This is a genomic window from Lysobacter sp. F60174L2 (genome assembly GCF_052547135.1).
This window is the reverse complement of the sequence record NZ_JBQWRA010000002.1, coordinates 1-222203: the sequence shown is the minus strand read 5'-3', so window position 1 is coordinate 222203 and position 222203 is coordinate 1. Positions and strand designations below refer to the sequence as shown.

Genomic DNA, 222203 nt, shown 5'->3' with positions numbered 1-222203 from the left:
CCCGGAACACGACCAGGTGCAGGCGGGCGATGTCGGCGGCGTACCGGCCGATCGACTCGCCGACCACCGTCTGCACGGTCAGCTGCTGGTTCGCGGGGTGGGCGGCGTGCACCGGTTCGGACGCCGTCAGCGGAGTCATGGAGGTATGCAAGGTCAACGTCCCCTCGGGCATCGGAAGATGCGGGCGGTGCGCCGTGGCGCTCGGCCGCGGCCGCATGGTCCGTTAAACGACAACCCTCCGGACCAGCGGCCACGCCACCTGTTTCAGGACGCCGGCAGGCCGGGGTCGCGGCGGGCCGGCGACGGCGCGCGCCCGCCCAGCTGGTACCAGTCGACCTTGCGGGTCACCGTCATCAGCGTCGCAAGCACCACGAACAGCAGACCCGCGCCGAGCACCAGCGCGTTGTCCTCCGATACCAGCAGCCCGTACAGCGCGGCATACAGCGTCGACAGCATCGCCGCGAAGCCGAGCGCGCGCACGACACTGCGCAGCACCGCGCTGAGGTAGAAGGTGATCAGCCCGATGCACGCAATACCGGCGGCAAGGTACGCCCAGCCGAACTCGACGTGCTCGCTGAGGCTGAGCAGCAGCAGGAAGAACATCGCCAGCGCCAGCCCGACCAGGCCGTACTGGATCGGGTGGATCGGCAGCGCCTTGGTCAGCTCGAAGATGAAGAAACCGATGAAGGTCAGCAGCACGAACAGCAGGCCGTACTTGGTGGCGCGGTCGGTCTTGGAATACACGTCGACCGGATCGACCAGCGACACGCTGACGGTGTCGACGCCAGCCAGCGCGTTCGCCGCACGCGTGCCGTCATCGGACCGGGGCGCTGCGAGGTAACCCTGCTGCGCGTTGGTGGCGACGCCGGGGATGTCCCAGCCGGCGCGGAAGCCGTCGGCCTCGATGATCCGGGTCCGCGGCGAGCTGCCCTCGAAGCGCGGGTGGGGCCAGCTCGACGACAACGCGAAATTGTTCTGCTCACCCAGCGGGACCAGTGCGAGGCGCTCAGTGCCGGCCAGCACCAGCTGGAGCTCGGTCTGCACGCGACGCAGCTGTCCGGGGTGCAGCGGATCCAGTACCGCGTGCAGGCCTTCGCGCCCCCCGTGGCCGGGCGCACCGCCCTGCTGGAGCGCACGGCTCCGCCGGTCCACCTGCAACGCCGGCGCCACTGCCACGCCACGCACGTCGGAGATCGCGTAGCTCAGATACGGCTGGCCGATCCGGCGCTCCCTGCCGGCCCCGTGGTCAGCGGGAATGGTGACCTCGAACGCGGCCTTGACCGTGCCATGCCACTCGTACACCCGGACCTCGTGCAGTTCGATCCGGCGGATATCGGGCTTGAGCTCGCCCTCGACCGCCAGGGTCTTCGGAAAGAACGTCCAGCGTCGCTGCACCGTCTTGCTCACCGTGCGGACGATGCCCGACCGGTCGGGCTCCTCGACCTCGATCTCCTCCTGGTACGGCACCACCAGCACCGGCCCGGCGAACGTCTGCGCGCCCGCGTAGCTGCGGGCGATGTCGGCCACGGCCTGGCGCCGGTACTCCTGCCGCTCGTGCACCACCCCGCGGACCATCGTCAGCGGCACCAGAATCGCCAGGGTCAGCCCCAGCACCATCGCTATCCTCATCCAAAGTCGCATACCGTTCTCCTGTCATGGCATTGGCCGGCAGGATCGGCGGCGGCGGTGCGCGCACGATGGGGCGACGATGAAGCGTGGGTGAAGTGCGCGGCCCGGCAGGCCGGCTTCAGCGCAGTGGCACGACCAGCCGCGCGATCGCGCCGCCACCTTCGCGATTGGCGAGTTCGGCGCGACCGCCATGCAGGGCCGCCACCTCGGCGACGAAACACAGGCCCAGACCGCTGCTGCGGCTGCCGCCATCGGGGCGCGACAAGGAATAGAAACGTTCGAACACCCGTGGCAGGGCGTAGTCGGGAATGCCGGGGCCTTGGTCGGTGATTTCGAACACCGCCTCGCCCTCGTCGCGCCGCAGTCGCAGCCCGACCACGCTGCCGGCCGGTGCGAACTCGACCGCATTGCCGACCAGGTTCGCCAGCGCCTGCCGCAACAGGAAGGCATCGCCTTCGATCCGGCCGACCGCCCCGATCTGGAGTTCCAGCTCGACGCCCGCACCCGCGATGGCCGGCGCGCACAGTTCCGCCACCTCGGCCGCCAGTTCCGCCGCGTCGACCGGCACGGGCTGCTCGATCCGCTGCCGGTGCTCCACCGCGGCGAGCGCGAGCAGCTTGTCGATCATCTGCGCCAGCCGCTCGCTCTGGGCATGGATGCTGCCGGCGAAGCGCACGCGGTCGGCGTCCGGCAGCGGTGTTTCCAGCAGTTCCGCACTGCCGCGGATCGCCGCCAGTGGTCCCTTCATCTCATGGGTCAGGCTGTGCACGTACTGCTCGACATACTGCTTGCCTTCCAGCCGCACGCGCATGGTTTCCAGCGCCTGCCCGAGTTCACCGAACTCGCCGGCCGATGCCGGCGGGCTGGCGCGTTCGCCGGCGGTCACCGCGTGGGCGTAGCGACGCAATCCGCCGAGCTGTCGCGACAACCACCACGCCGCGACCAGCCCGACCAGCAACGCCACGCCCATCAACACCGCGCCCCAGCGCAGCACCACCGCCTGGCTGCGCGCGATGAACGGCTGCAGCGCGCGGTTCGGCTTGGCCACCGTCAGCACGCCGATGATCGCGCCGCGGGCATCGTGGATCGGGGCGGCGACGTGCATCACGGTGGAATCCGGATCGTCGGGGTCGGCCCGGGTGGAGCGCGCGCCGTATTCGCCACGCAGGGTCAGATACACGTCGTTCCAGCGCGAGTAGTCGGCGCCGGTCGCCTGCCCGCTGCTGTCGAACACCACGATGCCGCGCGCATCGGTCACGTACACCCGGTAGCTGGCCGCGCGCTTGTCGAACCCCCAGATCTCGGCGCCGAAGTCGCGAGCGGCCACCTCGCGCACGCGCCGCGCGAAGCGGCCGGTCGCGATCCGGCCGGCGACCAGGTCGTCGGTCGCGAGTTCGGCCAGCATGTTGGCGGTGTCGACCAGGGTGTCCTCCATCGCCTGGCGCACGCCGGGCTTGACCTGCTCGACGAACACCTGCGCCAGCAGCAACGCCGCCAGCGCGACGATCAGGAAGTAGCCGAGGAAGATCCGCAGGCCGATGTTCACCGCGTCGCCCCTATCCGGGTCATTCCGGCGCGGGCATCGTCACCGCGCATCGATGGAATACCCCAGTCCGCGATGCGTGCGAACCGGATCGGCGGTGGCGTCGACCTCGCGCAGCTTGGCGCGCAGGGTCTTGATATGGGTGTCGACCGTGCGGTCGCCGCTGTCGAGCGCGTCGCCCCAGACCCGGTCCATCAGTTGCGCCCGCGACAGCACTGCGCCAGGCCGCTGCAGCAGCGCGGCAAGCAATCCGTACTCGTAGCGGGTGAGGTCCAGTGGCTGGCCGCGGAAACGGATGCGCTTGCCGTCCGCGTCATGGTCGAATCCGGCGGCAGCGGCCGGTGGCTCGGTCGCGGCGCCGCCGGCCCGGCGCAGCACCACCCGCACCCGCGCGACCAGCTCGCGGGGCGAAAACGGCTTGGTCACGTAGTCGTCGGCGCCGATTTCCAGCCCGAGGATGCGGTCGGCCTCGGCGCCCTGCGCGGTCAGGAAGATAACCGGCAGCTCGCGCCCGCGGCGCAATTCCCGGCACAGGGCAAAGCCACCGATATCCGGCAAGCCAACGTCGAGTACCGCCAAGGCGAAGTCTTCCGTCGCCACCCGCCGCAGCGCCTCGCCGCCGGTCAGGCAATGCACCGGCTCGAAGCCATCGGCGCGCAAGGCGTACTGCACGGTGTCGGCGATCGCCGGTTCGTCTTCGACCAGGAGGATTCGGGGCATGGCAGGGACCGGATTCGGCCGCGATGGCGGGCGTCGACAGGATAAGCCAGCCGCCGGCGCCATCGGCGGGATACCCTGTCGCGATGAACTACCGCCATGCCTTCCACGCCGGCAACCACGCCGATGTCCTCAAGCACGTCGTGCTGCTGGCCGTCTGCGACGCCCTGCTGGCCAAGCCGACGCCCGTGTTCGCGCTCGACACCCACGCCGGGCGCGGGTTGTACGCGCTCGACAGCAACTCCGCGCAACGCACCGGCGAGGCGGAGGGCGGTATCGGCCGGCTGCTGGCGGAGGCGCCGAAACACTCGGCCATCAGCCGCTACCTCGCTGCCATCCGCGCCTGCCGTGCCGAACACGGCCACGCCAGCTACCCCGGCTCGCCGTGGCTGCTGGCGCACGCCCTGCGCGAGGACGACCGCATCGCCGCCTGCGAGTTGCTGCCCGAGGAGGCCGCGCAGCTCAAGAGCAATTTCGCCCGCGATCCGCGTGTCGCGGTGCACGCACGCGACGGCTACGCGGCGATGAAGGCGCTGCTGCCACCGAAGTTCGGCGTGACCCGCTTCAACCGCGGACTGGTGCTGATCGACCCGCCCTACGAGGCGCAACTGGAAGAGTTCGACCACATCATCGGTGCCGTGCGCGAGGCGCTGACGCGCTGGCCGCAGGCGACCTATGCGGTCTGGTATCCGATCAAGCGGCGTCGCTCGCTGCAACCGTTCCTGCGCCGCGCGGCCACGGTGCCGGCCAAGTCGTCGCTGCTGGCCGAGTTGATGATCCACCCCGACGATTCGCCGCTGCGCATGAACGGCAGCGGCATGTTGCTGTTCAACCCGCCGTGGCAACTCGACAGCACGCTGGCCTCGATGCTGCCGCTGCTGCAGGGCGCACTGGGCGAGGCCGGGGCTTCGTCGCGGGTGGAATGGCTCAAGCCCGCCGCGTAGACACCCGGTTGCCCGGCGCCATTCGCCTCAGCGCCGCGATTCCAGCCGCGCGGCAAACGCGCCGCCCTTCTGCCGCAGCCATTCCGACGATACCGTCGCAGCCGTGCGCGTCCATTGCGGCACCTCCGGCAGCGGCAACTGGCCGAACCGGCGCGGCCGTATCCACGGGTTGCCGCGCAACGCCTGGGCACGCGCAAGCACCGGCGGTGGCGCGGTTTCTTCCGGCGTACGGAACACGCCGATCTCGTGCAACCAGCGCCCCGGTTCCGGCGCCGAGGTCACCGCCACCAGCGGGATCGACAGGATCATGCCGACCAGCACCGGGCTCATCCACAGCATGAGCGGCGGCGACACCAGCCAGGCTGCCACCGCCAGCACCACGCCGCATGCGGTGACGCCGCCGTAGCGCTGGACCAGGCCGGACCACGGCAACGTGCCATCGTCGCGGCGCTGGCTTTCCCAGCCCGAATCGCGCCCGGCCAGCACCTCCAGCACGCCACGCGACTGCACGTACATCGTCACCGGCGCCATCAGCGTGGTCAGCAGCGTTTCCAGCAACAACCCCGCGAGCATGCGCCAGGCCCCACCGCAGCCGCGCCGGGCCCAGGGGTCGACGAAGTTCAGCACGAAGCCCAGCAGCTTCGGGCCGAGCAGCAGCGTCATGGTCAGGCCGAACACCCACAGGAACCGCCCCACCGCTTCGCGCGCCAGCCAGGCCTGGCCGCTGCCGGCGGCATCCATCGCCTCGACCGGGATCCCGCCGCTCGACATCGTCATCAGAACGCCGATCACGATCAGCATCGCCCAGATCGGCGCGGTGATGTAGTGGCCGATGCCGGTCATCAGGTGCCAGCGGCTGAGCCAGTGCAGGCCCTTGGCCGGCAGCACGCCAGCATGCTGCAGGTTGCCCTGGCACCAGCGGCGATCGCGCACCAGCATGTCGGTCAGCGACGGCGGACCTTCCTCGTAACTGCCACCAAGACCGGGCACCAGGTGCACGGCCCAGCCGCCGCGGCGCAGCAGCGCCGCCTCGACGAAGTCATGGCTGAGGATCGCGCCGCCGAACGGCTTGCGGCCCAGCAGCGGCGGCAGGCCGGCCTGCTCGGCGAACGCGCGCGTGCGGATGATGGCGTTGTGGCCCCAGTAATTGCCGTCGGTGCCATGCCACCACGCATTGCCCACCGCCAGCACCTGCCCGTACACGCGGCCGGCGAACTGCTGCATCCGCGCGAACGCGGTGCTGCCGTTGACCACCACCGGCAGGGTCTGGATCAACCCGACGCCGGGGTTGCGCTCCATCGCCATCGCGAGCCGCACGATCGACTTGCCCGTCATCAGGCTGTCCGCATCGAGGATCAGCATCTGCGGATAGGCCGCACCGAAGCGGCGCACCCACTCGGCGATGTTGCCGGCCTTGCGCTCCACGTTGTCGGGGCGCAGCCGGTAGAACAGCCGGGCATCCTCGCCGACCTCCCGGCGCAGCGCGTTGAACGCGACCAGTTCGCGCTCGCGGATCTCCGGTTTCGTGGTGTCGCTGAGGATGAAGAAGTCGAAGTCTGCAAGGCGGTGGGTACGCGCCAGCGACTCGTGGATCGCCTGCACGCCGGCCATCAGCCGCTCGGGGTCCTCGTTGTAGGTCGGCATCAGCAGCGCCGTGCGGGTCTGCAGCGGCGGCAACGGGCCGCCGTCCACCAGCCCGAGACGTTCGCGGCGGCGGTAGCCGTGCACGATCCGGCCGAACCCCGCCAGCGCGCTCATGAAGCTCTGCGCCACGAACACGAACAGCACCGCGAACAGCGCCAGGCCCAGGTACTCGAGCGGCGCAAGGCCGTTGCCGGCCAACGCCCAGCCCAACTGCCCGGTCGCGGTCGCGGTAAGCGCGGCGGTACCGCCGAATACCCAAAGGCGACGCCAGGCGATAGTGTCGGGCGTGCCCGGCAGCCGCTGTGGCGCCGGCGCGGCGTCCTGCAGCGACTGCACCGGCATCGCCAGCGGCGCCTCCGGCGGCAGCATGGGCGCATCCACGCGCGGGACGGGGGTCGTGTTCATCGGATCCATCGATACAACCAGGTTTCGGAAAGGGGGGTGCCATCGGCCTTGACGATGCGCAGGCGCAACTCGGCCAGCGCTGCGTCGGCCGGGTCGAGCAGGAATGCCGCACGCCAGCCGCCGCCGATGCGCGCGTCGACCACGGGATTTTCGACCTGGCCGGCATCGCTGGCCAGGTCGATCCGTGCGTCGATGGCGTCGGAGGGGCCGCCATCGAAATCGATGACGAAGTGACGACGGCCATCGGGGCCGGCGCCGGCCCGGGTCTGTGTGACGCGCGCAAGGCCGGGCTGCCACGGGTGGGACCGGCCCCAGTGCAGGCGGTAGGAGAAGTGGTGTTCTGCCCCGGCCTTCAACGGCTTGCGCGGGCGCCAGAACGCGACGATGTTGTCCTGGTACTCGTCGGCGGTCGGCAGCTCGAACAGGTGCACGCGGCCCTTCCCCCAGCCACGGCCCGGCTCGACCCACAGGCTCGGCCGGTCGTGGTAGCGCGCCTCGCTGTCGCCGAAATCCTCGAACCGGCGCTTGCGCTGCATCAGCCCGAACCCGCGGGCGCCGTCGAAGCTGCTCTCCTGCAGCGTCGGCGGATTCTGCAGCGGGCGCCAGGACAGCGAGCCGTCCTCGCCATGCAGGGCCAGCCCGTCGGAGTCGTGGACCGCGTCGCGGAAGTCGTCGATCCCGGCGCGATCGGCCGAGTCGAAGTAATACATGCTGGTCAAGGGCGCGATCCCGACCGCGTCCAGTTCGACCCGCGGATACAGGCGCATGTCGACGTCGAAGACGGTTTCCACGCCCGGGGTGACCACGAAACGGAATGCACCGCTGGCCGACGGCCCGTCGAGCAGCGCGTGGATCACCAGCTGACTGGCGTCGGATGCCGGGCGCTCGATCCAGAACCGGGTGAAGCGCGGGAACTCCTCGCCGCGCGGGTCGCCGGTGCCCAGCGCCAGGCCGCGTGCGGACAGTCCGTACACCTCGCCGCGCGCCACCGCGCGGAAGTAGCTGGCGCCGAGGAATGCGCAGACTTCGTCGAGGTAGTCCGGTGTGTTCAACGCGGCGTGCGCGCGGAACCCGGCGAAGCCCAGCGACGGGTCCGGGACCACGGCCGTTGCATCCTTGCCGAAGTCGAACTGGTCGGGCTGGTAGGGGATCTCGACCACCTTCCCGTCGATCACTTCATCGATGCGGACGCGCTCGCGGTGGAGGTAGCCGCGATGGAAGAACTGGAGCTCGAAGCCCCGGCCCTGCCCCCGCCACAACGCCTCGCCCGGCCGGAAGCGGATGTCGCGCCAGCGGTCGTAATCGGCGCCGGACAGCCAGGCGGGCAGGTCGTCGGGCGCCGCGGCGAACGGCCTGGACGCCAGGCCGCGCGCCAGTCGGCTCACCACCCCGGCGTCGAACGTCCCGGAATCGCCACCCGTCTGTGCGCCAGCCGCCCACGGCATGGCCGCCCCCGCCCAGACAACGGGGGAGCAGATGGCAGCCTTGAGGAGCTGGCGTCGGTGCACGGCGATCCTGTGGGGTCAAAACGGGAAAGCCGGCGATTCTGAACAGGCGACCGTTAACGTCGCGCGAACTGTCGGCTTGCCGACCAGCCCCGCGGAGCGCCGCCCGGGCCCTCGTCAGGGAGCGCCCGCGCCGGCTTCCGGCTCGAAGAAGCTCCAGCGCACTTCCGGGAACGCCTGCTTCATCGCGACTTCCACGGTGTTGATCTCGCCGATCATCACCCGCACGTTCTCGCGCTCGCGCATGCGTGCCTGCACCGAGACCATGACGTCGTTGCCGAGCTGCAGGGTCAGTACGCTGATGGTCTCGGCGACTTCCGGACGCCCGTCGAGGAACTGGTGGATCTGCTGCTGGCGCTCGGGATCGACGCTCTGGCCGATCAACAATGCCTTGACCTCGATCGCGACGAACACCGCGACGATGATCAGCAATGCGCCGATCGCGATCGTGCCCAGCGCATCCCACAGCGGGTTGCCGGTGACCATGGTCAACGCGACCGCGAACAGCGCGAACACCAGGCCGAGCAACGCCGCCAGGTCCTCGCCGAAGATCACCACCAGTTCGGCTTGGCGGCTCTCGCGGAACCAGCGCCACAGGCTGCGGTGACCGCGGGACTTGTTGACCTCCTGCAGGCAGGCACGCATCGAGATGCCCTCCACCACGATGCCGAACACCAGCACGCCGACCGCCCACCACAGCTTGCCGATGTCGACCGCCTCATGCACCTGCAGCTTGTGGATGCCCTCGTACAGCGAAAACATGCCGCCGACGGTGAACAGCATCAGCGCGACCAGGAACGACCAGAAGTAGATCGCCTTGCCGTAACCCAGCGGGTACTCCGGCGTGGCCGGGCGCTTGGACTGCTTCATGCCGAGCAGCAGCAAGCCCTGGTTGCCGCAGTCGGCGAACGAGTGGACGGTCTCGGCCATCATCGCGCTGGAACCGGTGAAGAACGCCGCCACGCCCTTGGCGACGGCGAGCGAGAAGTTGGCACCCAGTGCGAAGAAAATCGCGCGGGTCGAATCACCACCACCGGCCATGCTGGAATTCCCGAGTCTGTGAGCGGCGCGAGTCTAGCACCGGGCCGCGAACGCCCTGTCGTGGTGCCCCCGGACACCGGCGACCGCGTGACCACGGAATGAAGATGCTGTTTACATTTGGTATGCCACTATCCGGCCATGACCGCGCGCGAACGTCTCCCCCCCTGGCATGAGCGCCAGACGCTGCCCAACGGGCGCGAAGTATTGATCCGTCCCATCCGTCCCGAAGATGCCGAGCCATTGCGCGCCGGCTTCGGCCTGCTGCAGCCCGACGAGGTGCGGCAGCGCTTCCTGCATTCGTTGCAGGAGCTGAGCCCGGAGATGGCCGAGCGCTTCACCCGGATCAGCCCCAAGAGCGAATTCGCCTTGGTGGCGGCCGAGCCGCTGCCGCCCGGCGAGGCACTGGTGGGCGCCGTGGCGCGGATCGTGGTCGATCCGGACGGGCGCGCCGGCGAGTTCGCCATCCTGGTCAGCCGCTACATCAAGGGCATGGGGTTGGGCCGCTACCTGATGACCCGGCTGGTCAAGTGGGCGCGCAGCAAGAAGCTGGAGCGGATCTACGGCGACGTTTTCGAGCACAACCTGCCGATGCTGGCACTGGCCAAGTCGCTGGGCTTCGAACGCGAGTCGCAGAACGACAGCCTGATCCGGGTGGTCCTGCACCTCGACAGGCCGCTCTGACTCTCGGGAGCGTAGGAGCGGCTTCAGCCGCGATCGGGAGCCGGCACGGACGAACGGTTTCAGATCGCGGCTGAAGCCGCTCCGGCAGGTCCGCCGCCCACGGCAGGGCGCCGATGCATCGGCTAAAATTGCCGGCTGATGCCTTCCCCCACATTCCCCACTCCGCCGCTGCCGCAAGCGGGCCAGCAGCGCGCCTGGTGGCGTGCGCCGGCCTCGCCCTCGGCCCTCGCCTTCCACGTCGCCCGCGCGGCCGCCGCCCACGACGGCCCGCTGCTGCTGATCGCGCGCGACAACCACGCCGCGCATCAGCTCGAAGCGGATTTGCGCACCCTGCTCGGCGAGGCCGCCGCGGACACGGGCGGCACTCCGGTGCTGCCCTTCCCGGACTGGGAGACCCTGCCCTACGACCACTTCAGCCCGCACCCGGAAATCGTCAGTCAACGCCTGTCGACCCTGCACCGGCTGCCGTCGCTCAAGCGCGGCATCGTGGTGGTGCCGGTGCAGACGCTGCTGCAACGCCTGGCGCCACTACGCCACGTGGTCGGCGGCAGCTTCGACGTGCAGGTCGGCCAGCGGCTCGACCTCGATGCCGAGAAGCGCCGCCTGGAGTCGGCCGGCTACCGCCACGTGCCGCAGGTACTCGACCCCGGCGACTTCGCGGTGCGCGGCGGCCTGCTCGACGTCTACCCGATGGGCGCCGACCAGCCGTTCCGGGTCGAACTGCTCGACGACGAGATCGACACCATCCGCGGCTTCGATCCGGAGACCCAGCGCTCGTTCGACAAGATCGACGCGGTGCACCTGCTGCCGGGCCGCGAACTGCCGCTCGACGAGGCGTCGCTGAAGCGCGCGCTCGACGCGCTGCGCGAGCGCTTCGACCTCGACACCCGCCGCAGCGCGCTGTACCAGGACCTCAAGGCCGGCACCGCGCCATCGGGCATCGAGTACTACCTGCCGCTGTTCTTCGAGCAGACCGCGACCCTGTTCGACTACCTCGGCGACAACGCCCTGCCGCTGCTTGGCGAGGGTGCGCTGGAGGCGGCCGAGCAGTTCTGGACCCACACCGGCGACCGCTACGAGCAGCGCCGCCACGACCTCGAACGCCCGCTGCTGCCGCCCGATGCGCTGTACCTGTCGCCGGACGCGCTGCGCGAGCGGCTCAACCAGGGCGAACGGATCGAGGTTTGCGGCGAAGGCCATCCGCAGCGCGAGCGCGCCCACGTGCTGGCCAGCCAGCCGGCACCGGACCTGCCGATCACCGCGCGCGACCACGTCCCGGCCGAAGCGCTGAAATCCTTCCTCGACAGCTATCCGGGCCGCGTGCTGGTGGCGGCCGATTCGCCGGGGCGGCGCGAGGCGTTGCTGGAGATCCTGCAGGCCGCGGGACTGCAACCCGAGGTACTTTCAGACTGGCCGACTTTCGCGAATGTGCCCCCTCTCCCGCGTGCGGGAGAGGGTTGGGGTGAGGGCAAGCCCGGTCGCGAAGTCGCCGCCGCGGGCGAAGAGCGCCCTCATCCGCCCTCCGGGCACCTTCTCCCGCACGCGGGAGAAGGGAAGCTGGCGCGCTTCGCGATTGCGGTCGCGCCGCTCGACAACGGCTTCGTGCTCGACCAGCCGCAACTGACCACGCTGACCGAACGCCAACTGTTCCCCGAGCGCGCCAGCCAGCCGCGTCGGCGCAAGCGCGTCGGCCGCGAGCCCGAGGCGATCATCCGCGACCTCGGCGAGTTGTCCGAAGGCGCGCCGATCGTCCACGAGGACCACGGCGTCGGCCGCTACCGCGGTCTGATCACGCTGGAGGCCGGCGGCGAGAAGAACGAATACGTCGAGATCGAGTACGCCAAGGGCGACCGCCTGTACGTGCCGGTCGCGCAGTTGCACCTGATCAACCGCTACTCCGGCGCCTCGGTCGAGACCGCGCCGCTGCATTCGCTCGGCGGCGAGCAGTGGACCAAGGCCAAGCGCAAGGCGCAGGAAAAGGTCCGCGACGTCGCCGCCGAACTGCTGGAGATCCAGGCCAAGCGGCAGGCCCGCGCGGGTCTCGCGATCGAGCTGGACCGGGCGATGTACGAGCCGTTCGCGGCCGGCTTCCCGTTCGAGGAAACCCCCGACCAGCTCGCCGCGATCGAGGCGGTCGTCCGCGACCTGCAATCGAGCCAGCCGATGGACCGCGTGGTATGCGGCGACGTCGGCTTCGGCAAGACCGAGGTCGCGGTGCGCGCCGCGTTCGCCGCCGCCGCGGCCGGCAAGCAGGTCGCGGTGCTGGTGCCGACCACGCTGCTGGCCGAGCAGCACTACCGCAATTTCCGCGACCGCTTCGCCGACTGGCCACTGAAGGTCGAGGTGCTGTCGCGCTTCAAGACGACGAAGGAGATCAAGGCCGAGCTGGAGAAGGCCGCGCGTGGCGAGATCGACGTCATCGTCGGCACCCACCGGCTGCTGCAGAAGGACGTGAAGTTCAAGGACCTCGGGCTGGTCATCGTCGACGAGGAGCAGCGCTTCGGCGTGCGCCAGAAGGAAGCGCTCAAGGCCCTGCGCGCCAACGTCCATTTGCTGACCCTGACCGCGACTCCGATCCCGCGCACGCTCAACATGGCGATGGCGGGCCTGCGCGACCTGTCGATCATTGCCACTCCGCCGGCGCACCGGATGGCGGTGCAGACCTTCGTCGTGCCGTGGGACGACAGCCAGCTGCGCGAGGCGTTCCAGCGCGAAATCTCGCGCGGCGGCCAGGTCTACTTCCTGCACAACGACGTCGAGAGCATCGGCCGGATGCAGCGCGAGCTGCAGGAGCTGGTGCCGGAAGCGCGCATCGGCATCGCCCACGGCCAGATGCCCGAGCGCGAGCTGGAACGGGTGATGCTCGACTTCCACAAGCAGCGCTTCAACGTGCTGCTGTGCACGACGATCATCGAATCCGGGATCGACATCCCCAACGCCAACACGATCATCATGAACCGCGCCGACAAGTTCGGCCTCGCCCAGCTGCACCAGTTGCGCGGCCGCGTCGGGCGTTCGCACCACCGCGCGTATGCCTACCTGGTGGTGCCTGACCACCGCTCGATCACCACCGACGCGAAGAAGCGGCTGGACGCGATCGCCTCGATGGACGAACTCGGCGCCGGCTTCACCCTGGCCACCCACGACCTCGAGATCCGCGGCGCCGGCGAGCTGCTCGGCGAGGACCAGAGCGGGCAGATGGCCGAGGTCGGCTTCAGCCTCTACACCGAGCTGCTGGAACGCGCGGTGCGCTCGATCAAGCGCGGCGAGCTGCCCGATGTCGACGGCCAGAGCGTGCGCGGCGCCGAAGTCGAGCTGCACGTGCCGGCGTTGATCCCCGAGGACTACCTGCCCGACGTCCACACCCGCCTGACCCTGTACAAGCGCATCTCCGGCGCCCGCGACAGCGCCGACCTGCGCGAGCTGCAGGTCGAGATGATCGACCGCTTCGGCCTGCTGCCGGACCCGGCCAAGCACCTGTTCGCGGTCGCCGAACTGAAGCTGCAGGCCACCGCGCTGGGCATCAGCAAGCTCGACCTCGGCGAGAAGGGCGGCCGCGTGCAGTTCGTCGACAAGCCCAATGTCGACCCCATGGCGATCATCAAGCTGATCCAGGGCCAGCCCGCGCTTTACCGCATGGACGGGCCGGACAAGCTGCGGTTGACGCTGGACCTGCCCGATGCCACGGCGCGGCTGGCGGCGGCACGCGGCCTGGTGATCGCGCTGGCGCCCGGCTGACCCCGCATCGATTGTTGCGGCGCGTCTGGCGCACCACACGGTGCCCGGCGCACTATCGCGGGGTTGCCACCGGAGTCACCCGATGCCCCATGTCCGTTCCATGACGCGCGCCGCGATCGCATTGTCGCTGGCTTCGCTGGCCGGCTGCGCCAGCTGGCCCGGCGCCGACCATTCGCGCGACTTCGTGATCGTGCGCCACGCCGAAAAAGTGCCCGACGGCTCAGACGACCCGGAGCTCACCGCTGCCGGCCGCGCGCGGGCGCAGGCAATCGCCGACACCCTGGCGGACACCGACGTGGTTGCGGTGTATTCCACCGACACCCGCCGCACCCGCCAGACCGCCACGCCTACCGCACAGGCGCACGGCCTGCCGATCATCCCCTATGCCGGCGAGGAGCCCGCCCAGGCACTGGCCACGCGGCTGCTGGATGCCCATTCCTCCGGGACGGTGCTGGTGGTCGGCCACAGCAACACCGCCCCCGGCATCGCCGCCGCGCTGTGCGGCTGCGAAGTGGAGCCGATGGACGAGTCCGAGTACGACCGCCGGATGACCATCCATATCGATGGCGATGGCGATGTCACCCTGCTCACCGCACCGATCCCGATGCCCTGACCGGAGGCCCCAACGAAGCGCACCGGATGTTCACACCAGCCGCGCTACGTTCCGACCGCAACGCCCCCACACCTGATGGAGCCGTCATGACCCGTTCCCTGACCCTCGCCTGCCTGGTGTCCTGCGCCGCCGGCTCCCTGCCCGGTTGCGCCAGCGGCGATGTGCGCACCGCCGCCCTTGGACAGCCCGTCACCTTGCGGGTCAGCGAGCAGGTCGCCCTGCCCGGCGATGCCGCGCTGCGCTACGTCGGGGTCACCGCCGATTCGCGCTGTCCGCCGGGTGTGCAGTGCATCCGCGCCGGCGATGCCGATGTCGCGTTCGAATTCACCCCGCCCGGGGGCAGCGCGGTCCCGGTCACGGTCAACATCCCGGAGTCGCCGAGCGCGCCGGTCGGCGATTGGCAACTGACGTTGCTGTCGCTGGAGTTCGGCGATGCGCCGCAGGCTACGGTGCGGGTCGACCCCGCCGACTGACGGGTCCGGCCGGATCCGGCGCGCCCCCGTTCATGCGCACCTGAAATCCCCGCGTTTGTCAACGCCCTGATTCTCGATTATGGTCCATCCGTGGCCGCATGGGATCGGCCACGAACACGGGGGATCACATGAAGAAGACGGCTTTCTGCCTGCCCGTTCTGCTGCTGGCCGCGTTCGCGGCGCAGGCGCAGGACGTACCGGGCTGCCCGCAACTGCCCGCGGGCACCGACCTGATCTGGGAACATCGCAATACCGGGGGTTCCGATTTCTGCCGCGCACTGCGGCCCGACGGTACCGAGGCCTTCGGCGTCTACATCGCCAAGGACTCGCCGTTCGAACCCCAACGCAGCAACCGCGAGGAAGAAGGCCTGGTCGACGGCCGCGAGGTGCGGTGGTATCGCGCCGAACTGGTCACCAAGCCCGACATCGAGGCGCGCGAGACATTGCTGGAGCTCGACGACGGCCGGGTCGCCCACATCTGGCTGCAGGCCCGCTCCGGCGACCAGTTGCGCAGGGCACTCAACCTGACCGGGCAACTGCACTTCGGACGTGACCGGCAGGTCGCCGGCCAGTAAAAAACCCCGCCACACCACGGAGAGAAGCGATGGCGCGTCGACTTGCAGCCGAGTTGCTCGGCACGTTCTGGCTGGTCCTTGGTGGTTGTGGCAGCGCGGTGCTGGCGGCCCACGTGGTCGGCGCCGATGGCTACCAGTTCGGCATCGGATACCTCGGCGTCGCCCTGGCGTTCGGCCTCACGGTGCTCACCGGCATCTACGCACTCGGCCACGTATCGGGTGGCCATTTCAACCCCGCGGTGACGCTGGGGTTGTGGGCGGGCGACCGCTTCCCGGTCCGCGACGTGGTGCCCTACATCCTTGCGCAGGTGGTCGGCGCGATCGCGGCCGGCGGGATCCTGCTGCAGATCGCCAGCGGCGCCAGCGGGTTCGCGATCGATCCCGCATCGGCCGGGGCTTTCGCCAGCAACGGCTATGGCGCGCTGTCGCCCGGTGGATATTCCGTGGCGGCGGCATTCCTGTGCGAAGTGGTGCTGACCGCGTTCTTCCTGATCGTGATCATGGGCGCGACCCACGGCCGCGCGCCGGTCGGGTTTGCCGGCATCGCGATCGGCCTGGCGCTGGCCCTGGTCCACCTGATCAGCATCCCGGTCACCAACACTTCGGTGAACCCCGCCCGCTCGACCGGCGTGGCGCTGTTCGCAGGCTCCGGCGCGATCGGCCAGCTGTGGCTGTTCTGGCTGGCACCGCTGCTGGGCGGCCTGCTCGGCGGCATCGTCTACCGCTGGCTCGGCCACGACCGGCCGGATGTGGTCGGCGATCCGCGCGGCTAGAAGCGCCCTTCCTGGTAGTCGACGAACGCCTGCATCACCTCCTGCCGGGTGTTCATCACGAACGGGCCGTGGCGTACCACGGGCTCGCGCAGTGGCCGGCCGGCGACCAGCAACAGGCGCGCACCATCGCCACCGGCGCGCAGGTCTACCACTGCCCCGCCGCCAAGCATCGCCAGTTGCTGCGCCGCCAACGGGCGTGCGTCATCACCGGCGCCCAGCACGAGATCGCCCTCGAACACATAGGCGAATGCGTTGTGGCCATCCGGAAGGGCGTACTGCCAGCCGGCGTCCGGCGCGAGCGTGATATCGAGGTAGACCGGCTCGGTGGCCGGTTGCGCGATCGGCCCCTGCGCGCCATCGACCTGCCCCGCGACGACCTTGACCGACACACCATCGGCCGGCTCGACCTGCGGAATCCGGTCCGGCGCGAATTCCTGGTACTTCGGCGCCACCATCTTGTCGCTGGCCGGCAGGTTCACCCAAAGCTGGAAGCCGCGCATGCGGCCCGACTCCTGCTCCGGCATCTCCGAATGCACCAGTCCGCGGCCGGCCGTCATCCATTGCACGCTGCCGGGCACCAGCACGCCCTCGTTGCCGTGGTTGTCCTTGTGCCGCATGCGGCCGTCGAGCATGTAGGTCACCGTCTCGAAACCACGATGCGGGTGGTCGGGAAACCCCGCGAGGTAGTCCTCGGGCCGGTCGGTGCCGAACTCGTCGAGCAGCAGGAACGGATCGAGGTCCGGCAACTGCGCGCCGCCGATGACGCGGGTCAGGCGTACCCCGGCGCCGTCGGAGGCCGGCTGACCGTGGACGACACGATCGACGCGGGCGTATTGGGTGGAATCGGTGGACATGGGCCTCTCCGCGTTGCAATTGGCTATCAGGTCAACATGGTGCGGCTGTGACCAAACGCCAGCACGGTAAACGCAAACCTCTGTTCCATCGTCGGCGGCAATGCCGACGGCCAAGCACAGGGAAATTTTTTGAACAAACGCTCATTTGGGATACGTTAATACTCCACGCTGCCTGCAGCGTGATGCTGGTCACGGAAGCGTGCACGCCCACGCTTCCCGCAGTGCAAACCAGGGCGAGCCATCGCGGCGAGCCTCGCAATGGAGATGCCTCATGAAAATGATTCCGCTGTTTGCCGTGCTGTTGACGTCCAACCTCGCCGTTGCCGGCGAGCCGCCGACCCCGGCCTCCCCCGCGCTGCAGCCCACTTCGGCGTGCCTGGTGCCGGACGAAGTGAAGAACTGGGGCGTGATCGACCAGCGCCGCCTGGTGGTCGAAACCCTTGGACAGCGTTACTACGACATCAAGCTGACCTCCGACTGCGGCGACTTGCAGACGCGTCCGCAGATCTCGTTCCGCAACGGCTCTTCCCTCGGGTTCAGCGGTACCAGCCCGACATTGGCCGGCACGATGGGCGCCGACGATGGGCGCATCTGTGGAGACATCAACGACGCCGTGGTCCCGCATGGCAGCGAGCCTGCGACCGGCAAGGCCTGCGACATCGCCCGGATCCGTCGCATCGACGCGAAGACGTTCGAGGGCGTGTTTGGCAAGTCGGCGGAAGAAGGCAACGCCTTGCTCGACGCCGCGAACGTGCCGGTCCAACCCGCGATGGCCTCCGCGGACTAGCCGCGAACCTGCCGCTCAGCCACGCCGCAACCGCCAGCACCGGTGGATGCGCGCGTGGCGGGCGAAGTCCGGCGGGATCGTTTCGGCGCTGATTTCCTCGCAGTGCGCGAACTGCGCCACGGCGTCCTCGTCGAGACGGAAGCGACGGAAATTGTTGGAGAAGTACAGCACGCCGTCGGCCGACAGCCGCGCCACCGCGGCGCGCAACAGGGCGACGTGGCCGCCCTGCATGTCGAAATCGTCGGCGCACTTGGAGTTGGAGAACGTCGGCGGGTCGCAGAAGATCAGGTCGTACTCGCCGCGGTCGGCGGCCAGCCACGACACCGCATCGGCCTGCACGAGTTTGTGGCGGGCACCGCCGATGCCGTTTTCGGCGAGGTTGTCGGCGCACCACTGCAGGTAGGTCGCCGACAGGTCGACGGTGGTGGTCGCCCGCGCGCGGCCGACCGCGGCGTGCACGGTGGCGGCGCCGGTGTAGCCGAACAGGTTGAGGAAGCGGGTGTCTTCGGCCTCGGCGGCGATCCGCAGGCGCATCGGCCGGTGATCGAGGAACAGGCCGGTATCGAGGTAGTCGAACAGGTTGACCCGTAGCCGGGCGTCGCCCTCGCGCACGGTGAGGAACTCGCCGCGTTTGTCGAAGCGGCCGTACTTGGAGCCGCCCTTGCCGCGGGCGCGGGTCTTCAGCGCGACCTGTTCGTGGGTGACCTCGAACACTTCGCGCGCCGCCGCCAGCAACTCGTTGAGGCGGCGGCGCTGGGTCGGCTCCGGAATCTCGTCAGGCGCGGCGTATTCCTGCACGTGCAGGGACCGGCGCGGGGTCGCCTCGTCGGTTTCGTAGACGTCGATCGCCGCCGAGTACTCGGGCAGGTCGGCGTCGTACGCACGGAAGCAGGTGATGCCCTCCGCGCGCCGCCAGGCCTTGAGCCTGCGCAGGTTCTTGCGCAGCCGGTTGGCAACCATCTGCGCGCCCTCGCCCAGCGCCTGCGGCTGCTCGCTGCGCTCGCGCTGCGGCGGCGCGACCGGGTCGGCGACGATCAGGGTGCATTCGATCGCGCCGTTGAACAGCTGGTACTTCTTCTGCGCGCGCAGGCCGGTGGCGTGGGCCAGTTCGGCGTCGCCGCACAGCAGGCTGGCGCGCCAGTGCGGTACCGCGCGCCTGAGTGCGTCGCCGAGGCCGCGGTACAGCGCCGGGTCGGCGGCGAGGCGGATGTCGTAGGGCGGGTTGCTGGCGACCAGGCCGCGTTCGGGCAGGCCGTCTGGCTGCAACGCCTCGATGCCGGCCGCCTTGAGATCGATCACGCCGGCAAGACCGGCCATCACCTCGTTGTCGCGGGCCGATCCGATCGCATGCGGGTCGAGGTCGCGGCCGAAGAACACCGGTCGCAACGCGGCGCGGCCGGCGGTTTCGCGGGCACGGGCGTCGTCCAGCAACGATTGCCAGCCGGCCTCGTCGAAACCCTTCCAGCGCGTCGGCAGGAAGCCGCCGTGGCGCAGCAGGCCCGGCGCGACATCCGCCGCCATCAGCGCGCCCTCGATCAGCAGGGTGCCGCTGCCGCACATTGGATCGAGCAGGCCGCCGCCATCGGCGTAGACCTGCAGCCAGCGCCCGCGCAGCAGCACCGCGGCGGCGAGGTTCTCCTTCAATGGCGCCTCGCCCTGCTGCTGGCGCCAGCCGCGGCGGTGCATCGGGCCGCCGCCGAGGTCGATCGAGACGATCGCGCGGTCCTTGCGCACGACCAGGTTGATGCGCAGGTCCGGGGTGTCGACATCGACATCGGGTCGCGTGCCGGTGGCGTCGCGCATGACATCGACCACGGCGTCCTTGACCCGTTGCGCGGCGAAGCGCGCGTGGGTCAGCGTGGTGCCGGAGACGTGCGCGTCGACCGCAATGGTGTCGCCATCGGCGAGGTGATCCGGCCACGGCAGCGCGGCGACGCCGGCGTACAGCGCCTGCTCGTCGGCGCAGTCGAACTCGGCGATCGGCCACAGCACCCGGCTGGCCAGACGCGACCACAGCACTGCGCGCTGGGCGTCGAGCAGGCTGCCTTCGGCGTTGGCCCCGGCCATGGTCGCGGTCGCCTTGGTGCAGCCGAGGGCGAGCAGTTCGTCGGCCAGCAGGTATTCCAGGCCCTTGCCGCAGCTTGCGAAGAATTTCATCTCAGAGCTCCGCCAGCAGTTGTTCGAATGCGCCCGCGCTGGTCGCCACGTGGTCCGACAACCGGTGCCCGTCGCCCACCAGCAGCAGCCGGGCACGGCGGGCGCGCGCCCAGTCGATGACCTCGGCACTCGGGCACAGCTCGTCATCCCAGCCATGGACGATGCTGGTCGGCACCGCGGCGGCCTCGAACGGATGGGCCTCGCCCATGCGGATCGGCGGTGCCAACAGGAACAGGCCGGCCACCGGTACCCGCAACGACACCTGGCCGGAAACCCAGGCCCCCAGGCTCGATCCGGCCAGCACCAGCGGCCCGCGCCTGGCGGCGTCCGTGGCCAGCGCCGCCAGCCGGCGCAGGCGCGCCGGGACGTCGCCCAGCTCGCTGACCTCGCGCCTGCCGTCCAGGTCGGTGTAGTCGGGCCGCTCGCAGCTCCAGCCCAGGCGCCCGGCGACCTCGGCCAGGGCAGTGACCTTGGTTGCGTCGGGGCCGCTTTCGAAGCCGTGGGAGAGGATGCAGTGTCCGCGCATGCAAGGTGTCCGCTGGAAGATGCGCGCGGCGGCGGTGCGCCGCGGGGGCGCATCACGCGCGTCGCGCAGTGGGGATTGCGCGCGATGCTAGCATCCGCGCCATGCCGCCCGAGTCGCCGCCGTTGTCCTCTCTGCCCGACATCCGTGTCGAACCGCTGCCCTACGAGGCCCGGCTCGACGCCCGGCCGCTGGCACAGGTCGACCTGGTGGTGATCCATTGCACCGAGTTGCCCGACCTGGCCACCGCCCGCGAATACGGCGAGCGGGTGCTGTACGAGCCCCGCGCCGATGGCGGCGGCGGGACCGGAAACAGCGGCCACTTCTATGTCGACCGCGACGGCAGCGTGCACTGCTGGGTCGGGACAGACCGCGTCGCCCACCACGTCCGCGGCTGCAACGAGCGCTCGGTCGGGATCGAGCTGGTCAACACCGGCCGGTATCCGGACTGGCTGGACTCGCGGCGGCAGGCGATGGATGAGCCGTACACCGAGGCGCAGATCGCCGCGCTGGTCGCCCTGCTGCGACGGTTGGCGGAAGAATTGCCGTCGCTGCGGTTCATCGCCGGCCACGAGGACCTGGACACGGCGATGGTCGAAGCCAGTGACCATCCCGCGCGGCAGGTGCACCGCAAGCGCGACCCCGGCCCGCGGTTTCCGTGGTCGCGGGTGCTGGAGTCGACCACGCTGGAGCGCCTGCAGCCTGCATCGGACCCGGTGTAGGAGCGACGTAAGTCGCGAACGCCTCGCCATACCGCCTGTCGACATACGTGGGCTATCGGGAAACATCGATCGCGATCACGGGGTCCTGCGCGCAGAGCGGGTACCGCAAGCGCGAGGAAATCGCGACTTACGTCGCTCCTACATAAAAGCACGTGGCACGAAGCGCTCGATCCAGCCGCAGCCGCCCTGCAACAGCCCCCCGGCTATAATCGCCAACCTGTCCGAACCGGCTCCTCCCGCATGACCACCCCCGTCTCCGAGCTGATCGAACTGCTCTCGCTCGAACGCCTCGAGGACAACCTGTTCCGCGGCCAGAGCCGCGACATCGGCACCAAGTACGTGTTCGGCGGGCAGGTGGTCGGGCAGGCGCTGTCGGCGGCGCAGGCGACGCTGAAGGAGGCGCGCACGGCGCATTCGCTGCACGCCTATTTCCTCAAGGCCGGTGACATCGCCGCGCCGATCGTCTACCAGGTCGACCGCACCCGCGACGGCGGCAGCTTCTCGGTGCGGCGGGTGACCGCGATCCAGCACGGCCAGCCGATCTTCTTCCTCGCCGCCTCGTTCCAGCGCGACGAGGACGGCGCCGAACACCAGTTGTCGATGCCCGAGGTGCCGCAGCCGGAGGACATCGAGCCCGGCCACGCGGTGCCGGACAAGGTCATGGCGGAACTGCCGGAGAAGATCCAGCGCTGGCTGTCGAAGGAAGGCCCGTTCGAATTCCGCCACGTCTACCCGCGCGACGAGCTCAAGCCGCCCAAGCGGCCGCCGTTCCAGCAGGTCTGGTTCCGCCTGGCCGAGCGGGTCGGCGATGCGCCGGAGCTGCACCACGCCCTGCTCGCCTACGCGTCGGACTTCCACCTGCTCGGCACCGCGACCTTCCCGCACGGCATCAGCTACTACCAGCCGAACGTGCAGATGGCCTCGCTCGACCACGCGCTGTGGTTCCACCGCCCGTTCCGCGCCGATGACTGGCTGCTGTACTCGATCGACAGCCCCAGCGCGCAGGGCTCGCGTGGCCTGGCCCGCGGCATGGTCTACGACCGCCACGGCAAGCTGGTCGCCAGCACCGCGCAGGAAGGCCTGATTCGCGTGGTCGGCGACGCCCAGGCCGCGGCGCTCGTGCCGGCCCGGGGCTGACCGTGCGCAAGGTCTTCAGCAGCCAGCGACTGGAGAACGTCGAAGGCGTGGCGAAACTGCTGCGCGACGCCGGGATCGAGGTGCGGGTCAGCGATGGCCGTTCCTACAAAGGCAACCGCCGCGGCACCTTCAGCTACATCGACCGCGGCGATGCGCCGACGCCGGCCGTGTGGGTGGTGCAATCGGACCAGCAGGTGGCCGCGCGCGAGCTGCTGCGCGAGGCGGGACTGCTCGACTCGACGCGCACCGAGGAGGGCTACGTCAGCCCGAACTTCCGCTTCCGGGCCGAGCAGCACACCACCGCCATGTCGCCCACCCGCAAGCGCGCGATGAGGTTCAAGATCGGCCTGATCGTGCTGATCGTCGTGGTGGCCGGCATCGCCACCTGGCGTGGAATCAACCAGCCCGCACCGGTACCGCAACTCGCCGCGCCGCCGTTCGACGGCAGCACCGCGGCGACCCTGCCGCCCGTGGCGCAGGCGGTGTTCGCCAGCGAGCTGGGCGAGGTGGGCACGCCGCTCGCATGCGTCGGCGTGGACGGCAGGGATGCCCCGATCGAACTCATCCAGGCACTGCAGCCCACCACGCCCGACAGCAAACTGGTGCAGGCATCGGCCTGCGTCGAACAGGCCGACGAGGAGCACGGCAGCCACCACCGCGTTTCCGGACAGGCGGCCACGATCGTCGAAGTCCATGGCTTCAAGCCGTCCGCGCCGGACCGCGGGCTGATCGAATACAGTGCCTATCACCACCGCATGTGGGCCAGCTACAAGACCCTCGAAGTCGCGCGGGTGGATGGCCAGTGGCAGGTGGTGGACGTGGTCAAGCACGTACGCAACCGCGGGCTCATCGGTTTCTAGGCGCGTCGCCGGTCACATTCGCCCCGCAATCGCGTCTGGGTCCATGCATCCGCCATGGATCAGCGCAAGGGAGCCCGACCGTCATGAACACCGTCGCCCAATCCGTCCCGCTCGACCGGCCGCCGCTGGAGCGGTTGATCGACACCCAGTTGGCGGCCGCCGCCGATGGCGATCGCGCGGCCTATGGCCGGATCGTCGCCGCCTGCCAGAACTCGGTCACCGCGATCGCGCTGGCGATCGTGCGCGACGTGCCGGCCAGCGAGGACATCGCCCAGGAGGCGTTCCTCAGCGCGTGGCAGAACCTCAGGCGACTGCAGAACCCCGCCAGCTTCCTGCCGTGGCTGCGCCAGATCACCCGCAACCTCGCCCGCGACCACCTGCGCGAACGCCAGCGGTTGCCGCGCGAGGCGCGCGATGCCGATGCGCTGATCGAGGCCGCGGCCGATCCGCAGCCGCAGCCGTTCGAGCGGTTGATCGAGCAGGAACGCACCGAAGTCGCCGCCGAATTGATATCGGCGCTGCCATCCGACAGCCGCGAGGTGTTGCTGCTGTACTACCGCGAAGGCCAGCGTTCGCAGCAGGTCGCCGACCTGCTGGGCCTGTCCGACGCCGCCGTGCGCAAGCGCCTGTCCCGCGCGCGCGCTTCCGTTCGCGCCGAGTTGCTGGCGCGATTCGGCGAGTTCGCCCGCGCGTCGGCACCATCGGTGGGCTTCACCACGATGGTCGCCACCGCGCTCGCCGTCGCGAGCCCGCCCGCGGCCGCGGCTGGCATCTTCGGCAGCGCCCTGGCCGCGGGCGGTGGCGGAACCCTGGCCAAGGTCCTGCTTGGCGCGGCCGGCAGTATCGGACTGGCGCTGGTGGGAGGGTTTGCCGGCATCTGGCTGGGCCTTCGCCGCTATATCCGCAACGCGATCGATGATGCCGAACGACTGGCGCTCATTCGCAGCGGAGTGGTCTCTTCGCTGGCGACGATCTGCTTCCTCGTCGCATTCCTGTTGATGGCCCACTACGGGACCGGCTGGCAATTGCCAACGCTGGCGTTCCTGGCATTTTTCGCGGTCATCTACCATCAGGCGGGCGTCGTCCAGCCGCGAATCCTTGCGCGCCGCCATGCGCTTGAAGCGCAGCGCGACCCGGTCGCCGCGGCGGCCCGGCGCCAGCGCGAACGCTGGCTGTGTTGGCTCGGAGGAACCCTGGGGTTCGTCAGCGGCTTTGGTGGCCTGTTGTACGGCCTCGTCAGCAGCGGGAGGCTGTGAGATGACCCTGACCGCATTCTGGATCCGGCGCTTCGCGCTGGTGTTCACCGTGGCGATCGTGGTCCTGCTGGGCATCCAGGCATTGCGCGGCGAAATCGACCTCGCGGGCAGCGCGATGTGGAGCGCGATCACCGCGCTGCTGGTCGCCTCGCTCAACACCTGGTGGGCGTGGCGCCACGGCTGCCGGCTCAAGTAGCCGGCCGTAAGCCCGGGCAAAAAAGACCCGTGCCGCGGAGATCATCGGCACGGGTCAGGGATTCCACCTCCGCTGCGCGCGACAGGCGTCGTGGCAATCCTCCGGTTCAGCGCTGGCGGCGCGGCATCAGGTCGGCGCGGCTGAGCTGGCCATCGCGGTCCTCGTCGAGGAACGCGAACGCACGGGCGTGGCGCGGCCATCCGGCCTCGACCTCGGCGCGGCTCAGGCGGCCATCGCGATTGGCATCAGCCTCGGTGAATTTCGCCTCGAACCGCTGCATGCGCTTTGCCGCGAATTCACTACGGCGCTTTTCCGCGGCGGCATCCAGCTCACTGCGCACGAGATAGCCATCGCGATTGCGGTCGATCTCGCCGAACGTCGTCGCGAAGCGGGACGCAGCGGCCTCGATCGTGCTGATCCGGCCATCGCCATCGGTGTCGAGCCGGATCGCGGCCATGGCGCCGTGGTGCCCGCGATGCATGCGCTTGCCGCCGCGGTGCATGTGACGGCGCCGCTCGCCCCGTTCGATTTTTCCGTCGCCGTCCCGGTCCATGCGATCGAAATGCGCTGCCAGGCGCGGGTGGGCCGCGGCTTCCGAACGGTCGATCGCACCGTCGTGGTTGCGATCCAGCGTCGACCGGGCCTGCGGTCGGCTGTCGTGGTCCTGCGGGGTCGCCACTGCGGCGCCGGCAAGGGCGATACCGATGACGAGGGCCGATGCGCGGGTGATGCGAAGGTTCATGGGGGACTCCTGCACAGGCGCCGGCATGGCGCCATCGGCAATGACAACGCGCCGCCCTGCCACCGGTTGACAGCCGGCGCTATGCTGGCGCCATGGGCAACGACCCCGGCCAGGACCTCGACCAGCTGCGCCTGTTCCACACCGGCGAGCACCCCTGCGGCTACTGGCCGGAACGCAGCGCCCGCGACCTCGTGCTGGACCCGCGCGACCCGCGCCTGCCGCAGTGGTACCGGCTGGCGCTGGGCTGGGGCTTCCGCCGCTCCGGCGACATCGTCTACCGGCCGCACTGCCACGGCTGCCGCGCCTGCGTGGCGGTGCGCATCCCGGTCGAGCGCTTCGTCCCGGACCGCAGCCAGCGCCGCTGCCTCGCGCGCAATGCCGACATCGAAGTCCGCGTGCTGCCGGCGGAGCGCACCGACGAGCAACTGGCGCTCTACCAGCGCTACCTCACCGCGCGCCACCGCGGCGGCGGCATGGACGACCACGGCGCCAACGAGTTCGAACAGTTCCTGATCGGGCGCTGGAGCGAGGGCCGCTTCCTCGAGTTCCGCCACCGGACCGACACCGGGCGCGGCCCGCTGCTGGCGGTCGCGGTCACCGATGTCACCAGAACCGCGCTGTCGGCGGTCTATACCTTCTACGATCCCGACCACGCCGCCCGCGGGCTCGGCACCCTGGCCGTGCTCAGGCAACTGGAATGGGCGCGCCGCGAAGGCCGCCAGCACCTGTACCTGGGCTACTGGATCGACGGGCACGGCAAGATGGACTACAAACGCCGGTTCCGCCCGCTCGAGGCTTTCGACGGCCGCAACTGGCGCGACCTAGACCCTGGAGACCCTGCATGACCCGATCGCAACGCATCGCCACCCTCGCCGGACTGCTGGCGACCGTGGCGCTATCGGGCTGCCTGCGCGTCAACGTCCACGGCGACCCGGAGGCATGGGCCGAACGCATGGCTGACTCGACCAACCCGGCCCCGCTGCGGGTCGCGACCTACAACACCTCGCTCTACGACGACACCGAGGGCGGCCTGGTCCGCCAGCTGCAGGCGGGCGACGACGACGCCCGCCGGATCGCTGCGGTGCTGCAACGCGTGCGGCCCGACGTGGTGCTGCTCAACGAGTTCGACTACGACCCGGCGGAGCGCGCGGCCGGCCTGTTCCAGAGCGATTACCTCGAAGTCCCCCAGCCCGGCGGCGGCGACCCGCTGCATTACCCGTACCGCTACCTGGCGCCGGTCAACACCGGCGTACCGAGCGGTCTCGACCTCGACCGCAATGGGGAGGCAGGAGGCGACGGTCGCAACCGCGGCAACGACGCCTGGGGCTATGGCCTGCACCCGGGGCAATACGGGATGCTGGTGCTGTCGCGCTACCCGATCGAGCGTGCCGGCGTGCGGACCTTCCAGCACCTGAAATGGAGTGCCCTGCCCGGCGCCTGCCAGCCGCGCGACCCGGCAACCGGCGCCGCCTGGTATCCGCCTGCGATCTGGTCGCAGTTGCGACTGTCGTCCAAGTCGCACTGGGACGTGCCGATCGCGACCCCGCTCGGCACCGTCCACCTGCTTGCGGCGCACCCGACCCCGCCGGTGTTCGACGGCGCCGAGAACCGCAACGGCCTGCGCAACTTCGACGAGATCCGGTTGTGGGCGGAATATATCGGCCACGGCGCCAACGAATGGCTGTGCGACGACCGCGGCCGCTGCGGCGGTTTGCCGGCCGATGCGCGGTTCGTGCTGGTCGGCGACTACAACGCCGACCCCGTAGACGGCGATGGCGAGCCCGGCGCGATCGCCCAGTTGCTCGACCATCCGCGGGTCAACGCCGGCTTCGTCCCGCGCAGCGACGGCGCACCCGGGCGCGCGGCCCGGCGCGGCCTGCCGCGCGATGGCGACGTCGCCACCCACACCGGTGACTTCGGCCCGAAGGGCGGCACCCTGCGGCTCGATTACGTGCTGCCGTCCGACAACCTGCGGGTGCGCGACGGCGGCGTGTTCTGGCCGGCCGAAGGCGAGACCGACGCCGCCATCGCGGGCGCCAGCGACCACCACCTGGTCTGGCTCGACCTGGTGGCGCCGGCGCGCTGAGGCGCCCTACTTCTTCTTCGGGCGCTTGCGCGGCGCGGCGGCCGGTTTCGACGTCGCCGGCTTGGCTTTCTTCGCCACCTTCGCTGGCGCTTTCTTCGCCGGCTTCTTCGCCGCCGTGCGCGCCTTCGCCGCGGTCTTCACCTCGACCTGCGCGCCGGAGCCGTCGTCGGCCGGACGGGCGGCATCCACGGCGATCCGCGGGCCGAAACCGAACGCCTCGTCGGTCCTCGCCGACACGATCATCAGCACCATGCTGGTCGGCACCAGCAGCTCCAGTGCGATGGTCTCGCCGGCGGTGGTCCGCGCATCGATCGTCATCCGGATCAGCGCGCCGCCGGTATCGACCTCGCGGCAGACGATATGGGTGCCGGCCGCACCCTCCTGCAGGTAGGGCTGGATGCCCGCGCCCAGCGCCTCGAGCGCCTTGGGGTAGAAAAATACGGCGTAACCGTTGTTGTCGCCCATCGTGGTTCCTTCGGCTTGCAAAAAAACGGGGGATGCTTCTCAGCGCAGTTCGATCTTCAGTTCGGCGGCGGCGCGTCGGGCCTTGTCGCGCGCCTGTTCCACATCCTCGCCCAATGCCAGCGTCACCGCGACCCGGCGCTGGCCCTCGACGCGCGGCTTGCCGAACAGGCGCAACTGGGTGTCCGGCTGCGCCAGCGCGGCATCGACGCCGGAGAACACCGGCACGCCATGGCCTTCGGCCAGCACCGCGCAGGACGCCGAAGCGCCGCCATGGGTGCGGATGACGGGGATCGGCAACCCGAGGATCGCGCGCGCATGCAGGGCGAACTCGCTCAGGTCCTGGCCGATCAGCGTCACCAGCCCGGTGTCGTGCGGCCGCGGCGAAACCTCGCTGAACCAGACCTCGTCGCCCTTGATGAAGAACTCCATGCCGAACACGCCCCAGCCGCCGAGGTCGTCGCTGACCGCGCGCGCGACCTGCTGCGCGCGCTCCAGCGCGAGCGCCGACATCGGTTGCGGCTGCCAGCTCTCGCGGTAGTCGCCATGGGCCTGGGTGTGGCCGATCGGCGCGCAGAAGCTGGTGCCGCCGGCATGGCGCACGGTCAGCAGGGTGATCTCGTAGTCGAAGTCGACAAAGCCCTCGACGATCACCCGGCCGGCGCCGGCGCGGCCGCCGGTCTGGGCGTACTTCCAGGCCGTGTCGATGTCGGCCTCGCTGCGCACCAGCGACTGGCCCTTGCCCGACGACGACATCACCGGCTTGACCACGCACGGCACGCCGATTTCGGCGACCGCGGCGTGATAGTCGTCGAGGGTGTCGACGAAGCGGTAGGGCGAGGTTGGCAGGCCGAGCGTTTCGGCAGCGAGCCGGCGGATGCCCTCGCGGTCCATGGTCAGGCGCGCGGCGCGGGCAGTCGGGATCACCCGCGTGTCGCTGCCACGCTCGGCGAACTCGCGCTCCAGCTCGACTAGCGTCTCGGTATGGATCGCCTCGATCTCCGGCACGATCAGCTGCGGCCGCTCTTCGGCGATCAGCGCGCGGATCGCGGCGCCGTCGAGCATGTCGATGACATGGCTGCGATGGGCCACCTGCATCCCGGGCGCGTCGGCGTAGCGGTCGGCCGCGATGACCTCGGTGCCGAAACGCTGCAACTCGATCGCGACCTCCTTGCCCAACTCGCCGGAGCCGAGCAGCAGGACGCGGAATGCGTGCGGGGACAGCGGCGTGCCGAGGGTGACCATGCAGGTTCCAATCAATCGTCGAAGGCGCCGGCTAGTCTAACTTCCGCGCCAGCGCCGCCGGAATCGAGGTTTCGGGGGGCCGCACCGCATGCGATGCTTCGCCGATGCCACCGCGCCCGCCAGCGTCCCGATCCCGCCTCGCCACCGCCGCGCGCGCCGTTGCGCTGGCATCGCTGTTCGCGCTGGCCGGATGCGCACGGACGGACGACGATTCAACGGGCAGCAAGCCGGGCAGTGAGTTGTCCGGCGTACTGCTCGACCTGCAACTCAGCGAGGTCAGCGGCCTGGCCGCTTCGCACAGGCACGACGGGGTGCTGTGGCTGCACGACGACGGCGACAACCCGCCGCGGCTGTTCGCGGTCAACGAACGCGGCGGCCGGCTGGCGACGTTCCGCATCGAGGACATCACCAAGACCGACTGGGAAGACATCGCGACCTTCGAGCTCGAAGGAAAGCGCTACCTGCTGATCGCCGACACCGGCGACAACGGCGGCCTGCGCCGGACCCTGCAACTGCACGTGGTCGAGGAGCCCGCCACGCTGCGCAACGCCCGCCTGAAGCCGGCATGGTCGATCGCGTTTCGCTGGCCTGACGGTGCCCGAGACTGCGAGGCGGTGGCGGTCGACGCGCGGCGTGGCGAGATCCTGCTGGTGTCGAAGAAGCGGCAACCGCCGGAGCTGTTCTCGCTGCCACTGCGCCCTCCCGCCGGCGAACTGCTGACCGCCCAGCCACTGGCCACCCTCGACGGCATGCCCGAACCCGACCCGGCGCGACTGAAGCACGCGCCGGAGCGTGCCAAGCACGACGGCCAGGTCACCGCCGCATCGGTGTCGCCCGACGGCACCACCCTCGCGGTGATGACCTACCGCTACCTGCTGCTGTATCCGCGCGCCGAGGGCGACAACTGGGCCGACGCCGTGTCGGGCACTCCCCGGACCAGCGTGCTGCCGTGGTTGCCGCAGGCCGAGGCGCTGGGCTGGGACGCCGATGGCCGCAGCCTGTACGCCACCGGCGAGTTCATCCCGGCCCCGCTGTACAGGATCACTCCCTGAGTCGGCCGGCGCGGACTTGCATTGTGATATCAATTTGATATCAAATAGCCTCAACCACCCGCGAGGCTTCCGCCATGAAAGAGAACCCGATCCGTTCGCTGCCCGGCATCCCGACCCTGCTGGCGCTGATCGTCGCAATGCTGGTCGCCGCCTGGCTGTTCTTCAGCGGCATCAACGACCAGAGCCTCGGCACCATCGCCGGCGCGGTGCTGATCGCCGCCCTCGCCCTGTTCTGCCTGGTCGGCCTGTACATGGTTGAACCCAACCAGTCCGCGGTGCTGAGCCTGTTCGGCAAGTACGTCGGCACCGTCAGCGAAGCCGGGCTGCGCTGGAACAACCCCTTCTACGTCAAGCGCAAGGTCTCGCTGCGGGTGCGCAACTTCGAGAGCGGCAAGCTCAAGGTCAATGAGCTGGAAGGCAGCCCGATCGAGATCGCCGCGGTGATCGTGTGGAAGGTGGTTGATTCGGCCGAGGCGGTGTTCAACGTCGACGACTACGAGAGCTTCGTCACCATCCAGTCGGAGGCCGCGCTGCGGGCGATGGCGACCAGCTATCCGTACGACAGCCACGAGGACGAAGTCTCGCTGCGCAGCCACCCCGTCGAGATTTCCGAGCACCTCAAGGCCCAGCTCGACGAGCGCCTGACCACCGCCGGCGTCGACGTCATCGACGCGCGCATCAGCCACCTCGCCTACGCCCCGGAAATCGCCGGCGCGATGCTGCAACGTCAGCAGGCCAACGCGGTGATCGCCGCACGCACCCGGATCGTCGCCGGCGCGGTCGGCATGGTCGAGATGGCGCTGGCGGAACTGCAGAAAAACAACATCGTGCAGCTCGACGAGGAGCGCAAGGCGGCGATGGTCAGCAACCTGCTGGTGGTGCTGTGCAGCGACCGCGCGACCCAGCCGATCGTCAACACCGGCAGTCTTTATTAGTCGCGCATCCCTGCGCAAAAGCCCGCACATCCCTGCGCGGACTCTTCACAGGAAAGCAATCCTCCATGGCCGAAAAAAAAGCCTACCCGCTGCGTATCAACGCCGAGGTCCTCGCCGCGGCCCAGCGCTGGGCCGACGACGAGTTGCGCAGCCTCAACGCGCAGATCGAATATGTGCTGCGCGACGCCCTGCGCAAGGCCGGCCGGCTGTCCGACACCCCCCGAAAGCCTCCGATGAAGGACGAGACACCATGAGCACCGACACCCGTTGGACCTACGAAGTGGTGGAACTGAGCCCCAACATGCTGGGCCCGTCGATGACCGAACGCCTGCGCGAGGAACTCGACCGCCTCGGCCGGCAGGGCTGGGAGCTGGTATCGGCCAACCAGGTCAACCCGTTCGACCAGGTGCGGCTGATCCTCAAGAAGGCGGCGTGATGGCTGCGCCGCTGACAGCTGCCGGGAACGGGCGCTGATGCGCGGCCAGCCCGACATCCTGATCAATACGCCGGAGATCGAGCTCTGGCCGCACGGGCTGTTGCGGGCCCGCAGCAACCACGACGCGCGGGCGATGTCGCGGGCGCTGCATGTGCTGCGGCGCAAGCGCGATGGGCGCTACCTGGCTGTCGACCTGCCGGAGGGCATGCTGCCGCTGGTCTACCGGCTGATGCATGAGCCCGGCATCGATGCGGCCCTGGACGCACTGGATGTGCATCCCGCCCGGCGCCGTCCCGGCATCGAGCGGGTCGGCGAGTTGCCACTGGACCGGCTGCAGGAACGGCTCGATCTGCTCGGCATCGACGGCGACTACGCCGCGCGCACCGGCCTGCCGCTGGTCGCCGAGCCCGACTGGCTGGCGCTCGCCGGGTTCGACCGCTACCGCCGCCCGCTGTGGCTGCACGTCAACGCCGCACGCGCCTGGAACCACCTGCAGGCCGCCGCGCTGCGCGATGGCGTGGTGCTGGAGGCGATTTCCGGCTACCGCAGCCACGACTACCAGCTCGGCATCTTCGAGCGGAAGATCGCGCGTGGTCTCGGCATCGACGAAATCCTTGCGGTCAATGCCGCGCCCGGCTACAGCGAGCACCACTCCGGCCTTGCCCTCGACATCGGCACCCCCGGCGAACCGCCGGCCGAGGAGACCTTCGAGCGGACACCCGCTTTCGACTGGCTGACCGCCAACGCAGGCGGCCACGGATTCGCCATGAGCTATCCGCGCGACAACCCGCACGGCATCGTCTACGAGCCGTGGCACTGGCGCTGGAGCGCGGCCGACCCCGTGTCCTAGTCCTGCGAACGCCTGGTCGGCGTCTTCGCCTCCACCGCGAAGTCGGCGATCCGCCACAGGTAGAAGCTGGCATAGGTCCGGTACGGCCCCCAGCGCTCACCGAGTTGCGCAAGCGCCTTCGGGGTCGGCATCGCGTCGAGTCCGTCGACGATCTGCGCGCCCTTGCGGATGCCCAGGTCGTCGATCGGCAGCACATCCGGGCGGCCGAGCCGGAACATCAGCATCATCTCGACCGTCCAGCGGCCGATCCCGCGCACCGGCACCAGCGCGGCGACGATCGCGTCGTTGTCCATGCCCGCCATCCGCCGCAGCGTCGGGATCTCGCCGGCCGCTTCGCGCGTGGCCAGGTCGCGCAATGCCAGCAGCTTGTTGCCGGAGACGCCACAGCCCCGCAGCGTGGCGTCGTCGCAGCGGCCGAGGGTGTCGCAATGGAAGCGGTCGCTCCCGATCGCCGCCTCGACCCGGCCGACAATCGTCGCTGCCGCCTTGCCACTGAGCTGCTGGTAGAGGATGGCGCGTGCCAGCGCATCGACCGGGTCGAACGACTTGCGCCAGCGCGGGTCGGGGTCGATCACGCCGATCCGGCGCATCCACGCCCCCAGCTTGCGGTCGCGCCGGGCCAGGTGGGCGCGCGCCGCGCCGGTGTCGAATCCGCGCGAATGACGTGGCATCTCAGCGCCTCAGGGTATCGGCCGCCCACAGCAGCCAGGCGAGGATCATCAGGCTGCCGCCCAGCGGTGCCAGCGACGTCGGCGCACCGAAGGCATGCGCTCCGACCAGGCTGCCGGAGAACAGCAGCGTGCCCAGCGCCAGCAAACACAACGCGGCCGTGCCCAGCCGCCGCCGCACATGCGGTGCCAGTGCCGCCAGCGCGATGCCGTGTCCGAATGCGAACAGCGCCGCCGAGTGCAGGCTCGCCTGGACATGGGCCTCAGCGGCGTGCGCCGCGTAGGCGAACAGCGCGACCGCCGCCGCCGCGAATACCGCCCCCAGCACGGCAAGCGCACGGCCGCACCCATCCCACAAAAAAACGCGCCGCGAAATTCGCGGCGCGTTTCTGGAAACCGTGTTCACGTGTACGGGCGACTTACTTGATCGACCAGTAAACGACGAACTCGCCTTCCTCGGTGAAGCCCTGGTCGAGGCCGTTGTTCCACGACTCGTACGGACGGTCGACCGTCTGGTAGCCGCGGGTCAGCGCCCAGCCGCGCAGTGCGTCGCGGACCTTCGACAGGTTGGCCATGTGGCCCTTGAAGGGCACGGCGGCAACGGTGCCGGCTTCGACGTAAACCTGCTTCACCGGGCCCTGCAGCTCGATATCGAGCTGGCCGGCCGGCGCCGCGGCTTCTTCGCCGGCATCGGCGACTTCGGTGTCGGCCTCTTCATCCGCGGCCTCGTCCTCGCTGGCGGCCGCGTCGTCTTCGGACGCGCCATCGGCCTTGCGGACCGGCTGGGCAACCTCGAACGAGTAGCTGTCGCCACCAAGCTCGTTGGTGATGATGCGGACCGGACCATCGGCGACCAGGTCGTTGGCCTTCATCACCTTGTCGATCCACTGCATGTTGTTCTTCATCGTGCGCTGCACGACGTCGTTGTTGCGCTCGACCTGCGCACCGACCACCAGCAGGTTGCTGGCCTGGCGCTGCTCGACGCGCGGCGCCATCGACGGGTCGTCCTTGCTCAGCTCGTCGTAGTCGTAGTTGGGCACAGCGGCCAGCATGTTGCTCAGGCGCGCCAGGCTCATCTTCATTTCCTGGCCCATGTTGCTGCTGACGTACATGCCGGCGTAACGGCCAAGCAGGTTCATGCCGTAATCGACGTCGTAGGTCTGGGTGATCTTGACGTTGCGGTCGTTGCGACCGGTCGGCTCGAGCAGGAACGTGGTGCGCTTGTTCTTGCCGCGCTGGTTGTTGGTGATCGTGTAGGAGACGCTCTGGCCGTCCTTGCTGTCGACGATCTCCCAGCTGCCGTCACCCACGCCCTTCTGGTCGGAGCTGTACTCGAAACGGGCGCCTACGCCCTCTTCCGGGCCGGCGAGCTTCCGCTCCATGCCCGGGTCGTGCGCGACCAGCACGTTCCACTCGTCGAAACGGCGGAAGCTGTTCAGCGTGTCGTACACGATCGTCATCTTGCGGTTGGTCTCCACCGAGGTCTCGAAGTGGCGACTCGACGGCAGCAGGAAGCCGACGATCAGGAACAGCGCGAGGACGATCGCGAGTGAAATCAGGAGCTCGATCAGACGGGTCATTCAGGTTCTCCAGGGCCGGGCCCGGGGCGGGACTGGGCGCAGACCGGCAATCCTAGCAAGGAAGCCGGGGCCGGCGCAGCCTCTCCGGATCAAAATTCGTGACAGATGGCGGGACCGGGCAGGCCGACGCCCCCGGATCTGCAAACTCCCGGCGCATCGTCAGACCAGTTGCAGCTCGAACGCCTTGAGCACCGCCCGGGTGCGGTCGCGGACGCCCAGCTTGGACAGGATATTCGACACGTGGTTCTTGATCGTGCCCTCGGCCACCCCCAGCGAGTTGGCGATCTCCTTGTTGGAGAAGCCGCCGGCCATCAGCCGCAGGATCTCGGTTTCGCGCTCGGTCAGCGGATCGGGACGGTCGAGGCTGACGAAATCGTTGCGCATGTGCTCCAGCCCGGACAGCAGGCGCTGGGACATCGCCGGCTGCATCAGCGAACCGCCGGCGGCGACGGTCTGGATCGCATCGACCAGTTGCTCCAGCGACACGTCCTTGAGCAGGTAGCCCTTGGCGCCGGCCTTGATCCCGGCCAGCACCAGCTGGTCGTCATCGAAGGTGGTCAGGATGATCGTCGGCGGCAGGGTGCCGAGCCGGGCCAGCGCCTGCAGCGCCTCCAGGCCCGACATCACCGGCATCCGCATGTCCATCAGGACCACGTCCGGCTTGACCTGCGGGATGACCTCGATCGCCTGCCGGCCGTCGCTGGCCTCGGCCACGACCTCCACGCCGTCGGCCAGCGACAGCAGTGAACGCACGCCCTGGCGGACCAGCGTCTGGTCGTCGACAAGCATCACTCGGATCGGAACGGAACTCATGGTGTGACTCCCTCACTGGCGACGACCGCGGTCGCGGCCGCCGTGGCCGGCAGCGTCAACGACAGGCGGAAGCCTGCCTGCGGCCGGGTTTCGATGGTCAGGTCCCCGCCGTGCTGGACGAGTCGCTCGCGCATGCCGCGCAGGCCATTGCCGGAGACCAGCTGGGCGGCGCCGCGGCCGTCGTCGTGGGCCGTCATGACGATATGGCCGTGGTCGCGGCAGGCGTGGATCCAGAGATTGTCGGCGCCGGCGTGGCGAACGACGTTGGTGATGATTTCCTGGGCGCAGCGCAGCAGCACGTGGGCGCGCTCGGGGTCGTCGAGCGTCAACGGGCCGTCGATGTCCATGTGGATGTCGAGCGCCGGGACGTTCTCGGCCAGCGGCTGCAGGGCCGCGGCGAGGTCGATGGTGCCGTTGTCGCGCAGGTGGCTGACCGCCTCGCGGACATCCGTGAGCAACAGCCGGGCCAGGGTGTGGGCCTGGCTGACATGCTCCTTGGCGCGGCCCTCGACCAGATGGCCGGCCACCTCCAGGTTCAGGCTCAGCGCGGTCAGGTGATGGCCCAGAAGGTCATGAAGCTCGCGGGAGATCCGCGTGCGCTCGTTGATCCGCGCGCTCTCGGCCAGCAGCAGGCGGGTCGCGCGCAGCTCGGCGTTGAGGCGGCGCTGCTCCTCGCGTGCCTGGGCCTGTTGCATCGCCACCAGCGCGGTCACGAATACGAAGATCGAGAAACCCGCGTACAGCAGCGCCGTCACCACCGCGAGCACGATCGGGAACGCCAGCAGCGCCACAAATACCGGGATGATCGCCAGATTGCTGACCAGCAGCCAGATCACCCCCAGCCGCACCGACAACAGCCATGGCAACACCCCTGCCATGACCATCAACAGCACGCTGCCCAGACCGGTGCTGGAGAAGAAGCTCACGCCGATTGCGCAGAGCGTCAGCGCAAGCAGCAGGGCATGGTCGGAATAGTCGGGCCGACGCTGACCCAGCTCACGGGTGATCCACCAATAGATCCCGCCGAAGCTCAGGTACAGCGCCACCCAGCGCGCGACCAGCAGCTCCACCGGGTGTTCCGCCGCCCCTGGCAGCAATTCGACCCGGGCGGGCTCCTGCCAGACATTGATCAGCCAGCAGCCCACCATGGCCCAGGTGAAAAGACCGGCGTAGCGCAGCAGTCGGCTGTGGTTAAGGCGGGCTAGCATCCCCGCATGCTACTGGCATCCGCACCCCGCCGGTGCACCCGAAAGTCATGCCTGAATGCGGGACGTGGCGCCGCGCCGGGACGGCCGGCCGTCGCCCGCCGGTGGGCCACGTGCGATAATCGGCCCCGCTGCGCGACCACCGCGCACTGCATGAAAAATTTCCCTGGAGCCCGGAATGTCGATCGTTGTCCGCGACGTGCTTGAGCACGAGCTGGATTCCGTCCTTGCCCTCAACAACGCCGCCGGTCCCACCATCCTGCCGCTGGATGCGGCTCGATTGCGCCACTTCTTCGAAACCGCCGAATACTTCCGCATCGCCGAACGCGACGGCAACCTGGCCGGGTTCCTGATCGGCATCGGCAGCCACGCAGGCCACGACAGCAGCAACTTCGGCTGGTTCCGCGAGCGCTACCCGGAGTTCTTCTATATCGACCGGATCGTCGTCGCCAGCCGCCGCCGCGGCGGCGGTGTCGGGCGCGCGTTCTATGCCGACGCCCAGAGCTATGCGGAGCTGCGCTATCCGCAGATGGCCTGCGAGGTCTTCCTCGACGACAGCGACAACGACCCGGTGCTGCTGTTCCACGGCAGCTTCGGCTTCCGCGAGGTCGGCCAGCACGTCATGCCCGCCACCGGTATCCGCGCGGCGATGCTGATGAAGCCGCTGTGCAGCCACGCCTGGATCGACCAGACCTACGGCAAGTCGCTGCCCAACGTGCCGTGGATCGCGCCGGCCCGGGTTCCGCCGGACGGCTCGCTGGCATCGCGCTCGACCGGGACCGGCCGGTGAGCGCGGCGACGATGGATTACGAGCCCGCCGGCGAACTCAAGATCGGCCAGGTCGGTATCGCCAACCTGCGCATCCGTACCCTCGACGTGGCTGGACTGGTCGAGGAGATGCGCGGCCGGGTGCAGCGCGCGCCCAAGCTGTTCCTGCGCGCCGCGGTGGTGATCGATTTCGGCGGCCTGGCGCAGACGCCCGATGTCGCCACCGCACAGGCACTGCTGGACGGCTTGCGCGGCGCCGGCGTGCTGCCGGTCGCGCTGGCCTACGGGTCGAGCGACACCGAGCGGCTGTCGGAGGCGCTGGGCCTGCCGCTGCTGGCCAAGTTCCGCGCCCAGTACGAGCGTGCCGACGGTGCGCCCGAACCCGCCCCGGCCGCGCCGCCGCGCCGTGAGGCCCCCGCCGCGGAACCGGCCCCGGCCCGCACGGCGCCCGCCGCGGCACCCGGCGGCCAGCCGGGCATGATCCACGCCGCACTCGTGCGCTCGGGCCAGCAGGTGTATGCCGACAACCGCGACCTGACCGTGCTGACCGCGGTCGGCGCCGGTGCCGAGGTCATCGCCGACGGCTCCATCCACATCTACGGCCCGTTGCGTGGCCGTGCGCTGGCCGGCGCCCAGGGCAACGCGCAGGCCCGCATCTTCTGCCGCGAGTTCCATGCCGAGCTGGTCGCGATCGCCGGCCACTACAAGGTGCTCGAGGACATCCCCAGGGACCTGCGCGGCAAGGCGGTGCAGGTCTGGCTGCAGGACGAACAACTGCATATCGCCGCGCTGGACACACCGTGAGCGAGAAACCGGGCATGCTGTCACCTGCTCCGCCGCGACGCCCCCGCGTCCGCGGCTCCACCCAAAATTTCCGGAGGATCTGAACTTGGCCGAAATCATCGTAGTCACTTCGGGCAAGGGCGGCGTCGGCAAGACCACGACCAGCGCTTCCCTTGCCTGCGGCCTCGCCCGGCGCGGCCACAAGGTGGCCGTCATCGACTTCGACGTCGGCCTGCGCAACCTCGACCTGATCATGGGCTGCGAGCGCCGCGTGGTGTACGACTTCGTCAACGTGGTCAATGGCGAGGCCAACCTCAAGCAGTCGCTGATCAAGGACAAGCGCTTCGAGAACCTGTACGTGCTGGCCGCCTCGCAGACGCGCGACAAGGACGCGCTGACCCAGGAAGGCGTCGAGAAGGTGCTCAAGGACCTGGCTGACGACGGCTTCGACTACATCGTCTGCGACTCCCCGGCGGGCATCGAGAAGGGCGCGTTCCTGTCGATGTACTTCGCCGACCAGGCCGTGGTCGTGGTCAATCCCGAGGTCTCCTCGGTGCGCGATTCGGACCGCATCCTCGGCCTGCTGGCGTCCAAGACCCGCCGCGCCGAGAACGGCGAGCGGGTCAAGGAGCACCTGCTGCTGACCCGCTACAGCCCCAAGCGGGTGGAATCGGGCGAGATGCTCAGCGTCGGCGACGTCGAGGAGATCCTCGGGCTCAAGACCGTTGGCGTGATCCCCGAGTCGACCGACGTGCTGCACGCCTCCAACAAGGGCGAGCCTGTGATCCTCGACGCCGAGTCCGATGCCGCCCAGGCCTACGACGACGCGGTCGCCCGGCTGCTCGGCGATACCCGCCCGATGCGCTTCGTGACGCCTGACAAGAAAGGCTTCTTCAGCAAGATGTTCGGAGGTTAAGACATGGGTTTGTTCGACTTCCTGCTGGTCAAGAAGCAGACCGCCTCGGTCGCCAAGGACCGATTGCGGATCATCGTCGCCCACGAGCGCGCCACCCGCGGTGGCCCGGATTACCTGCCGATGCTGCAGCGCGAGTTGCTGGAGGTGATCCGCAAGTACGTCAACGTCGACGCCGAAGCGGTCAAGGTCGACCTGATGGGCGAAGGCGACAACAAGGTGCTCGACATCTCCGTCTCGCTGCCCGAAAAGGACGAGGCCCGCGCGGTCGCCAACGGCTGATCGCCCACGTGCGCAGGCGGGCCGCACCCGGCCCGCTTTCCTGTCCCATGCTCACCCTCGCCGACACCGGTTTCGACGCGCCCGCCGCCCTGCTCGCCCGCTACGGACTGCAGCTGCTGCGCGTCGCCGATGGCGAGGCCATTCCGGGCAGCTACTGGGGCGAGTGCGAGGCCGGCATCATCGGCACCGATGTGTATGCACGCGACGACACCCCGATCCACTCGCTGCTGCACGAAGCCGGGCACCTGATCGTCCTGCCGCCCGAACGCCGCGCCCAGGTCCACACCGACGCCACCGACTCGATCGAGGAAGAGGACGCGGTCTGCGTGCTGCAGGCCCTGCTCGGCGACGAGCTGCCAGGCGTCGGCCGCGAGCGCGTGCTTGCCGACATGGATGCCTGGGGCTACACCTTCCGCCTGGGCTCGGCCCGGGCCTATTTCGAGCGCGATTCCGACAGCGCCTGGCGCTGGCTCGCCGCCCGCGGGCTGGTCGACCTGCAGCACCGGTGCCTGGTGGAAATGCGGCCCCTCGCCCGCTCCGCCTGAACGCGCATCCGGCCGCGGGATTGCTTGCGCCCGGTCCCACCCGCCTCTAGCCTTCGGAATTCGGCGCGATACACGCGCTCCAGCAAAGGGAGTCTCTCCAGATGAAACTCGTACGCGCATTGCTTGCGCTCAGCATTTCCGCGGCCGTGGTCGGCCTGGCCGGCTGCGACCGCTCCCCGAGCCCGGACGCGCAGGCCCCGGCGGCCACCAGCACCGTGCCGGCCGACGAGACCGCCGACCAGTTCATCGCCCGGGTCAACAAGGAGCTCAGGGCGATGTACCCGCAGATGACCGCCGCGCAGTGGCTGTCGTCGACCTACATCAACGATGACAGCCAGTTGCTGGCAGCCAAGGCCAACGAGCGCTACCTCGCCCAGCTCAACGACTGGATCGCGCAGGCCAAGCGGTTCGAAGGCCAGGAGATGTCGGCCGATACCGCGCGCTCGATCCAGTTGCTCAAGCTCGGCACCTCGATGCCGGCCCCCAGCGACCCGGCCAAGCTCGCCGAACTGGCCAGGATCGCCGCCGACATGGAGGGCATGTACGGCGCCGGCACCTATTGCACCGACCCGGCCGACGAATCGACCTGCCGCCAGCTCGGCGCGCTCGAGGACGTGCTGCGCAACAGCCGCGACTACGACGCGCAACTGGAGGCATGGCGCGGCTGGCACACCATCTCCAAGCCGATGCGCGACGACTACACCCGCTTCGTCGAGCTGGTGAACCTCGGCGCCGACGAGATGGGCTTCGCCGACGCCGGCGAGATGTGGCGCTCGGGCTACGACATGAGCCCGGTCGAGATCGCCGCCGAAACCGACCGCCTGTGGAGCCAGGTCAAGCCACTGTACGAGCAACTGCACTGCTACACCCGCACCCGCCTGGGCGCCGAGTACGGCGAGGACCGGGCGCAGGTGGCCGGCGGCATGCTGCCCGCGCACCTGATGGGCAACATGTGGCAGCAGGACTGGAGCAACCTGTGGGACGTGGTGGTCCCGTACGAGAACGCCGGCAAGCTCGACATCACTTCCGCGCTGGAGTCGCGCTACCAGCAGATCCACGCGCAGAAGCTCGCCAACCACACCGGTGACCGCAGCCCGGCCAGCCTGGCCGACATCGAACACCAGGCGCAGGAAGCCTCGGCCCGCCAGATGACCAAGCGCGCCGAGGACTTCTACACTTCGCTCGGCCTGCAGAAGCTGCCCGACAGCTACTGGAAGAACACCCAGTTCATCAAGCCGCGCGACCGCGACGTGGTCTGCCACGCCAGCGCGTGGGACATGAACATGGAAGGCGACGTGCGCACCAAGATGTGCATCAAGCCGAACGAGGAAGACTTCACCACCATCTACCACGAGCTCGGCCACCTGTATTACGACCTGGCCTACAACAAGCAGCCGCCGCTGTTCCAGGCCGGCGCGCACGACGGCTTCCACGAGGCGATCGGCGACACCATCGTGCTGGCGATGACGCCGAAGTACCTGGAGTCGATCGGCCTGGTCGACGCGCAGCAGCAGTCCGACGAGGCGCTGATCAACGCGCAGATGCGCATGGCGCTGGCCAAGGTCGCGTTCCTGCCGTTCGGGCTGATGATCGACCGCTGGCGCTGGGGCGTGTTCGACGGATCGATCACCCCGGACCAGTACAACACCGCGTGGTGGGACCTGAAGGCCAAGTACCAGGGCGTCGCCCCGGTGCAGGCGCGCGGCGAGGAGTTCTTCGACCCGGGCGCGAAGTACCACGTGCCGGGCAACACGCCGTACACGCGTTACTTCCTCGCCCACGTGCTGCAGTTCCAGTTCTACAAGTCGCTGTGCGACGCGGCCGGGTACGAAGGCCCGCTGCACGAGTGCAGCTTCTACGGCAACAAGGCCGCCGGCGCGAAGCTGCAGGCGATGCTCGACAAGGGCGCCAGCCAGCCTTGGCAGTCCACGCTGAAGGAGCTGACCGGCGGCGGGAAGATGGACGCCGGCCCGGTGCTGGAGTACTTCGCCCCACTGCAGGATTGGCTGAAGGTGCAGAACGAAGGCCAGGCCTGCGGTTGGCAGCCGGGCGCGACCGCAGCCAGCAGCGCCGCTCCCACGCAACCGGCCGCCGACCAGACGGCCACCCCGGCGGAAACGCCCGCCGCGCAGAAACCGGCGGTCGAAAAGCCCGCCGACAAGCCGGCGGCGGACGCCAAACCGGACGATGCGAACCCGGAGCCCGAGCAAGGCTGATCCGCACTCGCAACACCACGAAGGCCGGCGCATGCCGGCCTTCTTTTTTAGCTCGTCGGCGCAAATGCCGGCCTTCGTTTTTCCGGCCAGGTCACCGGCGGCATACTGCGGCCATGGATACCGCCGCCGATCTCGCACCGCAGCCGCTCGACCACGCCACCGCCCTGCCCGCGCGGTTCTACACCGACCCGGCCATGGTCGCGCGCGATCGCGCCGCGATCTTCGACCGCAGCTGGCAACTGATCGCCCACGTCTGCCAGCTGCAGGACGCCGGCGACCACGTGATCGCCGACTTCGCCGGCCTCCCCGTCATCGCGGTACGCGGCGCCGCCGACGACGACGGACCCGGCACCATCCGCGTCTTCCACAACGTCTGCCGCCACCGCGCCGGACCGATCGCCAGTTGCGACGGCCTCGCCGCCAGGTCGCTGCGCTGCCGCTACCACGGCTGGACGTACGGCCTCGACGGTGTGCTGAAATCGGCGCCGGAGATGGGCATCGCGCCGGACTTCAACGTCGCCGACATCCACCTGCCGCAACTCGCCGTTCGGGTGTGGCAGGGACTGGTGTTCGCGTGCGTCGACGAGGCCAGTGCGCCCGACTTCGACGCCTTCGTCGAAGGTATCGACGCGCGCCTCGGCCCCGGCCGCAACCTGGCGAATTACGGCCACCACCATCGCATCGGCTACGACGTCGCCTGCAACTGGAAGGTCTACGTCGACAACTACCTGGAGGGCTACCACGTCCCCCACATCCACCCCGGCCTCAACAAGCTGCTCGACTACCGCAGCTACATCACCGAGACCGCGGCGTGGTACTCGTACCAGTTCAGCCCTCTGGTGAATGCCGATAGAAGCGGGGGCGACACCCTCTACGGCGACGGCGACGCGCTGTACTACTGGCTGTGGCCGAACACGATGCTCAACATCCTGCCCGGCCGCCTGCAGACCAACCGCGTGGTGCCGCTCGGCGTCGACCGCTGCCGGGTCGAGTTCGACTTCTACTACACGCGCGACGAAAGCGGCGAAGCCCGCGCCCGCCGCGAGGCCGACCTGCAGTTCAGCGACGAAGTGCAGCTCGAAGACCTGACCATCTGCGAAGACGTGCAGCGCGGCCTGGCGTCAGGCTCCTACCAGCCCGGCCGCCTCAACCCCCTGCGCGAGAACGCCGTCCACCACTTCCACGAACTCCTCCGCCACACCTACCGCCAAATCCCGCCTTTGCAGGAGCGACGTAAGTCGCGATAGAACAACCGTTCCCCAACTCACCCCACGATCGCCCCCCTACAACGCCTCCCCCGGCACCTTCGGCCCCGCACTCCCACCACGCCGCCCTCCAGCCGACGAGACCACCGACTCCCAGCGCCAGAACGCCCAGCCCGCGGCCGTGAACAGCCCCGCCGCGACGGCCAGCCACAATCCGTTGCCGCTCAGCCACGGCGAGACCACGCCCGCGATCAGCGCATTGCTCACCAGCGCCGTAAACGCCTGCAGCGACGACGCCGAGCCGCGCTGGCGCGGGTACATGTCGAGTACCGCCAGGGTCAGGATCGGGAACACCAGCGCGATGCCGAACGCATTGAGGGACATCGGCAGCACCGCCCACGGCAGCTGCAACGCGTCGGTCGACAGGTTGTAGGCGACGTTGAACAGCGCCGCCACCGCCGACACCGAAAAACCGATCGTCACCAGCCGCCCGCCACTGATCCGCCCGGCCGCACGGCCCGACAGCCACGCGCCGACGATCATGCCGCCGATGGTCGGCACGAAGAACCAGCCGAACTGGCGCTCGTCCAGCCGCAGCAGGTCCAGCACGTAGGCCGGCGCCGAAGCGATGTAGAGGAACAGCGCGCCGAAGTTGAACGCCGCCGCCGCGGCCAGCCGCTGGAACCGCGTGTTGAACAGGATGGCCAGGTAATCGCGGGCGAGCCGCCTGGGGCGCAGTTCCAGCCGCGCATCCTGCGGATGAGTCTCCGGCAGCCACCACCAGGTCGCCATCAGCAACACCAGCGAGAACAGCACCAGGAACCAGAAGATCATCGGCCAGCGGCTCCAGCCCAGGATCCAGCCACCGATCATCGGCGCGATCGCAGGCGCGATGCCGAAGATCATCGACACCTGGCTCATCAACCGCTGCGCATCGTCGCCGTGCAGCACGTCGCGGATCACCGCCCGGCCGACGATCAGCCCCACGCCCGCCGACAGGCCCTGCACCATGCGGAACACCAGCAGCGTCGTCAGGTCCGTCGCCAGCGCACAGCCCACCGACGCCAGCGTGAACACCGACAGCCCGCCGAGGATCACCCTGCGCCGCCCGACCGCATCCGACAGCGGCCCGTGCACCACGCTCATCAGCGCATAGCCGACCAGGTACATGCTGATCGTCTGCTGCATCGCCAGCTTGTCGGCGCCCAGCTGCGCGGCCATCGCCGGGAACGCCGGGAAGATCGTGTCGATCGAAAACGGCCCGAACATCGCCAGCCCGCCCAGCAACAGGGCCAGGCGGCGCAGCGATACCGAAGGCGCGACCGGCCGGGTAGACGTCATGAGGGGCACTCCGTGGGGACGCGCAGGATAGCAACCGGATTCACCGGGGCAGCGCCGACACGGCGGGACAAACCGTCCCGCACCGTCAACCGACAGCCACGGCACAGCGCCGAAACGTCAGGACGGACCGGTCAGATATTGCTCTCGTCCGCCGGCACGTCCTCCGACAACGGCGCGGAGCCGGCAAGGCTGTCGTCGGCGTCGGGGCAGGCGCAGTCGATGCCGTAACTGGTCATCGACAGCGAGCCGAAGGCGTAGCCGTCGACCAGTGCCCGGGCCGGGATGCCGAGGGCCGCGGCGGCACCGGCGATGTAGAGCAGCGGCAGGAAGTGTTCGGGCGTCGGGGCGGCCATCGCGAAGTCGCGGTGGGCGACGAGCGAGGCGGCGTCGCCGGGGCGTTCGGTCATCACTTCCCGGGCGTGTTCGTCGAACCGGCGGGCCCAGTCGAAGCCGGCGTCGGGTTGCTTCCAGTCGATCGCGCGCAGGTTGTGGACGACGTTGCCGCTGCCCATCAGCAGCACCCCGCTCTCGCGCAGACGCGCCAGCCGGGCGCCGAGTTCGACGTGCCACTGCGGCGGCTTCAGCGCATTGATCGACAGTTGCACCACCGGGATGTCGGCCTTGGGGAACGCGTGCACCAGCACCGACCAGGTGCCATGGTCCAGGCCCCAGCCATCATGGTCGGCACCGACATGATCGGGCTGGGCGAAGTCGGCGACCTCCTCCGCCAGTTCCGGCAGCCCTGGCGCCGGGTACTCCACGTCGAACAGCGCCTGCGGGAAGCCGAAGAAATCGTGGATGGTCCTGGGCCGGGCCATCGCGGTAACGGCAGTGGCGTTGACGTACCAGTGCGCCGACACCATCAGGATCGCCCGCGGCCGCGGCACCGAGGCGCCGAACGCGCGCCAGGCGTCGGTGAAGCGGTTGCGCTCCAGCGTGTTCATCGGGCTGCCATGGCCGATGAAGGCGGCGGGCATGTTCAGGGGTGCGTCCATGGAGCCTCCGTTGATGGGGCATCTCCGGCAGAGACTAGCGCGTGCGGAGCGGTAACGCTTCAGCCCTCTTCCGGCGGCGGCTTGAGTTCCTCGGCCAGCTCGTCGAGTTCGGCGATCGCCGCCTCCAGCGCGTCGTGGAACTCGCCCTGGCGCGTCATCAACTCCTCGATGGTCCTGGACTCGCCGAGTTTCTTCAGCTTGCCCTCGTCGAACTTGAGCCATTGCGCGGTGAGCAGCTCGACGTTGTTCTTCGAGTAGTGGCGCATTTCCTTCAGTTGCGTGGCCAGGTCGTTGACGTGGTCGAGCGGGGTCTTGGGGGTTTCGTCGGACATGGGGGCTTCCCGGGGCCAGTGATACTCCCGAAGGTACGGACGGCAGGGGGGAGCCAGTGTGAATCCCACACAGGGAATACCGGAACTCTCCACCTTGTTTTGATATCACCTGGTGATACTATGGAACCATGAGCGACAAGGATGTCGAAACGCTCCTGGATCTCGATGGAAGCGTCCTCGACCAGGGCAATGGCTACTGGATAAAGATCGAAGCCCGAAGGGTCCAGCCCACTGCAGGCGTCCCGCATGCATCGGTTACAGCTTGACCTTGCATGACCGCTACGGCACTCGCGTGCTGGGGTTCGATAATGCCCACGCAATCAAGCCGCCCAAAAAATTCAAGTACGCCGGACGCGTCCTGGCAAACGACCATCAACACCGCCAGGCCCACGACAAGGGCAGGCCTTACGAATACGTCAACGCGCATCAGTTGCTGCAGGATTTCTTCGCTGCCGTAGACCACGCACTGGGCAAGGAGCACGACCAATGACCGCCCCCCGAAAATCCACCGCCCGTCCCGTCACCATCGGCATCGCGCCGCAACAGCAGATCCGCGAGCGGGTGCTGGCCATCGCCAAGGGTACGCATAAGCCAAAGCCCGGCGAGCCCCGGATCTGGTTCACCTCGATGAAGTCACTGGCCGAGGTACTCAGTGACGACAACCGCGCCTTGCTGCGGGTCATTCGCGAGACCGCGCCGGAATCCATTGCCGAGCTTGCCCAGACCACCGGCCGCAAACCCGGCAACCTGTCGCGCACGCTGAAAACCATGTCCCGCTACGGCATCGTGGAGATGCAGCGCAACCACCGGAGGGTGCGCCCGGTCACCCGGGCCACGGAGTTCCGTATCGTCGCCACCTGAGCGGTCGGCGGCACATCAAATAAAGGCCGAACGATTCGGCCTCACGGACATTTCCATGGCCTCTACATTCGATCGGTTCCTCGAAGCGCGTCGTGGCGACCTGCAGCGGATATCGCGTCAGAGCCGGGGAGAGCACTCGTTTGATGACGTGACCTCCGAGGCTTGGCTCATGGCGTCTGAAATTGGCCAGAGGCGAGGCTGGGCTTTCAGCTTTGCTGACCAGGATGATCAGGACCAGCTATTCGCGCGCCTTTACCTGCGCCTGGTCAAGTACGCGGACAAGACAATTCGTTATGCGGTCAGGCTGGACTATGGAAGCAGCGACGATGACAGCGAGCACCTTGGTGCCACCCTCGCGCGCTTGCTGACCGCGCCAATTGATACAGATCCCCAGGTTCGCGAGCAAATGTCCGAGGAGCGCGACCAATTGATAGAACGGGTCCGACGCAGCTACTCCCAAGCGACGGCCTATGTGTTGCTGCTGATGCGCGTCGACGGGCACATGAGCGACCTTGCGGAGCTGCTGCGTATCAACGTCGACACGCTACGGATCCGCATGAAGCGGGTGGGACTGGTAGCACGCATACAGCCCACGCTGTTCGATGGCATCGAGCGCATTGCGCTTGATTTCAAACTCTGGCAAAGACGCAGACCCGTTCTGCCATCCCGTATTCAGATGGCAGAGAACCAGGCGGCATTCTGGTAGCTGAAAGCGAAGCAAACCCGGAACACCGGCGAGCCCCTGCCGGCTATGCGCGCGATACTGCCACCGGACAACCACGGGAGCACGACATGCTGGACATGGTGATCGAGCAACGCCGCCGCAGCCTGGGCGGATTCGAGGTCGGGCGGGTGTTGCCGTTCGCCAAGCGGCGGATGGTCGGGCCGTTCATCTTCTTCGACCACATCGGGCCGGTCGACTTCCCGCCGGGGATTCCCAACAACGTCGACGTGCGGCCGCATCCGCATATCGGATTGTCTACGATCACCTATCTGTTCGATGGCGAGATGATGCATCGCGACAGCGTGGGCTCGGAGCAGGCGATCCGGCCGGGCGAGGTCAACTGGATGACGGCCGGTCGCGGCATCACCCATTCGGAACGGTTCGAAGAGGCGCGCGCGCATGGTGGGCCGATGCACGGCATCCAGTCGTGGGTGGCGTTGCCGGAGGCCGACGAGGAGACCGATCCGGCGTTCGACCATTACGACGCGGGCGAGCTGCCGGAGTTCAACGAGGATGGGGTCCGCGGCCGACTGGTGGCGGGGCAGGCCCACGGGCTGGCGTCGCGGGTGAAGACGCATTCGCCGATGTTCTACCTGCACTGCGAGCTGGATACGGGCGGGCGCGCACAACTGCCCGACGGCTACGCCGAGCGCGCCGCCTACGTGGTGCGTGGCGCGGTCGAGGTCGCGGGCGAGCGCCACGGTCCGGGACAGATGCTGCTGTTCACCGCCGGCAAGCCGGCGCTGTTGACCGCGCTGGAACCGTCGCTGGTGATGCTGCTGGGCGGTGAGCCGCTGGGCGAGCGCTTCATCGAGTGGAACTTCGTGTCCAGTTCGAAGGAGCGCATCGAGCAGGCCAAGGCCGACTGGCGCGCCGGCCGGATGAAGCTGCCGGACCTGGACAACGGCGAATTCATCCCGCTGCCGGGCGATCCCGAGCACACGCCGGCCAACCCGATGTCCTGATGCGGGTGGCCGACGGGCTCCAGCCGGCGGCAGGCCTCAGCCGCCGTGGCGCTCCAGCCACTCGCTGATCGCCGGCAAACGCTGGTCGCGCACCTGGATGCGGTACCTGATGTTGGCGATCGCGGTCTCGGTGGCGCGGCGCGAGCTGTCGGCGATGTACTCGTCGGCATAGGCGCTGATCTTGTCGATCATCGCCGGGTCGCTCGAGGGGCTGCCCAGCCCCGGGTAGTAGCGGCTGCGCGAGGTGGTGTCGACCTTGGCATCCACCTGCCCGCGATGGGCCACGGCGAAATCGAAGGCCAGGTCGGGATGCTGGTAGGCCACGGTGCGGATCATGCCCGCGCTGTTGGTCTGCCCCGGCTCCCCGGTCAGCGCCAGGTCGAGCGCACGCCGGGCCAGCGCGGGATCCTCCGCGCTCGACAGCAGGCCATACAGCTGGTCGCGCACCAGCGGGGTCTTTTCGCTCTTTGCAGATGCATGCAACTGCTCCCAGGTCGCGGCATCGGCATGCGTGGCCACCACCGACAGGATGGTCTTGCGCAGTGCCGCCGGCATCGCCTGCGGATCGCGGTCGCGCGCGGCGTAGCGGCGGCGTGCCTCGGCGATCACCGAGGTGTCGCCCAGTTCGGCCAGGGTGCCGATCAGCTGCGTGCGCAGGATCGCCACCGGTGCGGCCTCGTCGGCCGGCGCCTCCCAGCCGACGCGCTCGAACACCGGTGCCAGCGTGGCGATGCCGAACGCATCCAGCCGCGCCTGCCCGGCGTCGTCGCCGCGGTAGTAGCGGTGCAGGCTCTCCAGGCTGCCGGCGATGTCGCCCCAGATCTGCGGGTCGGCATCGACCGGCGTCGCCGCGGCCAGCTCCAGGTAATCCGAGGCGGGCTGCAACCCGGCCATGCCGAGCGCCCAGGTGTCGCCCATCAGGCCCAACTGGTCGATCGGCGCGAGGTCGGCGAAGGCATCGCGGATGCCGGCGAACTGTTCGGGCGAATACAGCGTGCGGTAGTAGCCGCTCTGCCCCGCGTTGACCACCACCGTGCCGCAGCCGGGTACCTGCAGGCTGCCGGCGCCGCCATCCACCACCGTGCGCGCCGGCTCGCCACCGACCGTCTGCGCGATGACCGGCACCCGCCACGACAGCGGCTGCTTGTCGGGGCGGTCCTTGGTGAACTCGCCCTGGGTCAGCTGCAGCGTGGTCATGTCGTCCGCGCAGGTGGCCGAGGCGACCCGGATCAGCGGCACGCCCGGCTGCAGGGTGAAGTCATGCGCGATGTCGAGGATCGGCTTGCCCGCCGCGGCCTGCACCGCGCGCCAGAGGTCGTCCGACACCGTGTTGCCGTAGGCGTGGGTCTTCATGTAGCTGCGCACGCCATCGCGCCAGGCATCGGCGCCGACGTAGCCCTCGAGCATCCGGATCACCGCCCCGCCTTTCTGGTAGGTGATCGAGTCGAACGCCTGGCTGGCCTGCTCCACCGTCTCCACGTGCTGCACCACCGGGTGGGTGGTGACCGCGGCGTCCAGCGACATCGCCGACTCGCGCCCGCCGACCGAATACAGGTGGGTGTTCCATTCCGGGTGCAGCTTCCGGGTGGTGCGCGCCGCCATCCAGGTGGCGAAGCCCTCGTTGAGCCACAGGTCGTCCCACCAGCTCATCGTCACCAGGTCGCCGAACCACTGGTGCGCGATCTCGTGCGCGTCGGTCGAGAACACGCGCTGCCTGTCGCGCTGGGTGGAGATGGTCGGGTCGAGCAGCAGCGCGTACTCGAAGGTGTAGATCGCACCCCAGTTCTCCATCGCGCTGAAGAACTGGCTGCGGCCCGGCGAGGCGATGTTGTCGAGCTTGGGCAGCGGGTACGGCACGCCGAAGTAATCGTTGTATTCGCGCAGTACGTCGGCCGAGGACTGCAGCGCGAACCGCGCCTGGTCGACCTTGCCTGCCTGGGTGATCACGCCGATCTCGGTGCCGTCCATCTGCATCGTCGCGCGCTCGAAATCGCCGAGCCCGAAGAACAGCAGGTAGGTCGACATCTTCGGCGAGGTCTGGAAATGCACCTGCTTGGTGCCGTCGCCCAGGTCGGTCGACTCGGCGATCGGCATGTTGCTGACCGCCATCTGCTCCGCCGGGACGATGGCGGTCAGCTCGAAGGTGGCCTTGTGGTTGGGCTCGTCCCAAGACGGCAGGAACTTGCGCGCATCGGAGTTCTCGAACTGGGTGTACAGCGCGCGCTTCTCGCCGTCGTCGGTGACGTAGTCGATCGCGAACAGGCCATTGGCCTGGGTGCCGATCCTGCCGGTGTAGTCCATCGACAGCGTATAGCTGCCCACCGGCAGCGGCTTGTCGAAGCTGAAGGTCGCCGTCTGCGCCGCCGCATCGATCGCCACCTGCGGAGTCATGGCGGGCGCGTCGCTGGCGGTCGCGAGCTCCACGTTGGCGAAGGTCATGTCCACCGCGTTGAGCGTGATGCTGTCGGTCGGCGCCAGCACCTCCAGCGTGATCGCCACGGTGCCGTTGAACGTCAGCTTGTCGGCGTGCGGTATGACCGCGACCTGGTAATGGGTCGGCCGCACATCGCGCGGCAGCTGGGTGGTGGCATCGGTCACTGCCGGCGCCGGGGCGGCCTGCGCGGTGGTCTGTGCCAGGGAGGGAGCGTAAACGCTGGACAGGGCCAGTGCGGTGGCGATGGAAGTAACCAAGATGCGACGCATGGGAATCCTCGCGGAGGGGAACCTCCCGATGGTGATCCCGGATCGATCGCCGCCCCACCGCCGGAAGTCACGACTGGCCCCGCGCCGGCCGGACCGCCTGTCGGTCTGTAGGAGCGACGTAAGTCGCGATCTCCCCGCGTTCACCGGACGCCTCGACCTTGGACTTCGGACCAGCCTCCCGGAGCCCCGGGCGGAAGTACGGCAACTGTCCGGGTACTGCGTCGGCCAGGCCAGTGCGTTCGCGACTTACGTCGCTCCTACAGGGGGGCGGGATTCGTTGACGCCGGCGCGCCACAGCATGGCGGTGCCGATGACGGCGGCGAGGATGGAGGCGGCGAAGATCGCGATCTTGGCGGCGGCGAAGTCCGACGGCTCCGCAAACGCCTGCTGGGCGATCAGCAGCGACATGGTGAAGCCGATGCCGGCCAGCGCGCCAGCGCCCAGCACCTGCACCCACGAGTACGCCTCGGGCTTGCTGGCGATGCGCAGGCGCACGGCCAGCGCGCAGAACGCCAGCATCCCGGCCGGCTTGCCGAACGCGAGGCCGGCGATGATCGCCAGCATCAGCAATTCGTGGCCGCCGACCACGCCGGCGTCGATCACCACGCCGGCGTTGGCGAACGCGAACAGCGGCAGCACGATGTAGCTGGAGCGCGCGCCGGCGTAACGCAGCATGCGTTCGGTGGGCGACTCCAGGCGGTCGTGGATGTCGTCCATCGCGTGCATCGCCGGCTCGGACGGGCCGCCGCGCAGGGCCTCTTTTCCGCGCTTGGCCTCGGCCGCGAGGATCGCGTCGGCCTGCACCATCAGCGCCTTGTAGTTGGGCGGCGGCCGGCTGGGGATGAACATCGCCAGCAGCACGCCGGCCAGGGTCGCGTGCAGGCCACCCTGGTAGATGCAGACCCACAACGCCACGCCCAGCAACAGGTAAGGCGCGGCGCGGTACACGTGCATGCGGTTGAGCAATGCCAGCAGGCCGAGGATGACCAAGCCGGCGAACAGCCAATCCCAGTTCTGGCCGGCCGAATAGAACACCGCCACCAGCAGGATCGCGACGATGTCGTCGACGATCGCGGCGGCAGTCAGGAAGATCCGCAGCTCCACCGGCACGCGCCGGCCGAGCATGGCGATCAGCGCAATGGCGAACGCGGTGTCGGTCGCGATCGGGATGCCCCAGCCGTGCGCCCACGGACCGGACGGAATGACCAGGCTGTAGACCACCGCCGGCACGATCATCCCGCCGCACGCGGCGGCGATCGGGAACGCGGCCGAGCGCCGGTGGGTCAGGTGGCCGACGGTGAACTCGCGCTTGATCTCCAGCCCGACCACCAGGAAGAAGATCGTCAGCAGGCCGTCGTTGACCCAGTGCAGCAGCGACATCGAGAACCCGTCGGCGCCGAAGTTGAGCCCCACCGGGGTTTCCCACAGCGCCATGAAGGCCGGGCCCAGCGGCGAGTTGGTGATCGCCACCGCCAGCACCGAGGCCAGCACCAGCAGCAGGCCGGCCGACGGGCCCCAGCTGGCGAACTCCAGCGCCTTGGAGCGCATGCGATGGCCGAGCGAACCGACCAGCGCGTCGGCCAGCTCGGCCTCGTCCCAGGAGCCGAAATAGCGCCGGCCGTTGATGAAGAACGTCGGGGTGAAATGGACGCCGCTGGCGTGGGCGCTGCGCTCGTCGGAATCCACCCGCGCGCTGGCGTGGGCCTGCGCCTTTGCCGTGGCGTCGGCCTCGTTCCCCCACGGTTCGACCCCGAACTCGGCGGCCACCGCGGCCAGGTCGTCCTCGGTCAGCCGGTCCGAGCGCGACATCAGCTCGATGTGGGCGTCCCAGAACCGCTCCGGGTCGACCCGCTCCACCAGTTCGGCCGCGCGCCGCGCCAGGTCGCTGCCGGTCAGCGGACGGTGCCTGAATACGTAACGCAACTGGTCGCCGAAACGGTCGCGCAGGTCGGCGATGACGCGGTTGGCCGCGCGGCAGTGGGGGCAGTCGTAGCTGCCGTACTCGACCAGGGTCATCCCGGCCTGGTCCGTGCCGAGGATATGGTCGCGGGACGGGTCCACGCGGCGGTCGAGGCGGTGGGTGTCTGCCGGGGTCGTCACGGGAAATCGTCTCGCGCAGGGGGCCGGGGCACGGAGGCAGGGTAGCGCGTCGCCCGTTATAATCGCCGGGTGACTCCCAGCCGGTGGGAGAAGCGGTCCAGCCTCCGGGCATGGCCGCTGCCGAAGGCGCAACGCCCGTAATCGCTCAGGCCCCAGAACCACCGGCTGTAAACACTCTGGAGAGACCGGTTAGATCCGGCGCCGAAGGTGCGTGAAGCGACCCTCCCCCGCTGCCGACATGGAGCACGCTTCCGAAACTCTCAGGCAAAAGGACAGAGGGGCGAGCGGGGATTTCGAGTGGCGCAAGCCACGAGCCCGCGAGCGCACGTCGGCCGTGAGGCCGGCGGGCTGGAACGCCCTTCCCGCGGTCACGCACCGCACGCAGCCTTCGGACGCCTACCCGGACTCCTGTCATGACCCAAGACACCCGCGCCACCCTGCGCTCGCTCGAGCACCATTCCGCGTTCCTCGAGCGCCACATCGGCCCCAACGACACCGAGGTCGCGCAGATGCTGCGCACGGTCGGGCACGAGTCGCTGGAATCGTTCACCGACGCCATCGTGCCGGGCTCGATCCGCTCGCCCGAACAGTTGGCATTGCCGCGCGCGATCAGCGAGGTCGAGGCGATCGCCAAGATCCGCGCCATCGCCGACCGCAACGAGGTCTTCCGCAGCTTCATCGGCCAGGGTTATTCGGGCACCCACACGCCGAACGTCATCCTGCGCAACATCCTCGAGAACCCGGGCTGGTACACCGCCTACACCCCGTACCAGGCGGAGATCTCGCAAGGCCGGATGGAAGCGCTGATCAACTTCCAGACCATGTGCGCCGACCTGACCGGCATGGAGATCGCCAACTCGTCGTTGCTCGACGAGGCGACCGCCGCGGCCGAGGCGATGACGCTGGCCAAGCGCTCGGCCAAGTCGAAGTCGGACGTGTTCTTCGTCTCCAACGGCGTGCATCCGCAGACCATCGAAGTGGTGCGCACCCGCGCCGAGCCGATCGGCATCGAGATCGTGGTCGGTGACGAGGCCGACGCCGCCGGCGTCGAGTCGTTCGGCGTGCTGCTGCAGTACCCCGACACCCTCGGCCGCGCGGGCGCCGACTACCAGGCCATCAGCGACGCGGTGCACGCGCGCCAGGGCCTGGTCTGCGTCGCGGTCGACCTGCTGGCGCTGACCCTGCTCAAGGCGCCGGGCGAATGGGGCGCGGACATCGTGGTCGGCAACACCCAGCGCTTCGGCGTGCCGTTCGGTTTCGGCGGCCCGCACGCGGCCTTCATGGCCTGCCGCGACGCCTACAAGCGCTCGATGCCGGGCCGCCTGATCGGCGTCTCGCTCGACGTCGAAGGCAACAACGCCTACCGCCTGACCCTGCAGACCCGCGAGCAGCACATCCGCCGCGAGAAGGCGACCTCCAACATCTGCACCGCGCAGGTGCTGCTGGCAGTGATGGCATCGATGTACGCGGTCTACCACGGCCCCGAAGGCCTGGTCCGCATCGCCCGCCGCACCCACCGTTTTGCCGCGATCCTCGCCGGCGCATTGCGCGGGGCCGGCGCGCACGTTGGCGGCGACTTCTTCGACACCCTGCACGTCAGCAACGTTGACGCTGCCGCGGTGCACGCCAACGCGAAAGCCGCGCGGATCAACCTGCGCACGATCGACGACGCCAACCTCTGCATCAGCCTCGACGAGACCACCACCCGGGAGGACGTGGTGGCGATCGCCGGGTTGTTCGGCGCCAGCATCGACGACATCGACGCGCTCGACACCGAAACCGCCGACGCGCTGCCGGCCGCGCTGCTGCGCGAGTCGAAGTTCCTGACCCACCCGGTGTTCAACACCCACCACTCCGAGCACGAGTTGCTGCGCTACATGCGCGCCCTGTCCGACAAGGACCTGGCGATGGATCGCACGATGATCCCGCTCGGCAGCTGCACGATGAAGCTCAACGCCACCGCCGAGATGATCCCGATCACCTGGCCGGAGTTCGCCAACATCCACCCGCTGGCCCCGGCCGAGCAGGCGGAGGGTTACAGGGAACTGATCAGCGGGCTGGAGGCGATGCTGGTGGAGATCACCGGCTACGACAACGTCAGCCTGCAGCCCAACTCCGGCGCGCAGGGCGAGTACGCCGGCCTGCTCGCGATCCGCGCCTACCACCGCGCGCGCGGCGACGACCAGCGCGACATCTGCCTGATCCCGGAGTCCGCCCACGGCACCAACCCGGCGTCCTCGCAGCTGTGCGGGATGAAGGTGGTGGTGACCAAGTGCGACGCCAACGGCAACGTCGACGTCGAGGACATCCGCGCCAAGGCCGAGAAGTACAGCGACCGCCTCGCCGCGATCATGATGACCTACCCGTCGACCCACGGCGTGTTCGAGGAGGACGTGGTCGAGATCTGCGAGATCGTGCACCAGCACGGCGGCCAGGTGTACACCGACGGCGCCAACATGAACGCACTGGTGGGGCTGGCCAAGCCCGGCAAGTGGGGCTCGGACGTGAGCCACCTCAACCTGCACAAGACCTTCTGCATCCCGCACGGCGGCGGCGGCCCGGGCGTCGGCCCGTGCGCGGTCAAGTCGCACCTGGCGCCGTACCTGCCCAGGGCCTTCGGCGGCATGCGCACGGAAGGCGTGGGCGACGGCGCGATGGTGTCGGCCGCGACCTTCGGCAGCGCCTCGATCCTGCCGATCAGCTGGATGTACATCACGCTGATGGGCACCCAGGGCCTGCGCAAGGCGACCCAGGTGGCGATGCTCAACGCCAACTACATCGCCCGCCGCCTCGCCCCGCATTACCCGACCCTGTACACCGGCCGCAACGGCCTCGTCGCGCACGAGTGCATCCTCGACCTGCGGCCGCTGGAGAAGGCCACCGGCATCAGCGCCGAGGACGTCGCCAAGCGCCTGATCGACTTCGGTTTCCACGCCCCGACCCTGAGCTTCCCGGTCGCCGGCACGCTGATGGTGGAGCCGACCGAGAGCGAGTCGCTGCACGAGCTGGACCGCTTCATCAACGCGATGATCGAGATCCGCGAGGAGATCCGCGCGATCGAGGACGGCAAGCTCGACCGCGACGACAACCCGCTCAAGCACGCCCCGCACACCGCCGCGCAGGTGTCGGCGTCGGAGTGGACCCGCGCCTACCCGCGCGAGCTGGCGGCGTTCCCGCTGGCGGTGCTGCGCCAGCAGAAGTACTGGCCGCCGGTGGCGCGCGTCGACAACGTCTACGGCGACAAGAACGTGTTCTGCAGCTGCGTGCCGATCAACGAGTTCGAAGGCGAGATCGAGGCGTTCAGCGAGCCGAACGTGGCCTGACCCGACCTGTTGCGTGACGCCGTGTCGCCGGCCCCGCCACCCTCACCGGTCACCCGTGTCCTGCGAGGGCTGTTCGAGGTCCGCCCGGCGCCGCCGCAACGCTGGCGGTTCGCCCTGCGGGCATCGGTATGCATGGGCGTGCCGATCATCGCCGGCTGGCTGTGGGGTGACATCACCGCCGGGCTGATGGCCGGCATCGGCGGGTTCACCGGGCTGTACGGCAGCGGCCGTCCGTACTTCAACCGGGCGCGGCACCTGGCGATCATCGCCGCCGCCTTCGCGCTGGCGGTCGGCCTGGGCTTGTGGGTCGGCCCGGTGGCGTGGGCGGTCGTGCTGACCGTCGCCTCGATCGCCATGCTGGCGACCTGGCTCGGCAATGCGCTGCAGGTCGGGCCGCCGGGCGCCTACATGTTCGCGCTCGCGTGCGCGGCGGGTACGGCGATGCCGGCCGCGCACCTCACGCCGGTGCACGCGGCGACCCTGGTGTTCGCCGGCGGCGCCTTCGCATGGTTGTTGCACATGGCCGGTGCGCTGGTCGCGCCGCGTGGCCCGGAACGCACCGCGGTGACCGATGCCGGCCGGGATGTCATCCGCTACATCGAGGCGCGGGGCAGCCCGCGGGAAGATCGCGCACGCCACCAGGCGGCGGCGACCCTGCACCGTGCGTGGTCGGTGCTGGTCAGCCAGCAGCCTGCGCGCGTGGGCGCCGATGGCACGCTCGGCCGGCTGCGCGCGCTCAACCGCGAGCTGCACCTGCGTTTTGCCGGGGCGATGGGCGCGGCGGACCGCTCGCGACCGCCATCGGATGCTCCGGTCGAAGACGACATTGCCGGAATCCGCCAACTCGTGTCCCGGATCGACGATCCGCGCGGCCAGCCCGGCGCGGCCGCCGATGCGGTGCCGCTGGGCCATCCCGGCGTCTTCACCGCCCTCGCCGAAGCGTTGCGGCCGGGGTCCAACCCACGGCGGGTGATCCTGCGCGTGGGCATCGCCGCATTGCTGGCCGGCGCGCTTGGCGCGACCTTCCATCTCGAACGCGCGTACTGGGCGGTCGCCGCGGCGGTGCTGATGCTGCACCAGGGATTCGACTGGCAGCGGATGCTCCAGCGCAGCGTCGAGCGGCTGGTCGGCACCTGGGTCGGCCTGCTGCTGGCTGCCGCAATCATCGTCGTGCATCCGCAGGGCATCTGGCTGGCGCTGGTGGTGATGGCGCTGCAGTTCACGATCGAAATGCTGGTGATGCGCAACTACGCACTGGCGGTGGTGTTCATCACCGGCGCCGCGCTCACGCTCGCCAGCGGCGGCCATCCGGTGGAATCGCCGGCCGGCTATCTGCTGGCGCGCGGTGTCGATACCCTCGCCGGCTGCGTGGTCGCGCTGCTGGTGTTCCGGCTGCTCCCGCCCCGCCCATCGCCCGCGCGGATTCCGCTGCAGTTGCTGCACGCACTGGATGCGGTCGGCGCCGTGGTCGGGCACCTGGCCAGTGCCGCCGTCACCACCGCCGACGCCCGGCATGCGCGGCGCCACCTGCAACACGCCACCTTCGCGCTGGCCGAAGCGCACCAGGAAAGCCTCTCCGCCTCACCGCGCCAGCGCCGGGCCGCCGAAGCCACCTGGCCGGCGATCGCCGCGACCGAACGGCTCGCGTATCGCACCCTGTCCGCCTGCTGGGCGCTGGAACGCCGGGACGGTGACACCGCCCGCGAGTACGCCGCGACGATGTTCCACGACGACGGCGCCAGGCGCGTCCGCGAGGCGCTCGACATGCTCGCGGCGGCGATCCGCGACGCCCGCACGCCGCCGCCGCCGTTGCCTACGATTCCGCGGGTATTCGAAGCCGAACTGCACAACCTGCGCGAGTGCCTGGTGCGCGAACCGCGGTCAGAGATCAGGCAACCCGCTCCCCGGTAGGCTCGCCGAATGGCACCACCGTCCTTCAGGACTTCGACGGGCGCGGCGCCAACCTGTCCACCCGGTAGTCGATCGGCTTGTAGCGGAAGTTGTTGGACTGCCCCGCCGAGCAAGCGGTCATCGCCGCCACCAGCGGCATCTCCGCGCGCAGTCGCAGGTAGGCACCGGGCCGGCTCAGCGGCGGCAAGACGGCGATCTCGCCGGTGCTGCCATCCACCGCCACGTGCATGAAGACGTTGAACGCCACGGGCACCCGGTCGCGATCGATGCCCCACGGCGCCAGTGCCATCGCGAGGTTGCCCTCGCAGCCGGGACGGCCTTCGGTCTCGCCGTAGATCTTCTCGAACATCTCCTTGGAGCACGGCGTCAGGGTGAAATCGTGGCGCCCGCAGGTGTCCTCCAGCAGGGTGAACATCGGCCGGCTGCGGTTCGAATACAGCGTATCGCCGGTGGTCAGGAACATCCGCGAGGCGTAGTCGATCGAGCGCCCGGACGACAAGTACTCGGCGAGGTCGTCGGGATTGAACGCGACGAGGTCGCTGACCTGCTGGCCCTCCGGATCGATGATCACCAGCTCGTCGCCGGCCGCCAGCTCCACCGCCCGCGCCGAACACGGGGGAATGCGGGTCATCGCGCCGGTCAAGGCGTCGTCCCGACACGCAGCGGGCAACGCCACCGGGCTTCCACCGCGCGCCCGCTGTATTGCCGCGCTTCCGAGGCATCGCCGTAGTCGGCAAGGTTGGGATTGATCGATCCCTGCAACTGCTCGTCGCGCATGCGGGTGGCGTCCTGCATCTTGGCGAAGCGACCGTCGCTGCGCAGGCGGTCGAACTGGCGGTGGGAATTGAACACCAGCGCAGGGTAGCGGAACCGCCGTGCCAGCCGCGACGCGCCCGGATGCAGGCCGATCACGAAGAACGGATGGCCCGCGAGGCTCATGCTGAAACGGGGACTGGCGGTGTCGGATGCAACGTCCTCGGCCCAGGGCGTGCCATGCGCGACGTCCATATCGTGCAGCCGCTGCAACTGGTTCCAGAGCTGGCGCTCGAACGCCACCTCGTCCATCGTCCGTGGACCGCGGAACACCGCGACCAGCGAGTCCACGCGTGCCTCATCGGAGTTACCCGCGTCCACGCGTTGGCCGAAGCCCGCCAGCTCCGCAAGCAACCGCACATCGTTGGCAACATCACCCAGCGGTGCGAACTCGATCACCGTCAGCCCCTCGCAGGCCATGGCGAGCTTCGCGCCGACGCAGGGGAACGCGTCGGAAGCAATGAACTCCCGGAACTGCTGCTTCAGGTCGCCAGGCCGCGTACGGGGAGCAGGTCGGGAAACGGGGGTTGATTCGGACAGTGCGCGAACGGATTGCATCCGGACTCCTGCGGTCAGCCGCGTGTGGGATGCGAACCACGCTATGGATTGGCGCGTGGAGCCGCGGTGCACGTCGCACCGCCTGCGCTTGAATCGTTCAGGCTGGCGCTGCCTTGACAACTACTAATCTAGTAGTACTATCCGATTCGTACTCACGCCCGACAGGAGCCGGCATGCCCCAGCCACGACCCACCGAAGGCGAACTGGCCATCCTGCGCGTGCTGTGGGATCGCCCGGGCCCGTGCACGGTGCGCGAAGTCCACGACGCCCTGACGCGCACCCGCGACACCGCCTACACCACCGTGCTGAAGATGATGACGATCATGGCCGACAAGGGCCTGGTGGTCCGCGACGAGTCCGAGCGCAGCCATCGCTACGCGGCCGTGCATCCGGAACCGCAGGTGCAATCGGCGTTGCTGAGCGACCTGATGCATCGCGCGTTTTCCGGCTCGGCGCTGCAACTGGTGCAACGGGCACTTGATGTCGACAGGACCAGCGCCGAAGACCTCGATGAAATCGCCCGGATGATCGCGCAGGCCCGGAAGCAGCGCCGGGGCGGCCACGGGGACCAGCCATGAACATGCTCCACACCATCCAGTCCGCGCTCGCGACCAGCCTGCTGCACTCGCTGTGGCAGGTGGCCCTGCTTGCGCTGCTCGCGGCGTCGACACTGGCGCTGTTGGAACGGCACAGCGCCGCGATCCGGCACATGGTCGCCATGGGATTCATGCTGTCGATGGCGGCCGCGCCGGTGGCGACTTTCGCGTGGCTGGCCGGGCAACCCGCGGGGACCGAAGGCATCACTTCAGCCAACCCGGTCTGGTCGGCACTGGGGGCCACGCCTGCACTCGACATGGCCGCGGGCCACGCGATCATCGCGCCGGCCTGGCTGCCCTGGCTGTGGTGCGCCGGCGTACTGGCGATGGCCGCACGGTTGCTGGGCGGCTGGTGGGTCGTGCGTACACTCGACCGGCAGGAGTTCTCTTCACTGCCCGCGCACTGGCTGCAACGCACCGACCGGCTGCGGCGCAGGCTCGGCATCCGCCGCCCGGTCGTGGTCCGGTTGCTGCAACGGCTGGACCTGCCCTGCACCGCCCACGCATGGCGACCGGTGGTGTGGCTGCCATTGTCGATCCTGACCCGGCTCGACCCCGACCAGATCGAGGCGCTGCTCGCCCACGAGCTGGCCCACATCCGCCGTCTCGACTGGGTCTGGAACGGCCTGCAGTGCGCCGTCGAAGCGCTGCTGTTCTACCACCCCGGCATGTGGTGGCTCAGCCGCCGCATCCGCCAGGAACGCGAGAACGCCTGCGACGACCTGGCGGTGTCGGTGTGTGGCGACGCCATCGTGCTGGCCGAGGCGCTGGCGACGCTGGAACACCACCGCTTGCCTACCCCTGCGCTTGCCCTGTCCGCCACTGGAGGTCCGCTCATGAAACGCGTCACCCGCCTGTTGTCATCCGAGATCCTGTCAACCAATTCTGCCGCTTCCCGTTCACCGCGCCTGCGCTGGGCGATCCCGATGGGCGTCATTGCCGCGGTGTGCTCCGGCGCGCTGCTGGCTGCGCAGTTGCAGTCGCCGCAATCCACCTCCGCGTCCAAGCCACCCGCGGCCGTTACCTCGGTCGAGCACCACACGCCGGCCCCACCGCCACCGCCGCCGGCCCCACCCGCACCGCCTGCTCCGTGGTCGGGTGCGGTGCCACCAGTGCCATCCGCCCCGCCCGCGCCACCGGCCCCGCCGGCGCCACCCGCGCCGACCACCAGCGCCGCGTACCAGTCCGCACTGCGCAGCGTGCAAGCCGACGCTGGCGTAATCGGCGTGGTCGGCTCGCCGGTACGCGCCGTGGACAGCGGCCATGACATCTGGATAGGCGACGACCGCGCCGACCTCAGGTTCGCGGTTGCGGGCCCGAAAGACACCGCGTTGGTCCATGTCCAGAGCGAACTGCAAGGCGACACCTGGACAGTCGTGACGCTGGACATATCGGGTCACTGATCGATCTCCCGCATTGCCGGCGCCGCGCCGGCAATGCGGCTGGCCGGGTGCATGTCCGCGGTCGTCGCCATAGACTCGCCGGGACACCACTCGCCGGCCAGTCCAATGACCCACCGCCTGTTCCGCACCGCCGTTGGCTCACTCGTCCTGCTGCTCGCATCCATCGGCATGGCCGTCGCTTCGCCGGGCGCGACGCCGCAGACGATGCGGCTGGATTACCTGCACACCGGTGATGCCGACGCGCAGCACTACGCACTCGACCGCATCGTGATCGAACCGCTGCCGTGGGCCGGCAACCCGGCGCGGCCGATCGACGACAGCAACCGCGGCAACAACAAGTTCGAAGTACTCGATGCCGCGACCGGCGAGCTGCTGTACTCGCGCGGCTTCAGCACCGTGTTCGCCGAATGGCGCACCACCGAAGAGGCCGCCAGCGTGTCGCGCGGTTTCCAGGAGTCATTGCGCTTCCCGGCGCCGGCCAGCCCCGTCACCGTGCGCATCTACGAGCGCGACGCTGCCAACGCCTTCGTGCCGGTCTGGAGCGTCGACGTAGACCCCGACGCCCAGACCATCCAGCGCAACACCATGCCGTCGACCCTCAAGCCGGTCGCCATCCGCGACAACGGCCCCTCGGCGCAAAAGGTCGACCTGCTGATCCTCGGCGACGGCTACACCGAAGCCGAGCGCGACAAGTTCATCGCCGACGCCCGCCGCCTGAGCGACCACCTGTTCACCGTCTCGCCGTTCAAGGAGCGCGCCGCCGACTTCAACGTCTGGGCGCTGATGGCGCCGACGCCGGAGTCCGGCATCTCGCGCCCGTCGACCGGCGATTACCACCCGTCCACGCTCGGCGCGCGCTACGACATATTCGGCAGCGAGCGCTACGTGCTCGCGCTCGACAACCGCGCCCTGCGCGAGATCGCCCAGCACGCACCCAATGAGTTCATCGAGATCCTGGTCAACAACCAGACCTACGGCGGCGGCGGCATCTTCGGCCAGTTCAGCACCGCCGCGGCCGACAACGCCTTCGCCAACTACCTGTTCGTGCACGAGTTCAGCCATCACTTCGCCGGCCTCGCCGACGAGTACTACACCTCGCCGGTCGCCTACGCGCCCAGCGATGCCAAGGTCGAACCGTGGGAGCCCAACGTCACCGCCCTGCACGACCCCGCGCAACTGAAATGGCGCCACCACGTGCGCGCCGAAACGCCCGTGCCGACCCCGTGGCCGAAGACCGAGTACGAAGCGCGCCAGCGCGAGTTCCAGCAGACCCGCGCCCAACTGCGCGCCGACAAGCGGCCCGAAGCCGAGATGGAAGCCCTGTTCCGCGAAGAACTGGCCTACACCAACCAACTGTTCGCCGATGCCCCGTACAAGGATGCCGTCGGCGCCTTCGAGGGCGCCAACTACGCCGCGACCGGCTACTACCGCCCGCAGATGCAATGCCTGATGTTCGACCGCAGCGACGCCTACTGCCAGGTCTGCAGCGATGCGGTGGCGGAGATCATCGACCTGTATTCGCGGACTGACGACGAGTAACCACGTTACACGGACTACGGAGCGTCCGGATCCATCAGGTCTGTCGCCAGAAGCACCAGATCGGCGCATTGCTCGTCGCTGCAGCCCCAATAACGGGTTTCGCTGCCGCTGGTCCAGATCGCGGTGGCGCCACCATTGATCTGGAAATTCCAGGAGCGCCCCTCCGCTTCCAACTCGCCGGAAATGGAGCACGGCACCTGGTAGAACGCGCCGTACGGACTCTCCTCATAGCGCTCGCTGAGCCTGAAGAACTGTTCGACCTGGAGCGTGCCGAGATGCCATCCATCGCATGCAACCTTCTCGCTACCGCCGACCGTTCCTTCGTATTTCGCTGCGGCGACACGGATGACCCGAACTGCATCGTCAGAAGACGGGCGGGGGGAAGCGGGCTGGCACGCTGTCAGCGTCATCGCCGCCAGCATCGCGGTCGTAAAGACCGGCGCCCTCGCCCGGCTCCTTGTATGAAATCCTGTCGTGCTCATAGATGTCCGCGTCCGATAGTCCATATTCTTCCTTCAGGATGCCGATCAGCTTCGCAATCGATACCGACTGCTCAGCCGTTGGTGCTTCCCATTGCTTTGTGTTTCGGTCGAACTTCGCTACGGTTTCGATTCCGACGCTATCCTCGTTCATCGGATAACGCTGGGGGTAAGACTTCACCTTTTCGTGGTTGTGGATCCGTTGTGGTGCCCAACCCCATCCATCGATGAGCCGCCTCTCTTCGGCTGAACAACTGCCTTCGGAATGACAGCGCGACCTGATCTTTCCCACGTGTGCCGTCTTCTGGGCGAGGCTAGCCGCCTGAAACACAGTGCCATCCTTGCCAACCAGAAAGTGCGTGCCGATACCGCGCTCGAACCCCCTCATCGTCCCATCGGCTGTTGTCGAATCGGTGCGATGTAGAACGACAGCTTTTGGACCATTGATCGGGCCGTTTTCCAGCGCAGCCACGGGCTGGATCACGTACCCGGCGTTCTGGATGTATCCGTTCTCGCCGACATAAACATCGAGCACGACTTCCTTGCGCTGCGTGTTGGACTCGATGGACATCCTCGATTGCCCGGCCAGGACGAAGCGGCTCATGGCCCTTCCTCCGCAACTTCGATCGAGAGCACTTCACTTTGGGCGGACGTCAGCAAATGCGTCATGCCATCCGAATCGGTGGCTCCGTGTTCGACCGTACCGTCTTCACGATAGATGCGATAACGCCGATTGACCTGGGGCATGCCATCAGCGGTCCGAAGGATAAAAGCTTCGTCGTATCCGAACGCTCCAATCTCACCCGGCCCCAGGCCCGTCGTTTCGATTGGGGACACAGAAGCATCGCCCCCGGGAAAAGCCTGCCCACCATTGCCCAGAAACACACGTTGCTGCTGGACCGCAAGCACGCTGCAGCCGCAGGCCAACTTGCTGCCATGCAACGCCACGGGTTGCCCATCGATAATCGTTGTGGGATCGCCGTCGACGATCGGGAACGTGCCTTTGTGTTGCGGGCACGTTGCCTTGTCATTGACCCGAGCGACCGGCTTGCCGTCGATATCAGTGAACGGCGAGCCGGAAACTACGCTGCCACCGCTACTGGTGCTGTCTCCCAGCACTACCCACATCCTGCTCATGTTGGCCTCCTTGCCAAGTGATGCGGAACAGCTTGCCACAAATGATCGAACGTCGATCAACCGGCCGGCGGCCCCTTGAGCTCCACCACGTTGCCTTCCGGGTCGGACAGGTACTGCGACGGCCCCTCGCCCATCGCGCCGTAACGCGAACCAAATTCGCCAACCTGCACGCCATGCGCCTGCAGGTGGGCGACGATGGCCTCGCGGTCGAACGGAAGCACCTGCAGGCAGAAGTGGTCCATGTTGCGTCCCTCCGCCCCGGGCGCCTCGCCGCCCATGCGGCCGAGCTTGCCGTCTATATCGACCAGGTCGATCAGCGAATCCCCCGCGCGCAATTGCAGCAGGCCGATCGCCTCCTGCCGTTTCTCGACCGTGCAGCCGAGGACATCGCAATAGAACGCCTGCATCGCCGCCACGTCGCGGACGCGCAGGACCACGTGGTCGAGTCGCTGGAGGGAGAAGGGAATGGTCATGGAGTTAGGATAGCCCGGACGCCGCCCGGACACGCGCATGAGTCAGGACATCAAAGCGCTGCAAGCCGCCCTGCGCGAATTCGCCCGCGAGCGCGAATGGGAACAGTTCCACTCCCCGAAGAACCTGGCCGCCGCGCTGTCGGTGGAAGCCGCCGAGTTGCTGGAACACTTCCAGTGGCTGACCGAAGCACAGAGCCGCGACCTGTCCGACGACAAGCGCGAGCAGGTGGCCGAGGAGTTGGCCGACGTACTGATCTACGTGTTGCAGTTGGCCGACAAGCTGTGCATCGATCCGGTGGATGCGGCGTGGCGGAAGATGGAGGCCAACGACAGGAAGTATCCGGTCGAGCGAGCAAAGGGACGGATTACGAAGTACACCGAGTTGTAGTGACGTGGTCAAAGGGGAGGCCGTTTCTTGATCATCTACCAAGGTACGAAGTCGGGATTCCTGCACGACACGGACAACAGGGACATCGAGGACGTGGTGTCCCGCGCCTATCTGGCCACGACGGGCAAGTATGTTCCGGATGCCGAAATCCGCTCGTGGCGCGAATCCCTTGGACAGATGGCCAAGGTGCTGCGCGACGACGCCATGCCTGACGACATGGGCGTGGGCATCGAGTACGGCATCCCTCAAACATCTAAGCGGATCGACTTCATCCTTTCCGGTCGAGGCCCGGACAACCGCCCGCATCTGATCGTCGTCGAGCTCAAACAGTGGTCCTCGTCAAAACTTTCCGACAAGGACGGGATCGTGGTCGCGCAGCGCGGTGGCGCCCATGAACGGGAGGGAGCACACCCCTGTTACCAGGCGTGGTCCTACGCTGCCCTTCTGGAGGGATTCAATGAGGCTGTCCATGACGGCGACGTCAGCCTCCGACCTTGCGCATACCTGCACAACTACATCGATGACGGGATCATCAGTCATTCGCATTACGCGCCGTATATCGAGAAGGCGCCGCTGTTCCTGCGTGGTGACGCCGAGCGCGAACGCCTGCGCGATTTCATCAAGGAGCACGTCAAGAAAGGCGATAACGCCGAACTCCTCTACAGCATCGAGAACGGCCGGATCCGACCATCCAGGATGCTGGCCGACAGCCTCGCCAAAATGCTCAGGGGCAACCGCGAATTCGTACTGGTGGACGACCAGAAGGTCGTATACGAAACTGCCCTCGCCCTTGCGCGCGCCGCCCGGGCGGACAGGAAGCACGTAGTCATCATCAAGGGTGGTCCCGGAACCGGAAAGTCCGTGGTTGCCATCAACCTGCTGGTCGCGCTGACCAAAACCGGACTGCTAACCAAGTACGTATCCAAGAACTCGGCACCGCGCAGCGTCTACCAGCAAAGGCTCAATGGCAGCCTCAGGAAGGTGGAAATCTCCAACCTGTTCAGTGGCTCGGGTGCGTTCACCGAGACCGAGCCGAATGTCTTCGACGCACTGGTCGTCGACGAGGCCCATCGTCTCAACAAGCTCTCCGGCCTCTACGGGAACCTTGGCGAGAACCAGGTCAAGGAGGTCATCGCGAGTGCCAAATGCACGGTATTTTTCGTGGACGACGATCAGATGGTGACCCTCAGCGACATCGGCCATTCCAGTGAGCTGACACGCTGGGCAGGTGAGTTGGGAGCGCAGGTCACCCTATTGAAACTGTCCTCGCAGTTCCGCTGCAACGGTTCCGACGGGTATCTCGCGTGGCTGGACAACCTGCTCGGAATCCGCGAAACCGCCAATGTCGATTTCGATCCGGAGGCATTTGACTTCCGGGTGATCGATTCACCCGCCGAGCTACACGCGCTGATCGCGAAGAAGAACAAAAAGAACAACAAGTCGCGCATGGTGGCTGGTTACTGCTGGGACTGGCCCAGCAAGAAGAACCCGGACGCTTTCGACATCGTCATCCCGGACCACGGCTACGCGAAGCAATGGAACCTCGACAGGGATGGAAGCCTTTGGCTGATCGCGCCCAACTCGATTGAAGAGGTTGGCTGCATCCATACCTGCCAGGGACTCGAGCTGGACTATGTCGGCGTGATCATCGGCCCTGACCTGCTTGCCCGTGACGGCGAGTTGGTGACGGCCCCCGAGCACCGTTCGAAGCGGGATCGCTCGATCCGTGGCTACAAGAAGCTGATGCAGTCCGAGCCTGACGCAACGCGCAAACGGGTGGACCGGATAATCCGGAATACCTACCGGACGCTCATGACACGTGGCATGAAGGGTTGCTACGTATATTGCGTGGACCCGCAAACGCAGGCGCTGTTGAAGCAGGCGACGAGGCAGGATGCCGGAGCCTAGGTTACGGCGGCGACGCTGCCCTATCTCCATCGCTTGTGCGGGCCGTGATGCGTGGCACCGAGCATGAAGCGTTAAGCCCCACCACCGCACATGAATGCGGCCGTTTCACCCGGTTGTTATCGGCACCGGTCCAGTGTGGTGGCTCCCCCGTCGGAGCACCCCACATGAAAAAGACCCAATACGATCGTGCCCAGCTCGAAGAGCTGCTGTACCAGTCGCTGGAAACCGAGCTGGGCGGCGTCAAGATCTACGAGACCGCGTTGAAATGCGCCGTCAACGAGGACCTGCACAAGGAATTCTCGGAATACCTGGACCAGACCCGCACCCACGTGCAGGTGATGACCAACCTCATCGAAACGCTCGGCCTGTCGCCCGACACGATGACGCCGGGGCGCAAGGTGGTCGGTCATATCGGCGCGTCGCTGGTCAAGGCGATGGAGATGGCGCTGGCGGAGGGCGAGCCGGCCGCGGCGGAGCTTGTGGCGTGCGAATGCGTGCTGCTGGCGGAGACCAAGGACCACAGCAACTGGGAGCTGATCGGGCACCTGGCCGAGCACGGCAAGGGCGAGGAAACCGATGCGCTGAAACAGGCCCATGACGCGGTCGAGCAGGACGAGGACCACCACCTGTACCACACCAAGGGCTGGTGCCGGGAACTGTGGATCCAGTCGCTGGGCATGCCGGCCGTACTGCCGCCGCCGGAGGAGATCAAGCAGGTGGAAACCGCCATCGGCGCATCCCGCGCGGAGCAGGCGCGCGCGCAGCAGCTCTCTTGATTCCCGCCCCGACTCCCGCACCGCGAGGATTGAACCATGCTGTTCGCAAGTGACATCGACTCCGTGCAGGACGCCGCGCAACAGAACTTCGTCGATCTCGACAAGGAGCTGGGCTACTGGCGTTACGCCTACCGGGAGCATCCCGCGTTCAGCCCCAACCGGGGTTTCGCGGAGTACGAGGCTGCGCTGAAAGTCGGCATCCATGCGTTCCTCGACGACCACGGCCGGTCGTTCGAGGAAATGCGCGACGCCCTCGGCGAGACCTACCGCCGCACCCGCGGCGACAGCCGGCTGGACTGGGACGAGGCCAGTTCAGCCGCGGCGGCGGCGTGGCACCGGATGCGCAGCACCCATCGCGACGGTGATGCCGTTGACGGTGCCGCCCTGCCCGCCTCGCCCGCGGATGCGGTGATGCTCGGCTGACCCGTGACACACCCACAGGGGTCGGACATGCCAAAGGGTGACCGGGACGACAGCGGCCACTACGCCATCCTGTTCGATGCTGAAGGCGACGACCGACGCCTGGGCCTGGACGACCTCGCCGGCCTGCAACCGGACGAATCCCAGCTGATATGGGTCGACCTGGCGTCGCCGGATGCCGGGGTGATCGACAGGGTGTGGGAGGCGTTCGACCTGCCGGAGCGCTCGCGCAAGGCGATCGCCGAGGGTGCCACCGAGCCGGCGCTGGGCAAGAATGGCGAGGTGTTCTGGGTCAGGGTCGCGGCCCTCGCGGTCAGCAGCAAGGAGGACGACGCCAAGTCCCGCGACGATGCGCGCACGCGACCCAAGGGCCTGGTGGTGGCGATCATCGCCGGCAAGCGCTTCGTCCTGACCATCCACGACGCGCCGGTGGAGTACCTCGACCAGCAGCGCAACCGCGAGGATGTCGATGCGCATGTCGGCGCGCTGTCGGCCGAGAGTTTCACCGCGGCGCTGCTGCACTGGCACCTGTCGACCTACTTCGCGGCGGTGGCGGATTTCGAGCTGGACATCGAACGGATGGAGGTCGGCATCCTGTCCGGCCGCCAGCGCGACTGCCTCCCGCAGCTGCGTCAGTTGCGCAAGGGCGCGTCGCGGTTGCGGCGGATGCTGGCGCCGCACCGGGTGGTGTTCGACGGCATGTCGCGCCCCGATTTCCGGCCCACCGAGGGCGAGGACGCCGACCGCCACTTCGAGAAGCTCGACATCCATTTCGAGCGTGCGATGGACGTGGTCGAGAACGCGCGCGAGCTGGTGATCGGCAGCTTCGAGCTGTTCAGCAGCCAGACCGCGCTGCAGACCAACAAGTCGATGGGGATCCTGACGTTCGCGACGGTGGTACTGGGCTTGTTGGCGATGATCGCGGGCATGCTGGGGATGAACTTCAAGGCCAGCTTCTTCGACACCGAGACGTCCGGCTTCCTGATCGCCGCCGGGTCGATGGTCGTGCTGGGGATCGTCGCGCTGGTTGTCGGGCGCCTGAAACGCTGGTTCTAGCGCTGCGCGGCGGCGTTCACCAGCGGCAGTTGCACGACGAACTCCACGCCCTTGCCGGGCTCGCCGGTACTGAAGGCGCTGACTTCCCCGCCGTGGCGCTGGACCATCTGGTGGACCATGCTCAGGCCGATGCCGAGGCCACCGTGGTGGTCGCCACCGCTCTTCTGGCTCTGGGCGAACAGCTTGAACACGTGACCCAGCTCGCCGGGCGCGATGCCGGGGCCGTTGTCGGCGACGCTCAGTTCGGCGCGATCGCCGCGTCGCGTCAGCGTCACGCACACCCGGCCGCCCTCGGGAGTGAACTTGGCGGCGTTGTGCAGCAGGTTGTTGAGCACCTGCGCCAGCCGCACCCCATCGCCCTCCACCACCAGCGGATCATCGGGCACGTTCACCACCAGCTCGTGGCGACGCGCCTGCATGGTCGAGGCCAACGCCTCGACGCTTTCGGACACCACCTGGCGCAGGTCGAGCGGCTGCCGTTCGAGATAGACCTTGCCGCTGACGATGCGGCCGACGTCGAGCAGGTCATCGACCAGCCGCCCCAGGTGCGCGACCTGGCGTTCGAGGATGTCGCGGGTACGGCGCATCTGCTCGGAGGCGGGCTCCTCCAGTCGCATGATCGACACCGCGTTGGCGATGGGTGCGAGCGGGTTGCGCAACTCGTGGCCGAGCAGCGCGAGGAACTGGTACAGGTAGCGCTCCTGGTTCTCCAGGGTATGGATGCGGCGGCGCTCGGTGAGGTCGCGGGTGACCTTGGCGAAACCGTAGTGGCGGCCGTGCTCGTCGTACAGCGCGGTGATGACCACGCTGGCCCAGAACCGGCTGCCGTCCTTGCGGATGCGCCAGCCTTCATCCTCGAAACGGCCGTCGCGCAGGGCGCTTTCCAGCTCGTGGGCCGGCCAGCCTTCGTCCTTCTTTTCCTGCGGATAGAACACCGAGAAGTGCTCGCCGATGATCTCCTCGGCGATATAGCCCTTGATGATCTGGGCGCCGAGGTTCCAGCTGGCGACGCGACCATCGGGGTCGAGCATGAAGATGGCGTCGTCGCGCACGCCCTCCACCAGCAGGCGGAAACGCTCCTCGCTGCGGCGCAGCCGTTCTTCCTGCCCGCGGCGCTCGGTGAGGTCGCGGGTGACCTTGGCGAAGCCGCGGTGCCTGCCGTCGCCGTCGAACAGCGCGGTGATCACCACGCTGGCCCAGAATCGGCTGCCGTCCTTGCGCAGGCGCCAGCCCTCGTCCTCGAACCGCCCCAGGCGCTTGGCCTCGCTCAGTTCCCGTGCGGGGAAGTCGATGTCGATCATCTCCTGCGGATAGAAGACCTCGAAGCTGCGGCCGATGATTTCCTCGGGGCGGTAGCCCTTGAGCTTCTGCGCTCCGGCGTTCCACGAGCGGATCAGCCCGTGGGGATCAAGCAGGAAGATCGCGTAGTCGGATACCGACTCGACCAGCAGGCGGTAGTCGGCGTCGTCCACCGGTGGGGGCGCGCCATGGTCGATTGGCTGTAGGGCGGATGGGTTCAAGGCAGGGTCCCGGATGGATCGCTACCTTACCCCTCTCCCGCGCTGCGACGTAAGGGGATCAGGTCGCGCAAGCCACGACATGCGCGACACGGCTTAACAGTTCAGCGAGCGGCCTGCGCGGGCCCTGTCCAGATCCGCACACCCTGCTTGCGCCGGCAAGGGCATCGAGGTGGCCGCTACGTTGGCGGACAACCCCCGACACGTCGCCGGTGTCGAAAAATTCGCCGCCTGGCACAAGGCCAATTGCACGACCGACGAGAAGCAGGACGCGGGCTGAGCGCGGCGATCGGCCGCAATGAAAAAGCCCCGCTATTGCGGGGCTCTTTTTACGACCGTTGCGTGATGGACCTCAGGCCCACGGGTCCTGCAGCACGATGTTGGCATCGCGGTCGGGGCCGGTGGAGACCATCGCCAGCGGGCAGCCCGACAGTTCTTCCAGCGCGCGCAGGTAGGCGCGCGCGGCCGGCGGCAGCTTGTCCCATTCGGTGATCCCGTGGGTGCTCTCCTCCCAGCCCGGGAACTCCAGGTACACCGGCTCGCACTCGTCCCAGCCCTGGGCGTCGAGCGGGGCGTACTCGGTCTGCTTGCCACGGTACTGGTAGCCGATGCACAGCTTCAGGGTCGGCATGCCGTCGAGGATGTCGAGCTTGGTGATGCACAGGCCGCTGATGCCGTTGATCGCGACCGCGCGCTTGAGCGCGACGATGTCGATCCAGCCGCAACGGCGCGGGCGGCCGGTGGTGGCGCCGTATTCCTGGCCGCGGTCGCGGATGCCCTGGCCGACGTCGTCGTGCAGTTCGGTCGGGAACGGGCCGCCGCCGACGCGGGTGGCGTAGGCCTTGGCGATGCCGAGCACGTAGTCGATCGAGTCCGCGCCGACGCCGGTGCCCGCCAGCGCGCCGCCGACGGTGGTGTTGGAGCTGGTGACGTACGGGTAGGTGCCGTGGTCGATGTCCAGCAGCGAGCCCTGCGCTCCTTCGTACAGCACGCGCGCGCCCTGCTTGCGCAGGTCGTGCAGGATGCCGGCGACGTCGGACTTCATTGGCTCAACGTACTCGCCGAACGCCAGCGCCTCGTCGAGTGTCTGCTGGAAGTCGACCGGCTCCACGCCCAGGTACTTGGTCAACACGAAGTTGTGGTAGTCGAGCGCGGCGCGCAGCTTCTCGGCCAGTTGCTCGGGGTAATGCAGGTCGGCGACGCGGATGCCGCGGCGGGCGACCTTGTCCTCGTAGGCCGGGCCGATGCCGCGGCCGGTGGTGCCGATGGCCTTGCCGCCGGCGGCCTTCTCGCGGGCCTGATCGAGGGCGATGTGGTACGGCATGATCAGCGGCGTGGCCGGGCTGATCTTCAGGCGGCTACGCACCTCGACACCCTCGGCCTCGAGCTCGGCGATCTCCTTCTGCAGCGCGCCGGGGTGCAGCACCACGCCGTTGCCGATCAGGCACAGCGCACCGTCGCGCAGGATGCCCGAGGGGATCAGGTGCAACACGGTCTTCTTGCCGTTGATCACCAGCGTGTGGCCGGCGTTGTGGCCGCCCTGGAAGCGCACGACCGCGCCGATGTCCTGCGTCAGCAGGTCGACGATCTTGCCCTTGCCTTCATCGCCCCACTGGGCACCGAGAACGACGACTGACTGACCCATTACGCATGCTCCTGAAGCATTGAGGGGACCGGCGGCGGCCGGCCCGGGCGGAAGGTTCCGCGCACAGAAAAAGCCGGGCGGGGAATGCCCCCAGCCGGCTTTTGTGCATTATCCGGGTTTCCGGCTGCCGGGGCCAGCCCGCCGTGAAGGCGGGCCGCCACGGGGTGGCGAGGCGCTACTGGTCGTCGCCCAGGTACTGCAGGAAGGCGTCGTCGCGGTCCAGCACGATCACGCCGTTGCCGTCCTCGAACGACTTGCGGTAGGCCTCCAGGCTGCGCTGGAAGGCGTAGAAGCCCGGATCCTTCTGCGCCGCGGCGGCGTACAACGCGGTCGCCCGCGCATCGCCCTCACCGCGCAGCCGCTGGGCGTCGCGCTCGGCCTCGGCCAGGATCACCGCGCGCTGCTTGTCGGCCTGGGCGCGGACGGTCTGGGCCTGCTCGGCGCCCTCCGCGCGCAGGCGGCTGGCAACCTCGTGGCGCTGGGCGCGCATGCGGCGGAACACGTCGGTGATCACCTGGCTGTCGGTCGGCAGGTCGATCTGCTTGATCCGCAGGTCGACGATCGCCACGCCGACAGTGCCGGCGCCGGTATTGATGGCCTCCAGCTGCGGACCGATGATCTCGGAACGGTCGCCGGAAACGATTTCGGTCAACGAGCGGGAGTTGATCTCGTTGCGCAGCGAATCCTTGATGATCGGCGCGAGGCGGTCGACGGCGATGCTCTCGTCGCCGCCGGTGGCGCGGTAGAACGCACGCACGTCCTCGATCATGCCAACCGCGAAGAAGTCGACGCTGACGTCCTTGCGCTCGGAGGTCAGGTAGCGCTCCGGCTCGGCGTCGAGCACCTGCAGGCGGCGGTCGAACACCATCGCCCGCTCGATGATCGGCCACTTGAAGTGGAGGCCCGGATCGATCCCGGTGCGGTCGACCCGGCCCAGGTTGAGCACCATCGCGACCTGTCCTTCGCGGACGACATAGGTCGAACCCATGAGTGCCAGCACCACGGCGAGCGCGAGTACCAGCCATGCGGAGTATTTCATCGGGTCACCTCCTCACGGCCGGTCCGCGGCGTGCGGCCGCTCCGGGTACTTGCGGAATCACTGGGGGACGGGCTGGCGGTGACTTCCGGCGCCAGCACCTCGGGGGTCAGCAGCGGGGCCTGTCCGGACGACGTGCCGCCCTGCCCTTCCATCGGCACGTAGATCAGCTGGCGCGAGTCGCCGCCGACGATCTTGCGGTTGCCGGCGAGGACGTCTTCCACGGTCTCCAGCCACAGGCGCTTGCGGGTGACCGCCGGGGCGTCCTTGTACTCGTCGACCAGCATCGAGAAGCGGTCGGCGTCACCCTGGGCCTGGGCCACCACCGCGGCCTGGTAGCCCTCGGCGGTGGTCCGCACGCGGGCCGCCTGGCCGCGCGCCTCGGGCACCACCTGGGCGGCGTAGGCCTGGGCCTCGCTGATCAGGCGGTCCTGGTCCTGCTGGGCGCTGTTGACGTCGTCGAACGCGGGCTTGACCTCTTCCGGCGGGCGCGCGTTGGGCAGGTTCATCTCGGTCACCACCAGGCCGGTGCGGTAGGCCTCCAGCGACGCCTGCAACTGGTCGCGCGCGGATACCGCCAGCGCGCCACGGGCGCCCAGCACGGTGTCGAGGGTGGAGCGGCCGACCTGCTCGCGCACGGTGCTCAGCGCGGCCTGCTGCAGCATGGCGTCCGCGTCGCGGGTGCCGAACAGGTATTGCTGCGGGTCGCTGACGCGGTACTGCACGTTGATGTCGACCTGCACGATGTTCTCGTCGCGGGTCAGCACCGGCACGCTGGTGCTGAAGGTCTTGATCGCGGTGGCGTTGACCTTGAGCACCGATTCAACCGGCCACGGCAACTTGAGGTGCGGACCGGGCTGCAGCACGCGTGCGGTCTCGCCGAAGCGCAGCACCACGCCACGTTGCTGCTCGGTCACCAGCACGAAGCAGTTGAAGGCCAGCCACAGTGCCAGCGCCACCAGCACCCAGCGGCCGATATGCGTGCTGCCGCCATTGCCACCGCCCTGGCCGAACAGGCCACGCAGCTGGTCCAGGACCGCATCCACCGGGTTGCCGGTACCGCGCCTGCGGGGCGGCCGGCCGCTGGAATTGCCGGAGTTGTCGCTGCCAGGGGTGTTCCAGGCCATGCCTGCTCCTCAGAAATGGGTGCCGATGCCCGGTCGGTCCGGGCCGCGGCGGCGCCCCCGCGATTGCGCGGGCGACCGATGATTCTAGGTGGGGGTGGGGTTCGCCTCAACCAAGGTCGAGGCCGTAATCGGGCCGGTCGTCGATGGCACGGTCCAGCGACGCGCCGTCCAGCAGCGGCCGCAGCGCCTCGCCGTCGGGTTGCGCGTACAGTCGCAGGGCATCGACCTCGGCCATGTCGAGGCGCAGTTGCCAGCCGTGTTCGCCGTGCCGTTCGTCGCGCACCGCGCCCAGCGCATGGAGTTGCGCGCGCAAGCGGCCGGCGCGGGCGGGCAGTTCGATGTCGCCGGTGACCTGGCGCAGTTGCAGGGCTTCGCCGATTGCGCCACGCAGCAGGTCCAGGCCAAGGCTCTCGCGGGCGGAAACCCAGACCCGCGGGTGGCCTTCGGCCGGACGGTCGAGGCGCGGCGCCGGGACGGCGGGCTGCGCGGCGGTTTCCCCGCCCTCGCCCACTTCGGCGAGCCGGTCGATCTTGTTGAACACCAGCACCTGCGGCAGGTCGCCGGCGCCGATCTCGGCCAGCACTTCGTCGACCTGGTGGATGCGCTCGTCGCGCAACGGGTCGGCGGCGTCGACCACGTGCAGCAGCAAATCGGCTTCGCGGGCCTCGCTGAGGGTCGAGCGGAACGCCGCGACCAGTTCGTGCGGCAGGTCGCGGACGAAACCGACGGTATCGGCCAGCACCACGCCCCCGCCGGGCAACTCGATACGGCGCACGGTGGGGTCCAGGGTCGCGAACAACTGGTCGGCAACGTAGGCGCCGGCACCGGTCAGGGCGTTGAACAGGGTCGACTTGCCGGCGTTGGTGTAGCCGACCAGCGCGACCCGCGGCAGTTCGCTGCGGACGCGTGCTCGGCGCTGCTGGGTGCGCTGCACCTGGACCTTGTCGAGCCGGACCTGCAACTGCTCCAGCCGCTTCTGCAGCAGCCGGCGATCGGTTTCGAGCTGGGTCTCACCCGGGCCGCGCAGGCCGATCGAACCGCCGCGCTGGCGCTCCAGGTGGGTCCAGCCGCGGATCAGGCGGGTCGCCATGTGGCGCAGTTGGGCCAGTTCGACCTGCAGCTTGCCCTCGTGGCTGTGCGCCCGCATCGCGAAGATGTCGAGGATCAGGCCGGTGCGGTCGACCACCCGGCGCTGCAGCGCGCGCTCGAGGTTGCGCTCCTGGCTGGGGCTCAGTGGATGGTTGACCAGGATCAGGTCGGCGCCGCTGGCTTCGGCCGCGGCCTTGACCTCCTCCAGCTTGCCGCTGCCGATCAGGGTCGCGGCGTTGGGCCGGTCGATCCGGGCCGGCACCACGGCGGCGACGCTCGCGCCGGCGGTGCGGGCGAGGTCGGCGAATTCCTCCAGCAGGCCCTCGTCCGGCGGGCCGCCGGCATGGGGCTGGATCAGCAGTGCGTGTTCACCCTTGCGGGAACGTTCAAACAAGGAGGATGGTCTCTGTGCGCCGGTCCGGCATCTTCAGCAGATGGTTGCGGCACGGGCACAAATCAATGGCGCGACTCAATCGTCGTCGCCGGACCCGCTGGCATGATCGTCGCCGTTGCCATTGCTCTCGCCCGGCTGGACATAGCCGCCGCCCGGGCCGACGCGGACGTTGCGCGCCGGCACCACGGTGGAGATCGCGTGCTTGTAGACCATCTGGCTGACGGTGTTGCGCAGCAGCACCACGAACTGGTCGAACGACTCGATCGTGCCCTGCAGCTTGATGCCGTTGACGAGGTATACCGAGACCGGGACGCGCTCACGGCGCAGTGCGTTCAGGAAAGGGTCCTGCAAAGATTGTCCCTTGGACATCGAAATTCCCCCAACAGTGGTTTCTAGTTATGGGCGGCGGCCGTTGTAGCGGACACCGCATCGCCGGGAGCTGTCCCCACAGCGGCGATGGGGCGATGGTATCGCAACTGGCGGGACGCGGTGCTACGCACGCGGGCGGCTGGAACCACCGATGGCGCCGTGGCCGGACAGGCGCGGCTTGGCGCATCGGGGAAGACGGCGCCCGGGCTACGGCAGGAACATCCCCAGGGCCTGCTCCAGGCCGTCGCGACCGGTCGCCGGGTCGAACCAGCGCGCGTCCAGCTCGCCGCGCAGCCAGGTGAACTGACGCTTTGCCAGCTGGCGGGTGGCGAAGATCGCGCGCTCGCGGAAATCGCCGGCGGAGAGCGCGCCATCCAGGTGTTCCCAGGCCTGTCGATAGCCCACCGCACGCAGGGCCGGCAGTTCAAGCGGCACCGGATGGTCCTTCAGCTCGGGGAGTACGCGCAACCGGCGGACCTCGTCGAGGAAGCCCGCCTCCAGCATCAGGTCGAAGCGGTGGGCGATGCGTTCGTGCAGCGATGCGCGCTCAGGGGGCGCCAGCACCAGCTTGAGTACCTTGAACGGCAACCGCGGCGGCGGCGGGTCGTGGCGCCATGCGCTGATGGTGCGGCCCGACAGGCGATATACCTCCAGCGCGCGCTGGATCCGCTGGGCATCGGTGGCGTGGATGCGGGCGCCGGACTCGGGATCGATCGCGACCAGTTCGGCGTGCAGCGCATCCCAGCCACGCGCCTCGGCCTCGGCCGCGATCGCCGCACGGGTCGCGGCGTCGGCACTGGGCATCGCCGACAGCCCCTGCAGCAACGCGTGGAAGTACAGCCCGGTGCCGCCGGCGAGGATCGGCAGCCGGCCACGCGCGACGATGTCGTCCATCGCGCGGCGCGCATCGACCGCGAACTCGGCCGCCGAATACGGCTGCCATGGCTCGCGGATGTCGACCAGGTGGTGCGACACCCGCGCCAGTTCCGCCGCATCGGGCTTGGCGGCGCCGATGTCGAGGCCGCGATAGACCAGCGCCGAGTCGACGCTGACGATCTCGCCGCCCAACCGCTCAGCCCACTCGAGCGCGAGCGCGGTCTTGCCCGAGGCGGTGGGCCCCATCAGTGCAATCGCCCGCGGACGCGTGTCGTTCATTGGCATGGTCCGCGGGCGCCTTGCGGCGCCGGATAGGGGCGTTTCCGCCGGGTCAGTAACCGGTTTCGCGCAGGCTCTGGCGCACCTGCTGGTGCATCGCCTGGATCTCCTGCGGCGGTTCGCGGTCCAGACGGCTGACGATAATGATGCCGAGGGTGGCGATGATGAAGCCCGGCACGATTTCGTACAGCGCCGAGCCGAACTGGTCGACCGCTATCAGCTTCCACGCGATCACGGTCACTGCGCCAAGCACGATGCCGGCCAGCGCTCCGTTGCGGGTCATGCGCTGCCAGAACAGCGACAGGATCACCACCGGTCCGAATGCGGCGCCAAAGCCCGCCCAAGCGTAGCTGACGAGGCCGAGCACGCGGCTGTCCGGGTCGCGCGCCAGCCACAGCGCCAGCAACGCGATCAGCGCCACCGAGATCCGGCCGGCCCAGACCAGTTCGCGCTGGCTTGCAGCCGGACGCAGGAAGCCGCGGTAGAAGTCTTCGGTCATGACGCTGGAGCAGACCAGCAACTGGCACGACAACGTGCTCATCACTGCCGCCAGGATCGCCGACAGCAACACGCCCGCGACCCACGGGTTGAACAGCAACGAAGCCAGCTCGATAAAGACCCGCTCGGCGTTGTCGTTCACCGGACCGGCCGCACCCGGGTGGTTGGCGAAATAGGCGATGCCGAAGAACCCGACGCCAAGCGAACCGGCCAGGCACAGGATCATCCAGGTCATGCCGATCCAGCGTGCTTTCGGGATCGTACGGACGCTGTCGGCAGCCATGAAACGCGCGAGGATGTGCGGTTGGCCGAAGTAGCCCAGGCCCCACGCCAGCGCCGAGAGCACGCCGACGAAACCGATCGTGCCGCCACCGAGCCAGTCGAGCCGAGCGGCGTCGAAATTGCGGACGACGTCGACGGTGGCATCGAAGCCGCCGTTGTTCATCAGGATGATGCTCGGTGCCAGCAGCAGCGCGAAGAACATCAGCCCCGCCTGCAGGGTGTCGGTCCAACTCACCGCAAGAAATCCGCCGACCAGCGTGTAGATGATCGTCGCGCCGGCGCCCCACCACAGCGCCTCGGTGTACGACAGCCCGAACACGCTCTCGAACAGCCGCGCACCGGCCACCACGCCGGAAGCGCAGTACACCGCGAAGAACACCAGGATCACCAGCGCCGACAGCACCCGCAGCAGGCGGTCATGGTCGGCGAAGCGGTTGGTGAAGAAATCAGGGATGGTCAGCGCGTCGCCGGCACGCTCGGTGTAGACGCGCAGCGGTCCGGCGATCCATTTCCAGTTGGCGAACGCGCCGAGGATCAAGCCGATCGCGATCCAGCTTTCCGACAGACCACCGACGTACATCGCGCCCGGCAGGCCCATCAACAACCAGCCACTCATGTCCGAGGCACCGGCGGCGAGTGCAACCACCCAGGGACCCAGCGAACGGCCGCCGAGGATGTAGTCGTCGAAGGTCTTGGTCGAACGCCAGGCGATGAATCCGATCAATACGACCACGGCCAGGTAGATCCCGAACGTGATGAGCAACGGCGTGTTGGCGGTCATAGGCAGGCAGTCCCCTCATTGCGTATCAGGCCGCCGGAGCGGCCACGAATAGTCCAGCCTAACGCACCTGCCCGGATGGTTCAGCCCGAGTTGTTCACAGTCTCTGTGGACAACGGGTCGGAACAGGCTGTGGACAAGTGTCGCCGAGCCCGGTGTGGCGGGCCACCGGGTTGGCGTGGCGAAATATTCGCCAAAGTACGGAACATGCGCGATCAGTCCTCGTCGGGCCAGCGGATCGTCGGTGCCGACGCATTCGCCTTGGGTAATGGCTGCGCCGCCACCGCGTTCCAGACCTTCAATGCGTCCACCATCGCGGCGACATCGTGCACCCGCAGCAGCCTGGCGCCACGCTGGGCCGCGACCAGGTGCGCGGCGACCGACCCGTGGATGCGTTCGCGCGGGTCATCGCGCGCGGTCAGTTCGCCGATCATCTTCTTGCGCGACATGCCCGCCAGCAGCGGCACGCCCAGTTCATCGAAGCGCTGCAGCTGCGCCAGCAGGGCCAGGTTGTGTTGCAGGGTCTTGCCGAAACCGAAGCCGGGATCGACCACGACGTGCTTCTTGGCGATGCCTGCCATCTCGGCGGCGAAGATGCGCTCGGCGAGGAACCGGAACACCTCGGACACCACGTCGTCGTACTGCGGGTTGGCCTGCATGCTGCGCGGCTCGCCCTGCATGTGCATCAGCACCACCGGCACGCCGAGTTCGGCCGCGGCGGCGAGCGCACCTTCGTTGCGCAGCGCACAGACGTCGTTGACCATGCCGGCGCCCGCCGCCACCGCCGCCCGCATGACCTCAGGCTTGGAGGTGTCGACGCTGATCGGCAGGGCGGTCTCGCGGGCCAAGCGCTCGATGACCGGAACGACCCGGCGCAACTCCTCCTCGACGCTGACCTCATCGGCGCCCGGACGGGTCGACTCGCCGCCGATGTCGAGGATTTCGGCGCCCTCCTCCGCCAGTCGCACGCCATGCGCGACCGCGGCGTCGACGCTGTCATGCGCGCCGCCGTCGGAGAACGAGTCCGGGGTGACGTTGACGATGCCCATCACGCGCGGGCGGTCGAGCGCGAGGGTACGACCGTTGCAGTCGAGGCTCGGGGCAGTGTCGAACATCGCGATGCTCAATGAAAAAGGCCAGAGCGGACTCTGGCCTTTCGATACACCGCTGACAAGGGCGCCGGGCGGTCAGGTCTGCGCCGCCGGCCCGCCGATCGCGCCGGCGCTGCCACCGCGGTCGTCCTTGGAGGTGCGGCCGGACTTGATCCAGTCCTTCGGCGGTCCCGGCTCGCGACCTTCCATGATCGCGTCAATCTGGTTCGCGTCGATGGTCTCGTACTGCAACAGGGCGTTGGCCATCACGTGCAGCTTGTCGAGGTTGTCGTTGAGGATCTGGGTGGTGCGGTTGTAGGCCTTGTCGAGGATGCCGCGCACCACCTCGTCGATCTTGCGCGCGGTGTCGTCGGACACGCTCTTGTGCTGGGTGACCGAACGGCCGAGGAACACCTCGTCGTCCTCCTCGCTGTAGGCGATCGGCCCCATCTCGTCGCTCAGGCCCCACTTGGTGACCATGTTGCGCGCCATCTTGGTCGCGCGCTCGATGTCGTTGCTGGCGCCGGTGGTGACCTTGTCGTCGCCGAAGATCAGCTCCTCGGCAACGCGGCCGCCGTACAGCGAGCACAGCTGCGACTGGATCGCGGTGCGGTTGTAGCTGTACTTGTCGCCCTCGGGCAGGTACATGGTCACGCCCAGCGCGCGGCCGCGCGGAATGATGGTGACCTTGTAGACCGGGTCGTGCTCCGGAACCATGCGGCCCACGATCGCGTGGCCGGCCTCGTGGTAGGCGGTGAGCTTCTTCTCGTCCTCGCTCATCGCCATCGAGCGGTTCTCGGTGCCCATCATGATCTTGTCGCGGGCCTTGTCGAAGTGCTCCATGCGCACGTCCTTGGCGTTGCCGCGGGCGGCGAACAGCGCGGCCTCGTTGACCAGGTTGGCCAGGTCGGCGCCGCTGAAACCGGGCGTACCACGGGCGATGGTCATCGGCTCGACATCGTCCGACAGCGGCACCTTGCGCATGTGCACGCGCAGGATCTGCTCGCGGCCGCGCACGTCCGGCAGGCCGACCACGACCTGGCGGTCGAAACGGCCGGGGCGCAGCAACGCGGGGTCGAGCACGTCGGGGCGGTTGGTCGCGGCGATCACGATCACGCCCTCGCCGCCCTCGAAGCCGTCCATCTCGACCAGCAACTGGTTGAGGGTCTGCTCGCGTTCGTCATGCCCGCCGCCGAGGCCGGCACCGCGATGGCGACCGACCGCGTCGATCTCGTCGATGAAGATGATGCACGGCGCGTGCTTCTTGGCCTGCTCGAACATGTCGCGCACGCGGCTGGCGCCGACGCCGACGAACATCTCAACGAAGTCGGAACCGGAAATGCTGAAGAACGGCACCTTGGCCTCGCCGGCGATCGCGCGCGCCAGCAGGGTCTTGCCGGTGCCCGGCGGGCCGACCATCAGCACGCCGCGCGGGATCTTGCCGCCGAGCTTCTGGAAGCGGCCCGGATCGCGCAGGAACTCGACCAACTCGCCGACTTCCTCCTTGGCCTCGTCACAGCCGGCGACGTCGGCGAGGGTGACCTTGACCTGGTCCTCGCCCTGCATCTTGGCGCGCGACTTGCCGAAGCTCATCGCACCCTTGCTGCCGCCCTGCTGCATCTGCCGCATGACGAAGATCCAGAACGCGATGATCAGGATGATCGGCAGGAAATTGAGCAGCAGCGACCAGAACGACGGCCCGCCCGGCGGCGTCTGCGTGATCGCGACGTCGTGCTGCAGCAGGTCGGTGATGAGGTCCTTGTCCTCCGGCTTGTAGGTGGTGAACTTGCTGCCGTCCTTGCGCTCGCCGGTGATCGTGGTGCGATCCTCGCCGATCTTGACGCTTTCTATGGTGTCGGCCTGGACCTGCTCGACGAACTGGCTGTACGACAGCGGCTCGCTGGCCGCGCCGCCTGCGGTGCGCGGGCCGAACGCCTGGAACACCACCATCAGCACGACGGCGACGATCACCCAGAGCAGCATGTTTTTGGCCAGATCGTTCATTGAATTCTCGGATTATTTGATCTTGTCTATTTAATCTGGGCGCGCTTGCCCTGTGCCAGCGCGTATACCTCCGGCGACCGCTTGCGCGAGGCCGCCGGCTTGCGGATCGAAACCTTGGCGTACCGCCGCCGCAGCTCGCGCACGTAGTCGTCGAAACCCACGCCCTGGAACAGCTTGATCAGGAACGTACCATCGACGCGCAGGTGGCGGTCGGCGAAGTCCATCGCCAGTTCGGACAGGTACATCGCCCGCGGCATGTCCACCGCATCCACACCGCTCTTATTGGGGGCCATATCCGACAGCACAAGGTCCACCGGCTTGCCGCCGAGGCTCGATTCCAACTGCGATAGGACCGCATCCTCCCTGAAATCCCCATGAAGGAACTCGACCCCGGCCAGCGGCGGCATCTCCAGGATGTCCAGCGCGATGACCCGGCCGGCGTTGGGGCGGTCGTGGTCGCCCAGCTCCTGGCGGACCCACTGCGACCAGCCGCCCGGGGCGGCCCCGAGGTCGACCACCACCATTCCGGGCCTGAGCAGGCGGTCGCGCTCGACCAGTTCCTCCAGCTTGTAGGCCGCGCGCGAGCGCAGCCCTTCGGCGCGCGCCTTCTTCACGAAAGGGTCGGAATGGTGTTCTTTCAGCCAGCGCTGGCTGCTTTTGCTGCGGGTTGCCATGGCCCGCATGATACCCTGCGACCCCTGTCACTCCTCATTCGCGTGCCCCGATGCCGACCGTCCTGACCTCCGCCCAGACCCGCTTCCTGCGCGGCCAGGCGCACGACCTCAAGGCGATGCTGCAGGTCGGCGGAAAAGGCATCACCGACGCCCTGATCGCCGAGATCGACCTGGCGCTGGAGCACCACGAACTGGTCAAGGTCAAGATTGCCGCCAGCGACCGCGAGGCCCGCGACGCGATGATCGAGGAGATCACCCGCCGCACCGACGCCGCGCTGGTGCAGCGGATCGGCCATACGGCGGCGATCTACCGTCCCGGCAAGGACAAGCGCCAGATCGTCCTGCCGCGAAGCTGAACGGGTCGCCAGACCCGGCCCCGAGTCCCATGCAGATCACGCTTGAAAACCCGGATCACGAATTCATCCTGCGCGGCGCCGACGGCGTGGCCGCGCGGGTCAACGATTCGCTGCTGGGCCGCAGTTTCGTGATCGCCCCGGACCGGTTGATCGAGGACTGGGCAGTACGCGACGCCCGCGCCATGCAGGCATCCGACCTGGAGCCGTTGCTGGCTTTGCAGCCGGAAGTCCTGTTGCTCGGCAGCGGCAGCGGCCAGGCCTTCCCGCCGGCGGTGGTGCTGGCGGAGTGCCTGCGCCGGGGCGTCGGCATCGAGGTGATGGGCAACGATGCCGCCGCACGCACGTTCAACGTGCTGGCGAGCGAAGGCCGCAAGGTCGTCGCCGGCTTCGTCCTGCCCGGCTGAGCCGCTCCGGGCCCACAACAGCGCTGTAGGAGCGACGTAAGTCGCGATGGACCTCCCGACCGGTCAGGCCCCCTCTCCTCTCGACCATCCACGCGTCGCGACTTACGTCGCTCCTACATCATCGAGGCCAGGGCCGCTCCCGCTACTTGCGCGGCAGGTACCTCAGCGGGTCGACCGGCTTGCCGTTGTAGCGGATCTCGAAGTGGAGCATGTCGCGCGACGCGCCGGTGCGGCCGAGTTCGGCGATCTGTTGCCCGGCCTTGACCACCGCCCCCTCGTTGACCAGCCGGTTGCGGTTGTGGCCGTAGGCCGACAGCCACTGCTCGTCGTGCTTGATGATGATCAGTTCGCCGTAGCCGACCAGTCCGGACCCCGAATACACCACCGTGCCGTCGCCCGCCGCGCGCACCGGGGCGCCGCCGCTGCCGGCGATGTCGATGCCCTGTTTGGTCGGCTGGCCCGCCTCGAACCGGCTCAGCAGCTGGCCATCCACCGGCCATCGCCATTTCACGCTGCTGGCCGCGGGGGCCAGGGTCGCGGCGGGAGCGGTCGTGGCTGGCGTCGTCGGGCGCGTAACGGGCTTTGATGTTCCGGCGGTCCGGGTCGGCGCAGTGCTGCGACCGCCCCCCGGATACAGCGACAGGCGCTGACCGGGGTAGATGGTGTACGGCGCGGAGATACCGTTCCATGCCGCCAGGTCGCGCATGGCGATGCCGTTGTCGGTGGCGATCCGGTACAGCGTGTCCCCGCGCTGGACCACGGTGGTGGCGCCGTACTTCGGGGTCGAGCCCGAGCCGCTGCGGGTGACCGTGCTGGAACATGCAGCCAGCGCAAGCGCCAGGCCGACCGACAGCAGGATGCGTGCAGTGGCCGCACGGGCAATGGTCGCGCGGATGGGAGTCGTCGTCTGGGTCATGCGCCTTGTTGTTTCCTCCAGGGCCGTCCGGCCAAACACCGGGCAGCGGTATCGATGGCGCCGGACACCGGCGATGGACCGATCAGCTCGAGAGTCGCTGGAACAACTCGTGCGCGGCCACGCTGCCACCGCCGATCAGGATACCGAAGTAGATGATCGTGCCGATGTTCGACAGATGGCCGAGCAGCATCGCCCCGCCGTCGCGCTGGATCATGCCGACAGCGTAGAACAGCAGGGCCAGCGCGGGCAGCGTGTTGCTGAACGGAACGAATCCGAACGGCGCCATCAACAGCACCGCGGCCATGATGAAGGCGAGGTTGTTGGCGAGGTTCTGCGCACGCCCGTCGACGAAGAAACGCAACCGGTGCGGGCGACTGATCTTCTCCAGCCGCTGCACCCACACCATCCCGCCGGTCAGCCCGGGCCGCAGTTTGTCGGCCGGCAGCGCCTTGTCCTTGAGTTTCGCCGGCAGCCACAACGGCTTGCCCACCAGCCGGCTGATGCCGACCAGCAGGATCGCCGCACCGAACACCGTGCTGACCCCCGGGATCGACACCGGGATCAGGAACACCAGCGTCAGCAGCATGGTCAGCAGCAGCAGGCCTTCGTTGCCGAACACGTCGAGCAGTTCGCCGAGGGTCAGCCTGTCCTCGGGCAGGTCGCGGATGATCGACGCGAGCTGTTCGCCCAGCGTGGCCGCATCGGAACCATTGCGCGGCGATGGATCCCGGTCGCTCATGGCGCTCAATCGACCATGCCCGACAGCAGCGGCACGAACACCACCGGGCCGAGATCCTGCTGGGAGATCCTGCCGTCGGTGTCCTTGGTCAGCCGCAACAACGACTGCGACGAAGCCGCGCCCACCGGGGCGACCAGGCTGCCACCGGGCGCCAGTTGCGCGGTCAGCGCATCGACCAGCGCCGGCCCCGCCGCGGTGACCAGGATCGCGTCGAACGGACCGTTCTCGGGCCAGCCGATGCGGCCGTCGTCGTGCTTGCTGCGGATGTTCAGACCAAGCTGGCGGAAGCGCTTGCGCGCGGTGCGCAGCAACTCGCCGATGCGCTCCACCGTGTGCACCTCGAGCCCCAGCGCGGCGAGCACCGCGGCCTGGTAGCCCGACCCCGTGCCGATCTCCAGCACCCTGGTCGGCCGGGTCTGCAGCAATGTCTCGGTCATCTTGGCGACCACCCACGGCTGCGAGATGGTCTGGCCATGGCCGATCGGCAACGCGGTGTCCTCGTAGGCGCGGGTGGCCAGCGCCTCGTCGACGAACAGGTGCCGCGGCACGGTGCGGATCGCGTTGAGCACGCGCTCGTCCGTGATGCCGCCACCTTCGTGGGTGCCGGCACGCAGGCGCTCGACCAGGCGGTCACGCACGCGTTGCGAAGTCATGCCCGAACCCAGCGCTTCGGGTTGAAGGCGCATCCGCAGGCTCATCGGGCCGGCTCCGCGGACGCCTGGCCCAACGACGCGGCGAGTCCGCCGACCCAGCTGGCGACCTGCTCCAGCGCCTGGTAACGGGTCAGGTCGACCTGGATGGGAGTGATGGAGATGTGGCGGTTGCGAACCGCATGGAAGTCGGTGCCGACGCCGGCGTCCTGCTCCGGCCCGGCCGCGCCGATCCACCACCACTGGCGCCCGCGCGGGTCGGTCTGCGGCACGCAGGCCTCGGCGCGATGGCGGTTTCCCAGCCGGGTCACTTCGAAGCCGGCGATCTCGTCCCACGGCAGGTCGGGCACGTTGACGTTGAGCATGGTGTCGGCCGGCAGCGGGTCGGTCCTGAGCCGGGCGATGATCTCGGCCGCCGCGCGCGCGGCGGTTTCGTAGTTGCGACCGACGTGGTCGGCGGTCACCAGCGACACCGCGACCGACGGCAACCCGAGGAAACGCCCCTCCATCGCGGCGGCGACGGTGCCCGAATAGATCACGTCATCGCCGAGGTTGGCGGTGTTGTTGATGCCCGACACCACGATGTCGGGTTCGTCCTCGAGCATCCCGGTGATCGCCACGTGCACGCAGTCGGTCGGCGTGCCGAACACGCGCCAGCTGCGTTCATCCTGCTGCACCACCCGCACCGGCATGTCGAGGGTCAGCGAATTGCTGGCGCCGGAGCGGTCGCGGTCGGGGGCGACAACCAGTACGTCATGGCCCGCGGCGCGCAGCCCTTCGGCGAGGATCCGGATGCCGGGGGCGTCGACACCGTCGTCGTTGCTGACCAGAACTCGCATGGACTCCCTTGGCGAAAAATGCGGCCGCAGCGGCCGAAAAACAGGCGGGGCGGACAACCGCCCCGATGACACCGCCATGATAGCCGAAGGCGCCGCCGCCCTCCCCCCGGCCACGGATCCGGATCGTGCAGGTTCACCGCATGGTTGCGCCGTGGTCACGTCGCGCTAGGCTCTGGTCATGGACGGCAGGAACCGATGATGGGCGAGCGAGGCGAGGACGAGGACGACGCGGCACTGTTCCGTGCGGCGATCGGTGCGGTGCGCAGGTTGCCGGAACAGCACACCCCACCCGCCACCCCACGGCCGAAACCCCGCGCGCGCATGGCCGAGCTGGACGAGGCCAATGCCCGCGACGAATTCCGTCACGCGCTCGACGAAAACCTGCTGGAGGCCGGCGACGTGCTGGCCCATCGCGAAGAACGGCTGCCGGTCGCGATCTACCGGCGCCTGCGACGCGGCGAGATCGCCGCCGAGGAGGAACTCGACCTGCACGGCGCCGACGCCCGGACCGCCGAAGCGCTGTTGCGTGCTTTCCTGGCCGATGCGGTACGCCATGGCGTCGGCTGCGTGCGGATCATCCACGGCAAGGGCCGGCGCGGCAGCGACGATGTCGGCAGCAGCGGCGCGCCGGTGCTGAAGAACCTGGTCGACCGCATGCTGCGCCAGCGCGCCAGTGTGCTGGCATACCACTCCGCTCCGCCGGCGCAGGGCGGAACCGGCGCGGTGCTGGTGCTGCTGGCGCCGGCGAAGCGAAACTGACGGCTACTCGTCGGCGATGAGCTGCCGCTCGGTCGGCGGGTTCACCCACATGACCTCGATGCCACGCCGACGCGCGATCTCCTCGACACGACCGACATAGGCGCCGTCCACGCCGATGGAGGAAGACTGCGGCGCGATGCTTGCCGACTGCTCATCCATGCTGGCGCAGGCCGCCAGGCCGGCAACCGACAACGAAACGACGAAGATCCGGGACAACCTGTTCATGATCGACCTCCTGTTCGCGGAGACGGTGAACTGCTGCAAGGCCAAGGCGTGGCCCTGCGCCCGGAGCATCCGGACACCGTCCGGTATACGCCGCTGGTCGCCCGTGGCCAGTGCCCGCCGGGGGTTTCCGACGAGCGGCAGCGATCAGGCGATCGCGCCCAGTTCCGCCAGGACCACGGTGGCGTAGGTTCCTGGCGGCAGGACGAAACCCAGCTCGAGCACGTCGTCGGCCAGCCAGTTCCAGCACAGGTCGGCCGGGCGCAACCGCAGCGAGCGGCGCTCCTGCTTGAGTCCTGCGGCTTCGAGGCCGACGCGCAGGCGCGTCGACTCGTCGTCGGCCAGCGCCGCCAGTTCGAGCGCCTGCACGGCCTGCGAACTGCGCAGTTCGCCGCGCCCCCAGAGCGGGCCGGTCGAATGGATGTCGAACGCGGCCAAGCGTTGTGCGAGGGTTTCGTTGAACGGCTCCGGGCCGAACACGCTGCGACTGCCGTCGAGCATCCAGACCTCGCCATCGAGCGCGCCATCCGCGCCGCGGGCATCCCAGTTGCCGGCCGCAATGCGATGGGCCAGCACGCGGTTGAACAACGCCGAACGCGCCGCCGACAGCAACATGCCGCGCTGGTCCCGCCCGACCCGACGGCCGGCGAACATGGAGAGGGCCGCGCCGAGGTTGTCGCCGCCGCGGCCGAAACGCTGCTCGCCGAAGTAGTTGGGAACGCCGCGTCCGGCGATCGTCCGCAGTCGCGATTCTATCGCCGCGCGGTCACCCTGCACCTCGCGCAGGACCAGCACGAAACGATTGCCGGCCAGCGCGCCGCGCGGCAGCTTGCGCGAATGCCAGTCGTGTCCGAGGACGCGCAGGCGCTCGTCGCCATCGTCGCGGTCGAGCAGTGACAGGTCCGGCGCGACCTTCTTCGGCAGGTGCACGCTGAAGCGCTGGCGGGTCACCGCGTGGCGGTCCTTGAGGCCGGCGTAGCCGATCGCCATTTCGCCGACCCCGGCCCACTCGGCGAGGCGCCTGGCGGCGAATGCGGTGTTGATGCCGCGCTTCTCGACCGTCAGCAGCAGGTGTTCGCCGCTGCCGCTGGGCTCGAACCCGGGGAGTTCATCGACCCGGAAATCCTCCGGGGTGGTGCGGATCCGCGCCTGCAGCGCAGGGGCGCCATGCGCGCGCGGAAGGTCCATGGATTGCGGGATCACGTGCCGACCAGCAGGCACGCCGCCATCGCCGCGATGCCTTCGCCGCGACCGGTGAAACCGAGCGTCTCGCTGGTGGTGGCCTTGACGCTGATGGCGTCGACCGCCACGCCGAGATCGGCCGCCAGCAGCTCGCGCATCGCCTGCGAATGCGGCCCGACCCGCGGTCGCTCGCAGACCACGGTGATATCGGCATTACCCAGGCGCCAGCCGCGTTCGCCGAGCATCGCGTTGCAATGGCGCAGGAACGTGCGGCTGTCGGCGTCCTTCCAGCGCGGGTCGGACGGCGGGAAATGGCGGCCGATGTCGCCCAGCGCCAGCGCCCCGAGCATCGCGTCGCACAGTGCGTGGATCACCACGTCGCCATCGGAGTGGGCGAGCACGCCACGGTCGTGGGGGACCCGCACGCCGCCAAGGACGACATGGTCGCCGTTGCCGAACGCGTGGACGTCATAACCCTGGCCGATGCGGATGTTCATGGGTTCGCGCTCCGTCTGGAAAGCAGGTAATCGGCGAGCGCGAGGTCGGCCGGGGTGGTGACCTTGAGGTTGTCCTCGCGGCCCTCGACCAGTCGCGGGCGGGCGCCGGTGCGCTCCATCGCCATGGCTTCGTCGGTGACCATGATGCCGGCGGACCGCGCCTGCCGCAGGGCGTCGGCCAGTACGCCACGACGGAATGCCTGCGGGGTCAGTGCGCGCCACAGGGCTTCGCGCGGTTCGGTGGCGACGATGCGGCTGTCGCCACCGGCACGCTTGAGGGTGTCGCGCACGGGCGCGGCGAGGATCGCGCCGTCCGCATCGATGCTGGCGGCTTCGATCAGGCGGTCGAGGTCGCCGCGTTGCAGGTTCGGCCGCGCGGCATCGTGGACCAGCACCAGCGCGTCGGCGCCCACCTCGTCCGGCAACGCCTGCAGTGCCGCGAGTACCGAATCGGCGCGCTCGCCGCCACCGGTGCAACGCAGCACCGGCTTGCCATGCCGTTGGGTCCAGCCCGGCCAGTGCGGATCGTCGTGCGCCAGCGCGACCATGACGCCGGCGACGCGGGGATGACCCGCCAGCGCATCGAGTGCGTGCGCGATCAACGGTTGCCCTGCGGCTTCGAGGTACTGCTTGGGAACGGCGCCGCCGAACCGCGTGCCGCGACCGGCCGCAGGGATCACCGCCCAGATGGCCGGCGCGGTCAAGGTGCCTCGCTGTCGTCGGTATCCGGCGCCGGCGTGGACGGCGGCGTGCTGCCCTCCGGCTCGACCACCCGGTAGAACGTCTCGCCCGGCTTGATCATGCCCAGCTCGCTGCGTGCGCGCTCCTCGACCGCGGCCTCGCCGGACTTGAGGTCCTCGACCTCGGCGGCGAGCGCATCGTTGCGCTGCTGCAGGCCCTCGTTCTCATGGGCCTGCTGGTCGACCCGCTCGGCCAGCACCGCGACCGAGCGCCGGCCGCCCTCGCCCAGCCACAGCCGGTACTGCAGGACCGCCAGCATGGCGACCAGCAGCACCAACAGCACGCTGAGCCAGCGGCGCGGCATGGCGCGGTCAGCGCTTCAGCGAGACGAACGCGTCGCGCCCGGCGTAACGGGCCGCGCTGCCGAGCTGTTCCTCGATCCGCAGCAACTGGTTGTACTTGGCCACGCGGTCGCTGCGGCTCAGCGAGCCGGTCTTGATCTGGGTCGCCGTGGTCGCCACCGCGATGTCGGCGATGGTGGTGTCCTCGGTCTCGCCCGAGCGGTGCGACACGACGGCGGCGTAACCGGCGCGGTCGGCCATCGCGATCGCCTCCAGCGTTTCGGTCAGGGTGCCGATCTGGTTGACCTTGATCAGGATCGCGTTGGCGACCTGCTGGTCGATGCCCTGCTGGAAGATCCGCGGGTTGGTCACGAACAGGTCGTCGCCGACCAGTTGCACCTCGTTGCCGAGGCGCTGGGTCAGCAGCTTCCAGCCGGCCCAGTCGCCCTCGTCCATGCCGTCCTCGATGGTGACGATCGGGTACTGGTCGCACCAGTTGGCGAGGAAGTCGACGAACTGCTCGCTGGTCAGGCGCTTGCCCTCGCCGGTGAGGTTGTACTTGCCGTTGTCGAAGAACTCGCTGCTGGCCACGTCGAGGCCGAGCAGGATGTCCTCGCCGGCGTGGTAGCCGGCCTTGCCGATCGCCTCGAGGATGGTTTCCAGCGCTTCCTCGTTGCTGCGCAGGTCGGGGGCGAAGCCGCCCTCGTCGCCGACCGCGGTCGACAGTCCGCGGCCCTTGAGCACCGACTTGAGCGCGTGGAACACCTCGGTACCGGCGCGCAGGCTCTCGGAGAACGTGTCGAAGCCCGTCGGCAGGATCATGAATTCCTGCAGGTCGACGTTGTTGTCGGCGTGGGCGCCGCCGTTGATGATGTTCATCATCGGCACCGGCAGCACCGGCGTGCGGTCACCGGCCAGGTGCTTCCACAGCGGCAGCTTCAGCGAGGCGGCCATCGCGTGGGCATTGGCCATCGAGACACCCAGCAGCGCGTTGGCGCCGAGCCGGCCCTTGTTCTCGGTGCCGTCCAGGTCGATCAGGCGCTTGTCGACGGCGGCCTGGTCGGCGCCGTCCATCCCGGTGACCGCCTGGGCGATCGTGGTGTTGACGTTGTCGACCGCGGTGCGCACGCCCTTGCCGAGGTAGCGGGTCTTGTCGCCGTCACGCAGTTCGACCGCCTCCTTGGAGCCGGTGGACGCACCCGAGGGCACCATTGCGCGGCCGAAGCTGCCGTCGGCGAGGGTGACTTCCGCTTCCAGGGTCGGGTTGCCGCGGCTGTCGAGGATCTCGCGGGCGTGGACTTTGGCGATCTGGGTCATGTCGGGTTCTTTGCAGCTCAGGATTGTGATTCGAGGAAGCCGTTACGCTTGGTGATCTCGTCGATCGCCATCAGCGTCTCCAGCAGCGCGCGCATCTTGCCCAATGGCCAGGCATTGGGGCCGTCGGACAGCGCCTCCGCCGGGTTTGGATGGGTTTCCATGAAGATGCCGGAAATGCCGACCGCCATCGCCGCGCGCGACAGCACCGGCACGAACTCGCGCTGGCCGCCGCTCTTGCCGCCGGCGCCACCGGGCAACTGCACGCTGTGGGTGGCGTCGAACACCACCGGGCAACCGGTATCGCGCATCACCGCGAGGCTGCGCATGTCGGACACCAAATTGTTGTAGCCGAAGCTGGCGCCGCGCTCGCAGACCATGATGTCCTTGTTGCCGGTCGCCAGCGCCTTGTCGGCAACGTGCTTCATCTCCCACGGCGACAGGAACTGGCCCTTCTTGACGTTGACCGGCTTGCCGGCGCTGGCGACCTTCTGGATGAAGTCGGTCTGCCGGCACAGGAACGCCGGGGTCTGCAGCACGTCGACGACCGAGGCGACCTCGTCCATCGGGGTGTACTCGTGGACGTCGGTCAGCACCGGCACGCCGAGCTGCTTCTTGACCTCGGCCAGCACCTTCAGCCCCTCTTCCAGGCCCGGGCCGCGGAAGCCCGACACCGAGGTGCGGTTGGCCTTGTCGAAGCTGGACTTGAAGATGAAGGGGATGCCGAGTTCGTCGGTGATCTCCTTGAGGGTGCCGGCGGTGTCGAGCTGCAACTGCATCGACTCGATCACGCAGGGGCCGGCAATCAGGAAGAACGGCCGGTCGAGGCCGATGTCGAAACCGCAGAGCTTCATGCTTTCGCCTCTTTCAGCAGGCCACCGGCCTGGCCTTCGTTGGCCTTGTATTCGCGCGCGGCGCGGATGAAGCCGACGAACAGCGGATGGCCGTCGCGGGGTGTGGACAGGAACTCGGGGTGGGCCTGGCAGGCCAGGAACCAAGGATGCTTGTCGCGCGGCAACTCGACCATCTCGACCAGCAGGTCGTCCATCGACTTGGCGCTGATCACCAAGCCGGCGTCTTCCAACTGGGTGCGGTAGCGGTTGTTGAACTCGTAGCGGTGGCGGTGGCGCTCGCCGACCACGTCCTTGCCGTACATCGCGTGGGCCAGGGTGCCGGGCTTGATCCGCTGGTCCTGCAGGCCCAGGCGCATGGTGCCACCGAGGTCGCTTTCCTCGCTGCGGCGCTCCACGTCACCGGTCGCCGTGCGCCATTCGGTGATCAGACCGATCACCGGGTGTGGGCTGGCCTTGTCGTTCTCGGTGCTGTTGGCGCCTTCCAGCCCGGCCAGGTGGCGGGCGACGTCGACCACCGCGGCCTGCATGCCGTAGCAGATGCCGAAGTACGGAACGCCGTTCTCGCGTGCATGGCGGGCGGTCTGGACCTTGCCTTCGAAACCGCGGTCGCCGAAGCCGCCCGGCACCAGGATGCCGTCGACGCCTTCCAGCGCGTTGCCGCCGTGGGTCTCGACATCGGTGGACTCCAGCCACTTGAGCCTGACCCGGGTGCGCTGGCGCAGGCCGCCGTGCTTGAGCGCCTCGCCGATCGATTTGTAGGCGTCCTGGTGGTCGACGTACTTGCCGACGATGCCGATCGTGACCTCGTCGACCGGGTTCTCGGTGGCGTCCAGCACTGCGTTCCACTCGGTCAGGTCGGCCGGGCCGGCATCCAACTGCAGGCGCTCGATGATCAGGTCATCGAGGCCCTGCTCATGGAAGCGCCCCGGCATCTTGTAGATGTTGTCGAGATCGAGCGCGTTGATCACCGCGCGCTCGGAAACGTTGGTGAACAGCGCGATCTTGCGGCGCTCGCTGTCGGGCAGCGGCTGCTCGGAGCGGCACAGCAGGATGTCGGGCTGGATACCGATCGAGCGCAGCTCCTTGACCGAGTGCTGGGTCGGCTTGGTCTTGAGCTCGCCGGCGGCGGCGATCCACGGCACCAGGGTGAGATGCATGAACAGCGCCTTGTCGGGGCCGCGCTCGCTGCGGATCTGGCGGATCGCCTCCAGGAACGGCAGAGACTCGATGTCGCCGACGGTGCCGCCGATCTCGACCAGGCCGATATCGAAGCCCTGTGTCGCCTCTACGATGCAGCGCTTGATCTCGTCGGTGACGTGCGGGATCACCTGCACGGTGCCGCCGAGGTAGTCGCCACGGCGCTCCTTGCGGATCACGTTGTCGTAGATGCGGCCGGTGGTGACCGAGTTCTTGCGGCTCAGCCGGGTGCGGACGTAGCGCTCGTAGTGGCCGAGGTCCAGGTCGGTCTCGGCGCCGTCGTCGGTGACGTAGACCTCGCCATGCTGGAACGGGCTCATCGTGCCCGGGTCGACGTTGATGTAGGGGTCCAGCTTCATCATCGTCACGCGCAGGCCGCGCGCTTCGAGGATGGCCGCCAGCGATGCGGCGGCGATGCCCTTGCCGAGCGAGGACACCACGCCGCCGGTGACGAAGACGAGTGGGGTCATGGAACGGTGGGGTGTCATGCGATTCGCTGCCGCTGGAAAGCCGTAGTTTACCGGCTGGGCGCCCGGGCCGCGAGCGGTTGACAGCGACGGCTCGGCCGGGAATGGCGTCCGATCGCCCGGGACGAACAAAGCCGCCGGCAAAGCAGCCGGCAAAGCGGCAATGAAAAAGCGCCCCGGCGGACCGGGACGCTCTGGATCGACACTACATACCGTCAGCAGGGACGATCAGTTGTCGTCTTCCTCTTCCGGCTCGATCTCGCCTTCGACCGCGGCATCGGCCTGGACATCGGCCGCGGTGGCGGTATCGGCGACCGCGCCGGTGGCGGCATTGGCGGTGTCGGACGCCGTGTCGGTGGCAGCGGCTGCATCAGCGGCGGCCTGGTCGACCTGGGCCTGCGCATCGACCTCGGCATTGGCGTCGACCTGCGCGGTCTGGGCGAACGCGGCCGGAGCGGCGATCAGGGCAGCAACCAGGGTCGGCAGCATCAGCTTGCGGATATTCATGGTGGTGTGTCTCCTGAAATTCGTATTGGGGGATGAATCGCCCGGGATGGGGGGCATCCTGGAAATGAAACAACTGACAAAGCACGCCGTCCGGACACAGGGGGCAAACCGGACGACGCAGCCGACCCTAGCGACCGGACCCACGCCGGGGCCTGAACAACGGGAGCTTAACGACGCGGTCACGCTCGGCGGGGTCTGTTGCGAGGCGTCTCCGCGCTTGACCGGCCCCCGGCCCGTCGCCATTCTCGCCGCACCGCCCGTGTCTGGACCCAGAAGCACTCGATGAACAATCGCTACAACGCCGCCGATATCGAAGTCCTGTCCGGGTTGGACCCGGTCAAGCGCCGCCCGGGCATGTACACCGACACCACCCGGCCGAACCACCTGGCGCAGGAGGTGATCGACAACTCGGTCGACGAGGCGCTCGGCGGACACGCCCGCAGCATCGAGGTCACCCTGCACGCCGATGGCAGCTGCGAGGTCAGCGACGACGGCCGCGGCATGCCGGTCGACATCCACCCGGAAGAAGGCATCCCCGGCGTCGAGCTGATCCTGACCCGGCTGCATGCGGGCGGAAAGTTCAGCGGCAAGAACTACACGTTCTCCGGCGGCCTGCACGGCGTCGGCGTCAGCGTGGTCAACGCGCTGTCGACCCGGGTCGAGCTGTTCATCAAGCGCGAGGGCAACGAATACCGGATGACGTTCGGCGACGGCGACCGGACGTCCGAGCTGGAGATCGTCGGCAGCGTCGGCAAGAAGAACACCGGCACCCGGCTGCGGTTCTGGCCGGACCCGAAGTACTTCGACACCGCCAAGTTCAACCTGCGCTCGTTGAAGCACTTGCTGCGGGCCAAGGCGGTGCTGTGCCCCGGCCTCACCGTGCGCCTGTTCGATGCCGCCACCGGCGAGAAGCTGGAGTGGCATTACGAGGACGGCCTGCGCGACTACCTGCGCGGCGAACTGGTCGACCGCGAACTGCTGCCGCCTGAACTGTTCGTCGGCCAGCTGAAGAAGGACACCGAGGTGGTCGACTGGGCCGTGGCCTGGGTGCCCGACGGCGAGCTGGTGCAGGAGAGCTACGTCAACCTGATCCCGACCGCCCAGCACGGCACCCACGTCAACGGCCTGCGCACCGGCTTCACCGATGCGCTGCGCGAGTTCTGCGATTTCCGCAGCCTGCTGCCGCGCGGGGTCAAGCTGGCGCCGGAGGATGTCTGGGACCGGGTGTCGTTCGTGCTGTCGCTGAAGATGACCGACCCGCAGTTCAGTGGCCAGACCAAGGAACGGCTGTCGTCGCGCCAGGCCGCCGGCATGGTCGAGGGCGCCGCCCACGATGCGTTCTCGCTGTGGCTCAACCAGCACGTCGAACTCGGCGAGCGGATCGCCCAGCTCGCGATCGACCGCGCCTCGGCGCGGCTCAAGACCGAGAAGCAGGTCACCCGCAAGAAGGTCACCCAGGGCCCCGCCCTGCCCGGCAAGCTGGCCGACTGCAGCAGCCAGGACCTGTCGCGCACCGAGCTGTTCCTGGTCGAGGGCGACTCGGCCGGCGGCAGCGCCAAGCAGGCCCGCGACAAGGACTTCCAGGCGATCCTTCCCCTGCGCGGCAAGATCCTCAATACCTGGGAAGTCGCCTCCGGCAGCGTGCTGGCGTCGCAGGAAGTGCATGACCTGGCGGTTGCGATCGGCTGCGACCCCGGCAAGGACGACCTCACCGGGCTGCGCTACGGCAAGGTCATCATCCTGGCCGACGCCGACTCCGACGGCCTGCACATCGCGACCCTGCTGACCGCGCTGTTCCTGCAGCATTTCCCGTCGCTGGTCGCGGCCGGCCACGTGTTCGTGGCGATGCCGCCGCTGTTCCGCATCGACCTCGGCAAGCAGGTGTTCTACGCCCTCGACGAGGAGGAGAAGCGCATCCTGCTGGAGAAGATCGAGCGCGAGAAGGCCGAGAAGAAGAAGGGCTCGGCTGGCAGTGTCCACGTCACCCGCTTCAAGGGCCTGGGCGAGATGAACCCGCCGCAGCTGCGCGAGTCGACCATCCACCCCGACACCCGCCGGCTGGTGCAGCTGACCGTCGACGACGGCGAGGCGACCCGCAAGCTGATGGACATGCTGCTGGCCAAGAAGCGCGCGTCCGACCGCAAGGCCTGGCTGGAGACCAAGGGCGACCTGGCGACGCTGGAGGTGTAAGCCGCCACGGCGGCGCCCACCCGACGTGGCATGATTCCCGGACAACGGATGTTCCGGGGAGGGAACATGAAATCGAACCAATCCGCCAGTTGCATGCTGGCCTTGCTGCTGGCCTGTCCGTGGGTGGGCGCCCAGACATTGTCGGCCGATCTTTTCGCCCGGCATGCCGAGATCACCGACATCGCTCTGTCGCCCGATGGCACCCGCGTCGCGCTGGCGGTGCCTGCCGCGGAAGGCTCCGAGACCCACCTGCAGGTCGTGCCGCTGGACGGCTCGGGTGAAGTCCAGGCCATGCGCTTCGGCAAGCAGAAGCACGTCACCGACATCTACTGGACCACCGACAACCGGCTGGTGGTGTCCAAGGCCGAGATGGAGCCGTTGGAAGCGCGTCCCTACAGTCTCGGGGAAATCATCGCGACCAACGCCGATGGCAGCGACCAGGAGTTGCTGTTCGGTTTCGTCCCGGATACCGGAATGATCACGGGGCGCCGCAAGGACCGGGGGTTCTCGCAGATCGTCGGCTTGCTGCGCGACCAGCCCGGCATGGCGCTGGTGTCTTTCCGGTGCTGGAACTGCGGCGAGGAACCCGACACCGTCCTGTTCCGCGCCGACACCCGTACCGGCGACCGCAAGGAGATCGAGCGCTTCCCCGGCAGGGTCGGTTTCGCAGCAGACAACACCGGCACCGCCCGGGTGGTGGTCGGCCTCGACGAGAACGACATCCCCACCGCCCAGTACCGCCCAACTCCTGCGGCGGCGTGGCAGCCGCTGCCGAAATCGCTGGCCGGCTACTCGTTGAGCCCGCGCCGCTTCGCCGCCGACAACAACCTGCTGTACGCGCTGGTCTCCGATCACCGCGAACCTGCGCGGCTGTACCGGATCGACCTGGCGGCCGGCACCCGCGAACTGCTTGCCGGTCGCGACGACGTCGAGATCAGCCGGGTGCTGTACGAAGGCAGCCGCGGCGCACCGTTCGCGGTGGCCTACGGCGGCAGCAAGCCGATGGTCGACTACATCGACAAGGCATCGCCGTGGGCGGCCATGCACGCCGGCCTCAGCAAGGCCTTCCCGGGCCAGTTGGTGATGCCGTACGACGTCAGTGACGACGACCGCAAGCTGCTGTTCGTGACCTATTCGGGACGCCATCCCGGCGCGTATTACCTGTTCGACCGCGACAGCAACAAGGTCCGCCTGATCGCCGAGGCGATGCCCTGGATCAAGGCGGAGCAGATGGCCCCGGTGCGGCCGGTCGAGTTCACCAGCGGCGACGGCAAGACCCTGCATGCGATCTACACCAGCCATGGCACCGGCCCCAAGCCGATGGTGGTGATGCCGCACGGCGGCCCCTATGACGTCGAGGACACCTGGGGTTACGACGGCGACGCGCAGTTCCTGGCCAGCCGCGGCTATGCGGTCCTGCAGGTCAACTTCCGCGGTTCCGGCGGGCGCGGGCAGGAATTCGTCGAAGCCGGCTACCGCGAATGGGGCGGCAAGATCCAGGACGACATCGCCGACGGCGTGCGCTGGGCGATCGACCAGAAGCTGGCCGACCCGGATCGCATCTGCATCTACGGCGCCAGCTTCGGTGGCTATGCGGCGCTGATGAACCCGATCCGCTACCCGGACCTCTACCAGTGCGCCATCGGCAGCGTCGGCGTCTACGACCTGCAGATCATGTTCGAGGAAGGCGACATCCAGGACCGGCGTGCCGGACGGCGTTACCTGGAACGCGTGCTGGGCACCGACCAGGCGGTGCTCGCGGCCAACTCACCGGCACAGCACGTCGACAAGATCAAGGTCCCGGTGATGCTGGCCCAGGGCAAGCTTGACCGCCGGGTGCCGATGGAACAGTTCGAAGCACTGGCCGATGCCTTCGAGGACAGTGGCCGCCCTGCCAGGACGCTGGTGATCAGCGGTGAAGGCCATGGCTTCTACAAGCCGGAGAATCGCGCCAGGTTGTACCGGATGATGGAAGAGTTCCTGGACCAGTACATCGGCGAGGACGTGGCGGGTGCCGACAGCACGGCCACCAATGCGAGCGCCAGTATCGACTGAGCCCCTCTGCCCGCAGGCAACGCGAAGGCCGACCCGGAACACCGGGCCGGCCTTTTCGTTCGTGGTCGCGGCAGTCAGGCGTCGAGGCAGGTCCGCAACAACGGTTGCAACAGCTTCTGCAAGCGCGACGCCTTTTCCGGGAGGTAGTCGAACGACGCCTCGTCCATGTAGTTGCGCTGGCTGATCTCCAGTTGCACCGCATCGATGCCGCGCGCCGGGTCGCCGTAGTGGCGGGTGATGTGGCCGCCCTTGAAGCGGCCGTTGGCGACCCAGTCGTAGTCGTCCTGCGAACCCAGCACGGATTCCAGCCGTGACTGCAGTGCCGGCGAGCAGCTGGTGCCGGTGGCGGTGCCGAGGTTGAGGTCCGGCAGGCGGCCCTCGAACAGGAACGGCAGGTCGCTTCCGCGGATCGAGTGGCCTTCCCACAGCACTGCACGGCCATGTTGCGCGTGGATGCGGTCGAGTTCGCTGCGCAGCGCGTCGTGGTACGGCCGCCAGTAGCGCTCGACCCGCGCGGCGATCTCGGCCGCATCGGGCGCTTCGCCATCGCGATACACCGGCGCACCGCTGAACCGCACCGCCGGGCACAGGCCGGTGGTGTTCTGGCCGGGATACAGCGAGGTGTCGTCGGGCGGGCGGTTGAGGTCGACCACGTAGCGCGAATAGCGCGGCACCAGGATCGAAGCACCGAGTTCGCGGGCGAAGTCGTAGAGCCTGGAGACGTGCCAGTCGGTATCCGGCGCGCGCCGGGCATCGTCGGTCATGCGCGCGGCGAGGTCGTCGGGGATCGCGCTGCCGTCGTGCGGCAGGCTGACCAGCAGCGGCGCCGTGCCGCGGTGGAGGGTGTAGGTGTTCATGCGGCTATTGTCGCGCAAGTCGATGCGGGTGCCCGATCTGTTCAGGCCCATGTAGGAGCGACGTAAGTCGCGATTTCACTGACATCCGGAATCGCCGTGCGTTCGCGACTTACGTCGCTCCTACCGCATCAGCACCAGCTCCTCGGCGCTGGTCGGGTGGATCGCGACGGTGTCGTGCAGGTCCGCCAGGGTGACGCCACGTTTCAACGCGACCGCGAAACCCTGCAGGATCTCGTCGGCCGCTTCGCCCAGCAGGTGGATCCCGACCACGCGGCGCTCCTCGCCCACGCAAACCAGCTTGAACAGGCTGCGCTGCGGCGAGTCCGCCAGTGCATGCAGCATCGGTCGGAAGCTGGAGCGGGCGACGTGGACCGCATCGCCGTGCAATTCGCGGGCCTTCGCCTCGGTCAACCCGACCTTGCCGATCGGCGGATGGCTGAACACCACGGTGGCGATGTCATCCGGATCCAGCGGCCGGTCGCGGTCGCCGAACAGCCGGTCCATCAGTCGGCGTGCGGCGGCGATCGCGACCGGCGTCAACGGCAGGTCGGTGCTGACGTCGCCCACCGCGAAGACGCTGTCGACGTTGGTCGAATGACGCTCGTCCACGATGACGTGGCCGCGCTTGTCGGTCGCGACGCCCGCCGCCTCCAGCCCCAGGTCCCGGGTGTTCGGACGGCGGCCGGTGGCGAACAGCACGGCATCGAATGCGTCGTCCGGCGTCCCCTCGCCCACCAACCGGATACCGTTGCCCGCCTGCTCGAGCGCGCTTACCTCGCAGCCGAAATGCAGGTGCACGCCGGCCTGCCGATAGTCCTCGGCCAGTTGGTCGGCCAGCTCGGCGTCGAAGCTCTCGACCAGGCGCTGTCCGCGGACGAAGACTTCGACTTGGCTGCCCAATGCCTGCAGCACGCCCGCAAGCTCGGTGGCGATGTATCCACCGCCAACCAGCGCGACCCGCTCCGGCGGCGCGGTCCAGTGGAAGAAATCGTCGGAGGTACCGCCCAGTTCCGCACCGGGGATATCCGGTCTGGCCGCATGGCCACCGGTGGCGAGCAGCAGGCGCGGTGCGCACAGGCGCACGCCGTCCTCGCATTCGATCGTGTTGGCATCGCGCAGGGTCGCGCGCATCGGCAGCACCGCGATCCCGGCCTTGTCGAGCCGTTGCTGGTAGCTGGCATGGATGTTGGTGATGTAGCGCTGGCGGTGGGCGATGAAGGCCGGCCAGTCCAATGCGCAATCCTGCGCGGCGAACCCCAGCGTTTGCGCGAACGACAGCTTGCGCCCGACCTCGGCCGCCAGCCACATCGCCTTCTTCGGCACGCAGCCGGCGTTGACGCAGGTGCCACCCAGCGCGCCGGGCTCGAGCAGGGCCACGCGCGCGCCGTGCTCGGCGGCGCGAAAAGCCGCGGCCAGTCCGCCGGAGCCGCCGCCGATCACGATCAGGTCGAAGTCGTAAAGCATGGTTCCTCCCGGTCGACAGGCGGCCATCGTGCCGCAGCCGATGTCGTGCGTGCGTCAGCGCCGCTCAGGCAAACCGCTCGGGCCGGAACGGCGCGGGGTCGATGGCCGGCGCGTGCCCGCTCATCAGGTCAGCGAGCAGTTGTCCGGTACCGCTGCTCATGCCGACGCCCATCATGCCGTGGCCGGTCGCCAGCCACAGGTGGTCCTGGCCGGGCGCGCGGCCGATGATCGGGACGTCGTCGCAACTCATCGGCCGCCAGCCGTACCAGCGCTCCTGCACCTGCGGCCCGACCGGCTGGTGCAGATATTCGGCCGCACCGCGCTCCAGTGCGGCAAGTCGTCGCGTGTTGAGGCTGTCGTCGAACCCGGAGAATTCCATCGTGCTGCCGAGCCGGAACCCGGTGCAGTCGCCTTCATCGCCCCAGGCGGTCACGCAGACCGAGCGCTCGCGCAGGATCAGCGGCCGCCGTGGCACCAGTGGCGGCGCCGAATAGGTGATCGAGTAGCCCTTGCCCGGCTGCATCGCGCGGCGCAACCACGGCAGGCCGATCGCCGGGCCCAGCCGGTGCGACCAGGCCCCCGATGCCAGCACGACGTCGCGCGCGCGCATCGGGCCGTTGGCGGTCGTCAACGCGATCCCATCGGATTCGTGCGACATCGACTGCAGTGGGTTGCCTTCGACGATCACCCCACCGCGCTCGCGCACCACCCGCGCCAGCTCGGCGACGTAACGGTCCGGGCGCAGCGCGGCGTCGCCCGAGAAACGGATCGCCCCGGCCACGCCGGGCTTCAATGCCGGCTCCTGTGCTTCACAGGTCGCGCCGTCGACCACCTCGACATCGACGCCGAGTTCGCGCAGCAGGCCGATCTCCTGCTGGCCGTGGGCGAACGCGCGCGGGTCGCGGTAGATGTAATCCTCGCCGGTCTCGCGGAAGTCGCAGTCGAGTCCGTACCGGCCCACCCAGTCCTGCAGACGGGTGCGCGAGTCGTTCAGCAGCATCGACTTGGCCAGCGCGCTGGCGCGCCAGTCGCGCACGTTGCAGCGTGCGGCAAACGTCCACAGCCAGCGCCACAGGACCGGGTCCATGCGCGGACGGACGTACAGCGGCGCGTCGGGCGTGAGCATCATCCGCAGCGCGGTCGCGACCATCCCCGGTGCCGCCAGCGGTGGCGCATGGCTGGGGGTGATGGTGCCGCAGTTGCCATGGGAACTGCCGCCGCCGATCCGGCCCGCATCGAGCACGCATACGCCGCGACCGGCCTCGATCAGGGCCAACGCCGACGCAAGGCCGACCACGCCGGCACCGACGACAACCACATCTTCGCGTTGATTCATCGCGCCAGTTTACGAGGTGGAGGCGTCCAGCGGCAGTGCACCGTCACGCCGCATGGGAGGCAACTGCCAGTAGGTGAAGGCCCGCCACGTCCACTCGAGCGGACCATAGCGGAACCGCGACAACCACCAGCGGCTGAGCACCACCTGCAGCGCGAAGAACACCGCCACGCCGACCACCTGCCACGCACGCGACACCTCGCCCCACAGCCCCAGGCCATAGCCGTAGAACACCAGCGTGCCGGCCATCGACTGCGCCAGGTAATTGGTCAGCGCCATCCGTCCCGCCGGCGCCAGCGTACGCAGCCACGAGGCACCGCGCTCCAGTGCCAGTACCACGATCGCGATGTAGCCCAGTGACAGCAGCGGCGAGCCGGCCATGTGCAACGTCATCGCCAGCATCGTCGCCGGCGACGACTGGTCGGTGCCGCCGGGGTTCGGGTCGATCGCGACACTGGCCACGGTCAATGCCAGCCCCGCGACGCCGCCGATCCAGCCCATCCACACGAACAGGCGCCGGTGCCCCGACGGCTGCGCCATCGCCCCGCTGCGGACCAGCCACGCACCAACCAGGAACATCCCCAGCACCATCGGCACCAGGAACACGTTGAAGCCCAGCATGTGCAGGAAGGTCCGGACGCGCACGGCGGTCGCCGCGGCGTAGCTGCCGGCCGAGTAGGCCGCAACTTCGGCCGCGCGCAGGTCGGCGGCCTCGGCGGCGGCCTTGGAGGCGTTTGGGTCCTGGGTCCCGTCGCCCATCGTCATCATCGCGGTGAAGAACAGCATCAGGCCGATCATCACCGCCCAGATCCCGCCACCCCACTTCCACAACCGCTCCGTCGGGGTGTTGCGGAACAACAGCAGCAGCACCAGCGCGGTCAACGCGTAGGACACCAGGATGTCGCCCGACCAGATCAGCAGCGCGTGGACGAGGCCGAACAGCAGCAGGCCGAACGTGCGCCGCAGGTAGACCGGCGCGAAGCTGCGCCCGGCGGCCTGCGCGCGGCCGAGCATGACCGCGAAGCCCATCCCGAACAGCAGCGAGAACAGCGTCCAGAACTTGCCGCGCACGAACACGTACACGAACGCGTCGGCCAGCCGGTCCAGCCCGCGATCACCCGGCGAGATGCCTTCGGAGATGTCCATCAGCGGGGCGCTGAAGAACTCGACGTTCATCAACACGATGCCCAGCAGCGCGATGCCGCGCAGCACGTCGAGGTTGTCGATCCGCTGTGCGGACGCCAGTGGCGCCAGCGGGGTGCCGGTCATCGTGCTGCCCATCGTGAAAGCCTCCCCAGACTCGATCCGGGGATCATGACAGCGCCGCGGTGACCCGCAAGCGGCCATTGGTCATGCCCCGATGGCGGAGGCCCGAACGCGGAACGGCCCGCGTTGGCGGGCCGTCCGGTAGTGCTTCGATGTGGCGTGGCTCAGTGCTCGTGGCCGCCTTCGCCGTGCACGTGGCCGTGCTGGACCTCTTCCTCGCTGGCCTCGCGGACCTCGACGATCTCGATCTCGAAGCTCAGGTCCTTGCCCGCCATCGGGTGGTTGAGGTCGACGTCGACCACGCTCATGCCGACCTTCTGCACGGTCACCGCGCGCGGGCCGAAGTTGGTCGGCAGCACCGCCTGCATGCCCGGGACCAGCTTGACGTCCTTGAAATACTTCTTGGGCACCCGCTGGGTCAGGTTCGGCTGGATCTCGCCATAGGCCTCGGCGGCCTTAACGTCGGCGCTGAACTTGTCGCCGGCCTCGTGGCCTTCCATCGCCTTTTCCAGCCCCGGGATGATGTTGCCGTGGCCGATCAGGATCGCCAGCGGGCCGCGGCCCTCGGAGGACTCCAGCGATTCCCCGCCCTGCTCGGCGACGGAATAGTGGAACAGGACGACGCGGTCTTTTTCGATTTTCATGGCTGGACTCGGTAGAAGGGCGACGCGCACTGGAGGCGCGGGCAGCACCACCGGATCGGTGGCGGCGAGGGTTGCCGCCGCAGCCGGCAGCGTTCAAGCTGTCGACCGTGACGAAAGCCGCGCATTATCCCGGCAACACCGCCCCCACGCCAGCACGGCGCCACTGGGGCATCGGCGCGTCGCTCGCCTTCGTGGTGCTGGCAGGCGCGTCGCTCGCCGGTTGCGGCGGCAGCCAGGACGTCGTCCGCCGCACCCCGCCGCCGGAAAATCCGCGCCAGTGGCCGGTGGTCCCGCCCAGCAATCCCGCCGCGGCCAACGCGGTGCTGATGCGCGCGATCAGCCTGGTCGGCACGCCCTATCTCTACGGCGGCAACACCCCGCAAGCCGGTTTCGACTGCAGCGGGCTGGTCAACTACGTCTACGACGACATGCTCGACATCAAGCTTCCGCGGACCTCGCGGGCGTTGTCCGAGTACCAGGGGCCCCGGATCGAGCCCCGGCAACTGAGCGCCGCGGACCTGGTGTTCTTCAGCACCGGCGGGCGCGTGACCCATGTCGGCATCTACGTCGGCAACGGGCGCTTCGTGCACGCGCCGAGCAGCGGCGGCACGGTCAGGCTCGACACGCTGGACGGCCACTACTGGCGCGACCACTACAGCGGTGCAAAGCGCGTCCTGAACTGAGCGCGGGCGAAACGGGGATATGGAACTGAGAACCCTCGCGCATTCATTAACGATAATTTAACTTCAATTAAACCTATCGCAACGATTTGATCGTCATGATCGCCCGGTGACGACTTCGTGATGACCATGTGAAGTACCTGATTTCCCGGCACACCGCCGCTGCCCGTTCCGCGCGGGTCCGCAACCTCCTCTTCGCATGCCTGCTGGCCACCGCGGCCACGCCGGCGATCGCCCAGCAAGCGACTCCCACCGCGTCGGCCTCGGCCGCGGTGGAGGCGCCCGCGTTGATGCCCGAAGCCATGGCGCTGCCGGATCGCGCACTGCTGGTCGCCAACGACATCAACAGCATGCTGGTTTCCGGCAAGACCGCGGCGGTGGCCGAGGACTACACGCCGCCGGACAGCCGGATCAAGACCGTGCTTCAGAAGGCACTGACGCTGCTGGGCACGCCCTACCGCTGGGGCGGCACCTCGCCCGAGAAGGGCTTCGACTGCAGCGGGCTGGTCAGTTACGTGTTCCGCAACTCCCTGGGCATCGAGCTGCCGCGGGTGTCGCGCGACCAGGCCGAAGCCGGCGAGCTGGTCCAGGACAAGTCCAAGTTGAACGTGGGCGACCTGGTGTTCTTCGGCCGCCGGGGCCGGGTCGACCACGTCGGCATCTATGTCGGTGAAGGCCGCTTCGTGCATGCGCCGAGCACGGGCAAGGACGTGATGGTGTCGAGTCTCGACAGCGGCTACTGGAGCCGCAAGTACATGCAGGCGCGCCGCGTCGCCGGGATCTGAGGCGCCGCGTTCCGGACAGCCCAAAAAAGCCGCCTCCGGGCGGCTTTTTCGTATCCGGCGCAGAAGCGGTAAAGGCTACGGCACGCCCGCCAGCCGGTAGCGCTCGACGGTCTGCTCGATCCCCTTGCTGAGCTCCATCACCTTCATCGCGTACTCGGCCAGTTCGCGGTCGTCATCGCTCACCGGCTCCCAGCCGGGCACCGGCGTCGGCTTGCCCTCGACCCCGTCGAGCGCCACGAACACGATCACGCAATGCGTGCACAGCCGCGGCGTTCCGCCCATCGGGTCGCAGGCGCTGACCTCGACCGCGAAGTGCATGCTGCTGGTGCCGGTATGCACCAGCTTGGTCCGCACGGTGACCAGGTCGCTGATCCGGATCGGCGCGACGAAGCGGATGCCGCCGACCGCGACGGTGACGCTGTAGGTGCCGCTCCAGCCCACCGCGGCGGCGTAGCCGGCCTGGTCGATCCACTTCATCACCACCCCGCCGTGGACCTTGCCGCCGTAATTGACATCGGTCGGCTCGGCCAGGAAGCGCATCGTCAACTCGCGCTGCCGCCCACTCATGCCGGCCGCGCCACGAAGGTGCCGGATGGGATGCGGGCGTGTGGACGTTCGCCGGGGAATCGGGTCATCGATGTCGTCTCCATCAGTCGTATCGTCGGTCGATTATGCGCATGACATGCCGCTTGCCGGCCACGTGCGGACGCGCGATGCTGCGGACGGTTTGCAACCGGGGCGCGACATGGGACGCACGATCCTCGCTGTGGTGGCCGGCATCTTGGTGGCCTGGCTCACGATGATGCTCTGCCAGTTCGGCAGCGCCGCGCTCCACCCGCCGCCACCGGGACTCGACCTGACCAGCCCGGCGGACCTGACCGCCTTCATCGGGGCTGCGCCGCCATCGGCGATGGCGCTGGTGGTGACGGGCTGGGCGTTGGGCTCCCTGCTGGGCGGCTGGCTCGCGGCGCGGATCTCGCGCCGGCATCCACGCACGGCGGCGCTTCTGGTCGGCGCGGTGGTGCTGGCCGGCGTCATCGCCAACGCGGCGATGATTCCGCACCCGCTGTGGATGACTGTGCTCGGGGTGCTGCTGCCGTTGCCCGCAGCGTGGCTCGGCTCCGTTTCGCGCACCACGCGGTAGCCCGGACCGGCATGATCGTCGACACTGTGGCGCCCATCGCCAGCCGACCTTCGATGCCAACCCTCCGCCTGCTCGCCCTCACCTGCACCCTGCTGCCCGCCCTCGCCATCGCCGCCGAACCGGTGCTGCCGCAGTCCAAGGGCTACCAGACCCCCGACAGCTGGCGCCAGCCGGTCGCGCCGTTCCGGATCGCCGAGCACACCTGGTACATCGGCACCGAAGGCCTGAGCGCGCTGCTGGTCAAGACGCCCGACGGCGCCGTGCTGGTCGACGGCGGCGTGCAGCAGGCCGCCGACATGCTGCTGCGGCACATGGCCGAACTCGGCGTCGCCCCCGATGACCTCAAGCTGATCCTGCACAGCCACGCCCACGGCGACCATGCCGGCCCGCTGGCCGCGATCCGCCGCGCGACCGGCGCCACCCTCGTCAGCAACGCCGAATCCGCCGTGCTGCTCGCCCGCGGCGGCAGCGACGACATCCATTTCGGCGACGAGATCGTGTTCCCGCCGACCCAGGCCGACCGCCTGCTGCAGGATGGGGAAACCGTCGAACTCGGCGGCATCGTCTTCACCGCCCACTTCACCCCGGCCCACACCCCCGGTTCGATGAGCTGGACTTGGACTGATACCACTGACGCCGGCAAGCCGCTGCGCATCGCCTATGTCGACAGCCTCAGCACGCCCGGCTACGAGCTGATCGACAACCCGCGCTTCCCGCATATCGTCGAGGCCTACCGGCGCGGTTTCGATGCCGTGCGCGCCCTGCCCTGCGACCTGCTGATCGCCCCGCATCCCGGCAGCGTCGGCTGGGCCCCGGCCGCCACCGACGCACCGCATCCGGAACCGATGAGCTGCGTCGAATACGCCGACAGCTACGAGCGCGCGTTCGACCAGGAGCTGGCCAGGCAACGCCAGGCCGCCGACTGATGCCCTACACCCCGATCGTCGCCACCCTCGGCTACGTGCTGTCGGCCGACGGCCGCGAAGTCCTGCTGGTCCACCGCAACGCCCGCGCCGACGACCAGCACCTGGGCAAGTACAACGGCCTCGGTGGCAAGCTGGAGGCCGACGAGGATGTGGTCGCCGGCATGCGCCGGGAGATCTTCGAGGAAGCCGGCATCGACTGCGACCGCCTCGTCCTGCGCGGCACCATCAGCTGGCCCGGCTTCGGCAAGCACGGCGAGGACTGGCTCGGTTTCATCTTCCTGGTCACCGGCTTCAGCGGCACGCCGTTCACCAGCAACCCCGAGGGCGAACTCGAATGGGTGCCGCTGGAGCGCCTGAACGAACTGCCGATGTGGGAAGGCGACCGCAACTTCCTGCCATTGGTGTTCGACGACGACCCGCGCGCGTTTCACGGAGTGATGCCGTACCGCGACGGGCGGATGGTGTCCTGGCGCTATTCGCGGGCGTAGGGCAGGACCGGCTACTGGCTGATCCGCACCGACCCGCGCCCCTCGTGCTGCTCGAACACGAAGCGATAGGCAAGCGACACCGCCTGCGCAACCTTGTCCGCCCCGGTGCAGTCACCGGCGTCGGCATCGGCGCTGCGGGAATCGCTGAACGTGCAGCGCGCCGCCGGATCGAAGCGCCAGTTCGCGACCACATCCTTCGCAGCGGCGAAGAATTGCGGGTCGACGATGCCGGGCGCCGGACACTCCGGCGTCGCCTCTATCGGTGCGCTGCCCATTACCCCACCGTCGCGATCGATGCTCACCCGCAGGCATACCGCTTGCGGCGGCAGTCCCTGCCGCAGCAGGGACTCCGGGTAAGTCGGCAACGCATTGCCCGGCGCCGCCTGCGGCATCTGGAACGCCTCGTTGCCCGCAAGTTGCACGCGCGCAGGGAACGCTACGCGGCGAGTGATGTCGGTCACCCCGACCTCCCCGGAACGGATCGATTCCACCGTGGTCTCCGGTGCGGTGCTTGCGCAACCTCCCATATGCAACAACCCGGCCGAGAGAATCAGTAGCGCAGCCACCGCCGGCATCTTCGCGGTCGAACATTCCATTGCCCACCTCTGTTTACGCCCGTAATCAAATAAAGATTACAGTCGTAAACAATAGTGTCAAGCCGACAGGCGCCACGGTTGCATCAACGCCGCGCCCTGACGACGTAGTCCATGCCCACCGACTTCGTGTTCTCGACAAACCCGTACTTCGCATACAGGTGCCTGGCCTCGCCATCGGCGAACAGCGCCACGTGCGCGGTTTCCGGCGCATTGGCGCGCAGCCACGTGTCCAGTGCCGCCATGATCCGCTTGCCGAGGCCGCGACGCTGGTGCGCCGGCTCCACCGCGATGTCGACCACGAAGAAGAAGCACCCGCCATCGCCGACGATCCGGCCCATGCCGACCAGTTCGCCGTCACGCAGGACGCTGACGCCGTACAGGGTGCCGGCAACGCCGCGCGCGGCCGCGTCCGCCGATTTGCGCGACAGGCCCGCCGCCGCTCGCAGGCGTGCGTAGGCGGCGGCGTCGGGAAACCGCTCCACCAGCACGTGGTCCGCCATGGCCTCGTGGCCTCCGTGTTCCTCACCCATGCCACGCCCTCCATCGATCAAAGCCACATGTTGACCCGTGAGCGCGATCACGGGCGGCCCGCGCCTGCATGGGAGTGTCCCACTGCTGCAACGATCGCGCGGCATAATTGATCCCAATCATTTGTCGAAAGGTTTTCTCGATGCCCCGTCTGCGACGCGCCTGCCTGGTCCTCGTTCCCACCGTGCTGATCGCGGCCTGTGCCACCACGGCCACCGGTCCCGCGACTCCGCGACACACGCTGCAGGTGGACGTCCCCGCTACCACCCACCCCGACGGCGAAACCGCCGCGTGGTGGTTCCGCGACGGCGCGGCCCAGGCGGCCGAACGAGGCGCGATGGATGGCCGCGCGAAGAACGTGATCCTGTTCGTCGGCGACGGCATGAGCCTGCCGACGGTCGCCGCCGCGCGCATCCTCGCCGGTCAGCGCGCCGGCCAGCCCGGCGAGCACAACCGCCTGAGCTGGGAGCACTTTCCCGCCACCGCGCTGAGCAAGACCTACAACACCGACTCGCAGACGCCCGACTCGGCCGGCACCATGAGCGCCATGGCGACCGGCGCCAAGACCCGCGCCGGCGTGATCAGCATCGGCCAATCCGCCGACTTCGGCGACTGCGGCGGCGCCCTCGCCGCGCCACTCGCGACCCTGTGGGAACTGGCCGCCGCCAGCGGCATGGCAACCGGCGTGGTGTCCACCGCCCGCCTCACCCACGCGACTCCCGCGGCGACGCTCAGCCATTCCGCCAGCCGCGGCTGGGAAAGCAGCGTGCCCGCCGAAGCGAAGGCGGCCGGCTGCATCGACATTGCCCGGCAGATGATCGAGTCGCCGTTCGGCACCGGCCCGGAAGTGATGATGGGTGGCGGTCGCACCAACTTCATGCCGGCGGACCAGCACGATCCCGAATACCCGGAGGAGACCGGCCGCCGCAAGGACGGTCGCGACCTGATCGCGCAGTGGAAGCAGCGCCATCCGGACGGCAGCTATGTCTGGAACGCCGAGCAGTTCGCCGCGGCGCCGACCGACGCCCCGGTGCTGGCGTTGTTCGAGCCCAGCCACATGCAGTACGAGCACGACCGCCCCAACGACGCCGCCGGCGAGCCGAGCCTGGCCGAAATGACCCGCGCCGCGATCACCCGCCTGGCCGACGACTCCGACGGCTACGTGCTGCTGGTCGAGGGCGGCCGCATCGACCACGCCCACCACGACGGCAACGCCTACCGCGCGCTGACCGACACCATCGCGCTGAGCGACGCCGTCCAGGCCGCTGTCGACATGACCTCGGCCGAAGACACCCTGGTCCTGGTCACCGCCGACCATGCCCACACCCTGAGCTTCGTCGGCTACCCGATGCGCGGCAACCCGATCCTCGGCAAGGTGCGCGAGGTCAACGACGAAGGCGTCGCCGAGTTCACCCTCGACGCCCGCGGCATGCCGTACACCACGCTCAGCTACGCCAACGGCCCCGGCTACACCGGCGCCTCGAAGTCGCAACCGGCCGGCCCAAAATCCTTCCCGCACGACGCCGATGGCTACCAGGCCGCCAACGGCCGCCCCGACCTCACCGATGTCGACACCACCGCCCCGGATTACATGCAGGAAGCGCTGGTCCCGACCGGCTCGGAGTCACACGGCGGTGACGATGTCGGCATCTGGGCGCGCGGCCCCGGCAGCGCCGCCGTGCGTGGCAGCGTCGAGCAGAACACGATCTTCCACTTCCTGCTGCAGTCGACCCCGCACCTGCGCGAGGCGGTGTGCGAAGCCGGCGCTTGCAATGCCGATGGCGTGCCGGTGGAGCTGCCGGCGGCCGCGGCGCTCAACCCGCGCTGACGGTCGTTCCCGTGTAGGAGCGACGCAAGTCGCGATTTCACTGATACCCGGGATCGCCGTGCGATCGCGACTTACGTCGCTCCTACACAACGCGGCACGCGCAAAGCGAAACAACGCCAAACACGCACAACCCGCGGCACGCCCGGTCAGAACGGCTTCGCCAGCACAAGCCAGACAATCGCCACCAGCACCAGCACCGGCACCTCGTTGAACCAGCGCATCGCCCTCGCCGAGGGCAGCGCGCGCCCGGCGTCGACGCCTTTCAGCCAGCGCCCGCTGACGATGAAGTACGCCAGCAGCAGCGCCACCAGCACCAGCTTGGCATGCAGCCAGCCACCGCCGATCCCGAAGTGCAACCACAGCGCCAGCCCCAGCAGCACCGCCAGTCCGAACATGACGTGGCCGAAGCGGAACAGCCGCCGCCCCATCAGCACCAGCCGCGCGCGCACGGCCGGCTGCTCGCCGGCTTCGGCGATGTTGACCAGGATCCGCGGCAGGTAGAACACCGCCGCCATCCAGGCAATCACGAACACGATGTGGAAGGTCTTGATCCAGATGTAAGCCATCGAGGGCTCCGGTAGGGTGGCGGTGATCGCGACAGGATGACATGCGACGCCACCTCATCTCGCACTGCGTCGGCCCAGCCGCCCTCGCGAACATGCTGCTCCCAACCGTCCAGACCGACGCTCCCCGACGACCATGACTAAACATTACGACCAGGCCTACTTCGACCGCTGGTACCGCGACCCCGCGCTGAAGGACACCGCGATCGGCGGCGGCGCGCGACTGGCGCGCAAGGTCGCGCTCGCGGTGGCGACGGCCGAATACCACCTCGAACGGCCGATCCGCAGCGTGCTCGACATCGGCTGCGGCGAAGGTGCCTGGCGCGCGCCGCTGCTGAAGCTGCGGCCGAAGTTGCAGTACCTCGGCTTCGACAGCAGCGAATACGCGATTTCCCGCTACGGCTCGCGCCGCAACCTGCACCACGCCCGCTTCGGCGACTTCGAGTACCTGCGCCCCTGCGCGCCGGTCGACCTGCTGGTCTGCAGCGACGTGCTGCACTACCTGCCGACCCGCGAACTCGACCGCGGCCTGCCGGCGCTGGCCGAGCTGTGCGGCGGCGTCGCGTTCCTGGAGACCTTCACCCGCGCCGACGGCATCGATGGCGACACCGAGGGTTTCATGGCGCGGCCAGCGAAGTTCTACCGCGAACGCTTCGCCCGGATCGGCCTCGCGCCGCTGGGCTCGCACCTGTGGCTGGCGCCGGGCTTGCGGAGCGATACGGCGGCCCTGGAACTCCCGAACTGACCCGCCTTTTGTAGGAGCGACGTAAGTCGCGATTTCACTGCCATCCGGTTCCGTCGTGCGATCGCGACTTACGTCGCTCCTACACAAGACAAGGTGCACAAGGCAGGCGAGTAGCGATCCCGACGCCGATTCACGTTTCCGCCACCGCAATCCGCTACGCTGCATCGCAACATATCCGTACTCAGGGGAACGGAACCGTATGCTGCTTTACCAGATGCACGAGTTCGGGCGCGCGTGGATGGCGCCGGTGACCTACTGGGCCGACGCCGGCGCCAAGATGTTCGGCGACCAGGGCAGCTGGCTGTCGTCGATGCCCGGCGCCAATCGCCTGGCCGCCGGTTACGAGCTGCTCTACCGCATCGGCAAGGACTACGAGAAACCCGAGTTCGGCATCCACCGCATCGAGATCGACGGCACCGAATACCCGGTGGTCGAGCGCGAGGTCCTGCGCAAGCCGTTCTGCCGGCTGCTGCGCTTCAAGCGCTTCGCCGACGACGCCGGCCACATCGCCAACCTGCGCGACGACCCGCCGGTGCTGGTGGTCGCGCCGCTGTCGGGCCACCACGCCACCCTGCTGCGCGACACCGTCCGGACCCTGCTGCGCGACCACAAGGTCTACGTCACCGACTGGATCGACGCGCGCATGGTACCGACCGCCGAGGGCAGCTTCGGCCTCGACGACTACGTCGGCTACATCGAGGAATTCATCCGCGCCATCGGCGCCGAGAACCTGCACGTCATCAGCGTCTGCCAGCCGACCGTGCCGGTGCTTGCGGCGGTGTCGCTGATGGCCGCGCGCGGCGAGGCGACGCCGAAATCGATGGTGATGATGGGCGGCCCGATCGACACCCGCGAGAGCCCGACCCAGGTCAACGACCTCGCCGTCGACAAGCCGCTGTGGTGGTTCGAGACCAACCTGATCCACAACGTGCCGGCGACCTACCCCGGCGCCGGCCGCCCGGTCTATCCGGGCTTCCTGCAGCACGGCGGCTTCATGGCGATGAACCCAGAGCGCCACGCGCAGTCGCATTGGGACTTCTACGAGCACCTGCTCAAGGGCGACCTCGAGGACGCCGCCTCGCACCGGCGTTTCTACGACGAATACAACGCCGTGCTCGACATGCCGGCCGAGTACTACCTCGACACCGTGCGCGTGGTGTTCAAGGAACACCTGCTGCCGCGCGGGCTGTGGGAAATCAACGGCGAACGGGTCGCCCCGTCGAGGATCACCGGCACCGCGATGCTGACCATCGAGGGCGAGCTCGACGACATCTCCGGCCAGGGCCAGACCCGTGCCGCGCACGAGCTGTGCAGTGGCATCGACGAAGGCGACCGCGAACACCTCACCGTCGACGGCGCCGGCCATTACGGCATCTTCAGCGGCCGCCGCTGGCGCCAACAGGTCTATCCGCAGGTGCGCGACTTCATCGCCCGCCACGCGGGCTAAGGTGCGAGGACCCGGGGTCGCCTCCGGCGTCGACGTGAACCGGCGCACCCGCCCCCGATGTAGGAGCGACGTAAGTCGCGATCGCACGACGCACAGCACAGCCTTGACCCTTGGTCCGGTCGAAGTTTCATGGGTCGCGTTGGGGAACTTCATCGCAAGCGGAAGTCCCGGCGTTGTTCAACTGCGTGGATATCGCGACTTACGTCGCTCCTACAGGGAGCCGGGGTGCGTCACGGCCTGCGCCATTGCTACCCAAGCGTACCCGCGCCGCTCACGAATACTGCGCCGACTTCACCAGCAGGTGCTTGGCGAGTTGGCTGTGCAGCTGCCCGATGCCACGCGCGACATGCATGGTGACGAACAACAGCAGCACGCCAAGCAGCATCGCCACCGGCCAGGCCCACGGTTCCGGCCGGGACAGCACGTCGATGCCGCCGATCATGAAATACCCACCGGCGCCGGTCACTAGCATCAGCGGTGAGGCGATCAACGTCAGCGAGGTCGCCAGACCCGTGACCGCGACGATGAAGTAGGCCACGCCCAGCGGCAGCATCAACAGGAAGTACAGCTGCGTCGACCACGTGCGCGGGTCCACGAACAGGTCCTTGACGCGCTCCAGCAACGGCTTGCCCCGCTCGCTGTACAGGGGGCGCCGCGGCATGCGCTCGCCGAGCATCGCTTCCACCAGCCGCCCTTCCACCAGCGACAGCACCCGGACCGAGCCGAAATAGAGGATCAGGATCGGGATCCCGATGATCAGCACCGACATGCCAAGGGAGAAGCTGACGCCGAACACCACCCAGGTGAAGTAGAAGATACCGGTTGCCAGCGACAGCAGCATGTAGAACAGGGCCGCGTACGTCCGCGGTTCGGCGGCCACGCCGAAGAACCGGCCGGCCAGCGACCTGTGCGGCGCACGATGCGGCGGCCGCAGCGCGGTCTGCACGGTGACTTCGGTATCGCGGTAGATGTCGGCGACCTCGCCCGGCGCGCCGTAGCTGCCGGCGACCGAGGCGATGACGGCGGCCTCGCTCTTGCCCGGGTTCTCGGCCAGTTCGGAACGCAGGTATTCCTCGGCGTCGTACAGCGCGTCCTGCACCAACGCCGGGTCGGCGCCGGCCAGCGCGCGGCGCAGGCGATCCAGGTATTCGGCGATGGTGGTCGGCGGAGTGAAGTGCGCGGTGTTCATTCGGATTCCCCCGGTCGGGTTGCGAGTGGGATGGGTGCGAGGACGGCGTCGACCGAATCGCGGGTGGCACGCCAGGCGCCCACCCACGCCTGCAGCGTGTCGCGTCCCAGCGCGGTGATGCGGTAGTAGCGGCGCGGCGGCCCGGCATCCGATGGCTCGACGAAGCTGTCCAGCAGACCGGCCGCGCCGAGGTTGCGCAGCACCGGGTACAACGCGCTCTGCTTGCCGGCCAGCACGCCTTCGCCGATGTGCTCCAGCCGCTTCGCGATCTGGTAGCCGTACATCGGCTCGTCGGCCGCGGCCATGACCGCGAGCAGCGCCAGCGAGACGGTGCCGGCCGACAGCTCCTTCTGGAATTTGCGCAGCAGTGGCCCGGTTTCGGTCATCGGCGCGGCGGGTTCGTGGACTTGTCCATGAAGCTACTACTCACTTCGATATAGCTCACCTGCCATTAGTCACTGACGATCGCAATGCTGTTGCAGGAGCGGCTTCAGCCGCGATCGTGGAATCGTTCGTCATGCCGACTTCCGAGCGCGGCTGAAGCCGCTCCTACAGATGCTCAAGAGGTGTCGGTGGCTCCGATGGGATGCTTCGGCCAGAATCGGGCATCAACCAACCGTCCTGGAGCCATCCCGTGCCGAATCCGCGCCTGCTGTCGACCGCCCTGCTCCTCGCCCTCGCTTTCGGTGCCTCGGCGCAGGAACCGGACGCCGCGCAAACCGCGGATGCCGCCGACAGGACACCGGCACCGTCGGTGCAGGACATCCTCGATGCCTCGCCGGCGTCGGCCTGGCGCACGCTCGATCCGGCCAGCACGCTTTACATGGAACTCGAGGGCGGACGGGTGGTGTTCGAGCTGGCGCCGCAGTTCGCCCCGCAACACGTCGGCAACATCCGGACACTGGCGAAGGAAGGGTTCTGGGACGGCCTGGACATCTATCGCTCGCAGGACAACTTCGTGGTCCAGTTCGGCGACCCGAACGCGGACGAGGCCGGTGCGAAGTCGATCGGCAGCGCCAAGGCGCACCTGCCCGCCGAGTTCGAGCGCTCCAGCGACGGCCTGGCGTTCACCGCGCTGCCCGACAGCGACGGCTGGGCGCCGGAGGTCGGCTTCGTCGACGGCTTCCCGGCCGGACACGATTCGAAGGCCGGGATGGCATGGATGGCGCATTGCTACGGCGCGCTCGGTGCCGGCCGCGGCATGGCCGCCGACTCCAGCACCGGCGCCGAGCTGTACGTCGTCACCGGCCAGTCGCCGCGCCAGCTCGACCGCAACATCACCCTGGTCGGCCGCGTGGTCGACGGCATCGAGCTGCTGTCGGTGATCCCGCGCGGACCGGAGCCGATGGGGTTCTACGAGGACCCGGCCCGGCGCACCGCGATCAAGTCGATCCGGCTCGCCAGCGAAGTCCCGGCCGCGGAACGCGGCGCGCTTGAGGTACTCCGCACCGACAGTCCCACGTTTGCCGCGGTCACCGAGGCGCGGCGCAACCGCCGCGACGACTGGTACAAGGTGTCGGCCGGCCATATCGACCTGTGCAACGTGCCGTTGCCGGTGCGCGAGGCCGGTGCGGATGACGCGGGCGACACCGCCGCCAACGGTTGACCGGACCGGCTGTCAGGCGTCGCGGCGCTCGTCGTCGCGACCCAGCGCCTCGTGCTGGAAGATGCACATCCGGATGACGCTGCGATAACGGCCGTCGCTGAAGAACTCGTCGACCAGCACGCCCTCGCGCTGGAACCCCGCGCCCTCGTAGATCCGGATCGCGGGCGCATTGTCGACGTCGACCAGCAGGTACAGCTTGTAAAGGTTGAGCACGCGGAACGCGTAGTTGATCGCGCGCCGGGTCGCGGCCTTGGCGAAACCGCGCTGCTGGAAATCCGGCGAGATCATGATCAGGAATTCCGCGCGCCGGTGCAGGTGGTCGATCTCGACCAGCTCGACCAGCCCCACCCGTTCGTGCGCCTGGGTTTCCGGCGACGCGTGCTCGACGATGAAGCGGCGCTCGGACTGGTCGTGGATGTGCTTGCGGTACAGCTCCTCCAGCTCGACGAACGACTCGTAGGGCTCCTCGAACCAGTAGCCCATCACGCTGCGGTTGTTGTTGAGCACGTGGACGAAATGCAGGTCGCTGCGTTCGAGCGGGCGCAGGGTCACGTCGGGCAGGCGCGTGGCGGGCAGGGTCGGTTCCATGCCGCAAGCCTATCCCCTTCCATCACGCCGTGTTAGCCGCCCGCTGCCTAGCCTCGGGACACCCCACACGAGAGCGCCCCCATGCCCCAGTTGCGGATCCGGATCACCGGCAGCGAAGACGACGCGCGCGCCATTGGCAACCTGCTGACCAGCGTGCAGGGCATCGAGCACGTCGAGGAGATTTCCGACCTGATGCCGCACATGGACGACCCCGACTCCAGCTCGGCCGGATTGCCCGACGACGAAGGTCCGGGCATGCGCGTGCTCGAGATCGAGGCGCCCAATGACGCCACCGCGGCCAAGGTGCGCGACGCGGTGGAGGCCCTGGCATTCGACCTGGACGTGATGGTCGAATTCGAGAGTGACGAGGCCGAATGACGCGGGGCGACCCGTGACCATTGGCATGGCACTTGCTTCGATCCGTGACCACGGGCACCCTCGGTCACTGGGGAAAACACGGATTCGAACGCATGCCGAGCACTTCCATTCGATGGGGGCTGGCCGCGCTGCTGGCCATTGCTTCGTTCCACGCCAGCGCGCAGCAGGCGCAACCGCCCGGGCCGGGCACCGCCGCGACTGATACGCCCGCGACGACGCTCGAACCGATCGCGCTGGCCGCACCCGACGCCGCCGCGGTCACCGTGCCCAGCGCGCCCGACGCCTGGGGCGGGCCGCGCACCGGCCAGGAGGCGACCCTGTCCGACCGCGTGGTCGAGTACCGCATCCAGGCTACCCTCGATCCGGTCAAACACACCATCGATGGCCGCCAGCAGCTGACCTGGCGCAACCGCAGCGACCGTCCGGTCGACGCGGTCTACCTGCACCTCTACCTCAATGCGTTTTCAGGTCCGGGCAGCACCTTTTTCACCGAGATGCGCAAGCTGCGTTCCGGCTTCCGCAGCGGCGTCGACATGGACGAGGGCGACTGGGGCTACATCGAACTGAAGACGGTCGAGCAGGCCGGCGCGCCGGTCGAGTGGACCTTCGTCCAGCCCGACAACGGCCCGGCGACCGACCGCACCGTGGTCCGTCTCGACCTGCCGCAGCCGGTCGCACCCGGCGCCAGCACCACGCTCGACATCGACTTCTTCGACCAGTTGCCGCGGGTCACCGCGCGCACCGGCTACTACGGCAGCTTCCACCTGGTCGCGCAGTGGTTCCCGAAGATCGCGGTGCTCGAGCTGCCCGGCGAGCGCGGCGCCACCGCGCCGCGCTGGAACGCCCACGAGTTCCACCTGCACAGCGAGTTCTACGCCGACTTCGGCCTCTACGACGTGACCCTGACCGTGCCGAAGGGCTACACCGTCGGCGCCACCGGCAAGCTGCAGGGCGCGCCGGTTGCCAACGGCGACATGGTCAGCCACCGCTACGTGCAGGGCGACGTCCACGACTTCGCCTGGACCGCCGACGACCGCTACGCCAAACCGCTGACCGGGACCTTCCGCCGCGCCGACGGCCGCGAGGTCGACGTGCGCGTGCTGTTCCACCCCGAGTACGCCTCCAACGCGCAACCGGTGCTGCAGGCCACGCTCGATTCGCTGAAATATTTCGGCGAGACCCTCGGCCCCTACCCCTACGACACCGTCACCGCGGTGGTGCCGCCGTACAACGCGGCCGAGGCCGGCGGCATGGAGTACCCGACGTTCTTCACCGCGTCGAGCTACGACGAGGTGCGGCCCGGCACGTTGCAGCGCTACCTGCTCGACTTCGTGACCATCCACGAGTTCGGCCACGGGTATTTCTACGGGATCCTCGGCTCCAACGAATTCGAGGAACCGTGGCTCGACGAGGGACTCAACGAGTTCTGGAACCAGCGCATGCTGGTCGCGGCCGGGGACCAGGCGATCAATCCGATCCCGCCATGGTTGCGCCGGCTCGGCGTCAACGTGTCGATCAGTCCGGTCGAGCAGCACCGCCTCGGCGCGGGGCTGGACGAGCCGTTCGACGGCCTCGGCCAGAACGCCTGGAACCGCTATTCCAGCGGCAGCTACGGCACGGTCTACTCGCGCACCGCGGTGCTGATGACCGACCTGGAGTCGCGCCTCGGCAGCGAACTGCTCGAACGCGCGTTCCGCACCTACTACCAGCGCTGGAAGTTCCGCCACCCCGGCAGCGCCGACTTGCGCGAAGTGCTGGCCGAGGTCTCGGGCCAGCGTGAACTGGTCGAGGGCCTGTTCGCGCGGCACGTCTACGACGCCAGCCTGGTCAGCGACCGGGTGGTCTCGCTGCACAGCCAGGAAGTGTTGCCGCAGCCCGGGCTGGTGCAGTTCAAGGGTCGCCGGGTGGAACTGACCGCCGCCGACCTCGACAAGGCGGTTGCCGACCACCGCACTGCCTGGAAGAAGGCGCACCCGGACGCGAAGGACGGCGTCGGCGCGTTCCCGTACCGCACCCAGGTGGTGCTGCGGCGCGAAGGCGCCGCCGTGCCGCAGACCGTGCGGGTCGACTTCGCCGACGGTTCGCACCAGCTCCGCCGCTGGCAGGGCGATGACGATTGGGCGCGGTTCGAGTTCATCACCCCGGCCCGCGCCGTGTCGGCGCGCATCGATGGCGCCAACGCAATCCATCTCGACGCCGACAAGCTCGACGACAGCCGCACGCTCGAACCCGACGGCCGCGCCTCCCGCCGCTGGAGTGCGGATTTCGCCGCACTGCTGCAGTCCTTCTACGTCCTGCTGGTGGCCCTATGACGATGCAACCCGAGATGACGGATTCCCACGCCGAGCCGAAGGTCGCCGAACCGACGGTCGCGACGCCACCGCCTGCCCGCCCGCGCAAGCGCGGCGGCCTGCGTGCCCTGTTCGCCGGCCTGGCTGACGCCTTGCAATGGCGCCTGTTGGTGCTCTGGGCGCTCGGCCTGTTGCTGCCCACGGCAATTGTCGCCTTGCCGGTCTGGCATTCGCTGGCGGCGCAGTTCGACCACAGCCTGCAGGTCGAGCGGATCGCCACGGCATTCGAGCCCATGGCGATGTTCGGCGCAATCGGCAACATCTCCGAAAACGGCGCGTGGTTCGGCGGCGCGGGTTTCGCCGCGCTTGCGTTGACCCTGCTGCTGTCGCCGTGGCTCAGCGGCATGGTGGTCGCGTCGATCCGCACCGGCTACCCGCTCGGCTCCACCGGCCTGATCGGCGGCGGTGCGCGCGAATACGGCCGCATGCTGCGCACCCTTCTGTGGTCGCTGCTGCCGCTCGGCATCGCGTTCGGCATCGGCGCGGCGGCGATGGGCATGGCCGGCCGGAGCACCGCGGACGCGATCCTCTCGGCCGACGTCGACCGTACGCGGAACATCGCGCTGGGCGTGGTCGCCGTTCTGCTGGTGCTCGCCCACGCCAGCGTCGAGGCCGGGCGCGGCGTGATCGCTTCCGATCCGGCGCGGCGCTCGGCAGTGCGTGCCTGGGGGCGTGGCTTCATGTTGCTGTTGCGCCGGCCGGTCGCCACCCTGCTGGTCTACCTCGGCACCGCGCTGGCCGGCTATGGCCTGGCGCTTGTGTTCGGCCTGCTGCGGGTGCAGGCCAGTGGCTCCGGCTGGCTCGAATTGCTGCTCGGCCTGCTGCTGACCCAGTTGCTGGTCGCCTCGGTCGCGTGGGGCCGCAGCGCGCGGCTGTACGCGATGGCCGACCTCGCCCGCGACGAGCAGTCGCGTCGTCCGGTGCGGCCCCGCAAGCCGCGCGCGAAGGGCCAGCCGCGGTTCTGGCAGCGCCGCCGGGTGCGTGAAGAGGCCGCCGCGCCCGAGCCCCCCGCAACCGCCCCGGAAACCAGGACGCCCGAGGGCACGGCCGCTTAACGTCGGCGGGCTATCCTGCCGGCCTGCGTGCACGAGGATCCCGCCATGGCCCACCCACCCGGCACTGCCAGCACGATCATTCCGTGCCTGCGTTATCGCAACGCGCACGTCGCGATCGACTGGCTGTGCGACGCCTTCGGCTTCCAGCGCCAGGCCGTCTACGCCGACGAGCGCACCGTCCTGCACGCCCAGCTGACGTTCGCTGGCGGCATGGTGATGCTCGGCTCGGCCGACAACGAAAGCGAATGGGGCCGCCACACCGTGCAGCCCGACGAGGTCGACGGCCGCGAGACCCAGAGCTGCTGCGTGGTGGTCGAGGCGATCGACGAGCACTACGCCAAGGCCAAGGCCGCCGGCGCCGAGATCGTGATCGACATCGCCGACCAGGAGTACGGCGGACGCGGCTATGCCTGTCGTGACATCGAGGGCCACCTGTGGTGGTTCGGCAGCTACGACCCCTGGCAGGCGCACGACAACGACGCAGGCGACGCGACGGCATGAGTCACGACCTCTTCGCGGATGCCGGCGCCACCGTGGCCGGCATCGGTCCGGTCGATGGCATCCGCGTCGGTATCGGCGGCTGGACCTACGTGCCGTGGCGAAAGAATTTCTATCCGGACCGGCTGGTCCAGCGACGCGAGCTGGAATACGCCAGCCGCCAGCTCAGCGCGATCGAAATCAACGGCACCTACTATGGCGCCCAGAAGCCCGAAACCTACGCGCGCTGGGCGGCCGAGACGCCGCAGGGCTTCCTGTTCTCGCTCAAGGCCCCGCGGCGGATCATGCAGTCGCGGGTGCTGGCGAAGACCGGCGGACAGGTCGAGGACTTCCTCGGCGGCATCGCCTCGCTGGGCGACCGGCTGGGGCCGATCGTGTGGCAGTTCGACAAGGGCAGCCAGCTGGAACGCGGCGACTTCAACGCTTTCCTGGACCTGCTTCCGCGCGCGATTGGCGGCCATCCGCTGCGCCACGTGCTCGATGTCCGGGTGCCGGACTTTGTCGACTCCGGCTACCTGGCGATGGCCCGCGACCACGGCATGGCCACGGTGTTCACCGACTCGCGGGACTACCCGTCGTTCGCCGACGTGACCGCCGGTTTCGTATACCTGCGCCTGATGCGTTCGCGTGCCGAAATCGCCAACGGCTACAGCACCGACGAACTGGCGCTGTGGTCACGCCGCGCGCGCGAATGGGCCCGCGGCGGCGAGCCGGACGACGTGCCGCGGATCGACCCCGCCAGCGCGCCGACCGGCCCGCGCGAGGTCTTCGTCTACTTCATCAGCGCCGCCAAGGAGCGCAACCCCGCCGCCGCGATGGCGCTGATCGAGCAACTGCGCGCCTGACCCGCGCGCGCATCAAGCCCCCGCACGCCCATGTAGGAGCGACGTAAGTCGCGAACGCCAAAAGAGCCGTGCATCGACCGGACTGGCCGACCGGAACCTGCGCCGCAACAACCCATCGCTTGCGAGCGGGACTTCGGCAACCCACCGACCTCGACTGCCGCCTTCCGTCGCGTTCGCGACTTACGTCGCTCCTACAACAGCAATCCAGCGTCGACGGCAGTCCCGCGTTGAGCGACAGTCCCGCCTCAAACGGCAGTCTCGCGCCAAACGGCGCGCACCCTCAGGCAATCACTTCCCGGCCTTCTGGCTGATCGCCACGCTGCCCAGGATCAATGCGCCGGCGATGCCCATCGACACCGTCAACGGCTCGTCCAGCAACCACCAGGCCCAGCCGACCGCGAACAGCGGCACGAGGTAGGTGACGGTGACCGCGCGGCTCGCGCCGATGCGCTGCACCAGCCGGTAGTACACCGCATACGCCAGACCGGTGCAGAGCACGCCGAGCAGGCCGGCCGACAGCCACGCATTGATCGACACCGCCTGCGTCGGCCAGTCGGCGATCGCGAACGGCAGCGTCAGCAGCGCCGACGAGCCCAGCGTCGCCGACGCCAGCGCGGCCTGCGGCATGCCCGAGAAATGCCGGCGCAGCATATGCACGCCGACGCCGTACATGAAGGCCGCCCCGCATCCGGCCGCGACCGCCCAGCCGATGCTCGCGCCCGCGGTCTTGCCGCTGGCCAGCACCACCACGCCGGCGAAACCGACCAGCAACGCGCCGGCGCGGCGCACGCCGATCTTCTCGCCGAAGAACAGGAACCCGACCAGCGCGGTGAACAGCACCGCCATCGCATTGGTGATCGCGCTGATGCCGGCCGGCGCGTGCTGCGCAGCCCAGGCGAACAACGCGAACGGCACCGCCGAGTTGATCGCGCCGACCAGCACCACTTTCGGCCATACCTTCGCCGGGAACGCCGCGCGCTGTCGCCACAGGAACGGCAGCAGCACCAGCGCGCCGAACCCCAGCCGCAGCTCCGACAGCGCCGCGGTACCGAACTCGGGGGCGGCAACGCGCTGGAACATGAAGGACACGCCCCAGATCGCCGCCAGCACCACCAGTTCCAGCGGGGTCAGCCACGCGCGCGATGGCGCATCGACAACGGGCACGGCATTGATGCTTGCTTCGGCGGTCCGCATGGGGGAGCGAGCTCGATTCGGGGCGAACCGCCATTTTCCGTATGCCCGATGGCACCGCAAGTGCATACTTTGCGGGTCAGGCACAAATCCTGTTTGAGGCTGGACCATGGCATTGCGAGGAGACTGGCTGCCGGCGCTGGCGGCGTTCGAAGCGGCCGCACGGCACCAGAATTTCGCCCACGCCGGCGAGGAGCTGCACCTGACCGCCAGCGCGGTCAGCCACCACGTGCGCAAGCTCGAGTCGCGGCTGGGCGTCGTGCTGTTCCGGCGCCACGCGCGCGGGGTCTCGCTGACCGCCCAGGGCCGCCAACTGGCGGACGCCGCCAGCGACGCGCTGACCGACCTCGATGACGTGCTGTCGGTCTTGCGCACCAGCCACGAGGAACACGACCGGGTACGCATCTCCACCCTCCATTCGCTGGCCCACACGTGGCTGATCCCGCGGCTTCCCGGCCTGGTCGCGGCGCACCCGCATATCCGGCTGACGGTCGCCACCGAGGTGGTGCTGACCCGCTTCGAGGATGGCGGCCCCGACTTCGCGATCCGGCACGGGCCCGGCCATTGGCCCGGCCTGACCGCGCACCCGCTGATGGACGACGCGCTGTTCCCGGTGGCGTCGCCGACCCTGCCCGGGATCGAGCGGGTACTGGCCGCCGCCGACGTGGCGACGCTGCCGCTGGTGGCGGACCTCGGCCGGCAGGGCTGGCACGACTGGTTCCGGGCGGCGGACGTGCACGTCGGCGCGCTCGACGAGCGGCACGTCTTCAGCGACTCGACCGACGCACTGGAAGCGGCGGCCTCGGGTTTCGGCGCCGCGCTCGCGCGCGAGAAGATCGTCACCCACTACCTGGAGTCCGGGCGGCTGGTGCGATTGCCTGGCCCGGTGGTGCCGGCGCGCTGGAACTACCACGTGGTGTACCCCGCCCACCGGCGCCTGCGGCCCGCGGCGCGGGCCGTGGTGGACTGGTTGCTGCAGGTCGCCGCCGCGGAGGGGCAGGAACGCGCAGCCCTGGATGGACTCCCTCCGGTGTAGGAGCGACGTAAGTCGCGATCGCACGGCGATCCCGGGCATCAGTGAAATCGCGACTCACGTCGCTCCTACAACGAAGCCCTGCGCCGTCGACGATTCGATGTGACGTTCGATGGATGCGGAATCCAGGTGGCATCGGCAGGGCCCGCCCCCCCGCGGCACTCGTTTTTCTTCCCCGCCTTTCGGCACACTTGCCCGATGCCCATGACCCCGACCAGCAAGGCCTTCCTGCAGATCCACTTCTGCGTGGTGTTGTGGGGGTTCACCGCGATCCTCGGCAAGCTGATCACGCTGCCGGCGCTGCCGCTGGTATGGACGCGGATGCTGATCGTGGTGGTCGCGCTGGCACTGCTGCCGAAGGTCTGGCGCGGGCTGCGGGCGATGCCGGCGCGGTTGCTGTGGTCGTACGCCGGGGTCGGCGTGCTGGTCGCGTTGCACTGGCTGACGTTCTACGGCGCGATCAAGCTCGCCAATGCCTCGGTCGGCGCGACCTGCATGGCGCTGGCCACCGCATTCACCGCGCTGGTCGAGCCGTGGCTGGCCGGCACCCGCTTCTCGAAGCGCGACCTGGTGCTCGGCATCGCGGTATTGCCCGGGGTCGCGCTGGTGGTCGGCGGGGTGCCCGATGACATGCGCATCGGCATTGCGGTCGGCGCCCTGTCGGCGTTGTTCGTGGCGATCTTCGGTTCGCTCAACAAGCGCCTGGTCGACCACGGCGACCCGCTCACGGTGACCGCGCTGGAACTGGGGGCGGGCACCATGGCGCTGACCGCGCTGGCGCCATTGATGCCGTTCGTGTTCCCCGCATTCGCCGGCGACCTGCTGGTGATGCCAGGCACCCGCGACCTGGTCCTGCTGCTGGTGCTGTCGCTGGCCTGCACGCTGTTGCCGTTCGCGCTGTCGCTGGTCGCGTTGCGCCATACCAGCGCGTTCTCGGTGCAACTGGCGGTCAACCTGGAGCCGGTCTACGCGATCGCGCTGGCCATCGTGCTGCTGGGCGAGCAGCAGGAACTGGCGCCGATGTTCTACCTCGGCGTGGTGATCATCCTGGCCGCGGTGTTCGTGCATCCGCTGCTGGGCAAACCGCGGCGGCTTGAGCACGTCGAGGTGCTGGCGACCGCCGAGGCCAAGAACGTGGTCGAATAGTCCGCCGGGGACTATGCTGCGGACGATCGCCCAACCGGAAGCACCACCATGAATCCAGCGCTGCAGCAGGACCTCGGGAAACTCCTCCTCCGCATCACCCTCGGCGTGCTGATCCTGTTGCACGGCATCGCCAAGCTCAACGGCGGCCTGTCGGGCATCACCGGCATGGTCGAGGCGCAGGGCCTGCCGGGCTTCCTCGGCTACGCGGTGCTGATCGGCGAGGTGGTGGCGCCATTGATGCTGATCGCCGGCTTCCATGCGCGGATCGGCGGCCTGCTGGTCGCGGTCAACATGCTGGTGGCGATCGTGCTCGCGCACATGGGCCAGCTGGCCAGCCTCAACGGCCAGGGCGGCTGGGCGCTGGAACTGCAGGGCATGTTCCTGGGTACGGCGTTGGTGATCGCGTTGATCGGACCGGGGCGTTTCAGCGTCAACGGGCGATAGCGGGACGCCGCAGGGCACCGACTGGTGATCGCGACTTGCGTCGCTCCTACAGACGGTTGATGCGGAAACGGCGGCCCTTGATCTTGCCTTCGCGCAGCCGCGCGAGCGCGGCATTGGCCCTGCCGCGGGCGATGGCGACGTAGGAGCGGGTCGGGAACACGTCGATCTTGCCGATCGCGGCCACCGGCAGTCCGGCCTCGCCGGTCAACGCACCGACGATGTCGCCGGGACGCAGCTTGTCGGTCTTGCCGGCGTCGATCCGCAGCGTGACCATCGCCGCCGGCCGCACGTTCGGTGCCTTGCCTGCGAGCGGGGTCGCGCGCTGCCAGCGCAGCGTCGTTCCCAGGTGCTGCTCGATGGCATGGGCGCGACCGACCTCGCGCGGTGCGCACAGGCTCAGCGCCACCCCGCCCTTGCCGGCGCGGCCGGTGCGGCCGATCCGGTGCACGTAGGTGTCCGGATCGGTCGGCAACTCGTAATTGACCACCGCCGCCAGGTCGGCGACGTCGAGCCCGCGGGCGGCGACATCGCTGGCCACCAGCACGCTGCAGCTGCGGTTGGCGAAACGCACCAGCACCTCGTCGCGGTCGCGCTGCTCCATGTCGCCATGCAGTGCCAGCGCGGTGAAGCCGTAGTGCTCCAGCGAACCGACCACCTCCTCGGTATCGCGGCGCATGTTGCAGAACACCACGCAGGACTCGGGACGGAACTCCAGCAGCAGCGCGGCCAGCAGCGGCGTCTTCCTGGCCGGCTCGACCTCGTAGAACCACTGCTCGATCGCCGCCCGGTTTTCAGCACCCTCGACGGTGACCTCGACCGGCTCGCGCAGCATCGCCGCGCCCAGCGTGCGGATCGACTCCGGGAACGTCGCCGAGAACAGCAGGGTCTGCCGCTCCTTCGGGGTCTTGCCGACGATCTCGCGGATCGGCTCCTCGAAGCCCATGTCGAGCATCCGGTCGGCCTCGTCCAGCACCAGCGTGCGCACGCCCCGCAGGTGCAGCGCCTTCTTGCGCAGCAGTTCCTGGATGCGGCCGGGCGTGCCGACGACCACCTGCGGGTCGTGGGTCGCCAGCGAGGCCAGTTGCGGCGCCAGCGGCGTGCCACCGCACAGCACCGAGACCTTCAGGTTGGGAATGCCCAGCGCGAGTTTGCGCAGTTGCCGGGCCACCTGGTCGGCCAGTTCGCGGGTCGGGCACAGCACCAGCGCCTGGGTCTGGATCCGGCCCGGATCAAGCCGGTGCAGCAGCCCCAGTCCGAACGCCGCGGTCTTGCCACTGCCGGTCGGTGCCTGCGCGATCAGGTCGCGGCCGTCGAGGATCGCCGGCAGGCTCTGCGCCTGGATCGCGGTGAGGTCCTGGTAGCCGAGCGCCTCGACGCCCTGCAGCAGGGCCGGCGGCAGCGCCAGGGTGGAGAAGGAAAGGTCGGGCGCGGTGTCGGTCATGCGCCATGATCGCAGTTCGGGCCCGCGCGCGCCTCGGAACGCCGGGCAGCCGCGGGTCCGCGCGCGTCATATCGCCGTTCAGTCCGCGGCGCGCATTGCGGATGGCGGCGGTCGCTGCGACCCTGTGCACCCGTCGCCCAAGCCCCGACCCCATGCACGCCATCGATTTCGAGCTCGACCGCGACCATGTCGAACTCAACCAGTTGCTGAAGCTGGCCGGGCTGTGCGACAGCGGCGGCGCGGGCAAGGCGCTGGTGGCGAGTGGCGCGGTCAGGGTCGACGGCGTCACCGAACTACGCAAGACCTGCAAGATCCGGCTGGGCCAGGTGGTCAGCATCGATGGCGTCGAAGACGTGATCCGGGTTGTCGCCGCAGGCTGAATACGGTCGACGGGGCTGAACGCCTCATGTCGTCGCTCCCGGGCGTGGCGACCGGACTTGCAGTTGCAACCCCTGCGCTGACGGCCTTTTAACCGTCACGCCGCTAGCGTTGCCTGCATGGCTTCACGGCTCGACATCCCCCCTTCCGACTGCGCGGACCATCCCGTCGATCGCATGATCGGTGAGTGCGACGCATTGCGCGGCGTACAGGACGACCTGGCGAAGATCGCACCGACCCGCGCCTCGGTGCTGGTCACCGGCGAAAGCGGCACCGGCAAGGAACTGGTCGCACGTGCACTGCATCGGCAGAGCGGTCGCGACGGCCCGTTTGTTGCGGTCAACTGCGGCGCGATCGCGCCGGAGCTGCTTGCCAGCCACCTGTTCGGGCATGAGCGCGGCAGCTTCACCGGTGCGGCTTCGCGGCATGTCGGGCTGTTCGAACAGGCCCACGGCGGCACCCTGTTCCTCGACGAGGTCGCGGAGATGCCGCCGCCGCTGCAGGTGTATCTGCTGCGGGTGCTCGAGACCGGCCTGCTGACGCGGGTGGGCGGCACGGAGTCGATCGCCTTCGATGCGCGCGTCATCGCCGCGACCAACCGCGACCCGATGGTCGCGATCGACGAGGGCCGTTTGCGCGAGGACCTGTTCTACCGGCTGGCCGACTTCATCGTGGTGCTGCCACCGCTGCGCTCGCGCGGGGACGACCGGCTGCTGCTGGCGAACCATTTCATCGACCGGTTCAATGCCGAACATGGCGCGGACAAGCGCCTCTCGCGCGAGTCGCTGCACGTGCTGCACGGCTATGACTGGCCCGGCAACGTGCGCGAGCTGCGCAGCGCGATCCAGCGCGCGTGCATCCTCGGCGACGGCGACCGGGTCGACCTCCACGAGCCGCCTCCCCACCCGGTCGGCGGCGAAGCGGAGGCCGACAGCGTCAACTTCCGCGTCGGCATGAGTTATGCCGAAGTCGAGCGCGAGATGCTGTTGAAGACGCTCGCCCGCTACGGCAACGACAAGACCCGCACCGCGCGCGCGCTCGGCGTCAGCGTGCGCACGATCCACAACCAGTTGGGGCGCCGCGAGGGGTGACCCGCATTCGCCAGGTCACGCGGCCCCGCGGCGCCTGGCCGCGGCCTCAGTGCGGGGTGGAGCTTCCAGGCGGGTTGCTGCCGGCCTTGCCGGTCTTGCCGGTCGCTGCCGCGCTGCCCGCCGACGGAGCGGTCGACGACGTGCCGGTCGTGGTCGAACCCCTGCCCGCCTGCGATGCGGACGCCGAACTCGTCGAGCCGCGACTGGTGGACCGGCTCCAGTCCGCGCCCGCGTACTCGCCACTGTCGTACCCCGGCTGGGCGGACTGCACCCGGATCCGGTTCTCGACGTTGCGCACGCCGCTGCAGCCGTCGGCGAGGTCTTCGGCGCGGTGCTTCATCCAGCGCTGCCCCACCGTGCCCTCGAGGGTGGCGGTCCCGCCGGCAACCTGGACCTCGATGTCACTGGCATCGATGTCGGGATCGTGGGTCAGCCGCTCGCACAGGTCCTCGGTGATGCGCTCGTCGGACCGGCTGTAATTGCGTGGCCCGACGCCCGCGTAGCTGCGCTGGCGACCGGGACCGCCGTAACGCGGCTGGGTATCGCCGGGCACCACGTACGGCTGCGCGCGATAACCGCTGCGGTCGATGTAGCTGTCGGCATCGGGGTCGCCGTAACCAGAGCTGCTGCCGTAGCCTTCTCCCTGTTGCCGGCCCGGGTAGCCGCCGAATCCGTACGACCCCGGGGTGTACGCGCCGCCGCCCAGGCCGTGGCGCTGGTTCTCCGGCTGCTCGCGCTCCCACTGGTACCGGCTGCGGCCCGGCTCGCGATGCGCGTGATGGTTTTCGTCGTTGCGGTTGTTCATTTCGCTCCTCCGATCGGTAAGCCACTCGCGACCCGCCTGCACGCATCGCGCGCCCAGCTGCATGACGTCCTGCGCCACCGCCTTGAGGTCGTTTCCGACGTTGTTGTTGCCTTGCATGTGCTGTCTCCTTCTTCGCGGGGTATACGGGGGACAGCGCAAGCCGCGTGCCAGCCCGCAGGACCGCGACGAGGCGCTCAACGCCTGGAGCGATGGCAAGGAACTGCACGGGGGTGAAGTTTTTTCCGTGACGGATGCGTCAAGCTGTCTATCCTGCGATGTCCCGAACACGCCGCGCGTATCCCGCATGCCCTGGTACGTCTACCTGATCGAATGCCGCGACGGCAGCATCTATACCGGCATCGCCACCGATGTCGAACGACGCTATCGCGAACACGCCGCCGGCAAGGGCGCGCGCTATACCCGCTCGCGCCCACCGGTGCGCCTGCTGGCGCGGTTCGAGTACCCGGACCGGGGCGCCGCCAGTCGCGCGGAATATGCGATCAAGCAGCTCACGCCCGCGCGCAAGCGGGCGTTGTGCGGAGACGCTGCGGGGACCGCCGGGGACGCGACGTTTACGCCATCGGGCGCAGGGTGACGCACTCACTCTGTCCACGGGAGCGCCCCATGTCGTCCAGCGCCTTCGGCCTCAACTGCACGCTCACGCCGTCGCCAACGGCCTCCTCCACACAGAAGATGCTGGACCTGATACTCGGAGCGATCGCCAGCCACGGCGTCGCGACATCGTCCGCGCGCGTCGTCGACCACGACGTCAAGCCCGGCGTCACCGCCGACGAGGGCAACGGCGACGAATGGCCGGCATTGCGCAAACGGGTCATGGACGCCGATATCCTGGTGATGGCCACGCCGATCTGGATGGGCCAGCCGTCCAGCATCGCCAAGCGCGTGACCGAGCGCATGGATGCCTTCCTGGGCGAAATCGACGAACACGGCTGCTACCCGACGTTCGGGCGGGTCGCGATCGTCGGCGTGGTCGGCAACGAGGACGGCGCCCACCACGTCACCGCGGAGCTTTACCAGGCGCTGGCCGACGTCGGCTTCACCATCCCGGCGGGCAGCTCGGCGTACTGGGTCGGCGAGGCGATGGGCGATGTCGACTTCAAGGATCTCGACAAGGTGCCGAAGAAAACCACGGAGACGATCAACACCCTGGCCAGCAACGCGGTGCACCTGGCCCGGTTGCTGAAAAAGAATCCCTACCCGGCGCCGAAATAGGCGCCTTCACTCAACCGCTCAGGCGCCCTGCCCGCCCGCGGTCGTGGCCACCGGCATCCGGGTACTCACGTCGTACTCCGACAACGGGCTTTCGACCGGGCATTCCGGGTCGGGAAACCCGAACCGCTCGCGCAGTACCTGCCCGCAATCGGCCATCACGTCGACCTGCTCGCTGGACGCGCGGCACTCCTTGTCGTAGGCGCGGAAGAACGCATCCTTGCGCTGCACGAACGCCTCGCCGCATTCGCGGGTCAGGGTGATCCGCTGCAGGTCGTCCTCCACCGCGTTGCGGCCATCGACGCCGTAGAGGTCAAGCTCCGCGTCGGTCAGCAGGCGCAGGCTGCGGTTGGGCACGGTCATCATCAGGTCGGCCACCGCGAAGGCGACGCCGTTGCGCTGCAGGTATTCGCGCACCTGCGCATGGACTTCCTGCAGCTCGCGCTGCAGTTCCGCCCGCGATGTCGCGTTTGAGCCGATCCGGATCATCCGGTGGATGCCGACCTTGCCGGCGATCATGCGCATGTCGCCGGCCGCCAGCACCAGCACGCAGGAGCTGTGGCAGACCGAATCCTCGCGCACCCAGACCGTCCAGCCGGATTCGCCGATGATGTCGCCGGCGATGATCGCCTGCTCGATCTGTCCGCCGGTGGAGTCGAGATCGAGAATGCGCTTGTCGATCCCGAGCGATTCGGCAAGCTCGGCGGTGCGCTCGATCAAGGCGGTGAACTCCGGCGACACCTTGCCGCGGTAGCGCAGCCGCAGCAGGCCGTTTTCACGGCACGGCAGCAGCGCCTTGCGCATGGCCGAAAAGCCGAGCGACGGCAGCGGCTCGCCGTCGCCGTCGGCGAGGTAGTCGTGCTCGCAGCTGACCCAGGCCTTGCCGCTGGTCAGGTCCATCGGCCGCCAGTTGGTTTCGGGGCGTTCGTCGCTGGGTTTTTGCGGGGCCGGATCCACCGGTGCGGGAACCTCGACCGTGGCGTCGGAGATCGCGCCACCGCGCGGATCGGTATCGCCACGGGTCTGCGACAGCGGCACCGTCGCCCCCTCGGGCGGCTGCGGATTGCAGGCCGAGAGCAACGCACCCAGGCAGATGACGGCGAAAAACCTCGATTTGGACATGGCCCGGCGGGGTCTGGGACGGACCTCCAGTCTAGTCGGCAGGCGCGGCTCCAGTTCAACGCCGGATAAACGTTTCAGGACGTCCCGGACCGCGCATGGGGTGGCGCCGGATCTCCATGCTTCAGCCGTGCAACCGCGAACGCAAGGTCGGCGCCAGCCGCAGGGTCTCCGGCGGCCGTGACAGCCGCCGCAGCAGCGCCGGCTGCAGGCGCTCGCGCCAGGCCGGCAACGCGTCCAGCGCGGCGCGGTGGCGGTCGAACGCCTGCACGTCGGCGAAACGCGCGAACCAGGCGAACACGTGCTCGCCCTCGCGCACCGGCAGTGCCGGGAAGTTGTTCGGAGTGGCATCGTTGACCAGCGCCGCCGACACCGCGGCACCGCACTTCTCCAGTACCGGCACCAGCTCGTCGGCGAAGAACGCGAGGAAGTCCTCGTCGACTGCCGCGTCGAAGTGGTACAGCGTGGCCACCACCAGCCCGGGGCCATCGCCGCTCTCGCCGACCGGTGCGCGTGGCCTGCGCTCGATCTGGAATCCGGACACGGCGTAGGCCGGGCACAGCTGCAGCACGTTGTCGGAGTCGACCATGGTCGGATTGGCCGTGTCGCGATGGGCCTGCCACACCGGGCCGCCGTAGAACGCCTGCAACGCGCGCGCCCGCGCCGGCATGTCGGCGAAGCCGCGCAGCCAGACGAAGCGGTCGGGGTTGTCGAGGTCGCGGAACTGGCCGATCACGCGGATGCCGGTGGCCTCCTGCGACTCCACGAACTCGCGCTCGAACAGCTCGATGAGCACGTCGCGCTGGCCGGGATGCAAGGTGTACTGGCGCAGCTCGACCACCTGGGAATACGCCTCGAACAGGATGTAGGACTGGTTCATCGCAGCGATCGGTCCGTGTCGGGAGCCGCCATGCTCGCGACAAATCAGGGCAGTTCCGGCCCTGATTGATTGCTAGCATCGCCACCATGCCCCCGACGCATTACCACCCGACCACCCGCGTGCTGGCCGTGCTCGAGCTGCTGCAGGCCCATGGCCGCATCAGCGGTCCGGAGATGGCACGGCGGCTGGACGTCGACGCGCGCACGTTGCGGCGCTACATCGCGATCCTCGAGGAGTTCGGCATTCCGATCACCGCCGAGCGCGGGCGCTATGGCGGCTACGCGCTGGTCGCCGGCTTCAAGCTGCCGCCGATGATGTTCACCGACGACGAGGCGCTGGCGCTCTCGGTCGGCCTGCTTGCGGCGCGCAGCCTCGGCCTGTCGGACGCGCAGCCGGCGGTCAGCAGTGCCCAGGCCAAGCTCGAACGGGTGATGCCGGCGAAGTTGAACAAGCGCCTGCGCGCGATCGACGAAACCGTGACCCTGGACCTGTCGCGCGCCGCGCCGACCGGCGACAACGGCGCGCTGGCCACGCTCAGCGCCGCCGCCCAGGCGCAGCAGCGGGTGCAACTGGAGTACCGCTCGGCGCAGGGCGAGCAGAGCAGCCGCGGCTTCGATACCTACGGCCTCGGTTTCCGCGGCGGTCGCTGGTATGCGGCGGGCTTCTGCCACCTGCGTGGCTGCCTGCGCTCGTTCCGGCTCGACCGGATCGTCTCGGTGCAGCCGCTGCCGATCAGCTTCGCCCGGCCGAAGGACTTCGATGCCCTCGCCCACCTCAGCTTCTCGGTCGCCACCATGCCGCGCGCGCATGCGGTCCGGGTGCGGTTGCATGCCGACCTGCAGGACGCGCGCCGGTGTTTCTTCGACGGCATCGGCACGTTCGAGCAGACCGACCGCGGCGTCCTGCTCCACGCCCAGACCGACCACCTGGACTGGTTCGCCGGGGAACTGGCACGGCTGCCGTTCGACTTCAGCATCGAGCAGCCGGATGTGTTGCGCGATGCGCTGGCGGCCCGCGCACGCCGCTTGCTCCACTGCGCTGCCGAGGCGTCGGCGCCAGGCTGAGCGGATAACCCGCTGGTGACATCGCTTTTACACCGGCCGGCCCATCGTTGGACGCCCGCACAACGGACCCGGTCCGGGAGCGCGCGCCATGCCGATCCCCAGCCCCGACCATTCCCGTGCGCGCGAGCGCATGGTCGCCAGCCACATTGCCGGCCGCGGCATCCGCGACGCCGCCGTGCTCGAAGCGATGCGCACGGTGCCGCGCGAGGCCTTCGTCGAGCCCGGGATGGAGGAATTCGCCTACGAGGACAGCCCGTTGCCGATCGGCGAGAAGCAGACCATCTCGCAGCCCTACATCGTTGCGCTGATGGTCGAGGCCGCCGGGATCGGGCGCGATGACCGCGTGCTCGAGGTCGGCGCCGGCTCGGGCTACGCGGCGGCGGTGATGAGCCGGATCGCGGCGCGGGTACACACCATCGAACGCCATGCCTCGCTGGCCGAACAGGCGCAGGCACGCTTCGACAAGCTCGGCTACGACAACATCGAGCTGCGGGTCGGCGACGGCACCCGCGGCTGGGCCGAGGCGGCGCCGTTCGACGCGATCGTGGTCGCCGCCGGCGCGCCGGAACCGCCGCCGGCGCTGCGCGAACAACTGGCGATCGGCGGCCGGCTGGTGATCCCGGTCGGCGGTGGGATCTTTGGCCAGCGCCTGCGCCGGATCACCCGCACCGGCGAGGACGGCTTCGAGCAGGACGACCTCGGCGGGGTGACGTTCGTGCCGCTGATCGGCGAGCAGGGCTGGGCCGAGGACGGCAGCCGCGCGGCCAGCAACCACGTGCCCGGCGAAAGCCGCGGGCAGTCGCTCCCGCAGATGATCGCCGGCGCCGCCGAGCCGCTACCCGACCCGGACGACGAAGGCTTCGCCGACGCCTTTGAGCGCTTCGCCGACTGCCGCGTCGTGCTGCTCGGCGAATGCAGCCACGGCACCTCCGAGTTCTACCGCGCGCGCGCCGCGATCACCCGCCGGCTGGTCGAGCGCCACGGCTTCACCATCGTCGCGGTCGAGGCCGACTGGCCGGACGCGGCGGCGGTCAACCGCTACATCCGCCACCGGCCGCCACGCGACGACGCCGAGCCGATGTTCCGGCGCTTCCCGACCTGGATGTGGCGCAACACCGACGTCGCCGAGCTGGTGATGTGGTTGCACGTGCACAACCGCGACCGCGCGCCGCCCGCGCAGGCTGGCTTCTACGGCCTCGACATGTACAACCTGCGCGGCTCGATCGCCGCCGTGCTGGAGTATCTCGATCGGATCGACCCCGGGGCCGCGGCGGTCGCGCGCGAGCGCTACGGCTGCCTCACGCCATGGCAGAAGGAACCGGCAACCTACGGCCGCGCCGTGCTGACCCGCGGTTACGCCGACTGCGAGGCCGAGGTCGTGCGGCAGCTGCAGGACCTGCTGGCCAGCCGGCTCGAATACGCCGCCCACGACGGCGAGCAGTTCCTCGATGCCACCCAGAACGCCCGGCTGGTCACCGCCGCCGAGCGCTACTACCGGATCATGTACTACGGCGGCGCCGAGAGCTGGAACCTGCGCGACACCCACATGTTCGAAACCCTCGAACACCTGCTCGACGCCCACGGTCCGGAGTCGAAGGCGATCGTCTGGGCCCACAACTCGCACATCGGCGACGCCCGCCATACCGAGATGGGCAGCGCACGCGACGAGCTCAACATCGGCCAGCTGTGCCGCGAACGCTTTGGCGATGCCGCCGCGCTGGTCGGCTTCGGCACCCACGCAGGCACCGTCGCCGCCGCCAGCGACTGGGACGGCGACATGCAGGTCATGCGCGTGCGCCCCTCGCATCGCGACAGCATCGAGCGGCTGTGCCACGACAGCGGCGTGCCGCGCTTCCTGCTCGACCTGCGCAAGGACCGGCACGAGGCCCTGCGTCGCCGCTTGTTGGCCACGCGGCTGGAGCGCTTCATCGGCGTCATCTACCGCCCCGACACCGAGTTGCAGAGTCACTACGCCGAAGTGTCGCTGCCGCAACAGTTCGACGCCTATGCGTGGTTCGACGAGACCACCGCCGTCACTCCACTGGGTTCGCAGCATCCGAGCGGCGGGGTGCCGGAGACGTGGCCGTTCGGGGTGTGACCGGGTCGCACGCAGGCTGCCAGCCGCTTGCCTCGAACAATGCGGCGGCGGTCTCCGGACGCACGTCGAGCAACTCGACGATGGCCTGCTGCGGGTCATCCGCGGCATCGACATAGGCGCGCGCGATCCGATGGCCGATCCAGTAGCCCAGGTCGCCCCGACGCGCGTCATCGCCCGGACCGTTGTAGAGCCAGCGCGACAGGTCGGTGCCGTCCTTGTCGGCCAGGAACTCGCGTCCCAGCGCGCACTCGCGGTCGCTCGCCCAGTCCTGCAGGTGGACGTTGGCGACCTGCCCGGAGATCAGCTCGCCGACATACTCCGCCCCACCCTCCAGCAGTGTCTGGTACAGCAGAGTCGGTTCGGCGACCTCGACCGCGGCGCCATGCTGCTGCACGTGCACGTATTCGTGCGCGATCAGGTGGACGAAGCGGTCGCCGACATCGGCCTGCATCCAGTCGGCGTTGCACAGCGTCTCCAGCCCGATCACCACGCCGGCCGGCGTGGTGACACCACCGGTGGTGCCGCGACCGACCAACACGGTGACCGGCGGGAAGCGGGCCGACGGCAACACCGCATGCAACTCGTCCAGCGCATCGACCACCCGGTTGCGGATTTCCGGCAGCCTGGCGGCACAGGCGCGGGCCGTTTCAAACAGCGCGGGCTTGGCCGCGATGGCGTCGGCCAGGCGCTCCATCGACCCGATGCGGATCTGCGTGAACTCCCGCAGTGCGTCGCTGCCGGCGTCCAGGTATCCGCGTTGCAGCGCTTCGGCGCCTGGCTGGCCCTCGGCGGCATCGAACACCTCGAAGAAGCGCGCCACGTCACCGGTGTGCACGACAGGCCGGTTGTCACCCGGTTCGCCGGCCTGCACCGCCACCGACAGCGGCAATGCCGCCGCCAGCAGTCCCGCCAGCGCGTGCCATCCAAAAGTTCGCCTCGACCTGGCCACCGGCTGCTCGACTATTGCGTTGCCCATCGAATTTCCCGTGCATCGTGAGGCCGCCCACCATACCGGGGCCGAAGGCAGCCAGGACACCCGTTCGCGGGATGGTCCGGGATACGCTCGCCCGGAGACACCGGTTTCGCCCACTGTCGATCCCGCGCCGCCTCGTTCGTCGCTGGAGCAGAAACAGGTGAAACGCATCCCGAGTTTTCTTCCCCCCCCAGCGGAGCCCGCCGATGTCCCGTCTCAAATTCCCGTCCGCCGCCACACTGGTCGCCCTGCTCGCCTGCGCCCCCACCGCTGCCCTGGACGCGACGGAGCACTACACCATCGACCCGGAGCACACCTTCCCCAGCTTCGAGGCCGACCACATGGGCATCTCGATCTGGCGCGGCAAATTCAACACCAGCAGCGGCAAAGTCACGCTCGACAAGGCCACCGACACGGGCGCGGTCACTGGCGGCACGGTAGACGTCACCATCGACCTGGCCAGCGTCGACTTCGGCCACGACAAGCTCAACGGGTATGCGAAAGGACCGGAGCTGTTCGACATCGCCAAGTATCCGCAGGCGACCTACCACGGCACCCTCGCCGGCTTCGAGGACGGTCGCCCAACCCGGCTGGTCGGCGAGCTGACCCTGCACGGCGTCACCCGTCCGGTCGAACTCGACATCACCCTGTTCAACTGCGTCCCGCACCCGATGCTCAAGCGCGAGCAGTGCGGCGCGGATGCCTACGGCACCATCGAGCGCGACGACTTCGGTATCGACGCCGGCAAGGACTACGGTTTCGACATGACCGTGACCCTGCGCATCCAGGTCGAGGCCCTGCACGACGCCTGACCACACCACCAACCACCACCCGGAGAACACCATGCAACTCACTCCCTACCTCACCTTCAAGGGCGACTGCGAAGCCGCGTTCAAGCTCTACGAGCGCGTGCTCGGCGGCAAGATCCAGCGGCTCTCGCGCTTCGGCGAGGCACCCGCGGAGGCGCAGATGCCCGGCGCCGATCCCGACCAGGTCATGCACGTATCGATGAGCATCGGCCAGCAGATGCTGATGGGTTCCGACTGCCCCGCCGGGTACTACCAGAAGCCGGCCGGCACCTCGGTATCGATCAGCGTCGACGACCGCGACGAAGGCGAGCGCATCTTCAAGGCGCTGGCCGAAGGCGGCACCGAGCAGATGGCCTACGGCGAGACGTTCTGGGCCGAGGGCTTCGGCATGTGCGTCGATCGTTTCGGTACGCCGTGGAGCGTCAATGCCGGCAGCAAGGATCCGGCGGCCTGACCACTCGATCGCGGCGGGCGCGGGTGTTCAACGCGCCCGCCGCAGCGACCAGAAGCCGATGTCGCGACGGTGGCGGTAACCGATCTGTTCGTACAACCGCAGCGCGCGCCGGTTCTCGCGGCTCACGTGCAGGAACGGCAGGTGGCCGCGCGCCAGCAGGCCGTTGGTCAGCATCGCGGTCAGCCGGCGTGCGTAGCCGCGGCCGTTGAAATCGGGATGGGTGCAGATCGCGCTCGCCTCGCGCGTGGTGCCGGTGCCCAGGCGCTCGCCGATCATCGCTGCCAGCCGGCCGTCCTGGTAGATGCCGAAGTAGCGGCCGAGTTCCATCGTGCGCGGGCGGAAGTAGTGCGGGTAGACCAGTGCGGTCAGCGCAAGCACGTCCTCGCGGTGGGCTCCCGACAGCTCGATGACTTCCGGGCCATCAATGACCTCCAGCGGCCGGGTGCAGGGCATCTGGGCGAGGTCGGCAAACGCTTCGAGCTGCCAGCCGCCGGGAACGCGCTGCGGCGCGATGCCGAGCAGCAGAACACTGTCATCGGGCGCGACCAGCGCCGCCAGCGCATCATCGACCTCCGCGCCGGCGTCGGCCACCCCGAGGAACGGCGCGAACTCTGGCGGATAACGCGCCACGTCGCCCTGCTGCAATGCCAGCGCGCGATGCCGGGTCTGCAGCGACGACCAGAACGGGTTGTCGAGTCCGGCTTCCATCCCGGGATGGAAGCAGGTCACCGCAAGGCTGTCGAGCATCCACCCGGACCGGACCGGCCGGTGGCCCGCTCCGGGTTGATTTGGCGCGGCCCGGACCCATTGTCTTTGCCTCGACTCCATACGCATCACCGGTACCCACGCATGAACGCAACCGCCGAAACCCGCCAGTTCGAAGCCGAGGTCGCCCAGGTCCTGCACCTGGTCACCCACTCGTTGTACTCGCACAAGGAGATCTTCCTGCGCGAGCTGATCTCCAACGCCTCCGACGCCTGCGACAAGCTGCGCTTCGAGGCGATCGCCAACCCGGAACTGCTGGCCGGCGATGGCGAGCTGCACATCGACGTCAGCTGGGACGAGGCCGCGCGCACCATCACGATCGCCGACAACGGCATCGGCATGGGCCGCGACGAGGTGGTCGCCAACATCGGCACCATCGCCAGCTCCGGCACCCGCCGCTTCCTCGCCGCGATGGCCAACGAGCAGAAAGCCGACGCGCGGCTGATCGGCCAGTTCGGCGTCGGCTTCTACTCGGCGTTCGTGGTCGCCGACAAGGTCACCGTGCTGACCCGCCGCGCCGATGCCGCCGCGACCGACGGCGTGAAGTGGGAGAGCGACGGCAAGGGCGAGTACACCCTGGAGCCGGTCGAACTGGCCGGGCGCGGCACCACCGTGGTGCTGCACCTGAAGGCCGACGAGGGCGAATTCCTGTCGGGCTGGAAGCTGCGCTCGCTGGTCCACCGCTACTCCGAGCACGTCGCCTTCCCGATCCGCATGCCGAAGGAGGCGACCGGCGACGACAAGGACGAAGCCGCCGCGACCGGCGAATGGGAAACCGTCAACGCCGCCTCCGCGCTGTGGACCCAGCCCAAGTCGGAGATCTCCGACGAGGACTACCAGGGCTTCTACAAGTCGCTCGGCCACGACTTCAACGACGCGCTGGCGTGGAGCCACAACCGGGTCGAGGGCAACCAGAGCTTCACCACCCTGCTGTACCTGCCCGCGCAGCCGCCGTTCGACCTGATGATGGGCGGCCGTGACGAGCGCAAGGGGCTCAAGCTCTACATCAAGCGCGTGTTCGTGATGGATGCCGCCGAGGAGTTGCTGCCAAACTACCTGCGCTTCGTGCGCGGCGTGGTCGACGCCGACGACCTGCCGCTCAACGTGTCGCGCGAACTGTTGCAGCACAACCGTCAGCTGGAGCGGATCAAGGCCAGCTGCACCAAGCGCGTGCTCGACCTGATCGAGTCGCTGGCGAAGAACGAGCCGGAGAAGTTCGCGACCTTCATCAAGGCCTTCGGCAACACCTTGAAGGAAGGCATCGGCGAGGACACCAGCAACCGCGAGCGCATCGCCAAGCTGCTGCGCTTTGCCTCGACCAAGGGCGACGGCGGCAAGCAGGACGTCTCGCTCGACGACTACATCGGCCGCATGGCCGACGGCCAGGACACCATCTGGTTCATCACCGCCGAGAGCCACGCCGCAGCGGCCGGCAGCCCGCAACTGGAAGCGTTCAAGGCCAAGGGCATCGAAGTGCTGCTGATGTCGGACCGGATCGACGAGTGGATGCTCGGCTACCTGCACGAGTACGACGGCAGGAAGCTGCAGAACGTCGCCAAGGGCGAACTGCCGCTGGACGAGGCCGACAAGCAGAAGCAGGAAGAAGCCAGCAAGGCCGCCGAGCCGCTGGTCGCCCGACTCAAGGAGCTGCTCGGCGATCGTGTCGCCGACGTCCGCGTCTCCGCGCGCCTGACCGATTCGCCGTCATGTCTGGCCCTGTCCGACTTCGACATGGCCCCGCACTTCGCCCGCCTGATGCGCGAGGCCGGCCAGGAGATGCCGGACAGCAAGCCGACGCTGGAGATCAACCCGCAGCACGACCTGCTCAAGCGGGTCGAGACGGAGACCGACGACGCCAAGGCGAAGGACCTCGCCACCCTGCTGCTGGAACAGGCAGAGATCGCCGCCGGCGCCCCGCTGCCCGACCCGGCCGCGTTCGTGCAGCGGATGAACCGGGTGCTGTTGGGCTGATCGTTCCGTTACGTGCGCAAACGAAAGAAGCCCGCCGAATGGGGGGCTTCTTTTTTGTGACGATGCTGAACTGCGTTATCTGTCTTCCGGGCAGTTCGCTTCGATGTCGTAACCGAGGTAGTAGTAGCCCGTCCACATCGGCGCCCCGCTCCGGGCCTCGTCGGTCCATACCGAAAACTGCACGCCCTCCGACGTGGTGCAATGGCTGAAGCTGTCTCGCCGCCCGTCGCCGTTGGTGTCCAACAACTCCGAAACGGTCAGCGCGCGGCTCCCGCCCGCCTGTACGACGCCGATACCCAACTCCACCTGAGCGTCGGCACCGATTTTGTAGAACGTCAAACCATTCCGCAGATTGGTATCCCTACGATCATCCGTCAGCGCGATGCATTCCCCGCCATCATTCGCAGTGCCCGTGACCTGCGCCGTCATCACCTGCTGCTCCTCACCGAGCATGACCACCGCGACCTCCTGGCCGACGCGCGCACTGGCATCCTCCAAAGCAAGGCAGTTGCCATGCAGCCAACCGATCGCCCGGTCGGGACCGTCGCCGCGCGAGACCCCATTGCCCGACACACACGCCGACAACAGGGCGCAACTGACGGTTACAAGCATCCATCTCTGCATCCGCATGTCCTTACCGTCCATTGAATGACCAGTGCGGCGCATCGGAGCGCAGTTTCAGCACGCCATATGAAGCCCGACGGCATGCAGGTCGAGATTGGAATTGACGTTCGACATGTATGCGACCGCAGCAAGTCCGCCTTCCTTCCTCGCGATACGAATGGTGCCGCTCCAAGTGATGTCCATGTCGATCGCCCGTCCCGCGATGGGGTTGCTGGACAAGGCCGGCGGATAGATGCTGCGAGGCGGCACGGCGAGGCCGAACCCGCGCGCCATCTCCAGCGCGCCGGCGCGGCTGAGCCGGTCATCACCGTGATCCCACTCGATGGGTACGCCGGCCATGGGTTCGGCTTCGGACGGCTTGCACCGCCCGTGTGCGATTTTCCACGACCAATGAAACAGGTAGGCCCGCCCGGGACTTCTCCGGGTAGCGGAAACCCTGATCCGGGCACCGCCGGCTGAAAGCGCGCCGGTGAATTCTTCGATCTTTCGGCGGAACATGCTGTCCGGGTCCTCGACCCGGCGACTGTTCCGAGCGTGGGTATTGGCCCACGCGACCCAGTGACGACCGCTCCTGGCGTCCATGGCGTTTCCTCCTTGAATGTGTTGCTCCGGACCGGCCGCACCATGCGGCCGGATGCCTCCACCCTACGATGCGCCGCTGGCGATTACCAACCCCCGCCTCAACCGCGCGACGGAATCGCCAAACCGCGCTGCACCGCCGGACGCGCCAGCCCGCGCTCCAGCCACGCAGCGACACCCTCAAGGAAGGCATCGGCGAGGACGCCGGCAACCGCGGCCGGCAACCGCGAGCGCATCGCCAAGCTGCTGCGCTTCGCCTCGACCAAGGGCGACGGCGGCAAGCAGACCGTCTCGCTCGACGACTACATCGGCCGCATGGCCGGCGGCCAGGACACCATCTGGTTCATCACCGCCGAGAGCCACGCCGCGGCGGCTGGCAGCCCGCAACTGGAAGCGTTCAAGGCCAAGGACATCGAAGTGCCGCTGATGTCCGACCGCATCGACGAATGGATGCTCGGCTACCTGCACGAGTACGACGTCTGATGCGCGAGGCCGGCCAGCAAATGCCGGAGAGCAAGCCGACGCTGGAGATCAATCCGCAACACGACCTGCTCAAGCGGGTCGACGCGGAGACCGATGACGGCAAGGCGAAGGACCTCGCCACCCTGCTGCTGGAGCAGGCAGAGATCGCCGCCGGCGCGCCGCTGCCGGACCCCGCGGCATTCGTACAGCGCATGAACCGGGCTGACCAGCGCCATCCCCCCGGAGACAGCTTCATCCGAACCCGCCGGCCTCCGGCGGGTTTCTTTTGGCCACGATGGATTGCCGTTCCGTAGACACTAGTTATACTAGTGTCATCATGAAACAAGCCTTCGAATTCATTGCGGGCTCCGATGCGCTCTGCCTTGTGGACACGCTTGGCAGGCGAAGCGGCGAAACCGTCGAGCGCCTCGAAACACCCGGCGACCTTGTCGCCTGGCTGGGTGCAGCTGGATTGCTCGTACCGGGCGCCCGCGCCACGCGGGCCGACCTGATCGAGGCACGCACGCTACGCGAGGCAATCCACCGCTGCGGCACCTCGACGATGGTGGGCACGGGCCTGCCCCCGGCCGACATCAGGCTTCTCAACCAGGCCGCATCACGCCCCCCGCTTCGCCCGAGAATGCGCGCGGGGAATCTCACCCTGGTTGCGGACAAACCCATCGAGGCCGCGTTTTCGACACTCGCGGCCGATGCGCTGACCCTGCTCGGGTCGGAGCTGCATCACCGCATCCGGATGTGTCCTGGCTGCAGGATGATGTTCGTCGACACCTCCCGTCCGGGGCGGAGGCAATGGTGTTCGTCGTCGAGCGGCTGTGGCAACCGGGCCAAGCTCAAGAGCCGTAGGGCCCGGCAGGCGGGTAGCCAATCCGTTTCCAGGGGGACGGGACCATGACCGACACGACCGACAAGCGCGTCCAGTTCGATTTCGACATCGGCTTTTCGAATGGCGGAGGCATCCAGGGACAGGGGTTCCGGCTTGACATCGACGGTGACGACATCAGCGATGATGCGCTGGCTGCGTACATCATCCGCGACCTGCGCCTGCTGATGGTTGGCGAGGTCCGCATCATCGACAAGCAGATTATCCAGCAGCGCCACAAGCGCGCTGCACCTGCTGCGCCCGCAGCCGCGCAAGGCGCGCGGCCTGTCCGGTTCGTCGACCTCAGCCACACCATCCACGACGGGATGGTGACCTACAAGGGACTGCCGGCGCCCCTGATCTGCGACCACCTTTCGCGCGAGCAGTCACGAGCGCTGTATGCACCCGGCACCGAGTTCCAGATAGGCCGCATCGACATGGTCGCCAACACGGGCACCTATATCGACGCGCCCTTCCACCGATGTGCCGACGGCGTCGATGTTGCCGGCCTTCCACTCGACCGAATCGCCGGCCTGGAAGGCACCGTGGTCCGGGTGTCCGACACCACGGAGCGCGCGATCGACTGGGCCCATTTCGCGGCCGTGGAAGTCCGCGACCGCGCGGTCCTGGTTAGCACCGGCTGGGACCGCCACTGGGGTACCGACCGATACTTCGAGGGCCATCCATTCCTGACCGAAGCGGCGGCGAACCATTTGCGCGAGCGGGGCGCGGCGCTGGTCGGCATCGATTCCCTGAATATCGACGACACCGGTGGCAACACCCGGCCCGTCCACACCATCCTCCTTGGCGCCGGGATTCCGATTGTCGAACACCTGACTTGCCTCGACAGTCTTCCCGCCAATGGATTCCGCTTCACGGCCGTGCCCCCGAAGGCTCACGGCATGGGCACCTTCCCGGTGCGGGCCCATGCGGTGATCGAAACCGGCTGAACGGCGCGGGGACGCCGATCAATCGCGCGCCGGAATCGCCAATCCACGCTGCACCGCCGGACGCGCCAGCCCGCGCTGCAGCCACGCTGCGACATTGGCGAAGCCGTCGAAGCCGACCAGTTCGCGCGCCTCGTAGAAGTTGATCAGGTTGTCGACCCAGCCGAGCGTCGCGATGTCGGCGATGGTGTAGTCATCGCCCATCAGCCACGTGCGGCCGTCGAGGCGCGCGTCCAGCACGCCGAGCAGTCGCCGGGACTCGTCGACGTAACGCTGCTTCGGCCGCGGGTCCTCAATGTCCTTGCCGGCGAACTTGTTGAAGTAGCCGAGCTGCCCGAACATCGGCCCGATCGAAGCCATCTGGAAGAACACCCACTGGATCGTCTCCCAGCGCCGCGCCGGGTCGGCGGGGATGAAGCGCCCGGTCTTATCGGCCAGGTACAGCAGGATCGCGCCGGACTCGAACAGCCCCAGCGGCTGCCCGCCCGGGCCGTCGGGATCGATCATCGCGGGGATCTTGCCGTTGGGGTTGAGCGACAGGAATTCCGGCACGTGGCTCTCGTTCTGCGTGATGTCGACCAGGTGCGGCTCGTAGGCCAGCCCGGTCTCCTCGAGCATGATCGAGGCCTTGACGCCATTGGGCGTATTCAGCGAGTACAACTGGATGCGATCCGGATGCCGCGCCGGCCAGCGGCGGGTGATCGGGAAACTGGAGAGGTCTGTCACGATGTACTCCCGGTAGTGGTCGGATGCCGCAAGCTTAGGCCGATACCACTGGCCGGGGCACCGCCATCCGTGGGACGGACTGTCCCCGCCCCGCCCGTCGCGATGTCGATTTCCCCTGCTCCCGTTCGTCATCCAGTGACACCCAGCGAAGGAGACACCCCATGTCCTACATCGACGGTTTCGTGATCGCGGTCCCGACCGCCAACAAGCAGAAGTTCATCGACCACGCCAACGAGGGCGACTCGGTGTTCATCGAGTACGGCGCCACCCGCGTCGTGGAGTGCTGGGCCGACGACGTACCCGACGGCAAGCAGACCGACTTCCGCCGCGCCGTGCAAGGCAAGGACGACGAGACGGTCGTGTTCTCGTGGATCGAATGGCCCGACAAGGCGACGCGCGATGAGGGTTTCAAGAAGATGATGGAAGACCCGCGGATGGACCCGGAGAAGAACCCGATGCCGTTCGACGGCGCGCGGATGATCTACGGCGGGTTCAAGCCGGTGGTCGAGCTTGGCGGCAAGTGACGGGCCAAGGTCCGATATCCCCCGCCCCCGGCCGCTACGTCGGGTCGACCAGCCGGTAGACCCGCACGTAATCGATCTGCAGCGTCGCCGGGAAAACGCTGTCGTCCACGCCCTCCTTGCCACCCCAGTCGCCACCGACGGCGATGTTGAGCAGGAAGTGGAAGCGCTGGTCGAACGGCCAGGCTGCAGGGCCGGTGCCTTCGTTGGCGAACTCGTAGACCTGCTCGTCGTCGATGTAGCCGCGGATCGTGTCGGGCGTCCAGTCGACACGATAGCGGTGGAACAGGGTCGTCGGGTCGTCGATGACACGGGTGGCGGTCTTCTGCGTGCCGATGCGGTGGTTGTACGCGCCGGTGTGCATGGTGACGTGGATGCGCCCCGGGTCGTAGCCGACGTGCTCCATGATGTCGATCTCGCCGGATGCCGGCCAGCCGCCGTAGGCCTGGTCGGTGGGCAGCATCCAGATCGCGGGCCAGGTGCCCCGGCCGCCGGGCAGCCGGGCGCGGACCTCGAAACGGCCGTAACGGAAATCGCCCTTGCCCTTCGAGGTCAGCCGCGCGGAGCTGTAGCCGTTCTTGCCGGTCTTCTCCCTGCGCGCGGTGATCGTGAGCACGCCATCGCCCACCCGTGCATTGCGGATGCTGTCGGTGTAGTGCTGGAGTTCATGGTTGCCCCAACCGTCGCCGCCCTGCTCGAAGTTCCATCGGGCCGGGTCGGGAAGCCCGGTGTAGTCGAACTCGTCCTGCCAGGCCGGCGTGGTCTCGAAGGCCCAGCCGGCGGCTGGCGGCGAGGATGTCGCCGGACCGGGGCCTGCGACATCGCCCGGCCGGACGGCGCATCCCACCGCGTGCAGGGCGACCAGCAGGATCAACCCGGCAGGCAACGTCTTCATGCGAGTAGATCCACGCTCGCCCGGCATCCTTCGCGACAGCCCCATCGAAATCATCATGTTCGCTCCGGCGCCGACAGGGCGCATCGCCGCATTATTCACCCGTCGCGCAACCGGTGCTTTGCGGTGGTCTCGCACGGGTGCCGGCGATGGCCATGCCTTCCGGGCCTTGCCGGAATGGCTGGCAGGCGACAGTCTGCGGTCCACTGGCGCCGCGCCCGCGACAGCCACCAAGGGAACCCGCCGCATGGACACGCAACCGATGCCACCCCGCGCCTTTCGCCACGACGGTTCGAGTGTCGCGCTTGCCGCCCTGGCCATGGCCGCGATCACCGTGTTCGTGCTCGCCGCGACCACGGTGCATGCGCTGCGCCCCGGGCTCGACGCCATCGCCGCGCAGCTGAGCGTGTACCTGGTCGGGCCATGGGGCTGGCTGCTGCAGGCCGGTTACGCGGCGCTGGCGGTGGGCATCCTCGTGCTGGCGATCGGCTTGTACCGGGTACCGCCGGTGGCTTCGCGCAGTGCCGCGCCGCTGCTGCTGTTCGCGATCGCGGCGCCGTCGCTGGTGGTCACCGCGCTGGCACCGATGCGCTTCCCCGGCGAGGAGTTGCGGCTGGTGCACCTGGTCCACGGCAGCTCGGCGCAGGCGGCGTTCCTGTGCACGACCACGGCGATGGTGCTGCAGGCGTGGCGGCTGCGCGCGGCACCGGCATGGCGGCGCATCGCCCCGATGCTGCTGGGTTGGGCACTCGCCTGCTTTGCAGGCGTGTGGGTATTGGCGCTGGCGCGCGAATTGCCGCGCGGGCTGTCGCAGAAGGCACTGGTGGCATTGATAGTGGGCTGGCTGGGGATCGTGGCGTGGCGGATGTGGCGGAGCGACGCCATCGAAATCGGGACCAATCGGGCGGACTGAAACAACATGTGATGTTTCCGACGCCGGCGATGTCGATTTCCGTCCGGCTGCTTCGTCGTCTGGACAGGGAGGCATTCCGCCCCTTGCCCAACAGGAGACCACGCATGAAGCACGCCAATCCGTACCTCAACTTCGACGGCAACGCCCGTGAAGCCTTCGACCACTACCGCAGCGTCTTCGGCGGCGAGTTCGCCACCGCGATGACCTTCCGCGAATTCGGTGGCGAGCAGATGGGCCTCAGTGGCGCGATGCTCGACCGCATCGCCCACATCGCCCTGCCGCTCGGGTCGTCGATGCTGATGGCGTCCGATGTCACCCGGCCGGATGACTTCAAGGTCGGCACCAACACCTACGTCGCGGTGGAGGCCGACAGCGCCGATGAAGCCGATCGCGTGTTCGCCGGGCTGAGTGAGGGCGGCAGCGTCGACATGCCCGTGCAGAAAGTCGAATGGGCCGAGAAGTTCGGCATCTGCACCGACCGCTTCGGCGTGCACTGGATGGTCAGCCATACCGGCGACGTGGCGTTCGCCCAGGGCTGACGGCATGGCACCCACCATCACCGCTTTTGAACGCTCCCCTGACCGGGGCAAGGGACTGGCGCGCGACATGCGCGTCCGCTGGGCGTTTGAAGAAGCAGGCCAGCCCTACGACGTTCGCCTTGTTTCATTCGAACAGATGAGGGCGCCCGCATATCGGGCGCTCCATCCCTTCGGGCAGATCCCGACCTTTGAGGAAGGCGGTCTCACCCTGTTCGAATCGGGGTCGATCGTGCTCCATATCGCGGAGCGCCATCCCGGCCTGCTGCCCGACGATGCGAATGCCCGGGCGCGTGCGATCAGCTGGATATTCGCCGCGCTCGACACGGTCGAGCCGCCGATAGTCGACCGCTCAATGGCCACGATCGTGGAGCGCGACAAGCCCTGGTACGAGGCGCGGCTGCCCATGCTCGACGACCGGGTCCGCAAGCGGCTGGGCCAGCTTTCCACTCGCCTTGGCGATACCGATTGGCTCGATGGCGCGTTCAGCGCCGGTGACCTGATGATGGTGACGGTGCTGCGCCGTTTGAACGGATCAGGCCTGCTGGAGGAGCATCCCAACCTCGCCGCCTATGTTGCCCGCGGCGAGGCACGGCCGGCCTTCAAGCGGGCTTTCGAGGCCCAGCTGGTGGTTTTCACCGGCGGACCATCGTCGGTCTAGCTGCCCCGGGGACGTGGAGGTGATGTCACTGCACCAGTTCGGTCACCAACGTCGGCAGAGCCCACGCCCCGCCGGCGGCGACAAGGCGGCACATCCCGGTGGTGTACTCCGACGCCTGCACGAACTCCCGGCCATCCCATGCCCAGCTGGCGTGCCACCAGCAGTCTCCCAGGCCTCTGCCCTTCTGGCTTGCGTCGATGATGGCGCCGTCGCTCCAGCTTCCGCTGGTCGTCACCAGCCGCGGCCTGTAGGGCGGCGCATCGTTGGTCACCCAGTAGCCGTAGCCTTCGTTGTAGGCAGCCATCCAGCAACGCACCGACACCAGCACATGGGCATCGTCCAGCCGCACAAGCCCCCATGACTCGTCCCATTGGCCCGGTTGCAACCCTTCGCAGTCTTCGCCGGACAGGCTCGCCTGCAACGTTCCACGCAGACGCGGATCTGCGAGCAGGGCATGGTCGTCCGGGCGAGGCGGTTCGAGAGGAGCGACACGGATGGACGGTGCCGGCCGCGGTGGAAGCACGCCGGCCTCGTCACGCTCCCCTTTGCGAAGGAGCGCACCCGGCGTACCGAGCCGACCCTGGATTTCGTCCATCTTCAGCATCACGGCGGCCCCGCCCCTGTCGGAGAGTTGCCAGCGCTGGCCGTCGTCCCCGACGAAGGCGATATCGGCATCACGGGCCAGGGCTTCGACAAGCACCGCGACCTGGGCCGGGGCAAGCGGTGCGTGGCCTTCACGTACGTCCAGGTCCACTGCCCCCTCGTCGCGGCCATCGATTTGCAGCGCCAGTCCGGCAGGCAGCGGGGACTCCTCGTACTGTCCCAACATGACGCGACCGGTGACGGCCGTCCCCGCACCGGCGGGACGGGTCAGCAACACCGACACCGCCAGCGCATCGCCGTCACGCTGGTATCCCGCGGCTCGACAGGCCAGGGTGTTGTCGCACGCCAACGTCCAATCGTGATGGGTGAACTGCAAGCCGGCATCCCCGGCCCACGCCAACGGCACAACCGCGGCCAGCAGCAGCGACATTCCCGCGCGGCGCAGGTCGAAGTGTCCGTTGCGGATCACCCGACCTGCACCATCGGCAACTTCAGCCCCTGCTCCTTCGCGCACTGCTTGGCGATCTCGTAACCGGCATCCGCATGCCGCATCACGCCGGTGCCCGGGTCGTTCCACAGGACGCGGGCGATGCGCTTGTCGGCCGCCTCACTGCCGTCGCAGACGATCACGATGCCGCTGTGCTGGCTGTAGCCCATGCCGACGCCGCCGCCGTGGTGCAGGCTGACCCAGGTCGCGCCGCCGGCGACGTTGAGCATCGCGTTGAGCAGCGGCCAGTCGGACACTGCATCGCTGCGGTCCTGCATCGACTCGGTCTCGCGGTTGGGGCTGGCGACGCTGCCGCTGTCGAGGTGGTCGCGGCCGATCACCACCGGCGCCTTCAGCTCGCCGTTGCGGACCATCTCGTTGAACGCGAGGCCGAGCTTGTGGCGCTGGCCGAGGCCGACCCAGCAGATGCGCGCCGGCAGGCCCTGGAAGTCGATGCGCTCGCGCGCCATGTCGAGCCAGTTGTGCAGGTGGGCGTCGTCGGGGATCAACTCCTTGACCTTGGCGTCGGTCTTGTAGATGTCCTCGGGGTCGCCACTGAGCGCGACCCAGCGGAACGGGCCGATACCCTTGCAGAACAGCGGGCGCACGTAGGCGGGGACGAAGCCGGGGAAGTCGAACGCGTCCTTGCAGCCTTCGTCGAACGCCATCTGGCGGATGTTGTTGCCGTAGTCGAAGGTCGGGATGCCGAGCTTCTCGAACGCCAGCATCGCCTCGACATGCACGCGCATCGACTTCTTGGCCTCGTCGCGCACGGTGTCGGGGTCGGCCTTCTGCGCGCCGAGCCACTGCTCGACACTCCAGCCGATCGGCAGGTAGCCGTGCACGGGGTCATGGGCGCTGGTCTGGTCGGTGACGGCATCGGGACGCACGCCGCGCTTGACCAGTTCGGGAAGGATTTCGGCGGCGTTGCCGAGCAGCGCGATCGACTTCGCCTCACCCGCCTTGGTGTACTTGTCGATACGGGCGAGCGCATCGTCGAGGTCGCTCGCCTGCTCGTCGACGTAGCGCGTGCGCAGGCGCATGTCGATGCGGCTCTGCTGGCATTCGATGTTGAGGCTGCAGGCGCCGGCGAGGCTCGCGGCCAGCGGCTGCGCGCCGCCCATGCCGCCGAGCCCGGCGGTCAGGATCCACTTGCCGGTGAGGTCGCCGCCGTAGTGCTGGCGACCCATCTCGACGAAGGTCTCGTAGGTGCCCTGGACGATGCCCTGGCTGCCGATGTAGATCCAGCTGCCGGCGGTCATCTGGCCGTACATCATCAGGCCCTTCCGGTCGAGCTCGTTGAAGTGCTCCCAGGTCGCCCAGTGCGGCACCAGGTTGGAGTTGGCGATCAGCACGCGCGGCGCGTCGGCGTGGGTCGGGAAGATGCCGACCGGCTTGCCCGACTGCACCAGCAGCGTCTCGTTGTCGTCGAGCTTGCGCAGCGATTCGAGGATCGCGTCGTACGACTCCCAGTCACGCGCGGCGCGGCCGATGCCGCCGTAGACCACCAGTTCGGCCGGGTTCTCGGCGACCTCGGCATCCAGGTTGTTCTGGATCATCCGGTACGGCGCCTCGGTCAACCACGACTTGCAGCTGAGCTCGGTGCCGCGCGGGGCGCGGATGACGCGGGACGGGTCGTTGCGGGTGGACATGGCGGCTCCGTGGCGATGTGATCCCCTGATTATCCCACCTGCCGAATTCAATGTTGCCGCCACGTCCGGCAAAGGCGCGACATACTTGCCGTCCCTTCCCGTACCGGAGTCCACGATGCGCCCGTTCCAGGCCGTGATGCTGTTGGTCGCCCTGTTTGCCGCAGGCCCCGTTGTCGCCGCCGAGCCGGGCACGGATGTGCGCCTCTACGCCCTCGACTGCGGCACCATCGAGTTCGACGACATGGCCATGTTCGCCGACGACGACAGTTACGCCGGCCAGCCGGGGAACCTCGTCGAGCCCTGCTACGTGATCGAGCACCCCGGTGGCACCCTGCTCTGGGATACCGGCCTGGGCGACGCGATCAACGCCCGTCCGGACCATCTGCTCGACGAGGATGGCAGCCGGTTCCTGGTGCCGGTGACGCTGCAGTCGCAGTTGGAGCGGCTCGGATTGAGGGCGGCGGACATCGAGTTCGTGTCGCTGTCGCACATGCATTTCGACCACACCGGCAACCTGGAGCAGTTTCCGCAAGCGACCTGGCTGGTGGATCCGGCGGAACTCGCATGGGCCACGCAGACGCCAACCCCCGGTTCGGCGACGGCGGCACACTTCGACACGTTCGCGGGCAAGCAGCAGGTCATGCAGGGCGACCATGACGTCTTCGGCGACGGGCGCGTGCGCATCCTGCGGACACCGGGCCACACGCCGGGGCACCGGGTGCTGCTGGTCGAGCTGGAGAATTCCGGCACCGTCATCCTGTCGGGCGACCTGTACCACTCGCGCAGCAATTACGAGCACGCGCGGGTGCCTGCGTTCAACGTCGACCGGGCGGACACGCTGGCCTCGTTCGAACGGGTCCGGCAACTGCTGGAAACGCACCGGGGCCGGCTGGTCATCCAGCATGCGCCGGAGGATTTCGAAGCGTTGCCGGTGTTCCCGGCCTACCTGGACTGATCGGCAGGGCCGTTCGGCCGGGTTCCCGACGTAAAACGCCCGGCGCGATGCCGGGCGTTCTTCTTCAGGGTTGTGCTGGCGATTCAGCGGATCGCGGGGTCCAGCTTGCGCAGTGCGTCGGCGATATCCACCTCGCCCGTCCGGCGCAGGTCTTCGCGGCTGTAGACACGACCGTTGGCGGAGATGCAGTCGTCGCGATCGAGCTGGCCGATCTTTTCTTCAGCCTCGGCATCGACCCCGGCGCGGGCCTCACGGTCGGCGCGGCGGGCACTGATGCGGCTGCCGGTGTAGCGCATGCAGTCGCGACGGGCATCGCGCTCGGTGCGGGACGTGTCGTCCTGCTTGGCGACGGCCCTGGTTCCGGCGTCCTGCGCCGGCGGGGGCGTTTGGGCAAGCGCTGTCGCCGGAATGGCGAGCAACAGGGTCAGGAACATGGTTTTCATCGGGTACCTCCGGTGATCGCGTGAGGTCGAATATCGGTATCCAAACCATACGCCGCTCGCTTCGCGGTGATGAAGATGGCCACGCCCGCGTTTAATGCCACCTCAGCTAATGGCCCATTTCGCTGCAACATCCGGCCGGTAGGATTGGCGGATGCATCCAGTCCGAGCCGCGGTCGCCACCGCATTCATCGCCCTTGCGCTGTCAGCCTGCGTCCCGCATCCGGCCGATCCTGCCCCACCTTCCGCCAACGTCATCGAAGACGCACATGCCAGCGTGCTGCTGGTCTCGATCGACGGCTTCCGCGCCGACTACCTCGACCTGGGCATCACCCCGAACCTGGCCCGCATCGCCGACGCCGGCGTGCGGGCGGCCTGGATGGAACCGTCGTATCCAAGCCTGACCTTCCCGAACCACTACACGATCGTCACCGGCCTGCGCCCGGACCACCACGGCATCGTCCAGAACACCATGCATGACGCGGCGCTGGGCGATTTCAGCCTCGGAAAGCGCGACGCCGTGAACAACGGCCGCTGGTGGGGCGGCGAACCGGTCTGGGTCGCGGCGGAGAACGCCGGGCTGGCGACAGCGACGCTGTTCTGGCCCGGCAGCGAGGCCGCGATCGACGGCGTGCGACCCACCCGCTGGCTGCCGTACGACGGCGACATGCCGATGGACGCGCGGGTCGACACCGTGCTCGGCTGGCTGGCCGAGCCCGATTCCACCCGCCCGCGTTTCGCGACGCTGTACTTCGATGCGGTCGACCATGCCGGCCACGGCCACGGTCCGGATTCACCGGAAGCGCATGCGGCGGTCCGCGAGGTCGACGTGGCGATCGGACGGCTGCTCGACGGACTCGCCTCGCGTGGGCTGGACGACCGGGTCAACCTGATCGTGGTGTCCGACCACGGCATGGCGGCGGTGGAGCCGGGACACGAAATCGCGGTGGAAGACATGGTCGCCCCGGGGGACGTCCGGCTGGTGTCGGCCGGCCAGTCGGTCGGATTCGTCCCGTTGCCCGGTCGCGAAGCGGCGGCGCAGGCACAGTTGCTCGGCAAGCACGGACATTACGAATGCTGGCGCAGGGAGGCGCTGCCGGAACGCTGGCATTACGGCAGCCATCCGCGGGTGCCGCCGATCATCTGCCAGATGAAAGAAGGCTGGAACGCGCGGCCGCGCGAATGGATTGAAAAGCGACCGTCGACCACGACCCGCGGCTCGCACGGTTTCGACCCGGCGCTGCCGTCGATGCGCGCGATCTTCCTGGCGCGCGGCCCGGCGTTCCGCGAAGGCGCGCGGTTGCCGGCGTTCGACAACGTGGATGTGTATCCGTTGTTGATGGAGCTGGTGGGGCTGGAGCCGGCCGCGAACGATGGCGACGCGGATGCGATGGGTGCGTTGAAGTCGACGGATTGAGGCGGGGTCGCAGCTGTACCCGCCACGCACGTCCCTCCGATGTAGGAGCGACGTAAGTCGCGATTGCACGGCGACCCCGGGCGGCGAGGCATTCGCGACTCACGTCGCTCCTACACGGAGCCCTGGAAAATATCGACCACAGCATTGATGTCCGAATCCGGCCAGTCCAACCCCGGACCCGGTGCTAGCCTGCATCCATGGTTCCTGTCGCACCCACCCCCACCACCACCAACCCGCTCGACCCACAGGTCTGCGAGCAGGCCCGGCTGAGCCGCGATGCCCGCTTCGACGGCCTGTTCTTCACTGCCGTCACCAGCACCGGGATCTACTGCCGGCCGGTCTGCCCGGCACCGTCCCCGAAGCGCGAGAACGTCACCTATTTCAGCAATGCCGCTGCGGCCGAGACGGCCGGCTTCCGGCCGTGCCTGCGCTGCCGCCCGGAGTTGTCACCGGGCGACGACAGCTGGCGCCGCGGCGATGCGACCGTCGCGCGCGCACTGAAGCTGATCGACCAGGGTGCGCTGGCCGAGGCGCCGCTGGCGGATCTTGCGGACCGGGTCGGGATCGGCGAGCGGCAGTTGCGCCGTCTGTTCGTGGACCGTCTCGGCGCCGCGCCACTCGGCGTGCACGGCACCCGCCGCCTGCTGTTCGCCAAGCAACTGCTGACCGAGACGATGCTGCCGATCACCGAGGTTGCGCTGGCGTCCGGGTTCGGCAGCCTGCGGCGGTTCAACGCCGCGTTCCTGGAGGCCTACCGGATGGCCCCGCGCGACCTGCGCCGCCGCCCCCGCACCGACGTCGGCGAGGTGCTGACCCTGCGGCTGGGCTACCGGCCGCCGTACGATTTCGAATCGATGCTCGGCTTCCTGAGCACCCGCGCGTTGCCGGCAGTGGAAGTCGTCGACGCGGACTCCTACGCGCGGGTGATCGCGCCACCCGACGATGCGCCCGGGCAGGCGCCCGGCTGGTTGCGGGTCAGCGCCTGGCCCGGTGGCGAGCATGCGTTGCAATTGCAGTTGCACGGCGTGGCACCGTCGCGACTGTTGTCGATCGTCGCGCGACTGCGACGGATGTTCGACCTCGACGCCGATCCGCAGGCGATCGCATCGGTACTGTCAGGCGATCCGAAACTGGGGCCGCTGTTGCAGCGACGTCCCGGCCTGCGCCTGCCCAGCGGCTGGGACGGTTTCGAGATCGCAGTGCGCGCGATCCTCGGCCAGCAGGTCAGCGTCGCCGCCGCGCGCACGCTGGCGACGCGGTTGGCGCACAGGTACGGCCGCGCGCTGGAGACGCCGTTTGCGCCCGGGCTGGAGCACATCTTCCCCGCGCCGGAAGCGTTGGCCGAGGCCGACCTGTCGACGGCGATCGGGGTTACCCGCGCACGCGCCGACACCATCCGCAACGTCGCCCGCGCGCTGCTCGACGGTCGGGTCGACTTCAAGCCCGAGCGCACGCTCGACGATTTCGTCGCGCGCTGGGTCGCGCTGCCCGGCATCGGCCCGTGGACAGCGCAGTACATTGCGATGCGCGCGCTCGGCCACCCCGATGCGTTCCCGGCCGAGGACCTGATCCTGCGACGTGTCGCCAGCGACGACGACACCGCACTCACCGCCCGCGCCCTGCTCGCGCGCGCCGAAGCCTGGCGGCCCTGGCGGGCGTACTGCGTGATCCATCTCTGGCGCGAAGCGACCGAACTGGCGGAGCGCGCGAAGGCCGGCGCTTCCGCCCGGAGGAACACGGCATGACCACCTGCACCACCATCGACAGCCCGGTCGGACCGCTGCTGTTGGCGGCCAACGACGACGGCGTACGCGCGATCGAATTCCAGCCGTCGCGGCATGCGGTCAAGCGCGAGGCCGACTGGCAGCAGGTCGACTGGGCGGAGTGCACGCATCCGCTGCTGCACCGGGTGCAGCAGCAACTCGACGAATACTTCGCCGGCACCCGGCGCACGTTCGACCTGCCGCTGGCACCGCGCGGGACCACGTTCCAGTGCGAAGTCTGGCGCACGCTGGCGTCGATCCCCTACGGCGAAACCGTCAGCTACGCGCAACTGGCCACGCAGCTCGGAAAGCCCAGCGCGTCCAGGGCAGTCGGTGCGGCGAACGGCCGCAATCCACTGCCGATCGTGCTGCCCTGCCACCGCGTGATCGGCGCCGACGGCAGCCTCACCGGCTTTGGTGGCGGCCTGCCGACCAAACGGTTCCTGCTGCAACTGGAGGGTGCGCTACCCCACAACGACCTCTTCGCCAGCCCCTTGGTGTAGGAGCGACGTAAGTCGCGAACGCACGACGCACAACGCCAACCTGACCCGTGTACCTGCCGGGTAGTCACCGGTCGCCTTCGGGAGACTTCATCGCAAGCGACTGCCACCGCGTCGACCCGCAGCGAGGAGATCGCGACTTACGTCGCTCCTACATCGTGCCGGTACGCGTGTACATCGCTTCGGCGCAGGTGCCTGCGTTGCGGGGTCCCATGCCGCCCTACGCCTCCAGTAACCGCTCCACCTCGGCGCGGTAGTGCGCGGCGATCGCGTCGGCGTGGAAGTGGCGGCCGTTCTCGACCACGCAGCGGCCGTTGACCCAGGTCTCGCGCACCAGGTTCTGGTTGCCGGCGAAGATCCAGCGATCGGTCGCGTCTTCGTCGGTCGCACCGGCGAACACCGCATTGGCGATGTCAAGCACCAGCGCGTCGGCGCTGTCGCCCTGGGCGAGGCGACCGATGGCGTGGCCCGACGAGTCGGCGGCACTCGCCTCCACCGCTGCCACCAGGGTGTCACCAACGCTGGGCGAGCGTTCGGTGACCGCGATGTTGCGACGGCGGGTGACCAGCCGCTGACCGTATTCGAGCCAGCGCAGTTCCTCCACCGGCGACACCGAGATGTGCGAATCCGAGCCGATGCCCCAACGCCCACCGGCATCGAGGTAGTCGCGTAGCCGGAACAGGCCGTCGCCGAGGTTGGCCTCGGTGGTCGGACAGATCGCGACGGTCGCGCCGGAACCGGCGATGCCGCGCAATTCGGCGTCGTCCAGGTGGGTGGCGTGGACCAGCGTCCAGCGCGCATCGACCGACGCGTTGTCGAGCAGCCACTGCACCGGTCGCGCGCCACGCACGGCGACGCATTCGTCGACCTCGGCAGTCTGCTCGGCGATATGGACATGGATGCGGCTGTCGCCAGGCAAGGCCGCCAGCACCTCGCGCATCGCCGCTTCCGGCACCGCTCTCAGGCTGTGCAGGGCGCAGCCGATCCGGACCATGTCGCCGGCGTGTTCGGTGCGCAGGTCATCAAGCAGCTTCAGATAACCGTCGACCCCGAAACCGAAGCGCTTCTGGCGTTCGCCGAGCGCGCGGCCGTCGAAGCCTCCGGTCATGTACAGCACCGGCAGCAGGGTCATGCGGATGCCGGTGTCGTGCGCGGCCTGGATCAGCGCGCGCGACATCGCGGCCGGGTCGTCGTACGGCCGGCCGTCGGGCGCGTGGTGCAGGTAGTGGAATTCGCAGACGGTGGTGTAGCCGGCGGTGAGCATCTCCGCATAAAGCTGCGCGGCGACCGCGTACAGGCTTTCCGGGGTGAAGCGCCCGGCGAAGCGGTACATCGTCTCGCGCCAGGTCCAGAACGAGTCGCTCGGGTCGCTCTGGCGCTCGGCCATGCCGGCCATCGCGCGCTGGAAGGCATGCGAATGCAGGTTCGCAATGCCCGGCAGGACACGCTGGCGGGTGGTGCCGCCATAACTGCTGCGGGCGATCCGGCCATGCGGGTCGGCGTCCAGCCGGGTCCCGTCATGCCAGCCGTCGGGGTGCCAGGTCCTGGCGTTGGGGATGGTCCTCATGCCGGCGATTGTGGCAACTCGCCGGCGATCTGGCGACCTCGCGGGCCTTCCCTACAATGGGCGGATGGACACGAACGACTCGATGCAATGGGACGGGCTGGTCGTCGGCGCCTCGCTGGCAACCCTCGACGGCGCGGCCGGTTATGGCGAAATCCCCGACGCCGCGCTGGGCTGGCGCGATGGGCGACTGACCTATGTCGGACCGCGCAGCGGGCTCCCTGGCGAACCGTCGGCGCTGGCGCGCGAAGTGATCGAGGCGGACGGCTGGATCACCCCCGGGCTGGTCGACTGCCATACCCACCTGGTGTTCGCCGGCGATCGCGCGCGCGAGTTCGAGTTGCGCCTGCAGGGCGCCAGCTACGAAGAGATCGCACGCGCCGGCGGCGGCATCCTGTCGACCGTGCGCGCGGTGCGCGAGGCCGACGAGGCCGAACTGTTGCGCCAGTCGCTGCCGCGCGCGAAGGCGCTGCTGGCCGACGGCGCGACCACGCTGGAGATCAAGTCCGGCTACGGCCTCGACTTCGACAATGAGCGCAAGATGCTGCGGGTCGCGCGCCAGGTCGCTGAACGGCTCGGCATCACCGTGCGCACCACGTACCTCGCCGCGCACGCGCTGCCGCCTGAGTTCAAGGACCGGCCCGACGACTACATCGACGCCGTGGTCGACTGGCTGCCCCGGCTGCATGGCGAAGGGCTGGTCGACGCGGTGGACGCGTTCTGCGAGGGGATCGGTTTCAGCCCGGCGCAGACCCGCCGCGTGTTCGAAGCCGCGCGCGCGCTCGGGCTGCCGGTCAAGCTGCATGCCGACCAGCTCAGTGATCTTGGGGGCGCCGGGTTGGTCGCGGAGTTCGCCGGACTGTCGGCCGACCACATCGAGCACAGCAGCGAGGCCGGAATCCAGGCAATGGCTGAATCGGGTGCGGTCGCAGTACTGCTGCCCGGTGCGTTCCACGTGTTGCGCGAAACGAAATTGCCGCCGCTGGACGCCCTGCGCGAACACGGCGTGGCGATGGCGGTCGCAACCGACTGCAACCCCGGCACATCACCGTTGCTGTCGCTGCGCCAGGCGATGCAACTGGCCTGCACGCATTTCCGCCTGACCCCGGAGGAAGCGTTGCGCGGTGCCACCGTCCACGCCGCCCGCGCGCTCGGGCTGGATGATCGCGGGGTGCTGAAGGTCGGTGCACGCGCCGATTTCGTGCAGTGGCGGATCGGGCACCCGTCGGAACTGGGTTACTGGCTGGGTGGGGACCTCGCGCTGGCTACATACGTCGGTGGCCAGTGCCTGGGCTGACCCCAACGGACCGCAGGCTTCGTCGCCGTCACCTGGTCCTGAGCGTCTCCGGCGTGACCACGCCGGTCGACTTTCCTTCCGCGTCCAGGAACTCGATCGACGCCGCACCATCCGGCTCCACCTTCAGGCGCAGTCGCGTATTGCCGGACGCATCCTTGAGGTCCAGCACGGACTCCCGATCGCCGTTGCGGCCGGCGAACAGGCGATTGGCACCGTAGTAGTTGTCGGCCTGCCGCTGCGCCATCAACGCTTCCCGCTCCGCCTCGGGCATCGCCTCCAGCGCCGCGCGCTCCTCGACGTCCTCCAAGATCGGGCGGTCCGGACGATCTCCCACCGTCAACCCACTGCGGCGACGCCCGCCGCCTTCGATGCTGTTGAGCGTGACGACCTGATCCTGCTCGTACTGGTCCATGCTCAGGTGGACGCCATGGCTGACCTCGCCATCGGCGTCCCTGCTGCCCGCAAAGACCAAGCCCCCGTTCTCGGTGCCCTCATCGTTGAAGAACAGCATTCCGGCAACGTCGCGATCATGCGGATATTGCTTGCCATCGAGGATCAACCCCGGGAACCGGTCCATGTTGGAGATGGTCATCCGCAGCGTGCCGTCGGGTTCGCGCACGTTGATGCGCTGCACGTCGATCACGTCGAACTTCTCGCTGCGGGTCGAACTGGCGCCGGTGAGCACGATGGCGGCGAACGCCACGGTGAGTACACCGGAATAGATGGCGAGGTATTTCTGGCTGGCACTCGACATGGATTTCGCTCCGTTCCTGCGTCACCCGAACCTAACCGTCGCCATCCATGTATTCGAGTGCCTGCCGTCACGGGTTACCGTCGAATGATTCGATCGCCCACGAAAAAGCCCCGCATCGCGGGGCTTTTCGGTCACACCGGCACTGCGCCGATGCTTACTCCTTGACGGCAGCCTTCTTGGCGACCTTCTTGGCCGGCGCCTTGGCGACGGTCTTGCTGGTGGCGGTCTTCTTCGCCACCGGCGCGGCAGTGGTGCCGGCGGCCTTGGTCACGGCCTTGCGGGCGTTGCCGTAGCTGGAGTTGTAGCGCTTGCCCTTGGCGGTCTTGCGGTCGCCCTTGCCCATGGTCTTGCTCCCAAGTGTCTCGTCTGAAAATCGGCGCGCCAAGGCAGCGCGCGAAGCGGCGTAGCGTAGCACACCGGAGCCCGGGCAGTCCTCAATGGGCGCAGCTGGCGTCGTGTACGTGGCCGTGGTTGAGCCGCAGGTTGGCGATGTGCCCCAGCCCGACCAGGGTACCGCCCAGGGTCATCGCGATGGCATGCGGCACCATCGCGTGGTGCAGCGGCGGATACAGGATCGCCGTCCACAGCACCAGCAGGCCCGGCACCAGCAGCCACAGGGCCCGAACGACGCGGTGCCGGTGGTAGCCCCAGAGCAGGCTGCCGAGCCCCAGCAGGCTGGCGAATGCGACGAACCCGCGCTCGAAGCCGTCGCTGCCGAGTGTCACCAGCCCGAGCGTCGGCAGCAGGGCGACCACCAGCGGCAGCAGCGCGCAGTGGATCGCACACAGGATCGAGCCATAGGCGCCGAAACGGTCGAGCAGGCGATGGCGTTGGATGGGGGACATGGGACCGTGACTTTTGGGAGGGGCCAGACGATTGTTATAATATAACATTACGTCTCCCGCGCAACCTACTTTACCCCATGCCCCTGCCCAATCGTTCACCCCGCCGTCTCCAGCTTGTCCTTGCCATGTCCATGGCGTTGCCGCTGGGGGCCCAGGCCGCCGCACAGGTCGACGCGCCGGCCGCCGGACACGACCACCAGCCCACCGATCTCACCGCCGTCGAGGTACATGCGACCCCGCTGGCAGGCACCGCCGAGGACCTGGTCCGGCCGGTCGAGGTGCTGGCCGGCGAGCGGCTGGACGCCGCCAAGGCCAACTCGCTCGGCGAGACGGTCAACAAGCTGCCGGGCGTGCAGTCGTCCTACTTCGGCCCGGGCGTCGGGCGGCCGATCATCCGCGGCTTCGACGGCGCGCGGGTGCAGGTGCTCAGCAACGGCCTGGGTTCGGGCGACGTGTCCACCGTCAGCGTCGACCACGCGGTCAGCATCGAGCCGTTCCTGGCCGACCAGGTCGAAGTGCTGAAGGGTCCGTCCACCCTGCTCTACGGCAGCGGCGCGATCGGCGGTGCGGTCAACGTGATCGACGGCCGCATTCCCGAACACGTGACCGCGGAGCCCTTGCAGGGCCGCGCCGAGTTGCGCAGTGGCACGGTCAACGACCAGCGCACCGGGATGCTGCGGCTCGATGGCACCTCGGAGTCGGGCAATGTGGTGTTCCATTTCGACGCGCTGCATCGCGAAACCGGCGACTACGAGATTCCCGGCTTCGCCGAGAACGAGCACGCCCACGAGGAACATGCCGAAGGCGGGCAGGACGAGCCCGGCCACGAACACGAGGAAGAACTCGGCATGGCCGGCATCCTGCCCAACAGCGCGGTGCGCACCGATGCCGCCGCGCTGGGAGTGTCCTGGGTCGGCGACCGCGGTTTCCTCGGCGTGGGCTACAGCCTGTTCAACAGCCGCTACGGCGTGCCGGGGCATTCGCACCCGGAAGGCGAGGACGGCCACGCGCATGACGACCACGACCACGATCACGATGAGCCGGCCGGTGAAGCCCATCACGACGAAGGCGCCGTCCGCATCGTGATGGACCAGCGCCGCAGCGAGGTGCGCGGCGGGTTCGACGACCTTGGCGCGTTCGAGTCGCTGCGGGTCAAGTTCGCGCGGACCGACTACACCCATACCGAATATGAGGGTGACGAGGTCGGCACCGTGTTCGACAACACCGGCACCGAGGCGCGGCTGGAGCTGGTGCACCAGCCGCTGCTCGGCTGGAACGGCGCGCTGGGCGCGCAGTGGTCGAAACGCGATTTCCTCGCGGTCGGCGCGGAGGCGTTCGTACCGGGCTCGAAGTCGAACGACACCGGCCTGTTCTGGATCGGCGAGCGTGTGTTCGGCTCGACCAAGCTCGAAATCGGCGCACGCCACGACCGCAACGAGGTCGATGTCGACGACAGCGTCGCGATCGGCCCGGACCGCGAGTTCGACACCACCAGCCTGTCCGCGGCGCTGCGCTGGGACCTGGACGAGACGCTGCACCTATCGCTCGGGCTGGACCGCGCGCAACGTGCGCCGACCGCGGAGGAGCTGTTCTCCAACGGCCTGCACGTCGCCACCGGCAGCGTCGAACTGGGCAATCCGGACCTCGACGTGGAGACCGCCAACCGCGCCGAACTCGGCCTGCACTGGCACAACGGCCCGTTGCGCGTAGGCGCCTCGGTCTACCAGGTGCGCTTCGACGATTTCGTCTACCTCGCCGATACCGGCATCGTCGAGCACGACGGCCCGGTGCGCGCGTGGACCCAGCACGACGCGCGCTTCAATGGCGCCGAGGCCGAGGTCGACTGGACCTTCATCGACAACGACAGCGGCGCCTGGTCGATGCGCGTGTTCGGCGACGTGGTGCGCGCGGAACTCGACGGCAGCGGCAGCCGCGACATCGCGGTGTCGGTGCCCCACGGCGACCACAACCACGATCATGTCGCCACGCTCGCCAACGACGGCAACCTGCCGCGGATCGCGCCGGCCCGTGTCGGTGGCGAATTGCGCTGGGAGACCGGCGAATGGCGCGCGTCGATCGGCGCGGTGCGCTACGCGGAGCAGGACGACGTGGCGGAGCACGAGACCGCGACGCCCGGCTACACGCTGGTGGACGCCCACTTGGCGTGGCATATCGACAGCCGCGGCGGCAACGCGTGGGAAGTGTTCCTCGACGGCAACAACCTGCTCGACGAGGAGGCGCGACCGCACACGTCGTTCCTGAAGGACCTGGCGCCGTTGCCGGGGCGTGGCGTCGAGTTCGGAGTGCGCGCGTTCTTCTGAGCGCGCGGACGCCTGAGGGCGCTTACACCCGCCTGCCTGTAGGAGCGACGTAAGTCGCGATTTCACTGATGGTTGTTTGTCGGCATGCTTCGCCGATCCAGAGTGGCGGTCGTGCCATCGGGCAGCGCGCTCAGCACGAGATACCGATGCAGCAGTGAAATCGCGACTTACGTCGCTCCTACATCGGACCGGGACCGGCGCCGGCCGCCGCCTTCGCGCAATCGGCGCACAACCCGTGCACTTCCAGCGTCTGCGCCTGCGGCACGAAGCCCAGCGCGCGGGCGCGGGCGTCGAGCGACTCGACGATCTGCTCGTCCTCCAGTTCCACCGCCGTATGGCAGTTGTCGCAGATCAGGAACGGCACCGCGTGCTGCTCGCCGCCGGGATGGTGGCAGCCGACGAAGGCGTTGATCGAGGCCAGCTTGTGGATGAACCCGTGCTCGAGCAGGAACTCGAGCGCGCGGTACACCGTCGGCGGCGCGGCGGCGTCGTGGGTCGCCTTCATCAGGTCGAGCAGTTCGTAGGCCTTGACCGGTCGCTCCGCTTCGGCGATCAGGCGCAGGGCATTGGCGCGGATCGGGGTCAGCCGCAGGCCACGCTGCTTGCACACGCGCTCGACCTCGCGCACGAAGGCATCGCCGTCGTGGACGTGGTGCTGCGGGTCGATGCAGTCGTGGTCGTGGGCCATGTCCCTGATCTAGGCCTCGGCGGGCACTTTTGCAAGCGCCGCATCGATCCGCCGCAACGCCTCGGCCTGCCCGGCCAGGTAGACGGTGTGCGAGATGTCGGGGCTGACCTGGGTGCCGGTGATCGCGACGCGCATCGGCTGGGCGACCTTGCCCATGCCCAGCTCCAGAGCCGCGGCGGTTTCGTGCAGCGCGGCACCGACCGCCTCGGCGCTCCACTCGCCCAGCGCGGCGAGGCGTTCGCGCGCATCGGCCAGCGGCGCACGGGCGGCCGGCTTGAGGTGCTTGGCGACGGCTGCTTCGTCGTACTCGGTAAGCGGGCCGAACCAGACCGCGGCGCGCTCGGCCATTTCCTTGAGGGTCTGCACGCGGTCGCGCAGGGCGATGACGATGTCGGCCGGGGCGGGGCCGGTGGCGAGGTCGTAACCGGCATCGCGCAGGTGCCATTCGAGGTGCCTGCCGACTTCGACCGGATCATCGGCCTTGAGGTACTGCTGGTTGAGCCAGCCGAGCTTGGCCGGGTCGAGCCGCGATGCCTTGGCGTTGACGTCCTTGAGGTCGAACAGCGACTTCATCTCGTCGATCGAGAAGATCTCCTGGTCGCCGTGCGACCAGCCCAGCCGCACCAGGTAGTTCAGCAACGCGTGCGGCAGGTAGCCGGCGTCGCGGTACTGCATGACGTCGGCCGCGCCGGTGCGCTTGGACAGCTTGGCGCCCTCCGGGTCGAGGATCATCGGCAGGTGGGCGAAGTGCGGGACTTCGGCAGGCACGCCGCTCTGAATCAGCGCCTTGTAGATGTTGATCTGGCGCGGGGTGTTGTTGACGTGGTCGTCGCCGCGGACGACGTCGGTGATGCCCATGTCGAGGTCGTCGACCACCACCGCGAAGTTGTAGGTCGCATAGCCGTCGGGGCGGAAGATCACCAGGTCGTCGAGTTCGCTGTTCGCGATCTCGATCCGGCCCTTGACCTTGTCGTCCCAGGCGACCACGCCGTCGAGCGGGTTCTTCAGGCGGATCACCCGGTTGGGATCGTCGCGGTAGCCCGCGTCGCGGTCGCGGTAGGCGCCGTTGTAGCGCGGCTTCTCGTTCGCCGCCATCGCCGCCTCGCGCATCGCGTCGAGTTCCTCGCGGGTCTCGTAGGCGTAGTAGGCGTGGCCGGACGCGACCAGTTGCTCGGCGACCTCGCGGTAGCGATCGAGCCGCTGGGTCTGGTAGAGCGGGCCTTCGTCATAGTCGAGGCCGAGCCATTCCATCGCCTGCAGGATCGCGTCGATCGCGGCCTGGGTGCTGCGCTCGCGGTCGGTGTCCTCGATCCGCAGGATGAACTGGCCGCCGCGACGGCGCGCCTCCAGCCAGCAGTACAGCGCGGTGCGGGCGCCGCCGATGTGCAGGTAACCGGTGGGACTGGGGGCGAAGCGGGTACGGCAGGTCATGGGGCGACTCGGGGTGGGGACCGCACGATTTTAGCGGTTGCGGGGATGCTGCGTGGCCCGGTGGCATGGCGTGGAAATCCCCCCGGGCTGTAGGAGCGACGTAAGTCGCGATTTCACTGATATCCGGATTCGCCGTGAAATCGCGACTTACGTCGCTCCTACACTTGGGGAGGCTTTGCCGCGCGCGCCTTTACAATGCCGCGATGACCACGCTTTTCATCTCCGACCTGCACCTGGACGCCGAGCGTCCGGCGATCACCGAACTGTTCGGCCGCTTCCTGCGCGAGGAGGCCGCCGGCGCCGACGCGCTGTACATCCTCGGCGACCTGTTCGAGGCCTGGGTCGGCGATGACGACCCGTCCGAAACCGGGGCCTTCGTCGCCCGCGAACTGCGCGCGGTGGTCGATGCCGGCACGCCTGCGTACTTCATCCGCGGCAACCGCGACTTCCTGCTCGGCGAGGACTACGCACGCCGCGCCGGCATGGCGGTGCTGGCCGATCCGAGCGTGGTGATGCTGTACGGCCACCCCACCCTGCTGCTGCATGGCGACACCCTGTGCACCGACGACGTCGCCTACCAGCAGTTCCGCGCGCAGACCCGCAACCCGGCGTGGCAGGCGCAGTTCCTGGCCCAACCGCTGGCGGCGCGACTGGCGTTCGCCCAGCAGGCCCGCGCGGCGAGCAAGGCGCATCAGCAGGGGTTGCAGGGCCAAGGGACGATGGAATCGATCACCGACGTCGCGCCGGCGACGGTCGCGGCGACGTTTGCGCAGTTTGGCATCGACACGATGATCCACGGCCATACGCATCGGCCGGCGGTGCATGAACTGGACTTGGCTGGGCATACCCGCACCCGGACGGTTCTGGGCGATTGGTATGAGCAGGGCTCGGTGCTGCGGGTGGATGCTGCGGGCGCGGAGCTGTCTTCGCTTTAAAGCGGGCCGGCGTGCCCGGTCGCGGTGTCCTTCGTTGTAGGAGCGACGTAAGTCGCGATTTCACTGATGCCCGGGATCGCCGTGCGATCGCGACTTACGTCGCTCCTACATGGGTTTGTGTGCGACCGGTACCTTCCGGTGAGAACCCATCAATTCGCGATGAAGGCCTCGAGCATCGCCAGTTCCCCGTCATCGAATCCGGCCTCGCTGCGGGCCTGCAGGTTGAACGGGCCGTACAGCACCGATCTCGCGTATTCGCCCAGCAGCTCGCGGAACTTCGGACCCGGCTCGACACCGGCGCGCTCGCAGTACCAGCGGAACCAGTGCGAGCCGGCGGCGACGTGTGCGACTTCCTCGCGCAGGATCAGTTCGAGGATCGCCACCGTGGCCTCATCGCCAACGCCTTGCAGCCTGGCGATCATCCCCGGCGTCACATCCAGCCCGCGCGCTTCCAGGACCCGCGGCACCAGCGCCATGCGGGCGAGGCCGTCGTGCGCGGTCTTCTCGGCCATCTCCCACAGACCGTTGTGGGCATCGAAATCGCCATAGTCGTGGCCGAGTTCTCTCAGACGTTCGCGCAGCAGGCTGAAATGCCGCGCCTCGTCGACCGCGACACCGACCCAGTCCGAATAGAACCGGTCCGGCAACCCGCGAAAGCGGTAGACGGCATCCCAGGCCAGGTCGATCGCGTTGAACTCGATGTGGGCGATCGCGTGGATGAAGGCGGCGCGCCCTTCGTCGGTTCCGAAGCCACGTTTGGGCAGGTCGCGCGGCGCCACCAGTCGGGGGCGCGCGGGACGGCCGGGCATGCGGATCGGCTCGGGTGGCGTCGCGTCGGACGGGATCGTGCACTCGCCGCGTGCGAATGACTCGCCGGCGGCGAAGGTCGCCGCGACCTTGGCTTCGGGTGTCGCGGCGTCGAGGCAGCCGCGGGCGATGGCGAACAGGGATGGGGGCATGATGCGACTCCTGCGCTGCGGGCGGCAGCGATGCGTTCCCGCTGCGGAAGAATGGCCTTGTGTAGGAGCGACGTGAGTCGCGATTTCACGGCGAAACCGGTTGTCAGTGAAATCGCAACTTACGTCGCTCCTACAAAGGCACCAGCGGTCAGGATGCCCGGCGGGTGCTCTTGGCGTCGTCGGAGCGCAGGCGCTTGATCCGCTCGAAGTAGTCTTCCTCGGTGCCGGTCACGTAGTCGCCGTTGAAGCACGAGGAGTCGAAGTGCTCCAGCCGGTGCTTCGGTCCCGACACCGCGTGTTCCAGGTCCTCGAGATCCTGGTAGATCAGCCAGTCGCAACCGAGCAGTTCCTGCACCTCTTCCTCGGTGCGGTTGTAGGCGATCAGCTCGTCGGCGATCGGCATGTCGATGCCGTAGATGTTCGGGTGCCGCACCGGCGGCGCGGCCGAGGCGAGGTACACCTTGCGCGCGCCGGCCTCGCGCGCCATCTGCACGATCTGTTTCGAGGTCGTGCCGCGCACGATCGAGTCGTCGACCAGCAGCACCACCCGGTTGCGGAACTCCAGCGGGATCGGGTTGAGCTTGCGCCGCACCGACTTCGCGCGCTGGCCCTGCCCCGGCATGATGAAGGTGCGGCCGACGTAGCGGTTCTTGATGAAGCCCTCGCGGTACTTCACGTCGAGCACGTTGGCCACTTCCAGCGCGGCGTCGCGCGAGGAGTCGGGGATCGGGATCACGGTGTCGATGTCGTGGTCCGGCCGCAGCCGCAGGATCTTCTCGCCCAGGGTCTGGCCCATACGCATGCGCGCCTTGTGCACCGAGATGTCGTCGATCATCGAATCGGGACGGGCGAAGTACACGTACTCGAACATGCACGGGGTGTGCTTGCCGGCCGGCACGCACTGGCGGGTGTGCAGCTCGCCGTCGGCGGTGATCACCACCGCCTCGCCCGGGCCGACATCGCGCACGCGCTCGAACCCGGTCAGGTCGAACGCCACCGACTCCGACGCCACCGCGTATTCGTCCCCGGCCGGGCTGCTGCGCTTGCCCAGCACCAGCGGCCGGATGCCGTTGGGATCCCGAAACGCCACCAGCCCGAGGCCGAGCACCGTGGCGACCACCGCGTAGCCGCCGACGCAACGGCGGTACACGCCCTCGACCGCCTTGAACGCGGTGTCCGGTGTCAGCGCGCGGGTGTCGAGCTCATGCGCGAAGACATTGAGCAGCACTTCCGAGTCCGACTCGGTATTGACGTTGCGGCGGTCCTGCTCGAACACCTCGCGGCGCAGCGCGTCGGTGTTGATCAGGTTGCCGTTGTGCGCCAGCGCGATGCCGAACGGCGAGTTGACGTAGAACGGCTGGGCTTCGTCGTTGCCCTCGCTTCCCGCCGTCGGATAACGGCAATGGCCGATGCCGATCTGGCCGCGCAGCAGGCGCATCGCGGGCGCGTCGAACACTTCGCTGACCAGCCCGTTGCCCTTGTGCACCATCAGCCGCCGGCCATCGTCGGCGGTGGCGATACCGGCCGCGTCCTGGCCGCGATGCTGCAGCACTGTGAGGGCGTCATAGAGCTGGGCCGCGACGTCGTTGTGGCCGACGATACCGATGATGCCGCACATGGTCAGGATCCTGGTTGGGGTTGTTGCAGGGGTTGTTGCAGGGGTTGTTGCAGGGGTTGTTGCCGGGGCTGCGCCCGGGGTTGCTGCAGGGGTGGCGCGGGGTCTTGCATCCGTTGCGGGGCCGCCTGCTTGCCACTGAGTTCACGCGCGATGCCGGCGGCGACCTCCAGCGACATGTCCACCGGTGCCGGGAGAACGATCTCCGCCCCGGAGGGGGCCGTTCCAGGCGGCAGCGTCTCCCCCGACATCAGCTCCGGCGACATCAGCCCCGCCGAAACCAGCGCCGGCCGGGTGGAGTCGCCGCGCAGGTCGACCCGGGCGGATACCCACTCCGGCAACCAGCCCTGCATCCATTGCGCACCCGGCGCGAACACCGGCACCACCGGCGAGGCGCGCCATTCCGGCGTCCGCGGCAGCCCGGTCAAGCCCATCAGCAGCACAAGCAGGCAAGCGACCAGCGCACCGCGCGCGAACCCGAGCAGGAGCCCGAGCAACCGGTCCAGCCCGGACAGGCCTACCGAATGCACCAGCTTGCGCACCAGCCAGCCCACCAGGCCGACCGCCAGCAGCACCACCAGAAAACTCAACCCGTAGCCGGCCAGCAGCTGTCCCGGTCCGGGCTCGCCATCGCTGGCGAGCACCAGCGCGACCTGCGCGCCAAACCGGAACGCCGCCCAGCCCGCCAGAACCCACGCCGTCAGCGACGCGAGCACACCGACGAAGCCGCGCATCAGCCCCAGCAGGGCCGACACGCCCACGACCGCCAGCAGGACCCAGTCGACTGCACTCATCGCGAAAACGCGTCACGCCTCACGGGTGCGAATGGACGAAGCCGTTGATGCCGAGCTTGACCGCAGCCTGCGCCTTCAGCCGCTCGGCGGCCGGACGATCGACCACCGGCCCCACCTGGACCCGGCTGAGCGGCCCCTTGTCGGTATTGACCTGTTCGACGAACGCACTGAGCCCGGCGGCGCGCGCCCGGTCGCGCAGGGCATTGGCATCGGCGGCCTTGCTGAAGGCGCCCAGTTGCACCGCGAAGCCGACGCCGGCCGCGGCAGGCTTCGGCGTGGTCGCCACGGGTTCGGCTGCGGCGGGCCTGCCTTCGGCGACAGGCTTGGCGGGCTTCGTTTCGGCCGGCTTGCTCGCGACCGGCGAGGCGGCGGGCTTGTCTTCGGGCAACGGTGTCGGCTCCGACACCTCGGTTCGGGGCGCCGGCGCGGGCGTGGATACCGATGCGGTGGCGTTGGCGTCGTCCTCGGCGGCGGCCGCGTCCAGCGCCACCACCCGGGAGCCGACATCGTCGCGCACGTGGGCCGCGCGCAGGCGTGCGGTCTCGGCGGTCGCGCGCGAGTCGAACGGCCCGACGCGCACCCGGTACAGGGTGCGTCCGTCGACCGCGGTGGTTTCCTGGTAGCCCGCCAGTTGCGAATCGCGCAGGGCGTTGACCACGCGCGCGGCGTCGTCGGCGCTGGCGTAGCTGCCGAAACTGACCGCATAGCCACCACCGGCGGTGGTCGCCGGCATCATGCCGTCGTTGGCGGTACGCGTATCGACGGTGGGCAGTTCGCCGCCCTCGACGGGATCGGCATCGGCGCCGCCCAGGCCGGTCACGCTGCCGCCTGGCGTCGCGCCCGGTGTCACCAGCGGCAGTTCACGAGTCTCGAATTCGCCACCGGGCGGCTCGGGCAGGTCCAGCGGCACGTCGGAGACGCCGCTTTCCGGGGCCGGCCCCTTGATCAGCATCGGCAGGAAGATCACCGCGATCGCGACGAGCACGGCGGCACCGATCAGGCGCTGTTTCAGGGCGGGTTCCATCGGATCTCGCATGCCTCGGCGAAAGTGCCCGCGAATTATACCCCCGCGCCACGACGCCACCGGCCTGCACCGGCGGTCTGTTCAGGCGTTGGCGCGGGCGGTGCTCAAGCCAGCCAGCGCAAGGCCGCCGCCGCGGTGTGGAACGAGCCGAACACCAGGATGCGGTCGCCGTCGCGCGCCTGTGCGCATACCGCCGCCAGCGCCTGGGCAACGTCGGCATGTCGGGTTGCGGTCGCGGCCGCGGTCCCGGCGAGACGCTCGGCGAACCGCTCCACATCGATGCCGCGCGGGGCCTGGTCGGGCAACCCGGCGAGGTGCCACCGGTCGACGACGGAGGCCAGCGCGGCAACGACGCCCGCCACGTCCTTGTCGCCCAGCGCCGCATACACCGCGTGCGTGGCGCCGGTTACCGGCTTGGCCTGCAGCCAGGCCGCCAGTTCGCGCGCGGCCTGGGGGTTGTGGCCGACGTCGACCAGCACGTCCACGCCGCCGCGCTGGAAACGTTGCAGCCGCCCGGGGATGTCGGCGGCGGCGATGCCACGACCGATCGCATCGTCGTCCAGCGGACGGTCCAGCGCGCGCAGTGCGGCGACCGCGACCGCCGCGTTACGCAGCTGTGCCGGCACGGCGAGTTTCGGCAGGGGCAGATCGAGCTGGAAGCCGGTTTCGCGCCAGCGCCAGTGACCGTCGGCGGGCAACTCCTGAGCGGCTTCGCCCGGCGCAGCGCCGATGAAGAAATCGCAACCGATCCGCAGTGCCGACGCGCCGATCGCATAGGCATGCCGCAGCACGCTCGACGGCGGATCGTCGTCGCCGAGCACCAGCGGTTTCCAACTGCGCGCGATCCCGGCCTTCTCGAAACCGATGGCCTCGCGGTTGTCGCCGAGATAGTCCTGGTGGTCGAGGTCGACGGTGGTGATCACGGCGACATCGGAATCGACGATGTTGGTGGCGTCGAGCCGCCCGCCGAGGCCGATCTCCAGGATCGCCAGGTCGAGCCCGGCACGCGCGAACAGCCACAGCGCCGCCAGCGTGCCGTACTCGAAATAGGTCAGCGTGGTGTCGCCGCGCGCCGCTTCGATCGCCTCGAACGCCTCGACCAGCGCGGCGTCGGAGGCGTCTTGGCCATCCACGCGCACCCGCTCGTTGTAGGCCAGCAGATGCGGCGAGGTATAGGCACCGACGCGCCAGCCGGCCTCGCGCGCGATCGCCTCGATGAAGGCGACCGTCGAGCCCTTGCCGTTGGTGCCACCGACTGCGATGACGTGTCGTGCCGGCCGGTCCAGTCCAAGCCGGCCGGCCACTTCACGCACGCGATCGAGCCCCATGTCGATCGACTTGGGGTGCTGGCGCTCGATGCGGACAAGCCACTGGTCCAGGGTCATGCGGGAAAACCGGTGCGCGGGGACCGCAATGATCCCCGCTTACAGCGCGCGGTGCACGGCCTCGCCGAACAATGCGGTGTGGTGGCTGCAATCGTTGAGGCGAACCACCTCCAGCCGGTCGACCGTGAGGCCTTCCAGCAGGTTCAAGGTGGTCGGCGCCTGGCGGAAGGTCCACAGCCGCGCGAGCGGGATGCCGAGCACGTGGCACAGCAGCACGCGGTTGACCGCGTCGTGCGCGACCACCAGCAGGGTGTCGTCGTCACCGAGCCCATCGGCAGCACGCGCCAGCGCGGGCCAGGCGCGGTCGAACACGTGCTGCAACGATTCACCTTCGGGCATCAGCACTTCATGCGGCGTGTCGCGCCAGGCCCGCAGGCGTTCGGGGTCGCGCTCGCCGATCTCGCTGGCGAGCAGCCCCTCCCAGGTGCCGTGGGCGATTTCCATCAGCCCGGGATCGGTCGACAGCATCGCGCGGCGTTCGCCGAGCGCGAACCCGGCGGTCTGGCGGGCACGACCCAGCGGCGAGGCGACCGCGCGGGTGACCGGCACCTCGCGCAGCCGCTCGCCGAGGGCACGGGCCTGCGCCTCGCCCACCGGCGACAGCGGGATGTCGGCCTGGCCCTGGTAGCGGCCCGCGGCGTTCCACGAGGTTTCACCGTGACGCGCAAGGATGATCTTCATGCCTTACTTCTGCTCCGGCACGCCGAGCTCCTCCAGCACCTGCGGCGCCGGGAAGACCTCCTGCATGATCCAGCGCATGTAGCGCGCGTCGACCGCGATCACCCGGGTCAGTTCCGGGTTGAAGACCCAGTTCGACGCCACGCTCTCCCAGTTCATGTCGAACACCAGCCCGACCAGTTCACCGCGCGCGTTCATCACCGGCGAACCGGAGTTGCCACCGGTGATGTCGAGGTCGGCCATGAAGTTGACCGGCACGGTGCCGAGTTCCTCGCTGGCAAGGCCGCCGTAGCTCTTCGCCTCGACCGCATCGAGCAGCGCCTGCGGTGCGTCGAACGGCGCCTCGCCGGTGTGCTTGGCGGCGACCTGCTCCAGCGTGGTGAACGGCGGCAGGCGCACGCCGTCGGGGCGGGTGTAGCCCTGCACGTTGCCGAAGGTGATGCGCAGCGAGGAATTGGCGTCGGGGTAGACCGACTCGCCCTGGCTGGCCTTGTAGTCGGCCACGGCCTGCAGGTACACCGGGCGCGCCAGCAGGGCGTCGCCGGCGCGGGTCTCGGCCTGCTCTTCCAGCTCCAGCAGGGTCGGCATGACCGCGACCGCGAACTGCAGCGCCGGGTCGTCGCTGGCCTCGAACGCGGCACGGTCGGCCTGCAGCAGTGCCAGGCGGGTGTCGAGCGCGCCAAGGTCGGTGCCGGCCAGCTTGTCCAGCGCGGCCTGCACCGCGGCCTCGTCGTCACCGCCGAGCCAGGCGTCGATCGCCTCGACCCGCTGCGACTGCGGCAGCTTCACGTACTCACGCAGCCAGTATTCCTGCAGCTGCCGGTCCATCGCCGCGGCGTAGCGCTTGTCCATCTGCCGCATCGCGCCCTCGAAGCCGGGCAGGTCGCGCTGCTGGTAGCCCGGCTCGCGCTCGGCATCGGGCCTGGCCTTCTCGATCGCGAGGCGGTAGAGGCTGGTGGCGGCGCCGATCGTGCCGGTGCGGCGCAACTGGCCGAGCACCAGGTCGCGTTCGCGGGTGGCGCTGTCGGCTTCCTGGAGTTCGAGCAACCGGGCGTGGGCGGCCAGCGCGGCCTCACCGTCGGCACCCTGCCCGCGCAGCCATGCCAGCACCGCGGCTTCCTCGTCGTGCTTGGCCTTGCTTGCGTCGATCCGTTCGAAACCTTCCAGCTGGCCGCCGTAGTTCTTCATCGCGTTCTGCCAGCCGCGGATGGTGCTGGCGTACTTGACCTCGATGTCCTCGTCCTTGGCACCGGCTGCCTCGACCAGCCCGGCCAGGTTCTCGTAGTGCGCCTTGACGGTCGGGTAGGTCCACTGCGCGGTCTCATCGAACTCGGCGGCCAGCGCGTAGCGGGCGGTGCGGCCGGGGTAGCCGGCGACCATCACGAAATCGCCTGTTTCCAGCGGCTGCGACGCCAGCTTGAGCCAGTGTTCGGGCTGGTATGGCACGTTGCCTTCGGCATACGGCGCAGGCTTGCCGTCGGGTCCGACATAGGCGCGATAGAACGAGAAATCGCCGGTGTGGCGCGGCCACATCCAGTTGTCGATGTCGCCGCCGTAGCTGCCAACGCTGTTGGGCGGCGCGTGGACAAGGCGCACGTCCTTGATCTCGAGGTTCCTGAACAGCCGGTAGGTGTTGCCGCCGGCGAAGCTGTAGAACCGGCAGCGGTAACCCTCGTCGGTCTCGCAATCGGCGACCAATTGCTTCTCGATCGCTTCCAGTGCATGGCTGCGGCCGAGCGCATCGGGCGCGGCCTCGATTGCGGCGCGGACCTTGGCGGTGACGTCCTCGATCGAGTCGAGCGCATAGATGCGCGCGTTCGGGCCGGCCGAGACCTCGTCGGCCTGGGTCGGGGCGTTGAAACCCTTGTCGATCAGGTTGTTCTCGGGGGTGGAATTGAGCTGGATCGCGCCGTACGCGCAGTGGTGGTTGGTGACCACCAGGCCCTGCGGCGAAACGAAGCTGGCGGTGCAGCCACCGAGCGATACCACCGCGCCCATCGGGTCGCCGGTGAGGTCGGCCAGTTGCTCCGGCGGCAGTTCCAGGCCGGCCTTCTTCAGTGGACCGGCGATCTCCGGCAATTGCTGCGGCACCCACATGCCCTCACCCGCAGTCGCCGCCCCCACGAAGCCCGCCATCGCGATTGCCACCGCCAGTACCGAATAACGCATTGCCGTCACCCTGAAAGAAGGTCGAAAGCCCGAGTTTACGCCGCGCACCGCGGTGCCGGGCAGCACGGAGCCGGTCACGGTGGCGGCATGGGTCGCCGCGTATAATTCCTGGTCAATTCCGGCGCCATCGGCGCGCCCCGCCTGCCGCACGCGGCACGTGGCAATCCAAGAGCGAACCATGACCCAAACGATGATGAAGGCGCTGGTCAAGCGCGAAGCGACCAAGGGCATCTGGATGGAAGAGGTGCCGGTGCCCGCGCCGGGCGCCAACGAGGTGCTGATCAAGCTCGAGAAGACCGCGATCTGCGGCACCGACCTGCACATCTACCTTTGGGACGAATGGAGCCAGCGCACGATCCAGCCGGGCCTGGTGATCGGCCACGAATTCGTCGGCCGCATCGTCGAGGTCGGCCCGGGCGTGACCGGCTACAAGGTCGGCCAGCGTGTGAGCGCCGAGGGCCACATCGTCTGCGGCCACTGCCGCAACTGCCGCGGCGGGCGCCAGCACCTGTGCCCGAACACGGTCGGCATCGGCGTCAACCGCAATGGCGCGTTCGCCGAGTACATCGTCATGCCGGCAACCAACCTGTGGCCGATCCCGGACCAGATCCCGAGCGAGCTGGCCGCGTTCTTCGATCCCTACGGCAACGCCGCGCACTGCGCGCTGGAGTTCGACGTGGTCGGCGAGGACGTGCTGATCACCGGCGCCGGCCCGATCGGCATCATTGCCGCCGGCATCTGCAAGCACATCGGCGCGCGCAACGTGGTGGTCACCGACGTCAACGACTACCGCCTCAAGCTGGCCGCCGACATGGGCGCGACCCGGGTGGTCAACGTCGCCAACACCTCGCTCAAGGACGTGATGGCCGACCTGCACATGGAGGGCTTCGACGTCGGCCTGGAGATGAGCGGCAACCCCCGCGCGTTCAACGACATGCTCGATTGCATGTACCACGGCGGCAGGATCGCGATGCTCGGCATCATGCCCAAGGGCGCCGGCGTCGACTGGGACAAGATCATCTTCAAGGGCCTGGTGCTGCACGGCATCTACGGCCGGAAGATGTACGAGACCTGGTACAAGATGACCCAGCTGGTGCTGGGCGGCTTCCCGCTGGGCAAGGTGCTGACCCACCAGTTGCCGGTCGAGGAGTTCCAGCAGGGCTTCGACCTGATGGAAGCGGGCAAGGCCGGCAAGATCGTGCTGAGCTGGAATTGATCCGGCGTTGTTTCGCCGGGCACGGCTCGTCGGGCACGGCTCGTCGGGCATCGCTTCGTTGGACACCGCTTCGTTGTAGGAGCGACGTAAGTCGCGACCCACCGACCCATCGATTTTCTGCGCGTTCGCGACTCACGTCGCTCCTACGGCAACCCTGTTTCAAGGACCCGCCATGTCTCTGACCAATCGCTACACCGAAGAACTCGACTCCATCCGCGATGCCGGCCTGTTCAAGTCCGAGCGCATCATCACCAGCCCGCAGTCGGCCGAGATCACCCTCGACGACGGCCGCACGGTGCTGAACTTCTGCGCCAACAACTACCTCGGCCTGGCCGACCACCCGGACATCATCGCCGCCGCCAAGGACGCGCTCGACACCCACGGCTTCGGCATGGCCTCGGTGCGCTTCATCTGCGGCACCCAGGACCTGCACAAGCAGCTCGAGCAGACCATCGCATCGTTCTTCGGCACCGAGGACACGATCCTCTACGCCGCCTGCTTCGACGCCAACGGCGGCCTGTTCGAGCCGCTGCTCGGCGAGGACGACGCGATCATCTCCGACGCGCTCAACCACGCGTCGATCATCGACGGCGTGCGCCTGTGCAAGGCCAAGCGCTTCCGTTACGCCAACTGCGACATGGCCGACCTGGAAAAGCAGCTGCAGGCCGCCGACGCCGCCGGCTGCAGGACCAAGCTGATCACCTCCGACGGCGTGTTCTCGATGGACGGTTTCATCGCCCCGCTCGACGAGATCACCGCGCTGGCGAAGAAGTACGGCGCGCTGGTGCACATCGACGAGTGCCACGCGACCGGCTTCATCGGCGCGACCGGCCGCGGCTCCGCCGAGGCCCGCGGCGTGATGGACAGGATCGATATCTTCACCGGCACCCTCGGCAAGGCGATGGGCGGCGCGGTCGGCGGCTTCACCACCGCCTCGAGCGAGGTCATCGAACTGCTGCGCCAGCGTTCGCGGCCCTATCTGTTCTCCAACTCGCTGCCGCCGCACGTGGTCGCGGCCGGGATCAAGGCGTTCGAGATGCTGGCCGCCGCCGGCGACCTGCGCCGGCAACTGGCCGACAACACCACCTACTTCCGCGAGCGCATGACCGCGGCCGGCTTCGACATCAAGCCCGGCACCCACCCGATCAGCCCGGTGATGCTGTACGACGCGCCGCTGGCGCAGAAATTCGCCGAGCGGCTGCTGGAGGAAGGGATCTACGCGATCGGCTTCTTCTTCCCGGTGGTGCCGCAGGGCCAGGCCCGCATCCGCACCCAGATCAGCGCGGCGCACACGCGCGAGCAGCTCGACCGGGCGATCGATGCATTCACCCGGATCGGCCGCGAACTCGGCGTGTTGAAAGCCTGAAACGGCGGAAGCCCGCCCGGGCCGCGGGCGGGCTTCAAAAGCCGCCGGCCAAAAGCCGTCGGCCCCGGCGGCGCCTTTCCGGCGCCGCCGTGCTTCTTTACTTTGCCGCCTGCGCTTCCGGTGCCGCCGCGGTATCCGTCGACGCCGATGCCTCCTGGGCAGCCGCCGGCGCGGCAGGTGCGCCCTTCGCTACGCGCACGCCCTTCGACTTCATCCACGCGTCGAACTGATCGGCCGACATGCGCTTGCCGCCCTGCTCCATGTTGAAGCGCCACGGCGTGTTGTCGTGCTCGGTCTTGGGCTTGTAGTTCGCCGCATCCGCAGCCGCCGCCCCGGTTGCCGCCGCTTCGGTGACCGCATTTGCCGGAACCGGCTCGGCCGCCGACGCCACGCCGGCGCACAACAGCGCCAGCACCATTGAAACCACGAACTTCCCCATGTCCAGCTCCCCTTGATTGTGTTGGATCCCGTCACGTCGTCTTCACCCCGCGACGTGATGGCAAGTGTAGGCAGGCGGGCCAGGAAAGGGGTGCGCGCGCTCACATTCCGTGACGATTTTTTGCCGCATCCGACCGCAATGCGATGCCATCGATCCAGTGAATGCGACGGAATGCGCAGAAACGCGAAGCCCGACACGTGGCCGGGCTTCGGGCGCCGCGGGGCGGCAGTAACGGGAACGATCCGTCAGTTCTGGATGTTCAGCTCCGTGCGACGGTTCTTGGCACGACCCTCCGGATCATCCGAGCCGTCCGGCTTCTGGTTCGGCACCAGCGGACGCATCTCGCCGAAACCGACCGGTCCGATCAGGCGCGCCTTGTCGATCCCGTTCTCGACCAGGTAGTCGTAGACGGCCTTGGCCCGACGCTCCGACAACGCCTGGTTGTACTTCGCATCGCCCCGCGAGTCGGTATGGCCGGCAACCTCGACCTTCAGGTCCGGGTAGCGCTGCAGGATTTCCAGGGCCTCGCTCAGCACGGCCTTGGCATCGGCTTCCAGACTGGCCTTGTCGTAACCGAACGTCACGCCCTTCAGGTCGATCGACACGGGCACCGGGCAGCCGTCCGGACCGATGGTCTGGCCGGCCTCCGAGGCCGGGCACAGATCGAGGCAATTGATGATGCCATCGCCATCGTTGTCACCCTTGTCGCCTTCCGGGGTCGGGCAGTTCTGCACCAGCGGCGTGGCAGGCTTGCCGGTGGCCACGCGCACGCCTTTCGACTTCATCCATTCGTCGAACTTGTCGGCGGACATGCTCTGCCCTTCCTGCTGCATGTTGAAGCGCCACGGCGTGTTGTCGTGCTCGGTGCGCGGAACATAGGCGGCCGGCGCGGTATCGCCCGCCACGGTTCCGGACCCCGGGATCGGCAACACCTCGCCGTCAGGCATCCGGATGGTGTCCTGCACCGGGACGGTCGCGGCCTGGCCGGGCACGGCGGTCACCGGCGCGGGCGGCGCATCGGTCGCTGGTGTCGGCGTGTCCTGCGCCTTGCCGGTGGCCGCGCAAGCGGTGGAAACAAGCAGCAGGACACTGGAGGCAACCGCGAACTTCCTGATGTATGCCATGGCGCGGGATCTCGTGGAAAGCGTTCCGCAGTATAGAGGAAGCCTTGTACGCCCAAGCTGACCCGCCGCTGTCGAGGGGGATATTGGCGACAAAGAAAAAGCCCGGCGCTGGGCCGGGCTTCCGGGTACTTCTGTTTGCCCCTTCGGATGGCCCAGGAGGGCCATCCGTGGTTGCGACGTGCTTAGTTCTGCACGTTCAACTCGGTGCGACGGTTCTGCGCGCGGCCTTCCGGATTGTCCGAACCATCCGGGTTGGTGTTCGGCGCGATCGGGCGGCTCTCGCCGTAACCGTTCGGGCCGACCATGCGCGAGGCGTCGATGCCGTTGCTGGTCAGGTAGTCGTACACCGCAGTGGCGCGACGCTCCGACAGCGACTGGTTGTAGGCGTCGGTGCCCTTCGAGTCGGTGTGGCCCGCCACCTCGACCTTCAGGTCGGGGTAACGCTGCAGGATCTGCACCGCCTCGCTCAGGATCGCCACCGCGTCCGGACGCAGGGTCGACTTGTCGAAGTCGAAGTTCACGCCCTTCAGGTCGATGGAGACCGGAACCGGGCAACCGTCCGGACCGATGGTCTGGCCGGCCTGCGAACCCGGGCACTTGTCGTCGCAGTTGTTGACGCCGTCACCGTCGTCATCCAGGTCCGCGCAGCTCGGCGCAGCCGGCGGCGGCGGGGGCGGAGCGACCACGTTTTCCGGCCCCAGCGGGACCACGACGCCGACCGAGGCCAGCACATCGCCGAACCAGTCTTCCTCGGGAGCGCGGAAGCTCTGGTCGTCAAAACTCGCGCGGTAGGCCAGTTCGGTACGGATGGCGACGCGACCCACGTCACCCTGCAGGCCGAAGCCGAGTTTGGCCGCCATGTTGCCGTCCTTGCGCTCGCCCGGCGAGTCGGGGCTCGGGAACGCATCGAACTCCTCTTCCGAACGCTGGAAGCCCAGGCCCATCAACGCGTACGGGTTCCAGCTGCGGCCCTCGGCGATGAAGTGACGGCGCAGGTCCAGCGAAGCGCCATACTGGCTCCAGTTGAGGTCCTGGTTGGCGTCGGCCTGCGGGTTCTGGTAATTCAACTCGCCATCGACCGACCACGCCGGGCTGATGAACCGGCCGACGCCGATCGCGCCAAACGGCGCATTGCGGGTTTCGCGCGCGTTGTCCTGGATATTCATGCCGGCGGTGCCGGTGAGGTACCAGCGGTCATCGAACTCCTGCGCGCTGGCCGCCGAGGCGAACGCCAAACCCGCCAGCAAGGCGGTGCTCAACAAGCGGATCTTCATATCGGATTCCTTCGAGTGGAGAAATGAATAGTTGCCTGCAACAACCGGCGGCCGCGGTGGAAATCCCGTGGCCGCAGACGCGCCGATCATACACATCCAGTATGTCCAATAAAGCCGAAGCCCGGCACTGGGCCGGGCTTCGAAGTACTACTGTTTGCATCTTCGGATGGCCCAGGAGGGCCATCCGCGATTGCGACGTGCCTTAGTTCTGCACGTTCAACTCGGTGCGACGGTTCTGCGCGCGGCCTTCCGGATTGTCCGAACCATCCGGGTTGGTGTTCGGCGCGATCGGGCGGCTCTCGCCGTAACCGTTCGGGCCGACCATGCGCGAGGCGTCGATGCCGTTGCTGGTCAGGTAGTCGTACACCGCAGTGGCGCGACGCTCCGACAGCGACTGGTTGTAGGCGTCGGTGCCCTTCGAGTCGGTGTGGCCCGCCACCTCGACCTTCAGGTCGGGGTAACGCTGCAGGATCTGCACCGCCTCGCTCAGGATCGCCACCGCGTCCGGACGCAGGGTCGACTTGTCGAAGTCGAAGTTCACGCCCTTCAGGTCGATGGAGACCGGAACCGGGCAACCGTCCGGACCGATGGTCTGGCCGGCCTGCGAACCCGGGCACTTGTCGTCGCAGTTGTTGACGCCGTCGCCGTCGTCGTCCAGGTCCGCGCAGCTCGGGGCGACCGGGGCCGGGGCGACCGGGGCCTGCGGCTCCGGACCCAGCGGCACGACCACGCCGACCGAGGCCAGCACGTCGCCGAACCAGTCGGCACCGTCGTCGCGCGGCACGTCGTCGGTCATGAACGCGCCGACGCTGTCGTCATCGGCATCGATGCGGTAGGCCAGCTCGGTGCGGATCGCAACGCGACCGACATCGCCCTGGACACCGAAGCCGAGCTTGCCGGCGATGTCGCCGCCTTCACGCTCGCCGGGGGAATCCGGGCTCGGGAAGTTGTCGAACTCTTCCTCGTGGCGCTGGTAACCCAGGCCCATCAACGCATACGGGTTCCAGTTGCGGCCCTCGGTGATGAAGTGGCGACGCAGGTCGAACGAGATACCGTACTGGCTCCAGTTCAGGTCCTGATTGCGGTCGACCTGCGGATTCTGGTAGTTCAGTTCGCCGTCGAGCGACCAGTTCTGGTTGAGGAACTTGCCAACGCCGATCGCCGCAAACGGAGCATTGCGGGTATCGCGGTTGTTGTCCTGGATATTCATGCCGGCGGTGCCGGTGACATACCAGCGGTCATCGAAATCCTGCGCGCTGGCGGTACCGACCAGACTCAGGCCACCCAGCAGGGCGGCACAGAGGAGCTTCTTATTCATCCTGTATCTCCTTGTTCATCAAAATTGGAAACCGCGTCTGCGAGGTTCCTTACCGTTCTAGACGGCCGCCTGTACGACGCCATCGGTGGGGAGGTTAGATTTGCGGACGTGAAGGCAATGTTAACGGGCATCTAACATTCCGGAGAAGTTCCGCTGAACCGTCAGGGCCCTCAAACTTCGTTCAGACCTGGAGCAGGCCGAGAAGGTTGGTGACCGGCATCGACTCCAGCTGGTCGGGGCGGGCGGCGAGCTGGAGCAGCCGTTCGGCATTCGCTGCCGGCAACCGGGTCCCGACCGCCTTTTCGAATTTGTCCATCAGTACCGGAATACCCTCCTCCCGGCGCTTGCGATGGCCGATGGGATAGTCCACCGAAACCTTCCCGGTGCTGCTGCCGTCATTGAAGAACACCTGCACCGAGTTGCCGATATAGCGCTTCGCCGGATCGAAATAGTCCCTGGTGAATTGCGGGTTCTCGCTGACGACCATCTTCCGGCGCAAGGCATCGATGCGCGGGTCGGCAGCGACCGCGTCGGTGTAGTCGTCGGCCGTCAGGCGGCCGAAGATCAATGGCACGGCGACCATGTACTGCAGGCAATGGTCGCGGTCGGCGTAGTTGGCCAGCGGGCCGGTCTTGTCGATGATGCGCACGCCGGCTTGCTGGGTCTGCAGTTCGACCCGCTCGATGTCGTCGAGGCGGTCCTTCACTTCGGCGTGAAGACGCATCGCGCACTCGACCGCGGTCTGGGCGTGGAACTCGGCCGGATAGCTGATCTTGAACAGGATGTTCTCCATCACGTAGCTGCCGAAGGGCCGCTCGAACTCGAACGGCCTGCCGTCGAAGGCGATGTCGTAGAAGCCCCAGGTCGGCACGCTCAGCGCGCTCGGGTAGCCGACCACGCCCTTCACGGCGTTCAGCGCATGGGTGACCGCGCGGCGGCAGGCGTCGCCGGCGGCCCAGCTCTTGCGCGGCCCGGTGTTGGGGGCGTGGCGGTAGGTGCGTAGCACGCCGTTGTCGATCCAGCTGTGCGAGACGGCGGTCCAGATCGCCTCCTCGTCGCCACCGAACATGTGGGTGGCGACGGCGGTCGAGGCCAGGCAGACCAGGATCACGTGGTCGAGGCCGACCCGGTTGAACGAATTCTTCAGCGCGTAGCAACCCTGGATCTCGTGGGCCTTGATCGCGTAGCCGAGCACGTCGCGGACGGTGAGGGTCTTGCCGCCTTCCGCCTCCGCCTTGCGCCCCAGGTAGTCGGCCACGGCGAGGATCGCGCCGAGGTTGTCGGACGGATGGCCCCATTCGGCCGCCAGCCAGGTGTCGTTGAAGTCGAGCCAGCGGATCTGCACGCCGATGTTGTAGGCGGCCTGGACAGGATCGAGTTCATGCGTGGTGAACGGCACGCGTGCCCCACCCTTCATGTCCGCGCCGGGCACCAGCGGACCGAGGTGCTTGACGCATTCGGCGTGGTCCATCGCCAGCGCCGCGCAGGCCAGCGAGTCCAGCAGCATGTAGCGGGCGGTGTCGAAAGCCTCGCGGGAATCGACGGTGTAGTCGGCCACGTAGCGGGCGACGTCGAGCATCGGCGGGTCGGGATCGGGACGGGCGCTTGAGCGCTGGTCGAACGTGTCCATGACACATCCTCCGGATGGAAGGCCCGGCCATTCTGCCGCGGGGCCTCCGCCGGAGCCTTCACCCGCCGTAACGCGCCCTGCCTCGCGGCGTCACGCGTCCTGCAGCGTCTCCGCCGGGACGCGTACCGCGCCCTCCATCAGCACGCGCGCGCTGCGGCTCATCACCGCCTTGGTGACCGTCCATTGACCGTCGACCTGCACCGCCTGCGCGCCGACCCGCAAGGTGCCCGACGGGTGCCCGAAACGCACCGCGTCGCGCTGGCCGCCGCCGGCCGCCGCATGCACCAGAGTGCCCGGGATCGATGCGGCGGTGCCGATCGCGACTGCGGCGGTGCCCATCATCGCGTGGTGCAGCTTGCCCATCGACAGCGCGCGCACCAGCAGGTCCACGTCGCCGGCGGCGATGCGCTTCCCACTGGAGGTGACGTGTTCGGCCGGTGGCGCGACGAAGGCGACCTTCGGGGTGTGCTGCCGGGTGGCGGCCTGTTCGACGCGGTCGATCAGGCCCATGCGCACCGCGCCGTGCGCGCGGATCGTCTCGAAACGCGCGAGCGCCTGCGGGTCGCCGTTGATCGCGTCCTGCAACTCGGCGCCGTTGTATCCCAGGTCGGCTGCGTTGAGGAAGATGGTCGGGATGCCGGCGTTGATCATCGTGGCCCTGAACGAGCCGATGCCCGGCACGTCGAGGTCGTCGACCAGGTTGCCGGTCGGGAAGATGCCGTTTGCCGCGTCATCACCCTCCCCTTCGTCGGCCGGGTCGAGGAACTCCAGTTGGATCTCCGCCGCCGGGAAGGTCACGCCGTCGAGTTCGAAGTCACCGGTCTCCTGCACCTGTCCGCCGGTCATCGGCACATGGGCGACGATGGTCTTGCCGATGTTGGCCTGCCAGATCCGCACGGTGGCGATGCCGTCGCGCGGCACCCGGCTGGCGTCCACCAGCCCGGCGCTGATCGCGAACGGACCGACCGCCGCGCTCAGGTTGCCGCAGTTGCCGCTCCAGTCGACGAACGCCGTGTCGATCGAGACCTGGCCGTAGAGATAGTCGACGTCGTGGTCGGGCACGCTCGCTTCGGAAATGATCACGCACTTGCTGGTGCTCGACGTCGCCCCGCCCATGCCGTCGGTGTGCTTGCCGTAGGGATCGGGCGAACCGATCACCCGCATCAGCAACCCATCGCGCGCCGAGCCCGGCACCTGCGCGGCAACGGGCAGGTCCTGCAGGCGGAAGAACACGCCCTTGCTGGTTCCTCCGCGCATGTAGGTGGCGGCGATGCGGAGTTGCGGTGCGTGTGACATGGGCGGTTCCTGACGGGTGTGGGGGCGATGCGGGCTTCGGACGTTGACGGAGGCCCGCCTAAGCCACCTTCGCCGCTTCGAAGAAGTCGTTGGCGAAGCGCTGCAGCACGCCACCGGCCTCGTAGATCGAGACCTCCTCGGCAGTGTCGAGCCGGCAGGTCACCGGCACCTCCACCCGCTCGCCACCCTTGCGGTGGATCACCAGGGTCAGCATCGCGCGCGGCGCGGGCGTGCCGGCCACGTCATAGGTCTCGGTGCCGTCGATGCCCAGGGTGTTGCGATCGGTCCCCGGCAGGAACTCCAGCGGCAGCACGCCCATGCCGATCAGGTTGGTGCGGTGGATGCGCTCGAAGCCTTCGGCGGCGATCGCCTCCACCCCGGCCAGGCGCACGCCCTTGGCCGCCCAGTCGCGCGAGCTGCCCTGGCCGTAGTCGGCGCCGGCGATGATGATCAGCGGCTGGCGACGCTCCATGTAGGTCTCGATCGCCTCCCACATGCGCGTGACTTCGCCCTCGGGCTCGATGCGTGCGAGCGAGCCCTGCTTCACGTTGCCGGCCTCGTCGCGCACCATCTCGTTGAGCAGGCGCGGATTGGCGAACGTGGCGCGCTGCGCGGTCAGGTGGTCGCCTCGATGGGTCGCATACGAATTGAAGTCCTCTTCCGGCAGGCCCATCTTCGCCAGGTACTCGCCGGCGGCGCTGCTGGCGAGGATTGCGTTCGACGGCGACAGGTGGTCGGTGGTGATGTTGTCCCCGAGCACCGCCAGCGCGCGCATGCCGCGCATCGTGCGTTCGGCCAGTGCCCCGTCCCAATAGGGCGGGCTGCGGATGTAGGTGCTCTGCGGCCGCCAGTCGTACAGCGGGCTGACGTTCTCGCCGTGCTCGACGCTGAACCTGAACATCGGCTCGTAGACCTGGCGGAACTGCTCGGGCTTGACGCTCGCGGCAACGATCGCGTCGATCTCCGCATCCGACGGCCAGATGTCCTTGAGCGTGACCTCGTTGCCCTGCGCATCGGTGCCGAGCACGTCCTTCTCGATGTCGAAGCGCACGGTGCCGGCAATCGCATAGGCGACCACCAACGGTGGCGAGGCGAGGAAGGCCTGCCTGGCGTACGGGTGGATGCGGCCGTCGAAGTTGCGGTTGCCCGACAGCACCGCGGTCGTATGGACGTCGCGTTCGATGATTTCCTGCTGGATCGCCTGATCGAGCGCGCCGCTCATGCCGTTGCAGGTGGTGCAGGCGAACCCGACGATGCCGAAGCCGAGTTGTTCCAGTTCCGGCAGCAGGCCCGATTCCTCCAGGTACAGCTGCACGGCCTTGGAGCCCGGTGCGAGCGAACTCTTGACCCACGGCTTGCGGGTCAGCCCGCGCGCATTCGCATTGCGCGCGATCAGGCCGGCGGCGATGACGTTGCGCGGGTTGCTGGTGTTGGTGCAGCTGGTGATCGCGGCGATGATCACCGCGCCGTCGGGGATCAGGCCTTGCGCCTCCTGCGCGCGCGCGGCATCGAGGTTGCCGGCGACACCGCGCTCGGCCAGCGCGGACGTCGGCAGCCGCCGGTGCGGGTTGGACGGACCGGCCATGTTGCGCACCACGCTCGACAGGTCGAACGCCAGCGTGCGCTCGTACTGCGCGTCGGCCAGCGCGTCGGCCCACAGGCCGGTGTGGCGGGCGTAGGTCTCCACCCGCTTGACCACCTCGTCATCGCGGCCGGTCAGGCGCAGGTAGTCGATGGTCATGTCGTCGATGAAGAACATCGCCGCCGTGGCCCCGTACTCCGGCGCCATGTTGGAAATCGTCGCGCGATCGCCCAGGGTCAGCGCCGCGGCGCCCTCGCCACGGAACTCCAGGTACGCGCCGACGACCTTCGATTGGCGCAGGAACTCGGTCAGCGCCAGCACGATGTCGGTGGCGGTGATGCCCGGCTGCGGCTTGCCGGTCAGCTCGACGCCGACGATCTCCGGCAGCCGCATCCACGACGCCCGGCCGAGCATCACGCTCTCCGCCTCCAGTCCGCCGACGCCAACCGCGATCACGCCCAGCGCATCGACGTGCGGCGTGTGGCTGTCGGTACCAACCAGGGTGTCGGGGAACGCCACGCCGTCGCGCGCATGCACCACCGGCGACATCCGCTCCAGGTTGATCTGGTGCATGATCCCGTTGCCCGGCGGGATCACATCGACGTTCCTGAACGCCTTCTTGGTCCAGTCGATGAAGTGGAACCGGTCGAAGTTGCGACGGTCCTCGATCGCACGGTTCTTGGCGAACGCATCCTTGTCGAAGCCGGGCGCCTCCACCGCCAGCGAGTGGTCGACGATCAACTGGGTCGGCACCACCGGGTTGACCTGCGACGGGTCGCCGCCGCGCGCCGCGATGGCGTCGCGCAGGCCGGCGAGGTCGACCAGCGCGGTCTGGCCGAGGATGTCATGGCACACCACCCGCGCCGGGAACCACGGGAAATCCAGGTCGCGACGGCGCTCGATCAGCTGGGTCAGGTAATCCGTAAGCCGGGCCGGATCGGCACGACGCACCAGGTTTTCCGCATGCACGCGCGAGGTGTACGGCAGCGTGTCCCAGGCACCGGGCTTGATCGCCTCGACGGCGGCGCGGGTGTCGAAATAGTCGAGCGCGGTGCCGGGCAACGGCTTGCGGTAATCGGTATTCATGCGGATATCGGGTCTCTTGCGTGGGCGACGACACGCGCGCGGGCGAGCCCTTTGCCCGAGGGCATCAAAGGGCCGGCCGTGGAACGTGGTGCCGGTGATTATCGCATCCGTCCAATCGCCGGACCCGGGCGCGGACCGGACGCGTTCAGTCGCAGCCGATGCGGCGGTGCCAGAGCGTCGGCGGCGCGTCCATGTCGGTGGGCGACTTGCGCACGCTGGTACGACCGGCCCACACCAGCAGCGCGTGGTCGCCACGGTCGATGACGGCGACATCCTCGACATCGCCCCCCGATGCGGTCAGTCGGCGTGGCGTCGCGGGCTGGCCCTCGAGCGCCGCCGCCAGACCGTCACCGGCCAGCACGAACAGGTCGTTGTTGGTCCAGTCGGACGAATCCGACCACGGGAACCCGCCCAGCGGATTCCACCAGCGCCGGTCGCTGCCCTGATGGCGGCCGTCGACCCAGGCCACCAATTGCTGGCCCGCGCAGGACCCGGCCGCCACGCCGGAGGCCTTGGCACTGCCGGACAGCGCGCCGACGTCATGGGCCGCGAGACGCTGCGGCGGCGACCACGCACCGTCGACCCAACGGCTGGCGAACAGCCCGTGGGCACCGAACAGGGCGAGCGGCATCGATCCGGCGGTGCCGGCAGCCAGATCGAGTACGTAATCCTCGGCGCCGTAGTCGGTGACCAGCGCCGGCGGCGTCCAGTTCGTCCCGGCGTCAGCACTCCAGGCGGCGTACACGCGGCTCTCCAGACGCAGGTTCCGCTCCACCTGGGACGGGACGCGCATGCCCCACAGCAACAGCAACCGGTCACCGCGCTGCGCCAGGACCGGATCGTGCAACTGGACGATGCCACCCGCGCTCGTTCGAACCTCCGCCCGGTGGCGGACCAGCGGGATCGCCGGCCCGGTCTGTCCGTTGCTCCACAGCAAGGTGTGCAGCGTCTGGTCACCCGCGGCGCCTCCACTCGTAAAGGTGACCGCCAGGCCGTCGTCGACAGCGGCGACGTCGAAAGCGATTGCGCGCGGCTGGTGATCACCAAGCAGCGCCGGTTGCGGCTGCCACCGGTCGGCGCCGGTCGGCAGCCACCAGTGGTCCAGCCGGAATCCCGCCAGCACATGCGCACCGCCGGGACCGGCGACGACCCGCGGGGTTCCGATGGTGCCCTTGGCCAGCTGGACCGGCGCCTCCCAGCGCAACGGGTCGCCGTGGCCACGTTGGTACATCAGTCGTGGGGAGCGGTTGGTCTTGCCGTACATATCGGGTGACTGGCGCCAGACCAGGTGCACGCTGCCGTCGGGCCCGGCGGCGAGGTCGAGCCCGTCGATGCGGTCCTGCACCCGCGCACCGACGTGGACCACAGAGGGTGCGACGACGGCCTGCAGCGGTGATCCGGTCGTGTCCGCCGGCTGGCAACCGCCGGCCGTGGATACCGCCAGCGCAATGGGCAGCGGCAACCAGCGCCAGAATTTCGCCCGCGTTGGTGTACCCATCCCCTCCACTCGGCTCTCCACTCCTTCTTGCGACGACTGTACTTGCCGGCCGCTGCAGCGAGCCACCGCCCGGCTTGCCGCAGACACCGTTTGGCGGCATCGTGACCAATCCGTACGCCTACGTATCCCCATGTCCGACGCTGCGCATCCGCTCTACCCGCACCTGTTCGCCCCGCTCGACCTGGGTTTCTGCACCCTGCCGAACCGCGTGCTGATGGGGTCGATGCATACCGGGCTGGAGGATCACGCGCGCGACTTTCCCAAGCTCGCCGCGTATTTCGCGGAGCGCGCCGCCGGCGGCGTCGGGCTGATCGTCACCGGCGGTTTCTCGCCCAACATCGTCGGCTGGCTCAAGCCGTTCGGCGGCACGCTCGGCTGGTCGTGGCAGGCGCGCAAGCACCGCCAGGTCACCGACGCCGTGCACGCCCACGGCAGCCGCATCTGCCTGCAGATCCTGCACGCCGGCCGTTACGGCTACCACCCGCTGCAGGTGGCGCCGTCGCGGATCAAGTCGCCGATCAACCCGTTCACACCGCGGGCGCTGTCGGCGCGTGCGGTGGAGCGGCAGATCCGCGCCTTCGTCGACAGCGCGCGGCTCGCCCGTGACGCCGGCTACGACGGCGTCGAGGTGATGGGTTCGGAGGGCTACCTGCTCAACCAGTTCACCGCGCCGCGCACCAACACCCGCGACGATGCATTCGGTGGCGACGCGACAAGGCGGATGCGCTTCGCGGTCGAGATCGTGCGCCGCATCCGCGAAGCCTGCGGGCCGGACTTCATCCTGGTCTACCGGTTGTCGATGATCGACCTGGTCGACGGCGGACTGGCCTGGGACGAGGTGGTGGCGCAGGCGCGCGCGGTCGAGGCGGCCGGGGCGACCCTGATCAACACCGGCATCGGCTGGCACGAGGCGCGGGTGCCGACCATCGCCACCTCGGTGCCGCGCGGCGCGTTCGCCGGCATCACTGCGCGGCTCAAGCCCGAGGTGTCGCTGCCGCTGGTCACCACCAACCGGATCAACATGCCCGACGTGGCCGAGCGCATCCTCGCCAAAGGCGATGCCGACATGGTGTCGATGGCGCGGCCGCTGCTGGCCGATCCGCAGTGGATTGCGAAGGCGCGCGACTCGCGCAGCGACCAGATCAACACCTGCATCGCCTGCAACCAGGCCTGCCTGGACCACGTATTCGAGAACAAACGCGCGAGTTGCCTGGTCAACCCACGCGCCTGCGCCGAGACCGAGCTGAACTACACGCCAACCCCGAATCCGCGGCGCATCGCGGTGGTCGGCGCCGGTCCGGCCGGGCTCGCCTGCGCCACCATCGCGGCGGAGCGCGGCCATCGGGTGACGCTGTTCGAAGCGGCATCGGCGATCGGCGGCCAGTTCAACCTGGCCAAGCGGATCCCCGGCAAGGAGGAGTTCCACGAAACCCTGCGCTACTTCGCGCGGCGGATCGAGCAGACCGGGGTCGAGCTGCGCCTCGACACCCGCGCCGATGCCGCGGCGCTGTCCGGCTTCGACCATGTCGTGCTTGCCACCGGCATCACCCCGCGCGCGATCGACCTGCCGGGCGCGGACCATCCCAGGGTGGTGGGTTATCGCGACGTGCTGGACGGTTCGGTCGAGGTTGGGGCGAAGGTCGCGATCATCGGCGCGGGCGGGATCGGTTTCGACGTCGCCGAGTTCCTGGTCCACGAAGGCCCGTCGCCGGCCCTGGACCCGGCCCGCTGGCGTGCCGAATGGGGCGTCGACCTGGCGTATGGCGACAACCGCGGCGGCCTCGCTCCCGCCCGCCCCGAGCCGCCGGCGCGCGAGGTCTGGTTGCTGCAGCGCAGCCCGGGCAAGCCCGGTGCAAAGCTCGGCAAGACCACGGGATGGATCCACCGGGCGACGCTCAAGGCCAAGCGGGTGCATGTGCTGGGCGGAGTCGAATACCTGGGCGTCGACGACCGTGGCCTGCGGATCCGACGCGAGGGCGAGGAACAGCTACTCGCGGTCGATCATGTGGTGGTCTGCGCCGGACAGGAGCCGTTCAAGCCCCTCGTGGAGCAGCTGGCGGACTCCCGTGTTCAGATCCACGTGATCGGCGGGGCCGACGTGGCGGCCGAACTGGACGCCAAGCGCGCCATCGACCAGGGCTGCCGGCTGGCCGCCGCGCTGTAGTGGCGCAAGTCGGAGGCGTGCAGGTTGCCGGCCGGGAAATCCGGGCCGGTTTCCGACAGGCGGCGGAGACCCGGACGAAAGCCTGAACAGGCGCGGCTCTTGCGGACGCCATCACATCCCGGGCACGAACCAGACCCGCCGCTGTCGACCCCTTGTTCAGCAGTCGTTTAGTTAACGACCGCTACCTTGCCGCAACTTTCCAGCCACCCAAGCAGGTGGCACCCACCACCGCCCCGCCTTCTGCGGGATCACGGTGACGGGGCAAAGCGCGCCACAGAGCCGCCGCCCTCCCCAATACGCCATGCCGGTCTGTCCCGCGGCTCCCGTCTTCCTGGTCCAGGAGCGGTTGCCCCAGTGCGGCCGGCGCAACGGAGCAAGGAGTTCTGCATGAAGTTGGCCTGGATCCTGTGGTTGGCCTCGGTACTGCCGCCGCAAACCGCAGATTCGCTCTGCCTGAGCACCACCCTGTACCTGGAAGCCCGCGACCAGTCCGAGCGCGGCCAGCAGGCCGTCGCCGAGGTCGCCCTGCGCCGTCGCGACAGCGGCCTCTGGGGTGACAGCGTGTGCGAGGTGGTGACCGCGCGGAAGCAGTTCGCTCCGTCGCTGGTCTCGCCCAATACCCGCCTGAGCAACACCGAGGCCTGGGCCGAGTCGGTCACCATCGCACTCGAAGCCCAGCGCAACTGGCAACTGCCGGTTGGCGAGCGCCAGGAGATCGTGCCCGGCGCCAGTCACTTCGCGGCGCTGTCGCTGGCCAGCCCGAGCTGGCGAAACGCCTACCAGGTGGCGGTCATCGGCGACCACACCTTCCTCAAGGTGCAGAACCTGAAGCCGCAGGGGACGTAAGCCGGCCGCTGGCAAGGCCGGTGCCGTGACACTGCGTTACGGCGATGCCCACGAAAATCCGTGACGGGTCGATGACAATCATCGGCCCGTTTCGCGTTTTCGACGATTCCCCATGGAGGCCGCATGAAGCTCTACACCAAGCCGGGCGCCTGCTCGACCGCCGACCATATCGCGTTGCAATGGACCGGCGGCCCGTTCGAAGTGGAGATCCTGAACCGCGAGGCGATGAAGGCGCCGGATTACCTGGCGATCAACCCGGCCGGCGCGGTGCCCGCGATCGTCGACGGCGACTTCGTGCTGACCCAGAACGCCGCGATCATGGGCTACATCGCCGACACCTTCCCCGCGGCCGGTCTGGGTGGCGACGGCAGCGCGCGACAACGCGCGGAGGCGGCGCGCTGGCTGTCGTTCGCCAACTCCGACCTGCACCCCGCCTTCACTCCGCTGTTCAACCCGGGCGCCTTCCACCCCGACCAAGGCCAGCACGACGCGATCAAGGCCGCCGCACGCAAGCGCGTGCGTGGCGTGTTCGAGCGTGCCGATGCGCAGCTTGCCGGGCGGGAATGGCTGGCCGGCTTCCGCAGCTTCGCCGACCCGTATCTGTACATCACCCTACGCTGGGCCGATGGACTCGGCATCGACCTGTCCGGCCTCGACAACCTGGCCTCCTTCAAGACGCGGATGGATGCCGACGAGGGCGTGCGTGCGGTACAGGCGGCCGAGGGCCTGGACTGATCCCCGGCATCGATGCGATCACAAAAAAAGGCCGCTCGATGAGCGGCCTTTCTGGTTTCGGGGGATCGAGGCGTCAGCGCTTGTCGATCCCGACGTAATCGCGATCTTCCGGCCCGGTGTAGTTCGCGCTCGGGCGGATGATCTTGCCGTCCTCGCGCTGCTCGATCACGTGCGCACTCCAGCCGGTGGTGCGGGCGATCACGAACAGCGGGGTGAACATCGGGGTCGGGATGCCCATCATGTGGTACGCGCTCGCGCTGTACCAGTCGAGGTTCGGGAACATCTTCTTGCTGTCCATCATCAGGTTCTCGATGCGCTCGCTGACATCGAACAGCACCTGGTTGCCGCCGTCCTTGCACAGCTTGCGGCTGATCTCCTTGATGATCGGGTTGCGCGGGTCGCCCACGGTGTAGACCGGATGGCCGAAGCCGATCACGATCTCCTTGCGCTCCATCCGTGCGCGGATGTCCGCTTCGGCCTCGTCGGCGGTCGAGTAGCGGCTGATGATGTCCATCGCCACTTCGTTGGCGCCACCGTGCTTGGGACCGCGCAGCGCGCCGATGCCGCCGGTCAGACAGGAATACATGTCCGACCCGGTGCCCGCGATCACGCGCGCAGCGAAGGTGGAGGCGTTGAATTCGTGCTCGGCGTACAGCACCAGCGACTTGTCGAGCGAGTCGGCGTGCAGTGCGCTCGGGGCCTCGCCGTGCAGCAGGTGCAGGAAGTGCGCGGCGACCGATTCGTCGTCGGTTTCGACGTCGATGCGGCGGCCATTGCGGGTGAAGTGCCACCAGTACAGCAGCATCGAGCCGAAGCTGGCGATCAGGCGGTCGGCGATGTCGCGCGCCTCGGACGCCGGATGGCCATCGCGCTCGGGCAGCACGGTGCCGAGCACCGAGCAGCCGGTGCGCAGCACGTCCATCGGGTGGGCATTGGCCGGCACCAGCTCCAGCGCCTCGGTGACGATCGCCGGCAGTCCGCGCAGGCGGCGCAGCTTGGTCTTGTACGCATTGAGCTGCGACTGGGTCGGCAGCGCGCCGTGCACCAGCAGGTGGGCGACTTCCTCGAAGGTCGACTTCGTCGCAAGGTCCTTGATGTCGTAGCCGCGGTAATGCAGGTCGTTGCCGCTGCGGCCAACCGTGCACAGCGCGGTGTTGCCCGCGGCGGTGCCGCTCAGCGCAACCGATTTCTTGGCCTTGGGCGGGACGGGGGCGGTGGATTCAGTCATCTGGGTGCTCCTGGAAGTTGGAAGTCTGGGCGGCCCCGCGCAGGTCCCCGGCACGCGCCATGCTTGGGGTGTCCGTGCAGCGATGACCTGTCCCGCGAGCCGGTATCGTTCTCAAGGACAGAGGGAAAGCATTGGCCTTGGACGCGACCGGCGTGTCGCAACGGCCGTGGCGAGCCGCATCGAGCTCGCTGCGGCCGGGGGCGAAGGAACGTGCCGGCGGAGAACGGTACAGGGGGCCCGGCGCCAGGATGACGTCGGGGAATACCTGTTCGCTCCGTCGGCCGACCATTCGATTTTACTTGTCGAGGGCGAACAGCGCGTCGAGCTTGTCCTCGTACTCGTGGTAGCCGAGGAAGTCGTACAGCTCCGCGCGCGTCTGCAGGGTGTCGATGATGTTCTTCTGGGTGCCCTCGCGGCGCACCGTCTCGTAGAAGTTGAGCGCCGCCTTGTTCATCGCGCGGTAGGCGCCGCAGCAGTACAGGGCGATGTCGACGTTGGCCTCGCGCAGTTCGTCGGTGGTGAAGAACGGGGTCGAGCCGAATTCGGTCAGGTTGGCCAGGATCGGCACCTTCACCGCCGCCTTGAACCTGCGGTAGTCGTCGAGCGACTTCATCGCCTCCGGGAAGATCATGTCGGCGCCGGCCTCGACGTAGGCCACGGCGCGCTCGATCGCCGAATCGATGCCCTCAACCGCGGCCGCATCGGTGCGCGCCATGATCACGAACCCCGCGTCGCTGCGCGCATCGACCGCGGCCTTGACCCGGTCAACCATCTCGCCTTTCGACACCACTTCCTTGCCCGGACGATGGCCGCAGCGCTTCTGGCCGACCTGGTCCTCCATGTGCACGGCGGCGACGCCGACGCGCTCGAAGTTGCGGATCGTGCGGCCGATGTTGAACGCCCCACCCCAGCCGGTATCGATATCGACCAGCAGCGGCATGCCGGTGGCTTCGACGATGCGACGCGTGTCGGTCAGCACGTCCTCCATCGTCGAGATGCCCAGGTCGGGCATGCCCAGCGAATTGGCGGCCACGCCGCCGCCCGACAGGTACAGTGCCTTGTAGCCGGTGCGCTTGGCCATTAGGCCGGCGTACGCGGTGATCGCGCCCATGACCTGCAGCGGGGATTCGGCCTGCACCGCTTCGCGGAAGCGGGCACCGTTGGAAACATATGACGACATTGCAATCTCTCGGTAATGCGACAGTCCAAAAGCACGAAGGCGACCGGAGCCGCCTTCGTGTGGATTACAGCAGGTGGGCGACGCCGGCCCGCTCTTCCTCTAGCTCGGCGAGGGTCTTGTCCATCGCCGCGCGACTGAATTCGTCGACCTCAAGGCCTTCGACGCGGGTGTATTCGCCGTCCTTGCAGATCACCGGCACGCCGTAGATCACGCCCTCGGGGATGCCGTAGCTGCCGTCGGACGGCACGCCCATGGTCACCCACTCGCCGTCGCTGCCGAGCACCCAGTCGTGGATGTGGTCGATCGCCGCGTTGGCCGCCGAGGCCGCCGACGACAGCCCGCGGGCCTCGATGATCGCCGCGCCGCGCTTGCCGACCTTGGGGATGAACTCGTTGGCGTTCCAGTCGGCATCGCCGATCCTGTCCTTCAGCGATTCGCCATTGACGGTGGCGAAGCGGTAGTCCGGGTACATGGTCGGGCTGTGGTTGCCCCACACGACCAGCTTGCGGATGTCGCCGACCGGCACGCCGGCCTTGCTGGCCAGCTGGCTCAGCGCGCGGTTGTGGTCCAGCCGCAGCATCGCGGTGAAGTTCTTCGCCTTCAGGTCCGGCGCCGACTTCATTGCGATGTAGGCGTTGGTGTTGGCCGGGTTGCCGACCACCAGCACCTTGACGTCGCGGCTGGCGACCTTGTTCAGCGCCGCGCCCTGGGCGGTGAAGATCTTGGCGTTCTCCAGCAGCAGGTCCTTGCGCTCCATGCCCGGGCCGCGCGGACGCGCGCCGACCAGCAGGGCGATGTCGGCGTCCTTGAACGCGACCTCGGCGTCGTCGGTGCCGACCATGCCGGCCAGCAGCGGGAACGCGCAGTCCTCCAGCTCCATCATCACGCCCTTGAGCGCGGCCTGGGCCTTCTCCATCGGCAGCTCGAGCATCTGCAGGATGACCGGCTGGTCCTTGCCGAGCATTTCGCCCGAGGCGATGCGGAACAGGAGGGAATAGCCGATCTGGCCGGCAGCGCCGGTGACGGCAACGCGGACGGGGGATTTCATGGTCGATCTCCGGGAACTTGGTGACGGTGGGATCGTCGTTCGCGGCAGCGCACCGCGAACGGCAGTTCGAATGCAACGCCGCGCCGGACGGTCACCCGGCGCGGCGGCGGCTTCAGCTCAGTTCGCTGAAGAATTCCTTAAAACGCTCGATGCCGGGCGCCAGCTGCGGCGTCGGGCAGGTGTAGCTGATGCGCAGCGCGCGCGGCTCGCCGAACGCCGATCCCGGCACGCAGGCCACGCCCTTGGCTTCCAGCAGCACGCTACAGAAGTCGACGTCGTTGCCGACGACCTTGCCGGTCGGGCCGTGGGTCTTGCCGAACGCGCAGCTGATGTCGGGGAACACGTAGAACGCGCCCTGCGGCCGCGGGCAGACCACGCCGGGGATCGAGGCCATGACCTCCATGACCTGGTCGCGCTTGGCCTGGAACTCGGCGCACTTGGCCTCGGGCACGTCCTGCGGGCCGGACAGCGCGGCGGTGGCGGCGGCGTTGACGACTTCCGGCAGGCTGGTGATGTGGTTGGAGTTCATCGTCACCACGGCCTGCGCCACGACTTCGGGACCGGCCATGAAGCCGACGCGCCAGCCGGGCATGCCGTAGGTCTTGGACAGCGAGTCGACGAAGATCACCCGGTCCTGCAGTTCCGGGCGGGCGTGCACGAAGTTGTGGTAGCCGACGCCGTCGAACACCATCCGGTTGTAGATGTCGTCGGTGATGATCCAGGTGTCGGGGTACTTCGCGATGACGTCGGCCAGCGCGGCGATCTCGTCCTTGCCGTAGACCATGCCGGTCGGGTTGGACGGGTTGTTGAACAGGAACACCCGCGGCTTCTTCGCCAGCGCGGCGTCGAGCTGGGCCGGGGTCAGCTTGTAGTCCTGCTCGGGCGGGCACGGCAGCAGGTCGACCTTGGCATCGACGATCTCGGCGATGTCGAGGTAGCTGGTCCAGTACGGGGTCGGGAAGGCGATCGTGTCGCCCTCGTCCAGCAGCGCCTCGGCGAGGTTGTAGAGCACGTGCTTGGCACCGACGCCGGTCGCCAGGTTGGCCTTGGTGTAGCCGGTCAGGCCGATCTTTTCGATGTGCTGCAGGAACGCGTCCAGCATCGCGTCGGCGCCGCGGTTGCTGCCGTACTGGCCGCTGTCGTGCTCCAGCGCCTCGCGGGCGGCCTGGTAGACGTGCTCGCCGGGCAGGAAGTTGGGGACGCCGATCGAGAAACTGATGATGTCGCGGCCTTCGGACTTCAGGCGCTTGGCCTTCTCGGCAATCTGCATGATCGCGCTGGGCTTGGCGCGTCCAATGCGCCGGGCGAGCTGGGGCATCTTGGTGACCTCGGTGGGGGGTTGCGGCAGGGCCGGAAAATGGTCGAAACCGGCGGAAATTAACCGCAAAATGGTAGCACGTGAAACCTTCCGGGGCCGCGCGGCGCCATGCTCCCCACGGCAGGACGCCCGCCACCGGAAACCGGCGACGGGCGTCAGGCAACGCAACTGCGGCGGGATCAGGCGTTGGCGTCGAGCGTCTTGTTCCACTCCGCCACGCGGTCGGCCTTGGCGGCCAGCACCGCGTCGACGTCGCCTTCCAGCTTGACCGACTTGATGGTGTCGCCCTGCTTGACGCTGTCGACGACCTCCTGGCCCTCGATCACCTTGCCGAACACGGTGTGCTTGCCGTCCAGCCACGGGCACTGCACGTGGGTGATGAAGAACTGGCTGCCGTTGGTGCCGGGGCCGGCGTTGGCCATCGACAGCACGCCGCGCTCATGGCTCAGGCCGTTCCTGGTCTCGTCCTCGAAGCGGTAGCCGGGGCCGCCGGTGCCGGAGCCCTGCGGGCAGCCACCCTGGACCATGAAGTCGTTGATCACCCGGTGGAAATTGAGGCCGTCATAGAAGCCGCGCTTGGCCAGGTTGGCGAAATTGGCGACGGTCAGCGGCGCCTTCTCGGGCTCCAGCTGGATGCGGATCGGGCCGCGGTCGGTGTCGAAGGTGGCGATCAGGCTCATGGCGTGCTCCGGGGATGGGGGACGGGACGGCGCCAGCGCGGCACCGGACCGCAAAGCTTAACCCACTGCCAGGCGATCCCCGTTGCAAGCCACAGTCGCGATATACTGGCCGACTTCCTTACAGAAAAGCAGCGCTGCGGCGCCCTTCCCCATGTCCATCGAACGCCTGCGCAACATCGCCATCGTCGCCCACGTCGACCACGGCAAGACCACCCTCGTCGACTGCCTGCTCAAGCAGTCCGGCACCCTGAACGAGCGCACCGTGCTCGCCGAGCGGGTGATGGACAGCAACGACCAGGAAAAGGAACGCGGCATCACCATCCTGGCCAAGAACACCGCCATCACCTGGCAGGGCAACCGGATCAACATCGTCGACACCCCGGGACACGCCGACTTCGGCGGCGAGGTCGAGCGCGTGCTGTCGATGGTCGACTCGGTGCTGATCCTGGTCGATGCGATGGACGGCCCGATGCCGCAGACCCGCTTCGTCACCCAGAAGGCGTTCGCGATGGGCTTCAAGCCCATTGTGGTCGTCAACAAGATCGACCGCCCCGGCGCGCGTCCGGACTGGGTGATCGACCAGGTGTTCGACCTGTTCGACAAGCTCGGCGCGACCAACGAGCAGCTCGACTTCCCGATCGTCTACGCCTCGGCGCTGCACGGTTACGCCAGCCTCGACGACAGCGCCCGCGACGGCGACATGACCCCGCTGTACGAGGCGATCATGCAGCACGTGGCGCCGCCGGAGGTTGATCCGGACGGTCCGTTCCAGATGCGCATCAGCCAGCTGGATTACAGCAACTTCGTCGGCCTGATCGGCATCGGCCGGATCCAGCGCGGCAAGGTCAAGAAGAACATGCCGATCAGCGTGGTCGACCGCGAGGGCAAGAAGCGCCAGGGCAAGATCATGCAGGTGCTCGGCTTCCTGGGCCTGGAGCGCATCGAGGTCGAAGAGGCCGAAGCCGGTGACATCGTCGCGATCGCCGGTGTCGCCGACCTGGGCATCTCCGACACCGTGTGCGCGCTCGACGCGCCCGAGGCGCTGCCGGCGCTGACCGTCGACGAGCCCACCATCAGCATGACCTTCCAGGTCAACAACTCGCCGTTCGCCGGCAACAAGGACCTGAGCGGCGGCAAGTTCCTCACCAGCCGCCAGATCCGCGAGCGGCTGGAGCGCGAGACCCTGCACAACGTCGCGCTGAAGGTCGAGGAAGGCTCCGACCCCGACAAGTTCCTGGTGTCCGGCCGCGGCGAGCTGCACCTGTCGGTGCTGATCGAGACCATGCGCCGCGAAGGCTTCGAGCTGGCGGTGTCGCGCCCCGAGGTCATCGTCAAGGAGATCGACGGGCAGCTGATGGAGCCGGTCGAGCAACTGGTGGTCGACGTCGAGGAGCCGCACCAGGGTGGCGTGATGGAGAAGCTCGGCATCCGCAAGGGCCAGCTGACCAACATGGAATCCGATGGCAAGGGGCGCGTGCGGCTGGATTACATGATCCCGGCGCGCGGCCTGATCGGCTTCCAGAACGAGTTCAAGACCCTGACCCAGGGTTCGGGCCTGCTGTTCCACGTGTTCGACCACTACGGTCCGCGCGAGACCGGCCCCATCGCCAAGCGCCAGAACGGCGTGATGATCGCCAACGCCCCCGGCGCGACCCCGGCCTACGCGCTGGGCCCGCTGGAAGAGCGCGGCAAGCTGTTCGCCGCCGAGGGCGACAACGTCTACGAAGGCCAGCTGGTCGGCATCCACTCCAAGGACAACGACCTGACCGTCAACGCGATCAAGACCAAGCCGCTGACCAACATGCGCGCGGCCGGCAAGGACGACGCGATCAAGCTGACCCCGGCGATCAAGTACTCGCTGGAGCAGGCGCTGGACTTCATCGAGGACGACGAGCTGGTCGAGGTCACCCCGAAGGAAATCCGCCTGCGCAAGAAGCACCTGACCGAGAGCGACCGCAAACGCGCCTCGCGCAGCGCCGCCTGATCCACGCACAGGCCCGGAAGACCCCGCTTCGGCGGGGTTTTTCGTATCCGGGCTCTGTCCCGGCACCTCCGGCACGGTGTCGGGCTATCCTCGGCGGGCCATCGTCAACCGGGAGTCGTGATGCGCCTGCTGATCTGCGCCGCCCTGTCCACCTGCCTGCTCGGCTGCGGCCATGTCCCACTGGACGCGCCACCATCGGCGCCGACGAACGACGATGCTGCGGCCGGGATCGTCGAGCTGGACATCGCGACGTTGCAGTCGCGGATGGCCGACGATGAACTCGACAGCCGCACGCTGACCCGCGCCTACCTCGACCGGATCGCCGCGATCGACGACGCCGGCCCGACCCTCAACGCGGTGATCGAAACCAGTCCGGATGCGCTCGACGAAGCCGCGGCGCTGGATTCCGAACGCCATGCAGGGCACCTGCGCGGGCCGCTGCATGGCATCCCGGTGCTGCTCAAGGACAATATCGACGCCACCCCTATGGTGAACTCGGCCGGCTCGCTGGCGCTGGCCGCACATCGACCAAAGGCCGACGCGCCCCTGGTGCGCGCGCTGCGCGAGGCCGGCGCGGTGGTCCTCGGCAAGACCAACCTCAGCGAATGGGCCAACTTCCGCTCGACCCGATCGAGCTCGGGCTGGAGTGCGCGCGGTGGCCAGACCCGCAATCCGTACGTGCTCGACCGCAGCCCCTGCGGCTCAAGCAGCGGCACCGGCGCCGCGATCGCCGCCAGCCTGGCCGCGGTGGGCGTCGGCACCGAGACCGACGGCAGCGTGATCTGCCCGGCGGCGATGAACGGCCTGGTCGGGATCAAGCCGACGGTTGGCCTCGTCAGTCGCAGCGGCATCATCCCGATTTCCGAATCCCAGGACACCGCGGGGCCGATGGCCCGCAGCGTCGCCGACGCCGCCCTGCTGCTGGGCGTGATGGCGAGCGCCGCCGACGACGCCGATGCCGCGACCGGAGCCGTGGCGACACATCGCCTGAAGGACTACACCGATGCACTGGACCCGGACGCGCTCCACGGCGCCCGGATCGGCGTGTTGCGCGATGCGATGGGCCGCAACCCCGACCTCGACGCGGCGATGGAGCGTGCGATCGCGGCGATGGAGGCCGCCGGCGCGACCGTGGTCGACAGCAAGCTCCCGACCGCCGGCGACTGGGACGACGCCGAGTACACCGTGCTGCTGTACGAGTTCAAGGATGGCCTCAACCGCTACCTGCGGGACAGCGGCGCGGCGGTCGGCTCACTGGCGGAACTGATCGAGTTCAACAAGGCCAATGCCGACCTCGAAATGCGGTGGTTCGGGCAGGAAATCCTGCTGCAGGCGCAGAAAAAGGGATCGCTCGACGAAGCCGACTATCGGGCGGCTGCGCGCAAGGCGAAGCGGCTGGCCGGACCGGAAGGCATCGATGCGGCACTGGAACACGACGACCTCGATGCGCTGGTCGCCCCCGCCACCGGCCCGGCATGGGTGACGGACCTGGTCAACGGCGACCATTTCGGCGGCGCCGGCTATGGCGCGGCCGCGGTGGCCGGCTATCCCAGCGTGACCGTGCCGATCGGCGACGTCCACGGCCTGCCGGTCGGCATGATCCTGATGGGACCCGAATGGAGCGAGGCGGAACTGATCGGGTTGGCCTACGCGCTGGAACAGGCGACCCGGGCACGCACCCCGCCCCGGTTCCTGCCGACCCTGTCGCCGCAAGCCGTCAACGACTGATCAATCGCCGCTGTCTCCGGCTGCGCTGGCCTGTGCGGTTTCGACCGGTGCCACGTCCGCTGTCACGGCGTCGGCCGCACCGACCGTGATCCGGGCGATCCGGCCGCCCTCTCCGCTGGCCCAGCCCGTGCCGCCGACAAGGTCGATCGCATCGAAACCCCGCGACGACACCGCCGTCCAGGCTTCACCATTCCACCAGTCGGTGCCCGAAGGACCGGTCGCGATGCAGTTGGCGTCGCCCGTGCAGGCGATGCCCGAACGGTAGCCGGCAGGGCCCGGTTGCTCCCGATATCCGAGCGTGGCGGAAACGCCCGGCGCGGGGTTTTTCGGCAATGACGCCAGCAGCCCGTCGGCGTCGGGCTGCTCGTAGTCGCCACCCACCGCGATGAACCCATGCGGCACGGAAGCCACCGAAAAATAGCCGGCCGACGGTACGGGCGCCGTGTCCGCGGCGGGCGTTGCCTGCCAGCGCGGGGGTTCGCCGTCTCCGGCGTCGATCAGGTAATGCGCCCGCGCCCTGGCGCCACCGGTGACGAACACGATGGTGCCGCCGCCCAACGCGATGCAGGTGCCACTGGCCGCGAACGCCGCCTCGCCGTCGGCGCCTTTCGGACTGCCGTCGCGCAACGCCCAGTGTTCGCCACCGTCGCGGGTCTCGAGGACCTGGAAACGGCCGTCCACGGGGTCGCCGAGGATCACTCCATGCGCGCCGTCAAACGCCATGCAGTCCAGGAACGCAGCGGGGTCGCGATTCTGAAACGCCAGTTGCCAACTCCGGCCACCGTCGGCGGTCCGATAGACACGCGACGCCTCGCCGGGACCGATGCTCAGTACCACCGCGCGGTTCGCATCGACGCCTTCGATGTCACGGAAGTCGAGGCCGGCCGCGCCGGGCACCCGGATGACCTGCCATTGCCGGCCACCGTCGACGGTCCGCAGCACCGTGCCGTCGCCACCGCTGGCCCAGGCGACCTTGTCGCTGACGGCGGACATCCCGCGCAGCCGTACGTCGACGCCGCTGTCCTGGGAGGCCAGAGTGACCCCCGGGAGGTGCCCGGACTGCGCCCAGGCATTTGCGGCAAGCGCCAGCAGCATCCCGCCCGCCGCAATGCGAAAAGAGATCGACATCGGTATGCCTGTTCTGCCATCGACTGGGCGCCGAGGCTAACACGGCGTCCTCAGCCGGCGCCTGCGGCCCCGCCGATGTTCGACTGCTTGCGCACGATCAGCATCGCCACCTCCAGCGCCTGCTCGTAGTTCAGGCGTGGATCGACGGTCGAATGGTACGCGCGCTCGAGGTCGGTCTCGGTGAGCTTGCGGGCGCCACCGAGGCATTCGGTGACATCCTCGCCGGTCAGCTCCAGGTGCACGCCGCCGAGGCGGGTGCCGGCCGCGGCGTGGAGGTCGAACGCCTGCTCCAGTTCGCTGCCGATGTTGGCGAACCGCCGGGTTTTGTACCCGTTGGTCGTGGCCTCGGTGTTGCCGTGCATCGGGTCGCATACCCACAGCACCTTGCGGCCATCGCGACGCACCGCATCCAGCAACGGCGGCAGCTTGTCGGCGATGTGGCCCGCGCCCATCCGGTGGATGAAGGTCAGGCGGCCGGGCTCGTCGTCGGGATTGAGGATGTCGGTCAGCCGCAGCAGCTGGTCGGGCGTTACCGTCGGCCCGACCTTGATCGCGATCGGGTTGCGGATGCCGCGGAAGTACTCGACGTGGGCGTCATCGGCCGCGGCGGTGCGCATGCCGATCCACGGGTAATGCGTGCTCAGGTTGAACCAGCCCCAGTGGCGCGGCACCTCGCGGGTCAGCGACTCCTCGTACGGCAGCAGCAACGCCTCGTGCGATGTGTAGAAGTCGACCCGGTTGAGGTTGTGCACCTCCTGGCCCGACAGCGTCTCCATGAAGCGCACCGCGTCGCCGATCGCGGTGACCATGCGCCGGTACTCGTCGGCCAGCGGCGAATGGCCGACCCAGCTGAGGTTCCAGTATTCGGGATGGTGCAGGTCGGCGAAACCGCCATCGATCAATGCGCGCACGAAGTTCATCGTCATCGCCGAACGCGCATGCGCCTTGATCATCCGGCGGGGATCGGGACGCCGTGCGGCGGCACTGAACTCCGGCGCGTTGACCATGTCGCCGCGGTAGGTCGGCAGGGCGATGCCGTCGATCGTCTCGGTGTCGGCCGACCGCGGCTTGGCGTACTGGCCGGCGAAGCGCCCGACCCGGACGACCGGCTTGCGCAGCCCGTGCACCAGCACCAGGCTCATCTGCAGCAGCACCTTGAGCCGGTTGGAGATCACGTCCGACGAGCAGGCGTCGAATGTCTCGGCGCAGTCGCCCCCCTGCAGCAGGAAGCGCTTGCCGTCCTGCGCGTCGGCGATCTGCTGTTTGAGCGCGAGGATCTCCCACGAGGTCACCAGCGGCGGAAGCCCGCGCAACTCGGCGAGCACGCCCGCCAGTTCGCCCTGGTCCGGGTAAGCCGGCAACTGCTTCGCGGTACGGCCACGCCAGGAGTTCGCGCTCCATTCGGTCGGCAGGTTGACGGGTTGCAGGTTGCGGTCGGGACTGGGCATGGTTGTCGTCGGGACGTGTTGCGAAGCAGCAAACCATCATCCGCCGACCACGCGGGCGCTGCAACGGTTACCTCGGCAACAATCGGTTATATCCACATTCCGGCGTGTCGCGCCGGCGAAGTCAGCCGCGCCGGAATGCCGCGTATGCGGCCCAGCCGGCCAGCAGCACGAACCAGAGCAGGCTCCAGGCGGGCATCGACAGGCCGAGGAAGGACCAGTCGACATTGGCGCATTCACCCGATCCGGTCATGACGGTCCGGATCACGCTGCCGATCGGCATGGCATCGAGCATGTAGTCCAGGCCGGGGCCGCATGACGGCACCTGGTCCGACGGCAGGTGCTGCAACCGTACGTGGTTGCCGGCAACCGCGATGCCACCGAACGACGCGAGCAGCGCCAGCACCCCGTAAACCCGCCGAGCGGTCACCCCGCGCGGTGCATGCAGCCCACCGGCCAGGAAGACCACTCCGAGCGCGGCGAACGCGACGCGCTGGAAAATGCACAGCGGGCAAGGCACCAGGCCGTCGTGGAACTGGGTATACAGCGCGTACGCGATCAGGCCGGCACACGCAAGGAAGCCGAGCAGGAAGCGGTTGCGGAATGAGGCGCGGAGGGCATCGGGATTCATGGGCCGACACGATACGAGTTTGCGGGGTGGCTGGAAAGACGCCTTCGGCACTTGCGCCAGCGGCCCGCATCACACACGCGAAAGCCCCGGGCGGGGCCGGGGCTTTCATGTCACCGCAATCCCGCCGCCACCGGAACGCGTCGCGACAGGAAAAGCATGTCCGACCGGCCTGGGCCGGTCGGGCAGGACGACGGTTACTCCGCCGCAGCCTGCGGACGGTCGACCAGCTCGACGTACGCCATCGGCGCGTTGTCGCCAGCGCGGAAACCGCACTTGAGGATGCGCAGGTAGCCGCCTGGACGCTCGCTGTAACGCGGGCCGAGTTCGACGAACAGGGTGCCGACCGCTTCCTTGTCGCGCAGGCGCGAGAAGGCGAGGCGGCGATTGGCGACGCCGTCCTTCTTGGCAAGGGTGATCAGCGGCTCGGCGAACCGGCGCAGTTCCTTGGCCTTGGGCAGGGTCGTACGGATGAGGCCGTGCTTGATCAGCGACGCAGCCATGTTGGTGAACATCGCATCGCGATGGGCACTGGTGCGGCTGAACTTGCGGCCGGATTTCTGGTGGCGCATGACTTGGATTCCTGATGAATGTTGCAGCTATTGAACGTCGTTGTCGCCATCGTGGCGTTGAAGCGGCGGACTGCGGATGGTCCTGGCCGGCCTTCCCTGACCGGGCCGCCGCGGGCTTCAGACCCGTCGGCTTGTTGCTGCGACGGCCATCCCCGCTTGCGCGGGAATGGCCGTGCGGTGGAACTCAGCCCATCATGCCGTGCGAGGCGATGCCCGCCGGCGGCCAGTTCTCGAGCTTCATGCCGAGCGAAAGGCCGCGCTGGGCAAGCACTTCCTTGATCTCGGTGAGCGACTTCTTGCCGAGGTTCGGCGTCTTGAGCAGCTCGACTTCGGTCTTCTGGATCAGGTCGCCGACGTAGTAGATGCTCTCGGCCTTGAGGCAGTTGGCCGAACGCACGGTCAGCTCGAGGTCGTCGATCGGACGCAGCAGGATCGGGTCGACGCCGCTGCTGGCCGGCTTCGCCGCGCCGCGGTCGCGGTGGGTGAAGTCGCCGAACACCGACAGCTGGTCGCTGAGGATGTCGGCGGCGGTGCGCACGGCTTCCTCGGCGTCGATCGTGCCGTTGGTCTCGATGTCGATGACCAGCTTGTCCAGGTCGGTGCGCTGCTCGACGCGGGCGGCTTCGACCGCATAGGCAACGCGGCGGACCGGGCTGAAGCTGGCGTCCAGCATCAGGCGACCGATGGCGCGGGTCTCCTCGTCCGGGCGGCGACGGGCGGCGGCGGGCTGGTAGCCGTAGCCGCGCTCGATCTTCAGCCGCATGTTGATCGCCATGTCCTTGGTCAGGTGGGCGATCACGTGCTCGGTGTTGAGGATTTCGACGTTGTGGTCGACCTTGATGTCGGCCGCGGTCACGATGCCCGGACCCTGCTTGGTCAGCGACAGCGTCGCCGACTCGCCGGTGTTCATCCGGATCGCGACGTCCTTGAGGTTGAGCAGGACTTCGAGCACGTCCTCCTGCAGGCCCTCGACCGTGGTGTACTCGTGGAGCACGCCGTCGATCTCGACTTCGGTGATAGCGAAGCCCGGGATCGACGACAGCAGCACGCGGCGCAACGCATTGCCCAGGGTGTGGCCGTAACCGCGTTCAAGCGGCTCGATCACCACCTTGGCGCGGTTGCCGGTGAGGCGTTCGATCTGGGGACCGCGGGGACGCAGTACCTGATTGGCGGTAACCGTCATGTTGTGGAGTCTCCTGCGAGCCAACGGCCGGGGGGCCGCAGGCTCAAGAACAGATGGATTACTTCGAGAACAGCTCGATGATCAGCGCTTCGTTGATGTCGGCAGGCAGATCGGTACGATCCGGAACCGCCTTGAACACGCCCGCGAACTTCTTGCTGTCGACCTCGACCCAGGACGGCGACAGGTCCATCTGCTGGGCGACGGTCAGCGACTCCTGCACGCGCAACTGCTTCTGCGCGCGCTCGGACAGCGCCACCGCGTCGCCGGCCTTGACCTGGTACGACGGCAGGTTGACGGACTTGCCGTTGACCGTGACGCCGCGGTGCGAGACCAACTGGCGGGCCGCCGGCCGGGTCACCGCGAAGCCCATGCGGTACACGACGTTGTCCAGCCGGGTCTCGAGGAGCTGCAGCAGGATTTCACCGGTGTTGCCGCGCTTGGCAGCGGCCTTCTTGTAGTAATTGCGGAACTGGCGCTCCAGCAGGCCGTAGATACGCTTGACCTTCTGCTTCTCGCGAAGCTGGTTGGCGTAGTCGGACAGCTTGCCGCGACGCAGGGTCGCGCCGTGCTGGCCGGGCTTCTGATCGAGCTTGCACTTCGAGTCAAGCGCGCGCGCCGGCGACTTCAGACCGAGGTCGACGCCTTCACGGCGGGAGAGCTTGCACTTGGGACCAATATAACGAGCCATTTGTCTTCAGCTCCTCAGACGCGACGCTTTTTCGGCGGACGGCACCCGTTGTGCGGGATGGGCGTCACGTCGATGATGTTGATGATCTTGTAGCCGACGTTGTTCAGCGAACGAACGGCGGACTCCCGACCCGGACCCGGGCCCTTGATGCGCACTTCCAGCGACTTGACGCCGTAGTCGAGCGCAGCGCGGCCGGCCTTCTCGGCGGCGACCTGGGCGGCGAACGGGGTCGACTTGCGCGAACCGCGGAAACCCGCGCCGCCCGAAGTCGCCCACGACAGCGCGTTGCCCTGGCGGTCGGTGATCGTGATGATGGTGTTGTTGAACGAAGCGTGGACGTGGGCGATGCCGTCGGTGACGACGCGCTTGATCTTCTTCTTCGTCTTGGACTGTGCTGGCTTGGCCATGATCTACCCCTTACTTCCTGATGGCCCGGCGCGGACCCTTGCGGGTACGTGCGTTGGTCTTGGTGCGCTGGCCACGCAGCGGCAGGCCGCGACGGTGGCGCAGGCCGCGATAGCAACCCAGGTCCATCAGGCGCTTGATCGACATGCCGATCTCGCGGCGGAGGTCGCCCTCGACCACGAACTTGCCGATCTCGGCGCGGATGCGCTCGACTTCCGGCTCGGACAGGTCGCGGATCTTGGTCGACGAATTGACGCCGGCCGAGTCGCACACCTGCTTCGAACGGGTACGGCCGATGCCGTAGATGCTCTGGAGCCCGACCCAGACATGCTTCTGGGCAGGCAGATTGACGCCCGCAATACGCGCCATAACGCGATCTCCAACTGGTTTGGCATCCGGGCCCTGACAACCCGGCGTACGTGAACACTCAAGCGAGTGAATCAGAAATGATATCAAAGTCTCGGGTTACAAGGAAGCACGGCCGCGCCTGAGCACAGCCCTGCCACGGCATGGGGAGTGTGCCCATGCTCCGGCGACGGATCCGGACTGCCGGGACGGACGGTGTCAAGCCGCCCTCCCCGACACCGCGCGCTACTCTGGCGCGCGGATCGGTCCGAACCCACCCGTGCGCGAGACCGCCGCCCGAGTCGCCCTGCTGGAACCCGGGAGCGGAGTCCCGGGGTTCCGTACAACTTGTCTTGCTTAAAACCGTGTCCCGATCCGATCAGCGCCCGGCCAGGCCGCCGCGGGATCCCTTCAGGTTGGACTTCTTCAACAGGCTTTCGTACTGGTGCGACATCAGGTGCGCCTGGATCTGCGAAATGAAATCCATCACCACCACGACCACGATCAGCAACGAGGTACCGCCGAAGTAGAACGAAATGCCCATCTGGCTGCGCATCACCTCCGGCAGCAAGCAGACCAGCACCAGGTACGCCGCACCGGCGGTGGTCAAGCGGGTCAGCACGCCATCGACGTAATCTGCGGTCGCCTTGCCCGGACGGATGCCCGGGATCAGCGCGCCCGACTTCTTGAGGTTGTCCGCGGTTTCCTGCGAATTGAACACCAGCGCCGTATAGAAGAACGCAAACCCGGCGATCATCCCGCCGTACAGCAGCATGTGCAGCGGCTCGCCCGGATTGAGCCACTGGCTCACCTTGAGCATGAACGACGTCGAGTCGCCCTGGCTGAACCACGTCGCCGCGGTCGCCGGGAACATCACGATGCTGGACGCGAAGATCGGCGGGATGACGCCCGACATGTTGAGCTTCAGCGGCAGGAACGAGGACTGGTTCATGTACGCGTTGCGGCCACCCTGGCGCCGTGCGTAGTTCACCGTGATCCGTCGCTGCCCGCTCTCGACGAACACCACGAAATAGGTGCAGCCGAACACGATTGCGGCCACCGCCAGCGCGGTCAGCGTACCCATTTCGCCGTTGCGGACCTGTTCGAACATGCCGAACACCGCCGACGGCAGGCCCGCCACGATGCCGGCGAAGATGATCAGCGACACGCCGTTGCCGACGCCGCGCTCGGTCACCTGCTCGCCCAGCCACATCAGGAACATGGTGCCGGCGGTCAGCGAAATCACCGCGGTCAGCACGAAGCCCATGCCGGGGCTGTACACCACCGGGATGCCCTGGCTGGCGCCGCCGGCCTGCAGCGCCGTCGCAATACCCCAGGACTGGAACACCGCGAGCGGGATCGCACCCAGCCGCGACCACTGGTTGATCTTGCGCCGGCCCGACTCGCCTTCCTTCTGGATGGCCTTCAGGCTCGGCAGGATCTGCACCATCAACTGCATGATGATGGACGACGAGATGTACGGCATCACGTTCAGCGCGAGCAGGCTGAAACGCTCGAGCGCACCACCGGAGAACATGTTGAACATGTCGACGATGGTGCCTTCCTGCGTTTCCATCAGCCGCAGCATGGCTTCGGGATTGACCCCCGGCACCGGGATGTAGCAACCGATGCGGTACACGATCAGTGCGCCGATCACGAACAGCAGGCGCTGGCGGAGCTCGGTGAACTTCCCGAGCCCGCCGCCCATGCCGGCCATAGCGTTACCGCTGCGCGCCATGCGTGGCTTACTCCTCGACCTTGCCGCCGGCGGCCTCGACCGCGGCCTTGGCACCGGCCGTGGCCAGCACGCCCCTGAGCACGAACTTCTTGGTCAGCTCGCCCTTGGCGACCAGCTTGGCCCGCTTGGCCCTGGCCGGCACCAGCTTGGCGGCGCGCAGCGCGGCGAAATCGATCTCGCCGGCCTCGAGCTTGTCCAGCTGGTACAGCAGCACTTCGGCGGTGTCGTCCTTCAGCTTGCTGCGGAACCCGACCTTCGGCAGGCGGATGTGCATCGGCATCTGGCCGCCTTCGAAGCCGGCGCGGATCTTGCCCTTGCCCGAACGCGCGAACGAACCCTTGTGGCCGCGACCGCAGGTCTTGCCCAGGCCCGAACCGATGCCGCGACCGACGCGCTTGCGGTCTTCGCGGGCGCCCTCTGCGGGCTTGAGAGTGTTGAGATGCATGGTGATTACTCCTCGACCCGGACCAGGTAGTGGACCGTGTTGATCAGGCCGCGAACCTGCGGGCTGTCCTTCAGTTCGCGCACGTCGTTGAGCTTGTTGAGCCCGAGCGCCTTGACCGACAGGCGGTGGCGGCCCTGGCTGCCACGCAGGCCCTTGACCAGGCGCACCTTGACGGTGCCGCCCTTGTTCTCACTGGACTTAGCCATGGTTCAGATCCTCGATCTTCTTGCCGCGCTTGGCCGCGATGCGAGCCGGCGAATGCATTTCCGACAGGCCGCGCAGGGTCGCGCGGACCAGGTTGATCGGGTTGCGCGAACCGATGGCCTTGGCCAGCACGTCCTTCACCCCGACCGCCTCGAGCACGGCGCGCATCGCACCGCCGGCGATCACGCCGGTACCCTCGGACGCCGGCTGCATGTAGACACGCGCCGCGCCGTGGCCGGACTTCACCGAGTGCCACAGGGTGCCGTTGTTGAGGTCGACGTTCATCATGCTCTTGCGGGCATATTCCATCGACTTCTGGATCGCGACCGGCACTTCGCGCGCCTTGCCGTAACCGAAGCCCACCTTGCCGGCGCCGTCACCGACCACCGTCAACGCGGTGAAGGTGAACTGGCGGCCGCCCTTGACGGTCTTGCTGACACGGTTGACCGTGATCAGCTTTTCGATCATGCCGTCGTCGATCTCGTCGCGGTTGCCACGCCCCCGCGAATCACGTTCGTTAGCCATCTTTTATCGTTCCTGGAATTGAGTGATGTTGCGGCTTGGCCGCTTATGGTTGTGAGTACGGCGGGTGTATCGCGGACAGGGAAGAATCCTGGCCGCGCCCGGCGCGAAACCGCGCCGGCGGCTGGAACAAAAAGCCTAGAACTGCAGGCCACCCTCGCGGGCGGCGTCGGCCAGGGCCTTGATGCGGCCGTGGTAGCGGTAACCGGAACGGTCGAACGCGACCTTCTCGATACCGGCGGCCTTGGCCTTCTCGGCGATCGCCTTGCCGACCTTGGTGGCGGCGTCGGCGTTCTTGCCGTTCTTCAGGCCTTCCTTCACGTCGGCCTGCACGGTCGAGGCGGCAGCCAGGACCTGCGAGCCGTCCGCGGTGAATACCTGGGCGTACAGGTGCTGGCCGGTGCGCAGCACCGACAGGCGCGGCACGCCGAGCTTGCGGATGTGCGAACGGGTCGACTTGGCGCGACGCAGGCGGGCGGTGTTCTTGTTCATTGTCTGATCCTCGAAAGCTGAAAGCCCGGTTAGGCCTTCTTGGCTTCCTTGCGAATGATGGTCTCGCCGGCGTACTTCACACCCTTGCCCTTGTAGGGCTCGGGCGGACGGAAGCCGCGAATCTTGGCCGCCACTTCACCGACGCGCTGCTTGTCGGAGCCCTGGACCACGACTTCGGTCTGGGTCGGGGTGGAAACGGTGATTCCTTCCGGAACCTTGAACAGCACCGGATGGGAAAAGCCCAGCGACAGGTTCAGGTCCTTGCCCTGCATCGCGGCGCGGTAGCCGACGCCGACCAGCTCGAGCTTGCGCTCGAAACCCTCGGACACGCCGTGCACCATGTTGGCGACGATCGCGCGCAGGGTGCCGGTCAGCGCGATGCGCTCCGGGTCCTGGGTCGACAACACGGCGTGGCCGTCCTCGATCTTGATCTCGATGTCGGCCGGCTTGGCGATCGACAGGGTGCCCTTCGGCCCCTTGACGGTGACGTTCTCGGCCTGGACGTTCAGTTCGACACCCTTGGCAAGGGCGATCGGCTTCTTGGCAACTCGGGACATGTTCGTTACTCCCTTAGGCCACAAAGCACAGGACTTCGCCGCCGACGCCCTGCTGGCGCGCCTGCGCATCGGTCATGATGCCCTTGGAGGTGGAAATGATGGCGACGCCGAGGCCACCCAGGACCTTCGGCAGGTCATCCTTGCCGCGGTACTGGCGCAGGCCCGAGCGCGAGAAGCGCTTCAGCTGCTCGATCACCGGCTTGCCTTCGTAGTACTTCAGCTCGATCTGCAGCTCGTTCTTGCCGCCGCCGATGTCGTTGACGGTGGAGCCGAGGATGTAGCCCTCGTCCTGCAGGACCTTGGCGATGGCCACCTTGATCTTGGAGGACGGCATCTTCACCGAGGGCTTGCCGACCGCGGCCGCATTGCGAATGCGGACGAACATGTCGGCGATGGGATCAGTCATGCTCATGTGTAATTACCTGATGAGTGCACCGATATCCGCGCGATTGCGAATTTCAGTTGTGACGCCACGGCCGGATAGCCGTGGCGCTTTGGCATTGCCAGCCGGCAAGTCTAGCAGACCCGCCGGCCGATTCGCCAGTTGATTACCAGCTGGCCTTGCGCAGGCCCGGCACGTCGCCGCGCATGGTAGCTTCACGCAGCTTGTTGCGGCCCAGGCCGAACTTCTGGTAAACGCCGCGCGAGCGGCCGGTCATGGCGCAGCGGTTGCGCTGGCGGCTCGGCGAGGAATCGCGCGGCAGCTTCTGCAGCTTGATCACGGCCTGCTCCTTCTCCTCGTACGACGCGGTCGGGCTGGAGATGATCTTCTTCAGCTCTTCGCGCTTGACCGCATACTTCGCGGCCAGCTTGGCCCGCTTGATGTCGCGGTTGACCATGGAGGTCTTTGCCATCTCTAAGTCCTCGAATTAATTGCGGAACGGGAAGCGGAACGCTTCCAGCAGGGCGCGCGCTTCGGCGTCGGTCTTCGCGGTCGTGGTGATCGCGATGTCCATGCCGCGCAGGGCGTCGACCTGGTCGTAATCGATTTCCGGGAAGATGATCTGTTCCTTGACGCCCATGTTGAAGTTGCCACGGCCGTCGAACGACTTGCCCGAGACGCCGCGGAAATCGCGGACGCGCGGCAGCGAGACGTTGACCAGACGGTCGAGGAACTCGAACATCTTGGCGCGGCGCAGGGTCACCTTGCAGCCGATCGGCCAGCCGTCGCGGATCTTGAACGAGGCCACGGACACGCGGCTCTTGGTCACGATCGGCTTCTGGCCGGAGATCTTGGCCATGTCGGCGACCGCGTTCTCCAGGATCTTCTTGTTGGTGGCGGCCTCACCCACACCCATGTTCAGGGTGATCTTGGTGACGCGCGGCACTTCCATCGGATTCTTGTAGCCGAACTTCTCGGTCAGCGCGGGGACGACTTCTTCTTTGTAGAACTTTTCAAGCCTGGTGGTCATTTCAGCATTCCTCAGGCGTCGACCGCCTCACCGCTGGAGCGGAACACACGCAGTTTGCGTCCATCCTCCAGCACCTTGACACCAACGCGCTCACCCTTGCCCGAGGCCGGGTTGAACAGCATCACGTTGGAAATGTGGATCGGCGCCTCGCGCTCGATCACGCCGCCCGGCTGGCCCGCCTGCGGGTTCGGCTTGGTGTGGCGCTTGATGATGTTGATGTTGGACACGACGACCTTGTCGCCGGCCACGCGCACCACATCACCCTTCTTGCCCTTGTCCTTGCCGGCGGTGACGATTACCTGGTCACCCTTCTTGATACGGTTCATGTCTTCTTCCTCCGCTCAGAGCACTTCAGGTGCGAGCGAGACGATCTTCATGAACTTCTCGGAACGCAGTTCGCGGGTCACAGGCCCGAAGATGCGCGTGCCGATCGGTTCCTGCTTGTTGTTCAGGAGCACGGCCGCGTTGCCGTCGAAGCGGATCAGCGAGCCGTCCGGGCGACGGACGCCCTTGCGGGTGCGGACCACGACGGCGTCATAGACGTCGCCCTTCTTGACCTTGCCACGCGGGATCGCGTCCTTCACGGTGACCTTGATGATGTCGCCGATACCGGCGTAACGGCGCTTGGAACCGCCAAGCACCTTGATGCACATCACTTCCTTTGCACCGGAGTTGTCGGCCACGCCGAGGTAGCTTTGCATCTGGATCATGGTTCAGCCCTCCTCGTTATTCGGCCGCGCGCGAGACGATCTCGACCACGCGCCAGTTCTTGGTCTTGGACATCGGCGCGATCTCGGTAACCCGGACCACGTCGCCCTCGTTGCACGTATTGTCGGCGTCGTGTGCATGCAGCTTGGACGAGCGACGGATGTACTTGCCGTACAACGCGTGCTTGACCTGGCGCTCGACGAGCACCGTGACGGTCTTGTCCATCTTGTTGCTGACGACCCGGCCTTCGACCGTGCGTACTGCCTTCTCTGTATTGTTGTCGGTCATGACAGGTCCTTACTTCTTCTGACCCAGCAGGGTGTTGACGCGAGCGATCTCGCGGCGAACCCGGCGGGTTTCATGGGTCTTGGCGAGCTGGCCGGTGGCCGCCTGCATGCGGAGGGCGAAGCTCTCCTTGTGCAGGTCGGTCAGGTGGGCCTGGAGCTCGTCGGCCGACTTTTCACGCAGTTGCTTGAGTTCCATCAGCGCACCGTCCGGGTCACGAAAGTGGTGGTCACCGAGAGCTTGGCCGCGGCCAGGCGGAACGCTTCGCGCGCCACGTCCTCCGCCACGCCCTCGATCTCGTAGATCATGCGACCGGGCTGGATCTGCGCGACCCAGTACTCGACGTTGCCCTTACCGGAGCCCATGCGGACCTCGATGGGCTTCTTGGTGATCGGCTTGTCGGGGAACACGCGGATCCACATCTTGCCGCCACGCTTGACGTAGCGGCTGATGGAACGGCGCGCGGCCTCGATCTGGCGCGCGGTGATCTGGCCGTGCGCGGTCGACTTCAGGCCGTACTCGCCGAAGCTGACGGCGTTGCCGCTCCAGGCCAGGCCATCGTTGCGGCCCTTGTGTACCTTCCGGTACTTCGTTCGCTTTGGTTGCAACATGATCCGTTACCTCTGTTCGCGCGGCGGACGGGGCGCACGGTCGCGGCGGTCGCCACGATCACTGCGCGGGCTGTCGTCCGGCTTTTCCTGGCCGACCTGGGAGAAATCGAAGATCTCGCCCTTGTAGACCCAGACCTTGATGCCGATGATGCCGTACGTCGTGCGGGCCTCGGCGAAGCCGTAGTCGATGTCGGCGCGCAGGGTGTGCAGCGGCACGCGGCCTTCGCGGTACCACTCCGAACGGGCGATTTCCGCACCGTTGAGGCGGCCGCCGACGTTGACCTTGATGCCCAGGGCGCCGAGGCGCATCGCGTTGCCGACCGCGCGCTTCATCGCGCGGCGGAACATGATGCGGCGCTCCAGCTGCTGCGCGATCGACTCGGCCACCAGCTGCGCGTCCAGCTCGGGCTTGCGCACTTCGGTCACGTTGATGTGCGCCGGGACGCCCATCATGTCGCTGACCTCTTTACGCAGCTTGTCGATGTCCTCGCCGCGCTTGCCGATCACCACGCCCGGGCGGGCGGTGTGGATCGTGACGCGGGCGTTGTTGGCCGGACGCTCGATGAAGATGCGCGAGATACCCGCCTGGGCGAGCTTCTTGCGCAGCATCTCGCGGACCTTGAGGTCGGCGATCAGGTATTCGGCGTACTGCTTCTTGCCGGCGAACCACTTGGAGTTCCAGTCCTTGGAGATACCAAGGCGGATACCGGTCGGATGAACTTTATGACCCATGAGTTACTTCCCCTCGCCGACGACGACGGTGATGTGGCTGGTGCGCTTGAGGATGCGGGTACCGCGTCCCTTCGCACGGGCCATGAAACGCTTCAGCGTCGGACCTTCGTCGACCATGATGGTCGTGACCTTGAGTTCGTCGATGTCGGCGCCCTGGTTGTTCTCGGCGTTGGCGATGGCGGACTCGACGACCTTGCGGATCATCGAGGCGGCCTTCTTGTCGGAGAACTTCAGCAGGTTGACCGCTCGCTCGGCCGACAGGCCGCGCACCTGGTCGGCGACCAGGCGAGCCTTCTGGGCGGAGATGCGGGCGCTGCGCAGGACGGCCTTGGCGCCATTGTCATTTGAAGACATAGTGGTCATCTCCTTAGCGGCTCTTCTTGTCGGCCGCGTGACCCTTGAACGTACGGGTCAGGGCGAACTCGCCGAGCTTGTGGCCAACCATGTTCTCGTTGACCAGCACCGGGATGTGGTTGCGACCGTTATGCACGGCGATGGTGTAACCCACCATCTCCGGCAGCACCATCGAGCGGCGCGACCAGGTCTTGATCGGGCGTTTGTTGTTGGCCGCGGCCTCCACCTTCTTGATGAGGTGGTGGTCGACGAACGGGCCTTTCTTGAGTGAACGTGCCATTGCCGATTAGCTCCTGCGATCGCGAACGATGAACTGCTGCGTACGCTTGTTCTTGCGAGTCTTGTAACCCTTGGTCGGCACGCCCCACGGGGTGACCGGATGCGGGTTGCCCTGGCCAGCCTTGGCCTCACCACCGCCGTGCGGATGGTCGACCGGGTTCATGGCCGCGCCGCGGACGGTCGGCTTGACGCCGCGCCAGCGCTTGGCACCGGCCTTGCCGAGCTTCTCGAGGCTGTGCTCGTTGTTGCCGACTTCACCGATGGTGGCGCGGCACTCGGCCGGCACCCGGCGCATTTCGCCGGAGCGAAGGCGCAGGGTGGCGTAGCCCTGCTCGCGGGCGACCAGCTGCACGCCGGCACCGGCGGCACGCGCGATCTGCGCACCCTTGCCCGGCTTCATCTCGATGCAGTGCACGGTGGAACCCATCGGGATGTTGGTCAGCGGCAGGGTGTTGCCGACGCGGATCGGCGCATCACGGCCGGCGATCACCTGGTCGCCATCCTTCAGGCCCTTCGGCGCGATGATGTAGCGACGCTCGCCATCGACGTAGCACAGCAGGGCGATGTGGGCGGTGCGGTTGGGATCGTATTCGATCCGCTCCACGCGCGCCGGGATGCCTTCCTTGTTGCGCTTGAAATCGATGATGCGGTAGTGCTGCTTGTGGCCACCGCCGATGTGGCGGGTGGTGATGCGACCGTGGTGGTTGCGGCCACCGGTCTTGCTCTTCTTCTCGACCAGTGCAGCGTGCGGCGCGCCCTTGTGCAGGCCCGGCGTCACCACACGGACCGCGGAACGGCGGCCGGGCGAGGTGGGTTTGAAAGTCATCAATGCCATGGGTCTTTATCCTCAGGCCTTGGCCATCACGTCGATCGACTGGCCATCGGCCAGCTTCACGTATGCCTTGCGCCAGTCGGGACGACGGCCCATGCGGAACTTGAAGGCCTTGGACTTGCCCTTCACGTTGACCACATTGACGGCCTCGACCTTGACGTCGAACAGCTTTTCCACGGCGACCTTGATGTCGGCCTTGGTCGCGGTCGTCGCCACTTCGAAGACATATTGGTTGGAAACTTCCTGCAGGCGCGCGGTCTTCTCGGACACGCGCGGCGCACGGATTACGTTGTAGAGCTTGGCGTCGTTCATGCCAGCCACTCCTCGATCTTCTTGACCGCGTCGGCGGTGACCACGACCGAGTCGGCGCCAACCAGCGCGACCGGATCCAGGCCCTGGACGTCACGGACTTCCACGTAAGGCAGGTTGCGCGCCGAGAGGTACAGGTTCTCGGTGGCGTCCTCGGTGACCAGCAGCGGACGGCGGCCGGCCTCGAGCTCCTTGAGCTTGGCGACCATGCCCGAGGTCTTCGGCGACTCCAGGTCGAGCGACTCCACGACCGTGATGCGGCCCTGGCGGTTGAGCTCGGACAGGATCGACGCGATCGCGGCGCGGTACATCTTGCGGTTGACCTTCTGGCCGAAGCTGCGCGGCTTGGCCGCGAAGGTCACGCCACCGCCGATGAAGATCGGGGCCGTCAGCGCGCCATGACGCGCACCGCCGCCCTTCTGCTTCTTCGACTTCTTGGTGGTACCGGCGACCTCCGAACGGGTCTTCTGCGCCTTGGTGCCGGCGCGACCGGCGTTGCGGTAGGCAACGACCACCTGGTGGACCAGGTCCTCGCTGAACTCGCGGCCGAAGATCTCGTCGGAAACCGACAGCGTCTTCTTGCTGTTGTTGATGGCAAGTTCCATCGTCATGCTCCCTTGCTCGTCGGACGCACGATCACATCGCCGCCCGGCGCGCCCGGCACCGCGCCCTTGATCGCGATCAGGCCGCGCTCGGCGTCGACCTTGACCACTTCCAGGCCCTGGGTGCTCTGCTGGACCGAACCCATGTGGCCGGACATCTTCTTGCCCGGGAACACGCGGCCCGGGGTCTGCCGCTGGCCGATCGAGCCGGGGGCGCGATGCGACAGCGAGTTACCGTGGGTGGCGTCGCCCATCTTGAAGTTCCAGCGCTTGATCGTGCCCTGGAAGCCCTTGCCCTTGGTGATGCCCTGGACGTCGACGATCTGGCCGGCTTCGAAGATGTCGGCCTTGATCTCGCCGCCGACATTGAAGTCGCCGATCTTGTCGGCTTCCACGCGCAGCTCCCACAGGCCACGACCGGCGTCGACCTTGGCCTTGGCCAGGTGGCCGGCCTCGGGCTTGTTGATCAGCGACGCGCGCTTGACGCCCGCGGTGACCTGCACGGCACTGTAGCCGTCGGACTCGAGGGTCTTGATCTGGGTGATCCGGTTCGGGGTCGCCTCGATGAGGGTCACCGGCACGGACTTGCCGTCTTCAGTGAAGAAGCGGCTCATGCCGGCCTTGCGACCGACGATGCCCAGCGAATATTTCTTCGCAGTCATGTTGGTGGCCTCAGGTCAGCTTGATCTGGACGTCGACGCCCGCCGCGAGTTCGAGCTTCATCAGCGCGTCCACGGTCTTGTCGTTGGGGTCGACGATGTCGAGCACGCGCTTGTGCGTGCGGGTCTCGTACTGGTCGCGCGCGTCCTTGTCGACGTGCGGGGATACGAGGATGGTGTAACGCTCGATCTTGGTCGGCAGCGGAATCGGGCCGCGCACTTGTGCGCCGGTCCGCTTCGCCGTCTCGACGATCTCGCTGGCCGAGCGGTCGATCAGACGATGATCGTACGCCTTCAGCCGAATCCGGATCTTTTGGTCCGCCATGACGGTGTTCCTTGGTTTAAAGAGCGACGGGCCGGTGACTGGGTGCACCGAACCCCGATGGACTGCAAATGCCGGCTCGCGCAAAGCGCTACCGGCTCCTCAAAAATCAAGGCAGGCCGGTTTCCCGGCCCGCCCAGACGGAATCTTCGAACGCATGACACCGTCGTGGCCGGGCGGACCCGGAACGAAACGGCACCATGCGACATGTCCCTGTCTGGCGAATACGAGGTGCTTCCTGCCCCTCATTTCGCTGGTTCATGGGCCCGGCGAAGTCGCCAGGCCCATGGTGGTCGCGCATTCTAGCTGGTTTTCAGCGCGGGGTGCAACACCACCCCGAACACACGCTTACTTGATGATCTTGGAGACGACGCCGGCGCCGACGGTGCGACCGCCTTCGCGGATCGCGAAGCGCAGGCCTTCGTCCATCGCGATCGGGTTGATCAGCGTCACCACCATCTTCACGTTGTCGCCCGGCATCACCATCTCGACGCCTTCGGGCAGCTGCACCGCACCGGTGATGTCGGTGGTACGGAAGTAGAACTGCGGACGGTAGCCCTTGAAGAACGGCGTGTGGCGGCCGCCCTCGTCCTTGCTCAGCACGTACACTTCGCCTTCGAAGTCGGTGTGCGGCTTGATCGAGCCCGGCTTGCACAGCACCTGGCCACGCTCGACGTCGTCACGCTTGGTGCCGCGCAGCAGCAGGCCGGCGTTGTCACCCGCCTGGCCCTGGTCCAGCAGCTTGCGGAACATTTCCACGCCGGTGACGGTGGTCTTCTGGGTGTCGCGGATACCGACGATCTCGATTTCCTCGCCCACCTTGATCACGCCACGCTCGATGCGGCCGGTCACCACGGTGCCGCGGCCCGAGATCGAGAACACGTCCTCGACCGGCATCAGGAAGCTCTTGTCCACGTCGCGCTCCGGCTCCGGGATCCAGCTGTCCAGCGCCTCGACCAGCTTGATGATCGCCGGCACGCCGATCTCGCTCTGGTCGCCTTCCAGCGCCTTCAGCGCCGAACCGTGCACGATCGGGGTGTCGTCGCCCGGGAAGTCGTACTTGCTCAGCAGCTCACGCACTTCCATCTCGACCAGCTCGAGCAG

General features: G+C 68.3%; 226 protein-coding genes, 5 pseudogenes and 1 riboswitch (1 of these 232 running past the window's edge). Of the genes and pseudogenes, 95 read left to right on the top strand and 136 right to left on the bottom strand.

Going from position 1 to position 222203, the window contains the following annotated elements:
• The 4 genes from ACT9AS_RS06125 to creB all read right to left on the bottom strand — a co-directional run.
• Positions 1-139: the beginning of a GNAT family N-acetyltransferase gene (locus tag ACT9AS_RS06125; protein ID WP_445099251.1), read on the bottom strand. The gene continues 512 nt to the left of window position 1, outside the view; 139 of the gene's 651 nt are visible here — the first part of the coding sequence; it begins with the start codon at positions 137-139; its stop codon lies beyond the left edge, outside the window.
• A gap of 125 nt (positions 140-264) precedes the next feature.
• A complete protein-coding gene (gene creD / locus ACT9AS_RS06120; protein WP_445099250.1) occupies positions 265-1629 on the bottom strand; it encodes a cell envelope integrity protein CreD in 1365 nt (454 codons plus the stop codon).
• Between the two features lie 118 nt (positions 1630-1747).
• Positions 1748-3175, bottom strand: a complete 1428-nt coding sequence (gene creC / locus ACT9AS_RS06115; RefSeq protein WP_445099249.1) for a two-component system sensor histidine kinase CreC — start codon at positions 3173-3175, stop codon at positions 1748-1750.
• Between the two features lie 39 nt (positions 3176-3214).
• Positions 3215-3892 carry a two-component system response regulator CreB gene (gene creB, locus ACT9AS_RS06110; protein WP_445099248.1) on the bottom strand — a complete coding sequence of 226 codons (678 nt, stop codon included), beginning with the start codon at positions 3890-3892 and terminating at the stop codon, positions 3215-3217.
• A gap of 83 nt (positions 3893-3975) precedes the next feature.
• On the opposite strand from creB, the gene ACT9AS_RS06105 reads away from it, so the two are divergent.
• Positions 3976-4833, top strand: coding sequence for a 23S rRNA (adenine(2030)-N(6))-methyltransferase RlmJ (locus tag ACT9AS_RS06105; RefSeq protein ID WP_445099247.1), 858 nt, complete (start codon positions 3976-3978; stop codon positions 4831-4833).
• Between the two features lie 153 nt (positions 4834-4986).
• Here ACT9AS_RS06105 and mdoH read toward each other — a convergent pair.
• The 3 genes and pseudogenes from mdoH to ACT9AS_RS06090 all read right to left on the bottom strand — a co-directional run.
• Positions 4987-6891, bottom strand: a pseudogene (mdoH, locus tag ACT9AS_RS06100) (glucans biosynthesis glucosyltransferase MdoH); the annotation flags it as partial.
• Positions 6879-8327: a glucan biosynthesis protein gene (locus ACT9AS_RS06095; RefSeq protein WP_445099246.1), complete on the bottom strand. Its 1449-nt coding sequence runs from the start codon at positions 8325-8327 to the stop codon at positions 6879-6881. The pseudogene mdoH and the gene ACT9AS_RS06095, both read right to left, overlap by 13 nt.
• Before the next feature lie 177 nt (positions 8328-8504).
• Complete coding sequence (locus tag ACT9AS_RS06090) at positions 8505-9428, bottom strand: cation diffusion facilitator family transporter (protein WP_445099245.1); 924 nt, start codon at positions 9426-9428, stop codon at positions 8505-8507.
• Between the two features lie 138 nt (positions 9429-9566).
• On the opposite strand from ACT9AS_RS06090, the gene ACT9AS_RS06085 reads away from it, so the two are divergent.
• The 7 genes and pseudogenes from ACT9AS_RS06085 (at position 9567) to aqpZ (ending at position 16281) form a co-directional block, all read left to right on the top strand.
• On the top strand, positions 9567-10109 hold the full coding sequence (locus tag ACT9AS_RS06085) for a GNAT family N-acetyltransferase (RefSeq protein ID WP_445099244.1): 543 nt from the start codon (positions 9567-9569) through the stop codon (positions 10107-10109).
• Positions 10110-10247: 138 nt separating this feature from the next.
• A pseudogene (locus ACT9AS_RS06080) lies at positions 10248-11534 on the top strand (transcription-repair coupling factor); the annotation flags it as partial.
• 126 nt (positions 11535-11660) lie between these two features.
• Positions 11661-13847, top strand: a pseudogene (mfd, locus tag ACT9AS_RS06075) (transcription-repair coupling factor); the annotation flags it as partial.
• 82 nt (positions 13848-13929) lie between these two features.
• Complete coding sequence (locus ACT9AS_RS06070; protein ID WP_445099243.1) at positions 13930-14460, top strand: histidine phosphatase family protein; 531 nt, start codon at positions 13930-13932, stop codon at positions 14458-14460.
• Positions 14461-14546: 86 nt separating this feature from the next.
• A complete protein-coding gene (locus tag ACT9AS_RS06065) occupies positions 14547-14933 on the top strand; it encodes a hypothetical protein (RefSeq protein ID WP_445099242.1) in 387 nt (128 codons plus the stop codon).
• A 128-nt stretch (positions 14934-15061) separates the two neighbouring features.
• A complete protein-coding gene (locus ACT9AS_RS06060) occupies positions 15062-15508 on the top strand; it encodes a hypothetical protein (RefSeq protein WP_445099241.1) in 447 nt (148 codons plus the stop codon).
• Between the two features lie 29 nt (positions 15509-15537).
• Positions 15538-16281 carry an aquaporin Z gene (gene aqpZ / locus ACT9AS_RS06055; protein WP_445099240.1) on the top strand — a complete coding sequence of 248 codons (744 nt, stop codon included), beginning with the start codon at positions 15538-15540 and terminating at the stop codon, positions 16279-16281.
• On the opposite strand, the gene ACT9AS_RS06050 is transcribed toward aqpZ, so the two are convergent.
• Positions 16278-17135, bottom strand: coding sequence for a pirin family protein (locus tag ACT9AS_RS06050; RefSeq protein ID WP_445099239.1), 858 nt, complete (start codon positions 17133-17135; stop codon positions 16278-16280). The two genes, aqpZ and ACT9AS_RS06050, sit on opposite strands and share 4 nt — an antisense overlap.
• Before the next feature lie 271 nt (positions 17136-17406).
• Between ACT9AS_RS06050 and ACT9AS_RS06045 the strand changes: the two genes are divergently transcribed.
• Positions 17407-17922, top strand: coding sequence for a hypothetical protein (locus ACT9AS_RS06045; RefSeq protein ID WP_445099238.1), 516 nt, complete (start codon positions 17407-17409; stop codon positions 17920-17922).
• Positions 17923-17937: 15 nt separating this feature from the next.
• Here ACT9AS_RS06045 and rlmKL read toward each other — a convergent pair whose 3' ends face one another.
• Complete coding sequence (rlmKL, locus tag ACT9AS_RS06040; RefSeq protein WP_445099237.1) at positions 17938-20079, bottom strand: bifunctional 23S rRNA (guanine(2069)-N(7))-methyltransferase RlmK/23S rRNA (guanine(2445)-N(2))-methyltransferase RlmL; 2142 nt, start codon at positions 20077-20079, stop codon at positions 17938-17940.
• 1 nt (position 20080) lies between these two features.
• Positions 20081-20605, bottom strand: a complete 525-nt coding sequence (locus tag ACT9AS_RS06035) for a hypothetical protein (protein ID WP_445099236.1) — start codon at positions 20603-20605, stop codon at positions 20081-20083.
• Positions 20606-20706: 101 nt separating this feature from the next.
• Between ACT9AS_RS06035 and ACT9AS_RS06030 the strand changes: the two genes are divergently transcribed.
• From ACT9AS_RS06030 to ACT9AS_RS06010, 5 genes are all read left to right on the top strand, one after another.
• Positions 20707-21324 carry an N-acetylmuramoyl-L-alanine amidase gene (locus ACT9AS_RS06030; RefSeq protein WP_445099235.1) on the top strand — a complete coding sequence of 206 codons (618 nt, stop codon included), beginning with the start codon at positions 20707-20709 and terminating at the stop codon, positions 21322-21324.
• Positions 21325-21564: 240 nt separating this feature from the next.
• Entirely contained in the window at positions 21565-22461 is an 897-nt protein-coding gene (tesB, locus tag ACT9AS_RS06025; protein ID WP_445099234.1) for an acyl-CoA thioesterase II, read from the top strand.
• Positions 22462-22463: 2 nt separating this feature from the next.
• On the top strand, positions 22464-23321 hold the full coding sequence (locus tag ACT9AS_RS06020; protein ID WP_445099233.1) for a hypothetical protein: 858 nt from the start codon (positions 22464-22466) through the stop codon (positions 23319-23321).
• 83 nt (positions 23322-23404) lie between these two features.
• Positions 23405-24577 (top strand): sigma-70 family RNA polymerase sigma factor, encoded by a 1173-nt coding sequence (locus tag ACT9AS_RS06015; RefSeq protein WP_445099232.1) that lies wholly within the window; start codon positions 23405-23407, stop codon positions 24575-24577.
• A 1-nt stretch (position 24578) separates the two neighbouring features.
• Entirely contained in the window at positions 24579-24773 is a 195-nt protein-coding gene (locus ACT9AS_RS06010) for a hypothetical protein (protein ID WP_445099231.1), read from the top strand.
• Between the two features lie 106 nt (positions 24774-24879).
• Here ACT9AS_RS06010 and ACT9AS_RS06005 read toward each other — a convergent pair whose 3' ends face one another.
• On the bottom strand, positions 24880-25515 hold the full coding sequence (locus tag ACT9AS_RS06005; protein WP_445099230.1) for an EF-hand domain-containing protein: 636 nt from the start codon (positions 25513-25515) through the stop codon (positions 24880-24882).
• 92 nt (positions 25516-25607) lie between these two features.
• Here ACT9AS_RS06005 and ACT9AS_RS06000 point away from each other — a divergent pair, with 92 nt between their 5' ends.
• Both ACT9AS_RS06000 and ACT9AS_RS05995 read left to right on the top strand, forming a co-directional pair.
• Positions 25608-26360 (top strand): arginyltransferase, encoded by a 753-nt coding sequence (locus ACT9AS_RS06000; protein WP_445099229.1) that lies wholly within the window; start codon positions 25608-25610, stop codon positions 26358-26360.
• Positions 26361-26467: 107 nt separating this feature from the next.
• Positions 26468-27601, top strand: coding sequence for an endonuclease/exonuclease/phosphatase family protein (locus ACT9AS_RS05995; protein WP_445099774.1), 1134 nt, complete (start codon positions 26468-26470; stop codon positions 27599-27601).
• A 6-nt stretch (positions 27602-27607) separates the two neighbouring features.
• Here ACT9AS_RS05995 and ACT9AS_RS05990 read toward each other — a convergent pair whose 3' ends face one another.
• Positions 27608-28066, bottom strand: a complete 459-nt coding sequence (locus ACT9AS_RS05990) for a hypothetical protein (RefSeq protein ID WP_445099228.1) — start codon at positions 28064-28066, stop codon at positions 27608-27610.
• Positions 28067-28105: 39 nt separating this feature from the next.
• Complete coding sequence (gene purT / locus ACT9AS_RS05985) at positions 28106-29308, bottom strand: formate-dependent phosphoribosylglycinamide formyltransferase (protein WP_445099227.1); 1203 nt, start codon at positions 29306-29308, stop codon at positions 28106-28108.
• A 104-nt stretch (positions 29309-29412) separates the two neighbouring features.
• Here purT and ACT9AS_RS05980 point away from each other — a divergent pair, with 104 nt between their 5' ends.
• The 5 genes from ACT9AS_RS05980 to ACT9AS_RS05960 all read left to right on the top strand — a co-directional run bounded on the left by ACT9AS_RS05980 (position 29413) and on the right by ACT9AS_RS05960 (position 32581).
• Positions 29413-30360: a hypothetical protein gene (locus tag ACT9AS_RS05980; RefSeq protein ID WP_445099226.1), complete on the top strand. Its 948-nt coding sequence runs from the start codon at positions 29413-29415 to the stop codon at positions 30358-30360.
• A 74-nt stretch (positions 30361-30434) separates the two neighbouring features.
• Positions 30435-31295, top strand: coding sequence for an SPFH domain-containing protein (locus ACT9AS_RS05975; RefSeq protein ID WP_445099225.1), 861 nt, complete (start codon positions 30435-30437; stop codon positions 31293-31295).
• Between the two features lie 65 nt (positions 31296-31360).
• Entirely contained in the window at positions 31361-31549 is a 189-nt protein-coding gene (locus tag ACT9AS_RS05970) for an Arc family DNA binding domain-containing protein (RefSeq protein ID WP_445099224.1), read from the top strand.
• Positions 31546-31731, top strand: a complete 186-nt coding sequence (locus ACT9AS_RS05965) for a DUF4177 domain-containing protein (RefSeq protein WP_445099223.1) — start codon at positions 31546-31548, stop codon at positions 31729-31731. Before ACT9AS_RS05970 ends, ACT9AS_RS05965 begins: the two co-directional genes overlap by 4 nt.
• Positions 31732-31768: 37 nt before the next feature.
• Positions 31769-32581 carry a D-alanyl-D-alanine carboxypeptidase family protein gene (locus tag ACT9AS_RS05960; RefSeq protein WP_445099222.1) on the top strand — a complete coding sequence of 271 codons (813 nt, stop codon included), beginning with the start codon at positions 31769-31771 and terminating at the stop codon, positions 32579-32581.
• On the opposite strand, the gene ACT9AS_RS05955 is transcribed toward ACT9AS_RS05960, so the two are convergent.
• From ACT9AS_RS05955 to ACT9AS_RS05935, 5 genes are all read right to left on the bottom strand, one after another.
• Positions 32578-33252, bottom strand: a complete 675-nt coding sequence (locus ACT9AS_RS05955) for a DNA-3-methyladenine glycosylase family protein (protein ID WP_445099221.1) — start codon at positions 33250-33252, stop codon at positions 32578-32580. The genes ACT9AS_RS05960 and ACT9AS_RS05955 overlap by 4 nt on opposite strands.
• A 1-nt stretch (position 33253) precedes the next feature.
• Positions 33254-33655, bottom strand: a complete 402-nt coding sequence (locus ACT9AS_RS05950; protein WP_445099220.1) for a DUF423 domain-containing protein — start codon at positions 33653-33655, stop codon at positions 33254-33256.
• A 13-nt stretch (positions 33656-33668) separates the two neighbouring features.
• Entirely contained in the window at positions 33669-34829 is a 1161-nt protein-coding gene (locus ACT9AS_RS05945; protein WP_445099219.1) for an SRPBCC family protein, read from the bottom strand.
• A gap of 159 nt (positions 34830-34988) precedes the next feature.
• A complete protein-coding gene (locus tag ACT9AS_RS05940; RefSeq protein ID WP_445099218.1) occupies positions 34989-35642 on the bottom strand; it encodes a response regulator in 654 nt (217 codons plus the stop codon).
• Positions 35639-36850, bottom strand: a complete 1212-nt coding sequence (locus tag ACT9AS_RS05935) for a histidine kinase (protein ID WP_445099217.1) — start codon at positions 36848-36850, stop codon at positions 35639-35641. Before ACT9AS_RS05935 ends, ACT9AS_RS05940 begins: the two co-directional genes overlap by 4 nt.
• Positions 36851-37025: 175 nt before the next feature.
• Here ACT9AS_RS05935 and ACT9AS_RS05930 point away from each other — a divergent pair, with 175 nt between their 5' ends.
• The 7 genes from ACT9AS_RS05930 to ACT9AS_RS05900 all read left to right on the top strand — a co-directional run bounded on the left by ACT9AS_RS05930 (position 37026) and on the right by ACT9AS_RS05900 (position 43601).
• The gene (locus ACT9AS_RS05930) at positions 37026-37637 is read left to right on the top strand and encodes a GNAT family N-acetyltransferase (protein ID WP_445099216.1); all 612 of its coding nucleotides are present in this window, start codon (positions 37026-37028) and stop codon (positions 37635-37637) included.
• Complete coding sequence (gene minC, locus ACT9AS_RS05925; RefSeq protein ID WP_445099215.1) at positions 37634-38419, top strand: septum site-determining protein MinC; 786 nt, start codon at positions 37634-37636, stop codon at positions 38417-38419. The genes ACT9AS_RS05930 and minC overlap by 4 nt, the downstream gene beginning before the upstream one ends.
• Positions 38420-38504: 85 nt before the next feature.
• Entirely contained in the window at positions 38505-39314 is an 810-nt protein-coding gene (minD, locus tag ACT9AS_RS05920; RefSeq protein ID WP_445099214.1) for a septum site-determining protein MinD, read from the top strand.
• Between the two features lie 3 nt (positions 39315-39317).
• Positions 39318-39593 carry a cell division topological specificity factor MinE gene (minE, locus tag ACT9AS_RS05915; protein ID WP_445099213.1) on the top strand — a complete coding sequence of 92 codons (276 nt, stop codon included), beginning with the start codon at positions 39318-39320 and terminating at the stop codon, positions 39591-39593.
• 47 nt (positions 39594-39640) lie between these two features.
• Positions 39641-40138 (top strand): hypothetical protein, encoded by a 498-nt coding sequence (locus ACT9AS_RS05910; protein WP_445099212.1) that lies wholly within the window; start codon positions 39641-39643, stop codon positions 40136-40138.
• A 101-nt stretch (positions 40139-40239) separates the two neighbouring features.
• Entirely contained in the window at positions 40240-42354 is a 2115-nt protein-coding gene (locus ACT9AS_RS05905) for a M2 family metallopeptidase (protein WP_445099211.1), read from the top strand.
• A gap of 113 nt (positions 42355-42467) precedes the next feature.
• The gene (locus tag ACT9AS_RS05900) at positions 42468-43601 is read left to right on the top strand and encodes an SRPBCC family protein (protein ID WP_445099210.1); all 1134 of its coding nucleotides are present in this window, start codon (positions 42468-42470) and stop codon (positions 43599-43601) included.
• Between the two features lie 36 nt (positions 43602-43637).
• Here the strand turns inward: ACT9AS_RS05900 and ACT9AS_RS05895 are convergent, their stop codons facing one another.
• The 3 genes from ACT9AS_RS05895 to ACT9AS_RS05885 form a co-directional block, all read right to left on the bottom strand.
• Positions 43638-44900: a Bcr/CflA family efflux MFS transporter gene (locus ACT9AS_RS05895; RefSeq protein WP_445099209.1), complete on the bottom strand. Its 1263-nt coding sequence runs from the start codon at positions 44898-44900 to the stop codon at positions 43638-43640.
• A 131-nt stretch (positions 44901-45031) separates the two neighbouring features.
• Positions 45032-45895: a 4,5-DOPA-extradiol-dioxygenase gene (ygiD, locus tag ACT9AS_RS05890; RefSeq protein ID WP_445099208.1), complete on the bottom strand. Its 864-nt coding sequence runs from the start codon at positions 45893-45895 to the stop codon at positions 45032-45034.
• A gap of 59 nt (positions 45896-45954) precedes the next feature.
• Positions 45955-46227, bottom strand: coding sequence for a hypothetical protein (locus tag ACT9AS_RS05885; protein WP_445099207.1), 273 nt, complete (start codon positions 46225-46227; stop codon positions 45955-45957).
• A 128-nt stretch (positions 46228-46355) separates the two neighbouring features.
• Here ACT9AS_RS05885 and ACT9AS_RS05880 point away from each other — a divergent pair, with 128 nt between their 5' ends.
• From ACT9AS_RS05880 to ACT9AS_RS05860, 5 genes are all read left to right on the top strand, one after another.
• The gene (locus tag ACT9AS_RS05880; RefSeq protein WP_445099206.1) at positions 46356-46493 is read left to right on the top strand and encodes a hypothetical protein; all 138 of its coding nucleotides are present in this window, start codon (positions 46356-46358) and stop codon (positions 46491-46493) included.
• Entirely contained in the window at positions 46490-46717 is a 228-nt protein-coding gene (locus ACT9AS_RS05875) for a hypothetical protein (RefSeq protein WP_445099205.1), read from the top strand. The genes ACT9AS_RS05880 and ACT9AS_RS05875 overlap by 4 nt, the downstream gene beginning before the upstream one ends.
• Positions 46714-47088, top strand: a complete 375-nt coding sequence (locus tag ACT9AS_RS05870) for an HVO_A0114 family putative DNA-binding protein (RefSeq protein WP_445099204.1) — start codon at positions 46714-46716, stop codon at positions 47086-47088. Before ACT9AS_RS05875 ends, ACT9AS_RS05870 begins: the two co-directional genes overlap by 4 nt.
• A gap of 55 nt (positions 47089-47143) precedes the next feature.
• Positions 47144-47794 carry a hypothetical protein gene (locus tag ACT9AS_RS05865; RefSeq protein ID WP_445099203.1) on the top strand — a complete coding sequence of 217 codons (651 nt, stop codon included), beginning with the start codon at positions 47144-47146 and terminating at the stop codon, positions 47792-47794.
• A gap of 86 nt (positions 47795-47880) precedes the next feature.
• A complete protein-coding gene (locus ACT9AS_RS05860; protein WP_445099202.1) occupies positions 47881-48777 on the top strand; it encodes a pirin family protein in 897 nt (298 codons plus the stop codon).
• Positions 48778-48813: 36 nt separating this feature from the next.
• On the opposite strand, the gene ACT9AS_RS05855 is transcribed toward ACT9AS_RS05860, so the two are convergent.
• Both ACT9AS_RS05855 and nhaA read right to left on the bottom strand, forming a co-directional pair.
• The gene (locus tag ACT9AS_RS05855) at positions 48814-51480 is read right to left on the bottom strand and encodes a M1 family aminopeptidase (protein WP_445099201.1); all 2667 of its coding nucleotides are present in this window, start codon (positions 51478-51480) and stop codon (positions 48814-48816) included.
• Positions 51481-51726: 246 nt separating this feature from the next.
• Positions 51727-53580: a Na+/H+ antiporter NhaA gene (gene nhaA / locus ACT9AS_RS05850; RefSeq protein WP_445099200.1), complete on the bottom strand. Its 1854-nt coding sequence runs from the start codon at positions 53578-53580 to the stop codon at positions 51727-51729.
• Positions 53581-53746: 166 nt separating this feature from the next.
• Positions 53747-53866: riboswitch (glycine riboswitch) on the top strand.
• Positions 53867-53993: 127 nt separating this feature from the next.
• Here nhaA and gcvP point away from each other — a divergent pair.
• Complete coding sequence (gcvP, locus tag ACT9AS_RS05845) at positions 53994-56903, top strand: aminomethyl-transferring glycine dehydrogenase (RefSeq protein ID WP_445099199.1); 2910 nt, start codon at positions 53994-53996, stop codon at positions 56901-56903.
• Between the two features lie 9 nt (positions 56904-56912).
• Complete coding sequence (locus ACT9AS_RS05840) at positions 56913-58814, top strand: FUSC family protein (protein ID WP_445099198.1); 1902 nt, start codon at positions 56913-56915, stop codon at positions 58812-58814.
• Positions 58815-58839: 25 nt separating this feature from the next.
• Here the strand turns inward: ACT9AS_RS05840 and ACT9AS_RS05835 are convergent, their stop codons facing one another.
• Together ACT9AS_RS05835 and gntA are read right to left on the bottom strand one after the other, a co-directional pair.
• Positions 58840-59445 carry a DUF1989 domain-containing protein gene (locus ACT9AS_RS05835; protein WP_445099197.1) on the bottom strand — a complete coding sequence of 202 codons (606 nt, stop codon included), beginning with the start codon at positions 59443-59445 and terminating at the stop codon, positions 58840-58842.
• Between the two features lie 8 nt (positions 59446-59453).
• Positions 59454-60185 carry a guanitoxin biosynthesis heme-dependent pre-guanitoxin N-hydroxylase GntA gene (gene gntA / locus ACT9AS_RS05830; protein WP_445099196.1) on the bottom strand — a complete coding sequence of 244 codons (732 nt, stop codon included), beginning with the start codon at positions 60183-60185 and terminating at the stop codon, positions 59454-59456.
• Positions 60186-60358: 173 nt separating this feature from the next.
• Between gntA and ACT9AS_RS05825 the strand changes: the two genes are divergently transcribed.
• The 3 genes from ACT9AS_RS05825 to ACT9AS_RS05815 all read left to right on the top strand — a co-directional run bounded on the left by ACT9AS_RS05825 (position 60359) and on the right by ACT9AS_RS05815 (position 63723).
• A complete protein-coding gene (locus tag ACT9AS_RS05825; protein ID WP_445099195.1) occupies positions 60359-60763 on the top strand; it encodes a BlaI/MecI/CopY family transcriptional regulator in 405 nt (134 codons plus the stop codon).
• Positions 60760-62184, top strand: a complete 1425-nt coding sequence (locus tag ACT9AS_RS05820; RefSeq protein ID WP_445099194.1) for a M56 family metallopeptidase — start codon at positions 60760-60762, stop codon at positions 62182-62184. Before ACT9AS_RS05825 ends, ACT9AS_RS05820 begins: the two co-directional genes overlap by 4 nt.
• A gap of 105 nt (positions 62185-62289) precedes the next feature.
• On the top strand, positions 62290-63723 hold the full coding sequence (locus ACT9AS_RS05815) for a M64 family metallopeptidase (protein ID WP_445099193.1): 1434 nt from the start codon (positions 62290-62292) through the stop codon (positions 63721-63723).
• Positions 63724-63737: 14 nt separating this feature from the next.
• On the opposite strand, the gene ACT9AS_RS05810 is transcribed toward ACT9AS_RS05815, so the two are convergent.
• From ACT9AS_RS05810 to ACT9AS_RS05795, 4 genes are read right to left on the bottom strand one after another with little or no spacing between them, the layout of a single operon-like run.
• Positions 63738-64133, bottom strand: coding sequence for a hypothetical protein (locus tag ACT9AS_RS05810; RefSeq protein WP_445099192.1), 396 nt, complete (start codon positions 64131-64133; stop codon positions 63738-63740).
• Complete coding sequence (locus ACT9AS_RS05805; protein WP_445099191.1) at positions 64087-64806, bottom strand: N-acetylmuramoyl-L-alanine amidase; 720 nt, start codon at positions 64804-64806, stop codon at positions 64087-64089. The genes ACT9AS_RS05810 and ACT9AS_RS05805 overlap by 47 nt, the downstream gene beginning before the upstream one ends.
• Positions 64803-65339 (bottom strand): PAAR domain-containing protein, encoded by a 537-nt coding sequence (locus ACT9AS_RS05800; protein ID WP_445099190.1) that lies wholly within the window; start codon positions 65337-65339, stop codon positions 64803-64805. Before ACT9AS_RS05800 ends, ACT9AS_RS05805 begins: the two co-directional genes overlap by 4 nt.
• 56 nt (positions 65340-65395) lie before the next feature.
• Positions 65396-65812 (bottom strand): VOC family protein, encoded by a 417-nt coding sequence (locus ACT9AS_RS05795; RefSeq protein ID WP_445099189.1) that lies wholly within the window; start codon positions 65810-65812, stop codon positions 65396-65398.
• A 37-nt stretch (positions 65813-65849) separates the two neighbouring features.
• Here ACT9AS_RS05795 and ACT9AS_RS05790 point away from each other — a divergent pair, with 37 nt between their 5' ends.
• From ACT9AS_RS05790 to ACT9AS_RS05770, 5 genes are all read left to right on the top strand, one after another.
• Positions 65850-66200: a MazG-like family protein gene (locus ACT9AS_RS05790; protein WP_445099188.1), complete on the top strand. Its 351-nt coding sequence runs from the start codon at positions 65850-65852 to the stop codon at positions 66198-66200.
• 27 nt (positions 66201-66227) lie between these two features.
• Entirely contained in the window at positions 66228-68108 is a 1881-nt protein-coding gene (locus tag ACT9AS_RS05785) for a DNA/RNA helicase domain-containing protein (RefSeq protein WP_445099187.1), read from the top strand.
• Positions 68109-68272: 164 nt separating this feature from the next.
• The gene (locus ACT9AS_RS05780) at positions 68273-68884 is read left to right on the top strand and encodes a hypothetical protein (RefSeq protein ID WP_445099186.1); all 612 of its coding nucleotides are present in this window, start codon (positions 68273-68275) and stop codon (positions 68882-68884) included.
• Between the two features lie 36 nt (positions 68885-68920).
• A complete protein-coding gene (locus tag ACT9AS_RS05775; protein ID WP_445099185.1) occupies positions 68921-69307 on the top strand; it encodes a hypothetical protein in 387 nt (128 codons plus the stop codon).
• A 27-nt stretch (positions 69308-69334) separates the two neighbouring features.
• Complete coding sequence (locus ACT9AS_RS05770; protein ID WP_445099184.1) at positions 69335-70360, top strand: CorA family divalent cation transporter; 1026 nt, start codon at positions 69335-69337, stop codon at positions 70358-70360.
• On the opposite strand, the gene ACT9AS_RS05765 is transcribed toward ACT9AS_RS05770, so the two are convergent.
• The 11 genes from ACT9AS_RS05765 to rlmE form a co-directional block, all read right to left on the bottom strand.
• Positions 70357-71880 carry a PAS domain S-box protein gene (locus ACT9AS_RS05765; protein WP_445099183.1) on the bottom strand — a complete coding sequence of 508 codons (1524 nt, stop codon included), beginning with the start codon at positions 71878-71880 and terminating at the stop codon, positions 70357-70359. The genes ACT9AS_RS05770 and ACT9AS_RS05765 overlap by 4 nt on opposite strands.
• A gap of 349 nt (positions 71881-72229) precedes the next feature.
• Positions 72230-73522, bottom strand: coding sequence for an adenylosuccinate synthase (locus ACT9AS_RS05760; protein WP_445099182.1), 1293 nt, complete (start codon positions 73520-73522; stop codon positions 72230-72232).
• Between the two features lie 175 nt (positions 73523-73697).
• Positions 73698-74561, bottom strand: coding sequence for an SPFH domain-containing protein (hflC, locus tag ACT9AS_RS05755; protein ID WP_445099181.1), 864 nt, complete (start codon positions 74559-74561; stop codon positions 73698-73700).
• Positions 74558-75685, bottom strand: coding sequence for an FtsH protease activity modulator HflK (hflK, locus tag ACT9AS_RS05750; protein WP_445099180.1), 1128 nt, complete (start codon positions 75683-75685; stop codon positions 74558-74560). The genes hflC and hflK overlap by 4 nt, the downstream gene beginning before the upstream one ends.
• A 106-nt stretch (positions 75686-75791) precedes the next feature.
• Positions 75792-77168 (bottom strand): ribosome rescue GTPase HflX, encoded by a 1377-nt coding sequence (gene hflX / locus ACT9AS_RS05745; RefSeq protein WP_445099179.1) that lies wholly within the window; start codon positions 77166-77168, stop codon positions 75792-75794.
• 75 nt (positions 77169-77243) lie between these two features.
• A complete protein-coding gene (gene hfq / locus ACT9AS_RS05740) occupies positions 77244-77537 on the bottom strand; it encodes an RNA chaperone Hfq (RefSeq protein ID WP_445099178.1) in 294 nt (97 codons plus the stop codon).
• Between the two features lie 207 nt (positions 77538-77744).
• Entirely contained in the window at positions 77745-78698 is a 954-nt protein-coding gene (miaA, locus tag ACT9AS_RS05735) for a tRNA (adenosine(37)-N6)-dimethylallyltransferase MiaA (protein ID WP_445099177.1), read from the bottom strand.
• 46 nt (positions 78699-78744) lie between these two features.
• Complete coding sequence (putP, locus tag ACT9AS_RS05730) at positions 78745-80253, bottom strand: sodium/proline symporter PutP (RefSeq protein ID WP_445099176.1); 1509 nt, start codon at positions 80251-80253, stop codon at positions 78745-78747.
• 212 nt (positions 80254-80465) lie between these two features.
• Entirely contained in the window at positions 80466-81365 is a 900-nt protein-coding gene (gene folP / locus ACT9AS_RS05725; RefSeq protein WP_445099175.1) for a dihydropteroate synthase, read from the bottom strand.
• Between the two features lie 72 nt (positions 81366-81437).
• Positions 81438-83345, bottom strand: coding sequence for an ATP-dependent zinc metalloprotease FtsH (gene ftsH, locus ACT9AS_RS05720; protein ID WP_445099174.1), 1908 nt, complete (start codon positions 83343-83345; stop codon positions 81438-81440).
• A 26-nt stretch (positions 83346-83371) separates the two neighbouring features.
• Positions 83372-84019: a 23S rRNA (uridine(2552)-2'-O)-methyltransferase RlmE gene (gene rlmE, locus ACT9AS_RS05715; RefSeq protein ID WP_445099173.1), complete on the bottom strand. Its 648-nt coding sequence runs from the start codon at positions 84017-84019 to the stop codon at positions 83372-83374.
• A 50-nt stretch (positions 84020-84069) separates the two neighbouring features.
• Between rlmE and yhbY the strand changes: the two genes are divergently transcribed.
• Positions 84070-84375: a ribosome assembly RNA-binding protein YhbY gene (gene yhbY, locus ACT9AS_RS05710; protein WP_445099172.1), complete on the top strand. Its 306-nt coding sequence runs from the start codon at positions 84070-84072 to the stop codon at positions 84373-84375.
• A 29-nt stretch (positions 84376-84404) separates the two neighbouring features.
• Positions 84405-84779, top strand: coding sequence for an MTH938/NDUFAF3 family protein (locus ACT9AS_RS05705; protein ID WP_445099171.1), 375 nt, complete (start codon positions 84405-84407; stop codon positions 84777-84779).
• A gap of 142 nt (positions 84780-84921) precedes the next feature.
• On the opposite strand, the gene ACT9AS_RS05700 is transcribed toward ACT9AS_RS05705, so the two are convergent.
• From ACT9AS_RS05700 to surE, 4 genes are all read right to left on the bottom strand, one after another.
• On the bottom strand, positions 84922-85695 hold the full coding sequence (locus tag ACT9AS_RS05700) for a peptidoglycan DD-metalloendopeptidase family protein (RefSeq protein WP_445099170.1): 774 nt from the start codon (positions 85693-85695) through the stop codon (positions 84922-84924).
• An 82-nt stretch (positions 85696-85777) separates the two neighbouring features.
• Complete coding sequence (locus ACT9AS_RS05695) at positions 85778-86434, bottom strand: exopolysaccharide biosynthesis protein (protein ID WP_445099169.1); 657 nt, start codon at positions 86432-86434, stop codon at positions 85778-85780.
• A 5-nt stretch (positions 86435-86439) separates the two neighbouring features.
• Entirely contained in the window at positions 86440-87132 is a 693-nt protein-coding gene (locus tag ACT9AS_RS05690; RefSeq protein ID WP_445099168.1) for a protein-L-isoaspartate(D-aspartate) O-methyltransferase, read from the bottom strand.
• A complete protein-coding gene (gene surE, locus ACT9AS_RS05685) occupies positions 87129-87923 on the bottom strand; it encodes a 5'/3'-nucleotidase SurE (RefSeq protein ID WP_445099167.1) in 795 nt (264 codons plus the stop codon). Before surE ends, ACT9AS_RS05690 begins: the two co-directional genes overlap by 4 nt.
• Before the next feature lie 198 nt (positions 87924-88121).
• On the opposite strand from surE, the gene ACT9AS_RS05680 reads away from it, so the two are divergent.
• Positions 88122-88682, top strand: a complete 561-nt coding sequence (locus ACT9AS_RS05680) for a Smr/MutS family protein (protein WP_445099166.1) — start codon at positions 88122-88124, stop codon at positions 88680-88682.
• A gap of 3 nt (positions 88683-88685) precedes the next feature.
• Here ACT9AS_RS05680 and ACT9AS_RS05675 read toward each other — a convergent pair whose 3' ends face one another.
• From ACT9AS_RS05675 to ACT9AS_RS05635, 9 genes are all read right to left on the bottom strand, one after another.
• Entirely contained in the window at positions 88686-88907 is a 222-nt protein-coding gene (locus ACT9AS_RS05675) for a hypothetical protein (protein WP_445099165.1), read from the bottom strand.
• Between the two features lie 144 nt (positions 88908-89051).
• Positions 89052-90104, bottom strand: coding sequence for a tRNA pseudouridine(13) synthase TruD (gene truD / locus ACT9AS_RS05670; protein ID WP_445099773.1), 1053 nt, complete (start codon positions 90102-90104; stop codon positions 89052-89054).
• Positions 90104-90583, bottom strand: coding sequence for a 2-C-methyl-D-erythritol 2,4-cyclodiphosphate synthase (gene ispF, locus ACT9AS_RS05665; protein WP_445099164.1), 480 nt, complete (start codon positions 90581-90583; stop codon positions 90104-90106). Before ispF ends, truD begins: the two co-directional genes overlap by 1 nt.
• The gene (ispD, locus tag ACT9AS_RS05660; RefSeq protein ID WP_445099163.1) at positions 90580-91287 is read right to left on the bottom strand and encodes a 2-C-methyl-D-erythritol 4-phosphate cytidylyltransferase; all 708 of its coding nucleotides are present in this window, start codon (positions 91285-91287) and stop codon (positions 90580-90582) included. Before ispD ends, ispF begins: the two co-directional genes overlap by 4 nt.
• Positions 91284-91628, bottom strand: a complete 345-nt coding sequence (gene ftsB, locus ACT9AS_RS05655; protein ID WP_445099162.1) for a cell division protein FtsB — start codon at positions 91626-91628, stop codon at positions 91284-91286. Before ftsB ends, ispD begins: the two co-directional genes overlap by 4 nt.
• Positions 91629-91635: 7 nt before the next feature.
• Complete coding sequence (gene eno, locus ACT9AS_RS05650; RefSeq protein ID WP_445099161.1) at positions 91636-92922, bottom strand: phosphopyruvate hydratase; 1287 nt, start codon at positions 92920-92922, stop codon at positions 91636-91638.
• Between the two features lie 17 nt (positions 92923-92939).
• On the bottom strand, positions 92940-93773 hold the full coding sequence (kdsA, locus tag ACT9AS_RS05645) for a 3-deoxy-8-phosphooctulonate synthase (RefSeq protein WP_445099160.1): 834 nt from the start codon (positions 93771-93773) through the stop codon (positions 92940-92942).
• Positions 93770-95440, bottom strand: a complete 1671-nt coding sequence (locus ACT9AS_RS05640) for a CTP synthase (RefSeq protein ID WP_445099159.1) — start codon at positions 95438-95440, stop codon at positions 93770-93772. The genes kdsA and ACT9AS_RS05640 overlap by 4 nt, the downstream gene beginning before the upstream one ends.
• Before the next feature lie 225 nt (positions 95441-95665).
• Positions 95666-95944, bottom strand: a complete 279-nt coding sequence (locus ACT9AS_RS05635) for a hypothetical protein (RefSeq protein WP_445099158.1) — start codon at positions 95942-95944, stop codon at positions 95666-95668.
• A gap of 282 nt (positions 95945-96226) precedes the next feature.
• Here ACT9AS_RS05635 and parE point away from each other — a divergent pair, with 282 nt between their 5' ends.
• Together parE and ACT9AS_RS05625 are read left to right on the top strand one after the other, a co-directional pair.
• Positions 96227-98134, top strand: a complete 1908-nt coding sequence (gene parE, locus ACT9AS_RS05630; RefSeq protein ID WP_445099157.1) for a DNA topoisomerase IV subunit B — start codon at positions 96227-96229, stop codon at positions 98132-98134.
• Positions 98135-98200: 66 nt separating this feature from the next.
• Positions 98201-100189, top strand: coding sequence for an LpqB family beta-propeller domain-containing protein (locus tag ACT9AS_RS05625; RefSeq protein ID WP_445099156.1), 1989 nt, complete (start codon positions 98201-98203; stop codon positions 100187-100189).
• 74 nt (positions 100190-100263) lie between these two features.
• Here the strand turns inward: ACT9AS_RS05625 and hutG are convergent, their stop codons facing one another.
• The 5 genes from hutG to ACT9AS_RS05600 all read right to left on the bottom strand — a co-directional run bounded on the left by hutG (position 100264) and on the right by ACT9AS_RS05600 (position 105753).
• Entirely contained in the window at positions 100264-101046 is a 783-nt protein-coding gene (hutG, locus tag ACT9AS_RS05620; protein WP_445099155.1) for an N-formylglutamate deformylase, read from the bottom strand.
• Positions 101047-101166: 120 nt separating this feature from the next.
• Positions 101167-102510 carry a glutathione-disulfide reductase gene (gene gorA / locus ACT9AS_RS05615; RefSeq protein ID WP_445099154.1) on the bottom strand — a complete coding sequence of 448 codons (1344 nt, stop codon included), beginning with the start codon at positions 102508-102510 and terminating at the stop codon, positions 101167-101169.
• A gap of 64 nt (positions 102511-102574) precedes the next feature.
• Positions 102575-103846, bottom strand: coding sequence for an FAD-dependent oxidoreductase (locus tag ACT9AS_RS05610; RefSeq protein ID WP_445099153.1), 1272 nt, complete (start codon positions 103844-103846; stop codon positions 102575-102577).
• Between the two features lie 9 nt (positions 103847-103855).
• On the bottom strand, positions 103856-105112 hold the full coding sequence (locus ACT9AS_RS05605; protein ID WP_445099772.1) for a DUF418 domain-containing protein: 1257 nt from the start codon (positions 105110-105112) through the stop codon (positions 103856-103858).
• 161 nt (positions 105113-105273) lie between these two features.
• On the bottom strand, positions 105274-105753 hold the full coding sequence (locus tag ACT9AS_RS05600; RefSeq protein ID WP_445099152.1) for an FKBP-type peptidyl-prolyl cis-trans isomerase: 480 nt from the start codon (positions 105751-105753) through the stop codon (positions 105274-105276).
• Positions 105754-105860: 107 nt separating this feature from the next.
• On the opposite strand from ACT9AS_RS05600, the gene ACT9AS_RS05595 reads away from it, so the two are divergent.
• Complete coding sequence (locus tag ACT9AS_RS05595) at positions 105861-106436, top strand: NlpC/P60 family protein (protein WP_445099151.1); 576 nt, start codon at positions 105861-105863, stop codon at positions 106434-106436.
• Between the two features lie 128 nt (positions 106437-106564).
• Entirely contained in the window at positions 106565-107218 is a 654-nt protein-coding gene (locus tag ACT9AS_RS05590) for an NlpC/P60 family protein (protein ID WP_445099150.1), read from the top strand.
• A gap of 75 nt (positions 107219-107293) precedes the next feature.
• Here the strand turns inward: ACT9AS_RS05590 and ACT9AS_RS05585 are convergent, their stop codons facing one another.
• Positions 107294-107785 carry a hotdog domain-containing protein gene (locus ACT9AS_RS05585; protein WP_445099149.1) on the bottom strand — a complete coding sequence of 164 codons (492 nt, stop codon included), beginning with the start codon at positions 107783-107785 and terminating at the stop codon, positions 107294-107296.
• Positions 107786-107900: 115 nt separating this feature from the next.
• Here ACT9AS_RS05585 and ACT9AS_RS05580 point away from each other — a divergent pair, with 115 nt between their 5' ends.
• From ACT9AS_RS05580 to ACT9AS_RS05570, 3 genes are read left to right on the top strand one after another with little or no spacing between them, the layout of a single operon-like run.
• Entirely contained in the window at positions 107901-108362 is a 462-nt protein-coding gene (locus tag ACT9AS_RS05580; protein WP_445099148.1) for a hypothetical protein, read from the top strand.
• 53 nt (positions 108363-108415) lie between these two features.
• Positions 108416-109288, top strand: coding sequence for a subclass B3 metallo-beta-lactamase (gene bla / locus ACT9AS_RS05575; protein ID WP_445099147.1), 873 nt, complete (start codon positions 108416-108418; stop codon positions 109286-109288).
• A complete protein-coding gene (locus ACT9AS_RS05570) occupies positions 109288-109776 on the top strand; it encodes an NUDIX domain-containing protein (protein ID WP_445099146.1) in 489 nt (162 codons plus the stop codon). Before bla ends, ACT9AS_RS05570 begins: the two co-directional genes overlap by 1 nt.
• A gap of 11 nt (positions 109777-109787) precedes the next feature.
• Here the strand turns inward: ACT9AS_RS05570 and ACT9AS_RS05565 are convergent, their stop codons facing one another.
• Both ACT9AS_RS05565 and ACT9AS_RS05560 read right to left on the bottom strand, forming a co-directional pair.
• On the bottom strand, positions 109788-110267 hold the full coding sequence (locus tag ACT9AS_RS05565; RefSeq protein ID WP_445099145.1) for a hypothetical protein: 480 nt from the start codon (positions 110265-110267) through the stop codon (positions 109788-109790).
• Positions 110268-110455: 188 nt separating this feature from the next.
• Positions 110456-110902 (bottom strand): GNAT family N-acetyltransferase, encoded by a 447-nt coding sequence (locus ACT9AS_RS05560; RefSeq protein WP_445099144.1) that lies wholly within the window; start codon positions 110900-110902, stop codon positions 110456-110458.
• A 140-nt stretch (positions 110903-111042) separates the two neighbouring features.
• On the opposite strand from ACT9AS_RS05560, the gene ACT9AS_RS05555 reads away from it, so the two are divergent.
• The gene (locus tag ACT9AS_RS05555; protein ID WP_445099143.1) at positions 111043-112728 is read left to right on the top strand and encodes an alkaline phosphatase; all 1686 of its coding nucleotides are present in this window, start codon (positions 111043-111045) and stop codon (positions 112726-112728) included.
• A 146-nt stretch (positions 112729-112874) separates the two neighbouring features.
• Here the strand turns inward: ACT9AS_RS05555 and ACT9AS_RS05550 are convergent, their stop codons facing one another.
• The gene (locus tag ACT9AS_RS05550; RefSeq protein ID WP_445099142.1) at positions 112875-113294 is read right to left on the bottom strand and encodes a CopD family protein; all 420 of its coding nucleotides are present in this window, start codon (positions 113292-113294) and stop codon (positions 112875-112877) included.
• Positions 113295-113427: 133 nt separating this feature from the next.
• Between ACT9AS_RS05550 and ACT9AS_RS05545 the strand changes: the two genes are divergently transcribed.
• Both ACT9AS_RS05545 and ACT9AS_RS05540 read left to right on the top strand, forming a co-directional pair.
• Positions 113428-114036, top strand: coding sequence for a methyltransferase (locus tag ACT9AS_RS05545; RefSeq protein WP_445099141.1), 609 nt, complete (start codon positions 113428-113430; stop codon positions 114034-114036).
• 202 nt (positions 114037-114238) lie between these two features.
• Positions 114239-115483: a polyhydroxyalkanoate depolymerase gene (locus ACT9AS_RS05540; RefSeq protein ID WP_445099771.1), complete on the top strand. Its 1245-nt coding sequence runs from the start codon at positions 114239-114241 to the stop codon at positions 115481-115483.
• A 271-nt stretch (positions 115484-115754) separates the two neighbouring features.
• Here the strand turns inward: ACT9AS_RS05540 and ACT9AS_RS05535 are convergent, their stop codons facing one another.
• Both ACT9AS_RS05535 and ACT9AS_RS05530 read right to left on the bottom strand, forming a co-directional pair.
• Positions 115755-116672 (bottom strand): sensor domain-containing protein, encoded by a 918-nt coding sequence (locus ACT9AS_RS05535; protein ID WP_445099140.1) that lies wholly within the window; start codon positions 116670-116672, stop codon positions 115755-115757.
• A complete protein-coding gene (locus tag ACT9AS_RS05530; RefSeq protein WP_445099139.1) occupies positions 116669-117058 on the bottom strand; it encodes a helix-turn-helix transcriptional regulator in 390 nt (129 codons plus the stop codon). The genes ACT9AS_RS05535 and ACT9AS_RS05530 overlap by 4 nt, the downstream gene beginning before the upstream one ends.
• A 200-nt stretch (positions 117059-117258) precedes the next feature.
• On the opposite strand from ACT9AS_RS05530, the gene ACT9AS_RS05525 reads away from it, so the two are divergent.
• Complete coding sequence (locus ACT9AS_RS05525; RefSeq protein ID WP_445099138.1) at positions 117259-118278, top strand: peptidylprolyl isomerase; 1020 nt, start codon at positions 117259-117261, stop codon at positions 118276-118278.
• Positions 118279-118290: 12 nt separating this feature from the next.
• Here ACT9AS_RS05525 and speG read toward each other — a convergent pair whose 3' ends face one another.
• Positions 118291-118866 (bottom strand): spermidine N1-acetyltransferase, encoded by a 576-nt coding sequence (gene speG, locus ACT9AS_RS05520; RefSeq protein WP_445099137.1) that lies wholly within the window; start codon positions 118864-118866, stop codon positions 118291-118293.
• Between the two features lie 81 nt (positions 118867-118947).
• On the opposite strand from speG, the gene ACT9AS_RS05515 reads away from it, so the two are divergent.
• The 5 genes from ACT9AS_RS05515 (at position 118948) to ACT9AS_RS05495 (ending at position 123993) form a co-directional block, all read left to right on the top strand.
• Complete coding sequence (locus ACT9AS_RS05515) at positions 118948-119244, top strand: hypothetical protein (RefSeq protein WP_445099136.1); 297 nt, start codon at positions 118948-118950, stop codon at positions 119242-119244.
• Between the two features lie 92 nt (positions 119245-119336).
• Entirely contained in the window at positions 119337-121556 is a 2220-nt protein-coding gene (locus ACT9AS_RS05510; RefSeq protein WP_445099135.1) for a M1 family aminopeptidase, read from the top strand.
• A 14-nt stretch (positions 121557-121570) separates the two neighbouring features.
• Positions 121571-122650: a hypothetical protein gene (locus ACT9AS_RS05505; protein WP_445099134.1), complete on the top strand. Its 1080-nt coding sequence runs from the start codon at positions 121571-121573 to the stop codon at positions 122648-122650.
• A 45-nt stretch (positions 122651-122695) separates the two neighbouring features.
• Positions 122696-123151, top strand: a complete 456-nt coding sequence (locus tag ACT9AS_RS05500) for a VOC family protein (protein WP_445099133.1) — start codon at positions 122696-122698, stop codon at positions 123149-123151.
• Complete coding sequence (locus ACT9AS_RS05495; protein WP_445099132.1) at positions 123148-123993, top strand: DUF72 domain-containing protein; 846 nt, start codon at positions 123148-123150, stop codon at positions 123991-123993. The genes ACT9AS_RS05500 and ACT9AS_RS05495 overlap by 4 nt, the downstream gene beginning before the upstream one ends.
• A gap of 288 nt (positions 123994-124281) precedes the next feature.
• On the opposite strand, the gene ACT9AS_RS05490 is transcribed toward ACT9AS_RS05495, so the two are convergent.
• Positions 124282-125187, bottom strand: a complete 906-nt coding sequence (locus tag ACT9AS_RS05490; RefSeq protein ID WP_445099131.1) for an EamA family transporter — start codon at positions 125185-125187, stop codon at positions 124282-124284.
• Positions 125188-125293: 106 nt separating this feature from the next.
• Here ACT9AS_RS05490 and ACT9AS_RS05485 point away from each other — a divergent pair, with 106 nt between their 5' ends.
• From ACT9AS_RS05485 to ACT9AS_RS05475, 3 genes are all read left to right on the top strand, one after another.
• Entirely contained in the window at positions 125294-126220 is a 927-nt protein-coding gene (locus ACT9AS_RS05485; RefSeq protein WP_445099130.1) for a LysR substrate-binding domain-containing protein, read from the top strand.
• A 195-nt stretch (positions 126221-126415) separates the two neighbouring features.
• Positions 126416-127363: an EamA family transporter gene (locus tag ACT9AS_RS05480; RefSeq protein ID WP_445099129.1), complete on the top strand. Its 948-nt coding sequence runs from the start codon at positions 126416-126418 to the stop codon at positions 127361-127363.
• A 48-nt stretch (positions 127364-127411) separates the two neighbouring features.
• The gene (locus ACT9AS_RS05475; RefSeq protein WP_445099128.1) at positions 127412-127807 is read left to right on the top strand and encodes a DoxX family membrane protein; all 396 of its coding nucleotides are present in this window, start codon (positions 127412-127414) and stop codon (positions 127805-127807) included.
• A 46-nt stretch (positions 127808-127853) separates the two neighbouring features.
• Here ACT9AS_RS05475 and dbpA read toward each other — a convergent pair whose 3' ends face one another.
• Complete coding sequence (gene dbpA, locus ACT9AS_RS05470) at positions 127854-129248, bottom strand: ATP-dependent RNA helicase DbpA (protein ID WP_445099127.1); 1395 nt, start codon at positions 129246-129248, stop codon at positions 127854-127856.
• 152 nt (positions 129249-129400) lie between these two features.
• Between dbpA and ACT9AS_RS05465 the strand changes: the two genes are divergently transcribed.
• Both ACT9AS_RS05465 and ACT9AS_RS05460 read left to right on the top strand, forming a co-directional pair.
• Positions 129401-129628 carry an RNA-binding S4 domain-containing protein gene (locus ACT9AS_RS05465; RefSeq protein WP_445099126.1) on the top strand — a complete coding sequence of 76 codons (228 nt, stop codon included), beginning with the start codon at positions 129401-129403 and terminating at the stop codon, positions 129626-129628.
• Between the two features lie 174 nt (positions 129629-129802).
• Positions 129803-130717: a sigma 54-interacting transcriptional regulator gene (locus tag ACT9AS_RS05460; protein ID WP_445099125.1), complete on the top strand. Its 915-nt coding sequence runs from the start codon at positions 129803-129805 to the stop codon at positions 130715-130717.
• Positions 130718-130763: 46 nt separating this feature from the next.
• Here the strand turns inward: ACT9AS_RS05460 and ACT9AS_RS05455 are convergent, their stop codons facing one another.
• Complete coding sequence (locus tag ACT9AS_RS05455) at positions 130764-131639, bottom strand: BON domain-containing protein (RefSeq protein ID WP_445099124.1); 876 nt, start codon at positions 131637-131639, stop codon at positions 130764-130766.
• A 187-nt stretch (positions 131640-131826) separates the two neighbouring features.
• On the opposite strand from ACT9AS_RS05455, the gene ACT9AS_RS05450 reads away from it, so the two are divergent.
• Entirely contained in the window at positions 131827-132117 is a 291-nt protein-coding gene (locus tag ACT9AS_RS05450) for a GIY-YIG nuclease family protein (protein ID WP_445099123.1), read from the top strand.
• 29 nt (positions 132118-132146) lie between these two features.
• The gene (locus tag ACT9AS_RS05445; RefSeq protein ID WP_445099122.1) at positions 132147-132755 is read left to right on the top strand and encodes an NAD(P)H-dependent oxidoreductase; all 609 of its coding nucleotides are present in this window, start codon (positions 132147-132149) and stop codon (positions 132753-132755) included.
• An 18-nt stretch (positions 132756-132773) separates the two neighbouring features.
• Here the strand turns inward: ACT9AS_RS05445 and ACT9AS_RS05440 are convergent, their stop codons facing one another.
• Complete coding sequence (locus ACT9AS_RS05440) at positions 132774-133874, bottom strand: hypothetical protein (RefSeq protein WP_445099121.1); 1101 nt, start codon at positions 133872-133874, stop codon at positions 132774-132776.
• Positions 133875-133995: 121 nt separating this feature from the next.
• On the bottom strand, positions 133996-134751 hold the full coding sequence (locus ACT9AS_RS05435; protein ID WP_445099120.1) for an NIPSNAP family protein: 756 nt from the start codon (positions 134749-134751) through the stop codon (positions 133996-133998).
• Between the two features lie 86 nt (positions 134752-134837).
• Between ACT9AS_RS05435 and ACT9AS_RS05430 the strand changes: the two genes are divergently transcribed.
• Both ACT9AS_RS05430 and ACT9AS_RS05425 read left to right on the top strand, forming a co-directional pair.
• Entirely contained in the window at positions 134838-135815 is a 978-nt protein-coding gene (locus tag ACT9AS_RS05430) for a WYL domain-containing protein (RefSeq protein WP_445099119.1), read from the top strand.
• Between the two features lie 88 nt (positions 135816-135903).
• Positions 135904-137913: a protein-L-isoaspartate(D-aspartate) O-methyltransferase gene (locus ACT9AS_RS05425; RefSeq protein WP_445099118.1), complete on the top strand. Its 2010-nt coding sequence runs from the start codon at positions 135904-135906 to the stop codon at positions 137911-137913.
• Here ACT9AS_RS05425 and ACT9AS_RS05420 read toward each other — a convergent pair.
• Complete coding sequence (locus ACT9AS_RS05420) at positions 137849-138889, bottom strand: DUF2268 domain-containing putative Zn-dependent protease (protein ID WP_445099117.1); 1041 nt, start codon at positions 138887-138889, stop codon at positions 137849-137851. The genes ACT9AS_RS05425 and ACT9AS_RS05420 overlap by 65 nt on opposite strands.
• Before the next feature lie 203 nt (positions 138890-139092).
• On the opposite strand from ACT9AS_RS05420, the gene ACT9AS_RS05415 reads away from it, so the two are divergent.
• Together ACT9AS_RS05415 and ACT9AS_RS05410 are read left to right on the top strand one after the other, a co-directional pair.
• Positions 139093-139698: a YceI family protein gene (locus ACT9AS_RS05415; protein WP_445099116.1), complete on the top strand. Its 606-nt coding sequence runs from the start codon at positions 139093-139095 to the stop codon at positions 139696-139698.
• Positions 139699-139729: 31 nt separating this feature from the next.
• Positions 139730-140149: a VOC family protein gene (locus tag ACT9AS_RS05410; RefSeq protein WP_445099115.1), complete on the top strand. Its 420-nt coding sequence runs from the start codon at positions 139730-139732 to the stop codon at positions 140147-140149.
• Positions 140150-140176: 27 nt separating this feature from the next.
• On the opposite strand, the gene ACT9AS_RS05405 is transcribed toward ACT9AS_RS05410, so the two are convergent.
• On the bottom strand, positions 140177-140896 hold the full coding sequence (locus ACT9AS_RS05405; protein WP_445099114.1) for a GNAT family N-acetyltransferase: 720 nt from the start codon (positions 140894-140896) through the stop codon (positions 140177-140179).
• 102 nt (positions 140897-140998) lie between these two features.
• On the opposite strand from ACT9AS_RS05405, the gene htpG reads away from it, so the two are divergent.
• Positions 140999-142885, top strand: coding sequence for a molecular chaperone HtpG (gene htpG, locus ACT9AS_RS05400; RefSeq protein WP_445099113.1), 1887 nt, complete (start codon positions 140999-141001; stop codon positions 142883-142885).
• Between the two features lie 75 nt (positions 142886-142960).
• Here the strand turns inward: htpG and ACT9AS_RS05395 are convergent, their stop codons facing one another.
• Both ACT9AS_RS05395 and ACT9AS_RS05390 read right to left on the bottom strand, forming a co-directional pair.
• A complete protein-coding gene (locus ACT9AS_RS05395; RefSeq protein WP_445099112.1) occupies positions 142961-143530 on the bottom strand; it encodes a hypothetical protein in 570 nt (189 codons plus the stop codon).
• A gap of 33 nt (positions 143531-143563) precedes the next feature.
• Positions 143564-144091: a hypothetical protein gene (locus ACT9AS_RS05390; protein WP_445099111.1), complete on the bottom strand. Its 528-nt coding sequence runs from the start codon at positions 144089-144091 to the stop codon at positions 143564-143566.
• 170 nt (positions 144092-144261) lie between these two features.
• Here ACT9AS_RS05390 and ACT9AS_RS05385 point away from each other — a divergent pair.
• The 3 genes and pseudogenes from ACT9AS_RS05385 to ACT9AS_RS05375 all read left to right on the top strand — a co-directional run.
• Positions 144262-144864 (top strand): annotated as a pseudogene (locus tag ACT9AS_RS05385) (hypothetical protein); the annotation flags it as partial.
• Positions 144865-144887: 23 nt separating this feature from the next.
• Complete coding sequence (locus tag ACT9AS_RS05380) at positions 144888-145463, top strand: ABATE domain-containing protein (RefSeq protein ID WP_445099110.1); 576 nt, start codon at positions 144888-144890, stop codon at positions 145461-145463.
• Positions 145460-146380: a cyclase family protein gene (locus tag ACT9AS_RS05375; protein WP_445099109.1), complete on the top strand. Its 921-nt coding sequence runs from the start codon at positions 145460-145462 to the stop codon at positions 146378-146380. The genes ACT9AS_RS05380 and ACT9AS_RS05375 overlap by 4 nt, the downstream gene beginning before the upstream one ends.
• A gap of 18 nt (positions 146381-146398) precedes the next feature.
• On the opposite strand, the gene ACT9AS_RS05370 is transcribed toward ACT9AS_RS05375, so the two are convergent.
• The gene (locus ACT9AS_RS05370) at positions 146399-147103 is read right to left on the bottom strand and encodes a glutathione binding-like protein (RefSeq protein ID WP_445099108.1); all 705 of its coding nucleotides are present in this window, start codon (positions 147101-147103) and stop codon (positions 146399-146401) included.
• A 161-nt stretch (positions 147104-147264) separates the two neighbouring features.
• Here ACT9AS_RS05370 and ACT9AS_RS05365 point away from each other — a divergent pair, with 161 nt between their 5' ends.
• Positions 147265-147627, top strand: coding sequence for a DUF1428 family protein (locus ACT9AS_RS05365; protein WP_445099107.1), 363 nt, complete (start codon positions 147265-147267; stop codon positions 147625-147627).
• Between the two features lie 34 nt (positions 147628-147661).
• Here the strand turns inward: ACT9AS_RS05365 and ACT9AS_RS05360 are convergent, their stop codons facing one another.
• Positions 147662-148519 carry a family 16 glycosylhydrolase gene (locus ACT9AS_RS05360; protein ID WP_445099106.1) on the bottom strand — a complete coding sequence of 286 codons (858 nt, stop codon included), beginning with the start codon at positions 148517-148519 and terminating at the stop codon, positions 147662-147664.
• Between the two features lie 244 nt (positions 148520-148763).
• Between ACT9AS_RS05360 and ACT9AS_RS05355 the strand changes: the two genes are divergently transcribed.
• The 3 genes from ACT9AS_RS05355 to ACT9AS_RS05345 all read left to right on the top strand — a co-directional run bounded on the left by ACT9AS_RS05355 (position 148764) and on the right by ACT9AS_RS05345 (position 150626).
• Positions 148764-149429: a DUF998 domain-containing protein gene (locus tag ACT9AS_RS05355; protein WP_445099105.1), complete on the top strand. Its 666-nt coding sequence runs from the start codon at positions 148764-148766 to the stop codon at positions 149427-149429.
• Positions 149430-149533: 104 nt separating this feature from the next.
• The gene (locus ACT9AS_RS05350) at positions 149534-149968 is read left to right on the top strand and encodes a VOC family protein (RefSeq protein ID WP_445099104.1); all 435 of its coding nucleotides are present in this window, start codon (positions 149534-149536) and stop codon (positions 149966-149968) included.
• A gap of 4 nt (positions 149969-149972) precedes the next feature.
• On the top strand, positions 149973-150626 hold the full coding sequence (locus ACT9AS_RS05345; protein WP_445099103.1) for a glutathione S-transferase N-terminal domain-containing protein: 654 nt from the start codon (positions 149973-149975) through the stop codon (positions 150624-150626).
• A gap of 25 nt (positions 150627-150651) precedes the next feature.
• Here the strand turns inward: ACT9AS_RS05345 and ACT9AS_RS05340 are convergent, their stop codons facing one another.
• Complete coding sequence (locus ACT9AS_RS05340) at positions 150652-151659, bottom strand: DUF1176 domain-containing protein (protein ID WP_445099770.1); 1008 nt, start codon at positions 151657-151659, stop codon at positions 150652-150654.
• A gap of 35 nt (positions 151660-151694) precedes the next feature.
• The gene (gene hutU / locus ACT9AS_RS05335) at positions 151695-153368 is read right to left on the bottom strand and encodes a urocanate hydratase (RefSeq protein ID WP_445099102.1); all 1674 of its coding nucleotides are present in this window, start codon (positions 153366-153368) and stop codon (positions 151695-151697) included.
• 115 nt (positions 153369-153483) lie between these two features.
• Here hutU and ACT9AS_RS05330 point away from each other — a divergent pair, with 115 nt between their 5' ends.
• Entirely contained in the window at positions 153484-154323 is an 840-nt protein-coding gene (locus ACT9AS_RS05330) for an MBL fold metallo-hydrolase (RefSeq protein ID WP_445099101.1), read from the top strand.
• Positions 154324-154406: 83 nt separating this feature from the next.
• Here the strand turns inward: ACT9AS_RS05330 and ACT9AS_RS05325 are convergent, their stop codons facing one another.
• Complete coding sequence (locus tag ACT9AS_RS05325; protein WP_445099100.1) at positions 154407-154766, bottom strand: hypothetical protein; 360 nt, start codon at positions 154764-154766, stop codon at positions 154407-154409.
• Positions 154767-154917: 151 nt separating this feature from the next.
• Between ACT9AS_RS05325 and ACT9AS_RS05320 the strand changes: the two genes are divergently transcribed.
• From ACT9AS_RS05320 to ACT9AS_RS05310, 3 genes are all read left to right on the top strand, one after another.
• Positions 154918-156180: an alkaline phosphatase family protein gene (locus ACT9AS_RS05320; protein ID WP_445099099.1), complete on the top strand. Its 1263-nt coding sequence runs from the start codon at positions 154918-154920 to the stop codon at positions 156178-156180.
• Positions 156181-156377: 197 nt separating this feature from the next.
• On the top strand, positions 156378-157925 hold the full coding sequence (locus ACT9AS_RS05315; protein WP_445099098.1) for an AlkA N-terminal domain-containing protein: 1548 nt from the start codon (positions 156378-156380) through the stop codon (positions 157923-157925).
• Positions 157922-158446, top strand: a complete 525-nt coding sequence (locus ACT9AS_RS05310; RefSeq protein WP_445099097.1) for a methylated-DNA--[protein]-cysteine S-methyltransferase — start codon at positions 157922-157924, stop codon at positions 158444-158446. Before ACT9AS_RS05315 ends, ACT9AS_RS05310 begins: the two co-directional genes overlap by 4 nt.
• A 217-nt stretch (positions 158447-158663) precedes the next feature.
• Here the strand turns inward: ACT9AS_RS05310 and ACT9AS_RS05305 are convergent, their stop codons facing one another.
• On the bottom strand, positions 158664-160010 hold the full coding sequence (locus ACT9AS_RS05305) for a formimidoylglutamate deiminase (RefSeq protein ID WP_445099096.1): 1347 nt from the start codon (positions 160008-160010) through the stop codon (positions 158664-158666).
• Between the two features lie 64 nt (positions 160011-160074).
• Here ACT9AS_RS05305 and hutI point away from each other — a divergent pair, with 64 nt between their 5' ends.
• Positions 160075-161304: an imidazolonepropionase gene (gene hutI / locus ACT9AS_RS05300; RefSeq protein WP_445099095.1), complete on the top strand. Its 1230-nt coding sequence runs from the start codon at positions 160075-160077 to the stop codon at positions 161302-161304.
• A 28-nt stretch (positions 161305-161332) separates the two neighbouring features.
• On the opposite strand, the gene ACT9AS_RS05295 is transcribed toward hutI, so the two are convergent.
• The 3 genes from ACT9AS_RS05295 to ACT9AS_RS05285 form a co-directional block, all read right to left on the bottom strand.
• Entirely contained in the window at positions 161333-162058 is a 726-nt protein-coding gene (locus tag ACT9AS_RS05295) for a hypothetical protein (protein ID WP_445099094.1), read from the bottom strand.
• Positions 162059-162212: 154 nt separating this feature from the next.
• Positions 162213-162401 carry a 30S ribosomal protein THX gene (locus tag ACT9AS_RS05290; protein WP_445099093.1) on the bottom strand — a complete coding sequence of 63 codons (189 nt, stop codon included), beginning with the start codon at positions 162399-162401 and terminating at the stop codon, positions 162213-162215.
• Positions 162402-162492: 91 nt separating this feature from the next.
• Complete coding sequence (locus ACT9AS_RS05285) at positions 162493-162903, bottom strand: MerC family mercury resistance protein (protein ID WP_445099092.1); 411 nt, start codon at positions 162901-162903, stop codon at positions 162493-162495.
• A gap of 77 nt (positions 162904-162980) precedes the next feature.
• Between ACT9AS_RS05285 and ACT9AS_RS05280 the strand changes: the two genes are divergently transcribed.
• Complete coding sequence (locus ACT9AS_RS05280) at positions 162981-165224, top strand: TonB-dependent receptor domain-containing protein (RefSeq protein WP_445099091.1); 2244 nt, start codon at positions 162981-162983, stop codon at positions 165222-165224.
• 178 nt (positions 165225-165402) lie between these two features.
• On the opposite strand, the gene ACT9AS_RS05275 is transcribed toward ACT9AS_RS05280, so the two are convergent.
• The gene (locus ACT9AS_RS05275) at positions 165403-165912 is read right to left on the bottom strand and encodes a transcriptional repressor (RefSeq protein ID WP_445099090.1); all 510 of its coding nucleotides are present in this window, start codon (positions 165910-165912) and stop codon (positions 165403-165405) included.
• Positions 165913-165921: 9 nt separating this feature from the next.
• Positions 165922-167343: a glutamate--tRNA ligase gene (gene gltX, locus ACT9AS_RS05270; protein ID WP_445099089.1), complete on the bottom strand. Its 1422-nt coding sequence runs from the start codon at positions 167341-167343 to the stop codon at positions 165922-165924.
• Positions 167344-167546: 203 nt separating this feature from the next.
• On the opposite strand from gltX, the gene lpxH reads away from it, so the two are divergent.
• On the top strand, positions 167547-168278 hold the full coding sequence (lpxH, locus tag ACT9AS_RS05265; RefSeq protein WP_445099088.1) for a UDP-2,3-diacylglucosamine diphosphatase: 732 nt from the start codon (positions 167547-167549) through the stop codon (positions 168276-168278).
• Positions 168279-168427: 149 nt separating this feature from the next.
• Here the strand turns inward: lpxH and ACT9AS_RS05260 are convergent, their stop codons facing one another.
• The 7 genes from ACT9AS_RS05260 to ACT9AS_RS05230 form a co-directional block, all read right to left on the bottom strand.
• Positions 168428-169237 carry a DUF455 family protein gene (locus ACT9AS_RS05260; protein WP_445099087.1) on the bottom strand — a complete coding sequence of 270 codons (810 nt, stop codon included), beginning with the start codon at positions 169235-169237 and terminating at the stop codon, positions 168428-168430.
• A 148-nt stretch (positions 169238-169385) separates the two neighbouring features.
• Positions 169386-170855, bottom strand: coding sequence for an amidophosphoribosyltransferase (purF, locus tag ACT9AS_RS05255; protein ID WP_445099086.1), 1470 nt, complete (start codon positions 170853-170855; stop codon positions 169386-169388).
• A 2-nt stretch (positions 170856-170857) separates the two neighbouring features.
• Positions 170858-171646, bottom strand: coding sequence for a CvpA family protein (locus ACT9AS_RS05250; RefSeq protein ID WP_445099085.1), 789 nt, complete (start codon positions 171644-171646; stop codon positions 170858-170860).
• A 19-nt stretch (positions 171647-171665) separates the two neighbouring features.
• Positions 171666-172670: an SPOR domain-containing protein gene (locus tag ACT9AS_RS05245; RefSeq protein WP_445099084.1), complete on the bottom strand. Its 1005-nt coding sequence runs from the start codon at positions 172668-172670 to the stop codon at positions 171666-171668.
• 104 nt (positions 172671-172774) lie between these two features.
• Positions 172775-174055 carry a bifunctional tetrahydrofolate synthase/dihydrofolate synthase gene (gene folC / locus ACT9AS_RS05240; RefSeq protein WP_445099083.1) on the bottom strand — a complete coding sequence of 427 codons (1281 nt, stop codon included), beginning with the start codon at positions 174053-174055 and terminating at the stop codon, positions 172775-172777.
• Positions 174056-174094: 39 nt separating this feature from the next.
• On the bottom strand, positions 174095-174736 hold the full coding sequence (locus ACT9AS_RS05235) for a histidine phosphatase family protein (RefSeq protein ID WP_445099082.1): 642 nt from the start codon (positions 174734-174736) through the stop codon (positions 174095-174097).
• A gap of 3 nt (positions 174737-174739) precedes the next feature.
• Positions 174740-176902: a S46 family peptidase gene (locus ACT9AS_RS05230; RefSeq protein ID WP_445099081.1), complete on the bottom strand. Its 2163-nt coding sequence runs from the start codon at positions 176900-176902 to the stop codon at positions 174740-174742.
• Between the two features lie 178 nt (positions 176903-177080).
• Here ACT9AS_RS05230 and tdh point away from each other — a divergent pair, with 178 nt between their 5' ends.
• Positions 177081-178118, top strand: coding sequence for an L-threonine 3-dehydrogenase (gene tdh, locus ACT9AS_RS05225; RefSeq protein WP_445099080.1), 1038 nt, complete (start codon positions 177081-177083; stop codon positions 178116-178118).
• A 172-nt stretch (positions 178119-178290) separates the two neighbouring features.
• Positions 178291-179484: a glycine C-acetyltransferase gene (gene kbl / locus ACT9AS_RS05220; RefSeq protein WP_445099079.1), complete on the top strand. Its 1194-nt coding sequence runs from the start codon at positions 178291-178293 to the stop codon at positions 179482-179484.
• Positions 179485-179581: 97 nt separating this feature from the next.
• Here kbl and ACT9AS_RS05215 read toward each other — a convergent pair whose 3' ends face one another.
• The 8 genes and pseudogenes from ACT9AS_RS05215 to ACT9AS_RS05180 form a co-directional block, all read right to left on the bottom strand.
• Positions 179582-179923 (bottom strand): hypothetical protein, encoded by a 342-nt coding sequence (locus tag ACT9AS_RS05215; protein ID WP_445099078.1) that lies wholly within the window; start codon positions 179921-179923, stop codon positions 179582-179584.
• Between the two features lie 245 nt (positions 179924-180168).
• Positions 180169-180741, bottom strand: a pseudogene (locus tag ACT9AS_RS05210) (OmpA family protein); the annotation flags it as partial.
• Between the two features lie 488 nt (positions 180742-181229).
• A complete protein-coding gene (locus tag ACT9AS_RS05205) occupies positions 181230-182321 on the bottom strand; it encodes an OmpA family protein (RefSeq protein ID WP_445099077.1) in 1092 nt (363 codons plus the stop codon).
• A 202-nt stretch (positions 182322-182523) separates the two neighbouring features.
• Entirely contained in the window at positions 182524-183639 is a 1116-nt protein-coding gene (locus ACT9AS_RS05200) for an OmpA family protein (protein ID WP_445099076.1), read from the bottom strand.
• 181 nt (positions 183640-183820) lie between these two features.
• Positions 183821-185269: a bifunctional 2-methylcitrate dehydratase/aconitate hydratase gene (locus ACT9AS_RS05195; protein ID WP_445099075.1), complete on the bottom strand. Its 1449-nt coding sequence runs from the start codon at positions 185267-185269 to the stop codon at positions 183821-183823.
• A 90-nt stretch (positions 185270-185359) separates the two neighbouring features.
• The gene (prpF, locus tag ACT9AS_RS05190) at positions 185360-186565 is read right to left on the bottom strand and encodes a 2-methylaconitate cis-trans isomerase PrpF (RefSeq protein WP_445099074.1); all 1206 of its coding nucleotides are present in this window, start codon (positions 186563-186565) and stop codon (positions 185360-185362) included.
• 58 nt (positions 186566-186623) lie between these two features.
• Positions 186624-189233: a Fe/S-dependent 2-methylisocitrate dehydratase AcnD gene (acnD, locus tag ACT9AS_RS05185; protein WP_445099073.1), complete on the bottom strand. Its 2610-nt coding sequence runs from the start codon at positions 189231-189233 to the stop codon at positions 186624-186626.
• Between the two features lie 145 nt (positions 189234-189378).
• Entirely contained in the window at positions 189379-190731 is a 1353-nt protein-coding gene (locus ACT9AS_RS05180; RefSeq protein ID WP_445099072.1) for a hypothetical protein, read from the bottom strand.
• A gap of 130 nt (positions 190732-190861) precedes the next feature.
• Here ACT9AS_RS05180 and ACT9AS_RS05175 point away from each other — a divergent pair, with 130 nt between their 5' ends.
• From ACT9AS_RS05175 to ACT9AS_RS05165, 3 genes are all read left to right on the top strand, one after another.
• Positions 190862-192895: an oxidoreductase gene (locus tag ACT9AS_RS05175; protein WP_445099071.1), complete on the top strand. Its 2034-nt coding sequence runs from the start codon at positions 190862-190864 to the stop codon at positions 192893-192895.
• A gap of 387 nt (positions 192896-193282) precedes the next feature.
• Positions 193283-193741 (top strand): cell wall hydrolase, encoded by a 459-nt coding sequence (locus tag ACT9AS_RS05170; protein WP_445099070.1) that lies wholly within the window; start codon positions 193283-193285, stop codon positions 193739-193741.
• A 123-nt stretch (positions 193742-193864) separates the two neighbouring features.
• Positions 193865-194476 carry a glutathione S-transferase N-terminal domain-containing protein gene (locus tag ACT9AS_RS05165; protein WP_445099069.1) on the top strand — a complete coding sequence of 204 codons (612 nt, stop codon included), beginning with the start codon at positions 193865-193867 and terminating at the stop codon, positions 194474-194476.
• 73 nt (positions 194477-194549) lie between these two features.
• On the opposite strand, the gene prpC is transcribed toward ACT9AS_RS05165, so the two are convergent.
• From prpC to ACT9AS_RS05140, 5 genes are all read right to left on the bottom strand, one after another.
• The gene (gene prpC / locus ACT9AS_RS05160) at positions 194550-195704 is read right to left on the bottom strand and encodes a bifunctional 2-methylcitrate synthase/citrate synthase (RefSeq protein WP_445099068.1); all 1155 of its coding nucleotides are present in this window, start codon (positions 195702-195704) and stop codon (positions 194550-194552) included.
• 295 nt (positions 195705-195999) lie between these two features.
• Complete coding sequence (gene prpB, locus ACT9AS_RS05155; RefSeq protein ID WP_445099067.1) at positions 196000-196884, bottom strand: methylisocitrate lyase; 885 nt, start codon at positions 196882-196884, stop codon at positions 196000-196002.
• A gap of 64 nt (positions 196885-196948) precedes the next feature.
• Positions 196949-197932, bottom strand: coding sequence for a malate dehydrogenase (locus ACT9AS_RS05150; protein ID WP_445099066.1), 984 nt, complete (start codon positions 197930-197932; stop codon positions 196949-196951).
• 112 nt (positions 197933-198044) lie between these two features.
• Positions 198045-199250 carry an aminotransferase class I/II-fold pyridoxal phosphate-dependent enzyme gene (locus ACT9AS_RS05145; RefSeq protein ID WP_445099065.1) on the bottom strand — a complete coding sequence of 402 codons (1206 nt, stop codon included), beginning with the start codon at positions 199248-199250 and terminating at the stop codon, positions 198045-198047.
• A gap of 179 nt (positions 199251-199429) precedes the next feature.
• A complete protein-coding gene (locus tag ACT9AS_RS05140; RefSeq protein ID WP_445099064.1) occupies positions 199430-199930 on the bottom strand; it encodes a peptidylprolyl isomerase in 501 nt (166 codons plus the stop codon).
• Between the two features lie 151 nt (positions 199931-200081).
• Between ACT9AS_RS05140 and typA the strand changes: the two genes are divergently transcribed.
• Together typA and ACT9AS_RS05130 are read left to right on the top strand one after the other, a co-directional pair.
• Positions 200082-201914 carry a translational GTPase TypA gene (gene typA / locus ACT9AS_RS05135; RefSeq protein ID WP_445099063.1) on the top strand — a complete coding sequence of 611 codons (1833 nt, stop codon included), beginning with the start codon at positions 200082-200084 and terminating at the stop codon, positions 201912-201914.
• Positions 201915-202046: 132 nt separating this feature from the next.
• A complete protein-coding gene (locus tag ACT9AS_RS05130) occupies positions 202047-203642 on the top strand; it encodes an amidase (RefSeq protein WP_445099769.1) in 1596 nt (531 codons plus the stop codon).
• On the opposite strand, the gene ACT9AS_RS05125 is transcribed toward ACT9AS_RS05130, so the two are convergent.
• The 31 genes from ACT9AS_RS05125 to ACT9AS_RS04975 all read right to left on the bottom strand — a co-directional run.
• A complete protein-coding gene (locus ACT9AS_RS05125) occupies positions 203643-204770 on the bottom strand; it encodes a WD40/YVTN/BNR-like repeat-containing protein (protein ID WP_445099062.1) in 1128 nt (375 codons plus the stop codon). It lies immediately after the preceding gene.
• Positions 204771-204820: 50 nt separating this feature from the next.
• Entirely contained in the window at positions 204821-206218 is a 1398-nt protein-coding gene (locus ACT9AS_RS05120) for a class II 3-deoxy-7-phosphoheptulonate synthase (protein ID WP_445099061.1), read from the bottom strand.
• 121 nt (positions 206219-206339) lie between these two features.
• Entirely contained in the window at positions 206340-206846 is a 507-nt protein-coding gene (locus ACT9AS_RS05115) for a disulfide bond formation protein B (RefSeq protein ID WP_445099060.1), read from the bottom strand.
• Positions 206847-207040: 194 nt separating this feature from the next.
• Positions 207041-207415 carry a 50S ribosomal protein L17 gene (gene rplQ / locus ACT9AS_RS05110; protein WP_445099059.1) on the bottom strand — a complete coding sequence of 125 codons (375 nt, stop codon included), beginning with the start codon at positions 207413-207415 and terminating at the stop codon, positions 207041-207043.
• Between the two features lie 184 nt (positions 207416-207599).
• Positions 207600-208598: a DNA-directed RNA polymerase subunit alpha gene (locus tag ACT9AS_RS05105; protein WP_445099058.1), complete on the bottom strand. Its 999-nt coding sequence runs from the start codon at positions 208596-208598 to the stop codon at positions 207600-207602.
• Between the two features lie 58 nt (positions 208599-208656).
• The gene (gene rpsD, locus ACT9AS_RS05100) at positions 208657-209286 is read right to left on the bottom strand and encodes a 30S ribosomal protein S4 (RefSeq protein ID WP_445099057.1); all 630 of its coding nucleotides are present in this window, start codon (positions 209284-209286) and stop codon (positions 208657-208659) included.
• A 14-nt stretch (positions 209287-209300) separates the two neighbouring features.
• Positions 209301-209693, bottom strand: a complete 393-nt coding sequence (rpsK, locus tag ACT9AS_RS05095; RefSeq protein WP_445099056.1) for a 30S ribosomal protein S11 — start codon at positions 209691-209693, stop codon at positions 209301-209303.
• Between the two features lie 10 nt (positions 209694-209703).
• The gene (gene rpsM / locus ACT9AS_RS05090; protein ID WP_445099055.1) at positions 209704-210060 is read right to left on the bottom strand and encodes a 30S ribosomal protein S13; all 357 of its coding nucleotides are present in this window, start codon (positions 210058-210060) and stop codon (positions 209704-209706) included.
• Between the two features lie 355 nt (positions 210061-210415).
• Positions 210416-211753, bottom strand: coding sequence for a preprotein translocase subunit SecY (gene secY / locus ACT9AS_RS05085; protein WP_445099768.1), 1338 nt, complete (start codon positions 211751-211753; stop codon positions 210416-210418).
• Between the two features lie 28 nt (positions 211754-211781).
• Positions 211782-212225: a 50S ribosomal protein L15 gene (rplO, locus tag ACT9AS_RS05080; RefSeq protein WP_445099767.1), complete on the bottom strand. Its 444-nt coding sequence runs from the start codon at positions 212223-212225 to the stop codon at positions 211782-211784.
• On the bottom strand, positions 212225-212425 hold the full coding sequence (rpmD, locus tag ACT9AS_RS05075; RefSeq protein WP_445099054.1) for a 50S ribosomal protein L30: 201 nt from the start codon (positions 212423-212425) through the stop codon (positions 212225-212227). Before rpmD ends, rplO begins: the two co-directional genes overlap by 1 nt.
• Entirely contained in the window at positions 212418-212948 is a 531-nt protein-coding gene (gene rpsE / locus ACT9AS_RS05070) for a 30S ribosomal protein S5 (RefSeq protein WP_445099053.1), read from the bottom strand. The genes rpmD and rpsE overlap by 8 nt, the downstream gene beginning before the upstream one ends.
• Before the next feature lie 135 nt (positions 212949-213083).
• The gene (gene rplR / locus ACT9AS_RS05065) at positions 213084-213437 is read right to left on the bottom strand and encodes a 50S ribosomal protein L18 (RefSeq protein WP_445099052.1); all 354 of its coding nucleotides are present in this window, start codon (positions 213435-213437) and stop codon (positions 213084-213086) included.
• Between the two features lie 29 nt (positions 213438-213466).
• Positions 213467-213994 carry a 50S ribosomal protein L6 gene (gene rplF, locus ACT9AS_RS05060; RefSeq protein WP_445099051.1) on the bottom strand — a complete coding sequence of 176 codons (528 nt, stop codon included), beginning with the start codon at positions 213992-213994 and terminating at the stop codon, positions 213467-213469.
• A gap of 13 nt (positions 213995-214007) precedes the next feature.
• Positions 214008-214406 carry a 30S ribosomal protein S8 gene (rpsH, locus tag ACT9AS_RS05055; RefSeq protein ID WP_445099050.1) on the bottom strand — a complete coding sequence of 133 codons (399 nt, stop codon included), beginning with the start codon at positions 214404-214406 and terminating at the stop codon, positions 214008-214010.
• A 136-nt stretch (positions 214407-214542) separates the two neighbouring features.
• Positions 214543-214848: a 30S ribosomal protein S14 gene (gene rpsN / locus ACT9AS_RS05050; protein WP_445099049.1), complete on the bottom strand. Its 306-nt coding sequence runs from the start codon at positions 214846-214848 to the stop codon at positions 214543-214545.
• Between the two features lie 15 nt (positions 214849-214863).
• Complete coding sequence (gene rplE / locus ACT9AS_RS05045; protein WP_445099048.1) at positions 214864-215406, bottom strand: 50S ribosomal protein L5; 543 nt, start codon at positions 215404-215406, stop codon at positions 214864-214866.
• Positions 215407-215417: 11 nt separating this feature from the next.
• Positions 215418-215732: a 50S ribosomal protein L24 gene (gene rplX / locus ACT9AS_RS05040; RefSeq protein ID WP_445099047.1), complete on the bottom strand. Its 315-nt coding sequence runs from the start codon at positions 215730-215732 to the stop codon at positions 215418-215420.
• A gap of 15 nt (positions 215733-215747) precedes the next feature.
• Positions 215748-216116, bottom strand: a complete 369-nt coding sequence (gene rplN, locus ACT9AS_RS05035) for a 50S ribosomal protein L14 (protein WP_332615636.1) — start codon at positions 216114-216116, stop codon at positions 215748-215750.
• 16 nt (positions 216117-216132) lie between these two features.
• A complete protein-coding gene (gene rpsQ / locus ACT9AS_RS05030; protein ID WP_445099046.1) occupies positions 216133-216402 on the bottom strand; it encodes a 30S ribosomal protein S17 in 270 nt (89 codons plus the stop codon).
• 9 nt (positions 216403-216411) lie between these two features.
• Positions 216412-216597, bottom strand: coding sequence for a 50S ribosomal protein L29 (gene rpmC / locus ACT9AS_RS05025; RefSeq protein WP_445099045.1), 186 nt, complete (start codon positions 216595-216597; stop codon positions 216412-216414).
• On the bottom strand, positions 216597-217010 hold the full coding sequence (gene rplP / locus ACT9AS_RS05020; RefSeq protein WP_332702905.1) for a 50S ribosomal protein L16: 414 nt from the start codon (positions 217008-217010) through the stop codon (positions 216597-216599). Before rplP ends, rpmC begins: the two co-directional genes overlap by 1 nt.
• Before the next feature lie 6 nt (positions 217011-217016).
• Positions 217017-217742, bottom strand: a complete 726-nt coding sequence (gene rpsC / locus ACT9AS_RS05015; protein WP_445099044.1) for a 30S ribosomal protein S3 — start codon at positions 217740-217742, stop codon at positions 217017-217019.
• A gap of 3 nt (positions 217743-217745) precedes the next feature.
• Positions 217746-218096 carry a 50S ribosomal protein L22 gene (gene rplV / locus ACT9AS_RS05010; RefSeq protein ID WP_445099043.1) on the bottom strand — a complete coding sequence of 117 codons (351 nt, stop codon included), beginning with the start codon at positions 218094-218096 and terminating at the stop codon, positions 217746-217748.
• 13 nt (positions 218097-218109) lie between these two features.
• Positions 218110-218376: a 30S ribosomal protein S19 gene (gene rpsS / locus ACT9AS_RS05005; RefSeq protein WP_445099042.1), complete on the bottom strand. Its 267-nt coding sequence runs from the start codon at positions 218374-218376 to the stop codon at positions 218110-218112.
• A 6-nt stretch (positions 218377-218382) separates the two neighbouring features.
• Positions 218383-219210 carry a 50S ribosomal protein L2 gene (gene rplB, locus ACT9AS_RS05000; protein ID WP_445099041.1) on the bottom strand — a complete coding sequence of 276 codons (828 nt, stop codon included), beginning with the start codon at positions 219208-219210 and terminating at the stop codon, positions 218383-218385.
• A gap of 12 nt (positions 219211-219222) precedes the next feature.
• Positions 219223-219519: a 50S ribosomal protein L23 gene (rplW, locus tag ACT9AS_RS04995; RefSeq protein ID WP_445099040.1), complete on the bottom strand. Its 297-nt coding sequence runs from the start codon at positions 219517-219519 to the stop codon at positions 219223-219225.
• The gene (rplD, locus tag ACT9AS_RS04990; RefSeq protein WP_445099039.1) at positions 219516-220121 is read right to left on the bottom strand and encodes a 50S ribosomal protein L4; all 606 of its coding nucleotides are present in this window, start codon (positions 220119-220121) and stop codon (positions 219516-219518) included. The genes rplW and rplD overlap by 4 nt, the downstream gene beginning before the upstream one ends.
• A gap of 2 nt (positions 220122-220123) precedes the next feature.
• Positions 220124-220780, bottom strand: coding sequence for a 50S ribosomal protein L3 (gene rplC, locus ACT9AS_RS04985; protein ID WP_445099038.1), 657 nt, complete (start codon positions 220778-220780; stop codon positions 220124-220126).
• A 10-nt stretch (positions 220781-220790) separates the two neighbouring features.
• A complete protein-coding gene (rpsJ, locus tag ACT9AS_RS04980) occupies positions 220791-221102 on the bottom strand; it encodes a 30S ribosomal protein S10 (RefSeq protein ID WP_027070119.1) in 312 nt (103 codons plus the stop codon).
• Between the two features lie 345 nt (positions 221103-221447).
• Positions 221448-222203, bottom strand: a 756-nt coding sequence (locus tag ACT9AS_RS04975; RefSeq protein WP_445099037.1) for an elongation factor Tu, incomplete at its 5' end; no start/stop codon positions are given.

Coding starts and splice junctions, on each gene's coding strand:
- ACT9AS_RS05120 (WP_445099061.1), bottom strand. CDS start 206,218: ATGCCCAGTCCCGACCGCAACCTGCAACCCGTCAACCTGCCGACCGAA.
- ACT9AS_RS05865 (WP_445099203.1), top strand. CDS start 47,144: ATGGCCTCTACATTCGATCGGTTCCTCGAAGCGCGTCGTGGCGACCTG.
- hfq (WP_445099178.1), bottom strand. CDS start 77,537: ATGTCCAAGGGACAATCTTTGCAGGACCCTTTCCTGAACGCACTGCGC.
- ACT9AS_RS05980 (WP_445099226.1), top strand. CDS start 29,413: ATGCCACCGCGCCCGCCAGCGTCCCGATCCCGCCTCGCCACCGCCGCG.
- ACT9AS_RS05780 (WP_445099186.1), top strand. CDS start 68,273: ATGAAAAAGACCCAATACGATCGTGCCCAGCTCGAAGAGCTGCTGTAC.
- ACT9AS_RS05930 (WP_445099216.1), top strand. CDS start 37,026: ATGTCGATCGTTGTCCGCGACGTGCTTGAGCACGAGCTGGATTCCGTC.
- rplE (WP_445099048.1), bottom strand. CDS start 215,406: ATGACCACCAGGCTTGAAAAGTTCTACAAAGAAGAAGTCGTCCCCGCG.
- parE (WP_445099157.1), top strand. CDS start 96,227: ATGAACAATCGCTACAACGCCGCCGATATCGAAGTCCTGTCCGGGTTG.
- ACT9AS_RS05360 (WP_445099106.1), bottom strand. CDS start 148,519: ATGAAGACGTTGCCTGCCGGGTTGATCCTGCTGGTCGCCCTGCACGCG.
- rpsM (WP_445099055.1), bottom strand. CDS start 210,060: ATGGCGCGTATTGCGGGCGTCAATCTGCCTGCCCAGAAGCATGTCTGG.
- ACT9AS_RS05275 (WP_445099090.1), bottom strand. CDS start 165,912: ATGGCCCACGACCACGACTGCATCGACCCGCAGCACCACGTCCACGAC.
- hflK (WP_445099180.1), bottom strand. CDS start 75,685: ATGGCCTGGAACACCCCTGGCAGCGACAACTCCGGCAATTCCAGCGGC.
- ACT9AS_RS05460 (WP_445099125.1), top strand. CDS start 129,803: ATGATCGGTGAGTGCGACGCATTGCGCGGCGTACAGGACGACCTGGCG.
- ACT9AS_RS05855 (WP_445099201.1), bottom strand. CDS start 51,480: ATGCGTCGCATCTTGGTTACTTCCATCGCCACCGCACTGGCCCTGTCC.
- ACT9AS_RS05165 (WP_445099069.1), top strand. CDS start 193,865: ATGAAGCTCTACACCAAGCCGGGCGCCTGCTCGACCGCCGACCATATC.
- ACT9AS_RS05350 (WP_445099104.1), top strand. CDS start 149,534: ATGAAGCACGCCAATCCGTACCTCAACTTCGACGGCAACGCCCGTGAA.
- ACT9AS_RS05435 (WP_445099120.1), bottom strand. CDS start 134,751: ATGAACCAGTCCTACATCCTGTTCGAGGCGTATTCCCAGGTGGTCGAG.
- ACT9AS_RS05525 (WP_445099138.1), top strand. CDS start 117,259: ATGCTTCGGCCAGAATCGGGCATCAACCAACCGTCCTGGAGCCATCCC.
- ACT9AS_RS05315 (WP_445099098.1), top strand. CDS start 156,378: ATGGTTCCTGTCGCACCCACCCCCACCACCACCAACCCGCTCGACCCA.
- ACT9AS_RS05815 (WP_445099193.1), top strand. CDS start 62,290: ATGACCCACCGCCTGTTCCGCACCGCCGTTGGCTCACTCGTCCTGCTG.
- kbl (WP_445099079.1), top strand. CDS start 178,291: ATGTCTCTGACCAATCGCTACACCGAAGAACTCGACTCCATCCGCGAT.
- aqpZ (WP_445099240.1), top strand. CDS start 15,538: ATGGCGCGTCGACTTGCAGCCGAGTTGCTCGGCACGTTCTGGCTGGTC.
- ACT9AS_RS05125 (WP_445099062.1), bottom strand. CDS start 204,770: ATGTCGATCTCTTTTCGCATTGCGGCGGGCGGGATGCTGCTGGCGCTT.
- ACT9AS_RS05290 (WP_445099093.1), bottom strand. CDS start 162,401: ATGGGCAAGGGCGACCGCAAGACCGCCAAGGGCAAGCGCTACAACTCC.
- rpsS (WP_445099042.1), bottom strand. CDS start 218,376: ATGGCACGTTCACTCAAGAAAGGCCCGTTCGTCGACCACCACCTCATC.
- rplR (WP_445099052.1), bottom strand. CDS start 213,437: ATGAACAAGAACACCGCCCGCCTGCGTCGCGCCAAGTCGACCCGTTCG.
- ACT9AS_RS05330 (WP_445099101.1), top strand. CDS start 153,484: ATGCGCCCGTTCCAGGCCGTGATGCTGTTGGTCGCCCTGTTTGCCGCA.
- ACT9AS_RS05900 (WP_445099210.1), top strand. CDS start 42,468: ATGGATACCGCCGCCGATCTCGCACCGCAGCCGCTCGACCACGCCACC.
- gcvP (WP_445099199.1), top strand. CDS start 53,994: ATGACCCAAGACACCCGCGCCACCCTGCGCTCGCTCGAGCACCATTCC.
- ACT9AS_RS05910 (WP_445099212.1), top strand. CDS start 39,641: ATGCTCACCCTCGCCGACACCGGTTTCGACGCGCCCGCCGCCCTGCTC.
- ACT9AS_RS05415 (WP_445099116.1), top strand. CDS start 139,093: ATGTCCCGTCTCAAATTCCCGTCCGCCGCCACACTGGTCGCCCTGCTC.
- rplD (WP_445099039.1), bottom strand. CDS start 220,121: ATGGAACTTGCCATCAACAACAGCAAGAAGACGCTGTCGGTTTCCGAC.
- yhbY (WP_445099172.1), top strand. CDS start 84,070: ATGCCGACCGTCCTGACCTCCGCCCAGACCCGCTTCCTGCGCGGCCAG.
- ACT9AS_RS05990 (WP_445099228.1), bottom strand. CDS start 28,066: ATGGGCGACAACAACGGTTACGCCGTATTTTTCTACCCCAAGGCGCTC.
- ACT9AS_RS05305 (WP_445099096.1), bottom strand. CDS start 160,010: ATGAGGACCATCCCCAACGCCAGGACCTGGCACCCCGACGGCTGGCAT.
- ACT9AS_RS05625 (WP_445099156.1), top strand. CDS start 98,201: ATGAAATCGAACCAATCCGCCAGTTGCATGCTGGCCTTGCTGCTGGCC.
- ACT9AS_RS05505 (WP_445099134.1), top strand. CDS start 121,571: ATGACGGATTCCCACGCCGAGCCGAAGGTCGCCGAACCGACGGTCGCG.
- ACT9AS_RS05635 (WP_445099158.1), bottom strand. CDS start 95,944: ATGAATATCCGCAAGCTGATGCTGCCGACCCTGGTTGCTGCCCTGATC.
- kdsA (WP_445099160.1), bottom strand. CDS start 93,773: ATGAAGCTCTGCGGTTTCGACATCGGCCTCGACCGGCCGTTCTTCCTG.
- tesB (WP_445099234.1), top strand. CDS start 21,565: ATGACCACCCCCGTCTCCGAGCTGATCGAACTGCTCTCGCTCGAACGC.
- ACT9AS_RS05390 (WP_445099111.1), bottom strand. CDS start 144,091: ATGGACGCCAGGAGCGGTCGTCACTGGGTCGCGTGGGCCAATACCCAC.
- ACT9AS_RS05450 (WP_445099123.1), top strand. CDS start 131,827: ATGCCCTGGTACGTCTACCTGATCGAATGCCGCGACGGCAGCATCTAT.
- ACT9AS_RS05770 (WP_445099184.1), top strand. CDS start 69,335: ATGCCAAAGGGTGACCGGGACGACAGCGGCCACTACGCCATCCTGTTC.
- rplB (WP_445099041.1), bottom strand. CDS start 219,210: ATGGCATTGATGACTTTCAAACCCACCTCGCCCGGCCGCCGTTCCGCG.
- gorA (WP_445099154.1), bottom strand. CDS start 102,510: ATGCTTTACGACTTCGACCTGATCGTGATCGGCGGCGGCTCCGGCGGA.
- creB (WP_445099248.1), bottom strand. CDS start 3,892: ATGCCCCGAATCCTCCTGGTCGAAGACGAACCGGCGATCGCCGACACC.
- ACT9AS_RS05695 (WP_445099169.1), bottom strand. CDS start 86,434: ATGAGCGACCGGGATCCATCGCCGCGCAATGGTTCCGATGCGGCCACG.
- folC (WP_445099083.1), bottom strand. CDS start 174,055: ATGACCCTGGACCAGTGGCTTGTCCGCATCGAGCGCCAGCACCCCAAG.
- ACT9AS_RS05235 (WP_445099082.1), bottom strand. CDS start 174,736: ATGAAGATCATCCTTGCGCGTCACGGTGAAACCTCGTGGAACGCCGCG.
- ispF (WP_445099164.1), bottom strand. CDS start 90,583: ATGAACATCCGCATCGGCCAGGGTTATGACGTCCACGCGTTCGGCAAC.
- ACT9AS_RS05325 (WP_445099100.1), bottom strand. CDS start 154,766: ATGAAAACCATGTTCCTGACCCTGTTGCTCGCCATTCCGGCGACAGCG.
- ACT9AS_RS06030 (WP_445099235.1), top strand. CDS start 20,707: ATGCCGCCCGAGTCGCCGCCGTTGTCCTCTCTGCCCGACATCCGTGTC.
- ACT9AS_RS05355 (WP_445099105.1), top strand. CDS start 148,764: ATGGACACGCAACCGATGCCACCCCGCGCCTTTCGCCACGACGGTTCG.
- rlmKL (WP_445099237.1), bottom strand. CDS start 20,079: ATGAAATTCTTCGCAAGCTGCGGCAAGGGCCTGGAATACCTGCTGGCC.
- typA (WP_445099063.1), top strand. CDS start 200,082: ATGTCCATCGAACGCCTGCGCAACATCGCCATCGTCGCCCACGTCGAC.
- ACT9AS_RS05810 (WP_445099192.1), bottom strand. CDS start 64,133: ATGACGCTGACAGCGTGCCAGCCCGCTTCCCCCCGCCCGTCTTCTGAC.
- ACT9AS_RS05455 (WP_445099124.1), bottom strand. CDS start 131,639: ATGCAAGGCAACAACAACGTCGGAAACGACCTCAAGGCGGTGGCGCAG.
- rplV (WP_445099043.1), bottom strand. CDS start 218,096: ATGTCTTCAAATGACAATGGCGCCAAGGCCGTCCTGCGCAGCGCCCGC.
- ACT9AS_RS05965 (WP_445099223.1), top strand. CDS start 31,546: ATGAGCACCGACACCCGTTGGACCTACGAAGTGGTGGAACTGAGCCCC.
- prpB (WP_445099067.1), bottom strand. CDS start 196,884: ATGTCGTCATATGTTTCCAACGGTGCCCGCTTCCGCGAAGCGGTGCAG.
- ACT9AS_RS05680 (WP_445099166.1), top strand. CDS start 88,122: ATGGGCGAGCGAGGCGAGGACGAGGACGACGCGGCACTGTTCCGTGCG.
- ygiD (WP_445099208.1), bottom strand. CDS start 45,895: ATGGACGCACCCCTGAACATGCCCGCCGCCTTCATCGGCCATGGCAGC.
- surE (WP_445099167.1), bottom strand. CDS start 87,923: ATGCGAGTTCTGGTCAGCAACGACGACGGTGTCGACGCCCCCGGCATC.
- ACT9AS_RS05905 (WP_445099211.1), top strand. CDS start 40,240: ATGAAACTCGTACGCGCATTGCTTGCGCTCAGCATTTCCGCGGCCGTG.
- ACT9AS_RS05245 (WP_445099084.1), bottom strand. CDS start 172,670: ATGGAACCCGCCCTGAAACAGCGCCTGATCGGTGCCGCCGTGCTCGTC.
- rplN (WP_332615636.1), bottom strand. CDS start 216,116: ATGATCCAGATGCAAAGCTACCTCGGCGTGGCCGACAACTCCGGTGCA.
- ACT9AS_RS05835 (WP_445099197.1), bottom strand. CDS start 59,445: ATGACCCGCATTCCCCCGTGTTCGGCGCGGGCGGTGGAGCTGGCGGCC.
- creD (WP_445099250.1), bottom strand. CDS start 1,629: ATGAGGATAGCGATGGTGCTGGGGCTGACCCTGGCGATTCTGGTGCCG.
- ACT9AS_RS05775 (WP_445099185.1), top strand. CDS start 68,921: ATGCTGTTCGCAAGTGACATCGACTCCGTGCAGGACGCCGCGCAACAG.
- ACT9AS_RS05675 (WP_445099165.1), bottom strand. CDS start 88,907: ATGAACAGGTTGTCCCGGATCTTCGTCGTTTCGTTGTCGGTTGCCGGC.
- ACT9AS_RS05365 (WP_445099107.1), top strand. CDS start 147,265: ATGTCCTACATCGACGGTTTCGTGATCGCGGTCCCGACCGCCAACAAG.
- rpsD (WP_445099057.1), bottom strand. CDS start 209,286: ATGGCTCGTTATATTGGTCCCAAGTGCAAGCTCTCCCGCCGTGAAGGC.
- miaA (WP_445099177.1), bottom strand. CDS start 78,698: ATGCCAATGAACGACACGCGTCCGCGGGCGATTGCACTGATGGGGCCC.
- rplF (WP_445099051.1), bottom strand. CDS start 213,994: ATGTCCCGAGTTGCCAAGAAGCCGATCGCCCTTGCCAAGGGTGTCGAA.
- ACT9AS_RS05380 (WP_445099110.1), top strand. CDS start 144,888: ATGAAACAAGCCTTCGAATTCATTGCGGGCTCCGATGCGCTCTGCCTT.
- ACT9AS_RS05945 (WP_445099219.1), bottom strand. CDS start 34,829: ATGACCCGTCTGATCGAGCTCCTGATTTCACTCGCGATCGTCCTCGCG.
- ACT9AS_RS05145 (WP_445099065.1), bottom strand. CDS start 199,250: ATGCCCCAGCTCGCCCGGCGCATTGGACGCGCCAAGCCCAGCGCGATC.
- hutI (WP_445099095.1), top strand. CDS start 160,075: ATGGACACGAACGACTCGATGCAATGGGACGGGCTGGTCGTCGGCGCC.
- ACT9AS_RS05550 (WP_445099142.1), bottom strand. CDS start 113,294: ATGGCTTACATCTGGATCAAGACCTTCCACATCGTGTTCGTGATTGCC.
- ACT9AS_RS06070 (WP_445099243.1), top strand. CDS start 13,930: ATGCCCCATGTCCGTTCCATGACGCGCGCCGCGATCGCATTGTCGCTG.
- rplX (WP_445099047.1), bottom strand. CDS start 215,732: ATGAACCGTATCAAGAAGGGTGACCAGGTAATCGTCACCGCCGGCAAG.
- ACT9AS_RS05940 (WP_445099218.1), bottom strand. CDS start 35,642: ATGAGTTCCGTTCCGATCCGAGTGATGCTTGTCGACGACCAGACGCTG.
- gltX (WP_445099089.1), bottom strand. CDS start 167,343: ATGACCTGCCGTACCCGCTTCGCCCCCAGTCCCACCGGTTACCTGCAC.
- ACT9AS_RS05995 (WP_445099774.1), top strand. CDS start 26,468: ATGGCTGACTCGACCAACCCGGCCCCGCTGCGGGTCGCGACCTACAAC.
- hutG (WP_445099155.1), bottom strand. CDS start 101,046: ATGAACACCTACACCCTCCACCGCGGCACGGCGCCGCTGCTGGTCAGC.
- ACT9AS_RS05970 (WP_445099224.1), top strand. CDS start 31,361: ATGGCCGAAAAAAAAGCCTACCCGCTGCGTATCAACGCCGAGGTCCTC.
- ACT9AS_RS05395 (WP_445099112.1), bottom strand. CDS start 143,530: ATGGACGGTAAGGACATGCGGATGCAGAGATGGATGCTTGTAACCGTC.
- ACT9AS_RS05340 (WP_445099770.1), bottom strand. CDS start 151,659: ATGTCGCTGCTGCTGGCCGCGGTTGTGCCGTTGGCGTGGGCCGGGGAT.
- ACT9AS_RS05955 (WP_445099221.1), bottom strand. CDS start 33,252: ATGCCACGTCATTCGCGCGGATTCGACACCGGCGCGGCGCGCGCCCAC.
- ACT9AS_RS06065 (WP_445099242.1), top strand. CDS start 14,547: ATGACCCGTTCCCTGACCCTCGCCTGCCTGGTGTCCTGCGCCGCCGGC.
- rpsH (WP_445099050.1), bottom strand. CDS start 214,406: ATGAGCATGACTGATCCCATCGCCGACATGTTCGTCCGCATTCGCAAT.
- ftsB (WP_445099162.1), bottom strand. CDS start 91,628: ATGCCGCGCCGCTGGCTCAGCGTGCTGTTGGTGCTGCTGGTCGCCATG.
- ACT9AS_RS05975 (WP_445099225.1), top strand. CDS start 30,435: ATGAAAGAGAACCCGATCCGTTCGCTGCCCGGCATCCCGACCCTGCTG.
- ACT9AS_RS05230 (WP_445099081.1), bottom strand. CDS start 176,902: ATGCGTTATTCGGTACTGGCGGTGGCAATCGCGATGGCGGGCTTCGTG.
- ACT9AS_RS06015 (WP_445099232.1), top strand. CDS start 23,405: ATGAACACCGTCGCCCAATCCGTCCCGCTCGACCGGCCGCCGCTGGAG.
- prpC (WP_445099068.1), bottom strand. CDS start 195,704: ATGACTGAATCCACCGCCCCCGTCCCGCCCAAGGCCAAGAAATCGGTT.
- dbpA (WP_445099127.1), bottom strand. CDS start 129,248: ATGACCGACACCGCGCCCGACCTTTCCTTCTCCACCCTGGCGCTGCCG.
- rpsJ (WP_027070119.1), bottom strand. CDS start 221,102: ATGGCGGACCAAAAGATCCGGATTCGGCTGAAGGCGTACGATCATCGT.
- ACT9AS_RS05805 (WP_445099191.1), bottom strand. CDS start 64,806: ATGAGCCGCTTCGTCCTGGCCGGGCAATCGAGGATGTCCATCGAGTCC.
- ACT9AS_RS05870 (WP_445099204.1), top strand. CDS start 46,714: ATGACCGCCCCCCGAAAATCCACCGCCCGTCCCGTCACCATCGGCATC.
- ACT9AS_RS05885 (WP_445099207.1), bottom strand. CDS start 46,227: ATGTCCGACGAAACCCCCAAGACCCCGCTCGACCACGTCAACGACCTG.
- ACT9AS_RS05795 (WP_445099189.1), bottom strand. CDS start 65,812: ATGACCATTCCCTTCTCCCTCCAGCGACTCGACCACGTGGTCCTGCGC.
- speG (WP_445099137.1), bottom strand. CDS start 118,866: ATGGAACCGACCCTGCCCGCCACGCGCCTGCCCGACGTGACCCTGCGC.
- rpsQ (WP_445099046.1), bottom strand. CDS start 216,402: ATGACCGACAACAATACAGAGAAGGCAGTACGCACGGTCGAAGGCCGG.
- ACT9AS_RS05200 (WP_445099076.1), bottom strand. CDS start 183,639: ATGAATAAGAAGCTCCTCTGTGCCGCCCTGCTGGGTGGCCTGAGTCTG.
- ACT9AS_RS05410 (WP_445099115.1), top strand. CDS start 139,730: ATGCAACTCACTCCCTACCTCACCTTCAAGGGCGACTGCGAAGCCGCG.
- ACT9AS_RS06060 (WP_445099241.1), top strand. CDS start 15,062: ATGAAGAAGACGGCTTTCTGCCTGCCCGTTCTGCTGCTGGCCGCGTTC.
- hflC (WP_445099181.1), bottom strand. CDS start 74,561: ATGAAATACTCCGCATGGCTGGTACTCGCGCTCGCCGTGGTGCTGGCA.
- purF (WP_445099086.1), bottom strand. CDS start 170,855: ATGTGCGGCATCATCGGTATCGTCGGCCACAACGACGTCGCGGCCCAG.
- ACT9AS_RS05475 (WP_445099128.1), top strand. CDS start 127,412: ATGAATCCAGCGCTGCAGCAGGACCTCGGGAAACTCCTCCTCCGCATC.
- ACT9AS_RS05825 (WP_445099195.1), top strand. CDS start 60,359: ATGCCCCAGCCACGACCCACCGAAGGCGAACTGGCCATCCTGCGCGTG.
- putP (WP_445099176.1), bottom strand. CDS start 80,253: ATGACCGCCAACACGCCGTTGCTCATCACGTTCGGGATCTACCTGGCC.
- rplC (WP_445099038.1), bottom strand. CDS start 220,780: ATGACTGCGAAGAAATATTCGCTGGGCATCGTCGGTCGCAAGGCCGGC.
- ACT9AS_RS05580 (WP_445099148.1), top strand. CDS start 107,901: ATGCCGCTTGCCGGCCACGTGCGGACGCGCGATGCTGCGGACGGTTTG.
- ACT9AS_RS05280 (WP_445099091.1), top strand. CDS start 162,981: ATGCCCCTGCCCAATCGTTCACCCCGCCGTCTCCAGCTTGTCCTTGCC.
- rpsE (WP_445099053.1), bottom strand. CDS start 212,948: ATGGCTAACGAACGTGATTCGCGGGGGCGTGGCAACCGCGACGAGATC.
- ACT9AS_RS05310 (WP_445099097.1), top strand. CDS start 157,922: ATGACCACCTGCACCACCATCGACAGCCCGGTCGGACCGCTGCTGTTG.
- ACT9AS_RS05195 (WP_445099075.1), bottom strand. CDS start 185,269: ATGGACACGTTCGACCAGCGCTCAAGCGCCCGTCCCGATCCCGACCCG.
- ACT9AS_RS05935 (WP_445099217.1), bottom strand. CDS start 36,850: ATGCTAGCCCGCCTTAACCACAGCCGACTGCTGCGCTACGCCGGTCTT.
- ACT9AS_RS05705 (WP_445099171.1), top strand. CDS start 84,405: ATGCAGATCACGCTTGAAAACCCGGATCACGAATTCATCCTGCGCGGC.
- rpmD (WP_445099054.1), bottom strand. CDS start 212,425: ATGGCTAAGTCCAGTGAGAACAAGGGCGGCACCGTCAAGGTGCGCCTG.
- ACT9AS_RS06090 (WP_445099245.1), bottom strand. CDS start 9,428: ATGGCCGGTGGTGGTGATTCGACCCGCGCGATTTTCTTCGCACTGGGT.
- ACT9AS_RS05555 (WP_445099143.1), top strand. CDS start 111,043: ATGCCCCGTCTGCGACGCGCCTGCCTGGTCCTCGTTCCCACCGTGCTG.
- bla (WP_445099147.1), top strand. CDS start 108,416: ATGCCAACCCTCCGCCTGCTCGCCCTCACCTGCACCCTGCTGCCCGCC.
- rpsC (WP_445099044.1), bottom strand. CDS start 217,742: ATGGGTCATAAAGTTCATCCGACCGGTATCCGCCTTGGTATCTCCAAG.
- eno (WP_445099161.1), bottom strand. CDS start 92,922: ATGACCCAGATCGCCAAAGTCCACGCCCGCGAGATCCTCGACAGCCGC.
- ACT9AS_RS05205 (WP_445099077.1), bottom strand. CDS start 182,321: ATGAAGATCCGCTTGTTGAGCACCGCCTTGCTGGCGGGTTTGGCGTTC.
- rpsK (WP_445099056.1), bottom strand. CDS start 209,693: ATGGCCAAGCCAGCACAGTCCAAGACGAAGAAGAAGATCAAGCGCGTC.
- ACT9AS_RS05105 (WP_445099058.1), bottom strand. CDS start 208,598: ATGACGGTTACCGCCAATCAGGTACTGCGTCCCCGCGGTCCCCAGATC.
- secY (WP_445099768.1), bottom strand. CDS start 211,753: ATGGCCGGCATGGGCGGCGGGCTCGGGAAGTTCACCGAGCTCCGCCAG.
- ACT9AS_RS05445 (WP_445099122.1), top strand. CDS start 132,147: ATGTCGTCCAGCGCCTTCGGCCTCAACTGCACGCTCACGCCGTCGCCA.
- ACT9AS_RS06105 (WP_445099247.1), top strand. CDS start 3,976: ATGAACTACCGCCATGCCTTCCACGCCGGCAACCACGCCGATGTCCTC.
- ACT9AS_RS05175 (WP_445099071.1), top strand. CDS start 190,862: ATGTCCGACGCTGCGCATCCGCTCTACCCGCACCTGTTCGCCCCGCTC.
- hutU (WP_445099102.1), bottom strand. CDS start 153,368: ATGTCCACCCGCAACGACCCGTCCCGCGTCATCCGCGCCCCGCGCGGC.
- ACT9AS_RS05495 (WP_445099132.1), top strand. CDS start 123,148: ATGAGTCACGACCTCTTCGCGGATGCCGGCGCCACCGTGGCCGGCATC.
- ftsH (WP_445099174.1), bottom strand. CDS start 83,345: ATGAACGATCTGGCCAAAAACATGCTGCTCTGGGTGATCGTCGCCGTC.
- ACT9AS_RS05140 (WP_445099064.1), bottom strand. CDS start 199,930: ATGAGCCTGATCGCCACCTTCGACACCGACCGCGGCCCGATCCGCATC.
- ACT9AS_RS05150 (WP_445099066.1), bottom strand. CDS start 197,932: ATGAAATCCCCCGTCCGCGTTGCCGTCACCGGCGCTGCCGGCCAGATC.
- ACT9AS_RS05425 (WP_445099118.1), top strand. CDS start 135,904: ATGCCGATCCCCAGCCCCGACCATTCCCGTGCGCGCGAGCGCATGGTC.
- folP (WP_445099175.1), bottom strand. CDS start 81,365: ATGTTCGACACTGCCCCGAGCCTCGACTGCAACGGTCGTACCCTCGCG.
- rplW (WP_445099040.1), bottom strand. CDS start 219,519: ATGAACGACGCCAAGCTCTACAACGTAATCCGTGCGCCGCGCGTGTCC.
- ACT9AS_RS05600 (WP_445099152.1), bottom strand. CDS start 105,753: ATGAAAATCGAAAAAGACCGCGTCGTCCTGTTCCACTATTCCGTCGCC.
- rpmC (WP_445099045.1), bottom strand. CDS start 216,597: ATGGAACTCAAGCAACTGCGTGAAAAGTCGGCCGACGAGCTCCAGGCC.
- rplQ (WP_445099059.1), bottom strand. CDS start 207,415: ATGCGCCACCAGAAATCCGGCCGCAAGTTCAGCCGCACCAGTGCCCAT.
- ACT9AS_RS05485 (WP_445099130.1), top strand. CDS start 125,294: ATGGCATTGCGAGGAGACTGGCTGCCGGCGCTGGCGGCGTTCGAAGCG.
- ACT9AS_RS05895 (WP_445099209.1), bottom strand. CDS start 44,900: ATGACGTCTACCCGGCCGGTCGCGCCTTCGGTATCGCTGCGCCGCCTG.
- ACT9AS_RS05880 (WP_445099206.1), top strand. CDS start 46,356: ATGAGCGACAAGGATGTCGAAACGCTCCTGGATCTCGATGGAAGCGTC.
- ACT9AS_RS06045 (WP_445099238.1), top strand. CDS start 17,407: ATGAAAATGATTCCGCTGTTTGCCGTGCTGTTGACGTCCAACCTCGCC.
- ACT9AS_RS06005 (WP_445099230.1), bottom strand. CDS start 25,515: ATGAACCTTCGCATCACCCGCGCATCGGCCCTCGTCATCGGTATCGCC.
- ACT9AS_RS06035 (WP_445099236.1), bottom strand. CDS start 20,605: ATGCGCGGACACTGCATCCTCTCCCACGGCTTCGAAAGCGGCCCCGAC.
- gntA (WP_445099196.1), bottom strand. CDS start 60,185: ATGCAATCCGTTCGCGCACTGTCCGAATCAACCCCCGTTTCCCGACCT.
- ACT9AS_RS06010 (WP_445099231.1), top strand. CDS start 24,579: ATGACCCTGACCGCATTCTGGATCCGGCGCTTCGCGCTGGTGTTCACC.
- ACT9AS_RS06085 (WP_445099244.1), top strand. CDS start 9,567: ATGACCGCGCGCGAACGTCTCCCCCCCTGGCATGAGCGCCAGACGCTG.
- rlmE (WP_445099173.1), bottom strand. CDS start 84,019: ATGGCAACCCGCAGCAAAAGCAGCCAGCGCTGGCTGAAAGAACACCAT.
- ACT9AS_RS05690 (WP_445099168.1), bottom strand. CDS start 87,132: ATGAGCCTGCGGATGCGCCTTCAACCCGAAGCGCTGGGTTCGGGCATG.
- ACT9AS_RS05345 (WP_445099103.1), top strand. CDS start 149,973: ATGGCACCCACCATCACCGCTTTTGAACGCTCCCCTGACCGGGGCAAG.
- ACT9AS_RS05605 (WP_445099772.1), bottom strand. CDS start 105,112: ATGACCGGCACCCCGCTGGCGCCACTGGCGTCCGCACAGCGGATCGAC.
- rpsN (WP_445099049.1), bottom strand. CDS start 214,848: ATGGCAAAGACCTCCATGGTCAACCGCGACATCAAGCGGGCCAAGCTG.
- ACT9AS_RS05465 (WP_445099126.1), top strand. CDS start 129,401: ATGCACGCCATCGATTTCGAGCTCGACCGCGACCATGTCGAACTCAAC.
- ACT9AS_RS05610 (WP_445099153.1), bottom strand. CDS start 103,846: ATGAATCAACGCGAAGATGTGGTTGTCGTCGGTGCCGGCGTGGTCGGC.
- ACT9AS_RS05510 (WP_445099135.1), top strand. CDS start 119,337: ATGCCGAGCACTTCCATTCGATGGGGGCTGGCCGCGCTGCTGGCCATT.
- ACT9AS_RS05585 (WP_445099149.1), bottom strand. CDS start 107,785: ATGAGTGGGCGGCAGCGCGAGTTGACGATGCGCTTCCTGGCCGAGCCG.
- ACT9AS_RS05640 (WP_445099159.1), bottom strand. CDS start 95,440: ATGACCCCACTCGTCTTCGTCACCGGCGGCGTGGTGTCCTCGCTCGGC.
- ACT9AS_RS05800 (WP_445099190.1), bottom strand. CDS start 65,339: ATGAGCAGGATGTGGGTAGTGCTGGGAGACAGCACCAGTAGCGGTGGC.
- ACT9AS_RS05545 (WP_445099141.1), top strand. CDS start 113,428: ATGACTAAACATTACGACCAGGCCTACTTCGACCGCTGGTACCGCGAC.
- ACT9AS_RS05700 (WP_445099170.1), bottom strand. CDS start 85,695: ATGACCCAGACGACGACTCCCATCCGCGCGACCATTGCCCGTGCGGCC.
- ACT9AS_RS06050 (WP_445099239.1), bottom strand. CDS start 17,135: ATGTCCACCGATTCCACCCAATACGCCCGCGTCGATCGTGTCGTCCAC.
- ACT9AS_RS05515 (WP_445099136.1), top strand. CDS start 118,948: ATGCCCCAGTTGCGGATCCGGATCACCGGCAGCGAAGACGACGCGCGC.
- htpG (WP_445099113.1), top strand. CDS start 140,999: ATGAACGCAACCGCCGAAACCCGCCAGTTCGAAGCCGAGGTCGCCCAG.
- ACT9AS_RS05560 (WP_445099144.1), bottom strand. CDS start 110,902: ATGGGTGAGGAACACGGAGGCCACGAGGCCATGGCGGACCACGTGCTG.
- ACT9AS_RS05440 (WP_445099121.1), bottom strand. CDS start 133,874: ATGTCCAAATCGAGGTTTTTCGCCGTCATCTGCCTGGGTGCGTTGCTC.
- lpxH (WP_445099088.1), top strand. CDS start 167,547: ATGACCACGCTTTTCATCTCCGACCTGCACCTGGACGCCGAGCGTCCG.
- ACT9AS_RS05215 (WP_445099078.1), bottom strand. CDS start 179,923: ATGGGGAAGTTCGTGGTTTCAATGGTGCTGGCGCTGTTGTGCGCCGGC.
- ACT9AS_RS05760 (WP_445099182.1), bottom strand. CDS start 73,522: ATGGGTCAGTCAGTCGTCGTTCTCGGTGCCCAGTGGGGCGATGAAGGC.
- ACT9AS_RS05820 (WP_445099194.1), top strand. CDS start 60,760: ATGAACATGCTCCACACCATCCAGTCCGCGCTCGCGACCAGCCTGCTG.
- purT (WP_445099227.1), bottom strand. CDS start 29,308: ATGGTCACCCTCGGCACGCCGCTGTCCCCGCACGCATTCCGCGTCCTG.
- acnD (WP_445099073.1), bottom strand. CDS start 189,233: ATGAATACCGATTACCGCAAGCCGTTGCCCGGCACCGCGCTCGACTAT.
- ACT9AS_RS05960 (WP_445099222.1), top strand. CDS start 31,769: ATGCGCGGCCAGCCCGACATCCTGATCAATACGCCGGAGATCGAGCTC.
- ACT9AS_RS05170 (WP_445099070.1), top strand. CDS start 193,283: ATGAAGTTGGCCTGGATCCTGTGGTTGGCCTCGGTACTGCCGCCGCAA.
- ACT9AS_RS06095 (WP_445099246.1), bottom strand. CDS start 8,327: ATGCCGTGGGCGGCTGGCGCACAGACGGGTGGCGATTCCGGGACGTTC.
- ACT9AS_RS05480 (WP_445099129.1), top strand. CDS start 126,416: ATGCCCATGACCCCGACCAGCAAGGCCTTCCTGCAGATCCACTTCTGC.
- ACT9AS_RS05285 (WP_445099092.1), bottom strand. CDS start 162,903: ATGTCCCCCATCCAACGCCATCGCCTGCTCGACCGTTTCGGCGCCTAT.
- ACT9AS_RS06000 (WP_445099229.1), top strand. CDS start 25,608: ATGGGCAACGACCCCGGCCAGGACCTCGACCAGCTGCGCCTGTTCCAC.
- rplP (WP_332702905.1), bottom strand. CDS start 217,010: ATGTTGCAACCAAAGCGAACGAAGTACCGGAAGGTACACAAGGGCCGC.
- tdh (WP_445099080.1), top strand. CDS start 177,081: ATGACCCAAACGATGATGAAGGCGCTGGTCAAGCGCGAAGCGACCAAG.
- ACT9AS_RS05790 (WP_445099188.1), top strand. CDS start 65,850: ATGAGTCAGGACATCAAAGCGCTGCAAGCCGCCCTGCGCGAATTCGCC.
- prpF (WP_445099074.1), bottom strand. CDS start 186,565: ATGTCACACGCACCGCAACTCCGCATCGCCGCCACCTACATGCGCGGA.
- ACT9AS_RS05250 (WP_445099085.1), bottom strand. CDS start 171,646: ATGAGTGCAGTCGACTGGGTCCTGCTGGCGGTCGTGGGCGTGTCGGCC.
- ACT9AS_RS05405 (WP_445099114.1), bottom strand. CDS start 140,896: ATGCTCGACAGCCTTGCGGTGACCTGCTTCCATCCCGGGATGGAAGCC.
- ACT9AS_RS05420 (WP_445099117.1), bottom strand. CDS start 138,889: ATGGGCAACGCAATAGTCGAGCAGCCGGTGGCCAGGTCGAGGCGAACT.
- ACT9AS_RS05115 (WP_445099060.1), bottom strand. CDS start 206,846: ATGAATCCCGATGCCCTCCGCGCCTCATTCCGCAACCGCTTCCTGCTC.
- ACT9AS_RS05570 (WP_445099146.1), top strand. CDS start 109,288: ATGCCCTACACCCCGATCGTCGCCACCCTCGGCTACGTGCTGTCGGCC.
- minE (WP_445099213.1), top strand. CDS start 39,318: ATGGGTTTGTTCGACTTCCTGCTGGTCAAGAAGCAGACCGCCTCGGTC.
- ACT9AS_RS05430 (WP_445099119.1), top strand. CDS start 134,838: ATGCCCCCGACGCATTACCACCCGACCACCCGCGTGCTGGCCGTGCTC.
- ACT9AS_RS05260 (WP_445099087.1), bottom strand. CDS start 169,237: ATGCCCCCATCCCTGTTCGCCATCGCCCGCGGCTGCCTCGACGCCGCG.
- ACT9AS_RS05490 (WP_445099131.1), bottom strand. CDS start 125,187: ATGCGGACCGCCGAAGCAAGCATCAATGCCGTGCCCGTTGTCGATGCG.
- ACT9AS_RS05295 (WP_445099094.1), bottom strand. CDS start 162,058: ATGTCGAGTGCCAGCCAGAAATACCTCGCCATCTATTCCGGTGTACTC.
- ACT9AS_RS05320 (WP_445099099.1), top strand. CDS start 154,918: ATGCATCCAGTCCGAGCCGCGGTCGCCACCGCATTCATCGCCCTTGCG.
- ACT9AS_RS05535 (WP_445099140.1), bottom strand. CDS start 116,672: ATGAACACCGCGCACTTCACTCCGCCGACCACCATCGCCGAATACCTG.
- ACT9AS_RS05530 (WP_445099139.1), bottom strand. CDS start 117,058: ATGACCGAAACCGGGCCACTGCTGCGCAAATTCCAGAAGGAGCTGTCG.
- ACT9AS_RS05180 (WP_445099072.1), bottom strand. CDS start 190,731: ATGGGTACACCAACGCGGGCGAAATTCTGGCGCTGGTTGCCGCTGCCC.
- ACT9AS_RS05375 (WP_445099109.1), top strand. CDS start 145,460: ATGACCGACACGACCGACAAGCGCGTCCAGTTCGATTTCGACATCGGC.
- ACT9AS_RS05860 (WP_445099202.1), top strand. CDS start 47,881: ATGCTGGACATGGTGATCGAGCAACGCCGCCGCAGCCTGGGCGGATTC.
- ACT9AS_RS05500 (WP_445099133.1), top strand. CDS start 122,696: ATGGCCCACCCACCCGGCACTGCCAGCACGATCATTCCGTGCCTGCGT.